General features: G+C 73.4%; 209 protein-coding genes, 2 pseudogenes and 1 riboswitch (1 of these 212 running past the window's edge). Of the genes and pseudogenes, 125 read left to right on the forward strand and 86 right to left on the reverse strand.

Annotated features, from left to right (window positions below; all coding sequences use genetic code 11):
• The 3 genes from ACSU6M_RS01995 to ACSU6M_RS02005 all read right to left on the reverse strand — a co-directional run.
• Positions 1-398, reverse strand: the 5' portion of a protein-coding gene (locus tag ACSU6M_RS01995) for a TetR/AcrR family transcriptional regulator (RefSeq protein ID WP_437066458.1). 412 nt of this gene lie to the left of the window's left edge; 398 of the gene's 810 nt are visible here — the first part of the coding sequence; it begins with the start codon at positions 396-398; its stop codon lies off the left edge, out of view.
• 81 nt (positions 399-479) lie between these two features.
• A complete protein-coding gene (locus ACSU6M_RS02000; protein ID WP_437074968.1) occupies positions 480-1,571 on the reverse strand; it encodes a serine hydrolase domain-containing protein in 1,092 nt (363 codons plus the stop codon).
• Between the two features lie 179 nt (positions 1,572-1,750).
• Positions 1,751-2,647 carry an alpha/beta hydrolase gene (locus ACSU6M_RS02005; RefSeq protein WP_437066460.1) on the reverse strand — a complete coding sequence of 299 codons (897 nt, stop codon included), beginning with the start codon at positions 2,645-2,647 and terminating at the stop codon, positions 1,751-1,753.
• Positions 2,648-2,754: 107 nt separating this feature from the next.
• Between ACSU6M_RS02005 and ACSU6M_RS02010 the strand changes: the two genes are divergently transcribed.
• Together ACSU6M_RS02010 and ACSU6M_RS02015 are read left to right on the forward strand one after the other, a co-directional pair.
• Positions 2,755-3,795, forward strand: coding sequence for a helix-turn-helix domain-containing protein (locus ACSU6M_RS02010; protein WP_437066461.1), 1,041 nt, complete (start codon positions 2,755-2,757; stop codon positions 3,793-3,795).
• A gap of 148 nt (positions 3,796-3,943) precedes the next feature.
• The gene (locus tag ACSU6M_RS02015; protein WP_437066463.1) at positions 3,944-5,083 is read left to right on the forward strand and encodes an amidinotransferase; all 1,140 of its coding nucleotides are present in this window, start codon (positions 3,944-3,946) and stop codon (positions 5,081-5,083) included.
• Positions 5,084-5,107: 24 nt separating this feature from the next.
• Here ACSU6M_RS02015 and ACSU6M_RS02020 read toward each other — a convergent pair whose 3' ends face one another.
• Positions 5,108-5,635 carry an N-acetyltransferase family protein gene (locus tag ACSU6M_RS02020; RefSeq protein WP_437074970.1) on the reverse strand — a complete coding sequence of 176 codons (528 nt, stop codon included), beginning with the start codon at positions 5,633-5,635 and terminating at the stop codon, positions 5,108-5,110.
• A 160-nt stretch (positions 5,636-5,795) separates the two neighbouring features.
• Here ACSU6M_RS02020 and ACSU6M_RS02025 point away from each other — a divergent pair, with 160 nt between their 5' ends.
• From ACSU6M_RS02025 to ACSU6M_RS02040, 4 genes are all read left to right on the forward strand, one after another.
• Complete coding sequence (locus ACSU6M_RS02025; protein WP_437066465.1) at positions 5,796-6,386, forward strand: helix-turn-helix domain-containing protein; 591 nt, start codon at positions 5,796-5,798, stop codon at positions 6,384-6,386.
• Positions 6,383-7,570: an MFS transporter gene (locus ACSU6M_RS02030; RefSeq protein WP_437066467.1), complete on the forward strand. Its 1,188-nt coding sequence runs from the start codon at positions 6,383-6,385 to the stop codon at positions 7,568-7,570. Before ACSU6M_RS02025 ends, ACSU6M_RS02030 begins: the two co-directional genes overlap by 4 nt.
• Before the next feature lie 145 nt (positions 7,571-7,715).
• Positions 7,716-9,140 (forward strand): rifampin monooxygenase, encoded by a 1,425-nt coding sequence (gene rox, locus ACSU6M_RS02035; RefSeq protein ID WP_437066469.1) that lies wholly within the window; start codon positions 7,716-7,718, stop codon positions 9,138-9,140.
• A gap of 614 nt (positions 9,141-9,754) precedes the next feature.
• Positions 9,755-11,404 (forward strand): phosphodiester glycosidase family protein, encoded by a 1,650-nt coding sequence (locus ACSU6M_RS02040; RefSeq protein ID WP_437066471.1) that lies wholly within the window; start codon positions 9,755-9,757, stop codon positions 11,402-11,404.
• Between the two features lie 169 nt (positions 11,405-11,573).
• On the opposite strand, the gene ACSU6M_RS02045 is transcribed toward ACSU6M_RS02040, so the two are convergent.
• A complete protein-coding gene (locus ACSU6M_RS02045; RefSeq protein WP_437066472.1) occupies positions 11,574-12,422 on the reverse strand; it encodes a helix-turn-helix transcriptional regulator in 849 nt (282 codons plus the stop codon).
• Positions 12,423-12,524: 102 nt separating this feature from the next.
• On the opposite strand from ACSU6M_RS02045, the gene ACSU6M_RS02050 reads away from it, so the two are divergent.
• From ACSU6M_RS02050 to ACSU6M_RS02060, 3 genes are all read left to right on the forward strand, one after another.
• Positions 12,525-14,054, forward strand: coding sequence for an MFS transporter (locus ACSU6M_RS02050; protein WP_437066474.1), 1,530 nt, complete (start codon positions 12,525-12,527; stop codon positions 14,052-14,054).
• Positions 14,055-14,366: 312 nt separating this feature from the next.
• A complete protein-coding gene (locus tag ACSU6M_RS02055; protein WP_437066475.1) occupies positions 14,367-14,837 on the forward strand; it encodes a cation:proton antiporter regulatory subunit in 471 nt (156 codons plus the stop codon).
• A gap of 7 nt (positions 14,838-14,844) precedes the next feature.
• Entirely contained in the window at positions 14,845-16,086 is a 1,242-nt protein-coding gene (locus ACSU6M_RS02060; protein WP_437066476.1) for a cation:proton antiporter, read from the forward strand.
• A 156-nt stretch (positions 16,087-16,242) separates the two neighbouring features.
• Here ACSU6M_RS02060 and ACSU6M_RS02065 read toward each other — a convergent pair whose 3' ends face one another.
• The 3 genes from ACSU6M_RS02065 to ACSU6M_RS02075 are packed head-to-tail and all read right to left on the reverse strand — an operon-like array spanning position 16,243 to position 17,778.
• Positions 16,243-16,422: a hypothetical protein gene (locus ACSU6M_RS02065; protein ID WP_437066478.1), complete on the reverse strand. Its 180-nt coding sequence runs from the start codon at positions 16,420-16,422 to the stop codon at positions 16,243-16,245.
• 13 nt (positions 16,423-16,435) lie between these two features.
• Positions 16,436-16,738: a hypothetical protein gene (locus ACSU6M_RS02070; protein ID WP_437066480.1), complete on the reverse strand. Its 303-nt coding sequence runs from the start codon at positions 16,736-16,738 to the stop codon at positions 16,436-16,438.
• Positions 16,735-17,778, reverse strand: coding sequence for an EamA family transporter (locus tag ACSU6M_RS02075; RefSeq protein WP_437066481.1), 1,044 nt, complete (start codon positions 17,776-17,778; stop codon positions 16,735-16,737). The genes ACSU6M_RS02070 and ACSU6M_RS02075 overlap by 4 nt, the downstream gene beginning before the upstream one ends.
• Positions 17,779-17,857: 79 nt before the next feature.
• On the opposite strand from ACSU6M_RS02075, the gene ACSU6M_RS02080 reads away from it, so the two are divergent.
• On the forward strand, positions 17,858-18,733 hold the full coding sequence (locus ACSU6M_RS02080; RefSeq protein WP_437066483.1) for a LysR family transcriptional regulator: 876 nt from the start codon (positions 17,858-17,860) through the stop codon (positions 18,731-18,733).
• A 20-nt stretch (positions 18,734-18,753) separates the two neighbouring features.
• Here the strand turns inward: ACSU6M_RS02080 and ACSU6M_RS02085 are convergent, their stop codons facing one another.
• Positions 18,754-19,923, reverse strand: coding sequence for a CaiB/BaiF CoA transferase family protein (locus ACSU6M_RS02085; RefSeq protein WP_437066484.1), 1,170 nt, complete (start codon positions 19,921-19,923; stop codon positions 18,754-18,756).
• A 181-nt stretch (positions 19,924-20,104) separates the two neighbouring features.
• Between ACSU6M_RS02085 and ACSU6M_RS02090 the strand changes: the two genes are divergently transcribed.
• The 3 genes from ACSU6M_RS02090 (at position 20,105) to ACSU6M_RS02100 (ending at position 22,704) form a co-directional block, all read left to right on the forward strand.
• On the forward strand, positions 20,105-20,509 hold the full coding sequence (locus tag ACSU6M_RS02090; protein WP_437066486.1) for a DUF6336 family protein: 405 nt from the start codon (positions 20,105-20,107) through the stop codon (positions 20,507-20,509).
• Between the two features lie 65 nt (positions 20,510-20,574).
• The gene (locus tag ACSU6M_RS02095; protein WP_437066487.1) at positions 20,575-21,864 is read left to right on the forward strand and encodes a M20 metallopeptidase family protein; all 1,290 of its coding nucleotides are present in this window, start codon (positions 20,575-20,577) and stop codon (positions 21,862-21,864) included.
• 60 nt (positions 21,865-21,924) lie between these two features.
• Positions 21,925-22,704, forward strand: coding sequence for an alpha/beta fold hydrolase (locus ACSU6M_RS02100; RefSeq protein ID WP_437066489.1), 780 nt, complete (start codon positions 21,925-21,927; stop codon positions 22,702-22,704).
• 62 nt (positions 22,705-22,766) lie between these two features.
• On the opposite strand, the gene ACSU6M_RS02105 is transcribed toward ACSU6M_RS02100, so the two are convergent.
• From ACSU6M_RS02105 to ACSU6M_RS02125, 5 genes are all read right to left on the reverse strand, one after another.
• Complete coding sequence (locus ACSU6M_RS02105; RefSeq protein WP_437066490.1) at positions 22,767-22,979, reverse strand: hypothetical protein; 213 nt, start codon at positions 22,977-22,979, stop codon at positions 22,767-22,769.
• A 184-nt stretch (positions 22,980-23,163) separates the two neighbouring features.
• Positions 23,164-23,637, reverse strand: coding sequence for a carboxymuconolactone decarboxylase family protein (locus ACSU6M_RS02110; RefSeq protein ID WP_437066492.1), 474 nt, complete (start codon positions 23,635-23,637; stop codon positions 23,164-23,166).
• A 125-nt stretch (positions 23,638-23,762) separates the two neighbouring features.
• The gene (locus tag ACSU6M_RS02115; protein WP_437066493.1) at positions 23,763-24,086 is read right to left on the reverse strand and encodes a hypothetical protein; all 324 of its coding nucleotides are present in this window, start codon (positions 24,084-24,086) and stop codon (positions 23,763-23,765) included.
• A gap of 92 nt (positions 24,087-24,178) precedes the next feature.
• Positions 24,179-24,502, reverse strand: a complete 324-nt coding sequence (locus tag ACSU6M_RS02120) for a DMT family transporter (protein WP_437066495.1) — start codon at positions 24,500-24,502, stop codon at positions 24,179-24,181.
• Complete coding sequence (locus tag ACSU6M_RS02125) at positions 24,499-25,152, reverse strand: FMN-dependent NADH-azoreductase (RefSeq protein WP_437066496.1); 654 nt, start codon at positions 25,150-25,152, stop codon at positions 24,499-24,501. Before ACSU6M_RS02125 ends, ACSU6M_RS02120 begins: the two co-directional genes overlap by 4 nt.
• A 108-nt stretch (positions 25,153-25,260) precedes the next feature.
• Between ACSU6M_RS02125 and ACSU6M_RS02130 the strand changes: the two genes are divergently transcribed.
• The 5 genes from ACSU6M_RS02130 (at position 25,261) to ACSU6M_RS02150 (ending at position 30,570) form a co-directional block, all read left to right on the forward strand.
• The gene (locus ACSU6M_RS02130; protein ID WP_437066497.1) at positions 25,261-25,827 is read left to right on the forward strand and encodes a TetR/AcrR family transcriptional regulator; all 567 of its coding nucleotides are present in this window, start codon (positions 25,261-25,263) and stop codon (positions 25,825-25,827) included.
• Positions 25,828-25,898: 71 nt separating this feature from the next.
• A complete protein-coding gene (locus tag ACSU6M_RS02135) occupies positions 25,899-26,453 on the forward strand; it encodes a YciI family protein (protein ID WP_437066499.1) in 555 nt (184 codons plus the stop codon).
• Between the two features lie 199 nt (positions 26,454-26,652).
• Positions 26,653-28,452, forward strand: a complete 1,800-nt coding sequence (locus ACSU6M_RS02140) for a sigma-70 family RNA polymerase sigma factor (protein WP_437066500.1) — start codon at positions 26,653-26,655, stop codon at positions 28,450-28,452.
• Between the two features lie 64 nt (positions 28,453-28,516).
• Positions 28,517-29,776, forward strand: coding sequence for a glycosyltransferase family 4 protein (locus tag ACSU6M_RS02145; protein ID WP_437066502.1), 1,260 nt, complete (start codon positions 28,517-28,519; stop codon positions 29,774-29,776).
• An 11-nt stretch (positions 29,777-29,787) separates the two neighbouring features.
• Positions 29,788-30,570: a hypothetical protein gene (locus ACSU6M_RS02150; RefSeq protein WP_437066504.1), complete on the forward strand. Its 783-nt coding sequence runs from the start codon at positions 29,788-29,790 to the stop codon at positions 30,568-30,570.
• Between the two features lie 45 nt (positions 30,571-30,615).
• On the opposite strand, the gene ACSU6M_RS02155 is transcribed toward ACSU6M_RS02150, so the two are convergent.
• The 5 genes from ACSU6M_RS02155 to ACSU6M_RS02175 all read right to left on the reverse strand — a co-directional run bounded on the left by ACSU6M_RS02155 (position 30,616) and on the right by ACSU6M_RS02175 (position 37,177).
• A complete protein-coding gene (locus ACSU6M_RS02155; RefSeq protein WP_437066505.1) occupies positions 30,616-31,455 on the reverse strand; it encodes a carbohydrate ABC transporter permease in 840 nt (279 codons plus the stop codon).
• The gene (locus ACSU6M_RS02160) at positions 31,452-32,801 is read right to left on the reverse strand and encodes an ABC transporter permease subunit (RefSeq protein ID WP_437066507.1); all 1,350 of its coding nucleotides are present in this window, start codon (positions 32,799-32,801) and stop codon (positions 31,452-31,454) included. The genes ACSU6M_RS02155 and ACSU6M_RS02160 overlap by 4 nt, the downstream gene beginning before the upstream one ends.
• A gap of 5 nt (positions 32,802-32,806) precedes the next feature.
• On the reverse strand, positions 32,807-34,129 hold the full coding sequence (locus ACSU6M_RS02165; protein WP_437066509.1) for an ABC transporter substrate-binding protein: 1,323 nt from the start codon (positions 34,127-34,129) through the stop codon (positions 32,807-32,809).
• 14 nt (positions 34,130-34,143) lie between these two features.
• A complete protein-coding gene (locus ACSU6M_RS02170) occupies positions 34,144-35,763 on the reverse strand; it encodes a glycoside hydrolase family 13 protein (protein WP_437066511.1) in 1,620 nt (539 codons plus the stop codon).
• 148 nt (positions 35,764-35,911) lie between these two features.
• Positions 35,912-37,177, reverse strand: a complete 1,266-nt coding sequence (locus ACSU6M_RS02175) for an ABC transporter substrate-binding protein (protein ID WP_437066513.1) — start codon at positions 37,175-37,177, stop codon at positions 35,912-35,914.
• A 121-nt stretch (positions 37,178-37,298) separates the two neighbouring features.
• Here ACSU6M_RS02175 and ACSU6M_RS02180 point away from each other — a divergent pair, with 121 nt between their 5' ends.
• The 7 genes from ACSU6M_RS02180 to ACSU6M_RS02210 all read left to right on the forward strand — a co-directional run bounded on the left by ACSU6M_RS02180 (position 37,299) and on the right by ACSU6M_RS02210 (position 44,134).
• Positions 37,299-37,823, forward strand: coding sequence for a PadR family transcriptional regulator (locus ACSU6M_RS02180; RefSeq protein ID WP_437066515.1), 525 nt, complete (start codon positions 37,299-37,301; stop codon positions 37,821-37,823).
• Between the two features lie 47 nt (positions 37,824-37,870).
• The gene (locus tag ACSU6M_RS02185) at positions 37,871-38,653 is read left to right on the forward strand and encodes an ABC transporter ATP-binding protein (RefSeq protein ID WP_437074971.1); all 783 of its coding nucleotides are present in this window, start codon (positions 37,871-37,873) and stop codon (positions 38,651-38,653) included.
• Positions 38,654-38,707: 54 nt separating this feature from the next.
• Entirely contained in the window at positions 38,708-41,398 is a 2,691-nt protein-coding gene (locus tag ACSU6M_RS02190) for an FtsX-like permease family protein (RefSeq protein WP_437066517.1), read from the forward strand.
• Between the two features lie 94 nt (positions 41,399-41,492).
• A complete protein-coding gene (locus ACSU6M_RS02195; protein WP_437066518.1) occupies positions 41,493-41,861 on the forward strand; it encodes a signal peptidase I in 369 nt (122 codons plus the stop codon).
• A gap of 127 nt (positions 41,862-41,988) precedes the next feature.
• A complete protein-coding gene (locus ACSU6M_RS02200) occupies positions 41,989-43,200 on the forward strand; it encodes a S8 family peptidase (RefSeq protein WP_437066520.1) in 1,212 nt (403 codons plus the stop codon).
• A gap of 67 nt (positions 43,201-43,267) precedes the next feature.
• Positions 43,268-43,600, forward strand: a complete 333-nt coding sequence (locus tag ACSU6M_RS02205) for an antibiotic biosynthesis monooxygenase family protein (RefSeq protein ID WP_437066522.1) — start codon at positions 43,268-43,270, stop codon at positions 43,598-43,600.
• Positions 43,601-43,888: 288 nt separating this feature from the next.
• Positions 43,889-44,134, forward strand: a complete 246-nt coding sequence (locus ACSU6M_RS02210; RefSeq protein ID WP_437066523.1) for a hypothetical protein — start codon at positions 43,889-43,891, stop codon at positions 44,132-44,134.
• On the opposite strand, the gene ACSU6M_RS02215 is transcribed toward ACSU6M_RS02210, so the two are convergent.
• Positions 44,082-45,002 (reverse strand): zinc-binding dehydrogenase, encoded by a 921-nt coding sequence (locus ACSU6M_RS02215; RefSeq protein ID WP_437066524.1) that lies wholly within the window; start codon positions 45,000-45,002, stop codon positions 44,082-44,084. The genes ACSU6M_RS02210 and ACSU6M_RS02215 overlap by 53 nt on opposite strands.
• Positions 45,003-45,126: 124 nt before the next feature.
• Here ACSU6M_RS02215 and ACSU6M_RS02220 point away from each other — a divergent pair, with 124 nt between their 5' ends.
• The 3 genes from ACSU6M_RS02220 (at position 45,127) to ACSU6M_RS02230 (ending at position 47,740) form a co-directional block, all read left to right on the forward strand.
• Positions 45,127-45,726, forward strand: a complete 600-nt coding sequence (locus ACSU6M_RS02220; RefSeq protein WP_437066526.1) for a hypothetical protein — start codon at positions 45,127-45,129, stop codon at positions 45,724-45,726.
• A 141-nt stretch (positions 45,727-45,867) separates the two neighbouring features.
• Positions 45,868-46,056 carry a hypothetical protein gene (locus ACSU6M_RS02225; protein ID WP_437066527.1) on the forward strand — a complete coding sequence of 63 codons (189 nt, stop codon included), beginning with the start codon at positions 45,868-45,870 and terminating at the stop codon, positions 46,054-46,056.
• Positions 46,057-46,078: 22 nt separating this feature from the next.
• A complete protein-coding gene (locus ACSU6M_RS02230) occupies positions 46,079-47,740 on the forward strand; it encodes an amidohydrolase (RefSeq protein WP_437066528.1) in 1,662 nt (553 codons plus the stop codon).
• Between the two features lies 1 nt (position 47,741).
• Here the strand turns inward: ACSU6M_RS02230 and ACSU6M_RS02235 are convergent, their stop codons facing one another.
• Positions 47,742-48,704 carry a D-2-hydroxyacid dehydrogenase family protein gene (locus ACSU6M_RS02235; RefSeq protein WP_437066530.1) on the reverse strand — a complete coding sequence of 321 codons (963 nt, stop codon included), beginning with the start codon at positions 48,702-48,704 and terminating at the stop codon, positions 47,742-47,744.
• A 74-nt stretch (positions 48,705-48,778) separates the two neighbouring features.
• Between ACSU6M_RS02235 and ACSU6M_RS02240 the strand changes: the two genes are divergently transcribed.
• Positions 48,779-49,573, forward strand: coding sequence for a methyltransferase domain-containing protein (locus ACSU6M_RS02240; RefSeq protein WP_437066532.1), 795 nt, complete (start codon positions 48,779-48,781; stop codon positions 49,571-49,573).
• 214 nt (positions 49,574-49,787) lie between these two features.
• Positions 49,788-50,507, forward strand: a complete 720-nt coding sequence (locus tag ACSU6M_RS02245) for a hypothetical protein (protein WP_437066534.1) — start codon at positions 49,788-49,790, stop codon at positions 50,505-50,507.
• 41 nt (positions 50,508-50,548) lie between these two features.
• Here the strand turns inward: ACSU6M_RS02245 and ACSU6M_RS02250 are convergent, their stop codons facing one another.
• Positions 50,549-52,924 carry a collagenase gene (locus ACSU6M_RS02250; RefSeq protein WP_437066535.1) on the reverse strand — a complete coding sequence of 792 codons (2,376 nt, stop codon included), beginning with the start codon at positions 52,922-52,924 and terminating at the stop codon, positions 50,549-50,551.
• Positions 52,925-53,147: 223 nt separating this feature from the next.
• Here ACSU6M_RS02250 and ACSU6M_RS02255 point away from each other — a divergent pair, with 223 nt between their 5' ends.
• The 11 genes from ACSU6M_RS02255 (at position 53,148) to ACSU6M_RS02305 (ending at position 63,574) form a co-directional block, all read left to right on the forward strand.
• Positions 53,148-54,317 carry an NAD(P)/FAD-dependent oxidoreductase gene (locus ACSU6M_RS02255; RefSeq protein WP_437066537.1) on the forward strand — a complete coding sequence of 390 codons (1,170 nt, stop codon included), beginning with the start codon at positions 53,148-53,150 and terminating at the stop codon, positions 54,315-54,317.
• Positions 54,307-54,627 carry a (2Fe-2S)-binding protein gene (locus tag ACSU6M_RS02260; protein WP_437066538.1) on the forward strand — a complete coding sequence of 107 codons (321 nt, stop codon included), beginning with the start codon at positions 54,307-54,309 and terminating at the stop codon, positions 54,625-54,627. Before ACSU6M_RS02255 ends, ACSU6M_RS02260 begins: the two co-directional genes overlap by 11 nt.
• Positions 54,608-56,059, forward strand: coding sequence for an FAD-dependent oxidoreductase (locus ACSU6M_RS02265; protein ID WP_437066540.1), 1,452 nt, complete (start codon positions 54,608-54,610; stop codon positions 56,057-56,059). Before ACSU6M_RS02260 ends, ACSU6M_RS02265 begins: the two co-directional genes overlap by 20 nt.
• Before the next feature lie 290 nt (positions 56,060-56,349).
• Entirely contained in the window at positions 56,350-57,258 is a 909-nt protein-coding gene (locus ACSU6M_RS02270; protein ID WP_437066541.1) for a dihydrodipicolinate synthase family protein, read from the forward strand.
• Positions 57,259-57,286: 28 nt separating this feature from the next.
• Positions 57,287-58,294 (forward strand): proline racemase family protein, encoded by a 1,008-nt coding sequence (locus tag ACSU6M_RS02275; RefSeq protein ID WP_437066543.1) that lies wholly within the window; start codon positions 57,287-57,289, stop codon positions 58,292-58,294.
• 79 nt (positions 58,295-58,373) lie between these two features.
• Complete coding sequence (locus tag ACSU6M_RS02280; RefSeq protein WP_437066544.1) at positions 58,374-59,096, forward strand: GntR family transcriptional regulator; 723 nt, start codon at positions 58,374-58,376, stop codon at positions 59,094-59,096.
• Positions 59,097-59,320: 224 nt separating this feature from the next.
• A riboswitch (cobalamin riboswitch) is annotated at positions 59,321-59,503 on the forward strand.
• 31 nt (positions 59,504-59,534) lie between these two features.
• Complete coding sequence (locus ACSU6M_RS02285; protein WP_437066546.1) at positions 59,535-60,224, forward strand: energy-coupling factor ABC transporter permease; 690 nt, start codon at positions 59,535-59,537, stop codon at positions 60,222-60,224.
• Positions 60,221-60,580: an energy-coupling factor ABC transporter substrate-binding protein gene (locus ACSU6M_RS02290; RefSeq protein ID WP_437066548.1), complete on the forward strand. Its 360-nt coding sequence runs from the start codon at positions 60,221-60,223 to the stop codon at positions 60,578-60,580. The genes ACSU6M_RS02285 and ACSU6M_RS02290 overlap by 4 nt, the downstream gene beginning before the upstream one ends.
• A 6-nt stretch (positions 60,581-60,586) precedes the next feature.
• Positions 60,587-61,336 carry a cobalt ECF transporter T component CbiQ gene (cbiQ, locus tag ACSU6M_RS02295; RefSeq protein ID WP_437066550.1) on the forward strand — a complete coding sequence of 250 codons (750 nt, stop codon included), beginning with the start codon at positions 60,587-60,589 and terminating at the stop codon, positions 61,334-61,336.
• Positions 61,333-62,178 carry an ATP-binding cassette domain-containing protein gene (locus ACSU6M_RS02300; protein WP_437066552.1) on the forward strand — a complete coding sequence of 282 codons (846 nt, stop codon included), beginning with the start codon at positions 61,333-61,335 and terminating at the stop codon, positions 62,176-62,178. The genes cbiQ and ACSU6M_RS02300 overlap by 4 nt, the downstream gene beginning before the upstream one ends.
• Positions 62,179-62,716: 538 nt before the next feature.
• The gene (locus ACSU6M_RS02305; RefSeq protein ID WP_437066553.1) at positions 62,717-63,574 is read left to right on the forward strand and encodes a S1 family serine peptidase; all 858 of its coding nucleotides are present in this window, start codon (positions 62,717-62,719) and stop codon (positions 63,572-63,574) included.
• A gap of 61 nt (positions 63,575-63,635) precedes the next feature.
• Here ACSU6M_RS02305 and ACSU6M_RS02310 read toward each other — a convergent pair whose 3' ends face one another.
• Complete coding sequence (locus tag ACSU6M_RS02310) at positions 63,636-64,145, reverse strand: GNAT family N-acetyltransferase (protein WP_437066554.1); 510 nt, start codon at positions 64,143-64,145, stop codon at positions 63,636-63,638.
• Between the two features lie 249 nt (positions 64,146-64,394).
• Between ACSU6M_RS02310 and ACSU6M_RS02315 the strand changes: the two genes are divergently transcribed.
• Both ACSU6M_RS02315 and ACSU6M_RS02320 read left to right on the forward strand, forming a co-directional pair.
• Positions 64,395-64,958, forward strand: coding sequence for a TetR/AcrR family transcriptional regulator (locus ACSU6M_RS02315; RefSeq protein ID WP_437066556.1), 564 nt, complete (start codon positions 64,395-64,397; stop codon positions 64,956-64,958).
• Positions 64,955-65,356, forward strand: coding sequence for a DUF6463 family protein (locus tag ACSU6M_RS02320; protein ID WP_437066557.1), 402 nt, complete (start codon positions 64,955-64,957; stop codon positions 65,354-65,356). The genes ACSU6M_RS02315 and ACSU6M_RS02320 overlap by 4 nt, the downstream gene beginning before the upstream one ends.
• 517 nt (positions 65,357-65,873) lie before the next feature.
• Here the strand turns inward: ACSU6M_RS02320 and ACSU6M_RS02325 are convergent.
• The gene (locus ACSU6M_RS02325; protein ID WP_437066558.1) at positions 65,874-66,590 is read right to left on the reverse strand and encodes an AfsR/SARP family transcriptional regulator; all 717 of its coding nucleotides are present in this window, start codon (positions 66,588-66,590) and stop codon (positions 65,874-65,876) included.
• 280 nt (positions 66,591-66,870) lie between these two features.
• Between ACSU6M_RS02325 and ACSU6M_RS02330 the strand changes: the two genes are divergently transcribed.
• The 11 genes from ACSU6M_RS02330 (at position 66,871) to ACSU6M_RS02380 (ending at position 80,215) form a co-directional block, all read left to right on the forward strand.
• Positions 66,871-69,492 (forward strand): S8 family serine peptidase, encoded by a 2,622-nt coding sequence (locus ACSU6M_RS02330; RefSeq protein ID WP_437066560.1) that lies wholly within the window; start codon positions 66,871-66,873, stop codon positions 69,490-69,492.
• Between the two features lie 36 nt (positions 69,493-69,528).
• Entirely contained in the window at positions 69,529-69,711 is a 183-nt protein-coding gene (locus ACSU6M_RS02335; RefSeq protein WP_437066562.1) for a hypothetical protein, read from the forward strand.
• A 61-nt stretch (positions 69,712-69,772) separates the two neighbouring features.
• Positions 69,773-69,964, forward strand: coding sequence for a hypothetical protein (locus ACSU6M_RS02340; protein ID WP_437066564.1), 192 nt, complete (start codon positions 69,773-69,775; stop codon positions 69,962-69,964).
• Positions 69,965-70,044: 80 nt separating this feature from the next.
• A complete protein-coding gene (locus ACSU6M_RS02345; protein WP_437066565.1) occupies positions 70,045-70,257 on the forward strand; it encodes a hypothetical protein in 213 nt (70 codons plus the stop codon).
• Between the two features lie 40 nt (positions 70,258-70,297).
• Positions 70,298-70,498, forward strand: a complete 201-nt coding sequence (locus ACSU6M_RS02350; protein WP_437066566.1) for a hypothetical protein — start codon at positions 70,298-70,300, stop codon at positions 70,496-70,498.
• A 66-nt stretch (positions 70,499-70,564) separates the two neighbouring features.
• Positions 70,565-70,957 (forward strand): hypothetical protein, encoded by a 393-nt coding sequence (locus ACSU6M_RS02355; protein WP_437066568.1) that lies wholly within the window; start codon positions 70,565-70,567, stop codon positions 70,955-70,957.
• Positions 70,958-71,048: 91 nt separating this feature from the next.
• Positions 71,049-73,136, forward strand: a complete 2,088-nt coding sequence (locus ACSU6M_RS02360; RefSeq protein ID WP_437066569.1) for a trypsin-like serine peptidase — start codon at positions 71,049-71,051, stop codon at positions 73,134-73,136.
• 465 nt (positions 73,137-73,601) lie between these two features.
• Positions 73,602-76,235 (forward strand): class III lanthionine synthetase LanKC, encoded by a 2,634-nt coding sequence (lanKC, locus tag ACSU6M_RS02365; protein ID WP_437066571.1) that lies wholly within the window; start codon positions 73,602-73,604, stop codon positions 76,233-76,235.
• A 44-nt stretch (positions 76,236-76,279) separates the two neighbouring features.
• Positions 76,280-76,408, forward strand: a complete 129-nt coding sequence (locus ACSU6M_RS02370; RefSeq protein WP_352188740.1) for a SapB/AmfS family lanthipeptide — start codon at positions 76,280-76,282, stop codon at positions 76,406-76,408.
• A 148-nt stretch (positions 76,409-76,556) separates the two neighbouring features.
• Complete coding sequence (locus ACSU6M_RS02375; RefSeq protein WP_437066572.1) at positions 76,557-78,398, forward strand: ABC transporter ATP-binding protein; 1,842 nt, start codon at positions 76,557-76,559, stop codon at positions 78,396-78,398.
• Positions 78,395-80,215: an ATP-binding cassette domain-containing protein gene (locus ACSU6M_RS02380; RefSeq protein ID WP_437066574.1), complete on the forward strand. Its 1,821-nt coding sequence runs from the start codon at positions 78,395-78,397 to the stop codon at positions 80,213-80,215. Before ACSU6M_RS02375 ends, ACSU6M_RS02380 begins: the two co-directional genes overlap by 4 nt.
• Positions 80,216-80,248: 33 nt before the next feature.
• On the opposite strand, the gene ACSU6M_RS02385 is transcribed toward ACSU6M_RS02380, so the two are convergent.
• A complete protein-coding gene (locus ACSU6M_RS02385) occupies positions 80,249-80,860 on the reverse strand; it encodes a LuxR C-terminal-related transcriptional regulator (RefSeq protein WP_437066576.1) in 612 nt (203 codons plus the stop codon).
• 301 nt (positions 80,861-81,161) lie between these two features.
• A complete protein-coding gene (locus ACSU6M_RS02390) occupies positions 81,162-81,824 on the reverse strand; it encodes a chloramphenicol phosphotransferase CPT family protein (protein ID WP_437066578.1) in 663 nt (220 codons plus the stop codon).
• Positions 81,825-82,050: 226 nt separating this feature from the next.
• Between ACSU6M_RS02390 and ACSU6M_RS02395 the strand changes: the two genes are divergently transcribed.
• The 3 genes from ACSU6M_RS02395 to ACSU6M_RS02405 all read left to right on the forward strand — a co-directional run bounded on the left by ACSU6M_RS02395 (position 82,051) and on the right by ACSU6M_RS02405 (position 85,400).
• Positions 82,051-82,488 carry a Fur family transcriptional regulator gene (locus ACSU6M_RS02395; RefSeq protein ID WP_437066579.1) on the forward strand — a complete coding sequence of 146 codons (438 nt, stop codon included), beginning with the start codon at positions 82,051-82,053 and terminating at the stop codon, positions 82,486-82,488.
• Between the two features lie 32 nt (positions 82,489-82,520).
• Positions 82,521-84,746, forward strand: a complete 2,226-nt coding sequence (gene katG, locus ACSU6M_RS02400) for a catalase/peroxidase HPI (RefSeq protein WP_437066580.1) — start codon at positions 82,521-82,523, stop codon at positions 84,744-84,746.
• A 156-nt stretch (positions 84,747-84,902) separates the two neighbouring features.
• Positions 84,903-85,400, forward strand: a complete 498-nt coding sequence (locus ACSU6M_RS02405; protein WP_437066582.1) for a lamin tail domain-containing protein — start codon at positions 84,903-84,905, stop codon at positions 85,398-85,400.
• Positions 85,401-85,461: 61 nt separating this feature from the next.
• Here the strand turns inward: ACSU6M_RS02405 and ACSU6M_RS02410 are convergent, their stop codons facing one another.
• Positions 85,462-87,126: a lysyl oxidase family protein gene (locus ACSU6M_RS02410; protein WP_437066584.1), complete on the reverse strand. Its 1,665-nt coding sequence runs from the start codon at positions 87,124-87,126 to the stop codon at positions 85,462-85,464.
• Between the two features lie 372 nt (positions 87,127-87,498).
• Between ACSU6M_RS02410 and mgrA (ACSU6M_RS02415) the strand changes: the two genes are divergently transcribed.
• Positions 87,499-88,542 carry an L-glyceraldehyde 3-phosphate reductase gene (mgrA, locus tag ACSU6M_RS02415; RefSeq protein ID WP_437066586.1) on the forward strand — a complete coding sequence of 348 codons (1,044 nt, stop codon included), beginning with the start codon at positions 87,499-87,501 and terminating at the stop codon, positions 88,540-88,542.
• A 74-nt stretch (positions 88,543-88,616) separates the two neighbouring features.
• On the opposite strand, the gene ACSU6M_RS02420 is transcribed toward mgrA (ACSU6M_RS02415), so the two are convergent.
• The 5 genes and pseudogenes from ACSU6M_RS02420 to ACSU6M_RS02440 all read right to left on the reverse strand — a co-directional run.
• On the reverse strand, positions 88,617-91,511 hold the full coding sequence (locus ACSU6M_RS02420) for a hypothetical protein (protein ID WP_437066588.1): 2,895 nt from the start codon (positions 91,509-91,511) through the stop codon (positions 88,617-88,619).
• Positions 91,508-92,620, reverse strand: coding sequence for an ATP-binding protein (locus ACSU6M_RS02425; RefSeq protein ID WP_437066590.1), 1,113 nt, complete (start codon positions 92,618-92,620; stop codon positions 91,508-91,510). The genes ACSU6M_RS02420 and ACSU6M_RS02425 overlap by 4 nt, the downstream gene beginning before the upstream one ends.
• A gap of 25 nt (positions 92,621-92,645) precedes the next feature.
• Positions 92,646-94,076, reverse strand: a complete 1,431-nt coding sequence (locus ACSU6M_RS02430) for a vWA domain-containing protein (RefSeq protein ID WP_437066591.1) — start codon at positions 94,074-94,076, stop codon at positions 92,646-92,648.
• Complete coding sequence (locus ACSU6M_RS02435) at positions 94,073-95,509, reverse strand: hypothetical protein (RefSeq protein ID WP_437074973.1); 1,437 nt, start codon at positions 95,507-95,509, stop codon at positions 94,073-94,075. Before ACSU6M_RS02435 ends, ACSU6M_RS02430 begins: the two co-directional genes overlap by 4 nt.
• Positions 95,486-95,980 (reverse strand): annotated as a pseudogene (locus ACSU6M_RS02440) (hypothetical protein); the annotation flags it as partial. The gene ACSU6M_RS02435 and the pseudogene ACSU6M_RS02440, both read right to left, overlap by 24 nt.
• A 430-nt stretch (positions 95,981-96,410) precedes the next feature.
• Between ACSU6M_RS02440 and ACSU6M_RS02445 the strand changes: the two are divergent.
• A complete protein-coding gene (locus ACSU6M_RS02445; RefSeq protein WP_437066593.1) occupies positions 96,411-97,142 on the forward strand; it encodes a carbonic anhydrase in 732 nt (243 codons plus the stop codon).
• Positions 97,143-97,170: 28 nt separating this feature from the next.
• Here the strand turns inward: ACSU6M_RS02445 and ACSU6M_RS02450 are convergent, their stop codons facing one another.
• The 5 genes from ACSU6M_RS02450 to ACSU6M_RS02470 form a co-directional block, all read right to left on the reverse strand.
• Positions 97,171-97,623 (reverse strand): flavodoxin family protein, encoded by a 453-nt coding sequence (locus ACSU6M_RS02450; protein WP_437066594.1) that lies wholly within the window; start codon positions 97,621-97,623, stop codon positions 97,171-97,173.
• A 142-nt stretch (positions 97,624-97,765) separates the two neighbouring features.
• Positions 97,766-98,539 carry an SGNH/GDSL hydrolase family protein gene (locus ACSU6M_RS02455; RefSeq protein ID WP_437066596.1) on the reverse strand — a complete coding sequence of 258 codons (774 nt, stop codon included), beginning with the start codon at positions 98,537-98,539 and terminating at the stop codon, positions 97,766-97,768.
• Between the two features lie 62 nt (positions 98,540-98,601).
• A complete protein-coding gene (locus ACSU6M_RS02460; protein ID WP_437066598.1) occupies positions 98,602-100,107 on the reverse strand; it encodes a tripartite tricarboxylate transporter permease in 1,506 nt (501 codons plus the stop codon).
• 1 nt (position 100,108) lies between these two features.
• Complete coding sequence (locus ACSU6M_RS02465; protein WP_437066600.1) at positions 100,109-100,648, reverse strand: tripartite tricarboxylate transporter TctB family protein; 540 nt, start codon at positions 100,646-100,648, stop codon at positions 100,109-100,111.
• Complete coding sequence (locus tag ACSU6M_RS02470) at positions 100,645-101,628, reverse strand: Bug family tripartite tricarboxylate transporter substrate binding protein (protein ID WP_437074975.1); 984 nt, start codon at positions 101,626-101,628, stop codon at positions 100,645-100,647. The genes ACSU6M_RS02465 and ACSU6M_RS02470 overlap by 4 nt, the downstream gene beginning before the upstream one ends.
• 251 nt (positions 101,629-101,879) lie before the next feature.
• Between ACSU6M_RS02470 and ACSU6M_RS02475 the strand changes: the two genes are divergently transcribed.
• On the forward strand, positions 101,880-102,560 hold the full coding sequence (locus ACSU6M_RS02475) for a response regulator (RefSeq protein WP_437066602.1): 681 nt from the start codon (positions 101,880-101,882) through the stop codon (positions 102,558-102,560).
• Here ACSU6M_RS02475 and ACSU6M_RS02480 read toward each other — a convergent pair.
• Genes ACSU6M_RS02480 through ACSU6M_RS02505 form a run of 6 tightly spaced genes read right to left on the reverse strand, consistent with a single transcriptional unit; the run spans position 102,542 to position 108,687 of the window.
• On the reverse strand, positions 102,542-103,402 hold the full coding sequence (locus ACSU6M_RS02480; protein ID WP_437066604.1) for an STM4011 family radical SAM protein: 861 nt from the start codon (positions 103,400-103,402) through the stop codon (positions 102,542-102,544). The genes ACSU6M_RS02475 and ACSU6M_RS02480 overlap by 19 nt on opposite strands.
• A 57-nt stretch (positions 103,403-103,459) precedes the next feature.
• The gene (locus tag ACSU6M_RS02485; RefSeq protein WP_437066606.1) at positions 103,460-104,788 is read right to left on the reverse strand and encodes an STM4012 family radical SAM protein; all 1,329 of its coding nucleotides are present in this window, start codon (positions 104,786-104,788) and stop codon (positions 103,460-103,462) included.
• A complete protein-coding gene (locus ACSU6M_RS02490; protein ID WP_437074976.1) occupies positions 104,785-105,606 on the reverse strand; it encodes an STM4013/SEN3800 family hydrolase in 822 nt (273 codons plus the stop codon). Before ACSU6M_RS02490 ends, ACSU6M_RS02485 begins: the two co-directional genes overlap by 4 nt.
• Before the next feature lie 31 nt (positions 105,607-105,637).
• Complete coding sequence (locus tag ACSU6M_RS02495) at positions 105,638-106,786, reverse strand: STM4014 family protein (protein WP_437066608.1); 1,149 nt, start codon at positions 106,784-106,786, stop codon at positions 105,638-105,640.
• Positions 106,767-107,723, reverse strand: coding sequence for an STM4015 family protein (locus tag ACSU6M_RS02500; RefSeq protein ID WP_437066609.1), 957 nt, complete (start codon positions 107,721-107,723; stop codon positions 106,767-106,769). Before ACSU6M_RS02500 ends, ACSU6M_RS02495 begins: the two co-directional genes overlap by 20 nt.
• 7 nt (positions 107,724-107,730) lie before the next feature.
• Positions 107,731-108,687: an STM4015 family protein gene (locus tag ACSU6M_RS02505; protein WP_437066610.1), complete on the reverse strand. Its 957-nt coding sequence runs from the start codon at positions 108,685-108,687 to the stop codon at positions 107,731-107,733.
• Between the two features lie 170 nt (positions 108,688-108,857).
• Here ACSU6M_RS02505 and ACSU6M_RS02510 point away from each other — a divergent pair, with 170 nt between their 5' ends.
• Both ACSU6M_RS02510 and ACSU6M_RS02515 read left to right on the forward strand, forming a co-directional pair.
• Positions 108,858-109,184 carry a hypothetical protein gene (locus ACSU6M_RS02510; RefSeq protein WP_437066612.1) on the forward strand — a complete coding sequence of 109 codons (327 nt, stop codon included), beginning with the start codon at positions 108,858-108,860 and terminating at the stop codon, positions 109,182-109,184.
• A gap of 30 nt (positions 109,185-109,214) precedes the next feature.
• Complete coding sequence (locus tag ACSU6M_RS02515; RefSeq protein ID WP_437066613.1) at positions 109,215-110,294, forward strand: DUF6745 domain-containing protein; 1,080 nt, start codon at positions 109,215-109,217, stop codon at positions 110,292-110,294.
• 19 nt (positions 110,295-110,313) lie between these two features.
• Here ACSU6M_RS02515 and ACSU6M_RS02520 read toward each other — a convergent pair whose 3' ends face one another.
• Both ACSU6M_RS02520 and ACSU6M_RS02525 read right to left on the reverse strand, forming a co-directional pair.
• Positions 110,314-111,603: a phytase gene (locus tag ACSU6M_RS02520; RefSeq protein WP_437066615.1), complete on the reverse strand. Its 1,290-nt coding sequence runs from the start codon at positions 111,601-111,603 to the stop codon at positions 110,314-110,316.
• A gap of 190 nt (positions 111,604-111,793) precedes the next feature.
• The gene (locus ACSU6M_RS02525; protein ID WP_437066617.1) at positions 111,794-112,390 is read right to left on the reverse strand and encodes a hypothetical protein; all 597 of its coding nucleotides are present in this window, start codon (positions 112,388-112,390) and stop codon (positions 111,794-111,796) included.
• A 346-nt stretch (positions 112,391-112,736) separates the two neighbouring features.
• Here ACSU6M_RS02525 and ACSU6M_RS02530 point away from each other — a divergent pair, with 346 nt between their 5' ends.
• The gene (locus tag ACSU6M_RS02530) at positions 112,737-113,609 is read left to right on the forward strand and encodes a fructosamine kinase family protein (protein WP_437066619.1); all 873 of its coding nucleotides are present in this window, start codon (positions 112,737-112,739) and stop codon (positions 113,607-113,609) included.
• A gap of 91 nt (positions 113,610-113,700) precedes the next feature.
• On the opposite strand, the gene ACSU6M_RS02535 is transcribed toward ACSU6M_RS02530, so the two are convergent.
• Positions 113,701-114,627, reverse strand: coding sequence for an alpha/beta fold hydrolase (locus tag ACSU6M_RS02535; protein ID WP_437066621.1), 927 nt, complete (start codon positions 114,625-114,627; stop codon positions 113,701-113,703).
• A gap of 109 nt (positions 114,628-114,736) precedes the next feature.
• Here ACSU6M_RS02535 and ACSU6M_RS02540 point away from each other — a divergent pair, with 109 nt between their 5' ends.
• The 3 genes from ACSU6M_RS02540 (at position 114,737) to ACSU6M_RS02550 (ending at position 121,043) form a co-directional block, all read left to right on the forward strand.
• Complete coding sequence (locus ACSU6M_RS02540; RefSeq protein ID WP_437066622.1) at positions 114,737-115,351, forward strand: TetR/AcrR family transcriptional regulator; 615 nt, start codon at positions 114,737-114,739, stop codon at positions 115,349-115,351.
• Positions 115,352-115,527: 176 nt separating this feature from the next.
• Positions 115,528-118,131 carry a SpoIIE family protein phosphatase gene (locus ACSU6M_RS02545; RefSeq protein ID WP_437066624.1) on the forward strand — a complete coding sequence of 868 codons (2,604 nt, stop codon included), beginning with the start codon at positions 115,528-115,530 and terminating at the stop codon, positions 118,129-118,131.
• A gap of 110 nt (positions 118,132-118,241) precedes the next feature.
• Complete coding sequence (locus ACSU6M_RS02550; RefSeq protein WP_437066626.1) at positions 118,242-121,043, forward strand: SpoIIE family protein phosphatase; 2,802 nt, start codon at positions 118,242-118,244, stop codon at positions 121,041-121,043.
• 215 nt (positions 121,044-121,258) lie between these two features.
• On the opposite strand, the gene ACSU6M_RS02555 is transcribed toward ACSU6M_RS02550, so the two are convergent.
• The 3 genes from ACSU6M_RS02555 to ACSU6M_RS02565 form a co-directional block, all read right to left on the reverse strand.
• On the reverse strand, positions 121,259-121,993 hold the full coding sequence (locus ACSU6M_RS02555; protein ID WP_437066628.1) for a Type 1 glutamine amidotransferase-like domain-containing protein: 735 nt from the start codon (positions 121,991-121,993) through the stop codon (positions 121,259-121,261).
• 192 nt (positions 121,994-122,185) lie between these two features.
• Positions 122,186-122,422 (reverse strand): hypothetical protein, encoded by a 237-nt coding sequence (locus tag ACSU6M_RS02560; protein WP_437066630.1) that lies wholly within the window; start codon positions 122,420-122,422, stop codon positions 122,186-122,188.
• A 130-nt stretch (positions 122,423-122,552) separates the two neighbouring features.
• The gene (locus ACSU6M_RS02565; protein ID WP_437066631.1) at positions 122,553-122,993 is read right to left on the reverse strand and encodes an Lrp/AsnC family transcriptional regulator; all 441 of its coding nucleotides are present in this window, start codon (positions 122,991-122,993) and stop codon (positions 122,553-122,555) included.
• Between the two features lie 208 nt (positions 122,994-123,201).
• On the opposite strand from ACSU6M_RS02565, the gene ACSU6M_RS02570 reads away from it, so the two are divergent.
• The 6 genes from ACSU6M_RS02570 to ACSU6M_RS02595 all read left to right on the forward strand — a co-directional run bounded on the left by ACSU6M_RS02570 (position 123,202) and on the right by ACSU6M_RS02595 (position 130,483).
• Complete coding sequence (locus tag ACSU6M_RS02570) at positions 123,202-123,822, forward strand: L-threonylcarbamoyladenylate synthase (RefSeq protein WP_437066632.1); 621 nt, start codon at positions 123,202-123,204, stop codon at positions 123,820-123,822.
• 1,028 nt (positions 123,823-124,850) lie between these two features.
• A complete protein-coding gene (locus ACSU6M_RS02575) occupies positions 124,851-126,059 on the forward strand; it encodes a glycoside hydrolase family 64 protein (RefSeq protein WP_437066633.1) in 1,209 nt (402 codons plus the stop codon).
• Positions 126,060-126,101: 42 nt separating this feature from the next.
• Positions 126,102-126,791, forward strand: a complete 690-nt coding sequence (locus tag ACSU6M_RS02580) for an ArsR/SmtB family transcription factor (RefSeq protein WP_437066635.1) — start codon at positions 126,102-126,104, stop codon at positions 126,789-126,791.
• Between the two features lie 91 nt (positions 126,792-126,882).
• Positions 126,883-128,211, forward strand: coding sequence for an MFS transporter (locus ACSU6M_RS02585; protein WP_437066636.1), 1,329 nt, complete (start codon positions 126,883-126,885; stop codon positions 128,209-128,211).
• A gap of 102 nt (positions 128,212-128,313) precedes the next feature.
• Positions 128,314-129,816, forward strand: coding sequence for a metallophosphoesterase family protein (locus tag ACSU6M_RS02590; RefSeq protein WP_437066637.1), 1,503 nt, complete (start codon positions 128,314-128,316; stop codon positions 129,814-129,816).
• A gap of 49 nt (positions 129,817-129,865) precedes the next feature.
• Positions 129,866-130,483, forward strand: a complete 618-nt coding sequence (locus ACSU6M_RS02595; RefSeq protein WP_437066639.1) for a hypothetical protein — start codon at positions 129,866-129,868, stop codon at positions 130,481-130,483.
• Between the two features lie 18 nt (positions 130,484-130,501).
• On the opposite strand, the gene ACSU6M_RS02600 is transcribed toward ACSU6M_RS02595, so the two are convergent.
• On the reverse strand, positions 130,502-132,094 hold the full coding sequence (locus ACSU6M_RS02600; RefSeq protein ID WP_437066641.1) for a glycoside hydrolase family 32 protein: 1,593 nt from the start codon (positions 132,092-132,094) through the stop codon (positions 130,502-130,504).
• 160 nt (positions 132,095-132,254) lie between these two features.
• On the opposite strand from ACSU6M_RS02600, the gene ACSU6M_RS02605 reads away from it, so the two are divergent.
• Genes ACSU6M_RS02605 through ACSU6M_RS02620 form a run of 4 tightly spaced genes read left to right on the forward strand, consistent with a single transcriptional unit; the run spans position 132,255 to position 136,861 of the window.
• Complete coding sequence (locus ACSU6M_RS02605) at positions 132,255-133,664, forward strand: extracellular solute-binding protein (protein WP_437066643.1); 1,410 nt, start codon at positions 132,255-132,257, stop codon at positions 133,662-133,664.
• The gene (locus ACSU6M_RS02610) at positions 133,661-134,614 is read left to right on the forward strand and encodes a carbohydrate ABC transporter permease (RefSeq protein WP_437066645.1); all 954 of its coding nucleotides are present in this window, start codon (positions 133,661-133,663) and stop codon (positions 134,612-134,614) included. Before ACSU6M_RS02605 ends, ACSU6M_RS02610 begins: the two co-directional genes overlap by 4 nt.
• 16 nt (positions 134,615-134,630) lie before the next feature.
• Positions 134,631-135,485 carry a carbohydrate ABC transporter permease gene (locus ACSU6M_RS02615; protein ID WP_437066647.1) on the forward strand — a complete coding sequence of 285 codons (855 nt, stop codon included), beginning with the start codon at positions 134,631-134,633 and terminating at the stop codon, positions 135,483-135,485.
• Positions 135,486-135,535: 50 nt separating this feature from the next.
• Entirely contained in the window at positions 135,536-136,861 is a 1,326-nt protein-coding gene (locus ACSU6M_RS02620) for a glycoside hydrolase family 32 protein (protein WP_437074978.1), read from the forward strand.
• 67 nt (positions 136,862-136,928) lie between these two features.
• Here the strand turns inward: ACSU6M_RS02620 and ACSU6M_RS02625 are convergent, their stop codons facing one another.
• Positions 136,929-137,996, reverse strand: coding sequence for a LacI family DNA-binding transcriptional regulator (locus tag ACSU6M_RS02625; protein WP_437066649.1), 1,068 nt, complete (start codon positions 137,994-137,996; stop codon positions 136,929-136,931).
• A 121-nt stretch (positions 137,997-138,117) separates the two neighbouring features.
• On the opposite strand from ACSU6M_RS02625, the gene ACSU6M_RS02630 reads away from it, so the two are divergent.
• Positions 138,118-138,720, forward strand: a complete 603-nt coding sequence (locus tag ACSU6M_RS02630; protein WP_437066650.1) for a DNA polymerase ligase N-terminal domain-containing protein — start codon at positions 138,118-138,120, stop codon at positions 138,718-138,720.
• A 123-nt stretch (positions 138,721-138,843) separates the two neighbouring features.
• Positions 138,844-139,287 (forward strand): cupin domain-containing protein, encoded by a 444-nt coding sequence (locus ACSU6M_RS02635; RefSeq protein WP_437066651.1) that lies wholly within the window; start codon positions 138,844-138,846, stop codon positions 139,285-139,287.
• 8 nt (positions 139,288-139,295) lie between these two features.
• Here ACSU6M_RS02635 and ACSU6M_RS02640 read toward each other — a convergent pair whose 3' ends face one another.
• Positions 139,296-139,754 (reverse strand): peroxiredoxin, encoded by a 459-nt coding sequence (locus ACSU6M_RS02640; protein ID WP_437066654.1) that lies wholly within the window; start codon positions 139,752-139,754, stop codon positions 139,296-139,298.
• 44 nt (positions 139,755-139,798) lie between these two features.
• Positions 139,799-140,566, reverse strand: coding sequence for a helix-turn-helix domain-containing protein (locus ACSU6M_RS02645; RefSeq protein ID WP_437066655.1), 768 nt, complete (start codon positions 140,564-140,566; stop codon positions 139,799-139,801).
• Positions 140,567-140,665: 99 nt separating this feature from the next.
• Between ACSU6M_RS02645 and ACSU6M_RS02650 the strand changes: the two genes are divergently transcribed.
• From ACSU6M_RS02650 to hemC, 6 genes are all read left to right on the forward strand, one after another.
• Positions 140,666-141,775 carry an MFS transporter gene (locus ACSU6M_RS02650; RefSeq protein WP_437074980.1) on the forward strand — a complete coding sequence of 370 codons (1,110 nt, stop codon included), beginning with the start codon at positions 140,666-140,668 and terminating at the stop codon, positions 141,773-141,775.
• A 120-nt stretch (positions 141,776-141,895) separates the two neighbouring features.
• Positions 141,896-142,876: an ATP-dependent DNA ligase gene (locus tag ACSU6M_RS02655; RefSeq protein ID WP_437066656.1), complete on the forward strand. Its 981-nt coding sequence runs from the start codon at positions 141,896-141,898 to the stop codon at positions 142,874-142,876.
• Between the two features lie 114 nt (positions 142,877-142,990).
• Positions 142,991-143,767, forward strand: a complete 777-nt coding sequence (locus ACSU6M_RS02660) for an NPP1 family protein (RefSeq protein WP_437066657.1) — start codon at positions 142,991-142,993, stop codon at positions 143,765-143,767.
• 100 nt (positions 143,768-143,867) lie between these two features.
• Positions 143,868-144,884, forward strand: coding sequence for a questin oxidase family protein (locus ACSU6M_RS02665; RefSeq protein ID WP_437066658.1), 1,017 nt, complete (start codon positions 143,868-143,870; stop codon positions 144,882-144,884).
• 20 nt (positions 144,885-144,904) lie between these two features.
• A complete protein-coding gene (locus ACSU6M_RS02670) occupies positions 144,905-145,516 on the forward strand; it encodes a hypothetical protein (protein ID WP_437066660.1) in 612 nt (203 codons plus the stop codon).
• Positions 145,517-145,595: 79 nt separating this feature from the next.
• Entirely contained in the window at positions 145,596-146,531 is a 936-nt protein-coding gene (gene hemC, locus ACSU6M_RS02675) for a hydroxymethylbilane synthase (RefSeq protein WP_437066661.1), read from the forward strand.
• Positions 146,532-146,545: 14 nt separating this feature from the next.
• On the opposite strand, the gene ACSU6M_RS02680 is transcribed toward hemC, so the two are convergent.
• Positions 146,546-147,067 (reverse strand): hypothetical protein, encoded by a 522-nt coding sequence (locus tag ACSU6M_RS02680; RefSeq protein ID WP_437066663.1) that lies wholly within the window; start codon positions 147,065-147,067, stop codon positions 146,546-146,548.
• A 422-nt stretch (positions 147,068-147,489) separates the two neighbouring features.
• Between ACSU6M_RS02680 and ACSU6M_RS02685 the strand changes: the two genes are divergently transcribed.
• Positions 147,490-148,284, forward strand: coding sequence for a SigB/SigF/SigG family RNA polymerase sigma factor (locus ACSU6M_RS02685; RefSeq protein WP_437066665.1), 795 nt, complete (start codon positions 147,490-147,492; stop codon positions 148,282-148,284).
• A 52-nt stretch (positions 148,285-148,336) separates the two neighbouring features.
• On the opposite strand, the gene ACSU6M_RS02690 is transcribed toward ACSU6M_RS02685, so the two are convergent.
• Positions 148,337-148,669: an ANTAR domain-containing protein gene (locus tag ACSU6M_RS02690; RefSeq protein ID WP_437066667.1), complete on the reverse strand. Its 333-nt coding sequence runs from the start codon at positions 148,667-148,669 to the stop codon at positions 148,337-148,339.
• Between the two features lie 133 nt (positions 148,670-148,802).
• Here ACSU6M_RS02690 and ACSU6M_RS02695 point away from each other — a divergent pair, with 133 nt between their 5' ends.
• On the forward strand, positions 148,803-149,597 hold the full coding sequence (locus ACSU6M_RS02695; RefSeq protein WP_437066668.1) for a VOC family protein: 795 nt from the start codon (positions 148,803-148,805) through the stop codon (positions 149,595-149,597).
• A 136-nt stretch (positions 149,598-149,733) separates the two neighbouring features.
• Here ACSU6M_RS02695 and glgX read toward each other — a convergent pair whose 3' ends face one another.
• The gene (glgX, locus tag ACSU6M_RS02700; RefSeq protein WP_437066670.1) at positions 149,734-151,881 is read right to left on the reverse strand and encodes a glycogen debranching protein GlgX; all 2,148 of its coding nucleotides are present in this window, start codon (positions 151,879-151,881) and stop codon (positions 149,734-149,736) included.
• Positions 151,878-152,390, reverse strand: coding sequence for a pep a2 (locus ACSU6M_RS02705; protein ID WP_437066672.1), 513 nt, complete (start codon positions 152,388-152,390; stop codon positions 151,878-151,880). The genes glgX and ACSU6M_RS02705 overlap by 4 nt, the downstream gene beginning before the upstream one ends.
• Before the next feature lie 284 nt (positions 152,391-152,674).
• On the opposite strand from ACSU6M_RS02705, the gene ACSU6M_RS02710 reads away from it, so the two are divergent.
• From ACSU6M_RS02710 to ACSU6M_RS02735, 6 genes are all read left to right on the forward strand, one after another.
• Positions 152,675-152,980, forward strand: coding sequence for a DUF5133 domain-containing protein (locus ACSU6M_RS02710; protein WP_437066673.1), 306 nt, complete (start codon positions 152,675-152,677; stop codon positions 152,978-152,980).
• 83 nt (positions 152,981-153,063) lie between these two features.
• Positions 153,064-155,043, forward strand: coding sequence for an alpha-1,4-glucan--maltose-1-phosphate maltosyltransferase (locus ACSU6M_RS02715; protein WP_437066674.1), 1,980 nt, complete (start codon positions 153,064-153,066; stop codon positions 155,041-155,043).
• Complete coding sequence (gene treS, locus ACSU6M_RS02720) at positions 155,040-156,758, forward strand: maltose alpha-D-glucosyltransferase (protein ID WP_437066675.1); 1,719 nt, start codon at positions 155,040-155,042, stop codon at positions 156,756-156,758. The genes ACSU6M_RS02715 and treS overlap by 4 nt, the downstream gene beginning before the upstream one ends.
• A 28-nt stretch (positions 156,759-156,786) precedes the next feature.
• The gene (locus ACSU6M_RS02725; RefSeq protein ID WP_437066676.1) at positions 156,787-158,169 is read left to right on the forward strand and encodes a maltokinase N-terminal cap-like domain-containing protein; all 1,383 of its coding nucleotides are present in this window, start codon (positions 156,787-156,789) and stop codon (positions 158,167-158,169) included.
• A 7-nt stretch (positions 158,170-158,176) separates the two neighbouring features.
• Positions 158,177-160,390, forward strand: coding sequence for a 1,4-alpha-glucan branching enzyme (glgB, locus tag ACSU6M_RS02730; protein WP_437066677.1), 2,214 nt, complete (start codon positions 158,177-158,179; stop codon positions 160,388-160,390).
• 57 nt (positions 160,391-160,447) lie between these two features.
• On the forward strand, positions 160,448-161,533 hold the full coding sequence (locus ACSU6M_RS02735) for a glutamate--cysteine ligase 2 (protein ID WP_437066679.1): 1,086 nt from the start codon (positions 160,448-160,450) through the stop codon (positions 161,531-161,533).
• A gap of 15 nt (positions 161,534-161,548) precedes the next feature.
• Here ACSU6M_RS02735 and ACSU6M_RS02740 read toward each other — a convergent pair whose 3' ends face one another.
• Positions 161,549-161,782: a DUF6480 family protein gene (locus ACSU6M_RS02740; protein ID WP_437066680.1), complete on the reverse strand. Its 234-nt coding sequence runs from the start codon at positions 161,780-161,782 to the stop codon at positions 161,549-161,551.
• 807 nt (positions 161,783-162,589) lie between these two features.
• Here ACSU6M_RS02740 and ACSU6M_RS02745 point away from each other — a divergent pair.
• Complete coding sequence (locus ACSU6M_RS02745; RefSeq protein ID WP_437066682.1) at positions 162,590-164,494, forward strand: AMP-dependent synthetase/ligase; 1,905 nt, start codon at positions 162,590-162,592, stop codon at positions 164,492-164,494.
• Positions 164,495-164,510: 16 nt separating this feature from the next.
• Here ACSU6M_RS02745 and ACSU6M_RS02750 read toward each other — a convergent pair whose 3' ends face one another.
• Positions 164,511-165,014, reverse strand: coding sequence for an SgcJ/EcaC family oxidoreductase (locus tag ACSU6M_RS02750; RefSeq protein WP_437066684.1), 504 nt, complete (start codon positions 165,012-165,014; stop codon positions 164,511-164,513).
• Positions 165,015-165,085: 71 nt separating this feature from the next.
• On the opposite strand from ACSU6M_RS02750, the gene ACSU6M_RS02755 reads away from it, so the two are divergent.
• The 5 genes from ACSU6M_RS02755 (at position 165,086) to ACSU6M_RS02775 (ending at position 169,636) form a co-directional block, all read left to right on the forward strand.
• Positions 165,086-165,547: a MarR family winged helix-turn-helix transcriptional regulator gene (locus ACSU6M_RS02755; protein WP_437066685.1), complete on the forward strand. Its 462-nt coding sequence runs from the start codon at positions 165,086-165,088 to the stop codon at positions 165,545-165,547.
• A gap of 246 nt (positions 165,548-165,793) precedes the next feature.
• Positions 165,794-167,167, forward strand: a complete 1,374-nt coding sequence (locus ACSU6M_RS02760; RefSeq protein WP_437066687.1) for an NAD(P)/FAD-dependent oxidoreductase — start codon at positions 165,794-165,796, stop codon at positions 167,165-167,167.
• A 30-nt stretch (positions 167,168-167,197) separates the two neighbouring features.
• Entirely contained in the window at positions 167,198-167,428 is a 231-nt protein-coding gene (locus ACSU6M_RS02765; protein ID WP_437066688.1) for a hypothetical protein, read from the forward strand.
• A gap of 32 nt (positions 167,429-167,460) precedes the next feature.
• Entirely contained in the window at positions 167,461-168,927 is a 1,467-nt protein-coding gene (locus tag ACSU6M_RS02770; RefSeq protein ID WP_437066690.1) for an aminotransferase class I/II-fold pyridoxal phosphate-dependent enzyme, read from the forward strand.
• Positions 168,928-169,180: 253 nt separating this feature from the next.
• Positions 169,181-169,636, forward strand: coding sequence for a cyclic nucleotide-binding domain-containing protein (locus ACSU6M_RS02775; protein WP_437066692.1), 456 nt, complete (start codon positions 169,181-169,183; stop codon positions 169,634-169,636).
• 43 nt (positions 169,637-169,679) lie between these two features.
• On the opposite strand, the gene ACSU6M_RS02780 is transcribed toward ACSU6M_RS02775, so the two are convergent.
• Positions 169,680-170,294 carry a LysE/ArgO family amino acid transporter gene (locus ACSU6M_RS02780; protein ID WP_437066694.1) on the reverse strand — a complete coding sequence of 205 codons (615 nt, stop codon included), beginning with the start codon at positions 170,292-170,294 and terminating at the stop codon, positions 169,680-169,682.
• 85 nt (positions 170,295-170,379) lie between these two features.
• On the opposite strand from ACSU6M_RS02780, the gene ACSU6M_RS02785 reads away from it, so the two are divergent.
• From ACSU6M_RS02785 to ACSU6M_RS02795, 3 genes are all read left to right on the forward strand, one after another.
• Positions 170,380-171,297, forward strand: coding sequence for a LysR family transcriptional regulator ArgP (locus ACSU6M_RS02785; RefSeq protein WP_437074982.1), 918 nt, complete (start codon positions 170,380-170,382; stop codon positions 171,295-171,297).
• A gap of 116 nt (positions 171,298-171,413) precedes the next feature.
• Positions 171,414-171,680 (forward strand): WhiB family transcriptional regulator, encoded by a 267-nt coding sequence (locus tag ACSU6M_RS02790; protein ID WP_437074984.1) that lies wholly within the window; start codon positions 171,414-171,416, stop codon positions 171,678-171,680.
• A gap of 67 nt (positions 171,681-171,747) precedes the next feature.
• Entirely contained in the window at positions 171,748-172,101 is a 354-nt protein-coding gene (locus ACSU6M_RS02795) for a DUF488 domain-containing protein (protein ID WP_437066696.1), read from the forward strand.
• Positions 172,102-172,104: 3 nt separating this feature from the next.
• Here the strand turns inward: ACSU6M_RS02795 and ACSU6M_RS02800 are convergent, their stop codons facing one another.
• Positions 172,105-173,778: an FAD-binding dehydrogenase gene (locus ACSU6M_RS02800; RefSeq protein ID WP_437066698.1), complete on the reverse strand. Its 1,674-nt coding sequence runs from the start codon at positions 173,776-173,778 to the stop codon at positions 172,105-172,107.
• Positions 173,779-173,798: 20 nt separating this feature from the next.
• Positions 173,799-174,434, reverse strand: coding sequence for a TetR/AcrR family transcriptional regulator (locus ACSU6M_RS02805; RefSeq protein WP_437066700.1), 636 nt, complete (start codon positions 174,432-174,434; stop codon positions 173,799-173,801).
• 131 nt (positions 174,435-174,565) lie between these two features.
• Here ACSU6M_RS02805 and ACSU6M_RS02810 point away from each other — a divergent pair, with 131 nt between their 5' ends.
• From ACSU6M_RS02810 to ACSU6M_RS02820, 3 genes are all read left to right on the forward strand, one after another.
• Entirely contained in the window at positions 174,566-175,186 is a 621-nt protein-coding gene (locus ACSU6M_RS02810) for an alpha-ketoglutarate-dependent dioxygenase AlkB (RefSeq protein ID WP_437066702.1), read from the forward strand.
• A gap of 70 nt (positions 175,187-175,256) precedes the next feature.
• Positions 175,257-176,003 carry an MBL fold metallo-hydrolase gene (locus tag ACSU6M_RS02815; protein ID WP_437066704.1) on the forward strand — a complete coding sequence of 249 codons (747 nt, stop codon included), beginning with the start codon at positions 175,257-175,259 and terminating at the stop codon, positions 176,001-176,003.
• A gap of 74 nt (positions 176,004-176,077) precedes the next feature.
• On the forward strand, positions 176,078-177,313 hold the full coding sequence (locus ACSU6M_RS02820) for a DUF4032 domain-containing protein (RefSeq protein ID WP_437066706.1): 1,236 nt from the start codon (positions 176,078-176,080) through the stop codon (positions 177,311-177,313).
• A gap of 3 nt (positions 177,314-177,316) precedes the next feature.
• Here the strand turns inward: ACSU6M_RS02820 and ACSU6M_RS02825 are convergent, their stop codons facing one another.
• Positions 177,317-178,186 (reverse strand): universal stress protein, encoded by an 870-nt coding sequence (locus ACSU6M_RS02825; protein ID WP_437066707.1) that lies wholly within the window; start codon positions 178,184-178,186, stop codon positions 177,317-177,319.
• Between the two features lie 258 nt (positions 178,187-178,444).
• Here ACSU6M_RS02825 and ACSU6M_RS02830 point away from each other — a divergent pair, with 258 nt between their 5' ends.
• From ACSU6M_RS02830 to ACSU6M_RS02845, 4 genes are read left to right on the forward strand one after another with little or no spacing between them, the layout of a single operon-like run.
• Complete coding sequence (locus ACSU6M_RS02830) at positions 178,445-180,124, forward strand: FAD-dependent oxidoreductase (protein WP_437066709.1); 1,680 nt, start codon at positions 178,445-178,447, stop codon at positions 180,122-180,124.
• On the forward strand, positions 180,121-181,617 hold the full coding sequence (locus ACSU6M_RS02835) for an ATP-binding protein (protein WP_437066711.1): 1,497 nt from the start codon (positions 180,121-180,123) through the stop codon (positions 181,615-181,617). Before ACSU6M_RS02830 ends, ACSU6M_RS02835 begins: the two co-directional genes overlap by 4 nt.
• Positions 181,607-181,966 (forward strand): UBP-type zinc finger domain-containing protein, encoded by a 360-nt coding sequence (locus ACSU6M_RS02840; protein ID WP_437066713.1) that lies wholly within the window; start codon positions 181,607-181,609, stop codon positions 181,964-181,966. Before ACSU6M_RS02835 ends, ACSU6M_RS02840 begins: the two co-directional genes overlap by 11 nt.
• Positions 181,967-181,991: 25 nt before the next feature.
• Positions 181,992-184,997: a helix-turn-helix transcriptional regulator gene (locus tag ACSU6M_RS02845; RefSeq protein WP_437066715.1), complete on the forward strand. Its 3,006-nt coding sequence runs from the start codon at positions 181,992-181,994 to the stop codon at positions 184,995-184,997.
• A gap of 80 nt (positions 184,998-185,077) precedes the next feature.
• On the opposite strand, the gene ACSU6M_RS02850 is transcribed toward ACSU6M_RS02845, so the two are convergent.
• Entirely contained in the window at positions 185,078-186,892 is a 1,815-nt protein-coding gene (locus ACSU6M_RS02850) for a M4 family metallopeptidase (protein ID WP_437066717.1), read from the reverse strand.
• Between the two features lie 203 nt (positions 186,893-187,095).
• Between ACSU6M_RS02850 and ACSU6M_RS02855 the strand changes: the two genes are divergently transcribed.
• The 4 genes from ACSU6M_RS02855 (at position 187,096) to ACSU6M_RS02870 (ending at position 192,658) form a co-directional block, all read left to right on the forward strand.
• Entirely contained in the window at positions 187,096-188,412 is a 1,317-nt protein-coding gene (locus ACSU6M_RS02855) for a serine hydrolase domain-containing protein (protein WP_437066718.1), read from the forward strand.
• A gap of 116 nt (positions 188,413-188,528) precedes the next feature.
• Positions 188,529-189,860 (forward strand): CAP domain-containing protein, encoded by a 1,332-nt coding sequence (locus tag ACSU6M_RS02860; RefSeq protein ID WP_437066720.1) that lies wholly within the window; start codon positions 188,529-188,531, stop codon positions 189,858-189,860.
• Positions 189,861-189,962: 102 nt separating this feature from the next.
• Complete coding sequence (locus ACSU6M_RS02865; RefSeq protein ID WP_437066722.1) at positions 189,963-190,943, forward strand: threonine/serine dehydratase; 981 nt, start codon at positions 189,963-189,965, stop codon at positions 190,941-190,943.
• Between the two features lie 89 nt (positions 190,944-191,032).
• Positions 191,033-192,658 carry a serine/threonine protein kinase gene (locus tag ACSU6M_RS02870; RefSeq protein WP_437066724.1) on the forward strand — a complete coding sequence of 542 codons (1,626 nt, stop codon included), beginning with the start codon at positions 191,033-191,035 and terminating at the stop codon, positions 192,656-192,658.
• Here ACSU6M_RS02870 and ACSU6M_RS02875 read toward each other — a convergent pair.
• Positions 192,630-194,108, reverse strand: a complete 1,479-nt coding sequence (locus ACSU6M_RS02875; RefSeq protein ID WP_437066725.1) for a serine hydrolase domain-containing protein — start codon at positions 194,106-194,108, stop codon at positions 192,630-192,632. The genes ACSU6M_RS02870 and ACSU6M_RS02875 overlap by 29 nt on opposite strands.
• Before the next feature lie 252 nt (positions 194,109-194,360).
• On the opposite strand from ACSU6M_RS02875, the pseudogene ACSU6M_RS02880 reads away from it, so the two are divergent.
• Positions 194,361-194,618 (forward strand): annotated as a pseudogene (locus tag ACSU6M_RS02880) (hypothetical protein); the annotation flags it as partial.
• Between the two features lie 81 nt (positions 194,619-194,699).
• On the opposite strand, the gene ACSU6M_RS02885 reads toward ACSU6M_RS02880, so the two are convergent.
• Positions 194,700-195,188: a DUF6328 family protein gene (locus ACSU6M_RS02885; RefSeq protein ID WP_437066727.1), complete on the reverse strand. Its 489-nt coding sequence runs from the start codon at positions 195,186-195,188 to the stop codon at positions 194,700-194,702.
• 103 nt (positions 195,189-195,291) lie between these two features.
• Entirely contained in the window at positions 195,292-196,509 is a 1,218-nt protein-coding gene (locus ACSU6M_RS02890) for an FAD-dependent monooxygenase (protein WP_437066728.1), read from the reverse strand.
• A 333-nt stretch (positions 196,510-196,842) separates the two neighbouring features.
• On the opposite strand from ACSU6M_RS02890, the gene melC1 reads away from it, so the two are divergent.
• Complete coding sequence (gene melC1, locus ACSU6M_RS02895; RefSeq protein WP_437066730.1) at positions 196,843-197,268, forward strand: apotyrosinase chaperone MelC1; 426 nt, start codon at positions 196,843-196,845, stop codon at positions 197,266-197,268.
• Between the two features lie 34 nt (positions 197,269-197,302).
• Positions 197,303-198,127: a tyrosinase MelC2 gene (melC2, locus tag ACSU6M_RS02900; protein ID WP_437066731.1), complete on the forward strand. Its 825-nt coding sequence runs from the start codon at positions 197,303-197,305 to the stop codon at positions 198,125-198,127.
• Here the strand turns inward: melC2 and ACSU6M_RS02905 are convergent, their stop codons facing one another.
• The 3 genes from ACSU6M_RS02905 to ACSU6M_RS02915 form a co-directional block, all read right to left on the reverse strand.
• The gene (locus tag ACSU6M_RS02905; protein WP_437066733.1) at positions 198,128-198,838 is read right to left on the reverse strand and encodes a ribonuclease H family protein; all 711 of its coding nucleotides are present in this window, start codon (positions 198,836-198,838) and stop codon (positions 198,128-198,130) included.
• 31 nt (positions 198,839-198,869) lie between these two features.
• Positions 198,870-199,670, reverse strand: a complete 801-nt coding sequence (locus ACSU6M_RS02910; RefSeq protein ID WP_437066734.1) for a VOC family protein — start codon at positions 199,668-199,670, stop codon at positions 198,870-198,872.
• Between the two features lie 115 nt (positions 199,671-199,785).
• Complete coding sequence (locus tag ACSU6M_RS02915) at positions 199,786-200,985, reverse strand: esterase-like activity of phytase family protein (protein WP_437066735.1); 1,200 nt, start codon at positions 200,983-200,985, stop codon at positions 199,786-199,788.
• A gap of 156 nt (positions 200,986-201,141) precedes the next feature.
• Here ACSU6M_RS02915 and ACSU6M_RS02920 point away from each other — a divergent pair, with 156 nt between their 5' ends.
• Positions 201,142-202,047, forward strand: a complete 906-nt coding sequence (locus ACSU6M_RS02920; RefSeq protein WP_437066736.1) for an SGNH/GDSL hydrolase family protein — start codon at positions 201,142-201,144, stop codon at positions 202,045-202,047.
• Between the two features lie 10 nt (positions 202,048-202,057).
• Here ACSU6M_RS02920 and ACSU6M_RS02925 read toward each other — a convergent pair whose 3' ends face one another.
• Positions 202,058-202,540: a VOC family protein gene (locus ACSU6M_RS02925; protein ID WP_437066738.1), complete on the reverse strand. Its 483-nt coding sequence runs from the start codon at positions 202,538-202,540 to the stop codon at positions 202,058-202,060.
• 171 nt (positions 202,541-202,711) lie between these two features.
• On the opposite strand from ACSU6M_RS02925, the gene ACSU6M_RS02930 reads away from it, so the two are divergent.
• Together ACSU6M_RS02930 and ACSU6M_RS02935 are read left to right on the forward strand one after the other, a co-directional pair.
• Positions 202,712-203,350 (forward strand): ATP-dependent Clp protease proteolytic subunit, encoded by a 639-nt coding sequence (locus tag ACSU6M_RS02930; protein ID WP_437066740.1) that lies wholly within the window; start codon positions 202,712-202,714, stop codon positions 203,348-203,350.
• A 1-nt stretch (position 203,351) separates the two neighbouring features.
• Positions 203,352-203,954, forward strand: a complete 603-nt coding sequence (locus ACSU6M_RS02935) for a ClpP family protease (RefSeq protein ID WP_437066742.1) — start codon at positions 203,352-203,354, stop codon at positions 203,952-203,954.
• 19 nt (positions 203,955-203,973) lie between these two features.
• On the opposite strand, the gene ACSU6M_RS02940 is transcribed toward ACSU6M_RS02935, so the two are convergent.
• The 3 genes from ACSU6M_RS02940 to ACSU6M_RS02950 form a co-directional block, all read right to left on the reverse strand.
• Complete coding sequence (locus ACSU6M_RS02940) at positions 203,974-204,411, reverse strand: helix-turn-helix domain-containing protein (protein WP_437066744.1); 438 nt, start codon at positions 204,409-204,411, stop codon at positions 203,974-203,976.
• A 196-nt stretch (positions 204,412-204,607) separates the two neighbouring features.
• Positions 204,608-205,078, reverse strand: a complete 471-nt coding sequence (locus ACSU6M_RS02945) for an ATP-binding protein (RefSeq protein ID WP_437066746.1) — start codon at positions 205,076-205,078, stop codon at positions 204,608-204,610.
• A 119-nt stretch (positions 205,079-205,197) separates the two neighbouring features.
• Complete coding sequence (locus tag ACSU6M_RS02950; RefSeq protein ID WP_437066748.1) at positions 205,198-206,424, reverse strand: DUF6777 domain-containing protein; 1,227 nt, start codon at positions 206,422-206,424, stop codon at positions 205,198-205,200.
• A 222-nt stretch (positions 206,425-206,646) separates the two neighbouring features.
• Here ACSU6M_RS02950 and ACSU6M_RS02955 point away from each other — a divergent pair, with 222 nt between their 5' ends.
• Positions 206,647-207,930, forward strand: a complete 1,284-nt coding sequence (locus tag ACSU6M_RS02955; RefSeq protein WP_437066750.1) for a streptophobe family protein — start codon at positions 206,647-206,649, stop codon at positions 207,928-207,930.
• A gap of 19 nt (positions 207,931-207,949) precedes the next feature.
• On the opposite strand, the gene ACSU6M_RS02960 is transcribed toward ACSU6M_RS02955, so the two are convergent.
• The 5 genes from ACSU6M_RS02960 to ACSU6M_RS02980 all read right to left on the reverse strand — a co-directional run bounded on the left by ACSU6M_RS02960 (position 207,950) and on the right by ACSU6M_RS02980 (position 212,802).
• A complete protein-coding gene (locus tag ACSU6M_RS02960) occupies positions 207,950-208,351 on the reverse strand; it encodes an SgcJ/EcaC family oxidoreductase (RefSeq protein ID WP_437066751.1) in 402 nt (133 codons plus the stop codon).
• Between the two features lie 69 nt (positions 208,352-208,420).
• Positions 208,421-209,419, reverse strand: coding sequence for a serine/threonine-protein kinase (locus ACSU6M_RS02965; protein ID WP_437066753.1), 999 nt, complete (start codon positions 209,417-209,419; stop codon positions 208,421-208,423).
• Positions 209,409-209,951 (reverse strand): hypothetical protein, encoded by a 543-nt coding sequence (locus ACSU6M_RS02970; RefSeq protein ID WP_437066755.1) that lies wholly within the window; start codon positions 209,949-209,951, stop codon positions 209,409-209,411. The genes ACSU6M_RS02965 and ACSU6M_RS02970 overlap by 11 nt, the downstream gene beginning before the upstream one ends.
• A gap of 6 nt (positions 209,952-209,957) precedes the next feature.
• The gene (locus ACSU6M_RS02975; protein WP_437066756.1) at positions 209,958-212,306 is read right to left on the reverse strand and encodes an FHA domain-containing protein; all 2,349 of its coding nucleotides are present in this window, start codon (positions 212,304-212,306) and stop codon (positions 209,958-209,960) included.
• Positions 212,307-212,391: 85 nt separating this feature from the next.
• Positions 212,392-212,802, reverse strand: coding sequence for a hypothetical protein (locus tag ACSU6M_RS02980; RefSeq protein ID WP_437066758.1), 411 nt, complete (start codon positions 212,800-212,802; stop codon positions 212,392-212,394).
• 307 nt (positions 212,803-213,109) lie between these two features.
• Here ACSU6M_RS02980 and ACSU6M_RS02985 point away from each other — a divergent pair, with 307 nt between their 5' ends.
• Both ACSU6M_RS02985 and ACSU6M_RS02990 read left to right on the forward strand, forming a co-directional pair.
• A complete protein-coding gene (locus ACSU6M_RS02985) occupies positions 213,110-213,493 on the forward strand; it encodes a nuclear transport factor 2 family protein (RefSeq protein ID WP_437066760.1) in 384 nt (127 codons plus the stop codon).
• 102 nt (positions 213,494-213,595) lie between these two features.
• Positions 213,596-213,883 carry a DUF1905 domain-containing protein gene (locus ACSU6M_RS02990; protein WP_437066762.1) on the forward strand — a complete coding sequence of 96 codons (288 nt, stop codon included), beginning with the start codon at positions 213,596-213,598 and terminating at the stop codon, positions 213,881-213,883.
• Here the strand turns inward: ACSU6M_RS02990 and mgrA (ACSU6M_RS02995) are convergent.
• Positions 213,873-214,865, reverse strand: a complete 993-nt coding sequence (gene mgrA, locus ACSU6M_RS02995) for an L-glyceraldehyde 3-phosphate reductase (RefSeq protein WP_437066764.1) — start codon at positions 214,863-214,865, stop codon at positions 213,873-213,875. The two genes, ACSU6M_RS02990 and mgrA (ACSU6M_RS02995), sit on opposite strands and share 11 nt — an antisense overlap.
• A 120-nt stretch (positions 214,866-214,985) precedes the next feature.
• Here mgrA (ACSU6M_RS02995) and ACSU6M_RS03000 point away from each other — a divergent pair, with 120 nt between their 5' ends.
• Positions 214,986-215,879, forward strand: a complete 894-nt coding sequence (locus ACSU6M_RS03000) for a LysR family transcriptional regulator (protein ID WP_437066766.1) — start codon at positions 214,986-214,988, stop codon at positions 215,877-215,879.
• Positions 215,880-215,896: 17 nt separating this feature from the next.
• Positions 215,897-216,397: a mycothiol transferase gene (locus tag ACSU6M_RS03005; RefSeq protein WP_437066767.1), complete on the forward strand. Its 501-nt coding sequence runs from the start codon at positions 215,897-215,899 to the stop codon at positions 216,395-216,397.
• A gap of 10 nt (positions 216,398-216,407) precedes the next feature.
• On the opposite strand, the gene ACSU6M_RS03010 is transcribed toward ACSU6M_RS03005, so the two are convergent.
• Positions 216,408-217,472, reverse strand: coding sequence for an adenosine deaminase (locus tag ACSU6M_RS03010; RefSeq protein WP_437066769.1), 1,065 nt, complete (start codon positions 217,470-217,472; stop codon positions 216,408-216,410).
• Positions 217,473-217,521: 49 nt separating this feature from the next.
• Positions 217,522-217,917: a VOC family protein gene (locus ACSU6M_RS03015; RefSeq protein WP_437066771.1), complete on the reverse strand. Its 396-nt coding sequence runs from the start codon at positions 217,915-217,917 to the stop codon at positions 217,522-217,524.
• Positions 217,918-218,685: 768 nt separating this feature from the next.
• On the opposite strand from ACSU6M_RS03015, the gene ACSU6M_RS03020 reads away from it, so the two are divergent.
• Both ACSU6M_RS03020 and sph read left to right on the forward strand, forming a co-directional pair.
• A complete protein-coding gene (locus ACSU6M_RS03020; protein WP_437066772.1) occupies positions 218,686-219,144 on the forward strand; it encodes a pyridoxamine 5'-phosphate oxidase family protein in 459 nt (152 codons plus the stop codon).
• 114 nt (positions 219,145-219,258) lie between these two features.
• On the forward strand, positions 219,259-220,248 hold the full coding sequence (gene sph, locus ACSU6M_RS03025; RefSeq protein WP_437066774.1) for a sphingomyelin phosphodiesterase: 990 nt from the start codon (positions 219,259-219,261) through the stop codon (positions 220,246-220,248).
• On the opposite strand, the gene ACSU6M_RS03030 is transcribed toward sph, so the two are convergent.
• From ACSU6M_RS03030 to ACSU6M_RS03045, 4 genes are all read right to left on the reverse strand, one after another.
• Positions 220,221-221,144 carry an aldo/keto reductase gene (locus tag ACSU6M_RS03030; protein ID WP_437066776.1) on the reverse strand — a complete coding sequence of 308 codons (924 nt, stop codon included), beginning with the start codon at positions 221,142-221,144 and terminating at the stop codon, positions 220,221-220,223. The genes sph and ACSU6M_RS03030 overlap by 28 nt on opposite strands.
• A 33-nt stretch (positions 221,145-221,177) precedes the next feature.
• The gene (locus ACSU6M_RS03035) at positions 221,178-222,494 is read right to left on the reverse strand and encodes an aldehyde dehydrogenase family protein (protein WP_437066778.1); all 1,317 of its coding nucleotides are present in this window, start codon (positions 222,492-222,494) and stop codon (positions 221,178-221,180) included.
• Between the two features lie 113 nt (positions 222,495-222,607).
• Positions 222,608-223,795 carry an RNA polymerase sigma factor gene (locus ACSU6M_RS03040; protein ID WP_437066780.1) on the reverse strand — a complete coding sequence of 396 codons (1,188 nt, stop codon included), beginning with the start codon at positions 223,793-223,795 and terminating at the stop codon, positions 222,608-222,610.
• Positions 223,792-224,148, reverse strand: a complete 357-nt coding sequence (locus tag ACSU6M_RS03045; RefSeq protein ID WP_437066782.1) for a YciI family protein — start codon at positions 224,146-224,148, stop codon at positions 223,792-223,794. The genes ACSU6M_RS03040 and ACSU6M_RS03045 overlap by 4 nt, the downstream gene beginning before the upstream one ends.
• Positions 224,149-224,180: the final 32 nt, after the last annotated feature.

The raw sequence follows: 224,180 nt of genomic DNA on the forward strand, positions 1-224,180 counted from the left end.
TAGGTGGCCCGCGCGATGCGATGCAGCCCGGCCCGCCACTCGGGCACCTCCGCGGGCTCGGGCCCACCGGCCGCGGCCTGCCTGGCCCGCGGTCGGCGGCCCGTGCCGTCCTCGGCGCCGAGCCGCTGCTCGAGTTCGAGGTAGAGCGCCTCGACGAGACCGTCGAGGAGGGCGTCCTTGCCCTCGGCGTAGCGGTAGAGCGCCATCGCCTCGACGCCGAGTTCCGCGCCGAGGCGGCGCATGCTGAGGGCGGAGAGGCCCTCGCGGTCGACCAGGTCCAGCGCGGCGGCGAGGACGCGTTCACGGCTCAGTCGGCCGTAGCGGCCGCGGTCGCTCGCCCGCCGTGCCGGGGGATCCGGCCGGCCGCGGTGGTCCGTCCCGGCCCGGTCCTTGGCCATCCCCGCCTCCAGTGGGTCGCGCCTGGGCTTTGCTCCCCGTATCTACCACGGGAGGCGGAGATGTATGTGTACGCCGTATAGCTACGAGCCGCACAGGGCCCGGTGGTACAGCGTCTCCAGGGCGCCGTCGATCGGGTGGGGCTGGGGCCTGCCGGAGGAGTCCAGCTCGTTCCACCGCATGAGGTTGACCGCGACGGACATCTGGCGGCGGCCGTCGGCACGGGTCAGGGACAGGGTGCCGGCGCCCCAGACGGTGCCGTCGTGGCCCCAGAAGGTGCCGCAGCCGGGGATGTCCTCCCGGTGCAGTCCGAGGCCGTAGTCGATCGTCGTGCCGTCCAGCGCGCGGACCGGGACGGTGCGCTGCATCTCGGCCAGGGTCGCGTGCCGGACGATCCGGCCGTCGAGGAGCCGGGCGTAGAAGCGGTTGAGGTCCTCCATGGTGGAGACGAGTCCGGCGCCGGTCGACACCCAGGACATGTCGTAGACGCTGTAGTCGCGCGGCGGGTCGATGAGGCCGTACAGCGCCTCGTACATCCGGGAGTGCGGTCCCCTGACGCGCGGGCCGTCCGGGAAGCCGGTGTGCCGCAGGCCGGCGCGTTGGATGACGTGCCGGGTGATGTACCGCTCGGCGGGCATCCCGGTGACCTCCTCCAGGAGTTGGCCGAGGAGCAGGTAGTTGGTGTTGGAGTACACGCCGGTCGGGGCGCCGGGTTCGGCGGCGGGAGGGGCGGACAGGCCCAGCTCGATGAGTTCGGCGGGCCGGAAGCGCCGGAACCGGTTGTCGTCCAGGCTCTCGGGCGAGGCGTGGGCGGGATCCCATCCCTTGAGGGACGGGAAGGCGTAGGGGATGTAGTCGGGGATGCCGCTGGTGTGGTTGAGCAGCATCCGGACGGTGATCTTCCGACCGCGCTCCCCGGGCACCAGGTGCGGCAGATAGGTGCCGATCGGGGTGTCCAGGCCGACCCGGCCCCGTTCGACCTGCTGCATGACCGCGGCGGCGGTGAAGGTCTTGGTGACACTGCCGACGCGCTGGCGCATGCCGGGCCGCACCGGGCGGCCGGTGTCCACGTCGGCCACCCCGGAGGCGCCGCGCCAGACGCGGCCCTCGTCGCGGACTTCCGCGAACACGCCGGGAATTCCGGCGCGATGGACGTCCTGGAGCGCTGAGCTCAGCGCCGCGTGGCCCCTGGCGTCCGCCGTGCTCGTGGCCGGCCCGTCGGGCGCGGGAGCCGCCACCACCGCGCCCGCCCCCAGACTCAGGGCGGCCACGCTCGCGCACAACACCGTTCGGATTCTCAAGTCGTGTCCTTTCGTCGTCGTCGACGGGTCGGGCCCCGGTCGGTGCGCGCGGCTCACCCGGCCAGCGCGCGGCGCAGCACGGCGCCCAGTTCGGCGTTCTGGCGCTGGGAGACCTCCGCGCTCAGCACGGCCTGTGAGCCGTGGAAGGTGCCGGGCCACTGGTGGAGTTCGACCGAGACGCCGGCCTGGAGCAGGCGCAGCGCGTAGGCGATGTCCTCGTCGCGGTTGGGGTCGAACTCGGCGGTGGCGATGTAGGCGGGGGGCAGGTCGGAGAGGTCGTCGGCCCGTGCGGGGGCCGCGTACGCGGTGGCGGGCCGGGAGCCGAGGTAGTGCCGCCAGGAGGTGGCGGCCTTGGCGCGGGTGAACCAGGGGGTGTCGGTGAAGTTCCGCTGGGAGAAGGTCTCCTGACGGTCGTCCAGGCCCGCCTGGTTGAGCAGCTGGAAGCAGATCGCGGGCCCCTTCTCGTCCCGTGCCCGCAGGGCCAGCGCGGCCGCCAGCCCGCCGCCCGCGCTGTGCCCGCCGACGGCGATCCGGTCGGTGTCGACGCCGAGTTCGGCCGCGTGCTCGGCCGTCCAGGTCAGGGCGGCGTAGGCGTCGTCCAGGGCGGCGGGGAAGGGGTGCTCGGGGGCCAGCCGGTAGCCGACGGAGACCACCACCGCGCCCGAGCTCTGCGCGATCCGGGCGGCCCAGGGGTGCTCGGTGTCCACGTCGCCCATCACGAATCCGCCGCCGTGCAGCCACACCACGGCTCCCCGTGCCCCGCGCGGCCGGTAGACACGGACCGGCACCGCGGGATCGGCGGGCACCGTGCGGTCCTCCACCTCCATGTCCCCGAGGTCGGGGGCCGGTACCGCGGCGGCCAGCGCGGCGAGTCCTCTGCGGGCGGCGACCGGGTCGGTGAGGTCGGCCGGCGGGAACAGCGGGACGAATGCTTCGAGTTCGGGATCCATGACGGCCATCCTCGGGGCCGCCCCGCGCCGGGTCATCCGCCGACCGTCGCGCGTCCCGGCCCGATCGCGCGCCGAACGGCGCACCGCCGCCCGTCTATCCTGCGCTCATGGAGGCACTGGCCGTACGGCTGTCGGGACTTGATCCCTACGTCGATGGCGCGATGCGCATCGTCGCGTTCTACGACACGCTCATGCGCCGGCGCGTGGACCTCCCGGCGCTCGCCCGGGCGTCGGCGGGCCTCGCCGAGTGCGTGGTGGGCATCGCGGTGCACGGCACGGGCCGGTCCCTCCGCATGGCACCGGACGGCAGGGCGGCCGCCACACCGCCCTCCCCCGCGTCCACCACGGTGCCGGTCACCCTGGACGACGAGGAGATCGGCGCGGTGTGGCTGGAACGCGCCGCCGGGTCCCCGCCCAACGCGCTCGACGACGTGCTCCTGGACCGGCTGGCCATCGCCGCCGCGGCGGCTCTGGAACGGTACGGTCCGGCCCGTACCACCATGGCCGACCCCGCGCTGGTCGAGCTGGTGATCAGCCCGGACAGCGACGAGGCGGCCCGGGCGCGGGCCCTGCGGCTGCTGGGGTTCGCCGCCGATCTGCCGGTGCGGGTGGTCGCCGTACGCTCCGAGGTGCCGCTGGACCGGATCGGCGGCATGATCTGCCCGTCCCGCCCGGTCAAGGCGGCGCCGCTCGCCGGCGTGGGGGTGCTGCTGGCCACCACGGTGGACCCGGCGGCCTTTCCGGCGGATGTGCGCGCGGGCGTCGGCGAGGCCGCAAGCCCCGATCTGTCCTGGCGTCAGGCCCGCACCGCCCTGCGCTTCACCGGCGAACGCCGGCCCGTCGTGCTCCACGCCGAGCTGGGCGCGCTGGCGCTGCTGGCCGAGGTCCCGCGGGACGCCCTGCGGGCCAACCCGGACGTGGCCGCGCTCGCCCGGCTGGCCGGCCGCCCGGACGAGATGGCGACGCTCGACGTGTACTGCGCCACCGGCTCGCTGCGCCGCGCCGCCGAGCTGCTGCATCTGCACCACAGCAGCGTCGCCCGCCGCGTCGAGCAGCTCGGGCGGGCCCTGGGCCTCGACCTCACCGGGCCGGCCGGGCTGACCCGGGCCCGTCTGGCGCTCGCCGCGTGGCGGCTGCTCGACGAGTGACACCGGCGCACTCGCCGAGCACCGGCCGCCGTCCCCGGGCGACGTTCCACCGTCCCCGAGCGCCGGCCGCCCTCCCCGGGCGACGTTCCGCCGGACCTGATCGGGGTACCCGTGCAGCACGGAATTCTGCGATCAAGGGCGGGTGACCATGACGGCAGTACAGCAGCCCGGAATTCCTGCAACGGGGACGCGCCCCACCGCCGAGCCCGTGGGTTCTCCGGTGAACTCCCACAACGAGTGGGATCCGTTGGAAGAAGTGATCGTCGGGTCTCTGGACGGCGTGACCATCCCCTCCGACCATCCGGTCGTCACCTGCAACATCCCGCCGTGGGCGGGGCGGGCCCAGCGGCTGGCGGCGGGACTGCGCTACCCGCACCGCCTGATCGAACCGGCCCAGCGGGAGCTGGAGGGTTTCGTGGCCCTCCTGGAGTCCCTCGGCGTCACGGTCCGGCGCCCGACACCGGTCGACTACCGGCGGCCCTTCGGCACACCCGAGTGGTCCTCTCGAGGCTTCGGCAACACCTGCCCGCGCGACAGCCTCCTGGTGATCGGCGACGAGATCATCGAGACGCCGATGGCATGGCCGTGCCGGTACTTCGAGACGCACGCCTACCGGGAGATCCTCAAGGACTGCTTCCGCCGCGGGGCGCGCTGGACCGCGGCGCCCAAGCCGCAGCTCACCGACGAGCTGTTCGAATCAGGGTTCCGCCCGGCACGGGACGGGGAGCCGGTGCGCCGGATCCTCACCGAGTTCGAGCCGGTGTTCGACGCGGCAGACTTCGTCCGGGCGGGGCGCGATCTGTTCGTCACCCCCAGCAACGTCACCAACCGGCTGGGCATCGAGTGGCTGCGCCGCCACCTCGGCGGCACCTACCGCATCCACGAGGTCGAGAGCCGCTGCCGCACCCCCATGCACATCGACACGACCTTCGTGCCGCTGGGCCCCGGCAAGGTGCTGGTCAACCCGGAGTACATCGATGTCGACCGGCTGCCGGAGGCGGTGCGGTCCTGGGACGTGCTGGTGGCCCCCGAGCCCGATCCGCTCGACGACCGGTTGCTCAAGCTCACCTCGATGTGCGGCAAGTGGCTCAGCATGAACGTGCTGATGATCGACGAGAAGCGGGTCATCGCGGAGCGGCATCACACTGGCATGCTGCGGGCCCTGGAGAAGTGGGGCTTCGAGCCCATCCCCTGCGATCTGCTGCACTACGCGCCCTTCGGCGGCTCCTTCCACTGCGCCACGCTCGACCTGCGCAGGCGCGGCACGCTGGAGTCGTACGTGCCCTGACCGCCGCCGGAGCGGATCGCGGCGTCACCCACCGTGCTGCGGTGCGGTGTGCCGGCCCTGGTCCTCACGCAGGGGCAGCCGCATCAGCGTCAGGTCCAGCCAACGGCCGAACTTGGTGCCGACCTCGGGGATCGTGCCGACGTGCCGGAACCCGAAGCGTTCGTGCAGCCGGACCGACGCGTCGTTCCCGGCCTCGATGCCGGCGATCACGACATGGTGGCCGGCCTCGCGCGCCGCGGCGATCAGGGCGCTGAGCAGCGCCGAACCCACGCCGAGGCCGTGCCGGCCCTCCCTGACGTAGACCGAGTCCTCCACGGTGTGCCGGTATCCGTCCAGCGTCCGCCACGGCCCGTAGACGGCGAACCCGACCACCTCGCCCCCGGCCTGCGCGACGAACGCCGAGCCGCGCTCCAGATGGGCGGCCAGCCAGACCTCGCCCTCGGCGGCGGACTGGGGCGTCTCGGTCCACAGCGCCGTGGAGTGCTCGATGGCGTGGTTGCGGATCTCTCGGATGGCCTCCGCGTCAGTGGGGCGAGCCGGACGCACCTCCACATCCCCGGCGGGGCGAGCCGGAAGCACCTCCACGTCGCCGGCAGGGCGAGCCGGACGCAGCTCCCCATCCCCGGCGGGACGACCCGGACGCACCTCCGCGGCTCCACCGGAGTGGGCCGAACGCACCTCCGCGCCCCCACCTCTCTCGTATATTGGATCCATGTCCAACATAGTAGACCCCTTGGTGGGGCAGATCGCGGCCCGCGTCCGCACCGAGCGGGAGCGCCGCCGGTGGACCCTGGCCCAGCTGGCCGACGCCTCGGGGGTCTCCCAGGCGATGATCAGCCGGATCGAACGCGGCGAGAGCAGCCCGACGGCCGTCGTGCTCGGCAAGCTGTCGGCCGCCTTCCAGCTCAGCGTCGCCTCCCTGCTGGCGCTGGCCGAGGGACAGCAGGAAGGGCCGGAGAGCACGGCGGAAGTGCGGCGCCATGACGAGGCCGCCGAGTGGCGCGACCCGGACACCGGCTATCTGCGCCGCCAGATCAGCGGCCCGCGCTTCCCCGCCGAGATCGCCGAGATCCGGCTGCCCGCGGGCGCGACCGTGCCGTATCCGGCCGCCGCGTTCGCCTTCGTACGGCAGGTCGTGTGGGTCCTCGACGGCCGGCTGACCTTCCACGACGGCGACCACGTGCACGAACTCGAGGCGGGCGACGCCCTGGAGCTCGGCGAGCCCGCACCGCGCGTCTTCTCCAACACCACCGACCACGAGTGCCGTTACGTCGTCGTCCTGGCCCGGGACGCCCGGCCGTGACCGCCGCGCCGGCCCGCGGTGCCACCCTGCTGCTCGCTGTCATCGCCGGTACGGCGATAGCCAACAACTACGCCCTCCAGCCCGCACTCACCGAGGTCGCGGCCGATCTGGGCGTCCCGCTGACGGTGATCGGCCTCGTCCCGAGCGCCGCGTTCCTCGGCTGTATGACGGGCTTCGCCCTGCTGCTGCCGCTCACCGACCACCTGGCACCCCACCGCCTGGTCGCCGCGCAGCTGACCGCGCTGGCCGCCGCCCTGGTGCTCGCGGCGACGGCGTCCGGTCCAGCCGTGCTGCTCGCCGCCTATCTGCTCATCGGCGCGGCCGCCAGCGTCGCGGCACAGGCCGGCAGCGTCGCGGGCCGGTACGCGCCCGAGCGGCGGCGAGCGACGGGGGTGGCGACCGTGGCCGCCGGCATGTCGGCCGGCATCCTGCTCAGCCGCCTGACGGGCGGAACGCTCGCCGACCTCCTCGGCTGGCGGCCGATGCTGCTCGTCTTCGCCGCCGTCGTGCTGGTCTGCGCGCTCGCCGCAGCCCTGCTGCTGCCCCGGCAGCGCCCGCGGTCCCCGCGCGGCTACGGCGCCACCCTCGCCTCGCTCCCCCCGCTGCTGCGCCACCACCCCGAGCTGCGGCGCGCGGTGGCCGCCGGCGGGCTGTGGTACATCGCCTTCAACCTCGTCTGGGTCGCCCTCGCGCTCGCCCTCGCCCAGCCGCCGCACTCCCTCGGGCCCAACGCGATCGGCCTGTACAGCCTGGCCGGGCTGCTCGGGTTCGCCGTCCTGCCGCTCACCGGGCGCCTCACCGACCGCTACGGCTCCCGGACCGTGGTCACCGCGGCCCTGCTGGCGGCCGCGGCGGGTACGGCCGTACTCGCCACCGGCCTCGGCACCCCTCTGGTCACCGCGTTCGGGCTGGCCCTGTTCGACGCCGGGTGTTTCGCCGCGCAGGCCGCCAACCAGAGCCGCGTCATCGCACTGGACCCCGAGCGCTCGGGCAGCCTCAGCAGCGTCTATCTCGTCCTCTACTTCACGATCGGGGCCCTCGGTACGGGCCTGGCCGCCCCGCTCCTGGACCTGTTCGGCTGGCGGGGCGCGGCACTCACCGCGCTCGCCGCGCTGCTGCTCGCCATGGCGGTGGCCCGCGCCGGGCGCCCCTGCGAACAGCGGGAGCGAGCAACGGTGTCGTGAGGAGAGAACAACAAAGGCAAGAAGCACGCACGCTTCTTGCCACTCTCAACTTATAGCGCACCGGGGGCCTTGCGGCAAGGCCCCCGGCATGCCGCAGAATCGCCCCTCGTCACAGCAAGGACCTGCGGAAACGGGGCGTTAGACCATGGACGTGATCATTGCCGGTGGTGGGCCGACCGGTCTGATGCTGGCCGCCGAACTGCGGCTGCACGGCGTCGGTGCGGTGGTGCTCGAGAAGCTCACGGAGCCGACCGGGGAGTCCCGTGGGCAGGGTCTGCACGCGCGCAGCGTGGAGATGATGGACCAGCGCGGTCTGCTGGACCGTTTCCTCGGGGTCGGCGAGAAGTTCCAAGTGGGCGGTCTGTTCGGCGGCATCGTCAAGCCGTGGCCGGACCGCTTGGACACGACTCACCCGTACACCCTCGGTGTCCCGCAGCCGGTGACCGAGCGGCTGCTGGAGGAGCGTGCGCTCGAACTCGGCACCGACCTGCGGCGCGGCTGCGAAGTGGTCGGGCTGCGTCAGGACGAGGACGGCGTGGACGTCGAGCTCGCGGACGGAACTCGGCTGCGCTCGCGCTACCTCGTGGGCTGCGACGGCGGCCGCAGCATCGTGCGCAAGCTGCTCGGCGTCGGCTTCCCCGGCGAGCCCGCCACGGTGGAGACGCTGCTGGGGGTCATGGAGCTGACGGAGGATCCGGGGACGGTCGCCGCCGTCGTGGAGGAGGTCCGCAGGACGCAACTGCGCTTCGGGGCCACGCCGTTGGGGGACGGCCTGTACCGGGTCGTCGTACCCGCCGAGGGGGTGTCCGAGGACCGTACGGTCCAGCCGACGATCGAGGAGTTCAGGGACCGGCTGCGGGCGGAAGCGGGCACCGACCTCGGTGCGCGCGCGCCGCGTTGGCTCACCCGGTTCGGTGACGCCACCCGGCAGGCCGAGCGCTACCGGGTCGGCCGGGTGCTGCTGGCCGGCGACGCCGCCCACATCCATCCGCCGACCGGCGGGCAGGGGCTCAACCTCGGCATCCAGGACGCCTTCAACCTGGGCTGGAAGCTGGCCGCCACGGTGGCCGGCTGGGCGCCGGAGGGGCTGCTGGACACCTACCACGCCGAACGGCATCCGGTGGGTGCCGCCGTACTGGACAACACCCGGGCGCAGATCGCGCTGATGCGGACCGATGCCGGGGCCACGGCACTGCGGGCGCTGTTCACCAGGCTGATGGACTTCGACGAGGTGAACCGGTACGTGACCGAGCTGATCACCGCGACCGGGGTGCGCTACGACCTCGGCGAGGGGCATGAGCTGCTGGGCCGGCGGATGCGGGACGTCCGTCTGAAGCGGGGGCGCCTGTACGAACTGACGCACGGCGGGCGCGGGCTGCTGCTCGACCAGACCGGGCGGCTCTCGGTGGCGGGGTGGGCCGACCGGGTCGACCATGTCGTCGACGTCGGCGAGGAACTGGACGTGCCCGCGGTGCTGCTGCGGCCGGACGGTCATGTGGCGTGGGTCGGTGACGACCAGCGGGAGCTGCGGCCGTGTCTGGAGAGGTGGTTCGGCTCCGCCGCCGAGTAGGGGCGGCGGCCGCGGGCGGGCGTTCACCCACTCACCAACTCCCCCCTGCTCCTCCACGCCCGGCTCCCCCGCAACGTTCCCGTGGGCGAAGCCGCGGGCGCTGACCCGGTGGACCCTCGCGTCGGTCCACCGGGTCCGTCGTCCGCCGTCGACCACCGCGCAGATGGCCGGAATGCGCGCTTCGCTCCGGTGTCGCGCGGGCATCCTCACGGGCGGAACCAGCCGGAACTGGAAGGTGATGCAAGCGTGATGACTTCACCCCGCCTCCAGAGCGAGATGACTCCGCCCTCCTTCCCGACCGCCGGCGCAGCAGCCCCGCGACTCCCCTGATCCCCTTCCCCCGGACGCCCTTGCGGCGCCCTCCCCTGTCCTCCCCTGTCCTCCCGCCCTCAGCACCGCGCCCAGCCCGCCCCCGTTCCCGTATGCGCATCGACAGCGCGTCCGGCAGGTCCGTGACCTCTCCGGCCGACCCAGCCGACCGGCCCGAGGCCGTCACGAGCACCGCGGCATCCATACGGCAACCCCTCCGTAACCGCGCATCGAGTGGACGGCCCCCTGCGCGACACGCGCACCGGGCACGGTCGCAGTCAACCTCACCTGAAAGGGCACGCCGCATGAGGAAGCGAACGGCACGACGCGGACTGATCGGTGGCGCGATGGCCGCGAGTCTGGTCGTCGGCACGATGGCCACCTCGGTGGCCACTCCGACGGAGCTGGAGCGTACGGCGACGAGACAGTCGGTGAAGCTGCCCCTGGGCCCGGCCACGCTGGCGGAGACCCGGACCTCCCGTGAGGTCGCTCCGGGGCTGACCCATGTGGCCATCGAGCGCGGCCATGTGTCGGCGGACGAGGTCTGGACCGTCACGGCCGGGTTCGGGCGGACCGAGGCGGAGGTCGCCGAGCTGGAGCGCAAGGTCAGCGCCGCCGGCTTCGAGCCGTGGCGCGCGCCGACGGCCGGGCCCGATCCCCTGGGGCCCGAGGACCGGCCGCTCGGCTGGTCGGTGCGGGTCGGCCGGTACGCCGACCAGGCCACCGCCGACGCGGTCCGGCTGCGGATGCGGGCCCGCGGGCTCAGCGGCAACGTCCAGCACACCAGCGAGGACGGGCACTCCACGACCGGCCCCTGGTCCCTGGACGTCCTGATCATCGACCCGGCGGACTTCCGCGGGCGCGTCCGCTCCGAGCTGGCCAGCGAGATCGTGCCGGGCCGGGAGACCACCAGCTCCATCGCGCGCCGCACGGGTGCGGTCGCCGCGGTCAACGGCGGCTTCTTCGTGATCGACAGCGGCCGTACGACGCCCGGCCCCTGGCTGGCGGGCACCGACGGCGACCTCGCCGGGATCTCCGTGGTCGGCGGCGACCTGGTCTCGGAGGCGGTGAACGACCGGCCCGCCCTGGTGGTGCCCCACGACACCGGCCGGGGCACATCGGTGCGCCGGCTGGAGACCAGGCTCGCGGTCCGCACCGCCGACGGGGCCGCCCGTCAGGTGACCGGCCTCAACCGCAAGCCGGGCCTGATCGTGAACTGCGGCGGTGTCGGCGACGCCACGCCCTTCAACCGCCCGGCCCAGGACTACACCTGCGGCAACCCCAACGAACTCATCGCGGTGACGCCGAAGTTCGGCGAGGCGGCGCCCGAGGGACCGGGCTACCAGGCCACCCTGGACGCCGACGGCCGGGTGACCGCCGTGCAGGAGAGCCGGGGCGGGACCGTGCCCGCCCAGGGCACCGTGCTCCAGGCCACGGGCACCGCGGCCGCGTGGCTGCGCGAGCACGCCACGGTCGGCGCCGAACTCGACCTGATCCGCCGGGTCGTGGACGCGGACACCGGCGCCCGGGTGCCGCTGACCGCGAAGACCTCCGTCATCAACGGCGCGCCGCTGCTGGTGCGGGGCGGCAAGACGGCCCTGGACCCGGTGCGGGACGGCTGGAGTCCCGAGGCCATCCAGGGCATGGACCGGGCCGCGCTGTTCAACGCCTGGTACCTGCGCCGCAACCCGCGCACCGCGGCCGGTGTCACCGCCGACGGACGGATCGTCCTGGTCACCGCCGACGGCCGGCGCCCCGGCTACAGCGTCGGCCTGTCCACACCCGAGACCGCCGCGGTGATGCGCAGTCTCGGCGCGGTCAACGCCGTCAATCTGGACGGCGGCGGCTCGACGGCGATGGTGGTGAACAACGAGTTGCAGGGTCTGCCCAGCGACCGCACGGGCGAACGCCCCGACAGCGACGCGCTGATCGTCCTGCCGCCGCCCTCCGGCTGACCCGTTCGCGCGTACGGGATGCGGGTGCCGTGTCCGCCCCTGCGGAGGGTGGGCACGGCACCCGCGCGTCCCGTCCCGCGCCCGCCGCTGCCGCCGTACGGTCTGCGCCACCGGTGCGGCCTGCGCCCACCCGTGCGGCCTGCGCCACCCGTGCGCCCGGCGCGTCCGGTCAGCCGGCGAGCCGGGCGGCCAGCAGCCGGAGCGCGTCGGCGGAGGCGTCGTCGTGCGGTGTGTAGACCTCCAGCCGGTGGTCGGGGCTGTCGGGCTGGAGCCACACCTGGTAGTCGACGTCGAGGCGGCCGAGAGTGGGGTGGTGCAGCCGCATGGTGCCCACCGTGCAGTCGGCGACGTCCCCCTCGGCCCACAGCCGCGCGAACTCGGCGCTGGACATGGCGAGTTCGCCGATGAGTTCGGCCAGGCGCGCGTCGGTGGGGTGGCGTCCGGCGGTGAGCCGCAGGTAGGCGGCGTGGATCCGGGCCAGCTCGGACCAGTTGCGGTGCAGGTCGCGGGCGAGGGGGTCGAGGAAGAACATCCGCGGCACCGAGGGCCGCCGGGCGAGGTCGTGGGGCGCGTCGAAGTCGACGTGTTCCGCGAAGAGGGCGTGCCCGGTGCGGTTCCACGCCAGGACGTCGCCGCGCCGGCCGAGGACGAGGGCGGGCACCGACTCGCCCAGGGAGGCCAGCAGCGCCAGGACCCGTGGGTGGGGGGTCTCGGGCCGGGGCCGGACCAGGCGGGAGGTGCCGGGCCGGTGCGCGAGGTTGTGCAGGTGGGCCGTCTCGGCCGGGTCCAGGCGCAGCACCCGGGCGAGGGCGTCGAGGACCTGCCGGGAGGCGGTTCCGGCCTGGTCCTGCTCCAGGCGCGTGTAGTAGCCGGCGCTGACCCCGGCCAGCTGGGCCAGCTCCTCGCGGCGCAGGCCGGGTACGCGGCGGGCGGTGCCGTAGGTGCGCAGTCCGACGTCCGCGGGGGTGACACGGTCGCGGCGGGTCTTGAGGAAGGTCCCTAGGCTCTCCAGCTGCATGGTTCGAGCGTAGGCGGGGAGCCAGGAGCGAGGGTGCACCTGGGAGGTGTACCCATGGCGTGGGCCTGGTCGGCCGTCGGGCGACGCCGCACCGTCGGAGGCATGAACGAACAGCGTGTCTCCTCCCCCGCCGGGCTGCGGGCGTGGCTCGGTCTGCTGGTGGTCCTCGGACCGGTGCTGCTGGTGGCCATGGACGGGTCGGTCCTGTTCCTGGCGATGCCGAAGGTGTCCGACGCCCTCTCACCGACCGCCGACCAGGCGTTGTGGATCCTGGACGTGTACGGCTTCGCGGTCGGGTCCCTGCTGATCGCGTTCGGCGGCATCGGCGACCGCTACGGCCGGCTGCGGCTGCTGATGGCCGGTGCGGCGGTGTTCGGGGCGGCGTCGGCCGGGGCGGCGTTCGCGTCGGGTCCGGAACTGCTCATCGCCTTCCGGGCGTTGATGGGTGTGGCCGGGGCGACGCTGCTGCCGTCGGCGCTGGCGGTGCTCGGTGAGCTGTTCCCGGATCCGCGGCTGCGGGCGCGGGCCATCGGGATCTTCGCGGCGACCTTCGCCGCCGGATTCGCGATCGGGCCGGTGGTCGGCGGGCAGTTGCTGAGCCGGTTCTGGTGGGGTTCGGTCTTCCTGATCAATGTGCCGGTCGCCGTGGTGTTCCTGCTGGCGGCCCCGGTGCTGCTGCGGGAGGTACGGGTGACCCGGCCGGGGCGGGTCGACGTGCCGAGCGTGCTGCTGTCCGCGGCGGGCATCCTGCTGACCGTCCACGCGGTCAAGCATCTCGCCGCGCAGGGGCCGACGACGGCCGGTGCCGTCACCGGGACGGTGGGCGTCGTGCTGCTGGGTTGGTTCGTCCGGCGGCAGCTGCTGCTGGAGCAGCCGCTGATGGACTTCCGCCTGTTCCGCGACCGGGTGTTCACCGTCGCGGCCGTCACCGGGCTGCTGCCGCTCGCGGCCTGGTCCGCGGTGGCCTATCTCGGGGGTGTGTACCTGCAGTCCGTGCTCGGCCTGTCCGTCATGGACGCGGCGCTGGTGGCGCTGCCGGGGGCGGCGGTGCTCACGGTCACCTGCGTCGTGACACCGCGTCTGGCGGACCGTGTCGGCACCAAGGCGGGGCTCGTCGCCTGCCACTTCCTGATCGCCGCGGGGCTGCTCCTGCTGCTGGCGACCGGGGTGTCCGGGGGGATCGGCTGGTACATCGCCTCCGCCGTCGTCACCGGCGTCGGCTACGGCCTGTCGTTCAGCCTGGTCGCCGACACCGCCGTGGCCGCGGTGCCGCCCGAGCGGGCCGGGTCCGCCGCCGCGATCGCCGAGACCAGCAACGAGATCGGCAACGCGCTCGGCATCGCACTGCTCGGCTCCCTCGCCGCCCTGGTGTTCCGGCTGGAGGGCCCCGGCCTCGCGGGCACCCTCGACGAGACGCTGGGTCTGCCCGGCCTCGCGGGGGCAGCGGCCCATGACGCGAAGCACGCCTTCGTCGCCGGCCTGCACCTCGCCGTGGCCGTCGCCGCCGTCCTGCACGGCGTCCTCGGCGCGATCGCCCTGCGCTGGATCCCGAAGGGCGAGGCGGGCCGGGTGCCGCCGCCCGAGCCCGCGCCGAGCTCGGGGGCGCGGGAACGAGGTGATCAACGCCGTTGACGTCACGTCCGGTTGAGGTCCCGGCGTCCTTCGGGGGTGCAGGCGGTGGCGGAGTCGGGGGTGCCGTGGACAGGCCCGGAACCCGACGTTCGGCCAGTGGGTGGCCGAGCACGCGGACCGCTTCCGGGGACATCCGCGTCACCCGCTGACGGTCGCCGGCCCCGGCATCCGGCCGGGGCCGGCGACCGGACGGCTCCGCCGTACGGCGGCCCTCGGCCGGCACCGGCGCACTGGTTAGGGTGGCCGTGACCGTTCACCAAGAAACGGTCAAACGCCCAGCCAGACAGGAGGACAGCCATGGGTGCTCCGCGTATGAGCAGTACGCCCTTGCCCGGTATCGGGGTGCGCTACGACCTGACCACCCGGGAGCAGCGCCGGCTGTCCGTGGTGGCCCACCGGGACGGGACGCGGACGCTCAGCGCGTACCGCGCGGACGACCCGGACGCCTGCGCGATGTCGGTGCGGCTGACGTCCGGGGAGGCGGAGACGCTCATCGACGCGCTGATGCCCTCGCACCACAGCCCGAACCTGCTGTCGACGACCGAGCTGGGCCTGGTGGCCGAGCGCATCGAACTGTCGGCGGTCTCCCACTGGAACGGCCGGCTGCTGGGCGACACGAGGATGCGTACCGAGACGGGCGTGTCGATCGTCGCCGTGCTGCGCCTGGCGGAGGCGGTCCCCTCGCCCGGTCCGGACTTCCGGCTGGCCGGCGGGGACACCCTGATCGTCATCGGCACCCGCGAGGGCGTGGACGCGGCCGCGGCGATACTCGGGCGGGAGTGAACCCCTGGTGCACTCCTCCGCTGTCTTCCTGATCGAGTTCGGCGCGATCATCCTCGGCCTGGGGCTCCTCGGCCGGTTCGCGGCGCGCTTCCAGTTCTCGCCCATCCCGCTGTATCTGCTCGCGGGGCTCGCGTTCGGCGAGGGAGGGCTGCTCCCGCTCGGCCACAGCGAGGAGTTCGTGGCGATCGGCGCCGAGATCGGCGTGATCCTGCTGCTGCTCATGCTGGGCCTGGAGTACACGGCGAGCGATCTGGTGTCCAACCTCAAGACCCAGTACCCGGCAGGTCTCGTGGACGCCGCCCTCAACGCGCTCCCCGGTGCCCTGCTGGCCCTGCTGCTCGGCTGGGGCCCGGTCGCCGCGGTGGTGCTGGCCGGCGTCACCTGGGTCTCCTCCTCCGGGGTCATCGCCAAGGTCCTGGGCGACCTGGGCCGCCTCGGCAACCGGGAGACCCCGGTGATCCTCAGCATCCTGGTGCTGGAGGACCTGTCCATGGCGGTGTACCTGCCCATCGTCACGGCCCTGCTGGCCGGCGCCGGGCTCGCAGCCGGCAGCGTCACGCTCGCCGTCGCGCTCGGTGTGGCCGCGCTGGTGCTGCTGCTCGCGGTCCGCTACGGACGCCACATCTCGCGTTTCGTCTCCAGCGACGACCCGGAGAAGCTGCTGCTGGTGGTGCTGGGGCTGACGCTGGTCGTCGCCGGTCTCGCCCAGCAGTTGCAGGTCTCGGCGGCCGTCGGCGCGTTCCTGGTCGGCATCGCGCTGTCCGGGGAGGTCGCCGAGGGCGCGCACAATCTGCTGGCGCCGCTGCGGGACCTGTTCGCCGCCGTCTTCTTCGTGTTCTTCGGTCTGCACACCGACCCCGCCACCATCCCGCCGGTCCTGCTGCCCGCCCTCGCGCTGGCCGTGGTCACCGCGCTGACCAAGGTCGCCACCGGGTACTGGGCCGCCCGCCGGGCCGGGATCTCCCCCAAGGGCCGGTGGCGGGCGGGCGGCACCCTGGTCGCGCGCGGCGAGTTCTCCATCGTCATCGCCGGTCTGGCGGTGACGGCCGGTATCGAGCCGTCCCTCGGCCCGCTGGCGACGGCGTACGTGCTGATCCTGGTCGTCCTCGGCCCTCTCACCGCCCGCTGGACCGAGCCGGTGGCCACGCGTCTGACCACCCGTCTGCGCCGGTCGACGGCCCCGGACACCCGGCCCGCCGCCGAGCCGCTGACCGCGGTGGAGGACCCGGACACCGTCCGCCGGCCCTGATCCGGGAGCGGGCGAAGCGCCCTCGTCCGCGCTCGGGCGAGGGCGTTCGGCGCGCCCCGGAGACGGCCGCCGACGGCCGCCGACATCCTGGCCCCGCCCGCGCACGGAGTGACCCGCGCTGACGCGGGGTCCGTACGCCGAGGGCGTGGCGGCCGCCTACGGAAGCGTGCCGTCGCCCTGCCCGACGACCGGGCGGGGCGCGGGGCGTCGGGCCAAAAGGTCGGCCGCCTGGTGCTCGATGTGGTCCGCCGCGCGCTGCGCCTCCGCGACGACATCGCCGAGTTCGCGCACCAGGTCCTCGTAGATCGGGGCATTGCCCGTGCTGCCGCGTGTCATTTCCGCACTCCTCTCAGACCCGGTTCAGCCGGGCGGCGATCCCATGCCCGATCAGCGTGTACAGAAGAGCCGGAAGGCCGTGATGGAGAATGACGCGCAATCCTTCTGTGTCCATAGTGAAAATATCCTGCGACCACCATGCCAGCAGCTCTGCGGAGCCTTGGACGAAATCGACGAACGCGTTCGCCTGATTCGCGTCCAGCAGGAACAGCAGGATCCACAGCACCAGCAGACCTGCCGCCATGTCGGCGATCGTGCAGATCGTCAGCGCCGCACGCCGCCCGTTTGCCGGCTGTCGCACGTCGATGTCGCTCACCTGGAATTCCGATCTGTCGAGGGTTTCGTTTCCTTTCCCCCTGGTCTGCGCGGGGCGAGTACCGATGCGTTACACCCGGAGCGCGGGACCGCGCGGACCATCGCCGGCCGTCTCCTTAATGTGCGAATTCCGTGACCTTCTTCCGGGGATTTCACAGTTTTGGTGAACGGTGTGCGGGAGGGGGCGGGCGGCCGGCTCGCGACGATCGCGGCGAGCGCGAGGGCGAACCCCGCGAGTCGCACCGGCCCGAAGGACTCCCCGAGCAGGACCACGCCCAGCACCGCGGCGACCAGCGGTGAGAGCAGGACCAGGACGGCGACGGAGGTGACGGGCAGCGCGGTGAGGCCGCGGAACCACAGCACGAACGCCAGCAGGCCACCGACCAGGCCGAGCCAGACGTACCCGAGGACCGCGGGCGCGTCGACGGCGGGGGGCGCCCCCTCGGCGAGCACGGCGACCGGCAGCAGGAACAGGCCGCCCGCCGCCAGCTGCCACCCCGCGAGGGCGACGGGACCGGCCCCGGCAGGGCGCCCCCAGCGCTTGGTGAGCGTCACCCCGAGCGCCATGGAGGCGGCGCCGCCGAGCCCCGCCAGGACTCCGAGGGCGTCGAAGGCGGCCCCCGGTCCCAGCACCACGAGCCCGACGCCCGCCGTCCCGGCCAGCCCCCACGCCAGCCGCCGGACCGACAGCCGCTCCCCGAGCACCACCACGGCGAGCAGCGCGACGACGAGCGGCTGGGCCGCCGCGAGGGTCGCGGCCACACCGCCCGGCAGCCGCTCGGCGGCGACGGTCAGCAGCGGGAAGAGCAGCCCGATGTTCAGCACCCCGAGGACCGCGGCCCTCCCCCACCACACCCCGTGCGGCAGCGTCCGGCCGGCGGCGAGCAGGAGCAGCCCGGCGGGCAGCGCCCGCAGCAGCCCACCGAACAACGGGTGCCCGGGCGGCAGGAGTTCGGTGGTGACGACGTAGAAGGTGCCCCACGACACGGGCGCGAGCGCCGTGAGCAGCGTCAGCCGCAGCACGGAAGGTGGACTCGTCATGCCCGCAGTGTCGGTTCCGGCCGATCGATGAGTCCAACACATGTTTGTCAGGGGATCGATCGTGATCCACGATGGATCGATGGAACTCCAGCAGATGCGCTATGTCCTCGCCGTCGCCGAGACCAGCAGCTTCACCCGGGCCGCCGAGCGCTGTCTGGTCGTCCAGTCGGCGCTCAGTCATCAGATCGCCCGGCTGGAGCGGGAGTTGGGCGCGAGGCTGTTCGAGCGCACCAGCCGCCGGGTGCGCCTGACCCCCGCCGGGGAGGCGTTCCTGCCCGCGGCCCGCCAGTGCCTGGAGGCCGCCGAGCGCGCGGCCGCCGAGGTCGCGGCGGCGGTCGGGGAGGTACGCGGACGGCTCGCCGTCGGGCTGATCCCGACGGTCGCCGCGGTCGATGTCCCGGACGCGCTGCGGGAGTTCCGCCGGAAGTACCCGCAGGTGCGCATCGGCCTGCGGGTCGGCGCGAGCGAGGATCTCGTGGAACAGGTCCGGCAGGGCGCGGCGGACGTGGCGTTCCTGGGGCTGCCCGCCTCGGCACGGCCGCAGGGGGTCGCCGGGGCGGAGCTGGGCCGGGACCGGCTCGTCGCCGTGGTGGCCCCGGACCACCCCCTCGCGGGCGACGCGGCCGTCGATCTGCGGGCCCTGTCCGCCGAGGTGTTCGTGGACCTCCCGGCCGGCACCGCCGGACGCGTCCAGTCCGACGAGGCGTTCGCCGCCGCCGGACTGCGCCGCGAGGTCGCCTTCGAGGTGACGACGGTGGACTTCCTCATGGCGCGTCTGGTCCGCCAGGGCCTCGCCGTCGCCCTGCTGCCCTCCGCCTACGTCCCTCAACTCACCGGAGTGCGCACGCTGGAGGTCACCGACGCACCGCAGCGCGTGGAGTACGCCGTCTGGAACCTCGCCGGCCGCACCCCCGCCGCGAGCGCCTTCCTCGAGGTGCTCGGCATCACCGCCTGAGCCTCAGGGGGATCGTCCCGTCATGCGTCCAGCCAGGCGGTGAGGTCGTCGGTGTGTTCGCCGAGCCGGGGCGGGCGCCGGTCGTGGCGGGGCGGGGTGGCGGACAGGCCGATCGGGTTGGCGACCACGTCCATCGGCTCGCCGTCCGGTCCGGTGAGGGTGGCGCGCGGGCCCAGGCCGAGCCGTTCGGCCAGCTCGAACGCCTGGGCGAGGTCGTTGACCGGACCGCAGGGCACGCCGAGCGGGGCGAGCAGGTCGAACCATGCGGAGGCGGTGCGCTCCGCGAGCAGCGCCCCGATACGCCGGGCGAGTTCGTCCACATGGGCCACCCGGTCGGCGTTGGTGGTGAACCGCGGGTCGGCGGCCAGGTCCGGTGCCTGGAGCCCCTGGCACAGGGCGGCGAACTGCCGGTCGTTGCCGACCGCGAGGACGAACGGCCGGTCCTTGGCGCGGAACACCTCGTACGGGGCGATCGAGGGGTGCCGGTTGCCGAGGATGCCCGGCACCTGGCCGGCCAGGGTGTGGGCGGCGGCCTGGTTGACCATGCTGGACAGCAGGCAGGACAGCAGATCGACCTGGACGTGCTGACCCTCCCCCGTCGCGTCGCGGTGCCGCAGCGCGGCCAGCACCCCGACGGCGGCGTGCAGCCCGGTGAGCACGTCGACCACGGCGACGCCGGTCTTCACCGGTTCCCCGGCCCGCGGTCCCGTCACGCTCATCAGCCCGCCGACCGCCTGGATCAGCAGGTCGTACCCGGGCAGCGCGGCCCCCTCCCCGGCCCCGAACCCGGTCACCGAGCAGTACACCAGCCGGGGGTTCAGCTCCCGCGCGCGGGCGTGGTCCAGCCCGTACTTCGCCATCGTGCCGGGCCGGAAGTTCTCGAACAGCACATCGGCCCGGCGCACCAGCTCCGCCGCGCGCCGCCGCCCGTCCAGGTCGCGCAGATCGAGCGCGAGGGAGCGCTTGTTGCGGTTGACGGACAGGTAGTAGGTGGCCTCGCCATGGGCGTACGGCGGTCCCCACGCCCGTGTGTCGTCCCCTCCCTCGGGGTGCTCCACCTTGATCACGTCGGCGCCGAGGTCGGCGAGCAGCATCGTGGCGTACGGGGCGGCCAGCACCCGCCCGAAGTCCGCGACGAGCACGCCGGACAGCGGCAGCCGGTCTCTGCGTCGCGCGTCGTGTTCCCGCATCGGTGTGCGTACCCCTTCCAGCCGTCCGTGTCTGCCAGGGACGCATTCTCGGGCCGGGGCGCCGCACGGCACACTGGACGGGGTGTACAGACCGGGCCGGTGCGCCCACTCCGCATCGTCCATGTGCCCACGGACAGGGGCGGGTGCGCGCCGGTGGCCGGGCGGTGGCTACTGTGCCGGCATGGAGCGGGACGACGACGGTGTGCTGGTGCCGCGGATGCGGCTGGGGAACGTGCTGCTGCGCGGGCTGGTGTACGGGGCGGGCGGCGCGGTGCTGTCCGCCGTGGGCATGCTGTTCTTCGGGGATCACAGCGACCGCATGGACTACCTGGTTGCCGTCGCAGCGCTGTCCCTCGTCGTGGGCGGCGAGCTGGTCATCGGGCTGTTCTTCTGGGCGATGTGCGCCGGGGACATCCGGCGCATACGCGACTGGCGGACCATCCGGGGGCAGTTCGACAGTGTCAACGTCGCCGCCCCCGTCCTGGTGCGGCTGGGGGCGTTCGGCCTGGTCGTCCTGGCGGCGTCCTACGGCCTGTACCACGTCGTGGACGACGCGCCGTTCGACAGCTGGCTCTACGGTGACTGACCGACCGGGCCCGTCCTGGTTACCGTGGCCGCGGGGGGTGGCACCGGACGGGAAGGGCGTACCGCATGGCAGGCAGCGCGCTGCACGACGAGATGGACCGACGGGCGGCCGAGGTCGCCGAGCAGGTCGTCGCCTGGCGGCACCATCTGCACCAGAACCCCGAGCTGTCCAACCGTGAGACACGGACCGCCGCGTTCGTCGCGGAGCAGCTGCGCGCGCTCGGCCTGGACGAGGTGCGCACGGGGATCGCCGGACACGGTGTGGTCGGGGTGCTGCGCGGCGGTCTTCCCGGGGACCGGGTGGTGGCGCTGCGTGCGGACCTCGACGCGCTTGCGGTGCCCGACGAGTGCGGCGTCGGCTTCGCCTCCCAGGTGGTCGACCGGGACTACCCCGGCGGACCGTTCCCCGTCTCGCACGCCTGCGGCCACGACTGTCACACGGCGATGCTGATGGGTGCCGCCACGGTCCTGGCGGGGGTGCGTGAACGGCTTCCCGGCACCGTGCTGTTCGTCTTCCAGCCCGCCGAGGAGGGTCCGCCCGTCGGGGAGCGCGGCGGTGCCCGGGCGATGCTCGAAGCGGGCGCCTTCGCCGATCCCGCGCCGACCATGGCCTTCGGGATGCATGTCACGCCGTATCCGAAGGGGTTCGTGGGGTGCCGCGTCGGCAACCAGTACGGCGCCTCCTGCCTGGTGAGGATCGTCATCAGGGGCAGGCAGGTCCATGGGTCCAGCCCCTGGCAGGGCGTCGACCCGATGCCCGCGGCGGGCGCGGTGCTGGTCGGCATCGGCCAGCTCTACCGGCAACTGGACGCCTTCCATCCCGTCACCGTCTCCATCGGGCATGTGGAGGACGTGGGACGCTTCAACATCATCGGCGAGACCGTCACTTTGTGGGGCACGATCCGCTGCGCCGTGGAGTCCGACATGGCGGACGTGCAGCAACGGCTGACCCTCCTCGCCGAGAACTCCGCGGCGGCGTACGGCTGTACGGCCGACGTCGAGCACCTCCAGGACGTGCCCGCCGTGCACAACACCCGGCAGTGGGTCGAGGCGGCCCTGCCGACGCTGCGCCGTGTCGTCGGTGCGGACAGGGTCGTCGAGACGTCCGCCACGCTCGGGTACGACGACGTCTCCGAGTTCGTCAACCGCTACGGCGGCCTCTACGTCATGCTCGGCGTCCAGGACGCCACCCTCGGTCCCGACGGGCGTCCCACGCCCGAGCCGGGCGGGCGCGGTCTGGTGCCCAACCACAACCCCCGCTTCTACGCCGACGACGGCACGCTCGCCGTGGGGGTCCGGCTGCACGCCCACACCGCCTACGATCATCTCTCCGGGGTCCTCGTACCGGGCGGGTGACCGGTTCCGGCGGGGGGAGGGAACGGCGGGGTGGGAACGGTGTGGCGCGAGCGTGCGGTCGTGCGCGACGGTGTCCGGCTGGTCTGCCGGGACTGGGGCGGTACGGGACCGTCGGTGCTGCTGCTGCACGGGCTGGCCGGCCACGCGGGCGAGTGGGACGCGGTGGCGCGGCGGCTGAGTCCTCGCTTCCGTGTGGTGGCGCTCGACCAGCGGGGGCACGGTGCCTCCGAGCGGCTCCCCGAGGACGTGTCGCGTGCCGCGTACGTGGCGGACGTCGTCGCCGTCGCCGGAGAACTGGGGCTCGGGGCGCCCGTCGTGGTCGGCCAGTCGCTGGGCGGGCACACCGCGTTCCTCACCGCGGCGGCGCATCCGGAGGCGGTGCGCGCAGTGGTGCTCGTCGACGCCGGTGCGGGTGGGCCGAGCCCCGCGGTGCCGGAGGAGATCGGGCGGTGGCTCGACTCCTGGCCGGTGCCGTTCGCCTCGCGCGACGCGGCGGTGCGGTTCTTCGGGGGCGGAGCCGTCGGCGAGGGATGGGCGGACGGGCTCCGGGAGGGGGACGGAGGCTGGTGGCCGCGGTTCGACCGGGGGGTGATGGTCCGTTCGCTGGCCGAGTGCGCCGAGCGGTCCTTCCTCGGGGAGTGGCGCACCGTGGTCTGCCCCACGCTCGTGGTGCTGGCGCGCTCGAGTCTCGTCGCGCCGGGGGAGTTCGAGGCGATGCTGCGGCTGCGGCCGTCGGTGACCTCCGTCAGCGTGCCGGACACCGGGCACGACGTGCATCTGCAACGGCCCGCAGTCGTGGCCGAGTTGGTCGCGGACTTCATGGACGGCCTCGCCCCGTGAGGGTACGGGGGCGCCGCCGGCCGGCCTGGGCGGCCGGCCACGGGGCGTCCTCGCCGGCGGGCTCACGGTCCGGTCGGCGCGCCCGTCTGCCAGTGGTCGGCCGGCCGGCCCTGCTGGCCCGGATGACCGGGGTGACCGGCGGGCGGGCCGGGGGGCGCGGGCGGTATCACGCGGGCCAACTCGCGGCGCAGCCGGTCGGCTTCACCGCTGACCTGGGCGGGAATGTCGCCCCGTTCGGCCACCAGGCGGCTGTAGATGGGAGTTTCCAGGAACACGGTGATTTCTGCCTGCTCTCTCGGGTCATCGGATCCAGTGGGGTCGGACGGCGTGCAGGACAGCCTACGAACCACCACTGACATCACCGGGTCCCCCGGCGTCAGATACTGCCAGGCCGCCGCGCGAGGAGTGGCGCCGGGAGGGGATCTCGGCGCCCTCTCCCGCGGCGGCGGCAGGCCCGGCTCAGCCGAACTGGCCGGGCTGGTAGTCGCCCGCGGGCTGCCGGACGATCACATTCACCCGGTTGTAGGCGTTGATGAGCGCGATCAGCGACACCAGGGCGGCCAGCTGGTCCTCGTCGAAGTGCTTGGCCGCCGCCTCCCACGCCTCGTCGCGGACACCACCGGCCGCGTCCGCGATCCGGGTGCCCTGCTCGGTCAGCTCCAGTGCGGCACGCTCGGCCTCCGTGAACACCGTCGCCTCCCGCCAGGCGGCGATCAGGTTCAGACGCGTCTGCGTCTCACCGGCGTGCGCGGCGTCCTTGGTGTGCATGTCCGTGCAGAAACCGCAGCCGTTGAGCTGGCTGGCACGTATCTTGACCAGCTCCTGCACCGCGGCCGGCAGCGCCGAGTCCGACACGGCCTTGCCCGCCGAGTTGATGTACTTCAGGAACTTCTGCGCGACCGGGTTGCCGTAGTAGGGGAAACGGGCGTTCATGGCGATCTCCTTGCCTCGTCGGCTGCTTCACCCCACTGACGCACCGCACCCGACCGATGTGACCGCCCGATGATGTGAGCTGGGTCACCCGGCGGGCCCGGTGTGCCGCGCAGCCGCCCCCGCGCTCACTCCGCCGCGCGGACGGCCGCCCCGGCGGAGCCGATGGCCAGATCGACCAGGACGGCCCCGCCCTCCCAGCGGCCTCGTTCGGCGATCGCCAGCCCGATCAGCGCGAGCTCCGCCGCATGGTCGCGCAGCCGCCGCCGGGCGGCGGTCTCCGCACCCGGCGCTTCCCGTTCGTCCCGCTGCCAGGCGGCGACCGCGGCGTCCGCGAGGTCCTTCGGCAGCCGCACGGTGACTCGGGCGTGCTGCGCCTCGACGCGCGCCCCGATCGCCGCGAGCACCGCGGCGTCGTCGCGGTACCGGTCGTACGGCGAAAGGTCGTTCACGCGTCGAGGGTAGCCGCGCGACGGAAGGCGGCGCCCTCCCGCCTGCGGGCGTGTCGAGGCACGTAGACGGCGCGGGCGGAGGCCGAGCGCGCTCAGCCCTGCGGCCCCGTCACCCGCGACAGGGCGACCCCGCCGACGATCAGGGCGAGGGCGACGACCCGACCGACGGTCACCGGGTCCTTGTGCACGACGACGCCCAGTGTGATCGCGCCGATCGCACCGATCCCGGTGAAGACGGCGTAGGCGGTGCCGACCGGCAGACCCTTCATCGCCAGGGACAGCAGATAGACGGCGACGGCGGCGAGCGCGAAGCACAGCAGGGTGGGCAGCGGGCGGGTGAAGCCGGCCGTGGGCTTGATGCTCTGCGACCAGGCGACCTCCACCAGGCCCGCGGCGAGCAGCAGCAGCCAGCTCACAGTGTCTCCCCCGTCGTGCGCGCGGCCCGGAGCGCGGCCGCGCGGGAGGCGTCATGGTCCCCGCGCCGGCCGGCGAGGGCGGGATCGGTACGGGAGTTGACGAGTTCGGTGCCGAGGAAGGTCATGTCCTCCTCCGGGACGGCGAAGTGCCCGGCGAAGAAGTCCCGCAGATAGCGCTCCTGGTGGTCGTACGGGTGGCGGGGCGTGCCCGGCCCGTAGGCCCCGCCACGGGCGTACGTCACCACGAAGCGGCGTCCGGCCAGCGACATCCGGGGGAAGGTCACCTGGTCGATCCATGCCTTCAGCGAGGCCGGGACCGAGTAGTTGTACATGGGCGTGGCGATCAGCACGGCGTCGGCGGCGAGGAGTTCGGACAGCAGTGGCTCGACGACGGCCCATGCCTCGGCCTGCGCGGGCGTGCGCACCGCCTCCGGGTAGCGGGCCGGGTCGGTGAGCCCGTGCTCCAGGACGTGGTCGCACAGTTCGGTCCACGCCTCCCCGATCTGGGGGACCGGGGTGCGGGCGAGGTCGCGGTGCAGGTACGTGCCGTCGGGGTGGCGGGCACGCCAGGCGGCGGCGACGGCGTCACCGGCCTCACGACTGAAGGACGTACGGCGGGCGCTGGCGTCGATGTGCAGCAGCGTGGGCATGACGGGATCCCCCTTGGTGACGGGACATCAAGCGGACAGGGCGTCCAGTTATACCGGACGGACACCACAACCGGACAGCCCGTCCGCTTATTCCGCTAGGCTGGACCCATGGAGACGAGGGAACGCGCGGACGCCGCCCGCAACCGCGCCAAGGTGCTGGCCGCCGCGGCCGAGCTGTTCGCCGCCGGCGATCCGCGGTCGGTCACGATGGAGGACATCGCCCGCGCGGCCGGGATCGGCCGGGGCACGCTCTACCGGCGCTACCCGGACGTCACCTCCATCGCCGCGGCGCTCCTGGACGAGCACGAACGCCGGTTGCAGGAACGGCTGTTGCGCGGCGCTCCCCCACTGGGCCCCGGAGCGCCGCCGGGCGAGCGGCTGGCCGCGTTCTTCGCCGCCATGGTCGATCTGCTGGACGGGCACAGCCATCTGGTGCTGGGCGCCGAGACCGGCACGAAGCGGTTCACCGTCGGCGCGTACGGCTTCTGGCGCGCCCATGTCCTCGCCCTCCTGCGCGAGGCCGGCACCCCCGACCCCGAGGCCCTCGCCGACACCCTCCTCGCCGGCCTCGCCCCCGAGGTCTTCCTCCACCAGCGCGCTCACGGCGTGACCCCGGACCGGCTCACGTCGTCCCTGTCCCGGCTGGCGCGGGCGGTGACGGCACCCGGACCCTGAGACGCCGCCCGTGCGCAGCGGCGGCCCGAATCTCCGTTGAGACCCGCGCGCGGCTCGGCCAGGGTCTGCGCATGGACTTCTTCTGCTTCCACCGCGACCGGCCCGGCTCCCTGCCCCTGCGCAAGGCACTGCTGGAGGAACACTGGTCCTACATGGACCGCTACGCCGAGGGGATGATCGCCCGCGGTCCGGTCTTCGCGGGCGACGGCGACGACGACCCGCTCCTCGGCAGCGTGCACATCCTCGATCTGCCGGATCCCGCCGCCGCCCGGGCGTTCGCGTTCGACGAGCCCACCTATCAGGCCGGCGGCTACCGGGACGTACTGCTGCGCCGGTGGCACGACCTCCTGGGCCGCACGATGTGGCAGTACCCCAGCGGCCGCACGGGCGGCAACCGGTACCTGGTGCTCGGGCTCGGCGAGGGCGAGGCCGCCGATCTCGCCGTGGCGGCGGACCGCGACGAGCTGATCGCCCACGGGTCGCTGCTGTCCGACGACGGCACGGCATGGCTCGGCACGGCGGCACTGCTGCGGGCCCCGGACCCGGACGCGGCCCGCGCCGTCCTCACGGCCGACCGCTATGCCTCGGTCGAGGTGTACGCCTGGGAGTTCGGCGGCCGGCGGTAGCACGGCGGCCGGCCGCGGACGACGGGAGGCCGGTCACCGGCGCGGAGAGGCCGGCCCGTCGCGGACGACGGGAGAAGATTCACTCTCTTCCTCGAAAGATTGTGTTATTCGCGTGATGGCCGCAGGGTCTCCCATGTGACGGACCGCGTGCGGTGTGCACCACCACGCGGGCAGGAGCGAGGAAGAGAGTGGTCGTAGCGTGAGCAGCCGAGGCGAAGCGGCGCTGGTGAAGGCGGCGCAGCAGGGGGACGGACGGGCCCGGCAGGAGCTGGTCGCCGCCTACCTGCCGCTGGTCTACAACATCGTCGGCCGGGCCCTGGACGGGCACGCCGACGTCGACGACGTGGTGCAGGAGACGATGATCCGCGCCCTGGGCGGGCTCGGTTCCCTGCGCGACCCGGAGGGCTTCCGCTCCTGGCTGGTGGCCATCGCCATGAACCGCGTCCGCAGCCACCGCCAGGACCACCGTGCCGCCCCGGCCGCGGGCTCCCTGCACGAGGCGTACGACGTGCCGGACCCCGGCGCCGACTTCGTCGGGCTCACCATTCTGCGGCTCGGTCTGTCCGGGCAGCGGCGGGAGGTCGCGGAGGCCGCCCGCTGGCTGGACCCCGAGGACCGGGACCTGCTGTCGCTGTGGTGGCTGGAGGCCGCCGGGCGGCTGACCCGTGCCGAGGTCGCGGCGGCGATGGAGCTCACGCCGCAGCACACCGCCGTGCGGGTGCAGCGGATGAAGGAGCGGCTGGAGGCGGCGCGGGTGGTGGTGCGCGCGCTGTCGGCCGTGCCGCGCTGTGTGCTCCTCGACGACCTGGTGACCTCCTGGGACGGGGCTCCGTCGGCGCTGTGGCGCAAGCGGCTCGCCCGGCACACCCGTGACTGCACGGTCTGCGGCGGCCTCGGCGCGGGCCTCGCCCCGGCCGAGGGCCTGCTCGTGGGCCTGGCCCTCGTCCCGCTGGGCGCCGGGCTCGCCGCCGTGCCGCCGCGGGAGTACGTGGCACTGGCCGCGGACGCGCGAGCGGCCGGGGGGTACGGCGAGAGCGGGGCGTACGGCGAAGGCGGGGTGTACGGCGAGGCCGGGGATCAGGCCGTCACCACGGCCTACGGCGAGGCCGGGGATCCCGCTGCCACCGCGACATACGGCGAGGCCGGGCACCCCACCGCCACCACGCCGTACGGCGATCCGCTCACCGCCCCGCAGGGCACCCCCGCCGGTCCCCCGCCCGCCCCCGACGGCGGCCGGCTCCAGCAGCGTCAGGAGCGGCGCCGAACGCGCCGGCGCCGGGTCGCGGTGGCCGCCGTGGCCGCGCTGGTGGCGGGCGGTGGCACCGCCGCACTGCTGCTCCCGGGCGACGGGGACGACACCCGGCGTCCCCCGGCCGCGCTCGAGACCCCCGGCGCCGACACCGCCATGTCCGCCCCCGAGCCCGCCCGGACCAGCCCGACCGCCTCCCCCTCGGCCTCCCCCAGCCCGTCGCCGACCCGCAGCGCCTCGCCGTCGCCGAGCACGAAGGCACCGACCCGCAAGGCCAGGCCGACGCCCACTCCCACGCCCACCCCCAGCCGCACCACCGCCCGCCCCACCCCTCCCCCCGCCGCACCCGAACCGCAGGCGCCCGCCGGCACCTTCGCCGCTCAGGTGCTGGAGCTGGTCAACGCCGAACGGGCGAAGGCCGGTTGCTCACCGGTGCGGCAGAACTCCACGCTGGACGTCGCCGCGCAGCGCCACTCCGACGACATGGCGGCCCGCGGCTTCTTCGACCACACCAACCCCGACGGCGAGGACCCCGGAGACCGCATCACCGCGGCCGGCTACCGGTGGAGCACCTACGCGGAGAACATAGCCCGCGGCCAGCAGACGGCCGCCGAGGTCATGCAGTCCTGGATGAACAGCCCCGGTCACCGCGCCAACATCCTCAACTGCTCGGTGAAGGAGACGGGTCTCGGCGTCCACGAGGGCGCGGGCGGCCCCTGGTGGACACAGGTGTTCGGCAGCTCACTGTGAGCGACACGGCCACGATGCGGTAACAGCGCACAACCGAGTGCGGCGGGCGGCAGTCTTGTCCGCCATGAAGATCTCGTTTCTCCTGCACAACGCCTACGGCATCGGGGGCACGATCACCACGACGTTCAACCTGGCCCAGGCACTGGCCGACCGGCACGACGTGGAGATCGTCTCCGTGCTGCGGCACCGCGAGCGCCCCAACTTCGCGCTGGACCCGCGGGTCTCCCTGCGTCCGCTGGTCGACCTGCGGAAGGAGAGAGACGATCCGGAGCACCGGAGACCGGCGAGAGTCTTCCCCGCGGCCGAGTACCGCTACGGGCAGTACAGCGAGCTGACGGACCGTCGGATCGCCGCGGCCCTGGCGGAGACGGACGCCGACGTGCTGATCGGCACCCGTCCCGGCCTCAATGTGCACCTCGCGCTCCAGGGCCCGGAGCGCAGCCTGCGGGTGGGCCAGGAGCATCTGACCCTGGACAACCATCCGCCCGCGCTGCGCACCGCCCTGCGCCGGGCCTACCGCCGCCTGGACGTGCTCACCACCGTCACGGAGGCGGACGCCGCCGCCTACCGGCGCAAGATGCGGCTGCCCGGCGTGCGCGTGGCCGCCCTGCCCAACAGCGTCCCCGACCCCCGGCTGCCCGTCGCCGACGGCGACGCGAAGCTGGTGATCGCGGCCGGCCGGCTGGTGCCGGTCAAGCGCTACGACCTGCTGATCGAGGCGTTCGCGCAGGTCGCGGCCCGGCGCCCGGACTGGCGGCTGCGTATCTACGGCAAGGGCGACGAGGAGCCCCGGCTGCGGCGGCTGATCGAGGAGCTGGGGCTGTACGAGAACGTCCAGCTGATGGGCGCGGCCGCCCCGATGGAGGCGGAGTGGGTGAAGGGCTCGATCGGCGTGGCCACCTCCGACTTCGAGCCGTTCGGGATGACCATCGTGGAGGCCATGCGCTGCGGGCTGCCGGTGGTGAGCACCGACTGCCCCTTCGGTCCGGGCGAGATCATCCGTGACGGGGCCGACGGCCGGCTGGTGCCGGTGGGTGACCGCGACGCGCTGGCCGGCGCGCTCCTCGACCTGATCGGCGACGACGAGCTGCGCCGGCGGATGGGCCGCACCGCCGTGGAGAACGCCCACCGGTTCGCGCCCGGGCCGGTGGTGGCCCAGGCGGAGCGGCTGTTCGAGGACGCGCTCGCGGCGCGGGCCGGAGCACGCGGGAGGGACGGCGGCGGACTGGGCCGGGTCCTGGTCAGTCAGGGATTCGCCGTACGGGACGTCGCGTACGGCGCCGCGGGCCGGGCCCGCCGGATGGTGCGCAGGGGGCAGCGATGAGCGGGGACCACATGACCGAGCCCAAGGCCGACTGCACGGTCGACGCCGAGGGGCGGATCGGCTTCGCCGTCACGGCGCCGCCCGCCGAGGAGCCCCGGCTGCTGCTGCGGCTGCGCCCGAAGAAGGGGGAGCCCGAGAAGACCGTACGCCTGCTGGAGCTGGAGGCGGCCGGGGACGGCCGGCTGACCGCCGTGCTGGAGCCGGCGCCCGCGCTGGAGGGCGGGCGCTGGGACCTGTATCTGGTCGCCGGACCGCAGGCGCCGCGGCAGCGGCTGCGGCACGGGCTGCGGGATCTGCGCGCCCTGGTGGACGGGCACACGCGGGACAGGCCCTCCCCGGTGGCCGTGCGGGTGCCGTACGCCACCACGGACGGGTTCCTCGCGCTGCGGACCTGGCTGCGCACCGCGCACGCGGAGGCGGAGCGGGTCGAGGTGACGGAGCGGGCGACACGGGTGGCCGCGCGGCTGCACGGGGCGGCGCTCGCCGAGGGGGCGGCCGTGGTGGTGCGGCTGCGGGGCGGGGACCGCACCGAGCGGACGGCCGGGGTCCAGGTGGCGGCCGACGGACGGGGGTTCGCGTTCGCGGTGGAGCATGCGGAGCTCGCCGCCGGACCGGGTCTGTGGGATGTGTTCGTGCGCCCCGCGGAACAGGGCTCCCTGGTGCGTGTCGGCCGGCTGCTGGACGACATCGCCGGGCGCAGGGACGTGGTCGAGTACCCGGCCTCCCCGGTCGGTGACGTCCTGGTCCGGCCGTACTACACGATGGACAACGACCTGGCGTTCCAGGTCCGTTGACGGCGGTGGCCGGCCCCGCTCGTGCGGGGCCGGCCGTCCGGTGGCCTACTTCACCGAACCGGCCATCACCCCCTGCACGAAGTGCCGCTGGAAGGCGAAGAACACCGCCACCGGGACCACCAGGGACAGGAACGCGCCGGGTGCCAGGACGTCGATGTTGCTGCCGAACTGGCGGATCTGCGACTGGAGTTCCACGGTGAGCGGCTGCGAGGCGCTGTCGGCGAACAGCAGGGCGACCAGCATGTCGTTCCACACCCACAGGAACTGGAAGATGGCGAGGCTGGCGATGGCCGGCCGGCCCACCGGCAGCACCAGGCGGGTGAAGATCCGCCACTCGGTGCCGCCGTCCATCCGGGCGGCCTCCAGCATCTCCTTGGGGATCTCGGCGAAGTAGTTGCGCAGCAGGAACACCGCGAACGGCAGCCCGTAGGCCACGTGGAACAGCACCACGCCGGGGATCGTGCCGAACAGGCCCAGCTGGCCGAAGAGTTTGGCCACCGGCAGCAGTCCGATCTGCACCGGCACCACCAGCAGGGCGACCACCACCAGGAAGACGGCGTCGCGGCCGGGGAACTCCAGCCAGGCGAAGGCGTAGCCGGCGAGCGCGGCGACGACGACCACGAGCAGGGTCGTCGGGACCGAGATCAGCACGGTGTTCCAGAACGCCTGGGTGATGCCCGAGTTCTCCAGCAGGGCCGAGTAGTTGTCGAAGGACAGCTGGCCGGGGCTGGTGAACACGGTCCACCAGCCGCCCCTGGCGGTGTCCTCGGCGGACCGCAGCGAGGAGAAGAGCAGTCCGGCGAGCGGGGTCATCCAGACCAGGCCGACGATCAGCAGGAAGACCTGGACGGCTCCCTTGCCGAGGTGGCGTCGGACGGCGTTCATCGCTGGCTCCTTCGGAAGCGGCGGACGTTGAAGACCATCGCGGGGACCACCAGCAGCAGGAGCAGCACCCCGAGCGCGCTGCCGAGGCCCTGGTCGTTGCCGCCGCCGAACGACACCAGCCACATCTGTGTGGCGAGCACGGTGGCGTCCTGCTGCACCGGGCCGGGCGCGATGATGTAGACGAGGTCGAACACCTTCATCACATTGATCACGAGCGTGACGAACACGACCGTCAGCACCGGGGCCAGCAGCGGCACGGTGATGCGCCGGAAGATCTGCCACTCGTTGGCCCCGTCGATCCGCGCGGCCTCCAGCGCGTCCCGCGGCAGCGTGGACAGGCCGGCGCCGATCAGTACCATCGCGAAGCCGGTCCAGATCCACAGGTACGCGCCGATGATCGCCGGGGTGACGAGCGCGGGCCCGAGCCAGGAGACGCCCTCGTACGGCGGGGCGAAGTTCGAGGCGGGCAGCCGCACGGTGTACGCCCCGTCGGCGAGCCCGTCGAAGCGGAAGGTGCCGTCGGCGGCGGTGGTCGTCGAGGCGACCGTCTCGCCGTCGCGCACGGCCTCGACCCGCATCTCGGGCAGCCCGCTCTCCTCGGCGTCGACCTCTCCCTGCACGCCTCCCCCGCCGGGGGTGAAGTCGAGGTAGACGACACCGCGCAGTTCGCCGGGTGCGGACGCGGCGGGCCGGGCCCGTTCGGCCCCCTCGGGGAGGTCCTTGGGCTGGATGCCGACCAGTCCGAGGGTCAGGGTGTCACCGGGCCGGACGCTCGCGGTGGTGCGGTAGGCGCCGCCGTCGGTCTCGGTGAGCCCCTGTCCTTCGCGGGCGCGGGCAGTCGGGTAGGAGGAGGTGCCGGTGAAGGCGTCGTGGACGGCGACGACGGCGGCGTTCAGGACGCCCTTGTCCGGGTCCTCGTCGTAGGCGAGGCGGAAGATGATGCCGGCCGCCAGGAAGGACACGGCCATCGGCATGAACAGCAGCAGTTTGAAGGCGGTGGCCCAGCGGATCTTCTCCACCAGCACGGCGAGGATCAGCCCTAGGCCGGTCAGCAGGGCGGGGGCGACGACGACCCAGATCGCGGTGTTGCGTACGGCCCGCAGGGTGGCCGGGTCGCGGAACATCTCGGCGTAGTTCTCGCCGCCGACGAACTTCGTGCCGGAGGCGTCGAAGAAGCTGCGGCCGACGGAGAAGAGGACGGGGTAGACGACCAGCGCGCCCAGCAGGAGCAGCGCGGGCAGGACGAAGAGCAGGGCGACGGCCCGGCCGCGCCGCCGCGGGCGCCGGGCGGACCCGGCACCTGCGGCGGACGGGGGGCTCGTCTCTTTCACGAGCGTGGCGGTCATGACCGTCAGCCCTTGTATGCCTTGGCCGCGGCGGCTTCGAGCTGCTCGGCCGTCCTCTTCGGGTTCGACGGGTCGCGCAGGAAGTCCTGGAGGATCTTCCACTCGCCGGCGCCCTTGGTGCCGCCGAAGGCCGCGGGTGCCTGGTCGGACATGTCGAAGCGGACCGAATCGCCCGCCGACGTCAGGGACTTGGCGGTGGCACGGGTGGTCACGTCGCGGTAGGCGTTGGGGTCGAGCTTCTTGTTCGGCGACAGAAAACCGCCGGCCTCTGCCCAGACGGCCGCGGCTTCGGGGGTGGCGAGGTACTCCACGAACGCCATGGCGGCGTCGGCGTTGCGGCCGTCCTTGAGCACCACGGCGGCGTCTCCGCCGCTGACCACGGGTGCGGTGCCGCCGTCGACCGCGGGAAACGGATAGAACTGGGCGTCCTCGCCGATGGTCCGGCCGAACTGGTCCTGGGCGACGCCGCCGACGAAGTCGCCCTCGTACACCATGGCGGCCTCGGGCTCGGGTCCGAACACCTTCTCCACCGAGCCGGGGAAGTCGGTGTTCAGGGCGCCCTTGCGGCCGCCTTCGATCAGCTGCTCGTCCTTGAACAGCTCGCCGAGCGTGGTGAGCGCCTTCACCACCGACGGGTCCGTCCACTTGAGTTCGTGGGCGGCCAGGGCGTCGTACTTCTCCGGACCGGCCTGCGAGAGGTAGACGTTCTCGAACCAGTCGGTGAGGGTCCAGCCGTCCTGGCCCGCGACGGAGAACGCGGCGAGCCCGGAGTCGGCGAGAGTCCGGCCGGCCTGGAGCATCTCCTTCCAGGTGGAGGGCCGGCCGACGCCGGCCTGGGCGAGGGCGTCGGGGCTGTACCAGACCGTCGACTTGTGGGCGGCCTTGAAGTAGAGGCCGTAGAGCTTGCCGTCGACGCTGCCGTAGTCCTTCCACACGGGCGCGAAGTTGGCGTCCACGGTCTTCTCGGCGGCCGGCGACAGCGGCTTGAGCCAGCCGTTCTGCGCGAACTGCTTCAGGACACCGACCTGGGGGACCATCACCACGTCGGGGGCGTTGCCGCCCTCGATCTTGCTGCCGACGACGGTGGAGACGTTGTCGCCGGTGGAGACGAACTGCGTCTTGGCGCCGGTCTTCTCGGCGAAGGCGTCCAGCACCTTCTGGAAGTTCTGCTGCTCGCTGCCGGTCCACACGCCGGCGACGGTGAGGGTCTGGCCGCTGAGCGCCTTGTCACCGCCGCCGGCCGAGACGTCGCCGCCGCCGCAGGCGGTGGCGCCGAGGGCGAGCACGAGGGCGGTGCAGCCGAGCAGGGTGGTACGTCGTCGCATCATCGTTGATGTCCCTTTCAGTCGGTGGTGAAGGAGTCGTCGATCCACCAGGCCGCCGTCGAGCCGGGGAGCATCCCGGGCGGGCAGGGGCCACTGGCGAGCAGCGGGGTGCCGGAGACCGGCGCGCTGACGGAGGCGGTGCCGAAGTTGACCGCGCAGACCAGGTCGTCGCGGGCGAAGGCGAGCACACCGGGCGGGGTGTCCAGCCAGCGCAGCGTTCCCTCGCCCAACTGGGGCAGCGCGGCGCGCAGTTGGAGGCCGTCGCGGTACAGGTGCCAGAAGGAGCGGGTGTCGGCGAGGGCGCGGTCGGTGGCGTACTCGGCGAAGTACTCCGGCTGGGGAAGCCAGGGCTTGGCGCTCTCGGCGCCGGAGGTGAAGCCGAACGGGGACGCCTGTCCCGACCAGGGCAGCGGCACCCGGCAGCCGTCGCGGATGCGGGCGCGGTCGCCGGTGCGGCGGAAGATCGGGTCGGTGAGGACGTCGTCGGGCAGGTCGACGACCTCGGGCAGGCCCAGTTCCTCGCCCTGGTAGATGTACGCGGCTCCGGGCAGCGCCAGCATCAGCAGCGCCGCGGCGCGGGCGCGGGCGGCGCCGAGGCCGCTGCCCTCGGTGGCGGGTTCGCCGTAGCGGGTGACGGTGCGGACCTGGTCGTGGTTGTTGAGGACCCAGGTGACCGTGGAGCCGGTGCCGGCGATGTCCTGCATGGCCTCGGAGATGACCTTGCGGAAGGCGTCCGGGTCCCAGGGGGCGCTCAGCAGGTCGAAGAAGAACGCCTGGTGCAGCTCGTCGGGGCGGACGTACTGGGCGTGTTCGCGGGCGGTGGGGACGGACACCTCGCCGACGAGGAGGCGTTCGCGGCCGTCGCGCTCGCGGTACTCCTCGCACAGGGACCGCCAGTGCCGCCACACCTCGTGGACCTCGGGCTGGTTCCAGGCGAGCGGGTTGACCGAGTCGCGGGTGCGGGCGTCGGCCTCGGGGTCGTCGGAGTCCGGCAGGTCGGGGTGCTTGTAGAGGCCGGCGGCCACGTCGATGCGGAAGCCGTCGACGCCCCGGTCGAGCCAGAAGCGCAGGATGCGGTCGAACTCGGCGTGGATCTCGGGGTTGCGCCAGTTCCAGTCGGGCTGCTCGGGCGTGAACATGTGCAGGTACCACTGGCCGTCCTCGACCCGGGTCCAGGCCGGGCCGCCGAACATGGCGTGCCAGTTGTTGGGCGGCTCGGCGCCGCCAGGGCCGCGGCCGTCGGCGAAGTGGAAGCGGGCGCGCTGCGGGCTGCCCGGCGCCGCGGCGAGGGCCTCGCGGAACCACGGGTGCTCGTGGGAGCAGTGGTTGGGGACGATGTCCAGCAGCACCTTGATGCCGAGGCTGCGGGCGGCGTGGACGAGCCGGTCGAACTCGGCGAGGTCGCCGAAGAGCGGGTCGACGTCGCAGTAGTCGGCCACGTCGTAGCCGTGGTCGTGCTGCGGCGAGGGATAGAAGGGGCTCAGCCAGATCCCGTCGACGCCCAGTTTCTTCAGGTACGGCAGCCCTGCCCGGACCCCGGCGAGATCGCCGACGCCGTCTCCGGTGCTGTCCAGAAAGCTGCGGACGTAGACCTGGTAGATCACCGCGTCACGCCACCAGCGGTACTTACTCAACATGTATGCATGTTAGGTATCCGTTTCAGGAAGGTGTCAATGAACTTGACGGAAGCTACTGGGGAGTTGGCTCGACAAATGCTGACAAATCGGGGCGGGATGGCGACAGGTGAGACCTGGGCGTTACCTAACAGGTAACTAGGGGAAGGTGTCAGTGGGCGACGGCGTCGAGCTCGCGCGCCAGCCGGCGCACCGCGGCCTCGGGCGTCTGCCGCCCGGTCATCGCGTCGTGCACGACCGCCTGCACGGCCAGGCTGACCTGGTCGTAGCGCGGGCTCTTGGGCCGCGGCGCGGCCGCGAGCACACTGGTGCGCAGGGTCGGCAGATAGGGAAACTCCCTGATCAGCGCGGGGTCCTCGTACAGGTCCGCGCGCACCGGGGGCAGCGCGCCCTCGGTCAGCACCTGGCGCTGGACGCGCTCACCGGTGAGGTAGGCGATCAGCCGCGCGGCCGAGTCGGGGTGGCGTGCCTGGGCGCTGACGGCGAGGTTCGAGCCGCCGAGCACACTCGTGCCCGGCCCCTGCGGTCCCGGCAGCGGCACCGCGCCGACCCGCCCGGCGACCTTCGAGCCCTCGGCCGAGGCGGCGACATAGGCGTAGGGCCAGTTCCGCAGGAAGAGCAGCCGGCCGTCCTGGAAGGCCCGTTTGGACTCCTCCTCCTTGTACGCCAGCGCCTCCCGCGGGATCCAGCCCTCGCGCACCCCGCGCACCAGGAACCCGAGGCCCTCGCGGGCGGCCGCCGAGTCCACGGTGACCCGCGCGCCCTCGTCGCCGAGGATCGTGCCGCCCGCCGAGTAGACCGCCTCGGCCGCGTTCACGGTCAGGCCCTCGTAGGGCAGGAACTGACCGGCGTACCCGTCGAGCCCGTACTTCGGGGCGACGGTCTTCGCGTACCGCTCCAGCTCCGCCCAGGTGCGCGGCGGCGGCAGGCCCTCCTTGTCGAGGACGTCCTTGCGGTACAGCAGCAGACCGGCGTTGGTGACGTACGGGACGGCGTACAGCCTGCCGTCGTAGGTCGCGGTGTCGACGACCGGCGGCAGGAACGTGCCGAGCGGGAAGCGCTCGCGCTCCAGGGGGCGGATCCACCCGGCCGCGGCGAACTCGGACGTCCAGTTGACGTCGATGTTCAGCACGTCGAAGCGGCCCCGGCCGCCGCGCAGGTCGGTGACCATCTGCGCGTAGGTCTCGTCGGCGGAGTCGGGCAGCTCGACGAGGGTGACCCGCTCGCCGGGATGGGTGCGGTTCCAGCCCTCCAGCAGAGGGCCCAGGTAGCCGGTCAGGTCACCGGCGGTGGCCAGGGTGAGGGGGCCGCGTCCGTCTGCGCCCGTCTGCCGCTCCTGGACGCCGGAGGTGACGTATCCCGTGAGAACGATCAGAAGAACGAGGAGGCCCCTACCCGCGGCACGCGTCCACCGCATAGGTTCCTCCCTGTACACCGGCACCTGGCACCCTTGCCCGGGCTCAAAGGCCATGTATACCTGTTAGGCATGGGCGATACTAGGGCCTGGCACACATCACCAGGACAGGAGGACAGCACGCGTGCGCCTGCCCCTCCTGGCACTCCTCGCCCGCGGCCCGGCCCATGGCTACGAGCTGAAGCAGGACCTTGAGCAACTGCTGGGGTCCGCGTACCCTCAGCCCAACGTCGGCCAGATCTACGTCACCCTCGGCCGCCTTGAGAAACAGGGACTGATCGAGGGCGAGGACGTCGAGCAGTCCAGCCGGCCCAACAAGAAGGTCTACCACCTCACCGAGGCCGGGCGTGAGGCGCTGCGCGCCTGGTTCGCGGAGCCCGAGGACGAACCGCGGGTCCGGGACGAGTTCTTCATGAAACTGGCCCTCGCCCCGCAGACCGGCCTCGCCGACCAGATCGCCCTGATCAACAAGCAGCGGCGCCAGTATCTGAACACCATGCGGCAGCTGTCCAAGCTGGCCGCCGCCGAAGACCGCGACAACCGCATCGCCCATCTGCTCATCGAGGGCGCGATGCTGCACCTGCAGGCCGACCTCGACTGGCTGGAGCGGTGCCAGGAAGAGCTGGAAGAGCTGGAGGAGCCGGAGTGAGCGAGCGCAGTGCCGCTCCCGTGCCGGGGGCCGAGGGCCGGGGATCGGTGGCGCACACCGAGGAGCCCGCATCCGGGCCGCGCGCCGAGGACCCGGCTCCCTTGCTGCGCGCCGACGGGCTGGTCAAGACCCACCACGGCGAGGGCGCGCCCGCCCATGCCGTGCGCGGGGTGGACCTCGCCGTACGGCCGGGCGAGTTCGTGGCGATCACCGGGCCGTCCGGCGCCGGGAAGTCGACCCTGCTGCATCTGCTGGGCGGGCTGCAGCGGCCCGACGCCGGGAGCGTGTGGCTCGACGGCGAGTGCGCGGACGCCTGGAGCGAGGCCCGCTGGGCGGTGGAGCGGCGTCGGCGGATCGGGATCGTCTTCCAGTTCTTCAACCTGGTCTCGAACCTGTCCGTCGCCGACAACGTCGAGCTGCCCGCGCTGCTCGCCGGGGTCGCGCCGAAGCGGGCGCGCGCCGAGCGGGAGGAGCTGCTGGCCGAGCTGGGGCTCGCGGGCAAGGAGCGCAGCATGCCGGGTGAGCTGTCCGGCGGCGAGCAGCAGCGCGTGGCGCTGGCCCGCGCGCTGGTCAACCATCCCCCGCTGCTGCTCGCCGACGAGCCCGCGGGCAGCCTGGACAGCAAGGGCACCCGCGAGGTGATGCGGCTGCTGTCCCGCTTCCACCGGCGCGGCCAGACGATCCTGCTGGTCACCCATGACGCCCGGCTGGCGAGCGCCGCGGACCGGGTCATCAGCTTCTTCGACGGGCGGATCGCCGACGACGCGGAACTGGACGCCACGCCCGCCCGCCGCGGCGGGATATCCGGAGTGCTGGAGCTCAAGGACTGACATGCGGGGCTACGACGGCGGGTCCCGGCGGTCCGGGAAGAGAGGCTGACGGCCGTGCGAGCCACTCTGCGCTGGGCGCACTCGGATCTGCGCGCACACCGCGGCGAGGCGCTGTTCCTGGTGCTGGCCACCGCGGGCGTCGTCGTCTCCCTGCTGCTGGCCTCCGCCCTGTTCGGCTATGCCACCAACCCCTGGCAGCGGGTGTTCACACAGGCCAACGGCGCGCACGTCTGGCTGCACACCGCGCCCGGCGCGGATACGGGCAAGCTGTCCGGGCTCGACGGCGTCGACTCCGTGGCCGGGCCCTATCCGGCGGCCTCGGCGACCGTCGCCACGCGCGGCGCCCGTGCCTCGGTGGAGCTGCGCGGCACGGCGGCACGGCCCGAGGTGGGCCGTCCGGTGCTGACCGCAGGGCGCTGGCTGGACCCCTCGGCGCCGGCGGGGGTGGTACTGGAGACGCGGCTCGCCCGCTCCCTGCTCGCCGAACCCGGCGACACGCTCACCGTGCCCGGCGACACCCGCCGCTTCACCGTGGTCGGCGTCGCCGACAGTGCCGAGCCGCCCTACCGCGCGGGCGAGCGGCGCGGCCTGGTCTGGGCCCTGCCCGCCGCGCTGCCCGACCCCGACGGGCAGGTGATCGGGCTGCGGCTGACCGATCCCGACGACACGGGGTACGCCGTCCAGCGGGCGGTGACCGTCCTGGGCGCCGGGGCCATCGGCGAGGTGCACACCTGGCAGCAGGCGCGGGCGGAGGCGCAGGGCGGCGACCGGCTGCTCGGCCAGGTGCTGGGGCTCTTCGGCCTGGGGGCGCTGCTGGCCGCCGGGTTCGCGGTGCACGGTGCGATCGGCACCCGCATCCGCGGGCATCTGCGGGACATCTCCGTGCTCAAGGCGATCGGCTTCACGCCCGGCCAGGTGGTACGGCTGTTCCTGCTCCAGCATCTGGCCTACGCGCTGCTGGGCGCCGTCGCCGCGGCCGCGCTCACCGAGGCGCTCGGCGACCGCATTCCGGGCCGGCTCGGGGACGCGGTCGGGGTGTGGCAGGGGCTGCCGGGGCACGCGGTGACGCTGTTCGCGGTGCCGGTGGGGGCGGTGCTGTTCATCGGCGCGACGACGGGGCTGGCCGCGTGGCGCGCGGGACGGGTGCCGCCGGTCCCCGTCCCCCGGACGGCGGCGCCGCGGGGCGGACGGCTGTCGGGGGTGGCGCGGTGGGCGCTGGGGGTGCGGGTACCGGTGCCGCTGCCGTCCGGGCTGCTTCGGATGCCGGGGCTGTCTCGTATACCTGGTCTGTCCCGCGTCAGGGAGTCGTCCGGTGCGGCTGGAGGGTCGTGGGCGGCCGGGGCGGCGGGGGGATCCGGAGCGTCTGGGGCCGCCTCGTCGCCGGGGGATTCCGGGACGTCACGAGCCGCCGCGTCACCGCGGGTTTCCGGGACGCCCCGGACCGCCGGGGCGACGGGGGTTTCCGGGACGCCCCGGACCGCCGGGGCGCCGGAGGAATCCGGAGCGTCCCGGACCGCCGGGGCGCCAGAGGAATCCAGGCCGTCCAGGACCACCGGGGCGCCGGAGGAATCCAGGCCGTCCAGGACCGCCGCGTCATCGGAGGCATCCAGGCCGTCTCGGACCGCCGTTCTCCACCTGTCGCCCGCGCTGGTGCTCGGCTGGCACCGGGCGTTCTCCCGGCATCCGCGCTCGCTCGGGGCGATGGGCCGCCTCGCACTGCCGCTGCTGCTGATCGTGGTGGCGATGAGCGCGTGGACCACCATCGACCGCTTCCAGAGCAGGCCCGAGCAGATCGGACTGCCCGCCGCGCTGACCGTGCACCCCGACGGCTCCCTGGACGACCGCGGGACACGGGCGCTGCTCGACCGCGATCCGCAGGTGGCCGCCGCGCATCCGGGTGTGGAGGTGGCCGCGCTGGTCCCCGGTCAGACGCAGACCATCGCGCTGCGCGGACTCGGCACCCGCCAGGACCCCTACCCGTACGCCCTGGCGGAGGGCCGCGCGGCGCGGGGGCCCGACGAGGCGGTGGCCGGGCAGGGGCTGCTGGACCTGCTGGACGTACGGGTCGGCGACTGGGTGCGGGTGACCGTCGGCGACCAGCCGCAGATCCTGCACATCGTCGGCCGCAGCCTGGAGCCGGACAACGCCGGGCGGGTCATCTCCACCTCGCTCGACACCCTGCGGGAGAACGACCCCGGTCTGCGGGCCACCCTGTACCAGGTCCGCCTCACCCCCGGCGCGGATCCGCACGAGGTCGCGAGCCGGCTGGCCGAGGCCGGGCGGGGGCACCTGGACGTGCACACGGTGACCAACCCGGCCGACGGGCTGTCGCCGCTGCGCGGAGTGGTCCTCGGCCTGATCCTCGTCCTCGCCCTGATCGGCCTGGTGGAGCTGCTGACGGCGATCGGCGGCACCGTCCGCGAGTCCGAGCGGGATCTGCTCGCGCTGAAGGCCGTCGGCCTGTCGCCCCGCCAGATCACGGCGGTCACGGTCGTCTCGACGGCCTGCACGGCCCTGACGGCCGTCCTGCTGGCCACAGCCCTCGGCCTCCCGCTCGCCCACTGGCTGATCGACACCCAGGGCAGCTCCAGCGGAATCGGCGCGGGCATCGCCCGCAGCCCCTCCCCCGCCCTCCTGGCCCTCCTCGGCGCGGGCGCGGTCCTCGGCGCGGCCGCCCTCGCCGCCCTCCCCGCCACCCGCGCCTCCCGCCGCCGGCTCGCGGACACGCTGAGCGCGGTGGCGTGACCGGCTGCCTCCACGGACGGGGACCCGCCGCGACCGCACCCGGACCGGCCGTCCGCAACGCCGCTGCTCCGGGCGGGTGTTAGCGTCCGAGGGCATGGACGACAACGTGTACACCGGGCGGGCGAGTGTCGATGCGGCGGTCGATCGCGGTTGGTTGCTGGGCCACTTCAAGGATGCCTCGGACCCGCGTCACAGCGACGCCGTGGAGATCAAGTGGGGGGTGCACCCCGCGGGGGACGCGCGGCCGGAGTGGGTGCGCGGTGAGCGGCGCACCGCCGTGCTGATCCTGGTCAGCGGGCGCTTCCGTGTTCAGTTCCCGCATCGGACGGTGGAGTTGGCCGAGCAGGGCGACTATGTGGTGTGGGGGCCCGGTGTGGACCACTCCTGGTGTGCGCCGGAGGATTCGGTGGTGGTCACCGTGCGCTGGCCCTCGCTGCCGGGATACGCGGCCGGGCAGAAGTAGGGCCGCGCGTCCGGAACGCGCTGTTGCCGGGGGTGCGCGCGGCCCCACCCTCTTGTGGTGGACGCGTCAAGAGCGGACCATTTCGGCCGTCCGGCAGCGCACCACCGACGGCAGGAGGACTCCCGCGATGGCAGTGACGCACGGAAGGCGCCGGCGGATCGCCACGGCGCTCGGGGCGGCGGTGGCCACCGCCGCCCTCGGTCTGCACACGGGCGCCCCCGCGCAGGCCGCACCGGCCGAAGGCCGCATCATCGGCGCGGGCGCCGGCAACGCGGTGAAGGACAGCTACATCGTCGTCCTGAGGGCGGACTCCGGTCTGCGGGCCGCCTCGGCGGCCGGCCGCGGTCTCCTCGCCCGGTACGGCGGCGAGATCACGCACACCTATCGCGCCGCGCTCAACGGCTTCGCCGCCCGTCTGAGCGAGCGCGAGGCGCGCAGACTGGCCGCCGACCCGGCCGTCGCGCAGGTGGTGCAGGACACCACCGTGCGCCTCGCCGCCACCCAGACCGACCCGCCGTCCTGGGGCCTGGACCGCATCGACCAGGCCGCCCTCCCGCTGGACAACCGCTACACCTACCCGGACTCGGCCGGCTCCGGCGTCACCGCGTACATCATCGACACCGGTGTCCGCATCAGTCACACCGACTTCGGCGGCCGTGCCGTCAACGGCTACGACGCGGTCGACGGGGACGCGGTCGCCCAGGACGGCAACGGTCACGGCACCCATGTGGCGGGCACGGTCGCCGGCACCGCCCACGGTGTCGCCAAGCGGGCCCGGATCGTGGCCGTGCGAGTGCTGAACGACTCCGGTTCCGGCACCACCGCCCAGGTCGTCGCCGGCGTCGACTGGGTGACCGCCAACGCCGTGAAGCCGGCCGTGGCCAACATGAGCCTCGGCGGTGGCGCCAACACGGCGCTCGACACCGCCGTACGCAACTCGATCGCGTCCGGCGTCACCTACGCCGTGGCCGCGGGCAACTCCGACTCCAGCGCCGCCGGCTTCTCGCCGGCCCGAGTCGCGGAGGCCCTCACCGTCGGGGCGACGACCAGCACGGACGCGCGCTCGAGCTCCTCCAACCACGGCTCCGCGCTGGACCTGTTCGCGCCCGGCACGTCCATCACCTCGGCCTGGCGGACGAACGACCGGGCCGTCAACACCCTGTCCGGCACCTCCATGGCCACCCCGCACGTCACCGGTGCGGCCGCGGTGTACCTCGCCGGGCACCCGGCGGACTCGCCCGCGCAGGTGGCCGGCGCCCTGACCTCCGCCGCCACCTCAGGTGTGGTCGGCGACCCGGGCACCGGCTCACCCGACCTTCTGCTGCGCGTCACGCCCTGACACCACCCGGCCGGGTGTCCTGCGGGGCGCCCGGCACGGGCGGGGGGCGGTACGGCAGGATGAGGGCATGAGCGTAGTCAAGATCAACGTACTGACCGTGCCCGCCGAGCAGCGCGAGACGCTGGAGAAGCGCTTCGCCTCCCGTGCCCACGCCGTGGAGAGCTCCGACGGCTTCGAGTGGTTCGAGCTGCTGCGGCCGGTCGAGGGCACCGACCAGTACCTCGTCTACACGCGCTGGCGGGACGAGGCGTCCTTCCAGGCGTGGATGGAGGGCCCCATGAAGGCCGCGCACCAGGGCGGCGGCGCCGAGGGCGGCGAGCGTCCCAAGCCCGCGGCCAGCGGCTCGACGCTGTGGTCGTTCGAGGTGGTCCAGCAGGCGGCTCCGAAGAACGACGCCTGAGAGATGGCCCTTTCGCCGCCGGGCACCGGCAAGCGCCAGTAGTCCGGCGGGAGTTCGGCGCCCGGACAGGACTCCGGGGCGCCGAGCTCCGTTACGCGCCCTTCCGGGCGCCGACCCGCGGTTGCGGCAGCTGCCGCGCGAGACCGGCGCGGCCGACTGCCCCGCCGTACCGCCGGAGCAGTCGGCCGACTCGCTGCGCTGGGCGCGCAGTCTGCGCGAGGCTGGTGCCGCCGGTAGGCCGAACGCACCGCCCTCCGTCCCCGGACCGCACGCCAGCGCCTGCACCGGGTGCACCGCCTCTTCGGGGACGCCCTCGCCGACCCCGACGCCCGCTTCGAACGGGAGGCGGCGCTCCGGGCAGGCCTCACCCGACGGCACGGACGTCCCGTCGGCCGCCGGTCCGTGCGCTGGTCCGGCGCGCTGGTCCCGTGCGCCGGGACAGCGCCCTGCCGGCGCTCCCGCGCAGCCGTCGGTCTCAGCCTCAGCCTCGGGACACCTCCAGCACCGCCTTGCCGGACACCCGGCGGCCCTTGAGGGCCTCGGCCGCCTCGGCGAAGCGTTCCCAGGAGCCCTGCCAGCCGATGCCGACGGTGAGGGCGCCTTCGGCGGCGAGTTCGGCGAGGGTGGCGAGGTCGGCGCCGGCGGGGCTGTCGATGACGAAGGAGGTGAGGGACTTGGCGGGGCCGACGGTGGCATAGGGCGGCAGGACGGCGGGCTCGCCCGAGGTCCAGCCGACGCTCTGGAGGCTGCCGCCGGGGGCGAGCAGGTTCCACGCGGCGACCATCTGCGGGCCGCCCACGCTGTCGACGACCACGTCGACCGGCTCGGTGAGCCCGTCGAGGCCGACGAGCACCTCGTCGGCGCCCGCCTCGCGCAGTCCCTCGCCGCGGGCCGCGGATCCCACGGACGCGATGACATGGGCCCCGGCCCGGGCCGCCAGCTGCACGGCGAACCGGCCCACTCCACCGGACGCGCCGGTGATCAGCACGCGCTTGTCCGGTCCGAGTCCGGCCGCGCGCAGCGACCGCAGCGCCGCGACGCCGGCCACGGGCAGGCCGACGGCCTTCGCCAGATCCAAGTCCTTCGGCACCTCGGCGAGTTGGTCGACCCCTATCGCGACGCGCTCGGCGAACGCGCCCGTGGTCAGGGCGACCACCCGCGCACCGACCGCGGGCCCGCTGCCGTCGGCGGCGGCCCGCACCACCACCCCGGCGGCGTCCGAGCCGAGCACCGCGCCCTCGGGAACCCGGCCGGAGCGGGCGTCGTTGAGGTCCCCGTAGTTCAGCGAGGCGTGGGAGACGTCCACCAGCACCTGGCCGGGGCCGGCCACGGGCTCGGGCACCTCGCCGAGGCGGACGGCGGCGGGGGCGGACGGGTCGACGACCAGGGCGCGGACGGACATTTCATCTCCCTTGGGGGCACGATCGGTTACGTCACCATGATCGGTAGCCTGGTCGGCCGGCGGAAGCAGGAACATCGATGTGACGGGGGCACACCCGTGTCACGGGCAGGAGGTCTGGCACAGGATGCTCTCGGCGTACCAGCAACGGCTGCGGGAGCGGTTTCTCGCCGTCCCGGAGATCCCCGCACCGGCTCCCTGGCGCCGGGTCCTGGACCGGCGTACGCCGGTCGGCGGGCTCCAGGGCATCGGCTTCGGCGCCGCGCCGGACGACGGCCGGGACCTGGTGCTGGTGTTCTCCGGGAGCGGGCTCGGGGTGTTCGACGCGACGACCGGCGAGAAGCTGGCCCGTGACCGTGACGCCGAGGACGCGATGCCCGAGTCCGCGCCGGACCTGTCCTGCGAAGGTATCGGACCGCTCGCGGGGACACGCGTGCGGATGGCCGGGTGGTTCGGCGGGGGTCTGCACACCGGCACGGACGACGGCTGGGGCGTGGAGGTGGTCAGCCCCGAGTGGCCGCACCACCGGGTGCTGCTCTCGCGGGGCAGCGGCATGCCGCACGACGGGCCGCACGGGGAGCGCTGGTGGCACATCCACGACGCCAGCTCCTGCGAACTGCGGGCCGCCGGCTTCTCCCCCTCCGGCCGCACGCTCGCCGTCGCCACCAGCAGCGACCTCACCCTGTGGACCCGCCCCGCGGTACCCCCGGCCGACGGCGGGCCGTGACCTCGTACCGGCCGTCGTCCCGGCGGCAACGCCCTTGACCACCGGGGCCGCCCCACCGGCCGGGGACCGTCAGCTCCGACGGCCGCCGGCACGCGCGGCCGGCGCCTCCAGGAGCAGGTCCACCGCGTCCTCGAAGGAACTGTGAGCCATCACGGGCAGTTCCCCGTGTTCGGGCCGATAGTCGCCCTGTACTGCGGCCGCACCGCGCTCGCCTGCGCAGTGCGCTTCCGGGCCGCTGTGCGCCGGGGTCCGCGCGAGGCGCTGCCCGCCGTCGCCGTGCCCGCCGTCTCCTACGCCCGCACCCTCCCGATCGACCGCACCGCGGTCTGAACCACCCACTGGAGCACCAGATATGACACAGGTTCAAGGCCCCGCCGACCTCGTGCTCACCGGCGGCCCGGTCCACACCGTCGACCCGGCCCGCAGCCGCGCGACCTCGGTCGCCGTGCGCGACGGGCGGATCGTCGCCGTCGGCCACGACGAGGTCCGCGAGCTGATCGGTCCGGGCACCGACGTCGTGGACCTCGCCGGCAAGCTGCTGCTGCCCGGGTTCCAGGACGCGCACGTCCATCCGCAGGGCGCGGGCCTGGAGCTGGGCCTGTGCCACCTCGGCGACACCGGCGACGCGGCGGAGTACCTGCGCAGGATCGGCGAGTACGCCGCCGCCCGCCCGGACGTGGAATGGATCACCGGCGGCGGCTGGTCCCTGGAGGCGTTCCCCGGAGGCACGCCCACGGCCGCCGCACTGGACGCGATCGTCCCCGACCGGCCGGTGTTCCTGCCCAACCGCGACCACCACGGCGCCTGGGTCAACAGCCGGGCGCTGGAACGGGCCGGCATCGACGCCCGCACCCCGGACCCCGCCGACGGGCGCATCGAGCGGGACGCCGAGGGGCGGCCGACCGGGATGCTCCAGGAGGGCGCGGTCGATCTCGTCGGGCGGCTGGTGCCGGACCCGACGCCGCAGGAGCAGCTGGCCGGTCTGCTGCGCGCGCAGGCCGTCCTCCACTCGTACGGCGTGACCGCCTGGCAGGACGCGATCGTGGGGGCGTACGCCAACATGACCGATCCGACGCCCGCCTATCACGCGGCCGTGGACCAGGGGCTGCTGACCGCCCGGGTGGTCGGCGCGCTGTGGTGGGACCGGGAGCGGGGCGCCGAGCAGATCCCCGAACTGGCCGAGAAGCGGGAGAGGTTGAGCCGGGGAGGCTTCCGCGCGGGCACCGTCAAGATCATGCAGGACGGCATCGCGGAGAACCAGACGGCCGCGATGACCGCCCCGTATCTGACCGGCTGCGGCTGCGCCTCGGACAACAGCGGCATCAGCTTCGTGCCGCCGGACGCGCTCAAGTCCTGTGTCACCGCCCTGGACGCGCTGGACTTCCAGGTGCACTTCCACGCGCTCGGCGACCGGGCGGTGCGCGAGGCCCTGGACGCGGTGGAGGCGGCCCGCGCCGCCAACGGCCGGCGGGACACCCGGCACCATCTCGCCCACCTCCAGGTCGTCCACCCGCAGGACCTGCCGCGCTTCCGCGCACTCGGCGCGACCGCCAACCTCCAGATGCTGTGGGCCGTCCACGAGCCGCAGATGGACGAACTCACCCTGCCCTTCCTCGGCCCGGAACGCGGCGCCTGGCAGTACCCGTTCGGCGGTCTGCTGCGGGCCGGCGCCACCCTGGCCGCGGGCAGCGACTGGCCGGTCAGCAGCCCGGACCCGCTCCAGGCCCTCCATGTCGCCGTCAACCGCGTCGAGCCGGCGGCCCCGGAGGGCACCCCCGTCTTCCTGCCCGAGCAGCGGCTGGACCTGGGCACGGCGATCGCCGCGTACACGGCCGGCAGCGCGTATGTGAACCACCTCGACCACATCAGCGGCAGCATCAGCGTCGGCAAGGCCGCCGATCTGGTCGTCCTGGACCGCGACCCCTTCGCGGGCCCGGCCGAGGAGATCGCCGCGACGCGCGTGCTGGAGACGTTGGTGGCGGGCCGCCGGGTGTACGCGGCGCCCGACGCCTGAGCTACGCGGTCAGGACCCGCACCGGGCTGCCGTCGAGGAACGCGGCGATGTCCTCCACGGCGTGGGTGTAGAAGGTGCGGTAGTTGCCTTCGGTGACATAGCCGAGGTGCGGGGTGGCCAGGACGTTGGGCAGGGTGCGCAGGGGGTCGTCGGCGGGGAGCGGCTCGGTGTCGAAGACGTCGAGTCCGGCGCCGGCGATCCAGCCCTCGCGCAGGGCGCGCAGCAGGGCGTCGCGGTCCACGATGGCGGCGCGGGAGGTGTTGATCAGGTGGGCGTGCGGCCGCATGGCCTTCAGTTCCGTCTCGCCGAGCAGTGCCCGAGTGCGGTCGGACAGGACCAGATGGACGGACACGAAGTCGCTGCGGCGCAGCAGCTCCTCCTTGTCGGCGGCCAGTTCGGCGCCCGCCTCGGCGGCGCGCTGCGCGGTCAGGTTCTGGCTCCAGGCCAGCACGTTCATGTCGAAGGCCCGTGCGACGCGGGCCACACGGCTGCCGATGCGGCCGAGTCCCAGCAGACCCAGGGTCCTGCCGTGCAGGTCCTGGCCGACGGTGGACTGCCAGGGGCCGCCCGCGCGCAGCGCGTTGTTCTCGGGGGTGACCCGGCGGGCGAGCCCGAGCAGCAGGGCCCAGGTCAGCTCGACGGGCGGGGTGGCGCTGCTGGAGGTGCCGCAGACGGTCACGCCCGCCCCGGCCGCGGCGGCCAGGTCGATGGAGGCGTTGCGCATGCCGGTGGTCACCAGCAGGCGCAGCCGGGGCAGCCGGGCGAGCAACTCCGCGTCGAACGGGGTGCGTTCGCGCATCGCCACGACGATCTCGCAGTCCTCCAGCGCGGCGACGAGCGCGTCACGGTCGGCGATGTGCTCGCGCAGGACGCGTACCTCGACCCGTCCGTCCAGAGGGCTCCAGTCCGCCAGCCGCAGGGCTGCGTCCTGGTAGTCGTCCAGTACGGCACAGCGCAGGGTCATACGGGTTCCTCTCGGTGGGCGGGGCGTCGTGCGCGGGCACGACACGGGCGGGTCCGGGGTGCACGATAGGTGACGTGGCCGACTATGCGCTGTCCTTGAGCGAACCGGAGATCGCCCGCTACCGGCTGATGGCCGAGGCGGCCGAGCGCCGGGAGCGTGAGCTGTGGCGGGCCGCCGGGGCGGTCCCCGGCGCGCGGATCGCCGATGTGGGGTGCGGTCCGGGCGCGGTCTCGGTGCGGCTGGCCGAGCTCGCGGGTCCGGACGGTGCCGTGTGGGCCGTGGACCGGGACGAGCGGGCGCTCGCGGCGGCCGCGGCGCTCGCCGAGGGGGCGGGCGCGGCCGTGCGGACCGTCGCCGGGCCGGCCGACGCCACGGGTCTGCCGTCCGGCGGTTTCGACCTCGTGATGCTGCGGCATGTGCTGGCCCACAACGGCGGACGGGAGCAGGCCATCGTCGACCACCTCGCCACGCTGGCCCGGCCGGGCGGCGGCGCGGTGTATCTGGTCGACATCGATGTGCGCTGCTTCCGGCTGCGCGGCGCCCCGGCGGAGCTGCAGGAGCTGGAGGAGCGCTACCGGGAGCTGCACCGGCGCCGCGGCAACGACCTGTGCGTCGGCAGCCGGCTGGACGAACTGCTGGTCGCCGCCGGGCTGGAGGTCGCCGCCTTCGAGGGGCACATCGAGGTCGTCACCCCGCCGTCCGGCATGCGCGGCCCCGCCTGGGCGGCGCGGGACGCCCTGATCGCGGAGGGCCTGGCCGGGCCCGACGACCTGGAGCGCTGGGAGGAGGCGTTCCGACGCGCCGAGCGCGACCGCGACGCCATCCGCTTCTTCGCCGCACATTTCGTGGCGTACGGCAGACGCACCTGACGCCGCGGGCTCCGTGAGCGCACACCGGGCTGGTGCTGGCCCCGTCGGCCTGCTTCGCGCGCGCCCGGCGCGTCAGAGGACCGCTGCCCCACTCTGTTCCGCGAAGGCGAGGATGTGCGGCACGGCCTCGTGCAGGTCGGTGAAGTGGCGGTGCGCCCCGGCGTCAGCCATGCCCTGATCATGTCAGGTCGGCGGGAACGTGCAGACTGTACGCATGATCGACTACCGCCCGGTGCACCGGGAACCCACGCCCGAACGGTACGGACGCCTGCGTGTGTGCGCCGGCGACCTCGGCCCCGCCGGCTGGCTGGTCCAGGCACCGGGGGCCTTCGGCACGGTGGCGGGGGTGGCCGCGCCCGGGTTCGCGGCGTACGCGCGGGTGCTGCACCCGGCGGAGCTCGACGAGCGGCCGGTGCGGTGGGGCGCGGTGGCCGCCGCGTACGGGCGGGAGGTGGCGCCGCTGACCGACTGGCACGAGGTGATCGGGGCGGACCGCGACTACCACAACGCCTCGGAGTACGGCCTGCCCGGCGTGTGGGACGAGCACCCGACGGAGGGGCCGACGCCGCCGGCCGTCGCCGAGGTCCTGGTCCCCCTCCTCGCCCGGCACACCGGCACTCCCGAGCAGTGCTGGTTCGGCCTCTGGTCCGGCTACGGCACCTGGGACTTCGACGGCGTGCCCACCTTCCCGACGCCGGGCCGCGAGGAGGTGCTGCTCGCCGGACCGCTGGCCGACGTCGTCTCGCCGGGGGAACTGGAGCACTTCGCCGAGCTGCCGGACCTGTGGTGGCCGCAGGACCGCGCCTGGTGCGTGGCCGGTGACGTCGACCTGGTCAGCACCTATGTCTGCGGCACGCCGGAGCTGATCGCCGACGTGCTGGCCTCTCCCGACCTGGAGGCGTACCCGGTGTCGCCGGACGACCGGGTCGGCTGACGCCGGGACGGTTCCCTCGTCCCGGCGCCGGCCGTTCGCCGTCAGGGACGCAGCGGGCCCTCACAGCGGTAGTCGGAGGTGCCGGCCCGGCCGGTGGACCAGACGGTCACCTCACCGAAGGAGCAGTTCATGTCGGCGAGGTTGTTCACGCCCGCCACAGCGCGGTCGAGGATGAAGTAGTCGACGGTCTCCGCCATGTCCGTGAAGACCCGGCCGGCGTCGCCCGCGTCCGTGAGGTTGGCGGTGATGCTGCCGGTGCACACGAACCGCGGCCGGTCCGCGCCGCCGCCCGTGGCGCACTCGGGCGTCATGAACGTGCTGGCCGCGAAGGAGGACCGCACCTCGGCGGCACCGGCGGCCTGCAGATCGGCGACCGGGACGTGGCGGGTGTCCGGGACGAACAGGTCGTCGACCTGGGCTGTCTGCTCGTCGAGGAACGCGTCGTACTCGCGCTGGAGTGCCGCGTCCCGGCCGAGGCGGTCGCGCCAGGCGTCGAAGGCGCTCGGGTCGTCGGCGCGCAGATGGCGGTACATCTCCTTCAGCTGGGCGGGGTGTTCGAGCCAGAGGAAGGAGAAGAAGGTGCCGGCGTAGGAGTAGAAGCGGAAGCCGTCGCCTGCGTAGGTGGCGTGCAGCAGCTGGTCGACGGTCATGCGCGGCCCGCCGTTCGCGGTGTCCCGCATGATGCTGCGGACCAGGGAGGCGCGCACCTTGACGCCGTCGTCGCGGGAGGCGCCGGCGAAGAACTCGGCGGTTCCCTCGTCCATGGCGGTGGTGCGGTCGTCCTGGTACCAGGGGCCCTCGCCGAAGTAACCCGGTACGGCCCAGCGGCCGTTGAGGTAGTGCGTGTACTCGTGGCGGAACAGCTCCTCCAGGGTGAGCGAGGAGTCCTGCGGCACGCGGCGCTGGTACGTGTAGAAGGTGGCGCCGCGCTCGATGTAGATGCCGCCGTTGTCGGTGTCCATGCCGGTGAGCAGCGGGTGGTAGTTCTCGTAGTCGGCGCGGGAGGCGTAGAGCACGATGTTCAGGGTGCTGTTGGTGTCGCCGGTCAGCGGGGTCTCGCTGCCGAGGACGCGGTGGTACTGCGCCTTGACCTGCTTGCTCGCGTAGTAGAGCTTGTCGACGGTGGCGCGGTCGAGGCCGGTGCGGACCTTCATCGCCCCGTCGTCGTAGACGTTGGTGTACGGGAAGAGGACCCGCTCGATGTCCTCCTTGCAGACCGCGTACTGCTTGCAGGCCCCGTAGTAGTTGAGCCAGGAGGCGAGCTTCGCCCAAGGAGCGCTTCCTCGGCCCCAGTTGGCGGTCACCGGGTCGAGGAGGGCGCCGAGGTCGCCGACGATCCGGGGGCGCAGGGAGCCGATCTCGCCGAAGCGGCCGTACTCGGACAGCGCGTCGCGCACGACCCACGCGTTGGGCGTGCCCTTGAGGTGGGTGTACCAGGCGAACTTGCGGAATGCCTCGCGGTAGGCGTCGTTGCGGGCGACGACGGTCCGGAAGGAGAGGTCGTTGTTGCCCGGGTACAGGCCGAGGTAGTTGACGGAGAGCGCGGCCAGTGCGGCGCCGCCCCAGGACGGGTCGGCGTGGGTCTCGGGGTGGTACTGGTCCATGGTGGCCAGCACCTTGCGGATCAGGTCGAGCTGGGAGTGGCGCAGGCCGGGGGCGCTGCCGGTGTAGAGGGCCTCACGGAGGGTCTCGGCGTTGGTGCGGGTGACGTGGAAGGTGCGCGGGGCGGTGCCGAAGTAGTGGATCGCGCGTCGCATGGCCTCGGCCGTGGGGGCGTCGGTGACGTCGATCTCGTCGCGTGAGAAGTCGTGGTACACGACGGCGTGCAGATAGGTGAACATCTCCAGCAGATGGCTGGAGTTGCGGCCGTCGTGGGCGGCGGCGAGCGAGGTGGCACGCCGGGAGACCGCCTGGACGTGCGCGTCGGACATGACGGGCGCGAGACGGGCGTCCCAGGTCCAGATGAGGGAGCGCAGACAGCCGTCGGCGGTGACGGCCGGGTCGGCGAGGAAGTCCGCGAACTGCTCCGGGCCCAGGTCCTTGACGCCGTCGAGGGTGCAGGGCGCGAGGGTGCGCAGGGGTGCTTCGCCCTGCGCCGGTCCGGGGGTGCGGCCGCCGGCCGTGCGGTCGCCCGGTGCCTTGAGGCGGGGGGCGACGGGCCTGGGCGCCTTGGCGAGGTGGTCGACGTGGTCGCGGTCGGCGTGGCCGGGGTCCGCGTGGCCGCGGTCCCCGTACCGGTCCGCGGGGCCGCCGTTCGCCGCTGCGGCCGTCGCCGGTGCGGGGGCGGCCGGGGTCGCCGCGTTCGCGCCCGGCAGTCCGGTGAGGCCGACGGCGAGCGCCGTGGTGGCTCCGAGCAGGGTGAGGCGCCGGAATCTGCCGTGGGCGCGGGAGTTGTGCCGGGTTCTCGATGGGAACACCGATGACTCCTGTGGGGAGTGGGGTGAGTGATGGGGATGGCGCCGCCGCGGTGGAGAACGCCGCGCTGAAGCGGCCTGCGCCATGTGATGCGTAACGTAGTAATGTGAAATTGCACTGACAACCCCCTTGCCGTAACGCGTTGTTGGGAAGGGGGGCGCCGCGCGATGGAGGAGATGCCGGGGATCCCTTGGCAGGGCGAGTGCAATGTGAAATATTACTGACGTGCCCACGAGACACTCTCCGGACCTCATCGTGGTCGGAGCGGGCGTGGTCGGCGCGGCCTGCGCCCACTACGCCGCCCGCGCCGGCCTCACCGTCACCGTGATCGACCGTGGCCCTGTCGCCGGCGGAACCACCGGCGCGGGCGAGGGAAACCTCCTCGTCTCCGACAAGGAACCCGGCCCGGAACTCCAACTGGCCCTGCTGTCCTCCCGGTTGTGGCGGGAGCTCGCCGACGAGCTGCCGCAGGCCGTGGAGTACGAGCCGAAGGGCGGCCTGGTCGTCGCCGACGACGAGAAGTCCCTCGGGGCGCTGCGGGACTTCGCCGACGGCCAGCGCGCCGCCGGCGTCACCGCCGACGACGTACCCGCTCCCCTGCTCGCCGAACTGGAACCGCACCTGGCCCCCGATCTCGCGGGCGGCGTCCACTACCCCCAGGACGCCCAGGTACAGCCCGCCCTCGCCGCGGCCCATCTGCTGCGCGCCGCCGGGGACCGGGTGCGGCTCCGGCTCGGCGAGCAGGTCACCGCGCTCCTCACGGGGCCGCGCGGCGAGGTGCGGGGCGTGCGGACATCCGCGGGCGACCTGCACGCCCCGTACGTCGTCAACGCGGCGGGCACCTGGGGCGGTGAGGTCGCCCGGCTGGCCGGGGTGGAGCTCCCGGTGCTGCCGCGGCGGGGGTTCGTGCTGGTCACCGAGCCGCTGCCGCGCGTGGTGCGGCACAAGGTGTACGCCGCGGACTATGTCGCCGACGTCGGCAGCGACTCGGCGGCGCTGCAGACTTCGGCCGTCGTCGAGGGCACCCCGGCCGGGCCGGTGCTCATCGGCGCCAGCCGGGAGCGGGTCGGCTTCGACCGCACCCTGTCCGTGCCGGCCCTGCACCGCCTCGCCGCCCAGGCGGTACGGCTGTTCCCGGTGCTCGGCACGGTCCGCGCGATCCGCACCTACGCCGGGTTCCGCCCCTACCTCCCCGACCATCTGCCGGCCATCGGCCCCGACCCCCGCCGCCCCGGCCTGCTGCACGCCTGCGGCCACGAGGGCGCCGGGATCGGCCTGGCACCGGCGACCGGACGGATCGTCGCCGACCTGGTGTCGGGCGGTGAACCGCCCCTGGACATCACCCCGTTCAGGCCCGAGCGCTTCTCAGGAAAGGAGCCGCGCCATGGCACGTGACCGCAGCCCCGCCGACCTGGTGGGTGCGCAGCCGGACGCCCCGTTCGAGATCACCTTCGACGGGCGGCCCCTCGGGGCGCTGCCCGGGCAGTCCGTGGCCGCCGTGCTGTGGGCGGCCGGGGTGCTCGCCTGGCGCACCACGCGCGTCGGCGGCCGGCCCCGCGGCGCGTTCTGCGGCATCGGGCACTGCTTCGACTGCCTGGTCACGGTCAACGGCCGGGCCAACCGCCGTGCCTGTCTGGTCCCGGCCCGCCCCGGCGACGCCGTCACCACCCAGGAAGGAGACGGCCGTGCCGACCTCGCCGTCTGACCCGTACGACCTCGCCGTGATCGGCGCCGGACCCGCGGGCGTCGCGGGGGCGGCCACCGCTGCCCGACTCGGCCTGCGCGTCGCCCTGTTGGACACGAACGAGCAGACCGGAGGCCAGTACTACCGTCACCCCTCCCCCGGCCTGCGCGCCGCCCGCCCCGAAGCGCTCCACCACGGCTGGCGGACGTACACCGCCCTGCGCGACCGCCTCGCCGCCAGCACCGTCACCCACCTGCTCGCCCACCACGTCTGGACGGTGTCCCGCCACCCGGACGGCTTCACGGTGCACGCGGTCACCGGAGCGGACGGCGACGAGGAGCGCCCGGTGGCCGTGCGGGCCCGCACGGTGCTGCTCGCCACCGGGGCCTACGAGCGCCAGCTCCCCTTCCCCGGCTGGACGCTTCCCGGTGTCGTCGGCGCGGGCGGGGCGCAGGCCATGCTGAAGTCGGGGCTCGTGCTGCCCGGCCGGCGGGTCGTCGTCGCCGGCAGCGGGCCGCTGCTGCTCGCGGTCGCCGCGTCGCTCGCCGCGGCCGGGGCGCGTGTCCCGGCGGTGGTGGAGGCGGCGGGGTATCTGGCGTACGTCCGTCGCCCCGGCGTCCTCGCCGCCGTGCCGCAGAAGGCGGCCGAGGCCGTGACCCACGGTGCGGTGCTGCTGCGGCACCGGGTGCCGCTGCGCACCCGCAGCGCGGTGACGGCGGTGCACGGCACGGACCGGGTGGAGGCCGTCACCGTGTCCCGGCTCGACCGCGACTGGCGGCCCGTACCGGGGTCGGGCCGCCGCATCGCCTGCGACGCGCTCGCCGTCGGGCACGGCCTGGTCCCGCACATCGACCTGGGCGCCTCGCTCGGCTGCGCGACCCGGCGTACCGCCGACGGCACCCACGCGCTCGTCGTCGACGACCTTCAGCAGACGTCCGTGCCGGGACTGTGGTCCGCGGGTGAGACCGGGGGCGTCGGCGGGGTCCAACTGGCCTTGCTGGAGGGCGAGATCGCCGGTGCCGCGGCCGCCGCCCGGCTGACCGGACGGGCCCTGTCCCCGGCCCGGCTGCGGCGGCTGGGGCGCGCACGGGCCCGGCTGCGGGCCTTCGCCGACCTGATGACCGCCGTCCACGCGCCGCGCTCCGGCTGGACGGCGTGGCTCGACGACGCCACCGACGTGTGCCGCTGCGAGGAGGTCACCGCGGGCCGCGTCCGCGGGGCCGTCGCCGAGCACGGAGCCGGTGACGCCCGCACGGTCAAGCTGCTCACGCGCGCCGGCATGGGCTGGTGCCAGGGCCGGATCTGCGGCACCGCCGTGGCCTGCCTCGCCGCGGGCTCGGGCCTGCCGGCCTCGCCGGAACGGCGGCCGCTGGCGGTGCCGGTGCGGCTGGGCGCGCTGGCCGCGCTCGCCGAAGCGCCGGCGGAGCCGGGGGCCCATAACGAGCAGACGTGACACGCGACCGGACGGCCACGCCGTCCGCATCGCCCCTTCTCCCGACGTCCCCCTCCACACCTGCGACCCCTACCGAAGCCCCCCTCCACACCTGCGACCTCTACCGAAGCCCCACCTCCATACCCGCGACCTCTACCGAAGGTCCCCCTCCACACCCGCCACCCCTACCGAAGCTGTAGCTCACCCCCCACCCGCCACCTCCACCGAAGCCCCCCCACCCGCCACCCCGACCGAGACGCACCTCTCCCGAGCCACCCCCTCCCTGCCGACCACCACAGAAAGGCCCCCTGATGAGCACCACCTCCTGGAGCGCCGGCCGTCCCTGGCGCGGCATCATGGTCGCCACCGCGCTGCCGCTGCGCGAGGACCGCTCCGTCGACTACGACGCCTACGCCGAGCACGTCCGGCGCCTCATCGCCAGCGGCTGTGACGGCGTCGTGCCCAACGGCTCCCTCGGCGAGTACCAGACGCTCAACGACGCCGAGCGGGCCCTGGTGGTCCGCACGGCCGTGGAGGCCGCGGGCGACGGGGCGCGGGTGATGCCCGGCGTCTCCGCCTACGGCAGCGGCGAGGCGCGGCGCTGGGCCGAGCAAGCCGCGGAGGCGGGCTGCGGCAGCGTGCTGCTGCTGCCGCCCAACGCCTACCGGGCGGACGAGCGGTCGGTGCTCGCCCACTACGCCGAGGTGGCCCGCGCCGGGCTGCCCGTCGTCGCGTACAACAACCCCATCGACACCAAGGTCGACCTCACCCCCGAACTGCTGGCCCGGCTGCACGCCGAGACGGGCATCGTGGCCGTGAAGGAGTTCTCCGGCGATGTGCGCCGGGCGTACCGGATCGCCGAACTCGCCCCCGAGCTGGATCTGTTGATCGGCGCGGACGACGTGCTGCTGGAGCTGGCCCTGGCCGGGGCCGTCGGCTGGATCGCCGGGTACCCGAACGCCTTCCCGGAGTCCTGCGCCCAGCTGTACGACGCCGCCGTGGCCGGTGATCTCGCCACCGCGCTGCCGCTGTACCGGTCACTGCACCCGCTGCTGCGCTGGGACTCGAAGACCGAGTTCGTGCAGGCGATCAAGCTGTCCATGGACGTGGTCGGGGTACCGGGCGGAGCCTGCCGTCCGCCGCGGATGCCGCTGACCGGCGACCAGGAGGCCGAGATCCGCGCCGCCACCGAGAAGGCCGTGGCCGACGGCCACCGCTGACATCGGCACCCGACCGAAAGGGACGTCCGTGCGCACTCGTCATGTCTTCCATGCCGTCGACTCGCACACCGAGGGCATGCCCACCCGTGTGATCACCGGTGGCGTCGGGGTGATCCCCGGCGCCACCATGGCCGAGCGCAGGCTCCACTTCATCGAGCATCTGGACCACCTCCGCACGCTCCTGATGTACGAGCCGCGCGGCCACGCCGCCATGAGCGGTGCCGTCCTGCAGCCCCCGACCCGCTCCGACGCCGACTACGGGGTGCTGTTCATCGAGGTCTCCGGCCTGCTGCCGATGTGCGGTCACGGCACCATCGGCGTGGCCACCGTCCTGGTGGAGACCGGCATGGTGCCGGTCACCGAGCCGGTCACCACGGTCCGCCTCGACACCCCGGCGGGGCTGGTCCGGGTGGACGTACAGGTCGAGGACGGGGCCGCGAAGGCGGTCAGCCTCACCAACGTGCCGGCCTTCTGCGTGGGCCTCGACCGCAAGGTGGACGTGCCGGGCTACGGCTCGGTGACCTACGACCTGGCCTTCGGCGGCAACTTCTACGCCTTCGTCGAACTCGAGGCGCTGGGGCTGCCGTTCGACCGCGCCCGCAAGGACGAGCTGCTGGCGGCGGGGCTGGCGGTCATGGAGGCGGTGAACTCCTCGCCCGCGCACCGGCCGGTGCATCCGGCGCAGCCGGAGATCGCCGGGCTCAAGCACGTCTACCTCGCCGCGCCGGGTTCCGACGCGCGGCGGTCGCGGCACGCCATGGCCATCCACCCCGGCTGGTTCGACCGTTCGCCGTGCGGCACCGGCACCTCCGCGCGCATGGCCCAGCTGCACGCCCGCGGTGAACTCCCGCTGCACCAGGACTTCGTCAACGAGTCCTTCATCGGTACGGAGTTCACCGGGCGGCTGGTGGAGCGGACGGAGGTCGGCGGTGTCCCCGCGGTGGTGCCGCGCATCACCGGGCGGGCCTGGATCACGGGGACGGCCCAGTACTTCCTCGACCCCGACGACCCGTTCCCCGCGGGGTTCCTGCTGTGACGGGCGACTTCCGCACGGGCACCGGTGAAACAACGTGACATTGTACTCTGGTGATCCGCAGCGGCACGAAGGGAACACCATGGGGCACCTCAAGCAGCGCAACCTCGTCACCACCCGTGAGCGGCTGCGCGACCAGGTCGCCCATGCCCTGCGTGCCGCGTTGATATCCGGCGAACTCAAGCCGGGCGAGGTGTACTCGGCGCCCGGCCTCGCGGAGGACTTCGGCATCTCCGCCACGCCGGTGCGCGAGGCCATGCTCGACCTCGCCCGCGAGGGCTTGGTGGAGCCGGTGCGCAACAAGGGGTTCCGGGTCACCGAGGTCGACGAACGGGATCTCGACCAGTACAGCGAGATCCGCATGCTCATCGAGGTCCCGATGATCGGCCGCATCACCCGCAGCGCCTCCCGCGAGGAGCTGGAGGCGCTGCGGCCGGTCGCCGAGCAGATCGTGGCCGCGGCCCGCGAGCACGACCTGATCGGCTATCTCGAGGCCGACCGCCGGTTCCACCTCTCCCTGCTCGCCCTCGGCGGCAACGACCGCCTGGTCGAGACCGTGGGCGAGCTGCGCAAGCGCTCCCGTCTCTACGGGCTCACCGCGCTCGACGAGAGCGACCGCCTCCTCCCGTCCGCCGAGGAGCACCTCGAACTCCTCGACCTGATGCTCGCCGGCGACGCCGACGCCGCCGAGGAGTGCATCTCCCGCCACCTGGGCCACGTCCGCTCCCTGTGGGCGAAGGGCGAGCAGCGGGAGGATCCCGGCACCGCCGGGCCGCGGCGCCGCAGGACCCGCGCGGCGTCGTAGGCGGACTAAGGGGCGCCAGGTCTCCCGCGCGCTCGTCCGGCCTGGTGGCCGTGAACAGTCCGGCCCGGTCCGCTCCGGCGCGCGCCCCGCGGCCGAACGCCGCAGTGATGATGATCACGATGCCGGAGGGGCGGCCCCGTGGGGGCGCGGAGGTGGTGCGGGTGGGGCCCGGTCGTGGCCCGTGCGCCCCTGGACGTCCGCTTGTCACCGCCTCGGTGGGGGCACTAATGTCGCCACGCCTTGGTGAACGGGAAATCCGGTGGGAAACCGGTGCGGCCCTCGCCACTGTGATCGGGAAGTCCGGCTCCGGCCCTCACGGGCAGCCACTGGGTCCTCGGACCCGGGAAGGCGGAGTTCGGGCGGTGGTACCCGTCAGCCAGGAGACCGGCCAAGGCATGTCACACCATCCACGAGGTGCTGGAGAGGGTCTGCTGAGCCATGCACATAGCCGAGGGTTTTCTGCCTCCGGCGCACGCGGTCGCCTGGGGCGTCGCGTCCGCGCCCTTCGTCGTCCACGGAGTCCGGTCACTCACCCGTGAGGTCAAGGAGCACCCGGAGAGCACCCTGCTCCTCGGCGCGTCCGGTGCCTTCACGTTCGTCCTGTCCGCCCTGAAGCTCCCGTCGGTGACCGGCAGTTGCTCCCACCCCACCGGGACCGGTCTGGGGGCCATCCTGTTCCGGCCGCCCGTCATGGCGGTGCTGGGCACCATCACCCTGCTGTTCCAGGCGCTGCTGCTGGCGCACGGCGGTCTGACCACGCTCGGCGCCAACGTCTTCTCGATGGCGATCGCCGGCCCCTGGGTCGGGTACGGCGTCTACCGGCTGCTGCGCCGCTACGACGTGCCGCTGATGGTCGCCGTGTTCTGCGGCGCGTTCTTCGCGGACCTGTCGACGTACTGTGTGACCAGCGTGCAGCTGGCGCTCGCCTTCCCCGACCCGAGCAGCGGATTCCTGGGCGCGCTCGGCAAGTTCGGCTCCATCTTCGCGGTCACCCAGATCCCGCTCGCGGTGAGCGAGGGCCTGCTGACGGTGCTGGTGATGCGGCTGCTCGCCCAGTCCAGCAAAGGCGAACTGACCCGGCTCGGCGTGCTGGTGGGCGGGACCAAGAGCGAGGCGGTGGCCCGGTGAAGCGCAACACGAGGATCAATCTGCTGCTGCTCGTGCTCGTCGCCGCCCTCGCGGTGCTGCCGCTGGCCCTGGGGCTCGGCGACCACAAGGAGGAGCCGTTCACCGGCGCCGACGCCGAGGCGGAGACCGCGATCACCGAGCTCGAGCCGGACTACGAGCCCTGGTTCTCGCCGCTGTACGAACCGCCGTCCGGTGAGATCGAGTCGGCCCTGTTCGCGCTCCAGGCCGCCCTCGGCGCGGGCGTCCTCGCCTACTACTTCGGGGTGCGGCGCGGCCGCCGGCAGGGCGAGGAGCGGGCCCGGCGACAGCTCACGGCCGAACAGACCGGCAGCGCGTCCGACGCCGGGCAGGACTGAGCGCGCGTGCTGCCCATCGACGTGGCGGCGCACAGCAGCCGCTGGCGCCGCCGCCACCCCGTGGACAAGGCCGTGCTGGGGCTGGGGCTGACGGTGCTCGCGATCTCCCTGCCTCCCTGGCCGGGCGCGGCCCTGGTGCTGGTCACCGCGCTGGTGCTGCTGCTGGGTCCGGCGGGCGTCCCGGCGCGCAGACTGTGGCGTGCCTACCGGGTGCCGCTCGGGTTCTGCGCCACCGGCGCTGCCGCACTGCTCGTCCAGGTCGGCGGGCCCGGCGGCTGGCTGTCCCTGGCCGAGGGCGGTGCGGTGCGGGCCGGGGAGCTGATGCTGCGGACGTCCGCCGCCTCGCTCGGCGTGCTGCTGTTCGCGTTCACCACACCGATGTCCGACCTGTTGCCGCGGCTGGTGCGGGCGGGGGTGCCCGCCCCGGTGGTGGACGTGGCGCTGGTGACGTACCGGATGAGCTTTCTGCTCCTTGACTCGGTCCGCCGGATCCGTGAGGCGCAGGCCGCGCGGCTCGGGCACACCACGCGGGCGGCGACCTGGCGTTCGCTGGGCGGGCTCGGGGCCACCGCGTTCGTGCGGGCCTTCGACCGGGCGGCCCGGCTGCAGTCCGGACTCGCCGGACGCGGCTACGACGGCACGCTGCGCGTCCTGGTGCCCGAGGCCCGCGTCTCCGTCCCCTTCACGGCCGGCGCCGTCGCGCTGCTCACGGCCGTCGCCGCACTCGCTCTCGTCCTGGAAAGGGTCCTGCCGTGAGCCAGCCCCCGATCGTCGCCCTGCACGGAGTGTCCTTCGCCTACGAGGACGGCCCCCGCGTGCTGGACGGCCTGGAGTTCGAGGTGCGCGAGGGCCGCGCCCTGGCGCTGCTGGGCCGCAACGGCACCGGTAAGACGACCCTGATGCGGCTGCTGAGCGGCGGACTGCGGCCGGACACGGGGCGGTTGACGGTCGAGGGCGAGCCGGTGTCGTACGACCGCGCGGGGCTGACCCGGCTGCGCACCACGGTCCAGCTGGTGGTGCAGGACCCCGACGACCAGTTGTTCGCCGCGTCCGTCGGGCAGGACGTGTCCTTCGGGCCGCTGAACCTCGGCCTGTCCGACACGGAGGTACGGGCGCGGGTGGCGGAGGCGCTGGCCGCGCTGGACATCACGGCGCTGGCCGACCGGCCCACGCATCTGCTGTCGTACGGGCAGCGCAAGCGCACGGCGATCGCGGGCGCGGTCGCCATGCGTCCCCGGGTGCTGATCCTGGACGAACCGACCGCGGGCCTCGACCCGGACGGCCAGGAGCGGCTGCTGACGACGCTGGAGAAGCTGCGCGCGGGCGGCACCACGGTGGTGATGGCCACGCACGACGTGGACCTCGCCCTGCGCTGGGCCGACGACGCCGCCCTGCTCACCCCCTCGGGGGTCCGCACCGGCCCCGTCGCCACGACGCTGGCCCGCACCGACCTCCTCGACCAGGCGGGCCTGCGCCTGCCGTGGGGCATCGCGGCCACCCGTCTGCTGCGCACCCAGGGCCTCCTCCCCGACGCCCAGCCGGGTCCCCGCACGCCGGAGGAGCTCGCGGCGCTCATCCCCCGCTCGGCCGCGAACTAGACTGCCGGGCGTGCCGATGTGAAGAGCACCGCAGTGGCGGAAGGTCGCCGGCTGGGAGGTCGTCCTCGACGGCGACGCCCCGCACCTGCGCCACCTGCGGCACACCCGTCCGCTCGTACCAGTACCGTCTCCACCCGCCGGACAGCCCCCACTTCGAGCGCTGCGCGGGACTCGCCTGGTGCTCCGGGTGCCGGGTCTACTCCGCCCAGCTCGTCCACGTCCCGCGAGGCCGCGTCCTCACCGATGCGCTGGCCGCGCTCCCGCGCGAGCGGCGGGAGCACATCGCACGGTCCGAGACGCGGATGGTGGCGTTCCTCGACCGTGTCCGGGCGGACTGACCATCTCGTCCGGATCTTGAGTGAACCTCCGTCGTGTGCATGCCGTCTGGCTGTACGACATGCCGCCGTGCCGGACGGATCGCCGTGTGCCGCGCCGCGTCGCGAGGCGCCCGGAGGCCGCCGGACCGGTGGCTTCCCGAGAGAACGGAGAAGACTCGCCCATGCGTCTTTCCACCCCCCACAGAAGGACGGCCCGGCGTGTGGCCGCCGCCGCTGCCGCGTCCGGTGCGGCGCTGGCGCTGACCGCCGCGTCGGTCGGCACCTCGCACGCCGCCGGCACCTCGTCGGACCAGGGCCGCCCCACCGCCCAGATCATCGGCGGCGTCGGCCAGGCCGACGGCAAGCACCCCTTCATGGCGGCGCTGCTGGAGAAGGGCACCGGCAGCCCGGTCGACCGCCAGTTCTGCGGCGGCAGCCTGCTCTCCGCGGACCTGGTCATGACGGCCGCGCACTGTGTGACGGGCACCCAGCCCAAGGAGATCGAGACGACCGTCGGCCGCACGGTGCTGTCGAAGAAGAACCAGGGCCAGCTGCGCCAGGTGACCGACATCGTCGTGCACCCGCGCTACGCCCGGGGCCAGGAGGCGTACGACATCGCCTTCCTGTTCCTGGACAAGCCGGTCCGCGGGGTCGCGCCGGTCCTGCTGCCGACCGTCGGCACGGACGCCCTGATCCGTCCGGGCGCCATGGCCACCGTCACCGGCTGGGGCAACACCGACACCGAGATCCCGGCGTTCCCGAACCGGCTGCGCGCGGTGAACGTGCCGATCGTGTCGCACATCGAGTGCAAGGCCACGTACCCGGACTACGACAAGAAGGTCAACGTCTGCGCGGGTGTCGAGGGCAAGGACTCCTGCCAGGGTGACAGCGGCGGCCCGCTGTTCCGCAAGCTGAAGGGCCGTCAGGGCGTCTACCAGATAGGCGTCGTGTCCTACGGCGACGGCTGCGCGGAGCAGGGCGCGCCGGGTGTGTACACGTACACCGGTTCCGCCCAGCTGTGGAACACGCTGGACGAGTCCGCCAAGGGCAAGCGCGTGAAGCGGCTGCTCGGCCGCTGACGCGGTCGGTACGGCTGAGCCGGGCGGGGCGCCATGCCCCGCCCGGCTCTTCGGTCGTCGGTCAGATGCCGAACGGCGCGGCGTACCGGACGGTGCCGGCCGGCAGCGGGTGGTCCGGGTCCAGGGCGAGGGCCATGAGCGCCTCGTCCGGGACGTCGATGGTCACCGTGATGCCGTGGGCGGAGGCGCGGCCGAAGCCGAACCTCGGGTAGTACGACGGGTGGCCGAGCACGACGACGTGGCGTTCGCCCCGCTCCTTCGCGGCGCGCAGGGCCGCCCGCACGGCCGCCGCTCCGGCGCCGGTGCGCTGGAACTCGGGCAGGACGGCGACCGGTCCCAGGCACAGGGCCGGTACATCGCCGATGTGGCAGCGGGTCAGCAGCGCGTGGCCGACGGCGGTGCCGTCGGGTCGCGCCGCCACGAGGGACAGTCCGTCGATCCATGCCTCGTCGGCGCGCAGGGCGTCGACGAGGTCGGCCTCCAGCGGGGTGTCGAAGGCCGCGAGGTCGATCGCGCGGACGGCGGGGATGTCGGCGCGGGTCTCGGCGCGCGTGAGCCAGTCATTGCTCATGACAGGTGAGGATCCGTTTCCGGTGGTCGGTTCGAGGTGGCCCCGCGAGCTCACGCTCCCGGCGGGGTGGAGGAGTTGGGGTCAGGCCGTGGCCCGGGGCGTGAGTGCGGTCCGGGCGCTGCGCGCGGCAGCGGCCATGTGCGCGGACATCGACTCGCCTCCCTGTTTCCCTCTGCCTCGATCGAACTCCGACGGGCACCACCGTATCAGGCCCGACCACCATACCGTACCGTATGGTACGGTCAGGGTATGGCGAGGGCGAGCAGGCGTGACTGGCTGGAAGCGGGACTCGGGGTGCTCGGTGAGGACGGCGCGCCGGCCCTCACCATCGAGCGGCTGGCCGCGCGCATGGGCCTGACCAAGGGGTCCTTCTACCACCACTTCAAGGGCATGGCGGGGTTCCGCACCGACTTGCTGGCCCACTACGAGAGCGAGCACACTCGGCGGCTGATCGCCGAGGCCGAGCGGGCGGGCCCGCGCGCGGGAGCCAGACTGCGCCGACTGATGGACCTGGTGCTCACCGACCGGCCCGACACCGACCGCCTCGAGATCGCCGTACGGGCATGGGCGCTCCAGGATCCCGAGGTGCGCGAGCTCCAGGAGCGCGTGGACCGGCTGCGCATCGAGTATCTGCGCTCGCTCGTGGCGGACCTGTCCGGGGACGAGCGCACCGCGCTGCCCCTGGCCCGGCTGCTCTATCTGCTGCTGGTCGGAGCCCAGCAGCTCGTCCCGCCGCTGCCCGCCGAGGAGTTGCGGGAGGTCTACACGCTGGCCCTGCGGCTGGCACCGCCCGAGAACGCGGAGGAGACATGAGCCCCCTGGCCCGCTGGATACCCCGGCTGATCATCGTGACCGCGCTGCTGCACGTCGTCTGGGCCTTCGCCCAGCCCAACGACTGGGCCGGCATCGCCGCGGACGGCTTCTGGCGCACGTCGGTCGACCCCGACGCCCCCGACCACTTCGAACGCGAGGCCGGCATCTGGTTCCTGGCCTGCGGCGTCACCCTGCTCGCCCTGGGCACCCTGTCCCGCGCCGTCCTGCGCTCGACGGGGCGGCTGCCCGCGCAGGTCGGCTGGTATCTGCTCCTCCTGGGCGTGCCGCTGTCTGTCATCTACTTCCCGGTGACGGGGAGTTGGGCGCTGCTGGTGATCGGCGTGCTGGCGCTGGTGGCGGCGCGCGGCGAGGCCGGGGCGCCGGCGGGGCGGAACTGAGCGACGCGGGCGTGCTCCTCTTGGGGGGATCCGCGCTTCCCGTGCGGTGGGGCAGCGCGTGGCGCGCCCGCCGCCGCAGATGAGGTCGGCGACGCCCCGGCCGGGAGACGGCCACCGCGCGGGCAGCGCCCGCGACCGACGTCCAGGCCCGCTCGGCCCTCCAGACGGCCGCCGGGACGGGCTCCTCGAACGCGGCCGCGGCGAGCGGGCGTTGCGCGGCCGCGAGGGCCTTGGTGCAGGGCGAGGAACCGGAAGGAGCGGGCGGCCTCGGGGGAGGCAGCCCGTGGTCGGTGGCCGTCGGTCCCTGCCACAACGCGAAGGCGGTCACGAGGAGTTCGAGGGGCCGCGGCCCCTGCCCGTCGGACGCGGCGCGCGCAGTTCCCCCCAGCAGCTCGGCGATCCCGCTCACCGCGACCGGCTGTCCGGCCCGCGCCCACATCAGCGCCGAGCCCGGTCCCGGTCCCGGTCGGTGGACGGCAGCGCGGAGCGGACGCGCGGGCGCCACGGCACCGCACGTCTACGCGGTCGTCAGTTCCCGTATCAGCTCGGTCATGCGCGGGGAGGGCGAGACCCTCAACTCCTGCTGCAGGAGCCGTCGGTAGTCGAGGTAGTGCTTGACCGCGCAGGCGATGTTGCCCTCGGCGGCGTGGACCTCGATGGCGATGCGGTGCGCGGTCTCCCGGTAGGGGTCCACGACGGTGGCGGCCAGGGCCGCCTGGTGTGCGGCCAGGTATCTGCCGAGCGCCAGGAAGTGCTGCGCCAGGCTCTCCAGCGCGTAGAGGCGCATCTGGTCCCAGCGTTCCCGTTCGAGGATCAGCCACTCGTCGTCCCAGCCCGGCAGCAGTGGCCGGCCGAGGTCGTCGACGAGCCGGTCGAGGTCGCCCGGCGGCGCCTCCGTCCCGGCGTCGCCCTCCAGGAGGCGGCGTGCGGACTGCCATGCCTCCCGGTGGTCGACGGAGATGAACGGTGCCAGGAAGAGCCGCTGCGCCTCACTGTCGACGACGGCCCGGGGACCGATCTTCCGGCTCTGGCACAGCGCCGACCGGAGGTTGGCCGCGGCTCGCAGCTCCGTGCACTCGGGCCACAGCTGCTCGGCGGCGGCCCGCCGGTGAATGCCGTCGTCGCGCACGGCGAGAAGGGCGAGCAGTCGCTGAGCCCCGGCCGGGACCGTGACCCTGCGCCCGCCGCGGATTAATTCAAATGGCCCCAGGATTTCGAGACGTACTCCGTTCATCACACCCATCACTCTGCTCGACACGTATTTCCGCTGCAACCGGTGTACCCCCGCCGGACCAGGCAGACACACCCTGCAAGCGGCTTCGTGAAACGCCGATCCAGACCGCGAAGAATGCTTTCTTCACGCAGCGAAAACGCATTCTCAACGCCCGCTGAACGCGGCGGGGACGAGCCGTCGATAAAGGCTGCATATTCCATCGAATAAGCGCGCAACAGCTATGTGGGAAACCGGACGTGTTACTCGAAAAGGCCAACGGGGTCTCGGAACGGAGGATCGGATGGACGTCCGGTCGGTACTGCGCGGCGTGCCCGGGGAAGCCAGGCTCCTCGGCTCACCCCAGGTCCGTGTCGCCGTGCTCGACGGTCCGGTCGACTTCGCGCATCCGTGTTTCGCGGGAGCGGATCTCACCCGGCTGGCCACGCTGGTACCGGACGCCGCCGGTACCGGACTGATGTCGTTGCACGGCACGCATGTGACCAGCCTTCTGTTCGGGCAGCCCGGATCGCCGGTGACGGGCCTTGTACCGCGGTGCCGCGGTTTCGTCCTGCCGGTGTTCCGGGAGTCCCCGGACGGGGGTGTGTCCCGTGTGCCGCAGCTCGACCTCGCCCGGGCCGTCGAACAGGCGGTGACGGCGGGGGCCCACATCATCAACATCAGCGGCGGGGAGCGCAGTACGGACGGCAGGGCCGAGGCCATGCTCGAGCGGGCGCTGCGGCTGTGCGCGGACAACGGGGTGCTGGTGGTGGCGGCCGTCGGCAACGACGGGTGCGACTGCCTGCAGGCTCCGGCCGCCACTCCGACCGTGCTCGCCGTCGGCGCGACCGACGCCGACGGCGAGCCGCTGGACATCAACAACTGGGGGCCCGCCTACCGGGCCAACGGCGTCCTCGCTCCCGGCCGGGACATCGAGGGCGCCGCTCCCGGCGGCCGGCTCGCGTCGCTGACGGGCAGCAGCTTCGCCACGCCGGCCGTCACCGGGGTCGCCGCGCTCCTCGTGGCGCAGCAGATCGCCGAGGGCCGCGATCCCGACCCGCTCGCGGCGGGGCGCGCGATCCTCGCGTCCGCGAGCCGCCCGCCGTGCGCCCCGGACGACGCGCCGCAGTGCCGCCGGTTCCTCGGCGGCCGTCTGGCCGCGTCGCGGGCCTTCGACCTGATCAGGCAGGGCTCGGTCGTCCCCCGGGCGGTGCCGGGCGGCTCCGTGACCGTCACGGGCGGGCCCTCGACGCCTCGGACGACTCATGCCGAACCGAAAGGAAGAGCCATCCTCATGGACACGAACGCCGTACACGCGCACGCCGGGGAGGCGACCGAGGGTCTGTCCGCGGCCGCGGCCCCGCCTCCCGCCGCCACCGGAGCGACCCTTGCCGCGGTGCCCCAGGCACCGCCTCTCCCGCCGGTGCCCCAGACGGCTCCGGCCGTCGCCCCTCCCCCGGCTCCCCCGCAGGCCCAGGCGCCGAGCCCCGCACCTCCCGCGCCGCCTCCCTGGCCCGGTGCGGTGTCCCAGCCGGCCCCGCAGGCCGCGCCGCCGGGCTACGAGCAGGGGAACGGGGCCCAGGCGGCCGGGCAGGTCTACGCGGCCGGAGCGCAGCCCACCGGGCAGGTCTACGCCGGGCAGGTCTACGCCGCCGGAGCGCAGCCCGCCGGGCCGGCCTATGCGGCCCCGGTCCAGCCCGCCGCTCAACCGACGGCACCGCCCGTGTACCGGGCCGAGACCCCGGTGGCGGCCCAGCCCGCCGCGCCGGTCCCGGCGGAGCAGGGCGTACGTCCCTCCTGCCCGGACTGCGGCGGTACCTGCGGGGGCCGTACGAGCGGTGGCACGTCGGCGAACATGGGCGCGGTCGCGAGCGGCGACGGACGCCAGCTGATCTTCGCGATCGGCACGATCGGCTTCGACTACCGGACCGAGGCCCGCAGGGACAGCTTCCGGCAGCAGATGCCCGTCGAGGTCAGGGAGGCCACAGCCGAGCACCCGGAGCAAGAGGTCCAGCCGAATGTCTACGATCCCAGGCAGCTCCATGACTACCTGGCGAAGAATCCGTGGGCGTGCGACAAGCTCACCTGGACCCTGAACATGGACGCCACACCCCTCTACGCCCTGGAGGCGGAGACGCCGGTGGGCATGGACTGGACCAGGCCGATCATCACGGACCGCAAGGCACCGCCCACCGCGGTGAGGCGCGAGGCGACGAAGGCCGTCACCGATGACACCGGCCAACTGGCCGCAATCATCGAGACGCTGTCCTACCCGCCGGTGTCCACCATCTACCGGACCTTCCGGGACGCCATCGTCTGCCAGATCGAGCAGCGGGAGAGCGACAGCTATGTCTCCCGCGTCTCGGTACCGGGCGTCCTGACCGACCGTACGGTGCGGCTCTTCTCCGGCCAGGTCGTCCCTGTGGTCGAGGTGAAGAGCCGTGGACTGTACGCCTGGGAGGAACGTTCCTTCGTCAAGGTCGTGGTGCAAACCCTGCGCAACAACCTCGCGGATCGCGGCGTCAAGCTCGACGCAAGGCAAGGGGCCAACGTGGAGAAGACCGTCATCACGGTCCTTGACAAGATCTACTGGCAGTTCCGCAACCTCGGACAGAGCTCCGCCGACCGCGCACTGAACTTCGCGGGCACCAACGCGTTCTCGATCGCGGAGGGCATGGCCACCGGGATGCTGGCGGCCTCGCAGGTCCCGGGCGGCGAGGAGAGCCATCTCTACTCCCTCGACACCATCCGGGTCTCCAAGAGTCCGTTCTGCCGCCCGGGTTCGGACTGCCAGGACGTCGTCCTCACCTACTTCGACCCGGAGAACGACCGCCGGGCGAAGTTCTCCCAGCTGTACACCTTCGACGTCAGCGACGAGCTCCCGGTGAGCCTGGCGCCGACGCACACCTTCATCGGCGACTTCTGACCGTCGTAGGCATACCCCCGCATCCAGGGAGACCTCATGTCCGAGACACCCCGTCACTGGGAGCCCACAGCTCCCGTGCAGAGTCCACCGGTTCACCGCGACGAGTGGGAGGCACCGGCCGACGGAGCCACCGACCAGGGCGCGGAGGCGGCCAGGTCCGTCTGCGGAGACCTGGTCGGCACGGCCCGCCAGATGTGCCGGGCCATGCAGGGCGGCTGAGGCCGCCCCACATCCGGCGACAACCGGTCGCCGGCCAATCCCCAGGTGATGGGAGACAACGATGAACGACACGACGTTCGACCGCGGAGAGAGGCCCACGCGCCCCGCGGCACTCCAGACGCCGTTCCAGACACCCGCGATCGACCGCGGCCCCACCGTCGCCCGAGGCGCCGACGGCAGCGATGCGGACGGAGTCGAAGCCGACTTCGGCATCGGCAACCTGCTGAAGACGGCTGCGGACATCTTCCTCTGAGGCCCGCAAAGGTCCTCGCGCGTCGATGAGCGGGGCCTTGTGCCCCGCCCGTCGGCCACCACATCCGAAAGGAAGACGACATGAACGAGATCACCAAGTGGCGTGAGGGCCAGCCCTCGCCGGCCACCGCACTGCGGACGCCGTTCCAGACGCCCGCGATCGACCGGACCCCCGCCGGCTCCGCGGGCCGCGGCAGCGACGCCGACGGCGTCGAGCCGGACCTGGGCTGGTCGGACATCCCGTGGCACGCCATCGGCAGGGCGGCGCGAGGAGCCCTGGACGCCGTGCTGTAGCCCACGCGTTCGAGCAGGACCGCACAGAGAGGACAGCACCATGAACGACGAGTTCACCCCGCGGCGCCCCCGCCCCGGCCCGGCCGCCGCGCTCCCGACGCCTTTCCAGACACCCGCGGTGGACCGCACCCCCGCCTCGCTCCAGGGGCGACGGGACGACTCCGGCGGTGTGGAGCCCGATCTCCCCATCCTGCCGCTGCTCGGCCTGGCCGGCTCGGCGATCGGCTCGCTGTTCGACTGAGTCGCGTGTTGCCGGCGGCGCGGCCTCCCGGCCCGCCGCCGGCGCGACGACTGAAAGGACATCAGGATGAACGAGCAGCCCAAGCGGAGGAAGCCAGCAGCACGCCCTGGGGCGCCATCGGGCGGTGCCAACCGGGGGAAGGCGCGGACCGAGCAGGGCCGTGAGCCGGATCGCCTCGAACACCGCGCCACCAACACATCGGGCATACGGCTCGATCGGCCCATCCAAGGGCCGACCATCGAGCGCAGGTGGGACTTCTATCAGCCCTATCTGCAGGTCGTGGGGACGTACGAACCCGTCGGCCAGCCCCCAGGCACCAAGGGGGAGTTCCTGGAGGAGCCGTTCCCCAAATCCATGTTCGGCCACGTCGTCGCGGACCCCGGTCCCATGGCCGGCCGCGACGCGCGCGGCTGGAGCTGCCCTCCGGGTGGTCCCTGCGTGTGGGGCGGCATCGTCTAGTCGGCTGGAGAAGCCGGGCGGCAGGCATGAGCCGGAGGGCTCCGGCCCGTGCCTGCCGCTCCGCTCCCCGAACCCACGGAGGTGGGATGAGATGCGCAAGGAAGACATGCCGGATGTCGTGCGGTCCTCCGAGGAGCGGCGTCGTCAGGCCGCCGACGCGGCCCGGCGGTACCGGGAGTCGGCGGCGCAGCGGGAGCGGGCCGAGGCGCGGACGGCGGAGGGTGTGCCCTACCCGGACACACCCCAGGCGCTGGCCGCTCGCGCGGAGCGCATCCTCAGCCGGGGCGGCGTGTCCGCCACGGCCGCCGTCGCCGCGATCCACGCCGACGCCCTGGACCTGCCGCAGGCGTACGAGCGGATCATCGGCCTGTCCAACGACCTGCAGGCCGTGAACTTCCTGCCCCGCGGTGTCCGCGCCGCCCGCACGGTCGCCCGGATCACCCTGCGCAGGGGTGGCCGCGAGCTGCCCATGGGGACGGGGTTCCTGGTCTCGCCCCGGTTGCTGATGACCAATCACCATGTGCTGCCGGACACCGAAACGGCCTCGTCCTGCTTCGCCGAGTTCCAGGCCGAGATAGGTGTGGACGACGTCCCCGAGCCGATCGTCCGGGTGGAGTTCGCCCCCGACGACCTCTTTCTCGCGGACGAGCCGCTGGACTTCGCCCTGGTGGCCCTCGCCCCGGTCGACGCGGGTACCGCTCCCGGTGAGGTCTTCGGATGGAACCGGCTCAGTGTGCGCTCCGGCAAACACGTGGTCGGGGAGCTGGTGAATGTCATCGGCCACCCCAGCGGGCGTCTGAAGGAGATCGCCCTGCGCGACAACAAGCTGGTGACGAGGCTCGACGACTTCCTGCACTACCGCACCGACACCGAACCGGGGAACTCCGGCTCCCCCGTCTTCAACGACCAGTGGGAGGTGGTGGCCCTCCACCACCGCGGGGTGCCCGAGACGGACCGGAGCGGGAACGTGCTGCGCAAGGACGGCCAGGTCTGGCAGGAGGGCGACGGTGACGACGCGATCTCCTGGGTGGCCAACGAAGGGGTGCGGATCAGTTCCGTCCTCCGCCACCTGGCGTCGCTGCGGCCGTCGCCGGCGCAGCGCGCCCTGCTGGCCGGCATGGGACGCGAGTCGGGGCTCGGGGGCCGCACACCGCAGGAGGCGATGACGCCGCGGGGCGTCGACGGCGGCACCGCGGAGGTGACGGCACCGAGGTCCGCCGGGACGGCCGGGCCGCGTGCCCCCGCCCTGGCCGAACGCGCCGCACGGACCGGACTGCGCGGCCGTGACGGGGCGTTCGGCGGGGTCCGCCGGCTGGTGTTCCTGCACGGCAGGAGCCAGCAGGGCAAGGACCCCGAGGCACTGCGCCGCGAGTGGGCCGGCGGCCTCAACCAGGGCCTCACCCGTGCGGGTCTGCCCACCATCGACCCGGCCGACGCCTGGTTCCCGTACTACGGCGACCGGCTGGCCGAGCTGATGGACGCCGAGGAGTCCGTCGCCGCCCCGCCGGCCGCGGCCGCCCGGGATGCCTTCCCGCCGCCGTCGTCCGCCGACGCGGAGGCGTACGAGCAACTGCTCCTGGAGGCGGCGGCCAGGACGGGTATGCCCGAGGACGGGTTCGAGGACGCGGACGTCGTCGCGGCCGAGGAGGGCCTGGACGGCGTGGTCCGCACGTTCCGGCGCGCGCTGGGCTGGGTGGCAGCCAGGTCGGACGTCGACGAGTTGACCATCGCCACGGTCTTCCGGGACGTGTCGCGGTATCTGAGCGAACCGCGGGTGCGGGAGGCGGTGCTGGACGCCGTGTCCGCGACCATGCCGGACCGGGGCGAGCTGGTCTTCGTCACGCACAGCCTCGGCACGGTCGTCGGGGTGGACCTGCTCGGCCGGCTGCCGGACACCGTCGACCGGGCGATGCTGGTCACCGTGGGCAGCCCCCTGGGCATGGACGCGGTCAGCAGCCGGCTCCTGTCAGGGGGTCCGCACCGGCCGGGCGACGTCCGCACCTGGCTCAACGCCTGGTCGCCGGCGGACGCGGTCGCCATCGGCTGTCCGCTGCGCGACCGGGGCTGGGGCAGCGTCGACCAGCCGGCGGTCACCAACGGCAAGGACCGGGCCCACAACATCGCCGAGTACCTCGCCCACGCGAGCGTCGCCGGACCCATCGGCCGCGCGCTCACCTGACCGCGACCCGCACCGCGCCCACGGTCCGCGCATGCCTCGCCGCCCCAGTGCCCGCGGCCTCGCGGCGCCGGCGGCATCCGACGGCAGCTCCGGTGCGGGCCGCGGCGCCCCGTCGTAGCCCTCGACCGCCCCGCGGCGGGGAGCCACCTGCTCGCCCGTCGGCGCGAGTTGTGGGCCTCCGCCCCGTTCGCCTCCTTCACCCCGGTCACCGCCTTCACCCCGGTCGCCTCCTTCACCCCGGCGACCGCGTCGTCACCGCCGCCCCTCGCCGCGGCCTCGCGAACTCCCCGGCCGGCAACCGCTCCCCACCGATGCCCACCGAGGCGGCCAGGTGGATCGGGAGGGGCCTGCACGGGGCCCTGGTTACCTGTGCGTTCCGCACATACGGAAGGTGACAGCGGCGACTGTCGGGGGTCGTGGGGGACATGACAGCGTCGTGTCCGTCACCGACCGAGGGAGCGCGCAGTGAACAAGGGGTACGCGGTCTTCTGCGACGCCGACCGTCACTTCTACGACGCGCCGCACCGCCTCGTCTTCGGCCAGGCCGAGGGCGGCTCCCTCTACCGGGCCGCCACCCTCCCCGTGCCCGAGGGCTGGACCTCTCACCGGACGGGCGACTGGCTCGCCCTGCGTCCGGTGGGCCGCCCGCTCCCCTCGCAGGGCTGGAAGATCCACGTCTCGGCCGGTCTCGACAACGCGGAGGCGGTCCTCGCCAAGGTCCGGGAGTACTGCCTGGGGCAGGACGTCGCCTTCAAGTTCGTGCCCAGCCGCTATCTGCTGCACCAGCGCAACGCCAAGTACGCGGACCGCTCGGCGAGCGGCAAGTTCATCACCGTCTACCCGGCCGACGACCGGGAGTGCGAGCGCGTGGCCACCGACCTGGCCGCGTCACTGGACGGCGAGGCGGGTCCGTACATCCTGAGCGACCTGCGGTGGGGCCGGGGCCCCGTGCACCTGCGGTACGGGAGCTTCACCCGCCGCCACTGCTACGACGAGCACGGGGAGCTGCGGCCGGCCCTGGAGGACGCGTCCGGGACGCTCGTACCCGATCACCGCGGCCCCGTCTTCCACGTGCCCGACTGGGTGACGCCGCCCGCCTTCCTGCTCCCGCACCTCGCGGCACGGGCCGCGGTGACCGTGGGGGACCTGCCGTACGAGATCGAGAAGGCGCTGCACTTCTCCAACGGCGGCGGCGTGTACGAGGCCCGGCACCGGCCGACCGGCCGGCGGGTCGTCCTGAAGGAGGCGCGCCCGTACGCCGGGCTGGCCGCGGACGGGGCGGACGCCGTGACCCGGCTGCGCCGCGAGCGCGAGGCGCTGGAGAAGCTGTCGGGTCTCGCCTGCACGCCGGAGGTCCTGGACAGCTTCACCGTCGGCGAGCACCACTTCCTGGTGCTGGAGTTCGTGGAGGGCAAGCCGCTCAACACCTTCTTCGCCCGCCGGCATCCCCTCATGGAGGCCGACCCGCCGGCCGAGAAGCTCGCGGAGTACACGCGGTGGGCCCTGCGGATCCACGGGCTCGTCGAGCGGGCCGTGGCCGGGGTCCACGCACGCGGGATCGTCTTCAACGATCTGCACCTGTTCAACATCATGGTGTCCGAGGACGAGTCCTCGGTGGTGCTGCTGGACTTCGAGGCCGCCAGGCCCGCCGCGGAGGGCGGCCGCCAGACGGTCGCCAACCCGGCGTTCGTGGCACCGGCCGACCGGCGGGGCTTCGACGTGGACCGGTACGCCCTCGCGTGCCTTCGGATCGCCCTGTTCATCCCCCTGACGAGTCTGCTGGCCGTGGACCGGGCCAAGGCCGCGCACCTGGCGGAGGCCGCCGCGGCGCGGTTCCCGGTGCCCCCCGGATTCCTGGACGAGGCGGTGCGGGAGATCATGCGCGAGCCGGCCGGGGCCCGGCCCCGGAACGGCGTCCGGGGGCCCGCTCGACACCCGGACGGCTCCCGGTTCCTGCCCGTGGAGCCCGGGGACTGGCCTGCCGCCCGTGACTCCCTGGTGCGCGCCGTCCACGCGTCGGCGACCCCGGACAGGGAGGACCGCTTCTTCCCCGGCGACATCGCCCAGTTCGCCACCGCCGGCGGGGGCATGTCCGTCGCGTACGGCACCGCGGGAGTGCTCCACGCCCTGCGGGAGAGCGGGGCCGGCCGGTGTCCGCAGGCCGAGGACAGACTGCTGCGGTACGCCAAGGCACCCGACTCCGGCACGCCGCTCGGCTTCTACGACGGGCTCACCGGCGTCGCCTGGACCCTCGACCGGCTCGGACACACGGCCGCCGCGCTCGAACTGGCCGCACTCGTCCTCGAACAGGACCACGACGCCCTCGCCCCCGACCTGCACGGAGGGACCGCCGGCATCGGCCTCGCCCTGGACGCCCTGGCCACCGCCACCGGCGAGACCGCCCTGCACGCGGCGGCCCTGCGCTGCGCCGAGCTGACGGCACGCCCGCCGCGGACATCAGCCCGGACGGCGGGGGCGGCGACGCCGGGCACGGTGCGCACGGGACTGCTGCACGGCGGTGCCGGACGGGCCCTGCTCTTCGTACGGCTCTACGAACGCACGCGGGACTCGGCCCTGCTCGACCTCGCCGCCGAGGCACTCCACGACGACCTCTCCCGCTGCGTCCGCGGGGCCTCGGGGACCCTGCAGGTCGACGAGGGCTGGCGCACGATGCCCTACCTCGGCGCGGGCAGTGTCGGCATCGGCATGGTGATCGACGACTATCTCCTGCACCGGTCCGACGACGCCCTGGACCGGGCCCGCCGCGACATCGTACGGGCGGCGCAGGCCACCTTCTACGCCCAGCCGGGCCTCTTCCGCGGCGTCGCCGGGATGGTGCTCCACCTCTCCCGTACGAACGTCGGCGGACCCGGTACGGCGCCGCAGGACGTACGCCGCCAGGTCGGATGCCTCACCTGGCACGCCATGGCCTACCGGGGTCACCTCGCCTTCCCCGGCGAGCAGATGATGCGGCTGTCCATGGACCTCTCCACCGGAACCGCCGGCGTTCTGCTGGCCCTCGCGGCGGCGCTGGACGACCGCCCGGCGCACCTGCCGTTCCTCCCGCCGCTTCCGCGGCCCCACGAACCGGCCCCATGACGGGGTCGTCCGCACCATCCGTCCCGACACGAAAGGAAACGATCATGAACCTGCTCGACCTTCAGTCGCTGGAGACCCCCAAGGACGAGGCCATCGGTGACGTCGAGACCGGGAGCCGCGCGAGCCTCCTGCTCTGCGGCGACAGCAGCCTCAGCGTGACGACCTGTAACTGACGCGATCCCGCTTCCCGCACGGCGCCCTGAGCGCCCGCGCGGAGTCACGGTGCCCCTGGAGCGCTGCTCCCGGGGCACCGGCCGTCGGGGCGGGACACCGTCGGCGGACGCACGGGGGCCCGTACGAGAAGGGAAGAGAGGGGATCGGATGGCCTCGCCGACCGGTTCCGACCGGCTGCTCATCGGCGCCGCACGGCACACCGCGGGCATCACCGCGGCGCTGCTGCTCTGCTCCGTCGTCGGCGCCGCCTGCTCGCTCGCCGTCCCCGCGCTCGCCGGCGGGACCCTGGACCTGCTGCTGCGCGACGGGCCCGGCGCGCAGACGTGGCTGGCGTGGACCGCCGCGCTGCTCGCCGTGGAGATCCTCGCGGAGACCGGCACCGTGCTCCTGACCCAGCTCGCCAACGCCCGCGCCACCGCGTGGATCCGGCTGCGCGCCCTGGCCGGCCTCCTCGGCACCGCGCCCCACCGGGCGGCGCCCCACTCGGGCGGTGACGTCGCCGCACGGCTGTGCGTCAACGCCAGCGACAGCGGCACCGCCCCGGCGGCCCTCGCGACCTCGGTGTCCTCCGTGCTCGTACCGATCGGAGCGCTCGTGGCCCTGGCGCTCATCCATCCCTGGACCGCGGTGGTCTTCGCCGCCGGCCTCCCGCTGCTGCTGCTGCTCCTGCGCGCGTTCGCCACCCAGTCCTCCGACTCGGTCGGCCGGTACCAGCAGGCGCAGGGCGCCATGGCCGCCCGGCTGGCCGAAGCGCTGGGCGGCGCCCGTACCGTCGCCGCCGCCGACACGGCACGCCGCGAGGAGGACCGCATCCTCGCCCCGCTGCCGGAACTGGCCCTGCACGGCACGCGCATGTGGCTCGTCCACGGCCGTGCCGTGGCCCGGAGCGGAGTCCTGCTCCCGCTGCTCACCACGGCCGTCGTCGCGGTGGCGGGGACGGGCCTCGCCGCGGGTGACGTCAGCGTGGGCGAGCTGATGGCCGCGTCCCGGTACGCGGCGCTCGCCGCCGGGATCGGAGGCGTCGCCGCGCCCCTCGGCACCCTGGTCCGGGCCCGCAGCGCGGCCCGCCGCACCGCCGAGCTCGCCCAGCTGGAACCGATGGCCCACGGTGCCGCCGTCCTGCCGCCCGACGGGCCCGGCGATCTGGAGCTGCGCCAGGTGCGGGTGGTGCGCGGGGGTGTTCCTCTGCTCACGGACGTGACGCTCGCCGTCGAGGGCGGCTCGACGGTGGCCGTCGTGGGCCGCTCCGGTGCGGGCAAGTCCACTCTGGCGGCCGTCGCGGGCAGGCTGACCGACCCCGATGCCGGACGCGTTCTTCTGGACGGTGTCGACCTGGCCGACCTGACCGTCGCGGAGCTGCGGGGGGCGACCGCGTACGCCTTCGCCCGTCCGGTCTTCGACGGCGGTGCCACCGTCACGATCGGCGCGGCGCTGGCCGCCGGGACCGGTCCCGAACGGGGCCCCGCCACGGCGGAGAGGGTCAGGGAGGCCGCGAGGGCCGTCCGCGCCGACGCCTTCCTGCGGCTGCTGCCCCGCGGCTACGAGACCCCGGTGGACGAGGCGCCGCTGTCCGGCGGAGAGGCCCAACGCCTGGGCCTGGCGCGGGCCTTCGTCAACCATGGGCGCCTGATGATCCTCGACGACGCGACGTCCAGTCTCGACACGGCCACCGAACGGCAGGTGGAGCGCGCCCTCGCCGCGTCACCGCGACCGTGCACCAAGCTGATCGTCGCCCACCGGGTGTCCACCGCCGCCCGAGCGGACCGGGTGGTCTGGATGGAGGCGGGCCGCGTACGGAAGACCGGGCCTCACCGTCTGCTGTGGGAGGACCCGGAGTATCGCGCGGTGTTCACCGCGCAGGCTTCGCCGCCGGCGGCCGGGGTGGACGCCGTGACAGCCGGGGCGGAAGCGGCGACACCCGGTGCCGAAGCGGTGACACCCGAGACGAGGACGCCGACGCCGCCGACCGGAGCGGAGGTGCGCACGTGACCCCGGCGCCGCGCACGACGCAGGCGAAGGAGCCGTCGGCGGCGGACGCACCGGCGTCGCGGCCGGCTCCGGCTCCGGCCCCCGAGGACGCGGCCACGGTCCGGCGCGCCATGGCGCCCGTCCGGTCCGTCCTGCTCCGCCGCAAGGGCGTCCTGGTGAAGCTGGCGGCATGGTCCGCCGCCGAGTCCGCCCAGACGTTCCTCGGCGGCTACTGCGTGGCCCGGTCCCTCGACGACGGTTTCCTCCAGGGCTCCCCCGCCACAGGACTGCTCTGGCTGGCGGGGGCCGCCGTGGCGATCCTTCTGGGCGCTCCCGTCGTCCGGGGGATCTTCGCCCAACTCCCCCACCTGACGGAATCGTTGCGGGACGACCTCGTACGAGGGTCGGTCGTACGGGCTCTGCGCTCGGCCACCGCGGCGGGCCGCGGCGTGGACACCACCGCGGTGTCCCGGCTGACGAGCCAGACCGAGATCGCCCGGGACAGCTTCGCCGGACTGGTGCTCGCGGCCCGCTCCTTCGTCTTCGTCGCCGTGGGAGCCCTCGCCGGACTGGTGTCGCTAGCGCCGCAGTTCCTCCTCGTCGTCCTCCCTCCGCTGGTGCTGGGCCTCGCCCTGTTCACGGCGTCCCTGCGGCCCATGGCACGGGCCCAGCACCGCTACCTCGACGCCGACGAGGCGGTCGGCCGGCGTGCCGGGATCACCCGTACCGCGCTGCGCGACATCGTGGCCTGCGGTGCCCAGGAGGCGACCGCCGCGCAGAACCGCCGTGCCGTCGAGGAGGCCGCGGCCGCCCAGCGCGCCCTGGCCCGCTGGGCGGCGGTCCGCACGCTCGCCGTGGCGACGGCCGGGCAGCTGCCGGTGTTCCTGCTGCTCGCCGCGGCCCCATGGCTCCTTGGCCAGGGCGTCACGGCGGGCGCCATGGTGGGGGCGCTCACCTACGTCCTCCAGTCGCTGCTCCCCGCCCTGCACACCCTGATGACCGTGCTGGGCGCGGCGGGCGCACGGCTGTTCGTCATCCTGGACCGGCTCACCCGGCCGTTGCCCGCCGCGCCCTCCCCCGCCGTCCCCGCGGCCGGTCCCCGTCGCACGGGCCGGGCGACCGCGGCCCTGGAGCTGCACCGCGTGCGCGCCGCGTACGGCCCCGGAGCCCGTCCCGTCCTGGACGATCTGGAGCTGACCGTCGAGCGGGGTGAACACCTCGCGGTCGTCGGTCCGAGCGGCATCGGCAAATCCACCCTTCTGCACGCGATGGCGGGTCTGCTGACGCCCGAGCGGGGCGAGGTGCGGCTCTTCGGCCGCGCGATCGGCACCTGCCGGCCGCCGGAACTCGCGGCCCTGCGCGTGTTCCTTCCCCAGGAGGCGTACGTCTTCACGGGCACCCTGCGGGAGAACCTGTGCTACCTGCGGCCCGACGCCGGCCGGGCCGATGTCGAGGGGGCCGTGGACGCGCTGGCCCTGCGGCCGCTGGTCGACCGGGTGGGCGGTCTGGACCGTACGCTGACGCCCGACACCCTGTCCCTAGGCGAACGCCAGCTCATCGCCGTGGGACGGGCCCATCTGGCCTCCGCCCCGCTGTTGCTGCTCGACGAGGCGACCTGCCACATGGACCCCGTCGCGGAGGCCACGGCCGAACAGGCCCTGCGGGCCCGGCCCGGGGCCCTGGTCGTCGTGGCCCACCGGCTGTCGTCCGCGCTGCGGGCCGACCGCGTCCTCGTCCTCGACGGCTCCCGTGCCCGGCACGGCACGCACGCGGAACTGCTGGAGCGGTCCGCTCTCTACCGCGACCTCATGGGGCACTGGGGCGAGGCCGAGGGGTGAGCCCTCGGGCGCGGCGGCCTCACCCGGCCGCCGTCAGGTCCACCCGGCGCCCTGGGCGATCCGGATGGCGTCCACACGGTTGCGGGCGCCGACCTTGCGTATGACGCTCGCCATGTAGTTGCGGACGGTGCCCTGGGACAGGAACAGCGTCGTCGCGATCTCGGAGATCGGCGCTCCGTCGGCGGCCAGCGACAGGACGCTCAACTCCCGCCGGGTCAGGGGCATCTCCGCGGCCTGCAGGAACCCGAGCGCCAGCTTCTCGTCGATGAAGCGCTCCCCTCGGGCCAGCCGGTGCACGGCCTCCACCAGCCGGCCCTTGGGGCTGTCCTTGTCGAGGAAGCCGGTCGCCCCTGCCGCGTGAGCCCGTCTCAGCACTCCCGGCCGCTGCCCCGGAACGAGCGCCAGGAGCGCCGAGCGGCCGGCCGCGTCGGCTCCGGAGGAGGGTAAGCAGGCGGTCACGGGTACGAAGGAGGGTGGCAGACACTCGGCGTCGGCGACGTACACATCCGTCTCCGGCCGCTCGGCGGCCGGGTCCTGCGACCACCGGGGCAGCGAGGCGACCACCTGGATTCCGCTCGACCGCAGCAGTTCCTCGAGCGCGAGACGCAGGAGCTGTGCCTCGTAGACCACCGTCACTCGTATCATTCCCAGCCCTTCGGTCCTGCGTCGTGCCAGGGGTGCGCGACGCGAGCAGCCACCCCACTCGTCTGCCCTTGACGCTCCGGCAGGAACGGGGCGCCTGGCGCACGGGGGGCGCACTTCGAGGGCTCCCCGGCCGGATCCGATCCGTGCCCGTCACGGAGACACAGGCCGACGGGGCGCGGTGCCGGCCGGCGCGCACGGGGATTGTCCAGATCCCACCCCGGCACGGCTCGCCCCTGGACCGTCGCAGGAACGACATCCTCCGCAGAGCACGGCGGAGGTCGGCGCAGGCGGCCCCCGACCTTCAGGTGGGCCGCGACGGCTTCGGGGACGGGGAGGCGGTCGCCGTCGCGGCGCCGGCCGTGCGCAGGGTGCGGCGGAGCGTCTCGAAGGCCGTGGGGCGCGGGCGGTCCCGCAGGAAGTCGCGGATGCGCAGGGCGCATTCGGCCGGGCTGTGGCGGGCGGTGTCGACGTCGAGGTCGTGCGGGCCGTGGGCGTGGATGTGCGGGTACTGCGACGCGGCCAGCCCCGGCTCCCGGTCCCCGCGCGCGGCCTCGCGGCGCTCCAGCTCCGGCAGCGGGCAGCGGACCGCGACGAGCACCGTGTCGGCGGGCTCGAGCAGGCCGAGGAGGTCCAGGAGCCGCCAGCGCCGGCTCAGCGGATGGTCGACGACCAGGTTGTTGCCGCCGGCCGCCATGCCGGCGACCGCCCGGTGGAACCCCTTGCAGGTGCGGTCGATCTCGGCGTGCATGTCACCGCCGGCGACGACCCCGCCGCGCATGCCGTGGAAGGCGTCCACCGGGAGGTGGAACCAGGTGCCGTCGAGGACGCCGAGCAGTTCGCGGGCGATGCTGGACTTGCCCGAGCTGGAGGTGCCGTTGAGCAGGACGACGGTTCCGCCGGAGAGGGTCTCGGGGATCCGCGCGCAGGCCGGGTCCTCCGGATCGGGAACCGTCTCGTGGGTCATGTGGCCAAGGTCCTCTCGTACCGTCTCGTGCGTCATGCGGCCGGGGTCCTCTCGTCCGGGGCGTGGGCTCTCTTCCGTGCGACCGCCATGATCATCGCATCGCGGGGGCGGCCAGGCCGAGGCCGGCCGGCCTGTGCATACGCAACCTTCTGTTCTGGAGCCTGTCCAAAACTTGCCCCGTTCGTTTCCTTGAATCATTCGTGTTTAGGAGGGTAGGTTCGGCGGCATGACCGCATCCGGGGCCCGGACCACCGCCGAGGAGCTGCGCGGTGCCGGCCTCAGGGTGACGGCCGCCCGTGTGGCGCTGCTGGAGACCGTCCGCGGCGGCGACCATCTCGGTGTCGACGCGATCGCGGCAGGGGTCCGCGACCGGGTCGGCCATATCTCCGTCCAGGCCGTCTACGAGGCTCTCCACGCGCTCACCGCGGCGGGACTCATCCGCCGTATCGAGCCGGCGGGCAGCCCGGCCCGGTACGAGGGGCGCGTCGGGGACAACCACCACCACGTCGTCTGCCGGTCGTGCGGCGCCGTCGCCGATGTCGACTGCGCGGTCGACGCGACTCCCTGTCTGACCGCCTCGGACGACCACGGCTTCACCATCGACGAGGCCGAGGTCATCTACTGGGGCCTGTGCCCCGAATGTTCCATCACCCGTAGTTCGTGAGCGCGTGATCCGCCTGATCCGGAAGGATTGCAATGTCCGAGAACCACGACGCAATCGTCACAGACGCGAAGACCGAGGACGGAGGCGGCTGCCCGGTCGCGCACGGTCGGGCTCCGCACCCGACCCAGGGCGGCGGCAACCGGCAGTGGTGGCCGGACCGGCTCAACCTGAAGATCCTCGCCAAGAACCCCGCCGTGGCGAACCCGCTCGGTGAGGACTTCGACTATGCCGAGGCGTTCCAGAGCCTCGACCTTCCGGCCGTGAAGCGGGACATCGCCGAGGTGCTGACCACCTCGCAGGACTGGTGGCCGGCCGACTTCGGTCACTACGGCCCCTTCATGATCCGTATGGCCTGGCACAGCGCGGGCACCTACCGCATCAGCGACGGCCGCGGCGGCGCGGGCGCCGGCCAGCAGCGCTTCGCGCCGCTGAACAGCTGGCCCGACAACGCCAACCTGGACAAGGCGCGCCGCCTGCTGTGGCCGGTGAAGAAGAAGTACGGCCAGAAGATCTCCTGGGCCGACCTGATGATCCTCGCCGGCAATGTCGCCCTGGAGACCATGGGCTTCAAGACCTTCGGCTTCGCCGGCGGCCGCGAGGACGTCTGGGAGGCGGAGGAGGACGTCTACTGGGGTCCCGAGACCACCTGGCTGGACGACCAGCGCTACTCCGGCGACCGCGAGCTGGAGAACCCGCTCGGCGCGGTCCAGATGGGCCTGATCTACGTCAACCCCGAGGGACCCAACGGCAACCCGGACCCGGTCGCCGCGGCCCGCGACATCCGCGAGACGTTCCGCCGGATGGCGATGAACGACGAGGAGACCGTCGCCCTGATCGCGGGCGGCCACACCTTCGGCAAGACCCACGGCGCCGGCCCCGCCGACCACGTCGGCCCCGACCCCGAGGCCGCCGGCCTGGAGGAGCAGGGCCTCGGCTGGAAGAGCACCTATGGCACCGGCAAGGGCGCCGACGCCATCACCTCCGGCCTGGAGGTCACCTGGACCGCCACGCCGACCCGGTGGAGCAACGGCTTCTTCAAGAACCTCTTCGAGTACGAGTACGAGCTGTCCACCAGCCCGGCCGGTGCTCACCAGTGGGTGGCGAAGAACGCCGAGGCGATCATCCCCGACGCCTACGACCCGTCCAAGAAGCATGTGCCGACGATGCTCACCACCGACCTGGCGCTGCGCTTCGACCCGGTCTACGAGCAGATCTCGCGCCGCTTCTACGAGAACCCGGACGAGTTCGCCGACGCCTTCGCCCGCGCCTGGTACAAGCTGACCCACCGTGACATGGGCCCGATCGTGCGCTACCTCGGCCCGGAGGTCCCCTCGGAGACGCTGCTGTGGCAGGACCCGCTGCCGGAGCGGACGTACGAGCTGATCGACGAGGGCGATGTCGCCGCGCTCAAGGCGAAGATCCTCGACTCCGGCCTCACCGTCTCCCAGCTGGTGTCCGCGGCCTGGGCCGCCGCCTCCTCCTACCGCCACAGCGACAAGCGCGGCGGCGCCAACGGCGGCCGCATCCGGCTGCAGCCGCAGGTGAACTGGGAGGTCAACGACCCGGACCAGCTCGCGCTGGTGCTGCGCACCCTGGAGGGCATCCAGGAGTCCTTCAACGCCTCGGCCGGCGGCGGCAAGCAGGTCTCGATCGCCGACCTGATCGTGCTCGCCGGTGGCGCCGCCATCGAGAAGGCGGCCAAGGACGGCGGCTTCGACATCGAGGTGCCCTTCACGCCCGGCCGTGTGGACGCCTCGCAGGAGCAGACGGACGTCGAGTCGTTCGCCGCGCTGGAGCCGGCCGCCGACGGCTTCCGCAACTACCTGGGCAAGGGCAACCGGCTGCCGGCCGAGTACCTGCTGCTCGACAAGGCGAACCTGCTGAACCTGAGCGCCCCGGAGATGACCGTCCTGGTCGGCGGTCTGCGGGTGCTGGGCGCCAACCACCAGCAGTCGCAGCTCGGTGTGTTCACCCAGACGCCCGGCGCGCTGACCAACGACTTCTTCGTCAACCTGCTCGACCTGGGGACGACGTGGAAGGCGACCAGCGAGGACGCGAACACCTTCGAGGGCCGTGACGCGGCCACCGGCGAGGTCAAGTGGGCGGGCAGCCGCGCCGACCTCGTCTTCGGCTCGAACTCCGAACTGCGCGCCCTCGCGGAGGTCTACGCGAGCGACGACGCCAAGGAGAAGTTCGTGAACGAGTTCGTCGCCGCCTGGGTCAAGGTCATGGAGGCCGACCGCTTCGACCTCGTCTGATCCCACGCACCCCGACGTCCGGGCCGGCCCGCCGCGCGCGGCCGGCCCGGACCTCTCTCTCGGGCCTTCACCAATTCCCCACGGTACGTGCATGAGTTGTGCACAGCGCGTGTATGCTCCAGGCTCCCGAACGGATTCCTGGGGAGAACACACTCCATGCGCATACGCATCGCCCTGGCCTCGGCCGTCGCCGTCACCGGTGCCCTCACCCTCACCACCACCGGCACCGCGCACGCCGCCGAATACGCCTCGGCCGTGAAGATCAAGGGCATCCAGTACGACGCCCCCGGCCGCGACTCCAACAACTGCACCACGGGCAACACCCGGGCCGAGTACCTGACCCTCAAGAACTACTCGTCGACCGCGACCGTCAACCTCCGCGGCTACAAGGTCAGGGACGCCGCCGGCAACACCTTCACGTTCCCGACGAACCACTACCTCGAGCCCGGCGACTATGTGAAGCTGCGCGGCGGCAAGGGCACCAACTCCGACGCCAACAACGTCGTCTACCGCCAGAACTGCAACTTCATGTGGAACAACGACAAGGACACGATCTACGTGTACAAGTCGTCCGGCAGCCGCGCCGACGTCCACTCCTACACCAAGTCGGCCAACGACGCGGACGGCAACGGCTACATCAACTTCCACGGCTGACAGCCGACCGCGACCAGGGGCCGCCGGTGCACGGCGGCCCCTGGCTCCTTGCGGCGGGGTGCTACTTGGCGTCGATCAGGTGGTGCGGCGGCACCTGAACCGTGCGGGCGCCCGGCTCGCCGCCGAGGATCACCTTGCGCAGGGCGACGTTGTTGTTGAGGTTGGTCTCCTTCAGCCGCTTCTCCGGGTTGGCGATGACCTGGATGTAGTACGTGCCGTTCGGCAGGTCGGTGATGTCGAAGGACTGGCCCGGACGGTACTGGGTGTAGGTGTCGCCGGAGCCGACGTCCAGCACCTCACGCACGGACAGCGAGTTCTGCTGACCGCAGGCGGTCGACAGATCCGTGTTGTACGGGTGCCAGTTGGCGTTCTTCACCGTGTAGTCCACGGCGTCGGTGTTGGCCAGGCAGAACGCCTCCTTGCCGCTGCGCACCTCCTTGGTCTGGTCCGCGCTCAGCAGCCGGTAGCTGGCGAAGTCGGTGAAGTGCCAGTGCTCGTGCCCGATGCGCGGGTCCCACTCCATGGTGCCGGTGGGCGTGTAGCCGACCTGCTTGCCGTTGGCGTCGTAGAAGTACTGGTAGGCGTCCATCAGGTCCTCGCCCGGGGTGCGGAAGCCGTCCACCACCAGCGGGGCCGGGCCCGCGTTCCACACGTTGGCGCTGAAGGCGAGGTAGTCCTTGCCGGGTACGTCGCCGTCCTCGCCGTCGGTGATGGCGATGTCCCAGGCCGGCAGCGAACGCAGGTCGGGCTTGGGCACGTTCGCCGGGACGCTCGCGCGGCCCGTCGGCGCCTTGGCGTTGGGCTTGAGCGCGGGCGCGATGCGCGAGCCGTCCGTGTGACCGGGACCGTCGCCCAGGTGGTGGGCGGCGCCCCGGTCCTCCAGCGCGTGCGAGAGAGCCGGCGGCGTGGGCGCGTCGGCACCGCGCGGGCCGTAGTGGTGGGCCGTGTGTCCGCTCGGCGCGCCGTGGCCGGCGGCGTGATGGGCACCCGACCGGGCCACGCCCGCGCCACCGCCGTCGGTCTGCTGACGCACGGTCACCTTGATGGTGGGCCGGTCGTCGGGGATGCCGAAGAGGTCACGGTACTTCTTGGCCACCGCCACCTGGGCCGTGTACTCGCCCACCGGGAGGTCGACCGGCTTGTCGTAGTCGAAGGTGGTGGAGTTGGACGCCCACCCCTTCTCCACGCCCCACACCGAGCCGAGCGTGAACGGGTTGGTGGGGCAGCTCTCCGGATAGTGCGACTTGGCCGGCGCGTCCGGGCGGATGCGGCCGGAGGCGTTGTTCGGGCAGAAGGTGCCCTTGGTCTTCGCGGCGACCTCGCCGGCCGCGTTCTTGACAGTGACCTCCAGGAAGCCGGGCAGGCCCGTGAAGTCCTTCACCGTGCCGGCGGGCAGCGTCTTCGTGCGGGTGGTGGAGCCGTCGCGGAAGACCTGCTGGGCGACGACCGGGTCCTTGTAGGACTTGCGGGTCACCTTGAACTCGAACGGGGCGTTATCGACGGTGATGTAGGTGCCGAGGTCCAGATAGACCCCGGATTCCCCCTCCCAGCGGTCGACCGTGACGGACTTCGACGCCGCCACCAGCTTCAGCTTGGGCTGGCCGGCCGGGGTCGAGGACGACCCCGCGCCGGGTGCGGCACCGGCCGCCACGACGACGACGGTGCCCGCCGCGACCGCGGCGAGTGAGGCGCGGGTGATGCGCTTGCGGTGTTGCTTACTGGTCATCGGTTCCTCGTCTGCGCGTGCCATGGTCAGTGGCATCGGACTCGACAGACCCACGGACCGGCCGTACGGTGCCGGGCGCACCCCACGCGCCCCGGCCGACCTGTGGACATCCTGTGAGAGTGGCAAATGCGGGGCGAGGGTTGCCTGTTGATGCGGAATTCAGCTCATCGGGTGACCGGGCTGCTGTCCGGGCCGACCGGCCGAGCGGCGGTTCAGGTCCAGCCGCGGGACCCGCCCCGCCCGTGTATTCAGAAACGGCGCCGCTGAATACGATGAGCGGCGTTGGTTGGACTTCACGATCGCCCGAGGGCAGGGTGGTGCCATCCCCCGAACCCGACGGGACCCCTCACCGCACCACCCGGAGACCACCCGATGAACCACGTCGCGGACCCCGAGCGCTACGACGGCACCATGCGCTACCGGCGCACCGGACGCTCAGGGCTCGACCTCCCGCTGCTGTCGCTCGGCTACTGGCACAACTTCGGCGACGACCGGCCCTTCGAGACCCAGCGCGAGATCGCGCTGCGCGCCTTCGACCTGGGCATCACCCACCACGACCTGGCCAACAACTACGGCCCGCCCTACGGCTCGGCCGAGATCAACTTCGGGCGCCTGATGAAGCAGGACCTGGCGCCCTACCGGGACGAGCTGGTGATCTCCACCAAGGCGGGCTGGGACATGTGGCCGGGCCCGTACGGGCAGGGCGGCGGCTCCCGCAAGTACGTGCTGGCCTCGCTCGACCAGTCCCTCACCCGTATGGGCCTGGACTACGTCGACATCTTCTACTCCCACCGGCTCGACGCGAGCACCCCGCTCGAGGAGACGATGGGCGCCCTGGACACGGCCGTCCGCCAGGGCAAGGCCCTCTATGTCGGCATCTCCTCCTACGACACCGAGCGCACCCGCGAGGCCGCCCGCATCCTGCGCGACCTGGGTACTCCGCTGCTCATCCACCAGCCGTCGTACAGCATGCTCAACCGCTGGATCGAGACCGAGGGGCTGCTCGACGCGGCCGAGGACGAGGGTTTCGGCGTCATCGGCTTCACCGCGCTGGCCCAGGGCCTGCTGACCGGCCGCTACCTCGACGGCGTCCCCGAGGACTCGCGGGCCGCGCAGGGCAAGTCCTTCGACACCGGCTGGCTCACGGAGGACATGCGGCAGCGGCTGCGCGCCCTGAACGACATCGCGGCACGCCGCGGCCAGAGCCTCGCCCAGATGGCCCTCGCCTGGGCGCTGCGCGACGAGCGGGTCACCTCGCTCGTGATCGGCGCCTCCCGCGTGGAGCAGCTGGAGCAGAACGTGGCCGCGCTGGAGAACCTCGAGTTCAGCGCCGAGGAGCTGGCCGAGATCGACAAGTACGCCACCGACGGCGGCGTCGACCTCTGGCAGGACGCCCGCCTCGGCAACCTGGGCTGAACGACCCCACCAGCCCCGCTCGCCCGCCCCTTCGCCCGGCCGCCCCCTGCGGCCGGGCGAAGGGGCGGTTGCCGTCAGGACGGGGCCAGCAGTCCCTCCAGCGCGGTCGCCGTCTCCGGGTGGCGGCCGAGGAGCGCCGCACCGTGCACGGCCGGCGCGTCCGCGGTGTCCCATGCGCCCTCGCAGCCGAGCACTGCGGCGAGCGCGTCGCAGGTCTCCGGGTGGGCGGCGAGGAGGGCGACACCCTGCGGGGCCGCCGTCTCCTCGGTGGCCCAGGTCCCCTCGTAGCCCAGCAGTCCGGCGAGCGCGTCGCAGGTCTCCGGGTGGGCCGGGAGCAGTGCCGCGCCGCGCGCCTCGCTCCTGGGCGTCCGCGCCTTCGGCACCTGCTCCGTGCGCCACGGCGGCACCCAGCCGTCCAGGGCGTCCAGCCGGCCGGGGAAGATCCGTCCGGCCTCCCGGATGAGCAGCGGGGCCAGGTCGGCGCCGCCCGCCCGCAGGGTGGTGATCAGCGTCGGCAGCCAGGGCAGCAGGACCGGGTCGGGCAGCTCGGCGAAGGCGTTCGACACCGCCTCGACGACGAAGTCGGTGAGCTGCGGCACCGGCTCCAGCGCGTGCAGGAACCCGCTGAGATAGCGCGGGTACGCCGGCACCACCAGGGGATTGCGCAGCAGCTCGGCGCAGCGGGCGCGCAGCTCGGCGCGCGGGAGCCTCCCGAGGTGGGTCTGCGCCGCCCACAGCAGGGCCGTGCGGTCGGGTTCCTGCGGGTGCGACTGGGCGACGGCCAGCTCCAGCTGGGTGCGGTCGCAGCCCAGGGACAGGGCCAGGCCCTCCATGCTGAACAGGAAGCCCAGCATGGCCGCGACCTGGCGGACGGTGGCGTCCTCGTCGGTGAACGCCGTCGGCAGCAGCGTGCAGTAGTGGGCGTAGCCGGTCTTGACGAAGGACTCTATCCACGCGGGCAGTACGGGCTCACTGGTGCGGTAGTACCCCAGCAGCCCGCGGACCCGGCGCAGCACCTCCGGTGCACCGTCGACGCTGCGCTCGGCCGCCAGCACCTGGAGGGCGTGGGTGCCGAGTTCGTCGGCGAGGCGGCGGCTGCGCAGATACCGCAGCGCGTCCTCGACGGCCTGCAGCACGGTCGCGGCGGTGGCCTTCGGGTCGTAGGCCCTGCGTCGCAGCCGCTGCTCCAGGACCTGTTCGATGCTGACGCCCTCGTAGCCGAGCTCGATCAGGGCCCGCTGGTGGGTGCCGAGAGCCAGGTCCCACGATTCCTGGATGGGTTTCTCACCGAGCCGCCGGTCGCCCATGATCGGGCGGGCGGCGCCGTGCGGCATCAGGTACTTCAGGATCCACAGCACATCGGAGCACTTCTCCAGCTCCGGCCGCGAGGCGATGTCGAGCAGGGCCCGCTGCACCCCGCGCTGCTGGAGCCTGAGGTTCAGCGGGGCGAGCCGGTCGTGGACGTCCCGCGCCAGCGGCGGCAGGGAGTCGTAGCCGACCTGGCCGATGCGGTCGCCGCCCATCATGATCTCGACGAGCCTGCGCACATCGCGCCGGCCGGGCACGGCGTCCTTCTCGATGCAGGTGACGGCCGCGTCCTGGAAGTCGTACGGCGTGGGCTTGGCCCGGTCGCGCATCCCGGCGAGCAGGATGGACGTCTCGAACACGGCGATGGCGTCGGCGGTCGAGGCGAGGTAGCCGTTGCGGCGGGCGGCGCGCACGATGTCCACGGACCAGCCCAGCAGTTCGGCCTCGTCGAGGGCGTCCAGCACCGGCGGGCGCTGCAGGAAGCCGGTGAGCCGGTCGGCGGGCGGGGTGTCGGCCGTCGGAGCCGGCGGGGCGGTCGCCTTCGCCGGTTTCTTCGTGCCCGCCTGCCCGGCCAGCCGGTACGGCTTCACCCGGCTCCGCTTGACGTTCTTCGCCCACTGCGTCGCCGCGATCGACACCGACCCGGCGGCGAGGCCGAACTGCGCCTCGATCGCCGCGTGGCTGGACGGGATCAGTCCGTACTGCCACGTGGTGCCGGTGCGGGGACCGATCTCGAAGCTGTCGCTGCCGCCGACGCCGAACTCCTCGACCCGGCTGGCCGCGTGGAACGCGCCGCAGACGTAGAGGCAGTCGGCGGGGTCGGTGCCGGTGGCCGCCAGGTGCTCGCGCATCCGCGTCCACATGTACCGCTCGCGGTCCTCGTCGATCCGCACCCGCCGGGTGTCGCCGGGGGCGAGGCGGCGGAAGAGGCTGCCGATGAGGAACATCACCTGGCGGTAGGTGTCGTGGTCGCTGTCGCCGAGCGGCAGCTCGACGTACTGGTGCCACCACTCCGACCAGTGCCGCACCTTGCCGTGCCGCAGCAGGTGCTCCTCCAGCTCGGCGAACCGCGGCCTGAGGTCGCCGATCTCGACGCCGACCGCGTCGCCGTGCAGCGCGGCCTCCTCCTCGGCCGGCGGCGCGTCGGGGTCGGCGGTGCCGGCCGGTCCGGTGTCCTCGGCGTCCTCGGGCTCGCGCCACTGGAAGACGTGGTCGCTGGAGCGGTCGACGAGGACCAGTTCGACGCCGGGGGTGTCGAGGGCGTAGGCGATGGCCTGGTACTCGGCCGATGCCTCGGTGACCGGGGCGACGACCGACAGCGGCGCCCAGTCGGCGGGGAAGCCGTCGACCTCGGAGGCGAATGCCTGCACCGCCACCGGCAGACGGCAGTTGCGCAGCTCGGTGAGCAGCGGGGCCATGTCCTCGCACAGCTCCAGGTAGATCACCTTGGGCTGCTTCTCGCGCAGCCGGCGGGCCATGGCGAGGGCGGAGGCGGGCGAGTGGTGGCAGACGGGGAAGATCTCCAGCGGTTCGCGGATCGCCCGGTCCACGTCGTCGACCATGCCGAGGAGGATGCCCTCCAGGGCGCGGGGACCGTCGGCGAACGCCTTGGCGGCCTCTTCGAGCTGGCCCCGCAGGGCCGTGAAGGTGGCCTCGCTCATGACAGGGTCGCGATCGCGTCGCGGCCGCCCTCGAGGAACTCCGGCCAGGAGCCGCCCTCCTCCTTGCTGCGCGGCTCGACGACACCGTGCAGGTACTTGTTGAGGATCGCCAGGTCCTCCGGCTCGCGCCGGGCGAGGGAGCCGACGAGGGAGGAGGCGAGGGTGTGGGCGGTCAGGGTGCGTTCGCCGAAGAAGTTGCTGTGCAGGATGGCGTCCTCCAGGACGCCGATCTGCTCGGCGGTGGACAGCGCGGACTCCAGCTTCTCGTCGTCGCTCGCGGCCGCGGCGGAGGAGGCCCGCAGGTCGGCGAAGCTCTGCAGCAGCACGTCCAGCAGGGTGGGCGGCACGTCCAGTTCGATCTGGTGGCGGCGCAGCAGTTCCTCGGTGCGGAAGCGGACGATCTCCGCCTCGGCCTTCTTGTTGCTGACCACGGGGATGCGGACGAAGTTGAAGCGGCGCTTGAGCGCGGACGACAGGTCGTTGACGCCCCGGTCGCGGCTGTTGGCGGTGGCGATGACGGAGAAGCCGGGCTTGGCGAACACGATGTTGTCGCTGTCGAGTTCGGGCACGGAGATGTACTTCTCGGACAGGATCGAGATCAGTGCGTCCTGGACGTCGCTGGTGGAGCGGGTGAGCTCCTCGAAGCGGCCGATGGCGCCTGCCTCCATCGCGGTCATGATCGGCGAGGGGATCATCGACTCACGGGACTGGCCCTTGGCGATCACCATGGACACGTTCCACGAGTACTTGATGTGGTCCTCGGTCGTACCCGCGGTGCCCTGCACGACCAGGGTGGAGTTGCGGCAGATCGCGGCGGCCAGCAGTTCGGCGAGCCAGCTCTTGCCGGTGCCGGGGTCGCCGATCAGCAGCAGACCGCGGTCGGAGGCGAGGGTGACGATGGACCGCTCGACGAAACTGCGGTCGCCGAACCACTTCTGCGAGATCTCCCGGTCCAGTCCGTCGGCCCGCTCGGAGCCGAGGATGAACAGGCGGACCATCTTCGGCGACAGGCGCCAGGAGAACGGCTTGGGGTTGTCGTCGATCGACTCCAGCCAGTCCAGTTCCTCGGCGTACTTGATCTCGGCGGGGGCGCGCAGCAGGTCGGACATGTCGTGGGCCTTTCTCTGGAATGTCTTAGGCGAGGAACGTCTTGAGCTCGTGGACGAGCTTGCGGATGTGTCCGGAGAGCACCGGGGTGCCCTGGTCCTTGAACCGTTCGCGGAACCAGGGGTTGACGCTGCCGCGGCCGGAGCTGGTCACCGAGCCGACGGGGATGAACTTCACGCCCGAGCGGTGCAGGGCGGACATGGACTCCCACAGCTGCTCGCCGCGCCATTCGTAGAAGTCGGAGATCCACACGATCACGGTGTTGCGCGGTTCGGCGATCTTCGGCTGGGCGAGGGCCATGGCGACCGTGCCGTCGGTGCCGCCGCCGAGCTGGGTGCGCAGCAGCGTCTCGAACGGGTCGTGCACCCATGGGGTGAGGTCGAGCGCCTGGGTGTCGTACGCGATGAGGTGGACGTCGACCTTCGGCAGCCCGGCGAAGATGGACGCCAGGATGGTGCAGTTGACCATCGAGTCGACCATGGAGCCGGACTGGTCGACGACCACGATCAGCCGCTGGGGCGTCGTCTTGCGGGCGGTGTGCCGGTAGTAGAGGCGGTCGACGTAGAGCCGCTCCTCCTCCGGGCTCCAGTTGGTGAGGTTCTTCCAGATGGTGCGGTCGAGGTCGAGGTTGCGGAAGACCCGCTTGGGCGGCACCGAGCGGTCCAGGGCGCCGACCGTGCTCTTCTCCACCTGGGTGCGCAGGACTTGCGCGACCTCGTCGACGAAGCGCCGGATGAGCGCCTTGGCGTTGGCGAGGGCGACGCCGGAGAGGTTGTTCTTGTCGCGCAGCAGCTGCTCGATGAGGGACATGCTCGGGGTGAGCTTCGCGGCGAGCCGGGGGTCGGCGAGCACCTCGCGCAGGTGCATGCGCTTGACCAGGTCGGCCTCGATGGCGCCGAGTTCGGGTCCGATCTCGGGGATGAGCCGGCCGAGGTCGGGGGTGTGGCGGCGGCCGCCGGTGCCGGTGGGGCTGACGCCGGTTCCGGCCGCGCCGCCGGCCCCGACGCCGGGTCCGCCGGCCCGGCCGCCGCGCAGCTCGCCGGGCCTGAAGCCCAGGGCGCGCTCCAGCCAGGCGGCGTCGGACTGCCAGCGGGCGAGCTGTCCGGCACTGACGGTGCCGGAGCCCCGGTCGAAGACGTTGAGCAGCACCTTGGACACCAGGGCCGCGCGCCGCACCTCGGCGGCACGATCGCGGTCCTCGCCGTCCTCCTCGGCGACCATCAGGCCGTCGAACTCGGCGGCCAGTTCGGGGTGGCGCTGCACGACGGAGTCGACGGAGGTCCCCGGGTCGAGGAGCGCGGCCGGCAGGCCGATGTCCTCGACGACGGCGAGGCTCGCCGACTCCAGGGTCTGCTGCTCGTCGTGGTCGAAGAGGCGGGCCAGCAGCCGCCAGTACAGCACCTGGCGGCGGTTCTCGTCCGCGTCGGGCGCGGAGCCGGTGGTCATGGGCTCGGTCATTTCCGCAGCAGCCTTCCGGCGCGCTCGCGCAGCACCTTCACGGCGTCGGTGGCGGCCTTCTCGGCCTTCACGCCCGCCTTGTCGCTGGTGCCGCCCGCCCAGGCACCGGCGTGCAGGGCGGCGGTCTTCTTGCGTACGGTCGTCTCGACGGCCAGTGGCTGCACGGTGAAGGCGCCCGCGTCCCATCGCAGCAGGCCGATGCAGGCGCGGGAGGCGGCGACGGCCTCCGGGGTGAGGGGGCTCGCGGCCGGGATGCGGTCGGTGTCCACGGCGAGCGGGCCCGAGGGCAGGTCGAACACCGTGGTGTCGCCGTCCCGCCGGGTGGCGTACCCCTCCAGGAAGACGGGCACGGCGAGGCGCGCGGGATGCCGGTCCAGGGGTGCGGTGGCCGGGGTGACGGCGGTGGGCAGCGTGACGCGGGCGGTGGCGAAGGCGTCGGCCGCCTCACCGGCACGCGCGTGCTCCTCGCTCCAGAGCAGATCGCCCTCGGCGGTGAGCGGCATGCCGTCGAGCTCCATCGCGCGGCCCTCGCCGACGGCGGCCAGCAACGACATGTGGGGGCGCAGGAGTTGCCAGACGCCCGCCTCGACGACGGTGTCGGGCTTGGGTGCCGAGACGGACGCGCGCACCAGGCGCGGTGCGCCGCCGTCGGCGGGTTCCAGCACCGCGTGCACCTGGGCCTGTACGGCGGTGGCGTGCTCGTGCAGGTCGACGCCGAGCGGCAGCAGCCGTCCGGTGGCGGTGCCGGGGGCGGTGGTGCCGAGGGCACCAGGCACGCTGAGCAGCAGCGCGCGGGCCCACAGGTCGGCCCAGCGGCGGGCCGGGACGCGCTCCAGGGAGGCGCCGGGGCAGGACGCGGCGAGTTCGGCGGCGAAACCGTCGAGGAGGGTGGCCAGGCGGCGCAGCGAGGTGTCGGGGAGCATCGCGGAGACGATCTGGGCGGCGCCGGACACCAGGTCGTGGTCGATGCCCTGCCAGCCGGCGCGGGCGAGGTCGGACAGCCAGGAGCGGGCGGCCGCAAGGAGGTTGGGCGCGTGGGAGGCGCCCGCCGCCGTGGCCGCGGGGGTGTCCTCGGGGCGGCGTCCGGTCAGTTCCGCCGTCCGCGCGGCCAGCGCGTCGTGGGCGGAACCGAGCAGGGCGCTGCGGGCGGCGGCCAGGGCGACGAAGTGGTCCTCGTCTGCGGTTCCGGCCGCCGCCTTCTGTGCCGCCTCGGCGACCCGGCCGGCCAGCGGGCTGCCCGCGACGGCGTCGGCGAGGAGGGTCAGATCGGCGGCGCGGTCGGGGCGGGGGCGCAGAAGGCCCTCGGTGAGCGCGCGGTCGAAGGCGTCGACGGCGGCGAGCGCCTCGTCGAGTCCGGCGATCGGCTCGGCGAGCGGACCGGTGCCCTCCTGCGTCTGCGGGGACTCGCCCCTGGTCGGCGCGAACCACTGCATCTCCGGCAACGCTCCCGTGGCCGGGGCGAGTTCGAGGTAGGCCAGGTGGCGCAGGAAGCGGCTGAAGACGGGGGCCGCCGCGGCCTTGCCGTCGGCGGCCGGGGGACGCGTGGCCCTCATGGCGTACGCCAGTGACGCGGCGTCGGGTTCGCCGTCGGTGACCTCGACGCGCAGATAGCGGGCGACGCGCTCCGGGCCGTACTGGAGCACGGCCTCGTTGATCAGCGCCCCGATGTGGTTGCAGAACGAGCCGCGGGCGCCGCCGCAGGGGCGGTTGTTGTTGGTGCTGCACGCGAAGGCGTATGTCCCGGCGGCGACGCAGGACACATAGACCCGCTCGATGTCCGAGCCGCTGGACACCACTCCCTGCAGTCGTCCGTCGGCGAGTTCGACGAACGGCACCTTGGCGAGCTTGCGCGGCCGGGCGGGACGTACCACCCGGACCGTGCTCGACTTCTCCCAGTCGGACAACGCATCATCTCCTTTGCAGCGCACACCGGAGGGGCACGCGGCATCGCGCGTGCCGGCACCTTTCGGCGGGAACACGACCGAACATAGCGGCGACCACTGACAACGCGATCTTCCCGCCGTCCGCTCCCCCGCGGAACGGGCGCTGAGCTGCGCCAATGGCCCTTGAGGGCATGACGGCGCGCGGTGGGCGAGCGGGGTGTCGGGCCCCGCAGGCGTGCCGTCGGTCCGGGTGACCTCCGCACGCGCGTACGCGGGGTGTCCCGGCGCTCAGGTCCGGCCGTCCGCCGCGCCCGCCCGTCGGCCCCGGGTATGAGTACGGAAAGGATCCGCCCAAGCCCGGTTCAACACGGGATCACGGTTCGCCCAGGCGGGGCCATGGTTCGGCAAGGAAGCGCCGGGCGGGCGTCGGTCGGCCGTACGTTCGTTCGCCGTGAACGATGTTGCCACCTCCTCCCAGAAGCCGGCCGCCTCTCCCGCCCGGCGCACCCTGCTGTGGGCCGGGCTGACGGGTGCCGCCGCCCTCGCCGCCGGCGCCGCCCCGGCCACCGCCGCCGAGCCTCCGCTCGCCCGGCGCCGCCCCACCACCCCCGACGAGGCGCTGCGCGTGCTCGCCGGGGGCAATGAGCGCTGGCGCACCTACCGCGAGCGCCACCCCGACGAGACGCCCGCGATCCGCCGGGAACTGACGACCAGTCAGCACCCGTTCGCGGTGGTGCTCGGCTGCGTGGACTCGCGGGTGCCGCCGGAGCTGGTGTTCGACCAGGGGCTCGGTGATCTGCTCACCGTGCGGTCGGCCGGCGAGGTGCTGGACGAGGCGGTGCTGGGCAGCGTCGCCTACGGGGTGCTGGAGCTGGCGATACCGCTGGTCGTCGTCCTGGGCCACCAGTCGTGCGGGGCGGTGCGCGCGGCCGTGGAGGCGGATCTGACCGGGAAGCACCTCCCCGACCACATCCAGTACCTGGCGGACGAGATCCGCCCCGTCATCGACCGCCGCGTCGAGGGCGACGCCCGGATCGACGCGACCATCGACGCCCAGGTCCGACGGGTCCGCGACCGCCTGGCCGCCCAGCCCGACCTCGCCTCCCGGATCACGGACGGCCGGCTCGCCGTGGTCGGCGCCCGCTACGAGCTGTCCAGCCAGCTGGTCCACCGGGTCGCCTAGTGCTCCGGCGGCAGAGCGTGACCGGGCGTCAGTCCATCAGCCCCGCGGCGAGGGTCGCGCCCAGGTTCCAGCAGGCATCGAGGTCGGTCCTGGACGGTTCGCCGGTCACGGTCACGGCGTCTGCCGCGCGGCGCCAGGCGAGGCCGGTGGTGATGGAGTCGACGGCTCGTGCGGCACCGGTGACGTCGCTGCCGCCGTGGAGGTAGAAGCCGAAGGGGCGGCCGCGGGTCTCGTCGAGGCAGGGGTAGTAGATCTGGTCGAAGAAGTGCTTGAGGGCGCCGGAGATGTAGCCCAGGTTCGCCGGGGTGCCCAGCAGGTAGGCGTCGGCGGCCAGCACGTCGGACGCCGTGGCGGACAGGGCCGCGCGGCGCACGACGTCGACGTTCTCGATCTCCGGTGCCGTGGCGCCGGAGACGACGGCTTCGAGCATCGCCTGGCAGTTCGGTGAGGGCGTGTGATGGACGATCAGCAAGGTGGGCACGGCCGAACCCTGCCCTGCGGCCCTCCCCGCGCGCAAGCACGCTCGGGTCGACGTGACATGGCGGTCGCCTGCGAAGAGCGAGGAGCTGCCGTTCTTGACGGACTGCCTCGACGCCCACCGCCGGTCCACGGCTCCGCGGTGATCAGCTCGCCGTCACGGGCAGCAGTTCGGGGCGTTTGGCGGTCCGGCCGTCGCCCGAGGAGCGGCCGCGCAGCCGGCGGCCCAGCCAAGGGCCGAGGAAGGAGACCGCCCAGCGCAGCTCGGCGGTGACGGACGGCTTCGCCGGGACGTTCTCCGGCAGCGGGTCGGCCCAGCCGGCGTCGCTGCCGGGCACCTCCAGCGCGTGCGCGACGGCGGCCGCGATGCGGTCGTGGCCCAGCGGACTGGCGTGCAGCCGGTCGGGGCTCCACAGGCGCGGGTCGGCCGCCACCGGCCGGCCGGCGGTGTCGGCGACGACGACGCCATGGCGGCGGGCGGCCTCGCGGACGCGGTCGTTGAGCGCCGTCACGCGCGGGGCGAGCCGGCGCGCGAGGGGGCTGATGCGGGCGGGGTCGGGGAAGGTGAGAGTCGCCACCCGCGCGCCCTGCGCCGTGAGGGCGGCGAACATGGCCTCCAGGTGTCCGGCGACCTCGTCGGCGTCGAAGCGGGGCCGCAGCAGGTCGTTGACCCCGGCGACGACGGTGGCCAGGTCCGGCCGCAGGGCGAGGGCGGGGCCGAGCTGCTCGGCGCGGACCTGGCCGGCCAGACGGCCCCGCACGGCCAGGTTGGCGTACCGCAGACCGGGCTCGTGGCGGGCGAGGCGCTCGGCGAGCCGGTCGGCCCAGCCGCGCAGCCCGCTGATGTCGTCGCCGTCTCCGACGCCCTCGGTCTGGCTGTCCCCGAGGGCGACATAGCGCGTGCACGTCGTGGGGTTCATGGGGTGCCGCCTTCCCGTCCGCCGCTGCCGGCACCCCATGATAGTCACAAAATTGAATACTGCTAGATGCGACTACTTTCCGCGGTACGGCGTCCCGCCACCGCCCGCCTCACCAGCGGCCATGCCAGCAGTACGGCGATCACCGCGTACACCGTGACCGCGAACGGCGTGTTCACCAGCCCGCCGACACTCCCGTCGCTGATCTGCAGCGCCCGGCGCAGCTGCTGCTCGGCGTTGGGGCCGAGGATGACGCCGAGGACGGCGGGCAGGACGGGCAGGCCGTAGCGGCGCATACCGAACCCGATCAGGCCGATGATCAGCAGGATCACCAGATCCACGACCTCGCCGCCGACGGCGTAGGCGCCGACCGCCGCGAAGAAGAGGATGCCCGCGTACAGGTACGGCCGCGGGATGCGCAGCAGCCTCGCCCACAGGGGGGCCAGCGGAAGGTTGAGGGCGAGGAGCAGCACCATGCCGACGAACAGGGAGGCGATCAGACCCCAGACGAGGTCGGGTTCGCGCTCGAAGAGCAGCGGGCCGGGCTGAATGCCGTACTGCTGGAAGGCGGCCAGCATCACCGCGGCGACCGCCGTGGTCGGCAGGCCCAGGGTCAGCATCGACACCAGCGTGCCCGCCGCCGAGGCGGACGCGGCCGACTCCGGTCCGGCGACGCCCTCGATGGCCCCCTTGCCCCACTCGTCCTTGTGCTTCGACAGCCGCTTCTCCGTGACGTACGACAGGAAGGTCGGGATCTCCGCGCCGCCCGCCGGGATCGCGCCGAACGGGAAGCCGATGAACGGGCCGCGCAGCCACGACTTCCAGGTGCGCCGCACGTCCTCGCGGCCCAGCCACGGACGGCCGACCGGGATCGGCTCGGGCGGCCGGCGCCGGAGGTGGGCCGCCACCCACAGCGCCTCGCCGATGGCGAACAGGCCCACCGCCACGATCACCACGTCGATGCCGTCGGCCAGTTGCAGCGAGCCGAAGGTGAGCCGCTGCTGTCCGGTCATCTGGTCCAGGCCGACCAGGCCGAGGGTGAGGCCGATGAGCAGGGAGGCGAGGCCGCGGATGCGGGAGGAGCCGAGGACGGAGGTGACGGCGATGAACGCCAGGACCATCAGGGCGAAGTAGTCGGGCGCGCCGATGTCGACGGCGAGGTCGGCGACCGTCGGCGCGAGCGCCACCAGCAGCAGCGTGCCGACCATGCCGCCCGCGAAGTGGCCGATGGCCGCGGCCGCCAGGGCCTGGGCGCCGCGCCCCGACTTGGCCATCGGGTTGCCCTCCATCGCCGCGACCACGGCGGCGCTCTCGCCGGGCGTGTTGAGCAGGATCGAGGTGGTGGAGCCGCCGAACATCGCCCCGTAGTAGATCCCGGCGAACATGATGAACGCGGCGATCGGGTCCAGCCCGTACGTCACGGGCAGCAGCAGGGCCACCGCCATCGCGGGCCCGATGCCGGGCAGGACACCGATCGCCGTGCCCAGGAGCACGCCGAGGGCGGCCCACAGCAGGTTCATCGGGGTCAGGGCGGTCCCGAAGCCGTCGAGGAGGGAGTTCAGGGCGTTCATCTCACAGCACTCCCATCAGCGGGCCGCCGGGCAGCGGGACCCCGAGCAGCTTGTCGAAGACGGCGTAGGTGACCAGGGACAGCACGGCCGCGATCAGCGGGTCCCGGTCCACGCGGCGGCTGCCGAGGGCGTAGGCCGCGCCCCAGAACAGCAGCGCGCCGGCGGCCGGAAAGCCGAGCGGCTCGATCAGCGCGGCCGCGCCGAGGAAGACCCCCGACAGCAGCAGCACCGTGCGCCAGTCGGCGGGCTCGGACAGATCGACGTCCTCGCCGGTCTCGGCCTGGCCCCGACCGCCGCGCAGCACGTCCACCGCGAGCAGCGCGGCGACGAGGAGCAGACCGGCGCCGACGACGACCGGCACGGTCTTCGGGCCGACCGGGCCGCGCTGGGTGAGGTCGACGTCCATGGTCAGCGCGTCGGTCAGGACGAGCACCCCGAGGGCGAGCAGCAGCGCGCAGACGCCGAGCTCGGAGTGGTCCCGCCACCAGGAGCGGGCGTCCCGCCCGGTCTCGGGGGATGTGTCGGTGGTCTGTGTCGTCACAGTCCCAGCTCCTTCAGCACCGAGACCACGCGCTTGTCCTGGGCGTCCAGGAACGCGCCGAACTCCTCGCCGGTCAGAAAGGCGTCGTCCCAGCCGTTCTGCTTCAGCGACTGCCGCCACTGCGGCGAGTCGTGCAGCTCCTCGAAGAGGCGGACGAGCTTGTCCCGCTCGGCGTCGGACAGGCCGGGCGGGGCGACGATGCCGCGCCAGTTGGTGAAGGTCACGTCGTAGCCGGACTCCCTGAGCGTGGGCGCGTCCAGGCCCGGCACCCGCTCGGGGCCGGTGACCGCGAGCAGGCGCAGCTCGCCCGACCTGATCTGGTCGAGGTACTCGCCGACGCCGGAGACGCCGAAGGCGACCTTGTTGCCGAGGATGGAGGCCAGCAGCTCGCCGCCGCCGTCGAAGGGGATGTAGTTGACCTGCTTCGGGGAGATCCCGGCCGCCCGCGCCATCAGCATCGGCGCGAGGTGGTCGGGGCCGCCCGGAGAGGAGCCGCCGCCCACGGGCAGCTTGCCGGGGTTCGCCCTCCAGGCGTCGACGAGGTCGCCGATGGTGCGGTACGGGGAGTCCTCGGCGACCACCACGACGTCCTGCTCCTCGGTGAGCCGGGCGATCGGGGTGGTGTCGGCGAGGGTCTTGGGCGCGTGGTTGGAGCGGACGGCGCCGACCACGCCCAGGCCCATCGACATGGCGAGCTTGCCGTTGCCGTGCTCGCTGACCAGCCGGGCCAGGCCCACGGTGCCGCCGGCGCCGGGCAGGTTGAACACCTCGATGCCGGGGGTGAGCCCGGCGTCCTCGGCGTTCTTCGCGGCGGTACGGGCCGTGATGTCGTAGCCGCCGCCGGGCGTGTTGGGGACCATGAAGCGCAGGCCGGGGATCCGGGTGCCCGACTCCGCACCGCTGCCGGTGGTCAGCAGCGGTGGTCCGAGGAGGACGAGCAGAGCGGCCCCGAGCAGGGCCAGGGGGGTGCGCAGGCGCACGAGTGCCACCACCTGTCGGTCGCGGTTCTTTCGGGGAGACATCCCGTGGGGGGCGTGATGTGGCCCACATGGTGCCCAGGCGGCCGCCGGGTGTCTGCCTTGCGTCGGCAACGGAGGTTGTGGTCATTGCGGTCACACGGCATGGTCATTGCGGTCACACAGCACCTCCCTTTCCTTCTGTGCAGGTCGGCGCCATGATGGGGCGATCCGGCAGCGGAGCCGCCCGATGTCGTGCCGGTGGGAGGAATGGAGTGCAGCAGGACATCGCCGTCCTCGTGGTCGACGACGACTTCATGGTCGCGCGGGTGCATCGCGCCTATGTGGAGCGCGTGGGGCCCTTCCGGGTCGTGGGTACGGCGGGCAGCGGCGAGGAGGCCGTGGGCGCGGTCGACGCCCTGCGCCCGGACCTGGTGCTCCTCGACCTCTATCTGCCGGACGTGTTCGGCCTGGACGTCATCCCCCGGCTGCGTGCCGCCGGGCACGACTGCGACGTCATGGTGATCAGCGCCGCGCGCGACGCGGAGGCGGTGCGCGGCGCGGTGCGGCACGGGGTGGTCGACTACCTCCTCAAGCCGTTCGCGTTCGAGGACCTGCGGGTGCGGCTGGAGCGGTACGCGGCCCAGCGGGGGCGGCTGCAGACGGCCGTGGTGCGCAGCCAGGCCGACGTGGACCGGGTGCTCGCCGGGGCGTCCGGCACCGCTGCCACGACCTTGCCGAAGGGCATGAGCGCGGAGACCGCCGGTCTGGTCGAGCGGGTGCTGCGCGCCGCCGACGGCACCCTGTCCGCCTCCGAGTGCGCGGGCCTGACCGGTGTCTCACGGGTCAGCGCCCGCCGCTACCTGGAGTACTTCCACAGCACCGGCAGCGCCGAGGTGTCCCTGCGCTACGGCGCGGCGGGGCGCCCGGAGCGGCGCTACAGCTGGCGGGGCTGAGCCGCGGCCGGTATCCGCTCCAGGACGCCGCCCGCGAACACGTCGTACAGCGGCAGCGTCTCCAGATGGACGTACCCGATGTGGCAGTCGCACACGGCGAGCGGGCACGGCCGCGGCCGCAGCGCCTGCCGGTACGAGCCGTCGTAGAGGTTGCCGAGCTCGGCGCGCACGAAGTGGCAGCGCCGGACCGTGCCGTCGCCGTCCACGGAGACCACCGACTCACCGGTGCGGCACGGCAGCCCGGCGCTGGCGTGGGGCTTGCGGCTGTACGGGAAGAGGGGGTCGAGGCCGGTCCAGTCGGCGGCCTCCGCGTCGTCGTAGAGGTGCCCCTCGGCGGCGTTGACCCACAGGTAGACCTGCTCGGGCAGGTCGGCGCGCAGGCGGCGGGCGTGCTCCAGGTGCTCGGGCAGGCCGACGATGCCGACGCTGAACCGGACGCCGGTGCGCGCCAGTTCGCGGCACTTGGCCAGGAAGCGGTCGTAGGGCGTCTGGCCGGGGTGGTAGGTGCACCACAGGGCGAGCGTGTCGAGGTCGGCGTCGGCGAGCCAGTCGGTGCGGCAGCTCAGGTTGGTCTGGATCGCCACCCGGCGGATGTGCGGCAGCCGGGACAGCTCGGTCAGGGCGCGCCGGTACCAGGAGCGGACCAGGCCCTCGCCCCACGGCGTGAACAGCACCGACAGCCGGTCGGCGGTCTGCCCGGCGGCCCAGCCCGCGAAGCGCTCCAGGCAGTCCCGGTCGGTGCGCAACTGCTCCGGGGTGTCACGCCGCTTGGCGAACGGGCAGTACGGGCAGTCGTAGTCGCAGGACGCCAGCGGGCCGCGGTAGAGCAGGGTCAGGTCCATCGGAGGGTGCGTCGGGGCGTGCGTCAGGGGGTGCGTCGGGGAGGGCATCGCGGCGGCTCACTTCCGCTCGTAGGCGGCCATCGCCGCGCGCACGGACGGGGAGAACAGCTCGGGGCCGATCGCGTCGGAGTGGGCCAGGCCCTCCGGGGTCAGCCGCAGGAGGGCCGGGTGCGGTTCCAGCCAGCCCCGGTCCGCGAACCGCTCCAGCTCGGGACCGAAGTCGTCCGCGGGCGACCGGCCGAACCGCTCGCGGTACTCGGCGACTTCCAGCCCTTGCGCCTGGAGCAGCGACTGGAGCAGATGGCGGCGGCGGGCCTCGCCCGCGTCCATGCGGCGGCCGTACTCGGCGTGCGCGAAGTCGGCGGCCGGGCGGGCGACATAGTCGTCGATGATGCCGCGTATCTCGTGCATGCCGACCGCGTAGTCGAAGGAGTAGTGCAGACCGGCGGTGTAGGAGCGGGCGCCGCAGCCCAGGCCGATCATGCCGTCGGTCTGGCAGGCGTAGTCGTCGGCGCCCTGCGGCGGGGCGTCGGCGCGGCGGAACATGCGCATGGACTGCTGGGTGTAGCCGTGCGCGAGGAGATGGTCGCGGCCGAGCCGGTACAGGCCCAGCCGCTGGGCGTCCCAGGCCGGGTCGTGCTCGACGGCGCGGCGGCCGAGGCCGGTCAGCGGGCGGATGTAGAGCGGGTAGAGGTAGAGCTCCTCGGGCCGCCAGGCGAGGGCGGCGTCCAGGGACTTCAGCCAGCTGTCCTCGGTCTGGCCGTCGATGCCGTAGATCAGGTCGATGTTCAGCACCGGGATGCGGGCGTCGCGGATGCGGCCGAGGGCGGCCTCGACGTCGGCGCGGCGCTGGGGGCGTACGGCGGAGCGGGCCTCGGTGTCGTCGAAGCTCTGCACGCCGAGGCTCAGCCGGGTGGTGCCGCGTTCGGCGAGGACGGTGAGCCGGTCGGTGGTGGCGGTGGCGGGCGACGCCTCCACCGACAGCGGTACGGCGGTCAGGTCGGCGCCCATGCGGTGCTCGGCGATGTCGCACAGCCGCTCCAGTTCGGCGGCGGTGAGGAAGGTGGGGGTGCCGCCGCCGAAGGCCGCGGTGGCGAACCGGACGGGTTCCCGGTCGCCGAGGGCCTGCCTGACGGCCGTCGCCTGCCGCTCCAGGGCGTCGAGATAGGCGCCGGTCAGGCCGTCGGGGGCGCCGATGCGGGTGAACAGGTTGCAGAAGCCGCAGCGGATCTCGCAGAACGGGATGTGGAGGTAGAGGGAGAGCGCGTCCTTGGGCTCGGCGGACCATTCGGTGCGCAGGAGCGGGCGGTCGGGGAGCTTCCGGTAGGCGGTCTTGTGGGGGTAGGCGTAGACGTAGCTCTGGTAGGGGCGCACAGGAGTCGTCATCGGGCGGCCCCCGCTTCGGCGGTCTCGAGGAAGAAGTGGGCGTAGGGCACGGTCCACACGGACTCGTGGCCGATGCGGTGGCCGGTGTAGCCGTCGTCGCCGTAGGCGGTGCCGTGGTCGGAGCAGACGATGGCGAAGGCGGGGCGCCTGCTGCTGACGGCCGCGAAGAGCCGGCCGATGTGGCGGTCGACGTACTCCAGGGCGGCGGCGTGCGTCGCGCGGGAGTCGCCGGCCTCACGGGTGGCTCCGGGCAGGTGGAACCAGTTGGGCTGGTGCAGCGCGGACACGTTCACGAACAGGAACAGCCGCTGTTCGCGGGGCAGTCGGCGCACGACCTCCTCGGCTCGGGTGACCTGGGCCTCGAAGGAGGTGGGCGAGGTGACCCCGAACTCCGGCTCCCAGTGGGACTCCTGGAACAGTCCGGGGAGCACCGAACCGAGCGGGCCCTGCTTGTTGAAGAAGCCGACGCCGCCGATGCAGACCGTGCGGTAGCCGTCCTCGGCGAGGGCGGAGACGAGGTCGGGGGTGTCGTAGACGTAGGTGCGCTCGGCGGTGGTCTCGCTGCCCGCGAAGCTCGCGGCGAACAGCCGCGGGTGCCGGCCGGGGGCGGCCGGGGTGGGCAGGAACCCGGCGAAGATCGCCTGGTGCGAGGCGTAGGTGAAGCTGCCGGGGGCGTGCCGCTTCTCCCAGCGCCCGCCGGGCAGATGCCGGGCGAGAGTGGGGATGCGGCCCGCCTCGGCGAGTTCGGCGGCCACGTCGTGGCGCAGGGTGTCGAGGGTGACCAGGAGGAGGTCGTGGCTGCCGACGATCCGGTTCATGTCGAGCGGCGTCTCGGCTTCGGGGGTGCGGTCAGGCGCCGGCATGGGCGGGGTCCGTTCTGTGCGGGTGGTGCGGTGCGCGGCGCCGCGTCAGGGCGGCCAGCTGCGCGGCGTACGTGTCCAGGCCCTCGGCGCCGCTGCCGGGCAGGCCGGTGAGGCGGGGCAGCAGATCCCCGAAGGCGTTGACCTCGCCCACCGCGGCACGGCGCCAGCCGGTGACCGGCAGCAGGTCGACGCCGACGCACAGGGTGCGCGGGAAGCAGGCGGCGGCCCGCTCGGCGACCGCCAGGAGGTCGGCCCAGCGGGCGCCCGCCGCTTCGACGGCCTGGCGGGCGAGGCCGAGGTCGCCCCGGCGTCCGCCGAGGTGGAGGTTGGTCATGGGTGAGGCGCTGGTGCGGACGACGGCATGGGTGGCGCGCCCGTCCACCACGACGACCCTGAGGTCGGCGGCCCGCCCCTGCTGGGATGCCTTGGGCAGCCAGCGCTCCAGATGCAGTCCGTCCGGGGCGAGCCGGTCGACGATCGCCGCGATGTCCCGCTCGCCGTCGTAGCGGCGCACCTTCAGGGAGTTGAACAGGGTGCCGTCCGGGGCGCGTTCGACGGATGTCGTGGCTCTGATGCGCCCGCTCGCGGCGGACTCCACGGCCAGCACGCCGGAGGCGGAGGAGCCGTGCGCGAGTTTCACGAACAGCCGCGCCATGCGGTGCTCGCGCATCAGGCCGCGCACGTCGTCCCAGCCGCGCACCCAAGCGCCCGCCGGGCCCGACGTGGGCGAGAACGGCACCGGGACGCCGGCCGCGGCGAGCACGCCGTGGCAGCGCCGCTTGTCGAACAACACGGCCAGTTCCTCGGGGTCGTCGAGCCGGACTCCGCCGCGCAGCGTGCGCACGGCCCCCAGGAAGGCCGTGTACCAGCGGGCCGATCCCTCGACGCGGGTGGGCTCGCCGGGGCCGCGCAGCAGCCGGTCGACGTCCTGGTTCTCGCCGGGCGAGTCGATCCGTACGGTCTCGTCCGGCGCGAAGTCGGCGCCGCCGTCGCGCAGCACCCCCGCCCAGGGCACGATCCGGGGCGCGGGCAGGCCGGCCGCGCGCACGGCGTCGGCGAACAGGGTCACACGGCGGTTCTCCGGGTTGCCGACGACGGCGAGGCGGGCGGGGCCGTCACTCGCCGACGGCGACATAGCGGGCCTCCGGGTCGTACGTGGAGCGACCGGCCGGTCTCATGGACAGGCGCACGCCGTGCGGCTCCAGGGCCGCGCGGAAGCGGGCGGTCAGTTCCTCGCTCATGTAGTGGTGGTCGACGTCGAGCGCGCGCAGGTGGGTGAGCGGCTGACCGGCGAGCAGCGCGGCGCCGCCGTCGTCGCCGAGCGTGCCCATGCTCAGGTTCAGGGACTCCAGCCCCGCGACCACGGGGGCGGAGGACAGGGCGACGGCTATGTCGTCCTGGATGTCGCTGTTCTGCAGGCCGAGATGGCGCAGCCGCGGGCAGCGGCCGAGCATGGCGAGCAGCGGGTGCAGGTCCTCGGGGGTGCACTCGCCGCCGTACCAGTCGGTGCCGAGCCAGAGTTCCAGCCGCTCCAGGGCCGGGAACTCGCAGGCGCCGAGCGCCCGGACCGGTGCGGCGGGCAGGCCGCCGGACTCGATCCACAGATCGCGCAGTCCCTCGTGCCGCAGGGGTTCGACGGCGAGGCCCTCACCTCCGCGCACGCCCAGTTCCCGCAGGTGGGGCCAGGCGCGCAGGATCTTGGTGATCTCGCCCTGCTGGATCCAGGACAGCTCGCTCTCCTCCGCCTGGAGGTCGGCGAGGAACACGCCCCGCAGGTTGGGCAGGCGGCGGGCGTCGGAGGCGATGAGGTCGAGGACCGGGTCGATGCTGTGGGCGTCCCAGTCCTCCCACCAGGGTCCGATGACCAGGGCGGTGACGTCCTCGGCGCGGACCTGGTCCAGGAAGCGGCGCCAGATCGGTTCGAAGGGGAACTCGCACTCGGTGCTCAGCCGCCAGGCGACGGAGGCGGCGTCGGGCACCGGCCGGTCGTCGCGCCGCCCCTCCTCGACGGGGAAGGTGCGCACGGGCAGGCCGTGGAAGTCCTGGAGGTAGGAAGGGTAGTAGCTCGGCATCCCCCGCTCACTCCCCCACCGAGACGAAGCGCCAGACCGTGCCGTCCTCGTCCTCGTCCTGGTCGGCGTCGTCCGGGTCGACGTCCACGGCGACGCCCGCGGGTTCGAGGGTGTCCCGCAGGCGCTGCCGCACAGCCTCGCTGAGGTAGTTGTGGTGCAGGTCGAGGCTGCGCAGGTGGGTGAGCGGCTGGCCGCCGAGCAGCGCGGCGGCGCCGTCGTCGGTGAGGACGCCCATGGACAGGTCCAGCGACTGAAGGCGGGCGACGACCGGGGCGGCGGCGACGGCCGCGGCGATCTCGTCCTGGATCTCGCTGTTGCGCAGGGCCAGGTGACGCAGGCTCGGCAGCCGTGTGCCGGACAGCAGCGGCTCCAGGTCGGACACCTCGGCGTCGGCCCCGTACTCGGAGGTGCCGAGCCACAGGTCCAGGTGCTCCAGCGCGGGCAGGTCGCTCGCGGCGACGCCCCCCACGAACGCGACGGGCAGGCCACCGCTCTCGGCGGTGAGCCGCCGCAGCCGGTCGTGGCGCACGGCGCTCAGCCGCAGCCCGGATCCGCCGCGCACCCCGAACTCCTCCAGCTGCGGGAAGCCCGTCAGCAGTCCGGTGACATCGCTCTGGCGGATCCAGGAGATCTCGCACTGCTCCATCACCATGTCGCCGAGGAACAGCGCCCGCAGGGCGGGCAGCCGGTCGCGGGCGGCCAGCAGCGCGGCGACCACGCCGGAGGAGTCGGTGTCGTACGCCTCCGCCCAGGCGCCGACGATCAGGGCGCGGACCCCGGTGGTGTCGACCTCGGCGCAGAACCGGGCGAAGGCCGCCTCCCACTCCTCCTCGGCGTCGTACACCTCGCTGGTGATCCGCCAGGCCACGGCGTCGGCCGCGGGCAGGGTGACCTTCTCGTCCGGGCGGGGGAAGGTGAACGCGGGCAGGCCGTACAGCTCCTGCAGATGGTCGCCGATGGTCATGCTCGCTGCTCCTGACGTGTGGTCCGCGGTCCGTGGTGCGCCAGCAGTTGTATCAACCGGCACTGACAACGCCGGTCGGCGGGGCGCGGTCCGGGGCCGTTGTCAGTGGTGGCTCGTAGTGTCGGTCCCGTTGGCCGGTGCGTGGTGTGCCGGCCGGGGAGGGGTGAGCCATGTACCGGCAGGGAGACGTGCTGATCGTGCCCGTGGCGCAGGACGCGGTGCCGTCGCATGTGGAGCGGGCGCCACGCGAGCCGCGGGACGGGCGGGGGCGGCTGGTGCTCGCCCTGGGCGAGGTCACCGGCCACGCCCACGCGGTCGTGGGCCCGGGCGAACTGATCCGCGAGCCCGGGCCGTTCGGGCCGCTGCTGCTGCGGCTGCCGGAGGGCGGCCGGGTGGTGCACGAGGAGCACGCGCCGATCGTGCTGCCCAAGGGGTGGTTCCGGGTGGTGCGGCAGCGGGAGTACGTGCCGGGGTCGGTGCGGATCGTGGCGGACTGAGGTGTCCGAGGTGAAGGAGAGGGCCGGGGAATGACGGGGGTCGGCGCGATGGAGGTTCGGGACGTGACGCAGGGCCGGGCGGCGGACGGGGACGGGGCACCGGCCGTGGACGCCCTGCGGGTCTGGCGGGAGCGCGCCGCGGCGGCCGTGCCCGCGGACCGGGCCGAGGCCGAGGCGGGGATCCGCCTGGCGTACCGGCGGGCCGGGCTCGCGGAGCCGGAGCGGGTGGTGTGGGCCCGTTCGCCGCGGGAGGGCGTCGAGCTGGTGCGCGCGCTCCGGGACGCGGGGCCGAGTGTCCGCGAGGCGGTCCGGACGGCTCCGTGGGCCCGCGAGCGGGCGCGGCTGCTGGAGGAACTGGGTCCGGCCGGCTGGTCGGCGCACTGGTCGGCGACCGGCGAGCGGCTGTGGGGCACCACTCAGGCGCTGGTGGACCGTGTCCGCCGGGGTGTGCTGGAGGAGTTGGCCGGTGCGGACCGGCGGCGGGAGACGGAGATACGGCTGATCCTGCTGGATGCGGTGCTGGGCCAGCACGACGCCCCGTGGCTCGCCGCGTTCCCCACCGACCGGGCTCCGCTGGACGGTCTGGCCCGGGTGTGCCGCAGTGCCGGCTGGTGGTGGCCCTTCGCGAAGGCGGCCGTGGTGTGCGAACGGCCCGTCGCGCTGCACCGGGACGAGGCGGGGCGCCTGGACAGCGGGGACGGTCCCGCGCTGGCCTTCCCCGACGGATTCGCCCTGTACGCGTGGCGAGGCATGCCGGTGCCGGCGGACTTCCTGGAGGAGCTGAGCACGCTGACGCCCGAGCGGATCCGCGCCGAGGAGAACGCGGAGCTGCGCCGGGTGATGCTGGAGCACTACGGCTACGAGCGCTATCTGGACGACTCCGGCGCCCGCCCCGTCCACCGGGACGAGACGGGCACGCTGTGGCGGATCGACCTGGCCGGGGACGAGCCGGTGGTCATGGTGGAGGTCGTCAACTCCACACCGGAGCCGGACGGCACGCACCGCACGTACTGGCTGCGCGTGCCGCCGGCCACGATGACGGCACGGGAGGGGGTGGCCTGGACCTTCGGCCTGGCGGCGCAGGCGTACGCGCCGCTGCGGGAGACCTGAGCCGGTCACCGGCCCCGGCTCAGTCGTCGACGGCGTCCATGACGTCACCGAGGTCGACGAACTTGAAGCCGGTGCTCTCGCGGTCGCCGTCGGCGGGGGTCTCCTCACCGTCCTGGACGACGAGGAGACCGTCGGGGTAGCGCGAGCCGAGCGGGGCGTTGAGGGCGGCGGCGCCGTCACATGCCTCGGAGCCGTCGAGGGTGTCCGAGGCGGCGGCGACCCGGAAGCCGGCCTCGTACTCGTTGTCCTCGTCGCGCTCGCGGTCGTAGGCGACGAAGGTGTCGTCGCCCTGGCTGGAGGCGAGCAGATAGCCGTCGCCGTCCGACTCGGTGAGGAGGGTCAGGCCCTCGACGTCGGCGGACAAGTGGTCGCCGCCGAAGCCGGGGTCGGCGCCGGGCGTGCACTCCTCCGTCTCCTCGTCGTAGGTGCCGGGGACGCCGTACTCGCGGACGGTGTCGAGGAGTTCCGGCCGGCCGGTCAGGTCGGCCGGCAGGCGCCAGATGCCGACGTCCTCCTGTCCGGCGTAGAGGGTGCCGTCGGCGGGGTCGACGACCATGCCCTCGACCTGGGGCCGCTCGCCGGGCTCGCCGCAGGGGGTCCAGGAGGTGCCGTCGGGCAGCCGGAAGGAGGACGGCAGGTCCAGGGTGCGCACGGTGCGGTAGCCGACGGTGCCGGCGGCGCCGGGGACGAGTTCCAGGAGGGCGATCCTGGTCTCGTTGCGGCGGCTGACGAGGGCGTAGGACCTGCCGGTGGCCTGGTCGGTCCAGGTGGCCAGGCCGTAGACGGTGTGCTGGTCGTTGATCTCGGCCTGATCGGCGGAGAAGACGGGCCGGGCGGCGGGGTCGGTGACGTCGGTGAGGGGGCCGCCGGGGCGGTCGCGGTCGATGCGGTAGATCCGCAGCCGGTCGTTGCCGCGGTCGCTGACCACGGCCAGGTCGGCGCGGCCGCCGGACAGGCGCATGCCGTGCACCAGGTCGACGTTGTTGAAGCGGCCGGGGGCGTCGTCCTCGCCCGGTCCGGGCGGGGCCGGTATCGACTGGACCTCGCGGGCGTCGAGGTCGTAGACGCGCAGACCGCCCTCCTTGGCGGTGGCGACGACCAGGCTGCGGCCGGGGGCGGCGGCGTTGCGCCAGATGGCCGGGTCGTCCGCGTTGGCGTTGCCGCCGGCCTCGTCGTCGTACAGGGCGGGGGTCTCGGCACGCGGGTGCACCGCGGGCAGCGAGGCCGCCTCCGCGGGCACGGTGGCGGCCGCGGCCAGCAGCAGTCCCAGCGCGTACGGGGCGACTCGCAGCGTCTGACGCGTCGTCACAGTCGGTCCTCTCCAGGAAGGTTGGTGGACGGCCTCGACCTTGGCCGGGGGTGGCTGACGAGCAGAGACGGGTCCCGGAAGGGGGGATGAACGGGAGAGTAACGGTGGGGGTGCGTGCGGTGGGCCGGATCATTCGGTCGGGGAGATGCGGTGGGCGAGGTGAAGATCCGTGCTGTCCGGCCCGGCGGGGTCAGGCGGACGGGGGCGGCGGCGGGCCGGGGGCGGGGCCGGGCTCGGGGTCGGGTGCGCCGGCCAGGGCGTCGGCGAAGGCCCGCAGGGCGGTGAAGTCGGCGGGGCGCAGGCCGTGGCGGGCGTCGACGCGATGGAGCAGGGCGCTGCCCTGGTGACGTGCGGCGACGTAGGCGCGGTCGGTGTCGCCCAGTTCGTCGTCCACCCAGGCGAAGGGGCGGCCGGCGGCGTGGGCGAGGACGTGGCGGGTCTTCCAGAAGGTGCCGTCGGGGCCGTCGTCGAACATGCCCGGCCAGTCCACGACGGGCAGTTCGGGCAGGCCGAGGACGGGAGCGATGAGGGTATTGGCGTCGCCGCCCCAGGTGGTGGCCCACACCAGGTCGAACAGGTCGCTCAGCTCGCGGAGGCGGTCGCCGTGGCCGGGGTTGAGCCAGACCCGCAGCGGGCGCACGCGGGACCGTTCCCAGGGATGGTGCCGGTCGAGCCATCCCGCGGGGGTCATGCGGTGGGTCGCGTAGCCCTCGGGGCGGCGTTCGGGGCGGGCAGCGTACGGGTTGAGCGGGCCGTCGACATCGAGGTAGAGCAGCGGGCGTCGCACGGATCGGGCTCCTCTCGCTGGGGCGGCTCGGGATACGGCGGACCGTGTGGCGCAGTCGTGCCCCGCGCGACATCCTGCCAAAGGGCGCCCGGTGGCGGTCGGTTCGCTCCGGACGCGCCGGATGGGCCGCCGTACGCCGGGGCGGGTGCGTTCCGGACGCGCCGGATGACCGCCCTACGCCGGGCCGGTGCGTTCCGCACGCGCCGGATGGGCCGCCGTACGCCGGGCCGGTGCGTTGCGGACGCGCCGGGTGGCCGCCGTACCCTGGGGTCATGTGCCGTCGCACCGCCCGCGTGCCCTGTCCGTCCCGCCTTCGCAGGCGGTGTGCGCCCGCGGGGACGGGCCGATGAGCGGACGGACGAGCGGTGAGAGTCCCGCCGTCGCCGTCGAGCGCCTGACGGGGTGTGCCGTGGCCGGGGTGAGGAGCACGTCCGGGCTGGTCGCCGAGGTGGCGCTGACGGACGGGCGGGTGGTGATGGCCAAACGGGGTGACGCCCCCGACGCCGTGCGGGCGGAGGCGGCGGGCCTGCGGTGGCTGGCCGGTGCCGGTGCCGTGCCCGTGCCGGAGGTGCAGGGCGAGGACCGGGACTGGCTGGTCACCGAGCGCGTTCCGACCGGCCCCGCCACGAGGGAGGCGGCCGCGGCGTTCGGGCGGGGTCTCGCCGCCCTGCACGCCGCGGGCGCACCCGCGTTCGGTGCGCCGCCGCCCGGCGGTCCTCGGGACGCGTACATCGGCGCCGCCCCGATGCGCAACAGCCCGGACACCGACTGGGCCCGCTGGTACGCCGAGCAGCGGGTGCTGCCGTATCTGCGCCGGGCGGTCGACGACGGGACGGTCCGTCCCGACGAGGCCCGCGTGGTCGAGGAGGTGTGCGAGCGGCTGCCGGCCCTCGCCGGGCCCCCGGAACCGCCCGCCCGGCTGCACGGCGACCTGTGGAACGGCAATGTGCTGTGGGGCACCGACGGACGGGCCTGGATCATCGACCCGGCCGCGCACGGCGGGCACCGCGAGACGGATCTGGCGATGCTGCGCCTGTTCGGCTGCCCGCACCTGGACACCGTACTGACGGCCTATCAGCAGGCCGCCCCGCTCGCCGACGGCTGGACCGAACGCATCGGCGTGCACCAGCTGTTCCCGCTGCTGGTGCACGCGGTGCTGTTCGGCCGCGGGTACGCCGAACAGGCCCTCGGCGTGGCGCGAGCGGCCCTGGCGGGCTAGCAGCCCTGGCGGACCCACGGCCCTCGGCGAACTCCACGGCCCTGGCGGACCCGCGGCCCTGGCGTATCACCAGCCCTGCCGGGCCAGCCGCTCAGACCGCTGCCGTGTGCCGGAGGATCTCCTCGGCCAGGCGGCCGTCCAGCGCCGTCGGCAGGGTGTGCCCGAGGCCCTCGATCATCACCAGGCGGGCGCCGGGGATCGCGGCGGCGGTCGCCTCGGCGTGCGCCGGCGGGAACATGGGGTCCTCGGTGCCGTGCAGGACGAGGGTGGGTGCCTGCACGGCGGCCAGGGACTCGGTGGAGTCACCGCCGGCGGCTCCCGCGAAGGTGTGGTTCAGCGGAGCGCGCAGATCGCGGGCGCGGGCGTACACGCGCCGCTCCATCGCCCGGTACTCCTCCTCGTCGTACGGGAGCACGTCCCCGTGCAGCACCCGCCACAGCGGCATGCGCGTCGTGAGGTAGCCCTCCAGGTCGGCGTCCGGGTCGGGGAGGGTCGTCACGAGCGTGGCCAGCAGTTGCGGGGTGGGCGGGGGCAGGCTGCCGGGGAGCGGGGGCTCGCCGGCGAGGGCGCGCTGCACGAGCGCGGCCGTGTCCGTGCCGAGCGGCTGGGAGGACAGGCTGGTCAGCGTCAGCACCCGGTCGGGGTGGGTGACCCCGAGGCGCTGGACGAGGACGCCGCCGAGGGAGGCGCCGACCAGATGGGCGCGTGCGACGCCGAAGGCGTCCAGGACGGCCAGCGCGTCGGAGGCCATGTCGGCGACGGTGTACGGGTGCGCGGCGAAGTCCACCGTGTCGGAGCGGCCGGTGTCGCGGTGGTCGTAGCGCAGGACGCGGCGACCGCCGTCCACCAGCCGCCGGACCAGCCCGTCGTTCCACTGGACGCCCTGCGCCTGGGCCCCCATCACCAGCAGCACCGCCGGGGCGTCCGGATCGCCGAACTCCTCCGCCCACAGACGCAGCGCACCGGCCTGGACGAAGCGTTCACGGCCGGTCGGGATCTTGCTCTTATTTTCCTGCATGGTCATTCAGGATAATGAGGAGGGCGCGGCCCCGCCAGGGATTTACGGCCCCTGCCGCGACCCGGCACGAACTGGACGCCGACGGCCGCCGCCGGGCACCCTGAGCGGCATGGCCGGGGTCAAGGGACAGGTGCAGAAGCGGGGCGTGGAGCGGCGCCGTGCGATGGTGGACGCCGCGATCGAGCTGTTCGCCCGGCAAGGGGTGCGCGGCACCGGGGTCGCCGCGGTCGCCGAGCGGGCGGGGGTGACGCCCTCGGCGCTGATCCACCACTTCGGCAGCAAGGACGGGCTCGTGCGGGCGGTGCTCCAGGAGGCCGACCGGCGCGCGCTGGAGCGGCTGTCGGCCTCCCCGGACGCGGAGCCCACGCTGGAGCAGGCCGTGGAGTGGTTCGTACGGGACGCCGAGCACACCGCGGCCGCCGAGCGGGAACTGGCCGCGCTGCACACCACCCTGACGGCGGAGAACCTGCAACCCGGCACCCTGCTGCACACCTGGTTCCGCGACCGGGGCCGGGCCCTGCGGGGCCATCTCACGGCCCTGTTCCGGCGCGCGGTCGCCGACGGGTCCGCGCGCCCCGGCCACGACCCCGAACTGCTGGCCGCCGAGACGGCCGCCTTCCTGGAGGGCGCGCATCTGCTGTGGCTGCTCGACCCCGAACGGATCGACCTCGTCGCCGTCCACCGCGGCTACTTCGCCGGCCTGCTGGCCCGTCTGCGGCCCTGAGCGGCGTACGAGCGACCGGGCACCTCGCCGGGCGGGCGCCCTCGACGCCGGCCCCGCCTCTCCCCGGCCTCGGCTCGCCCCGCCCCGTCGGCGCCCGCCCAGGTGCGCCCGCACCCCGGCCGGGCGCATTCTGGCTGTGTCCCCTGGGCGGCGGGACACCGACGAGGTAAGGGCCGATGACTGGGAGCGCGGAGAGCGGGAGCGGGACGGCCGACCGGCTGTCCGCGCTGCTCACCGAGGCCGCGACCGAGGCGATCAGCGCGGTCCGCGGGACCGTCGCGGGCCTGTACCTGCCCTCGGAGGCCCCCGGAGTGCTGCGGCTCGGGGTGCTCGCCGGGCTGCCCGGCCCGTTGTTCCGGCCGTGGTGGCGGGTGCATGTGGAGCGCCGGTTCCCGGTCGCGGACGCCTTCCGCTCGGGCGTGCAGGTGATCCTGGCGAACGCCACGGAGACGATGCGCCGCTACCCCCAGTTCGCCGCCGCGCTGCCCTTCCCGCTCGGCTCGATCACCGTGCCGTTCGCCGCGGGTCCCGCTCCCCTCGGTGTGCTGACGGTGCTGCGGCCGGCCGGTGCCGACATCACCGAGCTGCTGCCCGAGCGCGACCGGCTGGCCGCCCTCGCGGCGGGGCTGGCGGCACGGATCATCGGGCTGGAGCGGTCCGGCGCGGCGGCCCTGTGGACCGAGGACCCGGTGTGCCTGCGGCCCCCGTCCGCGCGGCTCGCCACGGCCCGGGTGGGCCGGTTCACCTGGGACCCGGCGGCCGACGTGGTCACCGCCGACGACGGCGCGCGGTCCCTGCTGGAGCTGGCGCCGGAGGACCTGCCCGGCCCCGCGGGGACCCTCGCCCGCACCATGGACCGCGGTGACGCGCTGCGGCTGCTGGCGCTGCTGCGGCAGACGGCGCACGGCCGGGTGCCCGCCCGTCCGCTGCCGGTGCGGGTCGCGCACGGCGCGCTGCGGCTGGTGGACCTGCGGCCGGCCGCCGGGGCCCGGCTCGTGGCCGGGGTGGTGCTGGAGGCGGACCCGGTCGCCGACACGGCGGCGGAGCTGCTGCCGCAGGGGGTGTTCTGCCTGGACCGGCTGGGCCTGACCGTCTACGCCAATCCGCGTGCCGCGCAGCTGCTGGGCGTGGCCCGCGAACGGTTCGTGGGCCGGCCGCTGTGGGAGGCCGTGCCGTGGCTGCAGCAGCCGGTGTGCGAGGACCATCTGCGGGCGGCGCTGCTCGCCCCGGAGGCCGTGCACTTCCATGTGCGGCGCCCGCCCGACCCCGGCCCGCACCCGTACGAGGGCGACTGGCTGGCGTTCTCCGTGCGCCCCGGCCCCGACGTCCTGACCTGCACGGTCGCCCCGGTCAACCGCATGGCCGACGCCCCGACCCCGACCGCCCCCACCACCCACGCCCCGGGCCCGCCCCCGCCCCACACGCCGCCACCGCTCGCCCACGGCCCCCTGCCCCTCTCGGACTCCGCACCCCCCTCCACGGCCGCCCCTGTCCCGGCAACCGCCCCCGCACCTCCGTCCGGAGAGGGCCTCCACCTCCCCTCCTCCTCCCTCTACCGCCCCATCACCCTCGCCATCGCCCTCACCGAGGCCGTCACCGCCCGCCAGGTCTCCGCCGTGGTGATGCAGGAGCTCCTCCCCGCCTTCGGCGGCCGCCGCCTGGCCATCTACCTGCTCCAGGACCGTCATCTGTACCTGGCGTGGGAGACCGGCTTCCCGGAGGGCTTCCTGGCGCCGTTCGAGGGGGTGAGCCTGGACACCCGGCTGCCCGGCGTGGAGACGCTGACCACGGGTCAGCCGCTGTTCTTCGACTCGATGCAGCAGCTCGCGGCGGCCTACCCGGGCATCGCCCTGGACGCCTCGGAGGGCGCCCGCGCCTTCCTGCCGCTGATCGCCTCCGGCCGCCCGGTCGGCTCCTGCATCCTCGGCTTCGACCGTTCCCGCCGCTTCACCCAGGAGGAGCGCACCGTGCTCACCGCCCTGGCGGGGCTGATCGCGCACGCCATGGAGAAGGCGCAGCGCTACGACACGGAGGCGGCCCTCGCCCGCGGTCTGCAACGGGCGCTGCTCCCCCGCCGGCTGTCGGCGCATCCGCGGCTGGAGACGGCGGGCCGGTATCTGCCGGGGACCGAGGGCATGGACGTCGGCGGCGACTGGTACGACGTGGTGGAGACCGGTGACGGAGTGGCGCTGGTGATCGGCGATGTGCAGGGGCACGGGGTGCAGGCGGCGGCCACGATGGGACAGCTGCGCAGCGCGGTACGGGCGTTCGCGCTGGACGACCGGCCGCCCGAGGAGGTGCTCAGCGGCACCAACCGGCTGCTCATCGACCTGGACCCCGGCCAGTTCGCCAGCTGCTGCTACGTCTGGCTCGACCCCTCGACCGGTCTGACGCGCATCGCGCGGGCCGGGCATCCGCCGCCGCTGCTGCGCCACCCGGACGGACGGACCCATGTGGTGGACACCCCGGTGGGGGTCGTGCTCGGCGTGGTCACCCACGCCCGTTACCCGGTGGAGGAACTGCGGCTGGAGCCGGGCGCGATCCTCGCGCTGTACACGGACGGGCTGGTGGAGCGGCAGGGCGACGACATCGACGCGGGCATCGGCGCCCTGCGCGTGGCGCTGTCCCGCGTGGGCCTGCCGCCCGGCCGGCACGGCGGGCGTTTCCTGGCGGCCGTGGCGGACCGGCTGACCGCCACCATGCGCCACACGGCCGACCGGCCCGACGACATCGCCCTGCTGCTCGCCACGCGCCGGGGCGGGGAAGAAGGGCGCGGATGACAGGAGGCGTACGGCAGCGGCGGCCGAACCATCGCCGCGGCGGCCCCGACAGGCGTAAACGATCTGTGACAGCCCTCGCCTCGGGAGGCTCGGGAGTGTAGACATGGCTCATGGTCCGGCTTGTGGGGCGGTCCGGGAGTCGGCCTGCCCGTCGTCTCGGGAGCGCGCGTCCGGCGCGCGCGTCCGGCAGTGCCCGTCCGATGCGTGAGCGCGGAGCGCGGCACGTGGCGGACCGCTCGCGCGTGCGCCCGTCCCCGGCCCGGCGCTCGCGGCCCGGCCGGCCGGGCGGCCTGCGGGCGGTGCTCGGCGGACGCAGCCTGGCCGGACAGGTGTTCGTCTTCCAGGTGGTCATCGTGCTGCTGCTGGTGGTCGCCGCGGTGGCCGCGCTGGTGCTGCAGGGCCGCCTGGACACCACCACGGAAGCCCGCAACCGGTCCCTGGCGGTCGCCGAGACGTTCGCCAACGCGCCCGGCACCCGGGAGGCACTGTCCGCGCCGGATCCGTCGGCGGTGCTCCAGCCGCGGGCCGAGGCCGCGCGGATCGCCTCCGAGGTCGACTTCCTCGTCGTCACCGACCCCGACGGCATCCGCTACACGCACCCCAGACCCGACCGCATCGGCAAGAAGTTCGTCGGGAACATCGCGCCCGCGCAGGCCGGTGACCAGGTGGTCGAGGAGATCGACGGCACCATCGGGCGCCTGGTCCAGGCGGTGGTGCCGGTCAAGGACGACCGGGGCAGGGTCGTGGGGCTGGTGTCCGCGGGCATCACCACGGAACGGGTGGGCGGTACGGCCAACGAGCAGCTGCCGCTGGTGCTGGGCGCTGCGGCCGCCGCGCTGGCCCTGGCACTGGCCGGGACGGCACTGGTGAGCAGACGGCTGATGCGCCAGACGCACGGTCTGGGCCCGGACGAGATGACCCGGATGTACGAGCACCACGACGCGGTGCTGCACTCGGTGCGCGAGGGCGTGATCATCGTCGGCGGCGAGGGCGAGCTGCTGCTCGCCAACGACGAGGCGCACCGCCTGCTGGACCTGCCCGCCGACGCCGAGGGACGGCAGGTGCGCGACCTCGGCCTGGACCCGGACACCGCCGAACTGCTCGCGTCGGCCCGCGTCGCCACGGACGAGGTGCATCTGGTCGGCGACCGGCTGCTGGCGGTCAACCAGCGGCCCACCGACCTCGCGGGCGGCCCGGCCGGCAGCGTGGCCACGCTGCGCGACTCCACCGAGCTGCGGGCGGTGTCCGGACGGGCCGAGCTGGCCCGCGAACGGCTGGACCTGCTCTACGCCGCCGGGGTGCGCATCGGCGGCAGCCTCGATGTGTCACGGACGGCGAAGGAGCTGGCCGAGCTGACGGTGCCGCGGTTCGCGGACTTCGTCACCGTCGACCTGTTCGACGCGGTGCTCGGCGGTGAGCAGCCGGACACCGGCACCGAGCTGCGCCGCGCGGCGTTCAGCGGCATCCGCCAGGACGCGCCGCTGTATCCGGTCGGCGAGCGCATCCGCTTCGTCCCGACCTCCCCGCAGGCCCGCGCCCTGGCCACCGGTGAGTCGGTGCTGGAGCCCAGCCTGGACGACGCGTACGGCTGGCGGGAGCAGGACGCCGAGCGGACCGGGCAGGTGGTGGAGTACGGCATCCACTCGCTGATCACCGTGCCGCTGCGGGCCGGCTCCCTGATCCTGGGCCTGGTCACCCTCTGGCGCTCCGAGCAGCCCGAGCCCTTCGACGAGGAGGACCAGGCGCTGGCGGAGGAGCTGGTGACCAGGGCGGCGGTCGCCATCGACAACGCCCGCCGCTACACCCGTGAGCACACCATGGCCGTGACCCTGCAGCGCAGTCTGCTGCCGCGCAGCCTGCCCGAGCAGTCGGCCCTGGAGATCGCCTACCGCTATCTGCCGGCGCAGGCTGGGGTGGGCGGTGACTGGTTCGACGTGCTGCCGCTGTCCGGGACCCGGGTGGCGCTGGTGGTGGGCGATGTGGTGGGCCACGGGCTGCACGCGGCGGCGACGATGGGCCGGCTGCGCACCGCGGTGCACAACTTCTCCGCGCTGGACATCGCGCCGCACGAACTGCTGACACTGCTGGACGAGATGGTCGCGCGCATCGACCAGGACGAGGCGGCGGAGGGCGGCAGCGCCCCCGTCACGGGCGCCACCTGTCTGTACGCGATCTACGACCCGGTCACCCGGCGCTGCTCGATCGCGCGGGCCGGCCATCCGCCGCCCGCGGTCGTACGGCCGGACGGCACCGTGGAGTTCCTGGACGTGCCGGTCGGTCCTCCGCTGGGGCTCGGCGGTCTGCCGTTCGAGACGACGGACGTGGAGCTCGCCGAGGGCAGCCGCCTGGTGCTGTACACCGACGGGCTGGTCGAGGACCGCGGGCGGGACATCGACGTCGGTCTGGACCTGCTGCGCGAGGCGCTGGAGCAGGCGGGGCCGTCCCCTGAGGAGACCTGCCGCGCGGTGGTGGACACCCGGCTGCCGGCCCGGCCGGGCGACGACATCGCGCTGATCGTGGCGCGGACGCGGGCGCTGGCGGCGGACCGGGTCGCGGAGTGGGAGGTCCCCTCGGACCCGGCGAAGGTGTCGCGGGTACGGGCGGCCGTCACCGGGCGGCTGACCGAGTGGGGGCTCGAGGAGCTGGTGTTCACCACCGAGCTGGTCCTCAGCGAGCTGGTCACCAACGCGATCCGCTACGGCGCCGAGCCGATCCGGGTCCGGGTGCTGTTCGACCGCACGCTGATCTGCGAGGTCTTCGACAGCAGCAGCACGGCTCCGCATCTGCGGTACGCGGCGATGACGGACGAGGGCGGGCGTGGGCTGTTCCTGGTCGCCCAGCTCGCCGAGCGCTGGGGGACACGGTACGTGCCCGGCGGCAAGGTCATCTGGGCGGAGCAGCCGCTGCCGTAGGGGGTGCGGCGGTGGGGGTTCGCGGTCGTGGGGGGGGTGCGGCGGTGGGGCCCTCAGTCGTGGGGGGCGCGGCAGGGGTGGCCGTCGTGGCGGGCGCCGTGGTGGGGCGATGTCGTGGGGGGCGCCGTCGTGGGGGCGATGTTGTGGGGGGCGCCGTCGTGGGGGCGATGTTGTGGGGGGCGCGGTGTTGTGGGGGCGGTGTTGTAAGGCGCGCGCTATACGGGCGGGAGCAGGCGTGGTTCCAGGCGCTCCTCCACTGTCCGCGCGCCCTCACGGCGTACGAGGTAGGCGCCCTTTCCCGGGATCTCCGTTACGGCCTCCACCAGCCGCGTGCCCCGGTAGACCAGCCCGACGCCGTCATCCGTGCAGTGCGCCTCGGGGAAGGTCCCGTCGGCGACGAGCCGGTGGATCAGCGGGCGGCGGCCCTCGTCGGAGTCGTAGTGCACGCCGTTGCCGTACGGCAGCAGGCCCAGCGCGTCGGTCACCGGGCGCAGTTCGGGGCCGTACGAGTCCGTCGTACCGCCCTGGAACCAGCACAGGGAGCCCGCGCTCACCCCGCTGAGCACGACGCCCGCCTCCCAGGCGCGGCGCATGATCTTCTCCAGGCCGTGCACGCGCCACACGGCGAGGAGGTTGGCGACGGAGCCGCCCATCACCCAGACGACATCGCTGTCCAGGACCGCCCCCTCCATGTCCTCCAGGTTGGGCATGGGGAACAGTTGCAGCGTGGTCAGGTCGAAACCGGCCGAGCGCGCGGCCTCGGCCATGCGGAAGGCCATCGCCTCGGCGTCGCCGATCGCGGTGCCGACGTACATGATCCGGGGGCGTCGGCCGTGGGCGCCGGAGAGTTCGACGGCGTGGTGGACGAGGGAGTCGAACACCAGCCGGGTGCGCCGGCCCATGCGGTGGCCGCCGGAGGTGGCGAGGATGGTCGGTTCCGGTGCCGTCATGGGCATGATCATATCGGCGGAGCGGGTGCCGGTGTCCCGCGTTCGGGCGGGGGACGGCTCCGGTCCCGTGCCGGTGTCCCGGATGCGGGCGGGGGACGGCCCGGCCCGGCCAGTGCCGGCTTCCCGGATGCGGGCACGCGACGGCCCGGCCCCGTGCCGGTTTCCCGGGGCCGGGCTCGTCGGCCGGTGACCTCAGCCGCCGCCGAGGCGCGAGCGCAGGAGTTCCTTGCCCAGTTCGGCGCCCTTGCGGCTGTCCGCCTGCGCCTTGCGGAACAGGTCGGCGACCTCGGTGTCCTTGTCGCGTTCGGCGTCCTGGATGTAGGTCTCCAGGCGCAGGGCGTTGCTCAGGCACGCCTCCACGTACCAGATGAGGTTGTAGTCCTTGTCCCGAGTACCGGTCACGTTGCCGGTCTCCGTACCGCTCGTCATGCGGACCTCCACTTCGCGCTTCTCGGTGGGGACCGCCCGGCCCGGGGTCACGTCACCCAGGGCGTGGCGGACCTTCTCGGCGCCGGACGAGTACCCGGCCGGGCGCCGTGCACACCGCCCGCGCGGAAGATCAGCCCACGTCCCACAGGAAGCGGTGGGTGTGGATGCCGAAGTACGGGAAGGAGCGGATCTCGCGTACGCCCTCCAGGGGGCGCACCACGTCGTTGACGAAGTCGAGCAGGTCGCGTGGGCTCGGGGCGACCACCTCGGCGAACAGGTCGAAGCCGCCGGAGGTGAGCACCGAGTAGACCACCTCGGAGCGTTCGGCCAGCGCGTCGGCGACCGCGCGCGGGTCGCCGTCCACGCCGATGCCGAGCAGGGCCATGGCCTGCTTGCCCATCGCCATCGGGTCGGTCACGCCGACGACCTGGACCGCCTTGGAGTCCAGCAGCCGCTGCAGCCGCTGCCGGGCGGCCGACGCGGACAGGCCGACTCTGGGGCCGAGCTCGGCGTAGGCGATGCGCCCGTCGGTCTGCAGTTCGCGCAGGATGGCCCGGTCGATGTCGTCCATGCTGGTTCTCTCGTCCTCCCTGTCCGGCCGGTTCGGTCACCCTACGGCGCGGGGGGACCGGCGCCATGGTCAGGGGCGGGACGACGGGTGCGGCTCGGTGGGGACGGGTGGGGGTGCGTGGGGGTGGGAGCTTCGTGTGCGGTGGACGCGGGTGTTGGGCGTCCACCGGATGCGCCGTCGTGGGCCGCGGCGGGCATAAGCTCGGGCAATGGCGAAGTACTACGACGTGCACCCCGACAACCCCCAGCCGCGCACCATCTCCCAGATCGCCGACAGCGTCCGCGACGGTGCGCTGATCGCGTACCCGACGGACTCCTGCTACGCGCTGGGCTGCCGCATCGGCAGCCGTGACGGCATCGACCGCATCCGGAGCATCCGCAGGCTGGACGACCGGCACCACTTCACCCTCGTGTGCCAGGACTTCGCCCAGCTCGGCCAGCTCGTCCAGGTGGACAAGGACGTCTTCCGGGCGGTCAAGGCGTCGACGCCGGGCAGTTACACGTTCATCCTGCCGGCGACGAAGGAGGTGCCGCGTGCGCTCCAGCACCCCAAGAAGAAGACCGTCGGTGTGCGCATCCCCCAGCACGTGGTCACCCAGGCCCTGCTCGCCGAGCTTGGCGAACCGCTGCTGTCGAGCACCCTGTTGCTGCCCGACGAGGACGAACCGCTGACCCAGGGCTGGGAGATCAAGGACCGTCTCGACCATGTCCTGGACGGCGTCGTCGACTCGGGCGAGTGCGGCACCGAACCGACGACCGTCATCGACTTCTCGGGCGGCGAGGCGGAGATCGTGCGGCGGGGGGCCGGGGATACGAGTCGGTTCGAGTAGCCGGTGCGGGTGGGTGGGGGGATGCCTGCGGCGGCCTGCTCGCGTCCGGTGGGGGCGGGCGTAGCGCTGCCGGGTGGTGGGTGGGTCGGGGCCGCGCCGGGGGGTGTCCGTCCTCGGTCCGGCGGTTCTGTCGGGACTTAGGGTGACTGGAGACGGACGCCGGCCGCTGCGGGCGGACACCCCCCGGCACGTCCCCTTCCCGCCGTCGGCGGCCGACCGACGCCCACCGTGCTTGGTGGCTTCTCACCGTCCGCGGCTTCCGGCCCCACGGTGTGTGGTGGCCTTCTCGCCGTCGGCGGCAGACCGGCCCGTGGCGTACGGAGCCTCATCGCCGTCGGCGGCTGACCGACGCCCACCATGCTTGGTGGCTTCTCACCGTCCGCGGCTTCCGGCCCCACGGTGTGTGGTGGGCTTCTCGCCGTCGGCGCCTGACCGCCCATGGCGTACGGAGCCTCATCGCCGCCGGCGGCTGACCGACGCCCACCATGCTTGGTGGCTTCTCACCGTCCGCGACTTCCGGCCCCACGGTGTGTGGTGGCCTTCTCGCCGTCGGCGGCAGACCGGCCATGGCGTACGGAGCCTCATCGCCCTCGGCGGCTGACCGACGCCCACCGTGCGTGGGGGCTTCTCGTCGTCCGCGACTTCCGGGCCCACGGTGTGTGGTGGGCTCTCGCCGTCGGCGGCTGACCGCCCGTGGCGCGTGGTGGCTTCGCCGTCTACGGCTGTCCAGGGCCGCGGTGTGTGGTGCGTTCTCGCCGTCGGCGGCTGGCGGGCCCACGGTGCGTGGGGGCTTGTCGTCGCGGGCGGGCGCGCGGTCCTTCGTGGCGCCGGGCAGCTGTACGTAGTCAGGGGCGCGGGGAACTGCGCGACCAGCCCACCACCACCCGCAGTCGCGCACGGCGGGAACAACCCCGTTGGGATGGCGCCCCGTTCATTGACATGCCCGCTTCGACGCGCAACGCTGAGAGCGCTCTCAAGAGTGGTCCGGACCAACCCCCCCACCCGATCACCCAGCATGGAGACGCAGCATGTTCGCAACCCTGAGACGCCGCCTGCCTTCGCTGGCCACGGCGGCCGCGGCCGCCCTGCTCGGCACCCTCTTGGCGGTCGGCGGACCGTCACCGGCGGACGCGGCGGTGCCCGCGACCATCCCGTTGAAGCTCACCAACAACTCCGGTCGGGGCGACGCCGTCCACGTGTACGTTCTGGGCACCTCCTTGACGACCGGTCAGCTCGGCTGGGCCGACGCGAGCGGTACGTTCCACGCATGGCCGGCCGGCGGCAATCCGCCGGTCCCCGCGCCCGACGCGTCGATACCGGGGCCCGCGGCGGGTCAGTCGAAGACGATCCGGATCCCGAAACTCGGCGGCGGCCGGATCTACTTCTCCTACGGCCAGAAGCTCGTGTTCAAGCTCGCCACGGGCGGCCTGGTGCAGCCGGCCGTGCAGAACCCGTCCGACCCGAACCGCAACATCCTGTTCAACTGGTCCGAGTTCACCCTCAACGACAGCGGCCTGTGGCTCAACAGCACCCAGGTGGACATGTTCTCCGCGCCTTACGCCGTCGGCGTCCAGCGCGCGGACGGCAGCGTGGCCAGCACCGGACGGCTCAAGTCGGGCGGTTACAACGGGGTGTTCGCCGCGCTGCGCGCGCAGCCGGGCGGCTGGGGCGGACTGATCCAGACCCGCTCCGACGGCACCGTGCTGAGGGCCCTGTCCCCCACGTACGGCCTGGAGACCGGGGCGCTCCCGGCGAACGTCCTGGACGACTACATCAACCGCGTCTGGCAGAAGTACGCCACGACCACGCTCACGGTCACCCCGTTCGCCGACCAGCCGAACACCAAGTACTACGGCCGGGTCTCGGGCGGCGTCATGAACTTCACCAACTCCTCCGGCGCGGTCGTCACGAGCTTCCAGAAGCCCGACGCGGGCAGCGTCTTCGGCTGCCACCGGCTGCTGGACGCCCCCAACGACCTGGTGCGCGGGCCGATCTCGCGGACCCTGTGCGCGGGCTTCAACCGCTCCACGCTGCTGATCAACCCCAGCCAGCCGGACACCTCGTCGAGCGGTTTCTACCGGGACGCGGTGACGAACCACTATGCACGGATCATCCACGAGCGGATGGTGGACGGAAAGGCGTACGGGTTCGCCTTCGACGACGTGGGTCACCATGAGTCGCTGGTCCACGCCGGCAGCCCGGTCCAGGCGTATCTCACCCTCGACCCGCTCTCCTGACGCCCGTCGCCCGCCTCTTCATCTACACTGTTCCATGGATTCATGGAGGATGGTGTGGTGGAGAGTGCGGGCAGCGGCTTGAGGACGGGGCTCTACGAGGCGTTCGCGGCCAGCGGCAAGGCGCTGGCCAGCGGAAAGCGCCTTGAGCTGCTGGATCTGCTGGCCCAGGGCGAGCGCACGGTCGACGCCCTGGCCAGGGCGGCCGGGCTGAACCTGACGACCGCCTCCGCGCATCTGCAGGTCCTCAAGCAGGCGGGGTTCGTGGTGACCCGCCGGGAGGGCGTGCGCATCCACTACCGGCTGGCCGGCGAGGACGTCGCCCAGCTGTTCGCCCTGCTGCGGAAGGTCGCCGAACGCCATCAGGCGGCCGTGCCCGCTGCGCGTGCCGCCTATCTGGGGGACGACGGGGCGCCGGAGATCGGCCGCGAGGAACTGCGTGCCCGCGTCGCGGCCGGCGATGTGGTGGTGCTCGACGTGCGGCCGCGGGAGGAGTACCTCGCCGGACACATTCCTGGTGCCCTGAGCATCCCGGTGGGCGAACTCGCCGACCGGGTCGAGGAGTTGCCCGAGGACACCGAGATCGTCGTGTACTGCCGCGGCGAGTACTGCGTCCTCGCCCACGACGCCGTACGGCTGCTGACCCGGCGCGGACGGCGGGCGATCCGGCTCAGCGACGGGATGCTCGAGTGGCGGCTGGCGGAGCTGCCTGTCGATGCCGGAGGGGTGGGGTGACGGCTCGCGTCCGTCCCCGGCCCCTTCCCTCGCAGCGCGCCCCCGACCGTCGTACCCGGCCCGCCCGGCCGGTCCCCTGGAGGACACCCCCGTGACGAGCACCGCCCCGGACACCGGCGCCGGCATATCCCCGCGGGCCGCGGCCCAGCGGCGCGTCCTGACCGTGCTGGTCGCCTCGCAGGTGCTCAGCGGTGCCGGGCTCGCCGCGGGCATCACCGTCGGCGCGCTGCTCGCCCAGGACATGCTCGGCTCGGCGGACCTCGCGGGGCTGCCCAGTGCTCTGTTCACCGCCGGTTCCGCGCTGGCGGCCGTCGGGGTGGGGCGCCTCTCCCAGGCACGGGGGCGCCGTCCGGGACTCGCCGCCGGGTACCTCGCCGGAGCCGTCGGCAGCGCCGGGGTCATCGCGGCGGCGGTCGCGGACAGCGTCGCCCTGCTGTTCGTCGCCCTCTTCGTCTACGGCGCCGGTACGGCCACCAACCTCCAGGCCCGCTATGCCGGGGCGGACCTCGCCTCGCCGGACCACCGCGCACGTGCCGTCTCCCGCGTGCTGGTCGCCACCACCCTGGGTGGCGTCGTGGGCCCCAACCTCGCCGCGCCGACCGGTGAGTTCGCCGAGACGATCGGGGTGCCCCACCTCGCCGGGCCGTTCCTCCTCGCCGGTGCGAGCTATCTGCTGGCCGCCCTCGTCCTGGCCCTCTGGCTGCGCCCCGACCCGCTGCTGCTGGCCCGCAGTCTGGAGGAGGAGGCGACGAAGGGGGTGGCGGCCCCGGGCGCCGAGCCGGCGGACCGCACGGGTGCGGAGCCCACCGGTGGCGCGGGCCCGAGCGGCGCGGCCGGGATCCGAGGGGCGACGGCCGTCGACGCCCCGAGCGGACCCGGTCTGATGCCGGGTGCCCTGACCATGATCCTCACCCAGGTGGTCATGGTCGCGATCATGACGATGACGCCCGTCCACATCCACGACCACGGCCATGGCACCGCCGCCTCCGGGCTCGTCATCGCCCTCCATGTCGGGGCCATGTATCTGCCCTCTCCCCTGACCGGCTGGCTCGTCGACCGCTACGGACGGATGAGGGTCGCCGCCGCCTCCGGGCTCACGCTGCTGGCCGCGGGCCTCCTGGCCGCCGCCGCGCCGGGCGACTCGGTCGCCCTGCTGGCCCTCGCGCTGGCCCTGCTCGGTCTCGGCTGGAACCTGGGCCTGGTCTCCGGCACGGCCATGATCACCGATGCCGTCCCGCTGGCCACCCGCGCGAGGACGCAGGGCATGGTGGACGTGTCGATCGCCATCGCGGGCGCGACCGGCGGACTGGCCTCGGGTCTCGTCGTCTCCACGGCCGGCTACCCGGTCCTCGCGCTCACCGGTGGTGTGCTGGCACTGGCGATCCTCCCCGCCATCGCCGCCACCGCCGCCCGCCGTTGACCACCGCGTCCACGGGGGAGGCGCCCGCGTCCACGGGAAGGGCCGCCCAACTCGGTGCGCCCCGCCTGCCGTTGCCTCCACGGCCGTTGTTACGGTGCACAGGTGTCCGAATCCTCACGCGATACCGCTGCCGGAGCCGGCTGGGGCGCCGCGGAACCCGGCGCGTACAAGCGGCTGATGCCGCCCCGGCCCGAGAAGCTGTTCTGGCTGGACCCGCGCACCATGTGGGGTGCCCGCAACGGCGTACTGGCGTCCCTGTTCGGCGACCCCACGGGCCGTACCCGCGCCCGCTGGGCTGCGCAGCGGGTCGCGGCGGGCGCGCCGGCGGACCGGGTGATCCGGCGGGAGGAGCCGGACCGGTTCTCGTTCCTGGTGATCGGTGACACCGGTGAGGGGCACGAGCCGCAGTACGCCGTCGTGCCGGGGATGCTGAGGGTGGGTCAGGACACCAGTTTCGCGGTGCTCGCCAGCGACGTCGTCTACCCGGCGGGCGCCACGGACGACTACGGCACCAAGTTCTTCCGCCCGTACCAGGACTACCGGGCGCCGGTGTACGCGATACCGGGCAACCACGACTGGTACGAGGATCTCACCGGCTTCATGCGGGTCTTCTGCGACGACGCCCCCGCGCTCGACCCCGAGCCCGCGCCGCGTCCCCTCACCCGTGCCTGGCTGCGCTCCCTGCTGTGGCACCGGCCGCGCCCGGCCGACGAGCAACGGCTCGCGGCGGCACGGAAGTTGCGCTCGGATGCCGCACAGCAGGCCGTCCAGCCGGGGCCCTACTGGGCGATCGACGCCGGGCCGATCCGGATCGTCGGCATCGACACCGGTCTGCTCGGCACCATCGACGCCGAACAGGGCGCGTGGCTGCGGGAGGTGTCCCGCGATCCGCGCCCCAAGGTCCTGATCACGGGCCGTCCGATCTACGTGGACGGTGAGCACCACCCCTGCGCGATCGAGGGCGGCGGCACGGTCGACGACATCGTCCGTGACCCGGAGCACCGCTATGTCGCGGCGATCGGCGGTGACATCCACAACTACCAGCGCTACCCGGTGCAGGTGGACGGCCGGACGGTGCAGTACGTGGTCGCGGGCGGCGGTGGGGCCTTCATGCATGCCACGCACACCATTGCGCGCGTGTCGGTGGCCGGGGTCACCGAGGACGACTTCCGCTGCTATCCGCTGCGCGGCGACTCGCTCGCCTTCTACAGCGCGCTCTACGGCCGGCGGCTGCGGCTGCGCCGCTTCTTCACCCTCACCGAGGACGAGGCCGCGGCCGTGGTCGCCGAGCGCCTCGGCATCACCCCGGCCCGCGCGCCGGGCCCGGCCGCCCGCGTCACCCTCCGCACCCGGCTGGTCGCCTCCCTCCTCGGCACAGGCCGCCGACCGGACCGCACCACCCGCTTCCGCCTCCCGGTACGCAGGGCCTACGCAGACCTCCTCTCCCCCGGTTCCGCCACCTACGCCCCGCCCTTCTTCAAGTCCTTCCTCCGCCTCGACGTGTCCCCGGACGCCATCCGCCTGCGCTGCTACGCCGCCACCGGCACCCGCGCCCACGAACTGACCCCACCGGTCGAGGACGAGGTGACGATCCCGCTGGACTGACACCGGGCCCGCGCTCTCCGGCACCGAACTCCCTTGCGGCACTGGGCCCATGACGACCTCCAGCACCGACAGCCCCGGCGCCTACCTCCGCCGCCTGCCCGCCGGCACCCGTCTTCCGCTGCCGGCGGACGCGGTCACCGGCTGGCCGACGTTCCCCTTCGAGGGCGAGCTGAGGGTCAAGCCGTTGCAGGAGCCGGTCCTGCCCGAGCCGCCGCGCAAGGGGGAGGACGGTCCGGCGGACTGCCCGGTGTGCCAGGCGCCGGTGACCGACGCGCTCTGGGCCGACGAGCACTGGCGGGTCGATCCCATCGGCACGCAGGGCGGACTCCCCGCGGCCGTGATGCTCCAGCCGCGCGCCCATCACGATCTGCCGGACCTGCCCGCCGAGCGCTGCGCCGAACTCGGCCCGATGATCCAGAGGGTCCAGGCGGCGCTGCACACACTGGACGGTGTCGCCCGCGTCCACCTCAACCGTTGGGGCGACGGCGCCGCCCACCTGCACTTCTGGTTCCTGGCCCGCCCCGCCGGACTGCTCCAGCTGCGCGGCACCTTCCTCCCGCTGTGGGAGGAACTGCTGCCCCGCGTCCCCGCGGAGGAACGCCAGGCGGCCCACCGGCGGATCGCCGAGGCGCTGGCGGCCGGGGGCGGCACCGCGTACGCGAGCTGAGCGTGGCCCACGAGGCGGTCACACCGTGAACTCGCGGATCACGACGTTGCGGAACACCGCCCTTCCCTCGATCGTGAAGAGGGCGAGCCGGTCGTCGACGAGGTAGGGAAACGCCTCGGAGGTGTGCACATGGCGGCCGTCGTCGACGAACATCTCCACCGAGGTGCGGTCGACGAGGATCCGCAGGCGGACCCGGCGGGCGGTGGGGTCGAAGGGGCTGTGGCTCTCCTGCCAGCGGCCGGAGGCGTCGGGGTTGACGGTGCCGCGGCGGTTGAGGAAGGCGTAGCCGCGGTAGACACCGGCGTCGATGTGCCGGCTGCCGTCCGGGGAGCGGCGCAGCTGGAACCCGGCGCCGAGGAGCTGGTCCCAGGTGATCTCGCAGCTGACCTCGTAGGCGCGGCCCTGGTAGTCCAGGACGCGGCTGCCGTCCACCGCGAGGTCGCCGAGGCGCAGCGTGCGGGAGACGTGCGCGTCCAGGCCGGCCACCGGCCGTGAGGCCAGGTAGTACGTCCCGTCCGCCGCCCGCTTCAGGGTCACCTCCCGCACGATGGAGTCCGTGCCGTTGAAGCCGTCGGTGTCGATGGTCGGCGTGATGTTGGCGTAGTCCCAGTTGTTCAGCCACCCGATCGCGTACCGCGCCCGGGGGTCGACGGCCCCGCCCGCGTCCCGCTTCTCGAACGTGACCGCCCCGTACCAGTCCCAGCCGTGGTCCAGCCACTGCGGATCGGCCGCGTCGGGACGGAAGCCCGAGCCGTCGAAGACGCCGGTCCAGTAGGCGTAGGTGTGCGGCAGCCCGGCCGCCTTGCCGTTGGCGCTGGCGCCCAGCACCCACTTCGCGGTGCCGTCCTCCGCCACGATGCGGAACAGGTCGGGGCACTCCAGCACCCCCAGGCCGTCCTCGACGAAGCCGCCGGCGTAGGTCCAGTCACGCAGGTTCGGTGAGTGATAGAAGCCGATCTTGGTGTTCTCGGCCAAGGCCATCACCCAGCGCCCGCGTTCCTCGTCGCGGATCACCTTGGGGTCGCGGAAGTCCCGTACGCCGGGGTTGGGGAGCACCGGCGCGGTGCCGGAGTTCACGAAGGTACGGCCGCCGTCGGTGGAGTAGTACAGGTACTGGGCCTGGCTGTGCGCGCCCTCCACCGGCTCCATGGTGGCCAGGACGACGACCGCCCCGGCTCCGAACCCGGCCGTGCCCGCGGTGTCCACCACCGCCGAGCCCGACCACACGTCCCCGTTCGGCGTCGTGTCCTTGGGCACCGCGATCCCCCGGTCCGTGAAGGCCACCAGATCCTTGCTGGTGGCCAGCCGCCAGGCCGTGCCGGCCAGGGTGCCACCGGTGACGTAGTCCGGGTTGTAGAGGTAGTAGTAGGCGTACTCGCCGTTGATCCAGATCGGCCGCTGCGGGTCGTTCTTCCACTGGTCGGGCACCGTGAAGTGGTACTCGGCGCGGTAGCTCGCACAGGACACGGGCCTGTCCGCCGCGCGGGAGGCGGCGGGCACGCGCGGTGCGGCCTGCGCCGCCGACGCCGCCGGCAGCAAGGCGGCCGCGCCGCCCGCCGCGGACCCCGCGAACAGCGTCCTCCTGGAGATTCTTCGGGACATTCCCGGCATCACACATCGTTCCCTTCGTCGGGACGGCGGCTCATGTGGACCAGGACTGTAGACCTAACTCGTTAAAGGTCAAGTGGTTCCGCACTCTTGACAGAGGTGTTACGCGGTTCTCATCATCGTCGGCATCAGATCTCGGCTAACACGAGTTAGGCCCGCCCCGATGACCGACTCGCATCTCACCCGCCGCGCCCTGCTGCGCTACGGCGCCTACGGCGCGGGAGCCGCCGCGCTGGCGGGGACCGCCGCCGGCTGGGACCGGCTCACCGGAGCCGACATCCCGGGCCGCGACGACGGCTCCCTCGTCGTCGCCACCCTCGGCCCCGCCTACGGGCCGGCCGCCATCCGCAGCCTCACCGAGGGCTTCAGGAGGGTCCACCCCGACATCAAGCTGCGCATCAACGCGGTGCAGGCCGTCGACTGGTCCGACTTCTTCGCGAAGATCCTCACCCAGATCGCGGCGGGCACGGCACCCGACCTGGTGTACGTGGCCACGGAGGGCGTCCAGCTCTTCGCACAGCGCCTCGGGGTGCCGCTGGACGACTGGGTGCGGCGGGACGCCGACGAGCTGCGCGAGTACTTCGCCGACGTCCACCCCTCGCTGGTGGAGTCGATGATGTACGAGGGGAGCCTGTACCAGCTGCCGGTCGAGTTCAACGCGGCCGACATGTACCTCAACCACGAGGTGCTGCGGCGCTCGGGCGCGGACTTCCCGGCGCCGGACTGGACCCGTGACGACTTCACCGCGCTGCTGCGGGACATGAAGCGGTCCGGCGGCTCCCACTTCACGCCGTACTTCTGGACCAACCGGCTGTGGGGCGGCGTGGTGCCCTGGTTGTTCGCCAACGGCACCAATCTGCTCAGGGAGTCCAAGGCGCCGGGCGGTGCCTGGCTGTGGGACTCCTTCTATCCGGCCGCCGCCCGTGCGGGCCGCGGGGGCGGTTTCCGCTGGACAACCCCGCAGGCCACCGACGCGCGCGTGGAGGAGACGTACGACTATCTCGCCTCGCTCGTCCAGGAGGGCCTGTCCACCCGGCCCGAGGGAGGCAACGGCCAGAACCTGGTCGGCGTGTTCTCCACCGGCCGCGTCGGCGTCACGCCCGCGGGCGGCTTCTGGGCGGGCGGTCTGCACCTGGCGGGCATGCGGGCCGACGGCTACGACGTCCAGTACTTCCCGCGCTGGCGCGCCCAGCGCATGCAGTTCGGCGCCGCCGGCTACGCGTTGCTGCGCACCTCCCAACGGCAGGAGGAGGCGTGGGAGTTCATCAAGTACGCGGCCCGCAAGGACACCCTGACCGAGCTGTTCACCACCAACCAGACCACCCCGGCGCGCCGTTCGATGCTGACCGCCGACCGCTACCGGGAGACCGGCCCGCGCCGCTGGCAGGTCTTCTACGACACCCTCGACGCGTTCCCCGACACCGGGCCGATCCCCGCCCCGCCGCAGGTCGCCGAGGTCGAGCAGGTGCTGCTCAAGCACACCGGCACCGCGCTGGCCTCGCGGCGGTCGGTGGCCCCCGCGCTGCGCCGGATGCAGCGCGATCTGGTCAAGGCCATGGAGCGTGAGGTATGACGAACACCCAGATACCGGCCGTACGGCCCCGGCCGCCGGCCGCGCCGCCCGCCGTCCCGCCCCGGCCCTCCGCCCGTGACCGCGGCACCAGGCTGCTCGCCGCGCTGTTCCTGGCGCCCACGGTCGTCGGCATCGTCGTGTTCACGGTCGTCCCGATCGTCGGCTCGGTGGTCCTCAGCCTGTTCCACTGGAACGTCATCGACGACCCGCGCTTCGCGGGCGGCGCCAACTACCACGAGGTGTTCACCGATTCCACCGTGCTGGTGTCGTTCCGCAACACGCTGGTGTTCATGGTGCTCGCGGTCGCGCTGCAACTGCTGATCGCGCTGGTACTGGCGCTGGCGGTGAACGGGCGGATGCCGATGTGGCTGCGCTCGGTGTTCCGGTCGGCGTTCTTCTTCCCGCTGGTGCTGTCCGCCGCGTCGATCTCGGTGGTGATGAAGTACCTGTTCAACCAGGACTTCGGGGTCGTGAACTGGCTGCTCGGGCTGGTCGGCATCGCCCCGGTGCCCTGGCTGACGTCCGAGAACGGGGCGATGGCCACGGTGATCCTGGTCTACGTCTGGCAGCAGTTCGGCTTCTCCTTCCTGCTGTTCGTCGGCGGTCTGAACAACATTCCCAAGGAGGTGCACGAGGCGTCCGCCCTCGACGGCGCCACCGGCCTGCGCAAGCACCTGTCGATCACCCTGCCGCTGCTGTCGCCCACCCTGCTGGTCGCCTCGGTCGTCGGCATCATCAACGCCCTCCAGGTCTTCGAGCAGCCCTATGTCCTCACCCGTGGCGGGCCCGGCGACGCCACCCGGACCGTGGTGATGGTCATCTACGAGAGCGCGTTCGAGCAGCTCCGCTTCGGCGAGGCGTCCGCGGTGGGCGTGCTGCTGTTCGTGCTGATCATGGCGGTCACCGCCCTCCAGTTCCGGCTCAGCCGGCGTTTCGTCCACTACCAGTGAGCCGGGTGAAGTCCCCATGAGCCAAGCGATCTCGACCCTGAGCCGTGCCCGGCACTCACTCGCGCCGTGGGCGCGGATCGCCGCCCTCGCGGTGTGCGCGCTGCTGACCCTCGGCCCGGTCGTCTGGACCGTCTCCACCTCCCTGCGCACCCCCGCCGAGTCCCTGGACCTGCCACCGCGGATCATCCCCGCCGATCCGACGGCGGATGCCTACCGCGGGGTCTTCGAGCAGATCGACGTCTGGCTGCTCGCGCTGAACTCCACGCTGGTCACCGCCCTGATCGCGGTCGGCCAGATGATCACCGCGTGCCTCGCCGGATACGCCTTCGCGCGCCTGGAGTTCCGCTTCAAGAAGCCGCTGTTCGCACTGGTCCTCGCGACCATGATGGTGCCGCTCCAGGTCACCATCGTGCCGGTGTTCCTGGTGCTGAAGTCGATGAGCCTGACCGACACCCTGCTCGGCCTGATCATCCCGGCCTTCCCGACCGCGTTCGGCACGTTCCTGATGCGCCAGTACTTCCTCGGCATGCCGAAGGACCTCGGCGAGGCGGCGATGCTCGACGGGGCCGGGCCCTGGCGGGTGTTCCGGTCGGTGTACGCGCCGCTGGCCGCGCCCGGTCTGGCGATCGTCGGCGTGCTGGCCTTCAACTACCACTGGAACGAGTTCTTCCGCCCGCTGATCCTGGAGACCTCCGGCCAGAACTACACCCTCCCGCTGGGCCTGGTCTCCCTCCAGGGCAACCTCGGCACCGGCTCCATCTCCGTCGTACTCGCCGGTGTCGTCCTGTCCATGATCCCCGCCGTCGCCGTGTTCGTCGTCGGCCAGCGCCCTCTCCGCGAGGGCATCACCTCCGCAGGAGTCAACCGTTGAAGCACGACCCCGACGCCCCGCGATTCCGGGTCCGTCCGCCCGCCGCCTGGATGAACGACCCCAACGGGCCCTTCCGCTGGCGCGGCCGGCACCACCTGTTCTACCAGCACAACCCCCACGCCCCGCTCCACGCCAACGTCCACTGGGGCCACGCCTCCAGCACCGACCTCGCCCACTGGGACCACCATCCCGTCGCCCTGGCCCCGACCCCCGGCGGCCCCGACGAGGCGGGCTGCTGGTCGGGGTGCGTGGTGGACGACGACGGCACACCGACGGCCGTCTACACCGGCGTCGACCGCCGTCACACCGGCGTCGGCACCGTCTGCCTGGCCCGCGCGGCCGACCCGGACGACGACACGCTCACCGCGTGGCTGCCGCTGCCCGAACCGGTGGTCTCCGGTCCGCCCGCCGACCTCGACGTGGTGATGTTCCGCGATCCGTTCGTCTTCCGGTACGCGGGCCGGCGCTGGGCGCTGCTGGGCGCGGGGCACGCCGACGGCACGCCGTCCGTGCTGCTGTACGACTGCCAGGACCTGACGGACTGGCGGTTCGCCGGGGTGCTCCTCGACGGCAACGACCCGCGGGCGGTCGACGCGTTCGGCGACAAGGCGGTCGGCTGGGAGTGCCCGCAGCTGGCGCGGACGCCGGGCGGGGAGTGGGTGCTGGTGGTGTCGCTGTGGGACGGGGATCCGCACTCCACCGGGTACCTGACGGGCCGTCTGATCACCGACGCGGACGGCGGGTTGAGCTTCGGCACCCGCACCGGCGGCCGTCTCGACCTCGGCCGCGACTTCTACGCCCCGGCCGTGCTCCAGGAGGAGGACCGGACCCTGCTGTGGGGCTGGTCGTGGGAGGCGCGGGAGCCGAGCGAGGTGGCGGAGGCCGGCTGGGCCGGCGTCCTGACCGCACCCCGCGTGCTGGATGTGCACGCCGACGGCACCCTGCGCGTCGTACCGGCCCCGGAGCTGGAACTCCTGCGCGCTCCCGAGCCGTTGGTGACCGGGCCGGGTCGGGCCGGGCTGCCCGACGCGTACGACCTGACGGTGACCGCGCGGACGGCGACGACGGTGTCGCTGCTGCGCTCGCCCTCGGGCGGGGAGCTGACGCTGCGGCTGGATCCGGCGGAGGGCACGCTCGTCCTGGACCGGTCGGGCTGGCCGCGCGTGGGCCGGGAGGGATCGGCTCCGGTCCTCGCGCGGGTGCCGGGCGGAGCGGAACTCACCGTGCGCGTGCTGGTGGACGGTTCGCTCTACGAGGTCTTCGCGGCCGACCGCGCGATGATCACCGAACGGGTCTACCGGCGGCCGGGGGATGTACCGGAGCTGGGGGTTAGCGGGGCCGACGCCGCGGTCGTGGCCTGGGAGTTGACCCCGTAGGGACGGCGGCAGGGGCCGCCCGGCGAGCCGAGGCCCGCCGGGCGGCCCTTCGGCGTGCCGGGCGGGCTCAGCGCGCGGCGGGGGCCGGTCCGACCGAGGCCCGGTTCACCACCGGGCACGCCAGGCGGCGCACGGTGGCGGGCGGGGTGCGGCCGGTGCCGATGGCATCGAGGAGGAGGCGGGCGGCGGCCTCGCCCATCGCCCGGTGCGGCAGCGCGACCGTGGTGAGGGCCGGGGTGAGGAAGGCGGCCATGTGCTCCTGGTCGTCGTAGCCGACCACCGACAGCTCGCCCGGCACGTCGATGCCGAGGCGGGCCGCGGCGTGCAGGACCCCCGCGGCGACGCGGTCGTTGTAGCAGAAGACCCCGGTGGGGCGGTCCTGCGGCGCGACGCCGTCGAACAGCCGTATGGCGCCCTCGTAGCCGCCGGAGATCTCGCCCCCGGTGCGCACCACCCAGTCCTTGGGCACGGTGATGCCCTCCGCCCGCAGGGCGTCGCGGAAGCCGCGCAGCCGCTCCACCGAGGCGATGTCGTGCAGCCCCCCGACCATCGCGGCCCTGCGGTGCCCCTGCTCCAGGAGCAGCCGGGCCGCGGTACGGCCGCCCGCGCGTTCGGCGGGCACCACGGCGGGCAGCGAGTCGTCCTCGGGCAGGCAGTTGGCGAGCACCGAGTGGGTGCGGTGCAGCCCCTCGGGGACGCGCACGCTGCGCAGGGACATGGAGGCGTAGATGATGCCGTCCACGCGCCGGTCGAGGAGTTCGGCGACGGCCGCGTCCTCCTTGGCCGGGTCGCCGCCGGAGTCCATGGTGAGGACGAGGTGCTCGTCGGCCCAAGCGGTCTCCATGGCGCCGCGCAGCAGCCGCCCGGCGAACGGCGAGGAGGCGATCTCGTCGGTGACCAGGCCGATCACGGCCGTACGGCGGCGGCGCAGGCCGCGGGCGACGGGGTCGGGGCGGTAGCCGAGCTGTGCGGCGGCCTGTCGGATGCGTTCCTGGGTGGCGGGCGAGAGGTTGCCCTCGGCCCGGCCGTTGAACACGAAGGACACCGCCGTGTGGGACACCCCGGCGAGCCGGGCGACATCCCGTGACGTGGGACGTCCCTGTCCCGCGGTCTGCTTCTCCTCGGCGCTGCCCATGCCGTCCGCCGTCCTCGTCCCCGCCCGTCCGGTTGATCGTCCTCACCCTATCCGTGACGCCGGTCGAGGGGTACGGCCCAGGTCACGCGGGTACCCGGGGGCACGCGGAAGGAGGCTTGAGGTGGGTGCTGAGGACCGGCTGCGGGAGTACCGCGGCAAGCGCGACTTCTCCCGGACGGCGGAGCCCGAGGGCGCGCCCGCGGCCCGCGACGACGAGCCGCGTTTCGTGGTGCAGATCCATGACGCGAGCACGATGCACTTCGACTTCCGGCTCCAGGTGGACGACGCGCTGAAGTCCTGGTCGGTGCCCAAGGGCCCGTCGGCCGACCCGCGCGACAAGCGCCTCGCGATGCCGACGGAGGACCATCCGCTGGAGTACGAGGAGTTCGAGGGCGTCATCCCGGCCGGCGAGTACGGCGGCGGCACGGTCATCGTCTGGGACCACGGCACGTACGAGCCGCTCAGCCACGACCGGCGGGGGCGTCCCGTCGGCTTCGCCGAGTCCCTGGAACGGGGGCACGCGACCTTCCGGCTCAAGGGGGCGAAGCTGCACGGCGAGTACGCGCTGACCCGGTTCCGCGGCGGGGACGGCTACGAGCGCGAGGCGTGGCTGCTGGTGAAGGCGGCGAAGGGACCGAAGGGGCAGGGCGCCCCGGACCCGCGGCGGGCGCGCTCGGTGCGGACGGGGCGGACGCTGGGGCAGGTCGAGGCGGAGGAGGGCTGAGGCCCACCGGCCGGGGTTCTCCGTGTCGATGTGCCCAATACGGCACGAGCGGGCTCTCCTGACGCCTATCTTCGGGCTGCGCCCGCTTCTCGGCGTGTCCCCGACAGACCAGGAGGCCCCTGTATGCCCAGCCCCCGCACAGCGCTCCGTCTCGTCACCGCCACGATGCTCACCGCCGCCGGCGTCCTGACCGGGGGCGTGGCCGAGGCGACCCCGCCGGGGTCCGGGGTGACCGGGCGGGTCATCGCGCGGACGACGATCGGCGGCACCGACTACATCCTGCGCGAGGTGACCGTCCCGCCGGGGCAGGCCACGGGCTGGCACTACCACGACGGCCCCCTGTACGGATACGTCAAGCAGGGCACCCTCAGTCATCACGACTCCACCTGCGCCTCCGACGGCGTGTACCCGCGGGGCAGCGTCGTCGAGGAACCGGCCGGGCCGACGAACGTCCACATAGGCCGCAATCTGGGCGACACGACGGTCGTCCTGGAGGTGCTCTACGTCCTGCCGCAGGGGGCGCCGTTCGCGCGGGACGCCGCCAATCCGGGCTGCCCGTTCGAGTAGGGGCCGGGTCAGCCGCGCAGCGCGGCGAGGGCGCGGTCGGCGTGGGTGTTCATGCGCAGTTCGCTGCGCACGACCTCCAGCACCTTCCGGTCGCGCCCTATGACGAAGGTGACCCGCTTGGTCGGCGCCAGGCTGAACCCCCGCTTGACCCCGAAGCGTTCGCGGACCGTGCCGTCGGCGTCGGACAGCAGCGGCATGCCGAGCGTGTGCCTCCCGGCGAACTCCGCCTGCCGGTCCACGCTGTCCCCGCTGATGCCGACGGGGGTCGCGCCGACGGCGGCGAACTCGGCGGCGAGGTCCCGGAAGTGGCATGCCTCGGCGGTGCAGCCGGGGGTCATGGCGGCGGGGTAGAAGAACAGCACCACCGGGCCGTCGGCCAGCAGCCGCGTCAGCCGGCGCATGGCGCCCGTCTCGTCCGGCAGCTCGAAGTCCTCGACGATGTCGCCGACTTGGGGGTGCCCGCCCATGCTTCCTCCTCCGGTGGCCTGCCGCGCCACATTACTGGACGGTATTACCGGCGTTCGCGGGCCCCCGGTGTGTGGCCGAACGCCCGGTGGAAGACGTCGATGAAGGCGCTGGCGGAGGACCGGCCGCAGCGGTGCGCGACGGTGGTCACCGGGGTGTCCTCGGCGAGCATGCGCAGGGCGTGGAAGAGGCGCGACTGGGTGCGCCACTGCGGGAAGGTCATCCCGAGTTCCCGGCGGAAGAGCCGGCTGAGGGTGCGCTCGGAGGCACCGGTGGCGGCGCCGAGCTCGGCGAGGGTGCGGCGGTCCGCCGGGTCGGCGTGGACCAGGTCGCACACGGCGGCCAGCCGGGGATCGGCCGGTGTGGGCAGCCGCATCGGCTCGTGCGGCGAGGCGCGCAGCCGGTCGCGCAGGACGCCGAGCAGCCGGCGGCGCTCGGGGGTGTCGTCCGGGGGTTCGCGCGTGTACGCCACGATCAGCTCGCGCAGCAGCGGGCCGACGGTGAGGACGGTGGGGGTGTCCAGGCCGAGCGGGTTGTCGCCGGCGGGCAGGCCCACGAGGTGCAGGTCGAGGGTGCCGTGGGCGCGGTGGGCGTGCACGGTGCCGGCCGGGATCCACAGGGCCCGGGTGCCGGGTGCGAACCAGGTCCCGGCGTCGGTGGTGACGGCCAGCACGCCGGAGCCCGCGTAGACGATCTGGTGCTCGTCGTGCCGGTGGGCGTCGATGCGCTCGCCGGGGGCCAGCCGCTGGGCGCGGGTGGGCGCCTCGGGTGTGTGGCGGACGGTGTGGACGGCTCCCTGGCGGATGTTCGACACAGCTGGGCAGCTTATCGAAAGCGCGCCATAGGGCCGGGGCGCGACGATCGCGGAGTGCTGCAGAGATCCCCTTCCTTCTCCCGCCGTCCCGTCGCCCTGATGTCGGTGGGGCACGCGTGCGTCGACGTCTACCAGGGCGCGGTGGCCGCCCTGGTGCCGTACTTCGTCGCCGAGCGCGCCTACACCTACGCGGCCGCCTCCGGTGTGGTCCTCGCCGCCTCCTTGCTGTCGTCGGTGGTGCAGCCGCTGTTCGGCGTGCTCACCGACCGGTGGGCCCTGCCGTGGCTGCTGCCGCTGAGCGCGCTGGCGGCGGGGGCCGGGGTGGGGCTGAGCGGTGTGGGCGGCGGCTACCCGGCGACGCTGGCGGCCGTCGCGCTGTCGGGGGTCGGCGTGGCCGCGTACCACCCGGAGGCCGCCCGGATCGCGCGGCAGGCGGCAGCGGGCGGACAGGCGGGGATGGGGTGGTTCGCGCTGGGCGGCAACGTGGGGTTCGCCCTCGCCCCGCTGCTGGTGTGGGCCGTGGTGGCGACCGGCGGTCTGCGCGCCACTCCCCTGCTGGTCGCGCCCGCGCTGGTGGGCGCGGTGCTGTGCGCGGCGACGGTACGGGCGCTCCGTCCCCCGGCCGCGGCCGTGCGCGGCCGGGCGGGGGACGGCGACGACGACTGGCCGTCGTTCCTGCGGCTGTCGGGTGCGGTGGTGTGCCGCTCGATCGTGTTCGTGGGCCTGAGCGCCTTCGTCTCGCTGTACGTCCGTGAGCGCACCGGGGGCGGTGAGACGGCCGGTACGGTCGCGCTGTTCGTGCTGTACGCGGGCGGTGCCGTGGGCACGGTGGCGGGCGCGCGGCTCGCCGACCGGTGCGGCAGGGTGGCCGTGGTGCGCCGGTCGTACGCCGTGACGGCCGTCGCCGTCGCGGGTTTGCTGCTGGTGCCGGGGCCGGGGGTGTACGGGTGCGTGGCCCTCGTCTCGGCCGGGTTGTACGTGCCGTTCGCGCTGCATGTCACGCTCGGCCAGGACTGCCTGCGGCGCCGGGTGGGCACCGCGAGCGGCGTCACGCTGGGTCTGACGGTGAGCGTCGGCGGCCTCGCCGCACCCGCGCTGGGGGCGCTGGCCGACGCGACCTCGCTGCGCACGGCCCTGCTGCCGCTGATCGCCCTGCCCGCGGTGGCGTGGCTGCTGGTACGGGGGCTGCGCGAGCCCGGCGCGAGCTGACGGGCGCGCACACGCGCGATGCCGGCCGCAGGGCGCCCCCGGACACCGGTGGCGGCGCCGTTCAGGCGAAACCGCCCGGTGCCACGTATGCGCAGCGGCGGCCACGTCGAATCTCAAGCCGTGACCCTCCCGCTGATCGCCCCCATGCTCGCCACCCCCGGCACCCTGCCGCCCGCCGCGCAGGACGCGCGCTGGGCGTACGAGACCAAGCAGGACGGACAGCGGGCGGTGATCTACCTCCCCGGCGACGGCAGCCTGGTCCTGCGCGCCCGCTCCGGCGAGGAGATCACCGCCGCCTACCCCGAGCTGGGGCCGCTCGGCGCCGCGCTGGGCGGCACGCCCGCCGTCCTGGACGGGGAGGTCCTGGCGCTGGACGAGCACGGCCGGTCCGACTTCCAGCTGCTCCAGGCGCGCATGGGCCTCGCGCACGCCCCGGCCAGGGCCGCCCGCAAGGCCGCCGAGGCCCCGGTGCACCTGGCCGTGTTCGACGTGATGCACCTGGCGGGCCGCTCCCTGCTGCGCCTGCCCTACCGGCGCCGCCGGGTCCTGCTGGAGGAGCTGGCACTTCAGGGTCCGTACTGGTCGACGCCCAGGGCGCTGTTCGGCCACGGCGAGGAAGCCCTGGCCGCGACGCGCGAGCACGGTCTGGAGGGCCTGGTGTGCAAGCGGCTGGACTCGCTGTACGAGCCGGGTGTGCGCTCCCGCAACTGGATCAAGATCCGCAACATGACCGGCGTGGATGTGATCATCGGTGGCTGGCTGCCCGGCAAGGGGCGGCTGACCGGACTGCCGGGCGCGGTGCTGGTCGGCCAGCGGGCGGCGGGCCGGCTGCGGTACGTCGGCGGGGTGGGCACCGGCTGGAGCGAGGCCGAGCGGGAACAGCTGGCCGAGCTGCTGCGCGCGGACGCCACCGACGTGTGCCCCTTCGACCCGGTGCCGCGCACGCCCGGCGCCCACTGGGTGCGGCCGCGTCTCGTCGGCGAGGTCCGCTACAGCACCCGTACCCGCTCCGGCATGCTCCGCCAGCCGTCGTGGCTGCGCCTGCGGCCGGATCTGACGCCGGAGGAGTCCTCGGCCGACCTGCCCGGCGATCTCGTGTGACACGACGTGTTGGACTGTCCTTCACCACCCCGACCACTGCGGCCTCTTGGCGTGTCCGGCATTCGGCGCCATGCTGAACTGCCCTTCCCCCCCACAGCTGTTGAGGAGGACGCAGTGTCGTCACCGAGGACCGCCAAGCACCGCAGAAGATGGCTCGCCGGCCTCGCCGGAGCCGCCGCGCTCGTCCTGGCCTTCCCCGGCACCGCCCTGGCCGCTCCCCCGCAGGCGCTGCCGGCGAACGCCGACGGCCTGGAGCAGACGTTCCAGCCCGCCTACGACTACGACACGGACGGCTGCTACTCCACCCCCGCCATCGGCCCCGACGGCACGGTCAACGGCGGCCTCAGCCCGACCGGCGCCCTCAACGGCCAGTGCCGGGACGCCTGGGACCTGGACAACACCAACGGCTACGCGCGCTACAAGTGCAACAACGGCTGGTGCGGCATCCTCTACGCCCTCTACTTCGAGAAGGACCAGGCGCTCTCGGGCTCCAGCATCGGCGGGCACCGGCACGACTGGGAGCATGTGGCGGTGTGGGTGCAGGACAACCAGGTCAAGTACGTCTCGACGTCCAACCACGGCTCGTTCACCGTGCACTCGGCCGCGCAGATCCGCTTCGACGGCACCCACCCGAAGATCGTCTACCACAAGGACGGCATCAGCACCCACTGCTTCCGGGCCGCCAACTCCCGTGACGAGCCGCCGGAGAACCACGAGCGCACCTGGCAGTACCCGCCGCTGGTCGGCTGGAACGGCTACCCGGCCGGCATCCGCGACAAGCTGGTCTCCCACGACTTCGGCAGCGCCAACTTCGGTCTGAAGGACGGCAGTTTCGCCTCCCACCTGGCCTCGGCCAAGCCGTCGGGCATCCCCTTCGACCCCTACGCCTGAGCCGGGCGCCGATCGGTCCCGGGACCTACGACCCCCGGCGGCGCCGGGCTGGGTCCCGGGGCCGATCAGGCGCGGCCGCCGTCGGCGTAGTGTCACGGACATGACCACGCGCGACACGAGCGGACGGCTCGACGAAGCATTCGAACGGCTGCACACCTCCGGCCCGGAGTTCCGCGGCTGGCTCACCAACCACGCCCCCATGGTGGTCGAGGCGCTGGCCGCCCACGGGCAGGCCGGTGCCGTCCACCGCTGGCTCGACCTGTACAGCGACCGGCTGGACGAGTTCCCGGCCCCGGTGGAGCCCGTCACCGACGCCAACTGGCGTGAGGCGCTGGGCGATCCGCGCCGGGCCGCCGACTGGATCGCCTACTTCTCGCGGGCCGTCGCCGAACGCCCCTGGCGTGCGGTGCTCGCCGAGTGGTGGCCGCGCCTGCTGCCCGGCCTGTACGCCGCCGCCACGCACGGCGTCATCCGGGTCGGCCACGCCGTGCGGGCCCTGGAGGCGGAGGAGAACGAGCCCCGGCTGACCGAACTCGCGCACGCCCTCGGCTACTGGGCCGCCCGCCATCTGCCGGTCTCCGGCCTGGAGACGCTGCCCGGCGCGGACAGCGCCGCGCGCAGCCTGGACCTGGTGCCCCTCGTCGAGACGGCCGAGGGCGGCTATCTGGCCCGTCTCGCGGCCGTCCGCCGGCTTCCGGTGTGGGCGCAGGACGTGACCGACCCGGACACCGCGAGGGACCGGCTCACCGAGCTGGTGCGCACCGCCACCCACCGCTACGCCACCCACGGCCACGGCGAGGAGACGATGCTGGTGCACGCGGCGACCGCCCCCAACGCCGTCCTGCGCACCCTGGATTCGCTGCCGCGCGAGCTGTGGGTACCGAGCCTGCACGCGGCGTGGTCCGCGTCGGCCGCCGTCACCGCGATGTACGGGCCCGAGGAGCCGGTCGACTATGTCCCGCCGGCCCGGCTGACCGCCGAGGAGGTGGTCGAACGGGCCCTGGCACACGGTGACGAGCACGTCATCAAGCTGACCGACACCGCACTCGACGTGGGAGACGAACAGGCCCTCGCGGCGGCCCTGCGCTCGGTGGAGCTCAGCAGCCCGCTGGTGTGAGCGTGTGATGTCATGTGCCCATGAGGGACAAGGACTTGGGCCGCACCCCACTGCCCGCCGCCGGGCCCGAGCAGGCACTGCCCGCCGCCGGGCCCGAGCAGGCACTGCCCGCCGCCGGGCCCGAGCAGGCACTGGCCGCCTCCGTGCCCGAGAAGGTGCTGCTCGCCCTGGCCGAGGGCCATCACGCCCGCCGCGTCCGCCCGTTGGGCACGCACGAGGCCGCCGGGCACCTGGTGAAGGCGTACGCGATCGAGGCACCGGGCCGCACGGTGAGCGAGCGGGACGCGGGGGCGGCGCTGCGGATCGCGCAGGAGCAGCTGCGGTCGGCCGGGCAGCGCGGGACGACGGGGCTCGCGGTGCTGATCGCGCACGCGGGCGGCGACGGCGACTACCTGCTGCTGCACACCTGGATCGAGGCGTACATGTCCGATCTGACGGTCCTCACCGGCCCGGCGGGCGATCCGGAGCGGCTGCGGCCCGGACGGGCGGGGCTGGCTCCGTGCGTGTGGGAGGCGGCCGTCCTGGCCCATGAGCGGGAGGCGTACGTCCGCCGGGTGCTGGACGGCACCGGTCCGCTCGGGGAACGGCTGGCCGCCTGGGGTGCGGACACCCTGGAGGGCGACGTCAGATGAGGTGTGCGGGACGCCCGTGCGCCGGGTGACGCCGGGTGGCGGCCTGCCTCATCCGGCGCGGGGGCACTATCGTGAGCGCATGCCCGTTCCCGAAGTGATCCGGATCGTCTCCCGTGACTCGCCCATGGCGCTGGCCCAGGTGGAGCGTGTCCGCGCCGAGTTGACCGCGCTGTATCCCGATGTCCGCACCTCGGTGGTGCCGGTGAAGACCACCGGTGACAAGTGGCTCGGGGATCTGTCCCAGGTCGAGGGCAAGGGGGCGTTCACCAAGGAGGTGGACGCGGCCCTGCTGGCCGGGGAGGCCGATCTCGCGGTGCACTGCGTCAAGGACGTGCCCGCGGACCGGCCGCTGCCCGCGGGCACGGTGTTCGCCGCGTTCCTGAAGCGGGACGACATCCGCGACGCCCTGATCCACCCCGGCGGGCTCACCCTGGACGAGCTGCCGGAGGGCACCCGGATCGGCACCTCGTCGGTGCGCCGTATCGCCCAACTGGCGGCCACCCACCCGCATCTGGTGTGTGTGCCGTTCCGCGGCAACGCCAACCGGCGGCTGGAGAAGCTGGCGGCGGGCGACGCGGACGCGCTGCTGCTCGCGGTGTCCGGGCTGGAGCGGATCGGGCGGAGCGAGGTGATCAGCGAGGTGCTGTCGCCGGAGACGATGATGCCGCCGATCGGCGCGGGCATCCTCGCCCTGCAGTGCCGGGAGGGCGACACCGATCTGATCGACGCGGTCAGCGCCCTCGGTGACCCGGCCACGCACCGGGAGGCCACCGCCGAACGGATGTTCCTGCACGTCCTGCAGGGGCACTGCAACAGCCCCATCGCCGGCTACGCCCAGGTCGACCGCACCGGTGAACTGTCCCTGCGGGCCTGTGTGTTCACACCGGACGGCAAGACGCGGCTGAACGCCCACGAGTGGGCGGGGCGGCTGGACCCGGCCACCCTCGGCACCTCCGTCGCGGTGGCCCTGCTGCGCCAGGGCGCACGGGAGATCATCGACGGCATCCCGCACTGAGCCAGGGGGCACCGTCAGGCGGTGCCCTCCTCGGCCTGGTCGCGCAGGAAGGTGCTCACCTGGTGGGCGACGCCGCAGCCGGTGCCGGGATGCGCGCCGGAGGCGGCGGCCTCCTGGAGTCCCAGGCCGCCCACCCACAGGCGGCGCGCGGTCCACTCCTCGTCCACCCGCAGCTGGATCTGGACGTCGATCTGCCCGAGCGCGGCCTCGGGTCCGGCCGCGAACAGCACGGCGGTGGCGCGGCGCAGCGGATAGACGTCGTAGCCCTCGATGAACTGCGAGTTGCGCCAGTCCAGGAAGGCGCTCTCGCCGTCGGGGCCGAGGCGCACATCGATCTGGCCGTCCTCCAGATGGATGCCGAAGCGGCGTCCGCCGCGGTTCTCGACGGTCACCCGGAGGCTGAAGTAGGTCAGCCCCTCGGCGGCGTCGTCACGGCCGCGCGGCGGCTCGGACTGCTCAAGACGGTGGACGCGGACGCGCAGACCGGCATGCTCCTCGTACTCCTGCCAGTCCCCGACCACGTTCGGCTCGCACACAATGCACCCTCTCGACTACCGAGGTGCTTCCTATCCGTGCGCCGATCGCACTGTCAAATGAGCGGAATGCGCGGTGGCCAGGGGCTTCCGGGACGTGATCGGCGATCAAGCGCTGCCCAGCGGGAACGCCCGGAGGCGGGTACGGTTCTACGAGGAGGGCGTGCTGTACATCACTCTCCTGCCCCCGACCCCGTGGAGCCGGACGCCCTACCCCTGTGAAGTCGAGCGGTAGCAGGGCGTATAACTATTCACGAAATGCGTTTCGTCTGTGTGGAGGCGGGGAATCCACTTATCAGTGCTTCGGACCGGAGGCACATCCGTGGGACCGCGCCCGCCGGGCTCCGGTGCCTCCGAGCGTCCGAGCGCGTGCCTCCCCCACGGTGACTCCCATTCGGCACCACCCCGCCAGGGAGGTGCGCATCGTGCGTATCACCGGCAGCAGAACGAGGCAACACCCCCACGACGACGCTCCCGACACCGCCGAGGCATTCGAGAGGCTGCGGCAGCTGCCGGACGGAGCGGAGCGTGAGGCACTCCGGGAGGAGCTGGTCAGGGCATGGCTGCCCATGGCCGAGCGCATCGCCGTCCGCTTCCGCGGGCGCGGCGAGGCCCTGGAGGACCTGTACCAGGTCGCGGCCCTCGGCCTCGTCAAGGCCGTCGACCACTACGACCCCGACCGCGGTCACGCCTTCGAGGCGTACGCGGTACCCACCGTCACGGGAGAACTCAAGCGTCACTTCCGTGACCACATGTGGACGCTCCACGTCCCGCGCCGCGTCCAGGATCTGCGCAACCGCGTCCGGCGCGCCGCCAAGGAACTGTCCCAGACCACTCCCGGCCGGCCCCCGACGGTCGCCGAGATCGCCCGGCAGGCCGATCTCAGCGAGGCCGAGGTCCGCACCGGCATGGAGGCCCTGGAGTGCTTCTCCGCGCTGTCCCTGGACGCGGAGATGCCCGGCACCGACGGCTACGCCCTCGGCGACTCCATCGGCGGACCCGACCCGAGCTTCGACGTCGTCGTGGACCGGGTCGCCGTCAAGCCCTGCATCGAGGCCCTTCCGGAGCGCGAACGCACCATCCTCTACCTGCGCTTCTTCCAGGGCATGACGCAGAGCTCCATCGCCGAGCAGCTCGGCATCTCGCAGATGCACGTGTCCCGGCTGCTCAGCGGATGCTTCGCGCACCTGCGCGAGGAACTGCTCGCCGAGGCCCGATGAGCGGGCCCGTACGGCACACGAGGGGACCGGGTGCACCACCCGGTCCCCTCGCTCACTGCGCCGGGGCGCCGGGGATCTGCGTGGGGCCGTGGCGGTCCAGAGCCGCCTCCAGCTCGGCGCGGATCTGGGCGGGGATCTCCCCCGACCGCCCCCACAGCAGGATCAGCTCGGCGACATTGCGCAGCTTGATGTTGGTGTGCTGCGAGACCTCCCGCAGCACACTCCACCCCTCGTCGGGGGCGACACGCCCCAGCGCCACCATCATCCCGATGGCCTGGTCGACCACGGCGTGCGACGTCACGGCCTCCTTGAGCTGCTGCACCTCTTCCTGCAGCTCAGCGATCCGCTCCGTCTCGTCGGCGGGTTCACCCGGTCCCTGCGTCACGCGTACATCCTCCTTCTTCCCCCTCCCGAGTGCCAGTGGGGTACTCGGGAGGCGCAGCGCCCGGTTCCGGCCGGACACTGGGGGGAACACCGAACACCGCCAGCCACCCGCGTACGACATCAAGGCGAGTGCCATGAACCAGCAGACCCCCTCCACCACGGAGGTCGTCACCACCCACTCCGTGTTCGGCGCGCCCTGCTGGGTCAGTCTGACCAGCCGCGATCTGCCGGCCACCGAGACCTTCTACACCGCCGTACTGGGCTGGCGGTGGCGGTCCGCGAAGCTCGGCGACCGCTTCCGGATCGCGCTCGCGGACGGCGCGCCGGTCGCGGGGATCGCGGGCGTCGCGACCATGTGGCAGATGGCGGTCGCCTGGACGCCGTACTTCGCGGTCGCCAGTGCCAACGAGGCCGCGGCCCGCGCGCAGGAGCGCGGGGGCACCGTCGCGGTGGGCCCGATCTCCCTAGCGCCCGGCCGGGCCGCGCTGCTCGCCGACCGCGACGGGGCCACGTTCGGGATCTGGGAGGGCGAGCTGTTCACCGACTGGGAGACCTGGCGCCGCGCCTCCCCCGCCTTCATCCGGCTGCACACCCGTGACGCCTTCGACGCCGCCATCTTCTACGGCGAGGTCCTGGAGTGGGCCACCGCCCGCCCCGGCTGCTGCGAGGTGCACTACGAGGGCGAGGAGGTGGTGCTGCGCAGCGGCGGCGATGTCGTGGCCCGGATCGAGTCCGGTGCGCTGGAGGCGGCCCCCGATCCCACGATCCGCCCCCACTGGCAGGTCCACTTCGCCGTCGACGACGTCGAGGCGTGCGCCCGCGCCGCCGAGCTCAACGGCGGCAGCGTGCTCGGCAAGAACAGCGACGACGCGGTCCTGCGCGACCCGGACGGCGCCCAGTTCACGGTGACGGCCCGCCGCCCGCGCTGACCGCGCGCCGGGGCCTCGCGGCCTCGCCGCCTTCGGACTTCCGGGGCGGTATGGCCCCACCCCCTGGACGGTGGACGACATGGCTCGGGGCCCGGAGAGCCTCGGCAGGCTTCCGGGCCCCCGAGCCGGCCGTGTCTCAGCCCGTGCCGCGCGACGGACGGGACAGCAGGGTCAGGCTGCGGGCGCCGACGGTGACGACCGTGCCCGCCTTGTGCTCGGTCTCGTCCGGCAGTCCCTGGGGGTCGGCGGTGTCGATCAGGGCCGTCCAGCGTTCGCCGTAGGCGGCGCCGGGGAGGGTGAAGTCGACGGGCTCCCAGTAGCTGTTGAGCAGCAGCAGGAAGGAGTCGTCGACCACCCGCCGGCCCTGTGGATCCGGCTCGGCGATCGCGTCTCCGTTGAGGAACACGGCGACGGAGTGGGCGTCGGAGCGCTGCCAGTCCCCTTCCGTCATCTCCCGCGCGTCCGGCGCCAGCCAGACGAGGTCGGGCAGCGGCTGCCCGGCGTGGGTGACGGTCTCCCCGCGGAAGAAGCGGCGCCGGCGCAGCACCGGATGGCCGGACCGCAGCTCGATCAGCCGCCGCGTGAAGTCCATCAGCTCGCGCTGCTCGCCGCCGAGCCGCCAGTCGATCCAGGACAGCTCGTTGTCCTGGCAGTAGGCGTTGTTGTTGCCGCGCTGGGTGCGGCCGAGCTCGTCGCCGTGGCACAGCATCGGGATGCCCTGCGACAGCAGCAGCGTGGCGAGGAAGTTGCGCTGCATCCGTCCGCGCAGCTCCAGCACCGAGGGGTCGTCGGTCTCCCCCTCGACCCCGCAGTTCCAGGACCGGTTGTCGCTCTCGCCGTCCCGGTTGCCCTCGCCGTTGGCCTCGTTGTGCTTGTCGTTGTACGACACCAGGTCGCGCAGCGTGAAGCCGTCGTGCGCGGTGACGAAGTTGACGCTGGCCCGCGGCCGGCGCCGGCTGTGCTGGTACAGGTCGGAGGAGCCGGTCAGCCGGGAGGCGAACTCGCCGAGGGTGTTCTCACCGGTGCGCCAGAAGTCCCGCACGGTGTCCCGGTAACGGCCGTTCCACTCCGACCACAGCGGCGGGAAGTTGCCCACCTGGTAACCGCCCTCGCCGACGTCCCACGGTTCGGCGATCAGCTTGACCCTGCTGATCACCGGGTCCTGCTGGATCAGGTCGAAGAACGCCGACAGCCGGTCCACCTCGTGGAACTGCCGGGCCAGCGTGGCCGCCAGATCGAAGCGGAAGCCGTCGACATGCATCTCGGTCACCCAGTACCGCAGCGAGTCCATGATCAGCTGGAGCACGTACGGGTGCCGCATCAGCAGGCTGTTGCCGGTGCCGGTGGTGTCGTAGTAGTGCCCCCAGTCGCCGTCGACCAGCCGGTAGTACGAGGCGTTGTCGATGCCCCGGAAGGACAGGGTCGGGCCCTTCTCGTTGCCCTCGGCGGTGTGGTTGTAGACCACGTCGAGGATCACCTCGAGGCCGGCCGCGTGCAGCGCCTTGACCATGGCCTTGAACTCCGCGACCTGCTCCCCGCGGGTGCCGTGGGCGGCGTAGGCGTTGTGCGGGGCGAAGAAGCCGATGGTGTTGTAGCCCCAGTAGTTCGACAGGCCCCGGTCGAGCAGCACCCCGTCCTGCACGAACTGGTGCACCGGCATCAGCTCGACGGCCGTGACCCCGAGCCCGGTGAGATGGTCGATCACCGCCGGGTGCGCGAGCCCCGCGTAGGTGCCGCGCAGCTCGGGCGGCACCTCCGGGTGGGTGCGGGTCATCCCCTTGACGTGGGCCTCGTAGATGACGCTGTCGGCGTACGGGCGGCACGGCCGCCGGTCGTCGCCCCAGTCGAAGTCCGGGTCGGTGACCACGCCCAGCATGGTGTGGCCCGCGCTGTCGGCGGGGTCGGGCCCGCAGGCCGCGCGTTCGTACAGCGAGGGGTGGTTGTCGATCTGCCCGTCCACGGCGGTGGCGTACGGGTCGAGCAGCAGCTTGGCCGGATTGCAGCGCTGGCCGAGGGAGGGGTGCCAGGGTCCGTGCACCCGGTAGCCGTAGCGCTGGCCCGGTCCGACGCCCGGCAGATAGCCGTGCCACACGAAGCCGTCGACCTCGGTGAGCGGCACCTCGCTCGTGCGTCCGTCCCCGTCGACGAGAACCAGTTCCACGCGTTCGGCGACCTCGCTGAACAGCGCGAAATTGGTGCCCTCGCCGTCGTAGGAGGCACCCAACGGGTAGGGGCGCCCGCTCCACGCGGGCACCCCGTTCCTGGTCTTGCGTCGCGCCGTCACCGGGCGTCCTCCAGAACGCCGTCGGCATCTCGGGTGCGGCCGGCCAGCACCGCGGCCGGGATCTCGCGGGGCACCTGGAGCACCTCGCGCAGGCTGGGCGCGGGCGCCGTCGGCACCAGCGGCACGCGTTCGCCGGCGCGGGCCCGCTGCGAGAACCAGATGACCTTGCTGCCGGTGTCGGTGGCGCAGCACCCCCAGCCGTCGCTCGTGGCGGCGAGGTGTTCCAGGCAGTCGCGCAGGTCCTGGTCGGGGCGCAGGTCGCAGTCGTTCTCACCGATGGCGGTGATCAGGTGCTGACCGTTCCACCACATCTCGATGGAGGTGCGCTTGTCGGTGGCGTGCTCGTCGATGGCCGTCAGCAGAAGCTCGGCGGCGCGGCGGACGGGTTCCACGATCGTCTCCAGGTCCCAGTAGCGGAGATGGGCTGCCAGGATGCGTCCGACCTGTCCGACGCGTTCCGGGCTGACTTCCACGTCGAGGTGGTAGTAGCAGGGCACTGCGGTCTTCATCGTCGTTTGCTCCTCACCGGCCAGGCTCTCGCCGTTCCGGCCCTCGCGAACCGGCCCCGAGCACGAAGCGTGAGCACCGATCGCTTCTGAGTAAGCACAACAGTGGGGGTGCTAGTCCATTCGTGCAACACGAGCGCACCCCTGAGGCGGTGGAAGCACACCCCGAGGTGGTTGAAGATCCAACAAGACGCTGGGTCGTCGCCCGTGCACCATGAGTGAAGGCCCCGAGCGCCCCCGACCGTCGGGACGGCGCCGTTCGCGGCCCCCGGAGAGTGAACCCCGCCATGCTGCTACCCGCCGAAGCCGAAGTCGCCCGGCAGCTGCGGCGGTACCGGGCCTGGGAGCGTCTGATGCTCGCGGCCCCGGCCGACCGCACGGTGCGCGCCACTTTCGAGGACTCGGGATACACGCTCTGCGTGCTGATGGGGAAGCGCTGCGCGCGAGAGGCCGCGGACGCCGCCGAACGCTTTCTGCGTCACGGCCCGGCCGCCTTCCTGCGGGAGCGCGAACAGAGCGGCCGGCCGCATCCCGCCGGCCGGCGAATACGCCGGACACCGTTCACGGCCCGGCGCACCACCGCGGGGCGGTAGGGGCACAGCCCCCGGGCCCCGTCCGGCGCATCGACCAGCGTCGGCCGACAGGCCGCCGCTCGACCACGGCGGAGGTAGAGACCATGAACGCGCCCGAGACCATCGGCCGCATCCCGGTACGCGACGTCCATCCCGTGGTGGATCGCGGCCGGCGCCCCGCGAAGGCGGTGGCCGGTGAGACGTTCCAGGTCACCGCCACCGTCTTCCGCGAGGGGCATGACGCCGTGGCGGCGAACGTCGTGCTGACCGACCCGCACGGCAGGCCGGGCCCGTTCACCCCGATGCGCGAACTGGCCCCCGGCAGCGACCGCTGGGGCGCCGAGGTCACCCCGCACACACCCGGCCGCTGGACGTACCACGTGGAGGCATGGAGCGATCCCGTCGCCACCTGGCGGCACGCCGCACGGATCAAGGTCCCGGCGGGCATCGACACCGGCCTCGTCCTGGAGGAGGGCGGAGATCTCTACGAGCGGGCCGCCAAGGGCGTGCCCCGAGGGCCGGAGCGTACGACGCTCCTGGACGCCGTGGAGATCCTGCGCGACGACTCCCTCCCGGTCGCGGTCCGGCTGGCGGCGGCGTTGACGCCGGAGGTGGACGCGGTCCTGGCCCGTCACCCGCTGCGGGACCTGGTCACCGCCTCCGACCCGATGCCGCTCCTGGTCGAACGCGAACGCGCCCTGTACGGCGCCTGGTACGAGTTCTTCCCGCGCTCGGAGGGAACGCCGGAGAACCCGCACGGCACCTTCCGCACCGCGGCCCGCCGGCTCCCCGCGATCGCCGCGATGGGCTTCGACGTCGTCTATCTCCCGCCGATCCACCCCATCGGCACCACCCACCGCAAGGGCCGCAACAACACCCTCGACCCCGGCCCCGAGGACGTCGGCGTGCCGTGGGCGATCGGTTCGCCGGAGGGCGGGCACGACGCCGTGCACCCGGCACTGGGCACGGCGGAGGACTTCGCCTGGTTCGTGCGCGAGGCGGAGTCCCACGGTCTGGAGATCGCCCTGGACTTCGCGCTCCAGTGCTCGCCGGACCATCCCTGGGTGCAGAAGCACCCGGAGTGGTTCCACCACCGCCCGGACGGCTCGATCGCCTACGCGGAGAACCCGCCGAAGAAGTACCAGGACATCTATCCGATCGCCTTCGACGCCGACATGGACGGCATCGTGGCGGAGACCCTGCGGGTGCTGCGGCACTGGATGAGCATGGGCGTGCGGATCTTCCGCGTGGACAACCCCCACACCAAGCCGGTGGTGTTCTGGGAGAAGGTCATCGCCGACATCAACCGCACCGACCCGGACGTGATCTTCCTGGCCGAGGCGTTCACCCGCCCCGCCATGATGCACACGCTGGCCCAGATCGGCTTCCAGCAGTCGTACACCTACTTCACCTGGCGCAACACCAAGCAGGAGCTGACCGAGTACCTGAGCGAGCTGTCGGGCGAGGCCGCGAGCTACATGCGCCCCAACCTCTTCGTCAACACCCCCGACATCCTGCACGCCTACCTCCAGCACGGCGGCCGCCCCGCCTTCGAGGTCCGCGCCGTCCTCGCCGCCACCCTCTCCCCCACCTGGGGCATCTACTCCGGCTACGAGCTCTGCGAGAACACCCCCCTGCGCGAAGGCAGCGAGGAATACCTCGACTCCGAGAAGTACCAGCTGCGCCCCCGCGACTGGGACACCCCCGACACCATCGCCCCCCTCATCACCCGCCTCAACCAGATCCGCAGGGCCAACCCCGCCCTCCGGCACCTGCGCAACCTGCACTTCCATGCCACGGACAACGACTCCGTGATCGCGTACAGCAAGCTTTCTGACTCCAATACGGTGATCGTGGTGGCCAACCTGGACCCGCACCACACCCAGGAGGCCACGGTGTCGTTGGACATGGCGCATCTTGGTCTGGACCGGCACGCATCCCTGACTGCGCGCGATGAACTGACCGGTGAGACCTATCACTGGGACAGCTCCAACTACGTGCGTCTGGAGCCCGGCCGGTCACCGGCTCATGTGCTCCACGTCCACCCGTCGACACCGCACCATGGAGGGTCCAGCGCGTCATGACCGTGAACTCGCCTGTCCATGACACCTTCGAGGACACCCCCGCCAAGGACCGGGACCCCGACTGGTTCAAGCGCGCGGTCTTCTACGAGGTACTGGTCCGCTCCTTCCAGGACAGCAACGGCGACGGCGTCGGGGACCTCAAGGGCCTGACCTCCAAGCTGGACTATCTCCAGTGGCTGGGCGTCGACTGCCTGTGGCTGCCGCCGTTCTTCCAGTCCCCGCTCAGGGACGGCGGCTACGACGTCTCCGACTACACGGCCGTGCTGCCGGAGTTCGGGGACCTCGCGGACTTCGTGGAGTTCGTGGACGCCGCCCACCAGCGCGGCATGCGGGTCATCATCGACTTCGTCATGAACCACACCAGCGACCAGCACCCGTGGTTCCAGGAGTCGAGGAAGGACCCCGAGGGGCCCTACGGCGACTACTACATGTGGGCCGACGACGACAAGCAGTACCAGGACGCCCGCATCATCTTCGTCGACACGGAGACCTCCAACTGGACCTACGACCCGGTGCGGGGACAGTACTTCTTCCACCGCTTCTTCTCCCACCAGCCGGACCTCAACTACGAGAACCCGGCCGTCCAGGAGGAGATCCTCGCCGCCCTCCGGTTCTGGCTGGACCTCGGCATCGACGGCTTCCGGCTGGACGCCGTGCCCTACCTCTACGCCGAGGAGGGCACCAACTGCGAGAACCTGCCCGCCACGCACGCGTTCCTCAAGCGGGTCCGCCGCGAGATCGACGCGATGTACCCGGACACGGTGCTGCTGGCGGAGGCCAACCAGTGGCCGGAGGACGTCGTCGACTACTTCGGCGACTACCGCAGCGGCGGGGACGAGTGCCACATGGCGTTCCACTTCCCCGTCATGCCGCGCATCTTCATGGCCGTTCGCCGCGAGTCCCGCTACCCGGTCTCCGAGATCCTCGCCAAGACCCCGGCGATCCCCTCGGGCTGCCAGTGGGGCATCTTCCTGCGCAACCACGACGAGCTGACCCTGGAGATGGTCACCGACGAAGAGCGCGACTACATGTGGGCGGAGTACGCCAAGGACCCGCGGATGCGCGCCAACATCGGCATCCGCCGGCGGCTCGCGCCCCTGCTGGACAACGACCGGCACACCATCGAGCTGTTCACCGCCCTGCTGCTGTCCCTGCCGGGCTCGCCGATCCTCTACTACGGCGACGAGATCGGCATGGGCGACAACATCTGGCTCGGCGACCGCGACGCCGTCCGCACCCCCATGCAGTGGACCCCGGACCGCAACGCCGGCTTCTCCACCTGCGACCCGGGGCGGCTGTCCCTGCCGATCATCATGGACCCGGTCTACGGCCATCAGGTCACCAACGTCGAGGCGTCGATGGCGTCGCCCTCGTCGCTGCTGCACTGGACCCGCCGGATGATCGAGATCCGCAAGCAGAACCCGGCCTTCGGACTCGGCAGCTTCACGGAACTGCAGTCGTCGAACCCGGCGGTGCTGGCGTTCCTGCGCGAGTACGAGGACGACCTGGTGCTGTGCGTGAGCAACTTCGCGCGGTTCGCCCAGCCGACCGAGCTGGACCTGCGCGAGTACGCCGGCCGTCATCCGGTCGAGCTGTTCGGCGGGGTGCGGTTCCCGGCCATCGGTGAACTGCCGTATCTGCTCACCCTGGGCGGCCACGGCTTCTACTGGTTCCGGCTCACCCGAGTCGCATCCCGCATCGGCCGACGACTGTGAGCGTGCCCCGAGGAAAGGACGCGACGCCATGCCGAAGACCGCATCCCTGCACCGGGACAGCACCGGCCCGGCCAGGCCCATGGCCTCGCTGGACAGCCTGCTGCGCGAGTGGCTCCCGCGGCAGCGCTGGTTCGCGGGCAAGGACCGGCCGGTCACCGAACTGCGCCTGCTGTCGCTGACCGAGCTGTTCCCGGGCTGTCTGCATCTGCTGGTGCACGCCGGGCACGCCCCCAGCCCGTCCGGCCACGCGGGCGTGCCGGCGCCGGGCGCGGCGACCCCGCCCGGCGACTGCTACCAGCTGATCCTCGGGGTGCAGGAGCATTCGTCGCCGCGGCTCGGCCGGGCGCTGATCGGCAGGGCGCAGGAGGGTCCGCTGGCCGGGATGGCGGTCTACGACGCGCTGCGCGACCCCCGCTCGGCCCAGCTGCTCCTGGAGCGGCTGCGCCGGCCGGGGAGCCTCGGTCCGCTGCGCTTCGAGACGGACCCGGCCGCGGCCGTGCCGTCCGGGCTGCCGCCCCGGCTGCTGGACGCCGAGCAGTCCAACACCTCGCTGGTGTACGGGGACGCGTTCATCCTGAAGGTGTTCCGCCGGATCCAGCCGGGTGTCAACCCGGACCTTGAGGTGACGAGCGCGCTCGCCGGTCAGGGCTGCCGCCGGGTGCCCGCGCCGGTGGCGTGGTTCCGCACCACGCAGCCCTTCGGGGCGACGCTGGGTGTGCTGCAGCCCTTTCTGCCCGACGCCGCCGACGGCTGGACCCTCGCCCTGCACGCGCTCGCGACCGGCGACGACTTCACCTCGGAGGCGCACGCGCTGGGCCGGGCCACCGCGGACGTGCATGTGGCGCTGGCCGCGGCCTTTCCCGGCGGTCCGCCCGCCGAGAACGGGCGCACGGCGGCGGCGATGGCCGAGCGGCTGGACGCGGCCGCGCACAGCGTGCCGGGCCTGCGGCCGTTCGTGCCGGGCCTGCGGGGGGCGTTCGGCATGCTCGTCACCTGCGATCCGGGGCCCGAGGCGCAGCGCATCCACGGCGATCTGCATCTGGGGCAGGTGCTGCGGGCGGGGCGGGAGTGGTTCGTCATCGACTTCGAGGGCGAGCCGTCCCGGCCGCTGCTGGAACGCTGCGCCCCGCAGTCCCCGGTGCGGGACATCGCCGGGATGCTGCGCTCCTTCGACTACGCCGCCCGTCAGCGCCGTCCGTGGCGCCCGCAGTGGGCGCGCCGCTGCCGCGAGGCGTACTGCGCGGGCTACGCCGAGCGGGCCGGCTGGGACCCGCGCAAGAAGCACGCGCTGGTGCGTGCGTACGAGACCGACCGTGCCGTGTACGAGGTTCTGTACGAGGCCCGGCATCGTCCGGACTGGGTCGCCGTCCCGATGGCGGCGATCGAGCGTCTGGCTGTGAGAGGAGACTGAGGAACCCGTGGCCCTGCGTGACACCTCCCTGCCCGAGCCCTCCGGCCCGTCGACCCGGGGGCGGGCCGCGCCGGCCCTGGACCCCGGGGACCGTGCGCGGCTGCTGTCGGGTGCGCACCACGATCCGCACGCGCTGCTCGGCGCCCATCCGGTGCCGGGCGGGATCGCCTTCCGGGCGCTTCGGCCGTTCGCCCGTGCCGTGAGCGTCGTGGCGGGCCGCAAACGGCATCCGATGGTCTCCGAGGGCGACGGTCTCTTCTCGGTCGTGCTGCCGCTGAAGAAGATCCCCAAGTACACGCTGGTGGTGGCGTACGGGGACGACGCCGGGCAGGAGGTGCACGACCCGTACCGGTTCCTGCCCGCGCTCGGTGAGCTGGATCTGCATCTGATCCGTGAGGGCCGGCACGAGCAGCTGTGGAAGGCGCTGGGCGCCGAGCCGATGACCCACCAGGGGGTGGCCGGCACCCGGTTCACGGTGTGGGCGCCCAACGCCCAGGGCGTGCGGGTCGCGACCGACTTCACCTACTGGGACGGCACCGCGTTCCCGATGCGCTCGCTGGGCGCGTCCGGGGTGTGGGAGCTGTTCCTGCCGGGGGTCGGCGAGGGCACCCGCTACAAGTTCGAGATCACCTCCCGGTACGGTCACCGCTTCCTGAAGGCCGACCCGATGGCCCGCCGCGCGGAGGCCCCGCCGGACACGGCGTCGATCGTGCACGCCTCGCACTACGAGTGGGGCGACGCCGAGTGGCTGGCGCACCGCGGTGACACCCCGGTGCACGAGGCGCCGTTCTCCGTCTACGAGGTCCATCTGCCGTCCTGGCGGCCGGGGCTGACCTACCGCCGGCTGGCGGAGGAGCTGCCCGCGTACGTCAAGGACCTCGGCTTCACGCACGTGGAGTTCATGCCGGTCGCCCATCACCCCTTCAGCGGCTCCTGGGGCTACCAGGTCACCGGCTTCTACGCGCCGACGGCCCGGCTCGGCTCGCCCGACGACCTCAAGTACCTGGTGGACAAGCTGCACCAGGCGGGCATCGGCGTGATCATGGACTGGGTGCCGGCGCACTTCCCGAAGGACGACTGGGCGCTAGCCCGGTTCGACGGGGACCCGCTGTACGAGCCCGGGGACGCGCGGCGCGCCGAGCACCCGGACTGGGGGACGCTGGAGTTCGACTTCGGCCGCCGTGAGGTGCGCAACTTCCTGGTGGCGAACGCGGTGTACTGGTGCGAGGAGTTCCACATCGACGGGCTGCGGGTGGACGCGGTCGCCTCGATGCTCTACCTCGACTACTCGCGGGACTCGGGCCAGTGGGAGCCGAACGTGTTCGGCGGGAACGAGGACCTGGACGCGAAGGCGTTCCTCCAGGAGATGAACGCGACCGTGTACCGGCGGACGCCCGGTGTGGTCACCATCGCCGAGGAGTCCACGGCCTGGGACGGGGTGACGCGGCCGACGGACGGCGGCGGGCTCGGCTTCGGGCTGAAGTGGAACATGGGCTGGATGCACGACTCGCTGGAGTACATGAGCAAGGAGCCGGTGCACCGCAAGTACCACCACAACGAGATGACGTTCTCGATGGTGTACGCCTACAGCGAGAACTACGTGCTGCCGATCTCCCACGACGAGGTCGTGCACGGCAAGCGCGCCCTGGTCTCCAAGATGCCCGGCGACTGGTGGCAGCAGCGCGCCAACCACCGCGCCTACCTCGGCTTCATGTGGGCCCATCCGGGCAAGCAACTGCTGTTCATGGGCCAGGAGTTCGCGCAGGGCGGTGAGTGGTCGGAGCCGCACGGGCCGGACTGGTGGCTGCTCGACCCCGGCTACGGGGCCGTGGCCGATCACCGCGGGGTCCAGGATCTGGTGCGTGACCTCAACACGGTCTACCGGTCGGTGCCGGCGCTGTGGCAGCGCGACACCGACCCGGGCGGCTTCCGGTGGGTCGTGGGCGACGCGGCGGACGACAACGTCTTCGCGTTCCTGCGCTTCGGCGCGGACGGGGACCCGCTGCTGGCGGTGAGCAACTTCTCCCCCGTCGTCCGCCACGACTACCGGCTCTTCGTGCCCGACGACGTGGTCGCCTGGCAGGAGGTGCTCAACACCGACGCCGAGCGCTACGGCGGCTCCGGGGTCGTCGCGCCGGAGCCGGTGAAGCCGGAGGACGGGCGGATCTCGATGACCCTGCCCCCGCTCGCCACGGTGTGGCTGCGACCGTACACGGTGTGAAAGGGCTCCGACGGGGCAGTCGGGTGCGTATCACCGAACCCGGAGAGGCTGTGGGCTTTGCGCACCGTCGGAGTGGAGGAGGAGCTCCTCCTGGTGGATCCCGAGAGCGGGGATCCGAGAGCGATGTCCGCCGCGGTACTGGCACGTGCCGCGGCGGATGACACGGGCGAGCAGGTCTTCGAGAAAGAACTGCACGACCAGATGCTGGAGTTCGCCACCCATCCCCAGGAGGACATGGACGCGCTGCACGCGGAGATCGTGCGGTGCCGGCGGGAGGCGGCCCGGCATGCGGGCGAGCTGGGCTGCGCGGTGGCGGCGCTGGCCACCTCGCCGCTGCCGCTGAGTCCGAGCGTGGGCGTCAACGCCCGCTATCGGTGGATGGCGGAGCAGTACGACATCACGTCCCGGAACCTGGTATGCGGCTGCCATGTCCATGTGTACGTGGACTCCGACGAGGAGGGCGTCGCGGTCGCCGACCGGGTGCGGCCCTGGCTGTCGGTGCTGTCGGCGCTGAGCACCAACTCGCCGTTCTGGCAGGGCGGCGACACCGGGTACAGCAGCTATCGCAGCCGGGTGTGGCAGCAGTGGCCGTCGGCGGGGCCGACCGAGGTGTTCGGGTCGGCCGAGCAGTACCACCGCAGGGTCGCCGAGATGGTGGCGACCGGCGTGATCCTGGACCAGGCGATGGTCTACTTCGACGCCCGGCTCTCGGAGCGGTACCCGACGGTCGAGATCCGGGTCGCGGACGTGTGTCTGCACGCGGAGACGGCCGTTCTGGTGGCGATGCTGGCGCGGGCGCTGGTGGAGACGGCGGCGCGCGAGTGGCGGGCGGGGCAGCCGCCCGCGGACTTCAGCGTGAGCCTGCTGCGGCTGGCCAACTGGCGGGCCGCGCGCTGGGGGCTCACCGACCTGCTGCTCCACCCGCTCACCATGCGGCCGGCCCCCGCGGCGGAGGTGGTGGGGGCGCTGCTGGAGCACACCCGGGACGCGCTCGCCGAGAGCGGGGATCTGCAGCGCGCCCGCGAGAGCTGCGACCGCCTGCTGCGCGAGGGCAACGGGGCACAGGTGCAGCGCGGGCTGCTGGAGCGGACCGGCAGCCTGCGGGACGTGGTCACCGGGTGTGTGCGGCGGACTCAGGAGTGAGGCCCGCAGCGCCGGTCAGAGCATCAGCGCGATGGCGAAGGCCAGGAAGCCCACCGCGACCAGCGCGACCACGAGCAGGATCAGCGCCAGCGGCGCCTTCGCCCAGCCCTTGGTCGGGTTGTGTGTCTCGCGGGGGCCCGCCTCGGGCAGGCTGCTCTCTGCGGGCGGGGTCTCGCCCGGCGGGACGCCGCCGCCCGGCTCGAGACCGGTGCTGCGCTCGGGTTCGGGGTCGGGACTGATGTGGGTCATGCGCCCCGAGTTCCCCCGCTCGGCGAGATCAACGGACGGGAGCCGACGAGATCGAGCGAGACACCGCGCCGGGCTCACCGGACGGCCACCGGACGGGCGCGGCCGGGCTCGCCTGACGGCCACGGCGGGCCCACCGGTCGGGCGCGGCCGGGCTCGCTGGACGGCCATGGCGGGTTCGCCGGTCGGGCGCGGCTGGGCTCGCCGCACGGCCACGGCCCGGTATGCGGGACGGCCACGGTGGGCCCACAGGTCGGGCGCGCCGGGCTCACCGGACGGCCACGGTCCGGTTCGCCGAACGGCAACGGCCCGGTATGCGGGAGCCACGGCGGGCTCGTCGGTCGGGCGCCGCCGGGCTCACCGGACGGCCACGGTCCGGTTCACCGAACGGCAACGGCCCGGTTCGCCGAACGGCAACGGCCCGGTATGCGGGACGGCCATGGCGGGCTCGCCGGACGGCCGCGGCGAGATCGCCGGACGGACCACGCCGGGCCCACCGCACGGCCACGGCAAGATCGCCGGACGGACCGCACCAGACCCACTGCACGGGCGCGGCGAGATCGGCCGGGCGGACCGAGGCGAGGTCGCCGGAGGAGCCGGGGCAGGGTGACCGGACGGTCGCGGCGAGTGCGAGGGGCGGGCCGGAGTGGGCTCGGGGTGCGGGACGGGGCGAGCTCCGCGGGGAGATCATCAGCGTCTAACAGTTACCCCGTTCCCGGCACGGCCCGCGCGCGGCTGGGCTACATTCGACCACCGTCGATAACAGTGCTCGTCGGCGCCGTCACAGCCCGTACCGACCAGGAGCAGCGCATGCGCGACCTCGCTCTCGCTCCGTCCTTCTCACCGCTGCCGCCCGGTGGGCTCGCCGACAGCGTCTTCGAGGCGGCGGCCCACAGCCCCACGCTGCCCCTGATCGCCCGCCGCGTCCCCGGCTCGCCGGGAGGGTGGGAGGAGGTCAGCGCGGTCGAGCTCAAGGACCAGGTGGTGGCCCTGGCCAAGGGGCTGATCGCGTCCGGCATCACGCCGGGCAGCCGGGTCGCCGTGATGGCGCGCACCCGCTACGAGTGGACGGTGTTCGCGCACGCCCTGTGGGCGGTCGGCGCGGAGGTCGTACCGGTGCATCCGTCGTCGTCGCGGGACCAGGTGGAGTGGATCCTGCGGGACGCCGGTTGCGTGGCGGTGGTGGTCGAGGACGAGCACGCGGTGATGACCGTCGGCTCGGTGTGCGCGGCGCTGCCCCGGCTGCGGCACGTCTGGCAGCTGGACGACGGAGGACCGGCCCGGCTGGTGGAGCGCGGGGCGTTCATCCCGGACACGACCGTCGACTCGCTGCGCCGCATCGTGCTGCCGGATGCCACGGCCGTCGTCACCTACACCTCGGGCACCACCGGACGGCCCACGGGCTGCGCGCTCAGCCACCGCAACGTGGCGAGCCCGTGCGACACCCTGCTGGCCGGCTGGGGCCGGACGGCGGCACCGCCGGGACAGCAGCCGAGGATCCTCGCCTTTCTGCCGCTGTCGCACGCCTACGGCCTGATGATCCAGGAGCTGTGTCTGCGCGGCGGCGTCCTGATGGGCCACGAGCCCGATCTGAGCGAGGCGTCCCTGTCCGCGGCCCTGCGCTCGTTCCGGCCGACCTACTTCTACGGCGTCCCCTCCCTCTTCGAGAAGCTGTACAAGACGTTCCTGCGCAGGGCCCAGCAGGCGGGCCACGGCGCCCTGTTCGAGCGGGCGGCGGAGACCGCGCGGGCCTTCGCCGCGGCCGGCGAGCGCCACCGGCTGGGCCGCGGCTCCGGGCCCGGCCCCCAACTGCGCCTCCAGCACGCCCTGTACGAGCGCACGGTGTACCGCAGGCTGCGCGAGGCGCTCGGCGGCCAGGTGTGCCGGGCCACCTCGGGCGGGTCCCCGCTCAGCCGCGAACTGTCCTTGTTCTACGAGGGCATCGGCATCTACGTCCACGACGGCTACGGCCTCACCGAGACCAGCGGCGGCATCACCATGCAGCCGTTGGGCCGGGAGAAGTCGGGCACCGTCGGCCGGGCGCTGCCCGGCACCGAGATCACGGTGGCCGCGGACGGGGAGATCCTGGTGCGCGGCCCGTCGGTGTTCCAGGGCTACGTGGGCGACGAGGCCGCGACCCGGGCCGTGCTGCGCGGCGGCTGGCTGGCCACCGGGGATCTGGGGCGGCTGGACTCGGAGGGCTATCTGACGATCACGGGGCGCAAGAAGGACGTCATCATCACCAGCGGCGGCACCAGCGTGGCCCCGGCCCTGCTGGAGCAGCGCCTGCGGATGCATCCGCTGGTGCACCAGGCGGTCGTCGTCGGCGACAACCGGCCCTGTGTGGGGGCGCTGATCACCCTGGACCCGGAGTTCCTGGCGCACTGGCGTTCGGCGCAGCGCTGGCAGAGCGGTGCGCTGAGCCGGGAGGCGCGGGAGGAGAACGCCCTGCGCGAGGAGGTCGGGCGGGCGGTCGCCGCCGCCAACAGCGCAGTGTCGCGCGCCGAGTCCATCCGGGTGTTCCGGGTGCTGCCGGAGCCGTTCGACGTGGCCGGCGGGCTGCTCACGCCGTCGATGAAGCTGCGCCGGGACGCGATCGTGCAGCGCTATGCCCTGGAGATCGACGCGATGTACCAGGCGCGCGCTCCCCTGCCCCGCACACCGGTCGTGGAGGACCCGCTCGACTGGGACGACGCGGACAACGTGTTCGGCTGAGCGCGCGACGCCGGTGTCAGCCGGCCGGCAGGGTCACCTCGCGGGCCCGGCCGATGCCGAGGCGGCGGGCCGTGCGGGTCATGGTCCGGGACATCCTCGACGGCATCGAGTCGGGCTCGGGGATGGTCACCGGTCGCTGCCGGCCGTTCTGGATCGCGGCGATCCGCCAGCCCCGCGGTGTGCGGACGCAGACGATGATCTGCCGGGACAGCCGGCGTCTGGGCAGTTCGCTGCGCCAGGGCATGAGCACCGAGCCGTTGGCCACGAGCACGGCCACCTCGTCGGTGACGAAGCGCAGCGACTCGATCTCGCCGACCATCGCGGAACCGGCGACGACCCCGCGGAAGAGCTTGTCGTGGTTGTCCCGCAGCCGGTCCACGCCGGCCGCCCAACTGCCGTCGTAGGACACATAGTCGGCGTCCTCGGTGAACAGCCGTGCGAAGCCGGCGGTGTCCGCTTCCGTCCAGGTCCGGCAGTACTCGGCGAAGAGTTCACGGATCCGGGTCTCCTGGATGTCCATGGCGTTTCCTCTCTCCCTGCTGCGCTGCTATTATTTCGTTCGGCCGAACTAAATGTAGGGAGTGAGTCGCGATGACGTCAAGGGACGACCTGCTCGCCGGTCTCCGGGAGGCGGGACGGGCGCACAGCAACGCCGCGGTCATGTACCACGCGGCGATCAGCGCCCGGATGGAGCTGAGCCCGGTCGAGGAGAAGACGCTCGACCTGCTCCAGCGCTCCGGCGCGCTCAGCGCGGGCGAGCTCGGCGAACTCACCGGCCTGGCACCGGCCTCGGTGACCGGGCTGATCGACCGGCTGGAGCGCAAGGGGTTCGCCCGCCGGGTGCGCGACCCGCAGGACGGCAGACGCGTCAACGTGGAGGCGGATCCCGGGATCGAGGCCCGGTTCGCGCCGCTGTTCGCCCCTTTCGCGGCGGGACTGGACGACCTGTACGCCCGCTACTCGGACGCGGAGCTGGAGGTGATCCTCGACTTCCTCCACCGCTCGGCGGACGTCCAGCGGGAGGCCACCCGCGCCCTCACCGAGCCGCGGTAGGCACGGGGAGGACGGACACAGCGGTTCGCACCCACGGACGAGTCGGGGAAAGCGCGTACGAGATCCCGGTGATCGGGTACACGAACGCCTCAGGCGTTGCATGCTGGTGCCCCGCGGATTCGCCAGCCTGCCTCACTCGGCTGGCGGGGCCGCCCGGGACACGGTGGGATCGGTGAGGTGCGAGGCAGCGATCCAGGGGCAGGCGCATGGCGCCGGCGGAAAGACCGCCTGGAGACGCGGAAAGGGATGGACACCGTGACACGACCCAGGATCCTGGTGGTGGGCGCAGGCTTCGCCGGCGTGGAGTGCGTCCGGCGGCTGGAGCGCCGGCTCGCCCCCGACGAAGCCGACGTCACCCTGGTGACGCCGTTCGCCTACCAGCTCTATCTGCCGCTGCTGCCGCAGGTCGCCTCCGGGGTGCTGACCCCCCAGTCGATCGCCCTGTCGCTGCGCCGCAGCAAGAAGTACCGCACCCGGATCATCCCCGGCGGGGCGATCGGCGTGGACCTGAAGGCCAAGGTGTGCGTGATCCGCACGATCACGGACGAGGTCGTGAACGAGCCGTACGACTACATCGTGCTGGCCCCCGGCAGCGTCACCCGCACCTTCGACATCCCCGGTCTCACCGACCACGCCTTCGGTCTGAAGACCCTAGCCGAGGCCGCCTACATCCGCGACCACGTCATCTCGCAGCTCGATCTCGCCGATGCCAGCCAGGACCCCGCCGAGCGGGCCTCGCGGCTGCAGTTCGTGGTGGTCGGCGGCGGCTACGCGGGCACGGAGACGGCGGCGTGTCTGCAGAAGCTGACGCACGCCGCGGTCAAGCGCTACCCGCGGCTGGACCCGAGCCTGATCAAGTGGCACCTCATCGACATCGCGCCGAAGCTGATGCCCGAGCTCGGCGAGAAGCTCGGCCGCAGCGCCATGGACGTCCTCCAGCGCCGCGGCATCGAGGTGTCGCTGGGCGTCTCCATCGACAAGGCGGGCCCCGAGGAGGTCACCTTCACCGACGGCCGGGTGGTGCCGACCCGCACCCTGATCTGGACCGCGGGTGTGGTGGCCAGCCCGCTCATCGCCACGCTCGGCGCGGAGACCGTGCGCGGGCGCCTGGCGGTGACCGCCGAGATGACCCTGCCCGGCCACGACGGCGTCTTCGCGCTCGGCGACGCGGCCGCGGTGCCGGACGTGGCCAAGGGCGAGGAGGGCGCGGTGTGCCCGCCGACCGCCCAGCACGCCCAGCGCCAGGGCCGCAAGGTCGCCGAGAACGTCATCGCGACCCTGCGCGGGGAACCGCTCCAGCCGTACGTCCACAAGGACCTCGGCCTGGTCGTCGACCTCGGCGGCAAGGACGCCGTGTCCAAGCCGCTCGGCATCGAGCTGCGCGGTCTGCCCGCGCAGGCGGTGGCCCGCGGCTACCACTGGGGGGCGCTGCGCACCAACGTGGCCAAGACCCGCGTCCTGACCAACTGGGTGCTCAACGCGATCGCGGGCGACGATTTCGTCCGCACCGGCTTCCAGGCCCGCAAGCCCGCCAAGCTGAAGGACTTCGAGTACACCGACTCGTACCTGACGCCGGAAGAGGTGCGGGCGCAGGTCGAAGGGTCCGCCCAGGGAGGCTGAGTTCCGGCCCTTACCGGGTACCTGAACGGTATGACCGAAGTCGTGGACGCCGATGAACTGCTGCGGCGGATGCAGCGGAGCAGGGCCCGCGCGGTGCAGGAGCTGCGCGGCTGCCGGGAGCGCGGCGAGGCCCTGCGCTCGCGCGACCCGGATGCGGCCAGGGACGCCGAGCTGCGCGGGATGGCCTACGAGGTGGTGCTGTCGGTGCTGGACGAGATCCTGACACCGGGCCGGGACCGGGGCGGCGCCGGAGCATCCTGATTGCTCCGGCGCCGCCGGGAAACCCGGTGTGCATGACAGCCGATCACAGCAGCGCCCCCGTTCTCGAAGCCCTGGCCGACTACCACCGCAGCGGCAGGCTGGCCTTCGCCCCGCCCGGGCACAAACAGGCCCGCGGCGCCGACCCCGCCGTACGGGAGGTGCTCGGGGACGCGGTGTTCCTGGGCGATGTGCTGGCCTCCGGCGGGCTGGACGACCGGCTGGGGCGGGGCCAGGTGCTCTCGCGGGCCGAGGAACTGATGGCCGACGCGGTGCACGCGGACCATACGTTCTTCAGCACCTGCGGCAGCTCCCTGTCGGTGAAGGCCGCGATGCTGGCGGTCGCCGGGCCGCACGAGGCGTTGTTGATCGGGCGAGACGCGCACAAGTCGGTGGTCTCGGGGCTGATCCTGTCCGGCATCGAGCCGGTGTGGGTGGAGCCGCGGTGGGACGCCGAGCGGCATCTGGCGCATCCGCCGTCCGCGGAGCAGTTCGAGGAGGCTCTGGAGCGCCGTCCGGACGCGAAGGGCGCGCTGGTCACCAGCCCCACCCCGTACGGGGCGTGCGCGGATCTGCGGGGGATCGCCGAGGTCTGCCACCGCCGGCGGGTGCCGCTGATCGTGGACGAGGCGTGGGGCGCGCATCTGCCCTTCCACCCCGATCTGCCGTCCTGGGCGATGGACGCGGGGGCGGACATCTGTGTGACCAGCATCCACAAGATGGGCTCGGGTCTGGAGCAGGGCTCGGTGTTCCATCTGCGGGGCGATCTCGTGCCGCCCGAGCTGCTGAAGATGCGGGCCGACCTGCTGGGCACGACCAGTCCGTCGGTGCTGATCTACGCCGGGATGGACGGCTGGCGGCGTCAGATGGTGCTGCACGGCCGGGAGCTGATGTCCGCCGCGCTGGAGCTGGCGGCCCACGTCAGGGCCGGGGTGGAGGACATCGACGGACTGCGGGTCGAGGGCCGGGAGGACTTCTGCGGGCCGGGGCTGGCGGACGACTTCGATCCGCTGCCCGGTGTGATCGATGTGTCCGGACTGGGCATCACCGGCTACCAGGCGGCCGACTGGCTGCGGGAGCACCGGGAGATCGAGGCGCATCTGACCGACCACCGCCGCATCGGCGCCCAGCTCACGCACGCCGACGACCGGACCACGGCGGACGAACTGCTCGGGGCGCTGAAGGATCTCGCGCGGGCCGCGCCGGAGATGCCGCCGGCGCCGCGGGTCGAGGTGCCCGAACCGGCACGGCTGCGGCTGGCCCAGGCGAGTGCACCGCGCGACGCCTTCTTCGGCCCGGCCGAGGAGGTGCCGGTGGCGCGGGCCGCAGGCCGGATCGCGGCCGAGATGATCACGCCGTATCCGCCGGGGATCCCCGCGGTGCTGCCCGGCGAGCGGCTGACGGAGCCCGTGCTGCGGTATCTGCGCTCGGGGCTGGCGGCGGGGATGAACCTGCCCGACGCGGCGGACCCGCAGCTGGAGCGGATCCGGGTCACCAAGTGAAACCGGTCACTCGGTCCTGTTTCGTTTGTGTTACGCGCCGCGAGATGGTTTATCGTTCATGCATACCCGGTGCCGGAGTCGACCGGACGAGTCCTTCGCGCACCCCTGTGACTGCCCTGGCTGGTTTCCCCCGTCCAGCCAGGGCTTTTCTCTGCCCGGAAGCGGAAATCCGGTCCGCCGAGGTGCTCTCGGAGCCGACGGCGGCTGAAATGGGCGTAGGGAACACACCCCTCCCCCGGCAGGAGCACGCGCCATGACCAGAGCGACGAAACTGCTGACCGCCCTCCCCCCGCCGCAGCGCGCACGCCTGATGACACTCGCCCGGGAGGTGTCCTTCCCCGAGGACACCCGCATCTTCGAGGCGGGCGGCCGGGCCGACCGCTTCTGGGTGATCCGCTCCGGCGCAGTCTCCCTGGACCAGCGGGTGACGGCGCTCCAGCGGGTCACGGTCGCGAGCCTCGGCGCGGGCGATCTGCTCGGCTGGTCGTGGCTCTTCCCGCCGTACGAGTGGGACTTCGGCGCGGAGGCGTTCAGTCCGGTGCGGGCCTACGAGTTCGAGGCGCAGGCCGTGCTCGCGCTGTGCGAGGAGGATCCCCGGCTCGGGCTGACGCTGGTGCGGATCGTCTCCGAGATCCTGGCCCACCGGCTGGAGACGACCCGCAACAAGCTGCTGGAGCAGTACGCGATGCACCGGCGGGGCGTGGTCTGAGCCGGCGATCGGCCGACGGCGGCCCGGCGGCGGGGCGCGGCGCTCAGGCGTCCAGGATCAGGGACACGCCGAGCACCAGCATGGTGACGGCGACCAGCCCGTCCAGGACACGCCAGGCACCGGGCCGGGCCAGAGGGCGGCTGAGCAGCCGCGCGCCGAAGCCGAGCGCCGCGAACCAGCACAGGCTGGCCACCACGGCACCCAGGCCGAAGGTCCAGCGCAGCGGGCCGCGGTCGGCGGCGATGGAGCCCAGCAGGAACACGGTGTCCAGGTAGACGTGCGGGTTGAGCCAGGTCATCGCCAGACAGGTCAGCACCGCCCGCCGCACCGACCCCGCCGCCTCGCCGTCGGCGCTCAGCGCACCCTGCGGGCGCAGCACCCGGCGGGCGGCGAGGACACCGTAGGCGATCAGGAACGCCCCGCCGATCCAGGCCACCGCGGTCAGCGCGCCCGGCCACGCCACCACCACCGCTCCGACCCCGGCCACGCCCAGGGCGATCAGCAGCGCGTCCGACAGGGCGCAGATGCCGACGACGGCGAGGACGGCATGGCGGCGGACGCCCTGGCGCAGGACGAAGGCGTTCTGGGCGCCGATGGCGACGATCAGGGACAGGCCGGTGCCGAAACCCGCGGCAGCGGCGGACAGTGCGTTGCTCATGGGACATGACGTTAAGCAAGCGATCACCGCACGTACAGCTAAAGATTCTTACGTATCTTTAGCATTTATGAAGACGGATGCCGGGATGCCGGAACTCCCCCTCGACCAGGTGCGCACACTGCTCGCGGTGGTGGACGAGGGCACCTTCGACGCGGCCGCCGCCGCGCTGCATGTGACGCCGTCCGCGGTGAGCCAGCGGGTGAAGGCGCTGGAGCAGCGCACCGGGCGGGTGCTGCTGCTGCGCACCAAACCGGTGCGGCCCACCGAGTCGGGGGAGGTGGTGGTGCGCTTCGCCCGGCAGCTGGCCCGGCTGGAGCGCGACGCGCGCGCCGAGCTCGGCATGCGGGAGGCCGGGGAGGCGACGCGCGTGTCGGTGGCGGTCAACGCCGACTCCCTGGCGACCTGGTTCCTGCCCGCCCTGACCCGCGTACGGCAGGAGCCGCGGCTCTTTTTCGAGCTGCGCCGCGAGGACGAGGACCACACGGCGGCGCTGCTGCGGGAGGGGCTCGTGATGGCCGCGGTGACCTCCTCCCCCGACCCGGTGCCCGGCTGCTCGGTGCGGCCGCTGGGCCGGATGCGCTATCTCGCCGTCGCGAGCCCGCAGTTCGCCGCCCGCCATCTGACGGGTCCGCTCACCGAGCTGCTGCCCGAGGCACCGGTCGTGGTCTTCGACCGGCGCGACGACTTCCAGGACGGCTTCGTACGCCGCCTGGTGGGCACGCCGGCCAGTGCGGCCCGCCACTACGTCCCGACCTCCGAGGGCTTCGCCGAGGCCGTCGCCGCGGGCCTGGGCTGGGGGCTGCTGCCCGAGGCCCAGGCGCTGCCCCTGCTCGGCACCGGCCGGCTCGTCCCGCTCGCACCCGACCGGCCGGTGGACGCGGCCCTGTACTGGCAGCAGTGGAAGCTCGACTCACCGGCGCTGGCGGAGGTGGCGGACGTGGTGGCGCGGGAGGCGGGACGGGCGCTGCGGCAGGGGCCGGCCACGGAGGTGTGGGCGCGGTGAGAGTGCGCCGCGTCCGAACTCGTTGACCCGCGCGCCGGTTTCACCCGCCTGCCGACAGGTCACCCGACACCGAGCAGACGCAAGCGGAAGGGCTTGGACGAATGCGAGTGACAGCGATGGACGACTGGCGGAAGCGTGCCGCGTGCCGGGACGAGGACCCGGACCTCTTTTTCCCCATCGGCACCACGGGGCCGGCCCTGATCCAGACGCGGCAGGCGAAGTCCGTGTGCGAGCGCTGTCCGGTGCGTGAGGCGTGTCTGCGGTTCGCGCTGGAGACCCGGCAGGAGATCGGCGTGTGGGGCGGCACCAGCGAGAGCGAACGGCGCCTGCTGGCGCGCCGGGCCGGCCGCAGGCGCGGGACGGGTACCCGGTCGGCGGAGTGACCCGCACCGCGGCGCACGCACCGGGTTACGCTCCGACTGACCCGCCGCCGGCCGAGGAGGTCCCCGCGTGAGCGTCCGCGTGCGCCGCATCTACGAACCCCCCGAGCCGGACGACGGCGTGCGGATCCTGGTCGACCGGCTGTGGCCCCGAGGAATCTCCAAGGACGCGGCCCACGTGGACGAGTGGCCCAAGGCCCTCACCCCCTCCACCGAGCTGCGCCGCTGGTACCACGCCGGCGAGGGCTCCTACGAGGAGTTCGCGCGACGCTACGAGGCGGAGCTCGCCGCTCCCGAGGCGGCCGAACTCCTCGACGGCGTACGGCGGTCGGCGCAGAAAGGTGCGGTGACGCTGCTGACGGCGTCGAAGGAGCCGGAGCACAGCCACGCGGCGGTGCTGGCCCGGCTCCTCGGGCGGGGCTGACGCTCAGCCCGCCTGGCCGGCCGCCGCCCGCCCCGCCGCGCGCCCCGAGAACAGGCAGCCGCCGAGGAAGGTGCCCTCCAGGGCGTTGTAGCCGTGGACGCCGCCGCCGCCGAAACCGGCGACCTCTCCGGCGGCGTAGAGGCCCTCGACGGGCTGTCCGTCGGTGCCGAGGGCGCGGGAGTCGAGGTCGGTCTGGATGCCGCCGAGCGTCTTGCGGGTGAGGATGTGCAGCTTGACGGCGACGAGCGGGCCGGCCTCGGGATCGAGGACGCGGTGCGGGGTGGCGACGCGGCCGAGGCGGTCGCCGATGTAGCGGCGGGCGTTGTGGATGCCCTGGATCTGGGCGTCCTTGGCGTAGGGGTTGGCGAGCTGGAGGTCGCGGGCCTCGATCTGGCGGCGCAGCGTCCCGGCGTCCAGCAGCGCCTTCTCCGTCAGGGCGTTCATCTTCTCGACGAGCTGTTCCAGGGTGTCGGCGACGACGAAGTCCGCGCCGTGCCGCACGAATGCCTCCACCGGGGCCGGGGCTCCCTTGCCGAGGAGCCGGGCGCGCAGCACGGCCTTCTTGTCCTTGGCGGTGATGTCCGGGTTCTGCTCGGAGCCGGAGAGCGCGAACTCCTTCTCGATGATCTTCCGGGTGAGGATGAACCAGGAGTGGTCGTACCCGGCGATGTCCTCGGTGGTGCGCAGGTACTTGAGCGTGCCGAGGGTGTCGTAGCCCGGCAGGCAGGGCTCGGGCAGGCGGCGGCCGAGGGCGTCGAACCACAGGGAGGACGGGCCGGGCAGGATGCGGATGCCGTGGCCGGGCCAGATGGGGTCCCAGTTGCGCACGCCCTCGGTGTAGTGCCACATGCGGTCACGGTTGACCAGGCGGGCTCCGGCCTGGGCGCTGATGTCGAGCATGCGGCCGTCGACATAGGCGGGCACGCCGGTGACCATCTCGGCGGGCGGGGTGCCGAGCCGCTCGGGCCAGTGGCGGCGGACGATGTCGTGGTCGGCGCCGATGCCGCCGGAGGTGACGATCACGGCCTGGGCGGTCAGCTCGAACTCGCCGACGGCCTCGCGGCTGGAGGCGACTCCGCGCGGTGCGTCGTCGGGCGCGAGCAGGGTGCCCCGTACTCCCCGCGCTGTGCCGCCCTCGACGACCAGTTCGTCGACGCGGTGCCGGTGGTGGAAGGTGAGCAGCCCCTCGCGCGCCGCCTGCTGCGCGTACGCGGCGAACGGCGCGACGACGCCCGTGCCGGTGCCCCAGGCGATGTGGAAGCGGGGCACGGAGTTGCCGTGGCCGCCGGCGCGCAGGTCGCCGCGCTCGGCCCAGCCGACGGTCGGCAGCAGGGTGATGCCGTGGCCGTCGAGCCAGGAGCGCTTCTCGCCGGCCGCCCACTCGACGTAGGCGCGCGCCCAGCGCACCGCCCAGGAGTCCTCGTCGTCGGTGCGGTCGAAGCGCGCGCTGCCCTGCCAGTCCTGCCAGGCGAGGTCGAAGGAGTCCTTGATCCTCAGGCGCCGCTGCTCCGGGGAGTCGACCAGGAAGAGGCCGCCGAAGGACCAGTACGCCTGGCCGCCGAGGTTGGCGGCGTTCTCCTGGTCGACCAGGGCGACGCGCCGGCCGCGGCTGGTGAGTTCATGTGCCGCGACCAGGCCGGCGAGTCCGGCTCCGACGACGATGACGTCCGCGTCCATGGGCGAGCGTCTCCCTTCCCTCAGTGGGCGTTGCCGCTGCCGTCCGTCAGCAGCGCGGTGAGCAGTTGTCCCAGCCAGGCGCGGGCGTGGGCGACGTCCTTGTCCAGCAGCAGCTGGGTGGTGACCCCGTCGTACGCGGCGACCACGGCGTGGGCCGCGCGGTCCGCGTCGCCGAGGACGGCGGGCAGTTCGGTGTGGCCGCGCGCACGGGCGAGCCGGTCGGCGATCGCCCGCCGCAGGGTGGCCCGGTGCTCCAGCAGGGTCTGCGCCACGGCCGGGTGGCGGGCGGCGTGGACCAGGAAGTCCGTCTTGACCAGCAGCCAGTCCACGTCGAGCAGCAGCACCTCGGTGACCCGGTCGACCGACTGCCGTACGTCCAGGTCCGGGCCGTCCAGTGCGAGCGCCCCGGCGACCTGCTCGGCGATGAGGTCGGCGCGCTGCCGGTAGAGGGCGAAGAAGAGCTCGTCCAGGCTGGAGAAGTTGGAGTAGAAGGCGCCCCGGCTGTAGCCGGCCGCCTCGCAGACCTCCTCGATCGAGACCCGCCCGAACCCCTTGGCGGCGAACACGGCGAAGGCGGCGTCCAGCAGGTTCGCCCGCGTGTGCGCACGACGCCGGGTCACCCTGCCGCCGGTGGTCCTCTGCTGCGTCGCCGCCATGCCCCTCCGCCCTCGGTCCGATACAGGAACGTATCCGATACACCGGTGTATCGAAAGGGGCCGGTTCCGCACGGCACCGGCCCCGGCAGATCCACATGGAACAGATTTTCGAATCGGAGTACGCTGGGCCCATGCACCTCCAGGGCTCCCTCTTCGACCAGACCGACCGGCTGGAGCTCGCCCCGCTCGACGGTCTGCGCCGCACCCCGCTGGGCGCCGGCGCCTGGATCGACGTGCTCCCCGGCTGGCTGAGCGGTTCCGACGCGCTGTTCGAACAGCTGGCGGCGGAGGTGCCCTGGCGCGCCGAGCGGCGCACGATGTACGACCACGTCGTCGACGTACCGCGGCTGCTGGCGTACTACGCCGAGGGCGACCCGCTGCCGCACCCGGTGCTGGCCGAGGCGCGTGCCGCGCTGTCCGCGCACTACGCCGAGGAGCTGGGCGAGCCGTTCGCGACGGCCGGACTGTGCTACTACCGCGACGGCCACGACAGCGTGGCCTGGCACGGGGACCGGATCGGGCGGGGCGCCCGCGAGGACACGATGGTCGCCATCCTGTCCGTCGGCACGCCCCGCGACCTGCTGCTGCGCCCCGCGGGCGGCGGCAGCGCGATCCGCCGGCCGCTCGGGCACGGCGATCTGATCGTGATGGGCGGTTCCTGCCAGCGCACCTGGGAGCACTGCGTACCGAAGACGACCCGGGCCGCGGGACCGCGCATCAGCATCCAGTTCCGGCCGCGGGGTGTGCGCTGAGGCAGCGGCCGCGCGCCCCGATCTGCTTTGCTGTCCCCCGCCGTAGCCCACCTCACCACGCGGGACGAACATGCGCGCAGATGTGCAGCAAGTCGCCGACGGCACCTACCTGGTGCACGGCAGCAACACCAACTGGGTGATCCTGAAGGACGGGGACGCCGTCACGCTGGTCGACACCGGCTATCCCGGCGACCGGCAGCGGCTGCTGGCCTCGCTGGCCCAGGTGGGCAGCGCGCCGGAGGCCGTCGCCGCGGTGCTGATCACCCACGCGCACAACGACCACCTGGGGTCCGCCGAGCATCTGCGCGCCGCGTACGGCACGCCGGTGTATCTGCACCCGGCCGAAGTCCCGCACGCGCGCCGGGAGTTCCTGCACCAGGTGAACGTCGGGACGGTCCTGGCCAACGGCTGGCGCCCCGGTGTCCTGCCGTGGGCCGTGCACGCGCTGCGGGCCGGCGGCACCGCGAAGGTGCCGGTCGCCTCCCCCGAGGCGTTTCCCTGCGACGGGCCCCTCGACCTGCCGGGCCGTCCCGTGCCGGTGCACACGCCCGGCCACACCCTGGGGCACACCGTCTTCCATCTGCCGGACACCGGCACCGTGCTCACCGGGGACGCCCTGGTCACCGGCCACGCCACCTCGCGCCGCAAGGGCCCGCAGATGCTGCTCGGCATGTTCCACCACGAGCGCGCCCGGGCCCTGGCCTCCCTGGAGACCATCGGCGCCCTGGAGGCCGGACTGCTGCTGCCCGGCCACGGCCCCGCCCACCAGGGGCCGGTCGCCGCGGCCGCGGACCGGGCGCGGGAGCGCACCGGCTGAGATCCCGTCCGAGGCCCGTTCCAGCACATGAACGGGCCGTTCCGGCGGGGGGACGCGCCGCATAGGGTCGGGCCATGGCTTTGCAGATCAGCGCCACCAACCCGGAGCACCCGGCCCTGCTCCTCGAACTCCCCTGGCAGCTGCCCCTGGAGGACTGGCCCGAGGAGTACCTCGTGCCCCTGCCGCGCGGCATCTCGCGGCACGTCGTGCGCTACTCCCGCGCCGGTGACGAGGTGATCGCCGTGAAGGAGCTCGCCGAGCGGCCCGCGCTGCGCGAGTACGAGCTGCTGCGCGACCTGGACCGGCTGGGCATCCCCGCGGTGGACGCGCTCGCGGTGGTCACCGGGCGCACGGACGCCTCGGGTGAGCCGCTGGAGCCGGTGCTGATCACCCGCCACCTCGGCGGTTCGATGCCGTATCGGTCGATGTTCGAGACCACCATGCGCCCGGCGACCATGCACCGCCTGATGGACGCCCTGGCGGTGCTGCTGGTGCGGCTGCATCTGGCCGGGTTCGCGTGGGGCGACTGCTCGCTGTCCAACACCCTGTTCCGCCGGGACGCGGGCGCGTACGCCGCCTATCTGGTGGACGCCGAGACCGGCGAGCTGCACGCCCGGCTCAGCCCCGGCCAGCGGGACTACGACCTGGACCTGGCGCGCGTCAACATCAGCGGCGAGCTGCTGGACCTGGAGGCGTCCGGGGCGCTGCACCCGTCGGTGGACCCGATCGAGTTCGGCAGGGAGATCTGCGCCCGCTACGGCGAGCTGTGGAAGGAGCTGACGCGGGTCTCGGTGTATCCGGCGGGCAAGTACCACTACATCGAGCGCCGGATCCGCCGGCTGAACGACCTCGGTTTCGACGTGGCCGAGATGCAGATCGAGCACTCCTCCAACGGTGACACGGTCACCTTCGTGCCCAAGGTCGTCGACGCCGGCCACCACCAGCGCCAGCTGCTGCGGCTGACCGGCCTGGACACCGAGGAGAACCAGGCGCGGCGGCTGCTGAACGACCTGGAGAGCTGGATGGCCACCCAGGACGACTACGCCCCGGGCGACCCCCTCGCGGCCCGGCCCGAGGTGCTCGCCCACCGCTGGGTGCGGGAGGTCTTCCGGCCCACCGTGCGCCAGGTGCCGCTGGAGCTGCGCGGCACCATGGACCCGGCGGAGATCTACCACCAGCTCCTGGAGCACCGCTGGTACCTGTCGGAGCGGGCCCAGCACGACATCGGCCTGGACACCGCCGTCAAGGACTACGTGGAGAACATCCTGCCCAAGGCGAGGGAGACCCTGGAGTCCCCCTCCCACGAGTGACGGTCAGGCGGGCGGGACCACCGCGACCGGGCACCCCGCGTGGTGCAGCACCCCGTGCGCGACCGAGCCGATCCGGGCGCCGACGGCGGTACGGGTGGCGCGGCGCCCGACGACCAGCAGCTGGGCGCGCCCGGCCACCGACAGCAGCACCTGCCCGGCGCTGCCCATCTCGACGTGCTCCACGACGTGCACGTCCGGGTAGCGGTCCCGCCAGGGCCGCAGCGCGTCCGCGAGCGCCTTGCGCTCGTACGGCTCGGGGCCGCCGGCGTCGTCGAGCAGCTTCAGCGAGGCGGGGCTGTAGGCGAACACCGGTGGCAGCGTCCAGGCGCGTACCGCGCGCACGGTCGCCCCGCGGGCCGCCGCCGTGGCGAAGGCGAAGCCCAGGGCGGCCGCGCTGTCCTCGGCGCCGCCCTGCTGGCCCACCACGATCTCGTGCCCGGCGACCTCGGCGGACGCCTTGTCCCCGGCCCGCACCAGCACCACCGGCCCGGCCGCCTCGGCGATCACCTGCTGGCCCACCGAGCCCAGCAGAAAGCCGACGACGGGCCCGTGCCCGCGGGAGCCGAGCACCAGCATCTCCGCCTCGGCCGCCGCCGCGACCAGCGTGTCCACCACCGGCCCCTCGACGGCGTCCGCGGTCACCTCCAGACCGGAGTGCCGCTCGGCCGCCTCCCCCGCCGCCGCGGCCACCGCTTCCCCGGCCCAGCGCGCCTGCGCCTCCCGGCCGCCGTCGAGCCCTTCGTGCGGCGCGTACTCCCACGCCTGTACGACCTTGAGCGGCCGCCCCCGCCGTACGGCCTCGCGGGCCGCCCAGGCGAGAGCCCCGAGGCTCTCGTCCGATCCGTCGACGCCTGCCGTGATCGGCCCCGTCATTCCGGCCGCCTCCCTGTGTCGCGTACACGTTGCCGCTCCCAGTCTTCCCCGGCCCGCCGCGATGATCCCCCGGCGCCGGGATCCGACGGGCGAAGTCCGCCGACGGGTCGCGCGTCCCACAGCCCATGGCCCGCGGCCGGGATCGCGCATCCCCTCATGGCCGAGCGGAGCGGGGCGATCGAACCTACGATGGGGCAAGATCCGGCGTGGCCACGGGGACCCGCGCCGCAGTACGACGCTCGGGGTGGGAGACGACGTATGGCTGAAGGCGCGGAGGCGGCGCGCACCGTCATCATGACCGTGGACGACGACCCGGGGGTCTCCCGTGCCGTCGCCCGTGACCTCAGACGCCGCTACGGCGCGTCGTACCGGATCGTGCGCGCGGAGTCCGGTGAGTCGGCGCTGGAGGCGCTGCGCGAGCTGAAGCTGCGCGGCGACCTGGTGGCGGTGATCCTCGCGGACTACCGGATGCCGCAGATGAACGGCATCGAGTTCCTGGAGCAGGCCCTGGACGTGTATCCGGGCGCCCGGCGGGTGCTGCTGACGGCGTACGCGGACACCAACGCGGCCATCGACGCGATCAACGTCGTCGATCTGGACCACTATCTGCTCAAGCCGTGGGACCCGCCGGAGGAGAAGCTCTATCCGGTGCTGGACGATCTGCTCGACGCGTGGCGATCCAGCGACTTCCGGCCGGTGCCCGCCACCAAGGTCGTCGGGCACCGCTTCTCGGCGCGCTCCTCGGAGGTGCGCGAGTTCCTGGCCCGCAACCAGGTGCCCTACCGCTGGTACTCCGCCGACGAACCCGAGGGCCGGCGGCTGCTGGCCGCGGCGGGCCAGGACGGGGAGCGGCTGCCGCTGGTGGTCACCGCGGACGGCACGCCGCTGGTCGAGCCCGAGGCACCGGAGCTGGCGGCACGGGTGGGGCTGGCGACCACGCCGACGGCCGAGTTCTACGACCTGGTGATCATCGGCGGTGGCCCGGCCGGGCTCGGCGCGGCCGTGTACGGGGCCTCCGAGGGGCTGCGCACGGTGCTGGTGGAGCGGTCGGCGACCGGCGGGCAGGCCGGGCAGAGCTCGCGGATCGAGAACTACCTGGGGTTCCCCGACGGTGTCTCCGGCGCGCAGCTCACCGAGCGGGCGCGGCGGCAGGCGGCGAAGTTCGGCGCGGAGATCCTCACCGCCCGCGAGGTGACCGGCCTGGAGGTCAACGGGGCGGCGCGGGTCGTACGGTTCGCCGACGGCTCGGCGATCGCCGCGCACAGCGTGATCCTGGCGACCGGTGTGTCGTACCGGCAGCTCGCCGCGCCCGGCGCCGGGGAACTGACCGGCTGCGGGGTGTTCTACGGCTCGGCGCTCACCGAGGCGCCCTCCTGCCAGGGCCAGGACATCTACATCGTGGGTGGCGCCAACTCGGCCGGGCAGGCGGCGATGTACCTGTCCAAGGGCGCGAAGTCGGTGACGCTGCTGGTGCGCGGCCCGGATCTGTCGGCGTCCATGTCCCACTACCTGATCCAGCAGATCGCCGAGGCGCCCAACATCCAGGTGCGCACCGGCACGGTCGTCGAGGCCGCGCACGGCGAGGGCGAGCTGGAGCGGCTGACGCTGCGCGACACGGTCACCGGGGAGACCGAACTGGTCGACACCCGCTGGCTGTTCGTGTTCATCGGCGCCGCCCCGCTGACCGACTGGCTGGACGGCACGGTGCTGCGCGACGAGCGCGGGTTCATCCTCGCCGGGCCCGACCTGATCGGTCCGGACGGCCGGCCGCCCGCGGGCTGGGAGCTGGACCGGCCGCCGTACCACCTGGAGACCAATGTGCCCGGCGTGTTCGTGGCGGGCGACGCCCGGTGCGAGTCCGCCAAGCGCGTGGCGTCCGCCGTCGGAGAGGGAGCCATGGCCGTGATGCTCGTCCACCGCTATCTGGAGCAGTCATGAGCGGACAGCGCATGCCGTGCAGCCCCAAGGAGATCGCCTCCCTGTTCCTGTTCGAGAAGCTGACGCCCGAACAGCTCGGGCGGCTGTGCGCGGAGGGCCGGGTGGAGCTGTTCCAGCCCGGTCCCGTCTACGCCGAGGGGGAACCGGCGACCTGCTTCTTCGTGCTGCTCGAGGGCGAGGTGGTGCTGTCCCGCCGGGTGGGCGGCGACGACGTGGAGGTGGTGCGCAGCTCGCAGGCGGGCGCGTACACGGGCGCCATGCAGGCGTACATCGGCGACCGGGTGAAGCAGGTCTACAACAACTCGATGCGGGTGACCGTGCCGACGCGGTTCTTCGTGCTGCCCGCCGACACCTTCGCGGCCGTCATGCGGGAGTGGTTCCCGATGGCCGTGCATCTGCTGGAGGGCCTGTTCTTCGGGTCGAAGAACAGCCAGCGGGTCATCGGGCAGCGGGAACGGCTGCTGGCGCTGGGCTCGTTGTCGGCGGGGCTCACCCATGAGCTCAACAACCCCGCCGCGGCCGCCGTACGGGCCACCGCGTCGCTGCGGGAGCGGGTCGCCAAGATGCGGCACAAGCTGGCGGTCATCTCGTCGGGCCCCTACCCGCCCGAACAGCTCGCCTCACTGATCGAGATCCAGGAGCGCACCGCCGAACGCGTCGCCAAGGCGCCCTCGCTGAGCCCGCTGGAGGCCGCCGACCGCGAGGACGAGATCTCCGACTGGCTCGACGACCACGGCATCCAGGAGGGCTGGCGGGTGGCGCCCACCTTCGTGCAGGCCGGGCTCGACGTGGACTGGCTGGAGCAGGTGGCCGCGTCGGTCGGCGAGGAGATCCTCCCGGCGGCCGTCGGCTGGCTCAACTACACCGTCGAGACCGAGCTGCTGATGGACGAGATCGAGGACTCCACCACCCGCATCTCGCGGCTGGTCGACGCGGCCAAGCAGTACTCGCAGCTGGACCGCGCCCCCTACCAGAACGCCGATGTGCACGAACTCCTCGACAGCACCCTGCTGATGCTCTCCGGCAAGATCGGACCGCAGATCGAGGTCGTCAAGGACTACGACCGTACGGTTCCGAGGATCCCCTGCTACCCGGCCGAGCTGAACCAGGTGTGGACCAACCTCATCGACAACGCGGTCGGCGCGATGAACGGGGCGGGCGGCGAGGGCACGCTGACCGTGCGCACCGAACTGCTGCCGGACCGGGTGCTGGTGGAGTTCCGGGACACCGGGCCCGGCGTGCCGCCGGAGATCCGGGACCGGATCTTCGACCCGTTCTTCACCACCAAGCCGGTCGGCGAGGGCACGGGCCTGGGGCTGGACATCTCCTGGCGGATCGTGGTCAACAAGCACCACGGCAGCCTCCAGGTGGAGTCCGTGCCCGGCGACACCCGCTTCCAGGCCCTGCTGCCGCTGACCGCCGCGGACGGCGAGGACGCCACCGCGATCGGCGAGAACACCGAGTCCCCCGAGGAGCCGGCGCATGTCCAGTGACCAGGGAATCGACGGGATCGACCCCGGCGTCCCGCCGAGCGGCAGCGGATGCGTGGAGTGCGAGGCGGCCGGCGGCTGGTGGTTCCATCTGCGGCGCTGCGCCCAGTGCGGGCACATCGGCTGCTGCGACGACTCACCCTCCCGGCACGCCACCGCGCACTACCGCGAGACCGGTCACCCCGTGATCCAGAGCTATGAACCCGGAGAGCACTGGTTCTGGCACTTCGGCACCGGCGAGCTCTTCACCTCCGGCCCCGAACTCGCTCCCCCCACCAGCCACCCGGCCGACCAGCCCTCCCCCGGCCCGGCCGGCCGCGTCCCCGCCGACTGGGCGCGGACGCTGCGCTGACGTCGGCGCGTGTGAGGATGGGGGGATGTCCAGGAACGTCTTTGCCGGGGTGCCTCTCGTCGGACGGGAGGAGGAGCTCGCGCGGCTCGCCGGGGTGGTGGAGCGTGCCCGCGGCGGTGAGGCGCGGGCCGTTCTGGTGGCCGGGGACGCGGGCGTGGGCAAGACGCGGCTGCTGGACGAGGTGGCGGCGCGGGCCGCGCAGGGTGGGCTGACCGTCCTCACCGGGCACTGTGTCGACCTCGGTGACGTGGGCCTGCCGTATCTGCCGTTCACCGAGGTGCTGGGCGCCCTCGCCGCCGACGAGCGGTTCGCGGCCGCGCTCGCCGCGCGTCCGGCGGCCGGCCGGCTGCTGGGCGGCGGGACGGGCGGCGCGCTGGAGGCGGGCGGGCGCCTCAGGCTGTTCGAGGACGTGGCGTCGCTGCTGACGGACGTCGCCGAGACCGCCCCGCTGCTGCTGGTGCTGGAGGATCTGCACTGGGCCGACCAGTCCTCGCGCGATCTGCTGCGGTTCCTGCTCAGCCGCGGGGTGCTGCAACGGCCCGCGGGCGGCGCCCCCGGCGGGCGGCTGGCGGTGCTGGCCTCCTACCGCGCGGACGATCTGCACCGCAGGCATCCGCTGCGCCCCCTGCTGGCGGAGCTGGTGCGGCTGCCGTCCGTGGAGCGCCTGGAGCTGCGGCCGATGGACGACACGGAGGTGGCCCGGCTGGTGCGGGCGCTCCAGGAGGACCAGCGGCGGGCGCTGCCGGAGGCCACGGTCCGCCGGATCGTCGAGCGGGCCGAGGGCAACGCCTTCTACGCCCAGGAGTTGCTGGCGGCGACCGATCCGGGGGCGGGCGGGGTGCCGGACGCGCTGGCCGACGTGCTGCTCATCCGCTTCGAGCAGGTGTCCGACACCGCGCAGCAGGTGCTGCGCACGGCGGCCGTCGCCGGGCGCCGGGTCGGGCACGAACTGCTGCGGGAGGCGGCCGGGCTGCCGGAGGACGCCCTGGAGGCGGCCCTGCGCGAGGCCGTGGAACGCCGGCTGCTGGTCTCCACCGCCGACGGCACGTACTCGTTCCGGCACGCCCTGGCGCGCGAGGCCGTCTACGCGGATCTGCTGCCCGGCGAACGGGCGCGGCTGCACGGGGCGTTCGCCCGGCTGCTGACGGGGCTCGGCCGCGGCGGGCAGACCGCGGCGGAGCGCGCCCACCACTACCGCGCGAGCCACGATCTGCCCGAGGCGCTCGCCGCGTCCCTGGAGGCCGCCGACCACGCCCGGCGACTGGGGGCGCCCGCCGAGGAGCTGCGGCATCTGGAGACCGCCCTGGACCTGTGGGCGTCGGTGCCGGCGGAGGCTCGGCCGCCTTCCACCGAGGCGGGCGACCGGATCGCGCTCACCCTGCGCGCGTCGGCGGCGGCCGTGCACGCCGGGGAGTCCCATCGCGCGGTCTCCCTCGCCCGGTCGGCGCTGGCCGACGTCGGCCAGGACACCGACTCCGAGCTGGCGGCCCGGGTCCGCACCACGCTGGCCGGCAATCTGCTCGACGTCGACCATCTGTCGGCCGCCTTCGCCTACAGCAGTGAGGCGCTGGCGCTGATCCCCGCCGATCCGCCGTCGCCGACCTGGGTGTGGGCGGCGGCGACCCATGTGCTGGCCGCCCGCAGCATCGGCGAGTCGGAGACCGCGCTGCGGGTGGCGCGTCAGGCACTGCGGGCCGCCGAGGCGCTCGACCTCACCGACGCGCGCGCCGATCTGCTGGTCTCCCTCGCCTACTTCGACGGCCGCCGCACACCCGAGGGCCGCGCCCGGCTGGACCTGGCCCGCGACCTCGCCCGGGGCTCCGGCAATGTGCCGGTCGAGCTGCGCGCCCTGTTCCACCTGGCCATCGGCGCCTTCGAGGCGGGCGCGCTGGAGGAGTCGCTGCCCTGGCTGGCGGAGGGGCTGGACCGGGCCCGCGAGGCCGGGCTGCTGTCGGCGCCGTATCCGCTGGAGATGCGCTATCTGCGGCTGCTGGCGCTGTACATGCTGGGCCGCTGGGACGAGTGCGCGCGGGCGGCGGAGCAGGACGCCGGGATGCTGCCGCCGGCGGGCGCGTTCTCGGTGGGGCCCGCGCTGCTGGTGGGGCTCGCGCGGGGGGACGCGACGGTCGTGGAGCGGGCCGAGGAGCTGCTGCGGGGGCCGTTCGACTGGATGGCGGCGCTGGTGGCGGGCATCGTGCTGACCGACGCGGCCGCGCAGTCCGGGGACGCGCAGGCGGCCGTGACCCGCATGCGGTCGTCGGTGACGGCCCTCACCGACAGCAAGGGCACCCCGCCCGACGTCACCGTGCGGCTGGCCGCCCTGGCCCTCGCGGCGGTCGCCGACGCGGCGGCCGCCGAGGGCGCGGGGGACCGCCGGGCGGGCGGGCCGGGCCGTGCCGCCGCGGGAGGCGGGCCGGGTGGGGGGAGCCGGTCCTGGGCGGAGGTGGCGGACGAGCTGGTCGGGCTGGCCCGGCGCAGCGCTCTGCGGGGGCAGAGCGGGAAGCCGCAGGGGCCGGAGGGGCTGGCCTGGCTGGCGCGGGCCGAGGCGGAGTGGGCACGGGCGGTGCGCGGGCCCGACGCGGCGGCCTGGGCGGCGGCCGTGGCCGCGTTCGACTTCGGGGACGTGTACGAACGGGCCCGCTGCCGGCTGCGGTTCGCCGAGGCGCTGCTCGTGGCCGACCGCCGGGAGGAGGCGTCCGCCGAGGCGCACGCGGCTCGCGAGACGGCCCTGCGGCTCGGCGCCGCACCCCTGCTGGAGCGCGTGGACGCGCTGCTGCGCCGCGGCCGCCTCGCCGAGCCGTCCCCCGCCCCCGGCGGGCCCGCCCGGCTGACGGCCCGTGAGCAGGACGTGCTGCGGCTGCTCGCTCGGGGCCGCAGCAACCGCCAGATCGGCGAGGAGCTGTTCATCACCGGCAAGACCGCCAGCGTCCATGTCTCCAACATCCTCGCCAAGCTGGGCGCGGCCAGCCGTACGGAGGCGGTGTCGATCGCCTACCGGGAGGGGCTGCTCAGCCGGGAGCCCACCGGGTGACGCGGCGGACGGCGGCCGGATGACGAAGGCGCCCGGGAGGCCGGACCTCCTGGGCGCCCCGCGTCTGCGGCGGACGGGCGTCAGCGGCCCGGCGTGTTGGCCACCCTGACGTTGACGGCCGCCCAGGCGCGGCTGACCGTCTTGTACTCGACGCTGCCGGAGCCGTACATGTCACGGGCCGCCTTCAGCGTCGCGATGCGCGCGTCGTGGAAGTCGGTCGTGGAGACCATGTAGCGGGTCATGGCCCGGTAGAAGATCGCCAGGGCCTTGGCGCGGCCGATGCCCTTGACGGGCAGGCCGTCGTACGTCGGCGAGTTGTAGGTGACGCTGCCGATGGTCTTGCGGCCGCTGCCCTCGGCGAGCAGGTAGAAGGCGTGCGAGGAGACGCCGGAACCGGCGTGCACCTCGGCGTCGTAGACCGCGGGCGACCAGTAGTCGATCGCGCCTTCGAGCACGTCCAGGGACGGCTTGTCGAGGCGGCGCAGGAACTTCTGGGACAGGCCCAGCTTCTCGCCGATGAGGTAGTTCGGCGGGTTCTTGGCGTTCTTGGCCTGGAACTCGACTCCGGCGCCGAAGATGTCGGCGAGCGACTCGTTGAGGGAGCCCGGCTCCCCGTACTGCACGCCCTGCGCGTCGACCCGCGTGGGCTCCAGGCGGGCGGTGGCGTCGACCACGCCGTGGCTGAGCTCGTGGCCGGTGACGTCGAGGACGACGAGGGGCTTCTTGAACAGCTCGCCGTCCCCGTCGCCGTAGAGCATGCAGCCGCAGTACGGATCCCAGAAGGCGTTGCCGACCTTCTTGCCGAAGTGGACGATCGCGCGGGCGCCCTTGGAGTCGTTGCGCACACCCTTGCGGTTGAACCGCTCCCGGTAGAAGTCCAGGGTCTCGGCGACGCCGTACTGGGCGTCGACGGCCGCGCTGGCCCGGTGGGAGACGGTGCCGTTGCCCCAGATGTTGGTGCTGGTCGTGAACCGCTTGGTCTGGGCGTAGGAGGTCGGCTCCAGATTGCGGGCGTCGCGGGTCTCGGTGCCCCAGCGCTTGGGGTCCTTCAGGACATACGTGCTGGCGGCGGTGCGCGTGGTGGACAGCCTCACCTGCCCGGCGAACAGCGACTTGCCGGTGCCGGTCGCGGGCGCCGGGTAGGTCGCGGCGGGCGTCACGCCGGTGAGCCCGGGGACGGGCGTGGCCGGGGCGAGGCCGGTCGCGGGGTCCAGGGTCTCGCCGCGGGCGCGCAGGGTGCGGACCAGCTTCGGCGACAGGAACTCGTCGGCGTCCGGGATGTTGCTGCGGATCTCGCCGGTGACGGCGTCGACGACGACCGTGCTGCGTCCGGTGCCCTCGGCGGTGTCGCTGCCGGTGACTCTGACCCGGTAGGCGAGGGCGTTGTCGCCGCCGCGGGCGTCCACGACGAGCTCGGCGCTGCCGGCGGTGCCGTCCGCGGCCGCGGCGGCCCTGGCCCGGGCCTCGCCCGCGCTGAGCTCGGCGCGGGTGGTGTCGGGGCGGACGGGGTGGTCGGCGGCACGGGTCACACCCGCGTAGGCCAGCTTCTCGGTGAGGTGGACGACGAGGTCCCCGCCGAGGACGGGCATGCCGTTGTGCACGCGGACGAACCGCACGTGCCGGGCGCCCTCAGGGTCGGTCAGCACGTCCTGCGGCCGCAGTTCGTCGCCGCGCACCACACCGGTCGCGCCGGCGTGGGCGAAGGCGGCGGCGCGGGCCGCGTCGACGACCGAGGGGGTCGCGGCGGCCGAGGCGGCCGAGGCGATCGAGGTGGTCCCCGTCCCGGTCTCGGTCCCGGTCGCCGTCTCGGCGAAGGCCGTGCCGGTCAGGCCCGTCGCGGCCGAGGCCACGGCGACGGCGACCGCCAGGCCGCGTATGTGGGGTCTTCTGCGCAACTTCAAGGCTTCCTTCGTGCCCGGGGCGGCCCCCGCTGCCGGGTGGGCAGGTGATCGGCGGGCGCCAACTGTGTGTCGGCTGGGGAGATGTGACGGGATGCGAGAAAGTTGCTCCGCCCGGCTGTGACCGATCTCGCACACAAAACCCCCATCTCGTGCGCAGACATGACCAACCACCCGGGCGGGAAAGGAAGCGGAACCGGATGGTGAAGACAACGGTGAGCAGGACCGCGGTGCTCGGCGCGGTGGCGCTGTCCTTCCTGGCCGCGCCGGCCCCCGCGACGGCCGCGCCGGGCCCGGCAACGGGAACCCGGCAGGCCCCGCCGGCGGACGCGGCGTCGCCCCCGGCGGCCACCGCGCTGCCCGCCCCCGACCTCGCGGGGCTGCGCGCCGTGCTGCAGAGCGCCCGGCGACAGGGCGCGCCCGGTGCGATGGCGCGTGTCGACGACGCGGGCGCCGTGCGGCGCGCGGCCACCGGTGTCGCCGACCGCGGGACCGGGCGGGCCATCACCACCGCCGACCGCTTCCGCATCGGCAGCGTCACGAAGATCTTCTCCGCCGTGGTGCTGCTCCAGCTGGTCGACGAGGGGAAGCTGAGGCTGGACGCGTCCGTCAACCGGTATCTGCCGGGGCTGCTGCCCGACGACCGCATCACCGTGCGGCATGTGCTGAGCCACCGCAGCGGGCTCTACGACTACACCAACGACATGTTCGCCAGCAGTGTCTCCGGCTTCGAGGCGGTGCGCAGTAAGGTCTTCACCTACCGCCAGTTGATGGACCGCTCGCTGCGCCGGCCGCGCACGGGCGCGCCGGGTGGCGCGTACGCGTACTCCAACACCAACTTCGTCGTCGCCGGCATGCTGATCGAGAAGCTCACCGGGCAGGGCGTGGGCAGCGCCTACCGGGCCCGGATCATCGAGCCGCTCCAGCTGCGCGACACGTTCTACGTCCACCCCCGCACCGCGATCCCGGGCACCCACGCGCGCGGTTACCTCACCCCGGACCGCGCGGGCGCGAAGCTGGTCGACGCCACCCGGCAGACGGTGTCCTGGGCGCAGAGCGCGGGGGCGCTGATCTCCACCGCCCAGGACCTGAACACCTTCACCTCGGCCCTGCTGCGCGGCGAGCTCACCTCCTCCGCGGCGCTGCGGCAGATGACCAGGTGGACGCAGGTGAACAGCACCCAGGCGTACGGTCTCGGGCTGCGGCGGCGCGATCTGTCGTGCGGGGTCTCGGTGTACGGCCACACGGGCGCCGTCCAGGGCTACTACACCTACGCGTTCACCTCGAAGGACGGCCGGCGCAGTCTCGCCGCGCTGGCCAACACCTCCAACAACGGCAAGGTCCTGAACACCATGCTGGGCACGCTGGAGTCGGCGTTCTGCGGGAAGCGCGCGGCGGGCCGTGCGGTCGCGCCGGCGGCGTCCTCGGCGGGCGCGGCGTCGGGCGCGGCGTCGGGAGTCCGAGGGCCGGGCGAGGACATGGCGCCGGAAGTGCGGCCGGGGCTGCCGGAGGGCTGAGGCGGCCCGCCGCGGGGTCGGCCGGGGCCGGGAACCCCGGCCGACCTGCGTTCGTTGTGCGGTCGTGAGCCACGGCCGGGCGGCGGCGTCCCCGGCCACGACAGCAGGGCGGCGCGATGAACGAGCTGGTATCCGGGGGCAATCTCCCCCTGCCGCACGGTGTGCTGACCGTGCGGGTGCCCGGGCCGTTCGACGTGTGCGCGCTGATCACGGACGACGGCGGCACGGTGCGGGACGACTCCGACTTCGTCTTCTTCAACCAGCCGTCGGCGCCGGGCGCCCGCCTGGCCGATGACACGCTCACCGTCGACCCGGCGGCCCTGCGCCCCGGCGCCACGCGGGTCACGGTCGTCGTCTCCCCCACCGAGCCCGGCACGCCGCTGAGCCGTCTGCCGTCCCCGACGCTCCAGGTCACCGGCCCCGCCGGTCACCTCGCCCGCTTCACCCCGCCCCCCGCGGGCGAGGAGACCGCGCTGCTCCTCGCCGAGATCTACCGGCGCGCCGGCATCTGGAAGCTCCGCGCCCTCGGCCAGGGCTACGCCGACGGACTGGCCGGCCTCGCCCGTGACTTCGGGGTGGACGTGGTGGACGACGGGGCGCGGGCACAGCCCGTACCCGGCCCTCCCGCCATCCCCGCTCAGCGGACGGCCGCGCACCCCAGGGGACAGGGTGGCGCCGAACCGCTCTGGCTCGCACCGGTCAACTCCGCGCGCGCCCAGGCCGGTGCGCCCGCCGTCTGCCTCGACGCGCGGCTGACGGCCGCCGCCCAGGAGCACGCCGCCGCGATGGCCGCCGCGGGGCGGCTCGGCGTCGAGGGGCGGGACGGGGTGTCGGTGTACCAGCGACTGACCCGCACCGGCTACGCGTATGTGAGCGTGGGCGAGCACCTGGTGTCCGGCCCGCGCACCCCGCAGGAGTTCCTCGCCTCCTGTCTGCGCACCGAACAGGCCCGGCGCACCCTGCAGGACGCCGGGTTCGTCCACGCGGGGCTGGGGCAGGCGCACGGCGACCGGGGCGAGGTGTTCTGGACCGCGCTGTGGGCCAGGCCGCTCACTCCCGCCGAGCTGGACCGTACGGAGACGGAGGTGGTCGCCCTGACCAACCGGGAGCGCGCCGCGGCCGGGCTGCCGCCCCTCGCCGCGGACCCGCCGCTGACCCGGGCCGCGCGGGCGCACAGCGCGGACATGGTGGCTCGCGACTTCTATGCGCACACCGCACCGGACGGCAGCCGCCCCTGGGACCGCGCCGCCGCCGCGGGCGCCGCCCGGCGCTCCATAGGCGAGAACATCGCCTGCGGCCAGCGTTCCCCCGCCGAGGTGGTCACCGGCTGGATGAACAGTCCGGGGCACCGCGCGAACATCCTCAAGCCCGACTTCACCCACATAGGCATCGGCTTCGCGGGCGGAGGCCGGGCGGGCACGTACTGGACGCAGTTGTTCGGCGGGTGACGGGCCCGGAACACGGCGTGGGGCGGGCCGGGCGGATCATCGTCCGGGGCCTTCGCGACCCGGCACGGGCGCTCAGCATCACTGACGGAAGGGCGAGTTCTCTTGATCGGCATCACCGACATCGAAGCCGCGGCAGCGCGGATAGCCGGACACATCGTCCGCACGCCCACGCTGCCGAGCCCGGGGCTGAGCGCGCTGCTCGGCGTGCCGGTCACGGCGAAGCTGGAACTGCTCCAGCACACCGGTTCGTTCAAGGTCCGCGGGGCCACGGCCAAGCTGCTCTCGCTCGGGGACGCCGAGCGGGCCGCGGGGGTGGTGGCGGTCAGCGGCGGCAACCACGGCATCGCCTTCGCCGTGACGGCCGCCGCCTTCGATGTGAAGGCCACGCTGGTCATGCCGCGTTCGGCGCCGGCCCGCGCGGTCAGGATCGCCGAGTCGGCGGGGGCCGCGGTGCGGCTGACCGACACCATGGACGAGGCGTTCGCGCTGATGGAGCGCCTGCGCGGCGAGGGCCTGACGCTGGTGCACCCCTTCGACGACCCGCTGGTGGTCGCCGCCCAGGGCACGGTGGGCCTGGAGCTCGCCGAGGACGCCGGGGAGCTGACCGACGTACTGGTGAGCATCGGCGGGGGCGGGTTGATCGCCGGTGTGGCGGCGGCCCTGAAGGCACGCCGGCCGGGGGTCCGGGTGTGGGGTGTGGAGACGGAGGGCGCCGAGGCGATGTCCGCGGCGCTGGCGGCGGGCGGGCCGGTGCCGGTGCCCCTGTCGTCGGTCGTGAGCACGCTGAGCGCCCCGTCCGTCTCCCCGCTCACCTACGCGCATGTGGCGTCGCTGGTCGACGAGGTGCTGGTGGTCCCCGACCGGGAGGCGGTCCAGGGCTGTCTGGACCTCGCCGAGCACGCCAAGCTGTGGGCCGAACCGGCGGCCGGCTGTCTGCTGCCCGCGGCGCGCGCGGTGCTGGAGCGGGTCGGCGACGGCGCCCGGCTCGGCCTGGTGGTCTGCGGGGGCAATGTCTCCGCCGCCGACATGGCCGGCTGGACGGCGCGCTTCGGTCTGGACGGGGCGTCCGCGCTGCCGTCCTGACGTCGAGTCAGCGTTGCCGCGGGCGTTGAACGCACGGTGTCTCGCTCGCCGTACCACTGGGAAACGACAGCCAGGGGTTCAGCGAGGGAATGACCATGGTCGAGCCGCACGTCCGCGCGGAAGAGTTGATCGCCGGCCGGTACCGGCCCCTGGAGGTCGTGCACCGGGAGACGAACCGGGTCGGCTGGTACGGCGAGGACGTCGAGACGGGCCGCCCCTGTCTGCTGACGCGGGTGGGGCTGCCCGAGGGCATGGACGAACGCGGGGCGCGGCGGGCGGTGGGCCGGGTGATGCGCACCGCGGAGACCATGCGCACGCTGTGTCCGGGCCGGGTTCCCGCGGTGCTGGAGGCGGCGGCGTCGGGGGACGCGCTGTGGACGGTCACCGAATGGGTGGGGGGCACCCCGCTCGGCGAACTCCTCGCCCAGCGGGGCGCGTTCAACTATGTACGGGCGGCCCGCATCGGCCTGGAGCTGCTGGACGTGCTGGACGCGGCGCACGCGGCGGGCATCACGCACGGGGAGCTGAGCCCTGGCCAGGTGTTCGTGCCGGAGCGCGGTCCGGCCGTCGTGGCCGGGTTCGGGCTGGCGGGCTCGACGCTCGCGCCGAGGCTCACGGCACCGTCGTACGCCTCGCCGGAGCAGGCCCGTGACGAGCGGATCGGTCCGGCGGCGGATCTGTGGGCGCTGGGCGCGATCCTCTACACGATGGTCGAGGGCCGGCCGCCGTTCCGGGAGCGCGAGCGGGACGAGGCCACGCTGAGGGGCGTGGACCGGCTGCCGCTGCGCGCCCCCGTGCACGCCGGGCCGCTCACGCGGGCCGTGCAGGGGCTGCTCCGCAAGGACTCCCGTGAGCGGCTGTCCCGGCCGGTGGTCCGCGAGGCGCTGACGCGGGTGGTGTACGAGGAGCCGGGCCCGGTGCCCTGTGCGCTGCCGCGGCCCCGGCTGCGGCGCGCGTACGCGAGCGTCCGGCACGCGGGCGCGGGCCGGGGCGGCCGTGTGCTCGCCGTCGGCACGGCCCTCGCCGTCGTCACGGTCACGGTCGCGGTGCTCGCCGCGACGGGCGGGCTGCCCGGCACCGACCGCGCCGCGTCCGGCCCCGCCGGTCCCCGCACCTCCGCACCGGCTCCGGTGCCCCCGGCGACGGCCGCGCCGCCGGCGACCGCCGTGCCCCCGACGCCCGCCACGACACCGGCCGCACCCGACCCCACGCCCACCTCCGCGCCCTCCCCGACCGCCGCCCTTCCCGCCGGCTTCCGCACCTACCGCTCCCCCGAGGGCTTCTCCGTCGCCCTCCCGGCCGGCTGGCGCCCGCTGAGCACCACGCGCGTGGCGGACCTGGCCTCCCGTGTGGTCCTCGGCGCGCCCGGCGACCCGCGCACGCTGACCGTCACCCACAGCGAGCGGGTCGGCCCGGACCCGGTCGCCGTGTGGCGGGGCGTGGAGCAGCAGCTGCGCACCGCGGGCGGCTTCCGCCGGATCGGGGCGATCGCGCCACGGACGTACCAGGGCCGCGAGGCCGCGGACATGCAGTGGCTCAGCACGGCGCCCGGCAGCCGGCTGCGCACCTTCGGCCGCGGCGTCCTCCTCGGCGGCGGGCGCGGCTACTCACTGCGCTGGACGACACCGGCGGCGGCCTGGGACAGCGCCGGGAACCGCGCGGCGCTCGCCGCTGTCCTGCGCACCTTCAGGCACGCGGACCGACAGGTGCCCTGAGCAGGCCCAGCGGGGGGTGGTGCAGCGGAGTGTGCCGCCAGTCGGCGGTGAAGGTGCGGTCGGCGAGCGAGCAGGTGACGACCAGGCGATGGGGCGTCTCCAGGAACAGCACCTCGAACGCCAGCGTCCCGGACCCGGTCCAGCCACCGCTCACCGCGACCGGCAGCGGCTCCTCGGCCACGGTCCAGCCGCCCGCGCCGAGGCGCAGCGCGAGCCGGTGGCCGTTCTCGGTGAAGGTCACCGTCCAGCCGCCGGTGCCGTCCCCGCCGCCCGCGCCGCCCGCGCCCGGCGTCACCTCCAGGCCGGTCAGCCCCGGCTGGGCGGCGCAGACACCGCCGTGGGGCGTGAAGGGGACGGCGGCCCAGTCCTCGGGCCGCTCGGGCGGGGCGGGTTTGCCGGTGGCGGGCGGCAGGGCGAGGCCGGTCAGCCGGTGGGCCAGGGCGGCGTCGGCGTCGGACGGGCCGGGCAGGGGTGCCGGGTGGAAGGCGGGCAGGACGTGCTGCCAGAAGAGGTCCAGCAGGGTCTGCATCCGCTCGGTGGCGGCGGTGGTCACGATCACGGCGTCCTGTTCGGGCAGTACCAGGCAGAACTGGCCGTACGCCCCGTCGCCGCGGTAGCCGTGCCGGGAGCGCCAGAACTGGATGCCGTAGCCCTGGTCCCAGTCCGGGCTGCCGCTGTCGAACATCCGGCTCGCGGTCGGCACATGGGCCCGGCCGGCCTCCGCGACCCAGCCCTCGGGGAGCAGCCGCCTCCCCTGCCAGACGCCGTCGCGGAGATACAGCTCGCCGAACCGGGCGACCGACTCGGTCGTCAGGTGCAGTCCGCTGAAGCCGAGCTCGCGGCCCGCGCCGTCCCACAGCCAGCCCGCCGCCTCGTCGATGCCGAGCGGGTCGAACAGGCGGGGGCGCAGATACCGGCTCAGCGGCTGCCCGGTGCGCTTCTGGACGATCGCGCCGAGGGTGTAGGTGGTGGGCTGGTTGTACGCGAAGACCGTGCCGGGGTCGCGCTGCGGGGGCTGGAGCAGAAAGCCGCGGACCGGCTCGGCCGGGTCGGTGCGGTAGGCGTCGTCGACGGTCTCGGCGAGATGGCCGCTGGACATGGTCGCCACATGCCGCACCCGTATGGCGCGGCTGCGCGGATCGGTGATGTCCGCCTCGAACTCGGGGAAGTGGGCGAGCACTTCGTCGTCGAGGCCGAACAGCCCGTCGGCGAGCGCGAACGCGGCGGCCGTCCCCGTGAAGCTCTTGCTCAACGAGTACAGCAGATGGGGGCGTTCACGGGTGTAGGGCGACCACCAGCCGGCGGTCACCACATGGCCGTGGCGCAGGATCATCAGGCTGTGCAGTTCGAGGTCCGGTTCGGCCTCGACGGCGTCGAGGAAGGCGAGGACACCGGTGGCGTCGACGCCCTGGGCGGCCGGAGTGCTGGAGGGCAGGGGGCGCGCGGTCATGGAGTCATCCTGTCCGGGACGCGCGCGAATATCGAGAACGCCGTGAAGCCGTACCGCACGGCGGGGGCGGCAAAGGGCGGCCAATCGGTGCATAGAGGCTTCCGGTCTGCTCTGTGCCCCTCCCTAGGAGACCGTCCGTGACCCTGGTGCCCCCCTCGCTCGACCCCGCCCCCGGCTCCCCCGCGCCGCTGTCCGACCTCGTGGCGCGCGACGCGCGCGAGTTCGGCGTCACGCGCGCACCGGCGGCTGGGCCTTAGCTACTACGTGGCCCGCTCCGGCGCGACCTCCGAGCGCGGCACCGCCATCGCCCAGGCCGCCGAGGCCGAGGGCGTCCGTCCCACGAAGGCGCTGGAGGTCGCCGAGAACCCCACCGCGCTTCTGTCGCTCATCGACGAACTGGAGGAGGACGAGGACGCCGGTACGTGGGCGGCGGAGGCGTTCGACTCGATGAGGTCGCTGGTGGCCGAGGCCGTGGAGGCCGACCCCGAGCTGCGGGTGCAGGAGCGGCGCCTCGGGGCCCTGCGCGGGGCGCGGGAGGGACACCCCGGCCGGTGACCTGCGGGGCGGGCCGAGCAGGGGTACCGATGCCGCTCAGCGGGAGGTGTGACGGCGCCGGGTCCACAGCGGGATCCCGAACCAGCAGGCCACGTACCACGCGACGACGGCCGCCACCAGGTAGGGCACGAAGCCGTCGTGGGTCGCCACCCGCAGGATGAGCAGCAGGGAGGCGGTCATGGTGGCCAGCAGCAGCACGAGCCCGAGCAGGGTCAGCCTCGAGGCCATCTGCACCGCCTGCGGCTTCACCCGGCGGCCGGAGACGAGCCGGTGCAGCGAGACGGGCCCTATCAGGGCGCCGGTGGCGCAGGCGCCGAGCACGACGGTCACGATGTAGATCGTCTGGTCGGTGTCGTCGAGTTTCGCGTACGTCGGGGTGAAGACGACGGTCAGCAGGAAACCGAAGAGGATCTGCACGCCCATCTGCGCGACCCGGACCTCCTGGATGAGCTCGCCCCACATCCGGTCCGCGCGCTCCTCCGGGGTCTCGTCGCGCCCCGTCCGCTTCCCCGGCTCCTCTGTCATGCGCACCCGGGTAACCGCGGACCGAGCTGTTCAAACGGCTACGAACGGAACAGGGGTCGCTCTCGAACGGCCACGAACGGGTACGGAGCCGGCGCCGCGGCCGCTAGTCGCGCCGCTCCAGGCTCCGGGACTGCACCCTGCGGGCGAGCCTCGGGCCGAGCCAGCGCTTGAGGCGGCGCAGGGAGTCCAGCCGGCCCGCGGCGCGGTCGAGCCGGTAGTACAGCTGGGGCGGCACGTAGGGCAGCAGCGGTGAGTGGCGCTGGCCGAGCAGGGCGAACATGCGCTCGGGCGGCAGGTCGATGTACCGGGGCAGGTTCTCGTACCACTGGGCGCTGTGGCGGGCGGCGCTCTGCGCGGGCAGCAGGGCCCGCTTGCGCTCCGCCTCGTAGCGGGCGAGAGCGGCGGAGAGATCGGCGTGGGTCCGCAGCGCCGCGGCCAGGGCGATGGAGTCCTCCAGGGCGAGGGTGGTGCCGGCGCCGATGGAGTAGTGGGTGGTGTGGGCGGCGTCGCCGAGCAGGACCAGGTTGCCGCGGTGCCAGGTGCGGTTGGTCAGGGTGCGGAAGTTCAGCCACTGGGCGCTGCCGTCGGCCTGGACGCGGCCGATGAGGGGGTGGCCGTCGAGGACGTCCGCGAACAGCTTCTCCAGCAGGGCGAGGCCGCCGGAGGCGTCGGCGCGGTCCAGGCCGAGGCCCGTCCAGGTCTCGGGCGGGCACTCGATCACACAGGTGCTGTGGGTGTCGCTGAAGCCGTAGCCGTACGCCCAGATCCAGCCGTGGTCGGTCTCGGTGAAGGCGAAGGTGAAGGCGTCGAAGACCTTGGTGGTGCCGAGCCAGATGTAGCAGTTGCGGCCGACGGCCACCTCGGTGCCGAAGTGGTCGGCGTACCGGGTGCGCAGGGCGCTGCGCACCCCGTCGGCGGCGACCACGAGGTCGGCGCCGTCGGCCAGGGCCCGCACGTCGGTGATCTCGTGCTCGTGGTGCAGGCGTACGCCGAGGGAGCGGGCCCGGTCGGTGAGGACGCGCAGCAGGCGGTGGCGGCCGATGCCGAAGCCCTGGTCGCCGTGGTGCCGGGTGGTGAGGCCGCGGACATGGGCGACACCGTCGCTCCAGCGGACCGAGGCCGCGTCGACGGCGCGGGCCGACTGCGGGTCGTGCCGGTGCAGTTCGTCGAGCAGTCCTTGCCAGTAGGTGACGCCCCAGCCGTAGGTCGAGCCCTCGGGGTCGCGCTCGTGGACGGTGATGTCACGGGCGGGGTCCTGGAGTTTGAGGAGGATCGACAGATACAGCCCTGCGGGCCCGCCCCCGACGATGGCGACCTTCACACGCACCCCTGTTGCCTTACCGAGAGCGGTCGATGTGCGACGCAGGGTAGCAGCCGAAAGAGGTGTAAAACGCGTCGTGTTGACCCGTACGGCGGACGATCCGATGACCGTAGGGAATGCGAAAGATCTTCGGGGGCCGGGCTCCCGGCGCAAGGAATTCCCCGTTCCGGCACGGTCGCGACTCCGCCCGGAGCAAGATCATCTTCGTTCAACCTTGCACGAGATGTAAGCACTTGTCCGGATCCGAGCCAACCGGGCCGGAGGGATTTCCGGCGCCGGTCCCCGGCCCGGTAGGCATGCGGAGACGTCCGATACCCGACACAGGAGGTCCGTATGCCGGAACTCACCCGCCGTCGCGCACTCGCCGCAGGAGCCGCCGTGGCCGCCACCGGCGCCACACTCGCCGCAGGACCGGGCGGCGGCGCCTCCGCCGCCGACGACGGCCACCACCGCCACGGCGACCACGGGCACGGCCACGGCTCGCCGCAGCCCTTCGACGAGGTCTACAAGGGCCGCCGGATACAGGGCCGGCCGACCGGCGCGGCCCGCACCGGCGGCACGGGTTCCGGCGGCCACCACCACGGCACCGGCTACGCGGTGTTCGTGGACGGCGTCGAGCTGCATCTGATGCGGAACGCGGACGGCACCTGGATCAGCGTCGTCAGCCACTACGACCCGGTGCCCACGCCGAAGGCGGCCGCCCGCGCCGCGGTCGACGAGCTCCAGGGCGCACGACTGCTGCCGTTCCCCGCCAACTGACCAGCCCGCACGCCCACTTGGAGCACCGTTTCACATGACCGTCCGCAAGAACCAGGCGAACCTGACCACCGACGAGAAGCGGCGTTTCGTCGCCGCCGTCCTGGAGCTCAAGCGCAGCGGCCGCTACGACGAGTTCGTCACCACCCACAACCGGTTCATCGTCGCCGACACCGACAACGGCCCCCGCACCGGCCACCGTTCGCCGTCGTTCCTGCCCTGGCACCGCAGATTCCTGCTGGACTTCGAGCGCGCGCTGCAACAGGTGGACGCCTCGGTCGCGCTGCCGTACTGGGACTGGTCCACCGACCGCTCGGCGCGCTCCTCGCTGTGGGCGCCGGACTTCCTCGGCGGCACCGGCCGCAGCCTGGACGGGCAGGTGATGGACGGGCCGTTCGCGGCGTCGGCCGGCAACTGGCCGATCACGGTGCGCGTGGACGGCCGTACCTTCCTGCGCCGTTCGCTCGGCACCTCCGGGCGGGAGCTGCCGACGCGGGCGGAGGTGGAGTCGGTGCTGGCCATGCCGGTGTACGACATGGCGCCGTGGAACAGCGCCTCGGACGGCTTCCGCAACCACCTGGAGGGCTGGCGCGGGGTGAACCTGCACAACCGGGTCCACGTCTGGGTCGGCGGCCAGATGGCGACCGGGGTGTCCCCCAACGACCCGGTGTTCTGGCTGCACCACGCCTTCATCGACAAGCTGTGGTCGCAGTGGCAGCGCCGGCACCCCGGTTCCGGCTATCTGCCGGCCGCGGGCACCGCGGACGTCGTCGACCTCCAGGACACGATGGAGCCGTGGAACGACGTGCGCCCGGCGGACCTGCTGGACCACACGGCGTTCTACACCTTCGACACGGCCTGATCAGGCCCCGGCCGTACGGCACTGCGGGTGCCCCCAGCCGGAGGCGTTCTTGGCGATGGGCTCGCCGGCCGCGTAGGAGCGCCCGCACACCCCGCAGCGGCCCGGGAACTTGGCCTTGAGGGTGCGCGAGGAGCCGGTGCCGGTGCGCGAGGAGCCGGTGCCGGTGCGGGCCCCCGGCTTGCGGCGCGGTGCCCGCACCGGGGCGTCCGGCGCGGCCGGCGGCTCCGGGGAGCCGAGGGCGCTGCCCGCGGCCTCCTGGACGCTCGCGGCCTGGCTGGCGGCCCGGTCGGCGAAGTCGTTGAGCGGGTCGCCGTCGACCTGGTGGGCGGGGACGTAGCGGAACTCGACCTCACGGCCGGTGAGCAGTTCGTCGATGCGCACGACCAGGTCCTGGTTGGCGACCGGCTTGCCGGCGGCCGTCTTCCAGCCGTTGCGCTTCCAGTTGGGCAGCCAGGCGGTGACCGCCTTCATGGCGTACTGCGAGTCCATGCGGATCTCGAGGGGTACGGCGGGGTCGGTCGCCGCCAGCAGCCGCTCCAGGGCGGTCAGTTCGGCGACGTTGTTGGTGGCCTTGCCGAGCGGCCCCGCCTCCCAGCGGTCGGGAGTCTCCGACTCGTCCGCGACGACCCAGGCCCAGCCCGCCGGACCGGGGTTTCCCTTCGAAGCCCCGTCGCACGCGGCCACCACACGTTCACCCATGCGTCCGATCATGCCACGGGCCCGAGGACCCTCCGGCCGCCCCTCAGGTGACGTCGGTCATCCGCGGCATCTCGCCCTCGGTCCTGGTCATGTCGATCACCGAGAAGTTCGCGCCCTGCGGATCGCTGAGCGCGGCGAACCGGCCGAAGGGCGTGTCCATCGGGCCGAAGCGCAGCGCGCCACCCCGCTTCGTGGCCTTGGCGACGGCGTCGTCGCAGTCCGGGACGTTGAAGTAGACGTTGATGTACGCCGGGACCTCGGGCGGGAACTCCTCGGTCATCTTCATCCGCCCCAGGGCCGGGCGCTCCCCGAGGTTGTACACCCGGAAGTCCATCGTGTCGTCCTGCATCTGCTGGACGCCGTAGCCGAAGACACCGGGGAAGAAGGCGTCCGACTTCTCCGGCTCACGGGTGAAGACCTCCGCCCAGCAGAAGGCGCCGGACTGCTCGGGCGGGGCCTCGAAGCCGCCGTGCACGCCGGGCTGCCAGACGCCGAAGACGACCCCGCTCGGGTCGCGGCCGAGGACCATGGTGCCGAAGTCACCGACCTGCATCGGCTCCATCAGGACCTCGCCGCCCTGCTCCCGGATCTTTTGCGCCGTCGCGTCGGCGTCCGGGGAGGCGAGGTACAGGCACCACTGCGAGGTGCCCTCCTGGCCGGGCATCGGCGGCACCACGGCGGCGACCGCCTTGCCGCCGGCGTAGGCCTGGGTGTAGTTGCCGTACTCCGACGACGCCTCGCCGAAGGTCCAGCCGAGGACGTCACCGTAGAAGCTCTTGGCCCCCTCCAGATCGGTGAACATCGCGTCCACCCAGCAGGGGGTTCCCTCAGGTAGTGCGGCCATGATCGGCCCTCTCGGATCGGGGACGTGTCCGATTCCACACGCTAACCACCCTGCCGCCCGCCCGCGCGCCGAGCGCGGTCGGGCGGGCGGCACGGGGGCGCCGGGCCGGCCGCGACTAGCGCAGGGCCCGCGGGTCGGCGTGCAGGGCCCGCGACAGGCGCAGGGTGATGAACTCGTTGTCGTCGGCCTTGCCGGGCGTACGGCCGGAGGAGAAGGGGAAGTTGTTGTCGTTCAGGACGGCCAGGGTGCGGTCGTCGAGGAGGACGACGTCCTCGATGGTGGTGAAGGGGAAGCGGAAGGTCTCCCCGAAGCCGCCGACACCCTTCGGGTTGGCGATGTCCAGCAGGTCGGCCACCAGCGTCTTGTCCAGGAGGCCGTCATCGTCGCGGTCGCGGGTGTCGGCGAGGTAGATCCGCTTGAACTTCGCCGCGTCGCCCTGGCCGCCGTCGCGCTCGATGACGAGGAAGCGGTGCCGGTCGACGGCGATCGCGTCACCGATGGCGTGCGCCGGGGACTGCAGACGGTAGGTGAACCGCTTGCCGGTGTACGCGCCACGCCGTAGGTCGAACTCGCTGAAGCGCAGGTCACCGGGCGTGTCCCCGGTGACCGTGCCCTCCAGCAGCGGGTACAGGCGCCGACCGTCGACCGACCGCACCAAGCCCTCGAAGCCCTTGCTGGAGCCGAGGGTGGCCTGCTCGCCGGTGCGCACGGCGCTCTCGGGCGCGCGCACCCCCTCCAGCGGGACCGGCGCCTGCAGCAGCCGGCCGTCGGCGGAGAAGTGCAGCAGGTACGGGCCGAACTCGTCGCCCATCCAGTACGTGCCGTCGGCGACCCGCACGATCGACTCCACGTCGAAGTCGGCGCCGGTGAGGCGGCGGTCGGCTCGGGTGAGCGGGAACGGCACATGCCGGTCGGGGTCGCTCAGTCCGAAGCCGCCGAGGACCCGCAGCGCGCCCGTCGCGGTGTCGGGGGCGACGCGGTGCACGCGCAGCAGGAAGTCGGCGCTGTTGGCCTGGTTGCCGTAGCCGTTGTCGGACAGCACGTCGAAGGTGCCGTCGTGCCGGTTCACGATGCCGCTGAAGCCCTGCACCGGCTGGCCGGGGAAGGGCGCGGCGACGCCGTTGAACGGGCCGGTGCCGAGGTGGGCGCCGGACGGCTCGCTGTCCGGGACGAACGTCTCGGCCGGGAGGGAGGCGAACCCGGTCAGGGTGGCCCGGCCGAAGTCCCCTTCGTGGGGGCTGTTTCCGGCCGTGGCGGGCGAGGCCAGCGCCAGGGTCAGCACCGTGGCGCCGAGCAGCAGGGAAGGTCGTCTCATGCCGCGCACCGTAGGGACAGCGTATGACGGGCGGGCCAACTCCGGGCGACCGTAGCGCGCACGGGTGCGGATCGAGTGGCCGACGGACGGCTTCCGCCGGGGGCGGGGGTGTGCTTGCCTGGGGAACCCTTTCGGTGCCGGGGCGGGAGTGGCCGTATGCGCAGACCGTGGGTCGTGGGAGCACTGCTGGCCGGTGCTCTGCTGCTCTCGGGCTGCGGTGACCCGCGGTCCGGGGGCGGCACGGCGGCCGACCTGCCCGCGACGACCCGTCAGCGGGCCGCGCCCTCCCCGCAGACGTCCCCTCGCACGCCGCCCGCGGACCCGCCGGCCGTGCTGTACCTCGGCGACTCGCTGGCCATGGAGAACCAGCAGGTCGTCGGTCGGGAACTGCGCCGCGCCCTGCGCGCCCCCTACACCAGCGCCCCGTACTCGGGCACCACGCTGTGCGACTACCTGGAGGGCACCGGCAAGCGCTCCCTGGTGCCGGACGCGGACAAGGCGGCGGCACTGGTGCGCCGGCTGCGGCCGGACGTGGTGGTGCTGCAGTTCTGGGGGAACGCCTGGGGCTACACACCGTGCATGGACGGCATCACCTACGACGGCTCACCCGAGCGGTACCTGGAGCGGTACACCGCCGACGCCCGGCGGCTGACCGACCAGATCGCCGCGGCGGGCGGGCAGCGCCGGCCGCGGATCGTGTGGGTGCTCCAGGGCCCGGACCCGATCACCCCGGAGCGGGTGCGGCGGGTCAACCGTGTGTACGAGGAGCTGGCGGCGGCCTCCGACGACGCCGTCGCGGACGCCGGCCGGGCGGTCAGCCCCGCCTCCGGCCGCTACACCTGGACCCAGCACCTGCCCTGCACGGCCTACGAGCGCGCGCACCCGGAGTACTGCACGGACCCCGGCCGGGGCCGCACCGCCCTGCATCGCGACGACGACTATCTGCACTTCTGTCTGGCCCCCACGACGTCCACGCCGAAGCCGTGTCCGGTGCGCTCCCCCGGCATCCTGCGGATCGCCCGGGAGATCACCCGTGCGGTCGCGGAGCGCACCGGAGGCTGACGGCCGGCGGTCACCCCCCGGCGTACGCCTTCTCCAGGGCGGCGATGTCGAGCTTGCCCATGGAAAGCATCGCCTCGGTGGTCCGCCTGGCCCTCTCCGGGTCCGGGTCGCTCATCATCCCGGCCAGCCGGTCGGGGATGACCTGCCAGGACACCCCGTACCTGTCCTTGAGCCAGCCGCAGGGGCCGGGCACGCCGCCGTTCTCGGTGAGCCGGGTCCAGTAGTGGTCGATCTCCTCCTGGTCGGAGCAGAAGATCTGGAAGGAGATCGCCTCGTTGAACGTGAACTGCGGGCCGCCGTTGAGCGCGCAGAACCGGTGCCCGTTGGCGGTGAACTCCACGGTCAGCACCCCTCCGGCGGGACGCGGGGCGCCTTCCGGGTAGTGGGAGACGCGCTGGATGCCGGAGTTCTTGAAGATCGAGACGTAGTAGTGGGCGGCTTCCTCGGCCTGGTCGTCGAACCACAGGCACGTGGTGAATCCGTCGGCGGTCATGGCGTCCTCCTGGGGGTGCGGATCCCGGTCGGCAGTAAGGACCGGGGCGGGCCGGCGAACTCATCGCTCTGCCCTCGGCAGATCTGCCGCGGGCAGAGAAACCGCCGGTGGGCGGGGTGCAAGGGCAACAGTGGGGTGGACGGCATCCGACGTGTCCGACGAGGAGGACCGATGACCCCATCCCGCATGCTCACCCCGCGGGCCGAGGAGGGCGAGACCGCGCCCACCCGGTACGACGACCATCTGGCGGCCCAGCTGCTCGGGCAGCGGATCGTGCTGCTGGGCACCCAGGTCGACGAGGTCTCCGCCAACCGGGTCTGCGCCCAGCTGCTGATCCTCTCGGCGGAGGACCCGCACACCGACATCAGCCTGTTCATCAACAGCCCCGGCGGCTCGGTCCACGCGGGTCTGGCCATCTACGACACGATGCGGCTGATCCCCAACGACGTGTCCACGCTCGCCATGGGCTTCGCGGCCAGCATGGGCCAGTTCCTGCTCAGCGTGGGCACGCCCGGCAAGCGGTACGCGCTGCCCAACGCGCGGATCATGATGCACCAGCCGTCCGCGGGCATCGGGGGCACCACCGCGGACATCGAGATCCAGGCGGACAACCTGGAGTTCACCAAGCGGACCATCGAGCGCATCACCGCGGAGCACACCGGGCAGAGCCCGGAGACGATCTCTCGGGACGGGGACCGCGACCGCTGGTTCACGGCCGAGCAGGCCAGGGAGTACGGGATGGTGGACCGGATCGTGGAGTCCTTCGCCGATGTGCGGCCGGTCTCGACGAAGCGACGGATGGGGCTGTGACATGGGGACCTACACGATTCCGAACGTCATCGAGCGCACCCCGCAGGGCGAGCGGTCCTTCGACGTGTTCAGCCGGCTGCTCAACGAGCGGATCATCTTCATCGGCACCGAGATCGACGACGGCGTCGCCAACGTCGTCATCGCGCAACTCCTCCATCTGGAGTCGTCGGCGCCGGAGCAGGAGATCGCGGTCTACATCAACTCGCCCGGCGGCTCGTTCACTTCGCTGATGGCGATCTACGACACCATGACCTATGTGCGGGCGCCGATCACGACCTGCTGCGTCGGGCAGGCGGCGTCCACGGCGGCGGTGCTGCTGGCCGGCGGGGATCCGGGGCGGCGGTTCGTGCTGGAGCACGCGCGGGTGCTGCTGGGCCAGCCGGCCTCGGGCGGCCGGCAGGGCACGGTGTCCGATCTCGCGCTGCAGGCCAAGGAGATGGTCCGCATCCGCTCCCAGGTGGAGGAGGTGCTGGCCCGGCACACCCACCACGATGTGGCCACCCTGCGCGCGGACATGGACCGCGACAAGGTGTTCACGGCCGAGGAGGCGGTGGCCTACGGGCTGGCCGACGAGGTGCTGAGCCGGCGCCCCGTGTCGGTCTGAGGCGCCGGCGGCGCGGGCGTCAGGCGGCCAGGCACAGTCCGTTGCGGGAGGACGGGGCTGTCGCGCCGCGGCCGGCGGCCGGGTGGCGGCTCGTCAGGCGTACGAGTTCGCCCTGGGCCCGCGCCAGCAGGTCGCCGAGGCCCAGGCCGAGGGCGCGGGCGGCGGCCGCGAGGACCTCGGAGGACGCCTCCTTGCGGCCGCGCTCCACCTCCGACAGATACGGCATGGAGATCCGGGCGGCGTCGGCGACGTCCTTGAGCGTGCGCTCCTGCGCGAGGCGCTCGCGGCGCAGGACGTCGCCGATCAGGTCCCGCCAGAGCGGTTCGTCCGGCTGCGGGCCCTTGCGGGGCGGCCCCGAGGGACGGGCGGCGGGCGCGGCGGGGCGGGCGGACGTCGGGCGGGCGGTCCCCGGTCGCAGGGGGATCACTCGGGCTTCGTTCGGCGCTTGATCGGTCACTCTCCCAGCCTAGGAGCGCGGCCCGGCGGGGGAAGGGGGCGCGGGCGCATTCCGCCACGGGTGGAATACGGAAGCCCGACCTCCGCGACTCGGGCGGGGGGCTTCCCCCCGGTGGCTTGGCGGAGGGCCGGTCTTGTGGCTCGGGCGGAAGGACGGCTGTCCCCGCCGTCCAGGCGGAGGGCCGCGGCTCGGAGGGCTAGCCTCCGCCGTTGCGGTCCTCGGCCAGGCCCACCACGGCCCGCACCCGCTTGCCGACGGGGACGCGTTCGGCGGTGACACGGGCCGACAGGGCGTGCACGATCTCCAGGCCGTGCCGTCCGATGCGCTCGGGGTCACGGGGGTAGCGCAGGGGCAGCGCGGCGCTGCTGTCGTACACGCACACCGCGACCTCGTCGTCGGTGCCCTCCAGCTCCAGGATGTAGGGGCCGTTGCTGTGCCGGTCGGCGTTGGTGACGAGCTCGCTCACCACGAGGAGCACGGCGCCCTCGGCCCGCTCGTCGATGCGGGCGCACCACTCGGTCCGCAGCCGCTCCAGGAAGCGGGCCGCGAAGGACCGCGCCTCGGCGATGCACCCCGGTTCACCGGTGTAGTGCGCCGCCCGCCGCAAGGGCTCGACGGGCACGTCGAAGCCAGTCGGCATCACTGTGTCGTCCCGGTGCTCGATCATCCGTTTCTCTTCCCCGCGGCCGGCCTGGCCGGACACTGCTGCACTGATGCTCGTACCCAGTGAGCGGCGCGGCAGTCCCCGGTCGTCGTTCGAGCCTTCGAGGAGCCCTGGGGCGCGGATCAGGAGGCCGGCTGGTCCGGTGTGGTGTTCGTGTCCGGGGCGTCGGTCGGATCGGAGGCGGGCGGCCCCTCGGGTGAGGAGACGTCCGGGGACACCGGCTCGGGCGGCGGCGGGGCGGGCTCGGAGGTGGTGGGCTCGGAGGTGGTGGTCTCCGGCTGTGTGGGAGGCGACGAGGACGGGGTCGCGGAGGTCGGCGGGCAGGGGGTCACACCGGGGCTGCGGGCCTCGCCCGGGGCGGTGGTGGAGACGCAGGGGGTGGGGGTGTCCTCGCCGGGCGAGGAGGGCGTGGTCGGGGTGGACACGCTCGCCGAGGGGGTCGCGTGGTCGACCGGCGGGTGCGTCTTGGTGTCCTTGTGGCCGGTGTCGCCCTTGTGGCGGTGGATCCACTCGTCGTGCTCGGGGTCGTAGATCACGAAGACCTTGATCACGACGGGTGCCGGGTTGACCACGACGACGTTCGAGGCGCGGTACGACGGCCAGGAGTCGCCGGTGCGCTTGGGGGTGCCCTCCTGGGCGACGGGCGGGGTCAGCGGGTTGCCGCAGGCGCAGCGCACCCGCGGCACACCGCGGTCGTCGACCAGGACGGCGGTGCCGGCCTGCAGGACGGCCTGGTAGCCGGTGGCGGCGCCGTCGCGGTAGCTGTGGTTGGTGACGCGGGTGTCCACGCGCAGCTGCACGGGGGTCAGCGAGCGCAGATAGCCGGGGACGCCGGAGGGGGAGACGCCGGCGACGGAGGCGAAGGCCCGGTTCTTGGCGGCGTCGGCCTGGAGGAACCGCACCTGCTTCTCCACGTCGCAGGCGGCGACCTTGCGGGTGCCGCCGTAGAGGCCGGGCGCGCCGCCGTCGACGCCGCGCACGGTGCCCGCGGGGGCCGACTCGGTGGTCGGGGAGGGGGTGACCGGGGGTGCGGAGCTGTCGGTGGCGCTGGAGGCGGTGAAGGGGTCGGGACCGGACTTGCCGGCCGCCTGGAGGAAGACCTCGCCGCCACCGCCGGAGCCGCCGCCGGGGCGGTTCAGGACGAGCGCCAGGGCCACGGCGACCACCACGACACCGGCCAGCAGCGCGACCCGGGGCACGGACCGCCACCAGGGGTGGTGGGGTTCCGGTGGTACGCCGCTCGCGCCGGACGGCTGGGAGGGCGGGCCCGAGGGCGGCTGGCCGGGGCCCGACAGCGGACCCGAGGGCGGGCCGGTGGGGCGGCCTGATGACGGCGGTTCGACGCTCACGAGCTCTTCTTCCCGACGGCGATCTCTCACCCCATCGCCATCTTGTACCGCTTTATGGCCTGTTGTTATCAATTGTGTGCGCCGGTCCCAGGGCGCCCGCAAGCCGACGGACGTCCCGCCGGACCGTCGGCCGACGCGGACGGGAGCCCGCTCCGGCCCCCGGCGAACGCGGACGGACCTCTCGGCGGGCGCGGGCGGCGCGGGCTGCTTAGCGTGGCAAGGGTGAGCGCACGGCAGAGCCCGCAGAGCCCGCAGAGCCCCTCCGACCGGGCGGTCGCCCGCCACGGCTGGGTGCAGGCCGGTGCCGCGGTGCTGGCCGCGGCACTCGCCATGGGCGTCACCGCCGTCCTCGGGCTGTGGGCGGCCGGCGCCGCCGATCTGCCCGACGGCGCCTTCCCGCGGGTGGCCGCGGCGACCGTCGTCACGGCCGTCGGCGGCACCGTCGAGCTGTCCGGGAACGCCGGCGGGCTGGCCGAGTCCTCCGCCGGGCTGACCGTGGTCCCGCTGTCGGTCGGTCTGGTCGGTGCCCTGGTGCTCGCCGCGGGCTTCCTGCGGCCGCTGCGGAACCGGGCGGTGGCCGGGGTGTCCGAGCTCGGCGGCTGGGCCGCACGGGTGGCCGCGCTGTGGCTCGTCGTGCTGCTGTGTCTGTCCTTCGCCGCCCGGCAGACCTTCAGGATCCGGCTCGGCGAGGGCGAGCTCGCCGACCTCGGCGACGTGTTCGGCGTCTCGCCCGAGGTGGGGTTCGAGACGGCTCTGGCACCGACGCTGTTCTTCGGACTGCTGTGGCTGGCCGGGGTGCTGGTCCTGGCGCTGCTGGTCTCCAGCCGGGCGCCGCTGCCGGGGCGGCTGCTGCGCTTCCAGACGTCGGTGCGCCCGGCCGCGTACGCCATGGTCCTGCTGCTGCTGGCGTACGTCGTGCTCGGCGTCGCCATCGGCCTGGTGGTGGCCGTGACCCGCGGCCGTCCGGCGGAGACGTTCGCCGTGATCCTGCTCGGTCTGCCGAACCTGGTGTGGCTGTGTCTGACCGTCGGACTCGGCGCCACCTGGGACGGCCGCGTGGACGGACCCTTCGGGCTGCCGATGCCCCATGTGCTGGACCAGGTGCTGCGCGGCAAGGAGAGCGCCGAGCTCAACCTGTCCTCGCTCGCCGAGTACGACGGGCGGGTGTGGTGGCTGGTGGTCGTGGACGCCGTGCTGCTGCTGGCGGCCGCGTTCGTGATGGCCGCCCGCTCCCCCGCCCGTGTGCGCGCCTGGCAGCACGCGGTGCATCTGGCCGTCGCGCTGGCGCTGACCGTCCTTGTGATCTGCCTGCTCGGCCGGATCACCGCGCACTACGGCCTGTCGGTCCTCGGCATCGGCGACCTCGGCGGCGACCTGGGCGGCGAGCTGTTCCTGCGCCCCCAGCTGTGGTCCGCCCTGGGCCTCGCCCTGCTGTGGGGCCTGGTCATGGGCTTCCTGGGGGCTCTGCTGGCCCACCGGGTGAGCAGGCGCGGGCGGGTGGGCTAGGGGGCCGCGTGCGCCCCTCCTAGTCGGTCTTCACCTGGGTGTTCTGGCAGGCGTGCAGCAGCCACCGGCCGTCGTCCTGCTTGGTCATCACATACAGCGGGGCGCCCTCCGAGACGCCGTCCGCGGAGTGGTATGCCTGGCGGACCTTGACGGCCGCCACGTCGGGGCGCAGGAACTGGATGTGGACCGCCTCGTAGGTGACCTCGCCGTCCCAGGTCGCGGCGGGCAGGACGGCGCGGGTGAACTCGGCGATGGCGTCGAGGCCGATGAGGACCTTGCCGTGGGCGGTGGTCCACAGCGCCTCGGGGTGGAAGAGCGCGAGGAAGCCCTCGGGGTCCTTGGCGCGCTGGGTGCGCTCGACGGTGGCCACGACCTCTTCGATGGCCTTGATGTCTGCGGTCTCGGTGTCCATGGAGATCATTCTGGGACCTCGACCGAACTTGAGGTCAAGGCATCCGGGAAAGCAAGATCCGGCGTTCCGGTTGCCCGCTCAGCGCGGGCTCCGGCTCCGGAAGACGGGCGTCGCCCACAGCGGGGGCTGGGCGGGCCGCCGCACCGGCGACGGCGCCGTCTTCAGGTCGACGACCTGCGTCGGCGGATGGGCGCCCTGCGCGGCGACGGCCGCGGCGCGCAGGGCGGCGACGAAGTCGAGGCAGGAGTCGTGGCGGTCGTCGGGGCTCTTGGCCAGGGCCTTGGCGAAGACGGGGTCCACGGGCAGCGGCAGTCCGGGGCGGATCTCGGTGGGCGGGGGCGGGTCGTCGTACTGGTGCGCCCACAGCAGGGCCATGTCGTCGTCACGGCGGAACGGCGGGCGGCCGGTGAGCATCTCGTAGACCACGCACGCGAAGCCGTAGACGTCGCAGCGGCCGTCGACGGGGCGCCCGGAGATCTGCTCGGGTGCCACGTAGTCCAGGGTGCCGACGAACTGGCCGACCGTGGTGAAGCCGGTGAGCGACAGGGACTTCTTGGTCAGCCCGAAGTCGGTGAGGTAGACGTGCTCGGGGTGGTCGCTGTCGGTGCCGCGCGAGACGAGGATGTTGCCGGGCTTCACGTCCCGGTGGACCAGTCCGTGCTCATGGGCCGCGTCGAGCGCGGAGGCCACCTGGGAGGCGATGCGCAGGGCGGTCGGCAGCTGCAGCGAGCCCTGGCGGTCCAGCAGGTGCCGCAGATCGCTGCCGGAGACGAAGCGCATCGCGATGTAGAGGACTCCGTCGGTCTCGCCGGCCTCGAACACCGGCACGATGTGCGGGTGGTCGATGGCGGCGGCCACCCGTGACTCATGGGTGAAGCGTTTGCGGAAGGTGTCGTTGCGGGCCAGTTCGGGGGCCAGCAGCTTCAGCGCGACCGCGCGGTCGAGCCGCAGGTCACGGGCCCGGTAGACGACGGCCATGCCGCCGCGGCCGATCTCCTCCTCGATGCGGTAGCCGGCGACCGTGCGGCCGATCAGCTCGGACGGGCGCCCGGAGAACAGGCTGGTGTCACGGGCCATCGGGCGTCACGACCTGGGTGGGGGCGTGGCCGACGTCCCGCGGCTCGGCCCGCGGGCCCTCGTCGGTGGCGTACGTGCTCTGGTGCACCCCTTCGCCGTACACCCACCGCCCCTGCTCGCCGTCGTACAGCCACACCGACTCCCCGTCCACCACGACCCCGAGCCGCATCCCCCGGGTGCGGGCGGCGAAGGTCTCGCGGTCCAGCGATCCGGTGGCCAGTTCCTCGACGGCGGCCCGGTAGCGGGCGAGGGTCTGCTCGGCGACGGCGAGCAGCGGCCGCGGGTCGGCGGTGGCGTCGGGCGGCCCGGTGAGCGGCGGGTTCTGGGGTACGGCGATCAGAAGGCGGCCGTCGACCCAGGCGGACCAGCCGTTGGAGCACAGGACGTGGCCCCAGTCGCCGCGCCGCTCCAGGAGCTGGACGGGCAGCAGGGCGTCCAGGGGAACGGTGGGGCGGCCGGGGTCGGGGGCCTGCCAGGCGGGCATGCCGTCGCCCGGGACGACGTGCGTGGGCCGGAAACCGGGGGTCGTCATCGGCGCCTACTTCCGCATCACGACGGGTTCCTGCCGGCGCAGCAGCCGGGAGACGACGTAGCCGAACAGCGCGGACAGCACCAGCAGCATGCCGATGTTCAGCAGCCACACCCCGGCCGAGTGGCGGAACAGCGGGTCGGAGGTGAGGTCGCCGGGCACGATCCGGGCCAGTCCGATGGTGCCGGCCATGGCGCCCAGGGCCCAGCGGGAGGGCACCAGCCAGGACAGCTGCTCCAGTCCGGGGACGCCGTCCAGCTTCAACAGGGCGCCGCAGAACACCACCTGGACGATGGCGAGCAGGACCAGCAGCGGCATCGTCACCTCCTCCTTGCGCACCAGCGCGGAGACCACCAGGCCGAGCATCATCGCGGTGAACGCCAGCAGGGCGACGGCGACGGTGATCTCGACCAGCGGTGGCAGCAGCACGCCCTCGCCGCCGGGTGCGTTCAGGTCGACGCCCAGCAGCGCGACCAGGGTGAGCACGACGGCCTGGAGGATCGTGATCGTGCCGAGGACGATCACCTTGGACATCAGATACGCCGATCTGGACAGGCCGACGGCTCTCTCCCGCCGGTAGATCACCCGCTCCTTGACCAGTTCGCGCACGGCGTTGGCGGCGCCGGTCAGGACGCCGCCGACGCACAGGATGAGCAGCGCGTTCATGGCGGAGTCACGGGTCAGTTCGCCGCCGGCGAGGGCGCGGGCCATGGCGCCCATCACGAACGGCAGCGCGATCATGATGGCGAGGAAGGTGCGGTCCGCGCCGAGCGCGGCCGCGTAGCGGCGTACCAGGGTGCGCAGTTGGGCGCCCCAGCTGCGCGGTCTGGGCGGCGGCGCGATGATGACCGGTCCCTGGCGGGGCACGCGGGGCTGGGCGGTGGCGTCGGCGACATAGCGGCGGTACTGGGACGAGGCCAGGTAGGCGCTCGCCCAGTCGCGGTCCTGGTCGCGCTCGAAGGACTCGAACGCCTCGGGCCACTCGGCGTGCCCGAAGAAGGCCAGGGCCTCCTCGGGGGGACCGTAGTAGGCGACGCGGCCGCCGGGGGCGAGCACCAGCAGGCGGTCGCAGACGTCGAGGCTGAGGACGCTGTGGGTGACGACGATGACGGTCCGGCCGTCGTCGGCGAGGCCGCGCAGCATGTGCATCACGGAGCGGTCCATGCCGGGGTCGAGTCCGGAGGTCGGCTCGTCGAGGAAGAGCAGCGACGGCTTGGTCAGCAGCTCCAGAGCGACGCTGACCCGCTTGCGCTGGCCGCCGGAGAGGCTGTGCACGGGCTGGGTGGCGCGCTGCTCCAGGCCGAGTTCGCGGATCACCTCGCCCACCCGGGCCCGGCGCTCGGACCTGGCGGTGTCCTGCGGGAAGCGCAGCTCGGCGGCGTAGCCGAGGGCGTCGCGGACGGTGAGCTGGGGGTGCAGGATGTCGTCCTGCGGGACCAGTCCGATGCGCTGGCGCAGCTCGGCGTAGTCGCGGTAGAGGTCGCGGCCGTCGTAGAGGACGGTGCCGTGGTCGGCGGGGCGCTGGCCGGTGAGGGCGTGGAGCAGGGTCGACTTCCCGGCGCCGCTCGGGCCGACCACGGCCAGCAGGCACTTCTCCCCCACCGGGAAGGACACGTGGTCCAGGAGGGTCTTGCGGCCGCGGTCCACGGCGACGGTGAGGTCCTGGACGTCGAGGGAGACCTCGCCGGTGTCGACGTACTCCTGGAGCTCGTCGCCGACCAGGCAGAACGCGGAGTGTCCGATGCCGATGACGTCGCCGGGGCCGACGGGGGCGGTGGTGACGGGCCGGCCGTTGAGGTAGGTGCCGTTGTGGCTGCCGGCGTCGGCGATCTCGTAGCCGCCGTCGGGCAGGGCGCGCAGTTCGGCGTGGTGGCGGGAGACGACCAGGTCGTCGAGGACGAGGTCGTTGTCGTCGGCGCGGCCGATGCGCACGGTGCGGGTGGGCAGCGGGCGGACGCTGGTGGGCTGCCGGAAGGTGCCGGTGGCGGCGGGGGCGGCGACCGCGGCGATGGTGGAGGGGCGTTCGGGGGCGGGCGGGGTGCGGCCGACGACGACGGCGCGGGGGCCGTCGGAGGGGCTGCCGAAGCGGATCTCGGTGCCGGGGGCGACGTCCCACTCCTGGATGCGCCGGCCGTCGGCCCAGGTGCCGTTCGTGCTGTGCTCGTCCTCGATCGTCCAGTGGTCGCCGGCCGGGTGAAGCACCGCGTGGTGCCAGGAGACACGGGCGTCGTCGATGACGATGTCGCACAGCGGGTCACGGCCCACGTGGTAGTCACGGCCCGGACTCATCACCGTGGAGCCCCAGTCGGTCTCCAGCACGAGTTCCGGCGCCGTCGACGCGAACGACCGCTCCGTCATGCCAGAATTCTACCGATACGCCCCGATATGCGCCCGATCGGGCGACAGCATGATCACCGCCGCCGATCCCGCCCTCGGGACAGCCTCAGGCGACGGGCGCGGCCAGCAGCGGGCCGGTGCGCTGCATGCGCAGGGCGTCGACGGACTCGGCCAGCAGCTCGTACTCGGTGGTGTCGTCGTTGGCGGCGATGCGCACCAGCCGCCCGGCGGCCAACTCGTCGGCGCACAGCTCCTGCTGGTCGGGGTCGGCACACCAGGAGCGCAGCAGGCCGGGGACGTCCGGCACCGTGTCCGCCACCGGGACCAGCGCGCTGGACGGGAAGTGCTCGGCCTCGGGGTCGGGGTCCAGCCGCTCGGCGATCCAGGAGGCCCGGTCGCGCAGCCACCACAGGGCCAGTGCCAGGGTGGGCGCCCGGTAGGTGCCGAGCGGGACCCCGATGCGCCGGCCGTCGCAGGTGCCGTACGCGGTGACATGGCACAGGAATTCGTCGTGCACGATCCACTCCCCCGTAAGCGTCGATCGCTTGCCGTCGGGCCTCGCTCTCGTGCGGCTCAGGGCGGTGAACTGCCCTCTGACGTCGAGTATCTTCACTCTTGAACCACTGTCACCACGTCTTTCCAGCCAGTCTCTTGGCATATTCACGGTGCCGCTTGGCCGAAAGGCGACGGGGTGCGGGAACGCCGCATTACCCCAGGGGTAATCGACCGTCCGAGGCGGTGCGGGCAGGCTGTTCATCACGGAGCACCGGTCACCGGAATCCGGGTCCTGACCAGCCATGACAACCTCAGCGGAGGAATTTCCCATGTCGCAGAACTCCGGCCGCCACACCGACGCCGTCACCCGCTACTTCGCCGCCTGGAATGCCACCGACGGCGATGCTCTGGCCAAGGCCGTCGCCGCCGCGTGGACCGAGGACGGCAGCTACACCGACCCGCTCGCGGACGTGCGCGGCCACGACGGGATAGCGGCCGTGATCGGCGCGGCGCACGAGCGTTTCCCGGGCTTCGCCTTCCGGCTCGTCGGGGAGGTCGACGGGCATCACGACACCGCCAGGTTCTCGTGGGAGCTGGTCAGCGGGTCGGACGGCTCGGCGCCCGTCGCGGGCTTCGATGTGATCAACCTCGACGCCGACGGGCGGATCAAGGCGGTCCACGGATTCCTGGACCGGGTTCCCGACGGGATCTGAAACCCCGGAATCACGATGTCCGATGAGTTCCTCCGCCCGCGACGGTCTCTTCTCCGAGTGACGTCACCGGACGTTCCCGGACCACCGCCGGCGGAGGACACCATGGAATCGGCACCGGAAGTGATCGCGGAATTCACCGCGGAGCTGCGCAAGAGCCCCGAGAAAGGCGGCTGGACCTATGTCGTCTGGCCGGAGTCCGTCGCCTTCTTCGAAACCCGCGGACTGGTCAAGGTCCGCGGGACGGTCGACGGACACCCCTTCCGGAGCTCTTTCATGGCGCTCGGCGACGGCACCCACAAACTTCCCGTGAACGCCGAGACGCGCAAGGCCATCGGGAAGCAGGCGGGCGACACCGTCACCGTTCAGCTGCTGGAACGGCTCACGGGCTGACCACGGCGTCGATCCGGGCGAGCTCCTCGGCGTCGAAGTCGAGGTTGCCGACGGCGGCCACGCTGTCCTCGATCTGCCGGGCGCTGCTCGCCCCGACCAGCGCGGAGGTCACCCGGCCGCCGCGCAGCACCCAGGCGAGCGCGAGCTGGGCCAGGGTCTGGCCGCGGGTCTTGGCGATGTCGTTCAGCTCCCGCAGCCGCGCCACCAGGTCCTCGGTGACCTCCTCCCGCTTCAGGAAGGGGCTGTCGCTGGCGGCCCGCGAGTCCTCGGGGATCCCGTCCAGATAGCGGCCGGTGAGCAGGCCCTGCTCCAGCGGGGAGTAGGCGATGGAGCCGACCTGGAGCTCGTCGAGCGCGTCCAGCAGGCCCTCCTCCTCCGGACGCCGGTCCAGCATGGAGTAGCGCGGCTGGTGGATCAGCAGCGGGGTGCCCAGCTCGGCCAGGATCCGGGCGGCCTCGCGCGTCTGTTCGGCGGAGTAGTTGGAGACGCCGACGTAGAGCGCCTTGCCCTGCTGGACCGCCGAGTGCAGGGCGCCCATCGTCTCCTCCAGCGGAGTCTCCGGGTCGAAGCGGTGCGAGTAGAAGACGTCGACGTAGTCCAGGCCGAGCCGCTTCAGGCTCTGGTCCAGCGAGGACAGCAGGTACTTGCGCGAGCCCCACTCCCCGTAGGGGCCGGGCCACATCAGATAGCCGGCCTTGGTGGAGATGACCAGCTCGTCGCGGTAGGGCGCGAAGTCCGCCTTCAGGAACTCGCCGAGCGCGGACTCGGCGGCGCCGGGCGGCGGGCCGTAGTTGTTGGCCAGGTCGAAGTGGGTGACGCCGAGGTCGAAGGCGCGGCGCAGGATGGCGCGCTGGGTCTCGACGGGTCGGTCCGGTCCGAAGTTGTGCCACAGGCCCAGCGACAGCGCGGGCAGCTTCAGGCCGCTGCGTCCGGTGCGCCGGTAGGGCATGTCGGCGTAACGGTCGGGGTGTGCGGTGTACAACGCGACTCCATGACATGAGGGGTGGAAAGCCGTGCTCGGACCGTACCCACTCTTCCCTGACCTGCGGGCATGCGTCCAACAGAAGAATCCGATGGGATTGAGCGGATAAGCTGCTCAATCATGGAACTGCGCCATCTCCAGCATTTCGTCGCGGTCGCCGAGGACCAGCATTTCACCCGGGCCGCCGAACGGCTCATGGTGTCCCAGTCCGGCCTGTCCGCCTCCATCCGGGCCCTGGAGCGGGAGCTGCGGGCCCCGCTGTTCGTACGGACCACCCGGCGGGTGACGCTGACGGAGGCCGGGCGGGCGCTGCTGGGCGAGGCACAGCGGATCCTGGCGCAGGTGCGGGCCGCGCACGAGGCGGTGGCGGCCGTGCAGGGCGTGCTGCGCGGCACCCTGGCGCTGGGGACCGAGCAGTGCATCGCCGGGGTGCACGCGGCACGGCTGCTGGCCGCGTTCCGTGGGCGGCACCCGGACGTGGAGATCCGGCTGCGCCAGTCCGGTTCCCTGACGCTGGCCGAGGAGGTCGCCGCCGGGCGGCTGGACCTGGCCTTCGCGTACCGCACGGGCGCCGACTGCGACCAGCTGCGCCCGGTGTCGCTGGCGGGCGAGCCGATGACCCTGCTGTGCCATCCGGAGCACCCGCTGGCCACGGCCGGTGCGGAGCTGTCACCGCACGACCTCGCCGGGGAGGTGTTCGTCGACTTCCACCCGGACTGGGGCCCGCGCCGGGCCACGGACGCCGCCTTCGCCGCGGCGGGCGTGCGCCGCACGGTCGCCCTGGAGGTGAACGACGTGCACAGCCTGCTGGACCTGGTGGACGAGAACCTCGGGGTCGCCGCGGTGCCCCGGCACTTCCGGCACAAGCGCGAGTCCCTGACCGCCGTACCGCTGAAGGACACCGAGGAGCTGGTCTACGAGACCGTCGCCCTGCTGCCGCCGCCGCAGGCCACCAGTCCGGCGGCCCGAGCGCTGATGGAGCTGCTGGAAGCTGGGGCGCACGACGTCGATTGATGCGCCATGGTGGACCCATGCATGCCAAGGACATCCTCATCGACGGATACGGCCGCATCCAGGAAGAGGTCCACGCCGCCGTGGACGGCCTCGGCGCCGACGAGCTCAACGCCCGCCCGTCGGCCGACGCCAACTCCATCGCCTGGCTGGTCTGGCATCTCACCCGGGTGCAGGACGACCACATGGCGGACGCCTTCGGCCGGGACCAGGTGTGGCTGGCCCAGGACTGGAGCAAGAAGTTCGCCCTCGGGCTGCCGGCCCACGACACCGGGTACGGCCACAGCTCCGCCGAGGTCGCCAAGGTGCGGGTGGCGTCGGCGGAGCTGCTGACCGGGTACTACGACGCCGTGCACACGCAGACGCTGGAGTGTCTGCGCTCGCTGGCCGCCAAAGACCTGGAGCGGATCGTGGACGAGAACTGGGATCCGCCGGTCACCCTGGGCGTACGGCTGGTGAGCGTCCTGTCCGACGACCTTCAGCACGTCGGACAGGCCGCCTACGTACGAGGGCTCCTCTAGAGCCGCTGTCTCAGAGGGCGTAGCCCGGCAGGACGACGTCCTCGATGAGGGCCTTGCGCTCGTCGAACGGGATGAAGGCGCTCTTGAGCGCGTTCACGGTGACCGTGCGCAGGTCCTCCAGGCCCCAGCCCGCCTGCTCGACCAGCAGGGACATCTCGCGGGTCATGGTCGTGCCGGACACCAGACGGTTGTCGGTGTTCAGGGTGACGCGGAAGCCGAGGTCCTTCAGGGCGGTGATGGGGTGCTCGGCGATGGAGGTGGCGGCGCCGGTCTGGAGGTTGGAGGTGGGGCACATCTCCAGCGCGATACGGCGGTCGCGGACCCAGCCGGCGAGGCGGCCGAGCTTGCCGTCGACGATGTCGTCGGTGATGCGCACGCCGTGGCCGAGGCGCTGGGCGCCGCAGATCTGCACGGCCTGGTGGATGCTGGACAGGCCGTCGGCCTCGCCGGCGTGGATGGTGAACGGCACGTTCTCGCGGCGCAGGTGCTCGAAGGCGGCCAGGTGGTCGGCGGCCGGGAAGCCCGCCTCGGCACCGGCGATGTCGAAGCCGACGACGCCCGCGTCCCGGAAGGCGACGGCCAGGTCGGCGGCCTCGCGCACCCGGTCGAACATCCGCATGCCGCACAGCAGGGTGCCCACCCGCACCGGCGTCCCGGCGGCCGCGGCCTTCGCCATGCCGGCCGCCAGACCCTCCTGGACGGTCTCGACGACCTCGGCGAGGGTCAGCCCGCCCTTGGTGTTCAGCTCGGGGGCGTAGCGCACCTCGCCGTAGACGACGCCGTCCGCGGCCAGGTCCAGGACGTACTCCTCGGCGGTGCGCAGCAGGCCCTCGCGGGTCTGCATCACGGCGAGGGTGTGCTCGAAGGTGGCGATGTAGCGGACCAGGTCCCCGGAGTTGGCGGCCTCGAAGTACCAGGCGGCCAGCTCGTCGGGGTCGGTGGTCGGCAGGGTGTGGCCGACCTCGGCGGCGAGCTCGACGACGGTGGCGGGGCGCAGGCCGCCGTCGAGGTGGTCGTGCAGGACGGCCTTGGGGAGGCGGCGGATCACATCGGCGTCTACGCGCGTAGCGTTCATGGCTGGGGCTTCCTCGATCATGCGGGTGGTGCGGGGGTACGGAGGTAGGTCAGTCGCCGGCGGGCTGGAGCAGGTCCCAGCGGTTGCCGTACAGGTCCTGGAAGACGGCCACCGTGCCGTAGGGCTCGTGGCGGGGCTCCTCCAGGAAGGTCACGCCGGCCGCGAGCATCCGGGCGTGGTCACCGGCGAAGTCGTCGGTGTGCAGGAAGAACCCGACACGGCCGCCGGTCTGGTCGCCGACGCGGGCGCTCTGCTCCTCCCCCTTGGCTCGGGCCAGCAGCAGCCCCGTGCCGGAGGCGCCGACGCCGGGCTCGACGACGACCCAGCGGGAGCCGTCCCCTCGGGGGGCGTCCTCCACGAGCCGGAATCCGAGGGCCTCGGTGTAGAAGCGGACGGCCTCGTCGTAGTCGTCGACGACGAGGGTGACCAGGGCGAGGCGCTTCATCGGAGCCTTTCGGGGTGGGGCCGGTGGCTGGTTGACGGATGAGGTTATACGTAAAACGTAACGGACGCCAGTCCCTTCGTGCGGGGGCTGTGACGGAGCTCGCGGGAGGGGCCCCTGCGTCGGTGACCGGAGATCCCGGCCGTCCTGCCGGGGCACCTGGGTCGCGGGCTCCCGAGGCGCCCCGGTCGGACCCAGGCGCAGGTCGGCGGACCGAGGGGCAGGGCGGGGTCGCGTCACCCGCCCCCGGAGGCGGTGGGCCGCGCGGCGTCCGCGGCGGGCTCGGCGCGTGCCGGGCGGACGCCCGCGTACGGGTGGCCCTTGGGCGTTCGACTGCCGGGCGGACGTCCGCGTACTGGTGCCCCTCGGGCGTTCGACTGCCGGGCGGACGCCCGCGTACTGGTGTCCCTCGGGCGTTCGAACCGGTGCGCCGCGTGACCCCTGCGGGAGCGTGTCCGGGCGTCGCAGGGCCGGGGGCGCCCCTGGGGAAGCGGCTCGGCGGGCGGGACCTAGGTCGGAGGCCCGAGGGCCGGGGTCGGGCAGCATGGGGCGGAGGGCCGAGGTCCGGGGTCGGGCGGCCTGGGGCGGAGGGCCGAGGTCCGGGGTCGGGCGGCCTGGGGCGGAGGGCCGAGGTCCGGGGTCGGGCAGCCTGGGGCGGAGGGCCGAGGTCCGGGGTCCGGCGGCCTCGGGCGCAGGGCCGAGGCGCCAGGTCGGCCGTCCTGGTTCCGACGCCCGAGGCGCTGGGGCGGGCAGGGGGCTAGCGTCGCCGGCATGAAGATCACCGACGCTCCGCGTGACATCGCGGCCCGCAGGCAGGACGTCCTTCACCGGCTGGAACGGGAGACCGACGTCTGGGTGGCCTCGGCCGGCGCCGACGGGGTGCCGTGCCTGGTGCCGCTGTGGTTCGCCTGGGACGGCACCGACGTGTGGCTCGCCACCCGCCCCGGCAATCCGACGGGACGCAATCTGGAGGCGGGCGGCCGGACCCGGCTGGCCCTCGCCGACACGCAGGACGTCGTGCTGATCGACGGCTCGGTGAGGATCTACGGAGCGGCGGACGTGCCCGCGGCCGCGGCGGAGGCGTTCGCCGCGAAGCACGGCTGGGATCCGCGCGGGGAGCGTGCCGCGTATGCCTTCTTCCGGGTGCGGCCGGTCGCGGTGCAGTCCTGGCACGGGGTGCGCGAGCTGCCGGGGCGGCACCTCATGCGGGACGGGGTCTGGCTCGGATGAACGCGCGGTGTACGTCTGGGCGCCATCCTTTTACCGCACGGTAGTTACCTGGGAGTAATCCCTGGTGGTTTGATGTCGGCGCCACTCAACCCCCTTACACCACAGGGAGATCCAGTGCCGCACTCCGCACTGCGCCGTACCCGTGGCGCAGCCGTGCTCGCGCTCGCCCTCGCCGCCGCCTCTCTCGCGGGGACGACGCCCACCGCGTCGGCCGCCGCGCAGCAGACGCCGCCGCTGAGGGTCCTGACGTACAACGTCTTCCTCTTCAGCAAGAGCCTGTACCCCAACTGGGGCCAGGACCACCGGGCCGCGGAGATCGCCAAGGCGCCCTTCGTCAGCGGCAACGACGTCCTGGTGCTCCAGGAGATGTTCGACAACTCCTCCTCGGACGCCCTGAAGCGGGCCGTCGCGGACCGCTACCCGTACCAGACGCCGGTGGTCGGCCGCAGCAAGGACGGCTGGGACGCGACCGGCGGGGCCTACTCGTCGACCACACCGGAGGACGGCGGCGTCGTCATAGCCAGCAAGTGGCCCATCCTGCGCAAGGAGCAGTACGTCTTCAAGGACGCCTGTGGAGCCGACTGGTGGTCCAACAAGGGCTTCGCCTACGTCGTCCTGGACGTGAACGGCAGCCGGGTGCACGTCCTCGGCACGCACGCGCAGTCCACCGATCCGGGCTGCGATCCGGGCGAGGCGGCCGCGATGCGCAGCCGGCAGTTCAGGGCGATCGACGCGTTCCTGGACGCGAAGAACATCCCGGCGGGCGAACAGGTGCTGGTGGCGGGCGACTTCAACGTCGACTCGCGCACGGCGGAGTACGCCTCCATGCTCGCCGACGGCGGCCTGGTGGGCACCGACGCGCGCACCGGCCACCCGTACTCCTTCGACACCCAGGAGAACTCCATCGCCCGCGACCGCTACCCGGACGACCCGCGCGAGGACCTGGACCACGTCCTGCACCGCGCGGGCCACGCCCGTCCGGCGGTCTGGAAGAACGACGTCGTCAAGGAGCAGAGCGCTCCCTGGACGGTCTCCAGCTGGGGTACGTCCTACACGTACACCAACCTCTCCGACCACTACCCGGTGACCGGTTCCGCGGGCTGAGCGCCACGCGGGGAGTCCAGCCGCTGCACCTCCTGCGCCGTGAGGTGCAGCGCGCCGGCCGCCACGTTCTCGGCCAGGTGGTCCGGGTCGCCGGTGCCGGGGATGGCGAGCACGTGCGGGCCCCGGCCGAGGGTCCAGGCCAGCCGGATCTGGGCCGGGCTCGCCCCGTGGGCGGCGGCGATCTCGCGAACGGCCGTGTCGTGGGCGGTGGTCGCGCCCTGGGGGCCGGCGTCGCCCGCGATGGCGTAGAACGGCACGAAGGCGATGCCCTGTTCGCCGCAGATCCGCAGCAACTCGTCGGTGCGCGGGTCGCGGTGGTCGAGCGCGTACCGGTTCTGCACGCTCACCACCGGAGCGATCGCCCGTGCCTCGGCCAGGTGCCGGGGTTCGACGTCGGACAGGCCGAGGTGGCGGATCAGCCCGGCGGTGCGCAACTCGGCCAGTGCGCCGAAGTGATCGGCCACCGACTCCTGCCGCATCCGGCGCAGATAGACCAGGTCCAGATGGTCCCGGCCGAGCTGGCGCAGGTTCTCCTCGACGTGTCCGCGCAGGTCCTCGGGACGGGCCGAGGTGCCCCACTCCCCCGACCAGTCCCGGAAGGGCCCGACCTTGGTGGCGATCAGGAGGTCGTCCGGGTACGGCGAGAGCGCGCTGTTGATCAGCTCGTTGGCCGAGCGCAGCCGGGAGAAGTAGAAGGCCGCCGTGTCGATGTGGTTCACGCCGAGCTCGACGGCCTTGCGCAGCACGGTGATCGCGCGGTCGCGGTCGCTGGGCGTGCCGTGGTGGAAGGCGGCGCTGCCCGTCAGCCGCATCGCGCCGAAGCCGATGCGGTGGACGGTACGGTCGCCGAGGGTCCAGGTGCCCGCGGCCGCTGCGGTGATCGTCTTCGGGTCCATCGACGGAGTCTCCCACGGGGTGCGGGCGCCGGTTCAGCCGAGCGGCTTGTCCAGCACCGCCTTGCGGTGGCTGAAGGTCTCCAGGGAGTACCGCCCGTGGTAGCGGCCCATGCCGCTCTCGCCCACGCCGCCGAACGGCAGGTCGGAGACGGTGAGATGGGCCAGGGGCAGGCCGTACCCGAGGCCGCCGGAGGAGGTCTCGGCGGCGATGCGGGACCGGGTCTGCGGCGACGTGGAGAAGACGTACAGGGCGAGGGGCTTGTCGCGGTCGTTGACGAAGTCGATCGCCTCGTCCAGGCCGGCGACGGTGACGATCGGCAGGACGGGGCCGAAGATCTCCTCCCGCATCACCGGCGAGGCGGGGTCGACGTCGGCGAGGACGGTGGGCCCGAGGTACTTCTCGGCGCGGTCGCTGTCGCCGCCGACGACGGTCCGGCCCGAGTCGAGCAGTGCGGTGAGGCGGTCGAAGTGCCGCTCGTCGACGATGCGGCCGTACTCGCCGCAGGTCCGCGGGTCGGGGCCGTAGAGCGCCTGGACCGCGCGGGCGAGGGCGGGCTCCAGGGCGGCGGCCGTCTCCGGGTCGGTGAGGACGTAGTCGGGGGCGACGCAGGTCTGTCCGGCGTTGAGGAACTTGCCGCGCGCCAGCCGGTCGGCGACCACGTCGAGGTCGGTGCCGCGGTCGACGAACGCCGGTGACTTTCCGCCCAGTTCGAGGGTGACCGGGGTCAGGTGCTCGGCCGCGGCACGCATCACGATGCGGCCTACGGTGCCGTTGCCGGTGTAGAAGATGTGGTCGAACCGTTCGGCCAGCAGGGCGGTCGTCTCCGGGACGCCGCCCTCGACGACGGCGACGGCCTCGGTGTCGAGGTAGGCCGGGATCAGTCGGGCCAGGACGGCGGAGGTGGCGGGGGCCAGCTCGCTGGGCTTGGCGACGACCGCGTTGCCCGCGGCCAGCGCGCCGACGACGGGCGCGAGCAGCAGTTGGGCCGGGTAGTTCCAGGGGGCGATGACGAGGACGACGCCGAGGGGGTCGTACTGCGTCCAGGCGGTGGCGTCGGCGCCGAGGTGCGCGGGGACCGGGGCGGGCTCGGGGCGCAGCCAGTCGTCGAGGTGGGCCAGGGTGTGGTCGATCTCGCGGACGGTGAAGTCGATCTCGGTGCGGAACGCCTCGGTGCGGCTCTTGCCCAGGTCGGCGTGGAGGGCTTCGGCCAGTTCGTCGCCCTGGTCGGTGAGCATCGCGCGCAGGCGGTTCAGCTGCGTGGTGCGCCAGGCGACGGGCTTGGTGCGGCCGGTGCGGAACGTGGCGCGCAGGCGGGCGACGACGTCGGCGGGCTGTTCGGTGCTGGTCACGGTGCCTCACTGGGTGGGTGCGGAGTGCTGTCGGATCGACGCGAGGATCGATGTATAGGCCAACCTTTCATGTCGAGAAATACATTCCGCCTCGCCGATGAGGCGTGCGTCACTCAGTCCACGAGCGCGCGCAACCGCTCTTCCAGGAAGGCCCGTTGGGCCGTGCTCCGGGTCAGCGCGACAGCCCGCTCGTAGGCCCGTGCCGCCTCCCCAGTGCGGCCCAGGCGGCGCAGGAGGTCCGCGCGGACGGCGTGGAAGACGTGGTAGGAGTCCAGGCCGAGGGCGTCCACGAGGGCGAGCGCCTGCCGCGGACCGTCGGTCTCGGCCACCGCCACCGCCCGGTTCAGGGCGACGACGGGGCTGGGCGCGACGGCCATGAGCTGGTCGTACAGGCGCAGGATCTGACCCCAGTCGGTGTCGCGGGCGCTCGGGGCGTCGCTGTGCACGGCCTGGATCGCGGCCTGGATCTGGTACGGCCCGGGTGCGTCGCGCCGCAGACAGGCGCGGACCAGTCGCTGCCCCTCGGCGATCAGCTCGGGGTCCCAGCGGGTCCGGTCCTGCTCGGGAAGGGGGACGAGCGCACCGTCGGCGCCCTGCCGGGCGGCGGCGCGCGACTCCGACAGCAGCATCAGGGCGAGCAGGCCGGCCGCCTCCGGCTCGTCCGGCATCAGCTCGGTCAGCAGCCGGCCGAGGCGCACGGCCTCCGCGCGCAGGCCGGGGTCGCCGTCGTAACCCTGGTTGTAGATCAGGTACACGACGGCCAGTACGGCGTCGAGGCGGTCCGGCAGGTCCGCCTCGCGCGGCACCCGGTACGGGATGCCGGCGTTGCGGATCTTCGCCTTGGCCCGCACCAGCCGCTGCGCCATCGTCGGCTCGGGCACCAGGAAGGCGCGGGCGATCTCGGCGGTGGTGAGGCCGCCCAGCAGCCGCAGGGTGAGGGCCACTCGGGCGGGAGCGGCGAGAGCGGGATGGCAGCAGGTGAACAGGAGCCGGAGCCGGTCGTCGTGCACGGGCCCCTCCTCGGGCGGTGGGCCGCCGGCGTGCAGCAGGGCCGCCTGGCGATGGCGCTCCTCCCGCCCGGCCTCGCGGCGCAGCCGGTCGACGGCACGGTTGCGGGCGGTGGTGATGATCCATCCGGCGGGGCTGGGCGGCACCCCGTTCTGGGGCCAGCGGCCCACGGCGACGGTGAAGGCGTCCTGGACCGCCTCCTCTGCGAGGTCGATGTCCCCGAGGAGGCGGACCAGGACGGCGACCGCGCGGCCGTACTCCGCGCGGAACACCGCCTCGACGTCGGCGGTCATCGGTCCTCGGCCTCCCCCAGGAAGGGGCGCACCTCGATCGGCAGGGTGGTGGCGAGCGCCAGCCTGCGGCCCCACTCCAGGGCCGCGTCCAGGTCGGGTGCCTTGATCAGGCTGATCCCGCCGAGCATCTCCTTGCCCTCGGCATAGGGCCCGTCGGTGACCAGCACATCGCCGTCGCGGGGGCGCAGCACCGTCGAGGACTCCGGTCCGTGCAGGCCGCCGGCGAAGACCCAGGCGCCCGCCTCGCGCAGGTCCCGGTTGAGGGCGTCGAGCCGCTCGCCGATCTCGGCGAGGACCTCGGGCGCGGGCGGGTCGCCGACCGGCTGCATCACGTTGAGCAGGTAGTACTTCATCGCCGTCTCCTCGGGCGTGGTGGCGTGTTCTC

Origin of the sequence: Streptomyces sp. enrichment culture (genome assembly GCF_964272895.1) — a bacterium.
GTDB lineage: Bacteria > Actinomycetota > Actinomycetes > Streptomycetales > Streptomycetaceae > Streptomyces.

Bases quoted from the DNA above. Each gene is read 5' to 3' on its own strand.
- ACSU6M_RS02005 (WP_437066460.1), bottom strand. From the start codon at position 2,647: ATGGATCCCGAACTCGAAGCATTCGTCCCGCTGTTCCCGCCGGCCGAC.
- ACSU6M_RS02010 (WP_437066461.1), top strand. From the start codon at position 2,755: ATGGAGGCACTGGCCGTACGGCTGTCGGGACTTGATCCCTACGTCGAT.
- ACSU6M_RS02015 (WP_437066463.1), top strand. From the start codon at position 3,944: ATGACGGCAGTACAGCAGCCCGGAATTCCTGCAACGGGGACGCGCCCC.
- ACSU6M_RS02025 (WP_437066465.1), top strand. From the start codon at position 5,796: ATGTCCAACATAGTAGACCCCTTGGTGGGGCAGATCGCGGCCCGCGTC.
- rox (WP_437066469.1), top strand. From the start codon at position 7,716: ATGGACGTGATCATTGCCGGTGGTGGGCCGACCGGTCTGATGCTGGCC.
- ACSU6M_RS02040 (WP_437066471.1), top strand. From the start codon at position 9,755: ATGAGGAAGCGAACGGCACGACGCGGACTGATCGGTGGCGCGATGGCC.
- ACSU6M_RS02045 (WP_437066472.1), bottom strand. From the start codon at position 12,422: ATGCAGCTGGAGAGCCTAGGGACCTTCCTCAAGACCCGCCGCGACCGT.
- ACSU6M_RS02050 (WP_437066474.1), top strand. From the start codon at position 12,525: ATGAACGAACAGCGTGTCTCCTCCCCCGCCGGGCTGCGGGCGTGGCTC.
- ACSU6M_RS02055 (WP_437066475.1), top strand. From the start codon at position 14,367: ATGAGCAGTACGCCCTTGCCCGGTATCGGGGTGCGCTACGACCTGACC.
- ACSU6M_RS02065 (WP_437066478.1), bottom strand. From the start codon at position 16,422: ATGACACGCGGCAGCACGGGCAATGCCCCGATCTACGAGGACCTGGTG.
- ACSU6M_RS02075 (WP_437066481.1), bottom strand. From the start codon at position 17,778: ATGACGAGTCCACCTTCCGTGCTGCGGCTGACGCTGCTCACGGCGCTC.
- ACSU6M_RS02080 (WP_437066483.1), top strand. From the start codon at position 17,858: ATGGAACTCCAGCAGATGCGCTATGTCCTCGCCGTCGCCGAGACCAGC.
- ACSU6M_RS02085 (WP_437066484.1), bottom strand. From the start codon at position 19,923: ATGCGGGAACACGACGCGCGACGCAGAGACCGGCTGCCGCTGTCCGGC.
- ACSU6M_RS02090 (WP_437066486.1), top strand. From the start codon at position 20,105: ATGGAGCGGGACGACGACGGTGTGCTGGTGCCGCGGATGCGGCTGGGG.
- ACSU6M_RS02095 (WP_437066487.1), top strand. From the start codon at position 20,575: ATGGCAGGCAGCGCGCTGCACGACGAGATGGACCGACGGGCGGCCGAG.
- ACSU6M_RS02110 (WP_437066492.1), bottom strand. From the start codon at position 23,637: ATGAACGCCCGTTTCCCCTACTACGGCAACCCGGTCGCGCAGAAGTTC.
- ACSU6M_RS02125 (WP_437066496.1), bottom strand. From the start codon at position 25,152: ATGCCCACGCTGCTGCACATCGACGCCAGCGCCCGCCGTACGTCCTTC.
- ACSU6M_RS02130 (WP_437066497.1), top strand. From the start codon at position 25,261: ATGGAGACGAGGGAACGCGCGGACGCCGCCCGCAACCGCGCCAAGGTG.
- ACSU6M_RS02135 (WP_437066499.1), top strand. From the start codon at position 25,899: ATGGACTTCTTCTGCTTCCACCGCGACCGGCCCGGCTCCCTGCCCCTG.
- ACSU6M_RS02145 (WP_437066502.1), top strand. From the start codon at position 28,517: ATGAAGATCTCGTTTCTCCTGCACAACGCCTACGGCATCGGGGGCACG.
- ACSU6M_RS02150 (WP_437066504.1), top strand. From the start codon at position 29,788: ATGACCGAGCCCAAGGCCGACTGCACGGTCGACGCCGAGGGGCGGATC.
- ACSU6M_RS02155 (WP_437066505.1), bottom strand. From the start codon at position 31,455: ATGAACGCCGTCCGACGCCACCTCGGCAAGGGAGCCGTCCAGGTCTTC.
- ACSU6M_RS02160 (WP_437066507.1), bottom strand. From the start codon at position 32,801: ATGACCGCCACGCTCGTGAAAGAGACGAGCCCCCCGTCCGCCGCAGGT.
- ACSU6M_RS02165 (WP_437066509.1), bottom strand. From the start codon at position 34,129: ATGATGCGACGACGTACCACCCTGCTCGGCTGCACCGCCCTCGTGCTC.
- ACSU6M_RS02170 (WP_437066511.1), bottom strand. From the start codon at position 35,763: ATGTTGAGTAAGTACCGCTGGTGGCGTGACGCGGTGATCTACCAGGTC.
- ACSU6M_RS02175 (WP_437066513.1), bottom strand. From the start codon at position 37,177: ATGCGGTGGACGCGTGCCGCGGGTAGGGGCCTCCTCGTTCTTCTGATC.
- ACSU6M_RS02195 (WP_437066518.1), top strand. From the start codon at position 41,493: ATGGACGACAACGTGTACACCGGGCGGGCGAGTGTCGATGCGGCGGTC.
- ACSU6M_RS02200 (WP_437066520.1), top strand. From the start codon at position 41,989: ATGGCAGTGACGCACGGAAGGCGCCGGCGGATCGCCACGGCGCTCGGG.
- ACSU6M_RS02205 (WP_437066522.1), top strand. From the start codon at position 43,268: ATGAGCGTAGTCAAGATCAACGTACTGACCGTGCCCGCCGAGCAGCGC.
- ACSU6M_RS02215 (WP_437066524.1), bottom strand. From the start codon at position 45,002: ATGTCCGTCCGCGCCCTGGTCGTCGACCCGTCCGCCCCCGCCGCCGTC.
- ACSU6M_RS02220 (WP_437066526.1), top strand. From the start codon at position 45,127: ATGCTCTCGGCGTACCAGCAACGGCTGCGGGAGCGGTTTCTCGCCGTC.
- ACSU6M_RS02230 (WP_437066528.1), top strand. From the start codon at position 46,079: ATGACACAGGTTCAAGGCCCCGCCGACCTCGTGCTCACCGGCGGCCCG.
- ACSU6M_RS02235 (WP_437066530.1), bottom strand. From the start codon at position 48,704: ATGACCCTGCGCTGTGCCGTACTGGACGACTACCAGGACGCAGCCCTG.
- ACSU6M_RS02245 (WP_437066534.1), top strand. From the start codon at position 49,788: ATGATCGACTACCGCCCGGTGCACCGGGAACCCACGCCCGAACGGTAC.
- ACSU6M_RS02260 (WP_437066538.1), top strand. From the start codon at position 54,307: ATGGCACGTGACCGCAGCCCCGCCGACCTGGTGGGTGCGCAGCCGGAC.
- ACSU6M_RS02270 (WP_437066541.1), top strand. From the start codon at position 56,350: ATGAGCACCACCTCCTGGAGCGCCGGCCGTCCCTGGCGCGGCATCATG.
- ACSU6M_RS02280 (WP_437066544.1), top strand. From the start codon at position 58,374: ATGGGGCACCTCAAGCAGCGCAACCTCGTCACCACCCGTGAGCGGCTG.
- ACSU6M_RS02285 (WP_437066546.1), top strand. From the start codon at position 59,535: ATGCACATAGCCGAGGGTTTTCTGCCTCCGGCGCACGCGGTCGCCTGG.
- ACSU6M_RS02310 (WP_437066554.1), bottom strand. From the start codon at position 64,145: ATGAGCAATGACTGGCTCACGCGCGCCGAGACCCGCGCCGACATCCCC.
- ACSU6M_RS02315 (WP_437066556.1), top strand. From the start codon at position 64,395: ATGGCGAGGGCGAGCAGGCGTGACTGGCTGGAAGCGGGACTCGGGGTG.
- ACSU6M_RS02320 (WP_437066557.1), top strand. From the start codon at position 64,955: ATGAGCCCCCTGGCCCGCTGGATACCCCGGCTGATCATCGTGACCGCG.
- ACSU6M_RS02325 (WP_437066558.1), bottom strand. From the start codon at position 66,590: ATGAACGGAGTACGTCTCGAAATCCTGGGGCCATTTGAATTAATCCGC.
- ACSU6M_RS02330 (WP_437066560.1), top strand. From the start codon at position 66,871: ATGGACGTCCGGTCGGTACTGCGCGGCGTGCCCGGGGAAGCCAGGCTC.
- ACSU6M_RS02335 (WP_437066562.1), top strand. From the start codon at position 69,529: ATGTCCGAGACACCCCGTCACTGGGAGCCCACAGCTCCCGTGCAGAGT.
- ACSU6M_RS02340 (WP_437066564.1), top strand. From the start codon at position 69,773: ATGAACGACACGACGTTCGACCGCGGAGAGAGGCCCACGCGCCCCGCG.
- ACSU6M_RS02345 (WP_437066565.1), top strand. From the start codon at position 70,045: ATGAACGAGATCACCAAGTGGCGTGAGGGCCAGCCCTCGCCGGCCACC.
- ACSU6M_RS02350 (WP_437066566.1), top strand. From the start codon at position 70,298: ATGAACGACGAGTTCACCCCGCGGCGCCCCCGCCCCGGCCCGGCCGCC.
- ACSU6M_RS02355 (WP_437066568.1), top strand. From the start codon at position 70,565: ATGAACGAGCAGCCCAAGCGGAGGAAGCCAGCAGCACGCCCTGGGGCG.
- ACSU6M_RS02360 (WP_437066569.1), top strand. From the start codon at position 71,049: ATGCGCAAGGAAGACATGCCGGATGTCGTGCGGTCCTCCGAGGAGCGG.
- ACSU6M_RS02370 (WP_352188740.1), top strand. From the start codon at position 76,280: ATGAACCTGCTCGACCTTCAGTCGCTGGAGACCCCCAAGGACGAGGCC.
- ACSU6M_RS02375 (WP_437066572.1), top strand. From the start codon at position 76,557: ATGGCCTCGCCGACCGGTTCCGACCGGCTGCTCATCGGCGCCGCACGG.
- ACSU6M_RS02385 (WP_437066576.1), bottom strand. From the start codon at position 80,860: ATGATACGAGTGACGGTGGTCTACGAGGCACAGCTCCTGCGTCTCGCG.
- ACSU6M_RS02390 (WP_437066578.1), bottom strand. From the start codon at position 81,824: ATGACCCACGAGACGGTTCCCGATCCGGAGGACCCGGCCTGCGCGCGG.
- ACSU6M_RS02395 (WP_437066579.1), top strand. From the start codon at position 82,051: ATGACCGCATCCGGGGCCCGGACCACCGCCGAGGAGCTGCGCGGTGCC.
- katG (WP_437066580.1), top strand. From the start codon at position 82,521: ATGTCCGAGAACCACGACGCAATCGTCACAGACGCGAAGACCGAGGAC.
- ACSU6M_RS02405 (WP_437066582.1), top strand. From the start codon at position 84,903: ATGCGCATACGCATCGCCCTGGCCTCGGCCGTCGCCGTCACCGGTGCC.
- ACSU6M_RS02410 (WP_437066584.1), bottom strand. From the start codon at position 87,126: ATGACCAGTAAGCAACACCGCAAGCGCATCACCCGCGCCTCACTCGCC.
- mgrA (WP_437066586.1), top strand. From the start codon at position 87,499: ATGAACCACGTCGCGGACCCCGAGCGCTACGACGGCACCATGCGCTAC.
- ACSU6M_RS02420 (WP_437066588.1), bottom strand. From the start codon at position 91,511: ATGAGCGAGGCCACCTTCACGGCCCTGCGGGGCCAGCTCGAAGAGGCC.
- ACSU6M_RS02425 (WP_437066590.1), bottom strand. From the start codon at position 92,620: ATGTCCGACCTGCTGCGCGCCCCCGCCGAGATCAAGTACGCCGAGGAA.
- ACSU6M_RS02430 (WP_437066591.1), bottom strand. From the start codon at position 94,076: ATGACCGAGCCCATGACCACCGGCTCCGCGCCCGACGCGGACGAGAAC.
- ACSU6M_RS02435 (WP_437074973.1), bottom strand. From the start codon at position 95,509: ATGCAGTGGTTCGCGCCGACCAGGGGCGAGTCCCCGCAGACGCAGGAG.
- ACSU6M_RS02455 (WP_437066596.1), bottom strand. From the start codon at position 98,539: ATGAACCCCACGACGTGCACGCGCTATGTCGCCCTCGGGGACAGCCAG.
- ACSU6M_RS02460 (WP_437066598.1), bottom strand. From the start codon at position 100,107: ATGAACGCCCTGAACTCCCTCCTCGACGGCTTCGGGACCGCCCTGACC.
- ACSU6M_RS02480 (WP_437066604.1), bottom strand. From the start codon at position 103,402: ATGGACCTGACCCTGCTCTACCGCGGCCCGCTGGCGTCCTGCGACTAC.
- ACSU6M_RS02485 (WP_437066606.1), bottom strand. From the start codon at position 104,788: ATGACGACTCCTGTGCGCCCCTACCAGAGCTACGTCTACGCCTACCCC.
- ACSU6M_RS02490 (WP_437074976.1), bottom strand. From the start codon at position 105,606: ATGAACCGGATCGTCGGCAGCCACGACCTCCTCCTGGTCACCCTCGAC.
- ACSU6M_RS02495 (WP_437066608.1), bottom strand. From the start codon at position 106,786: ATGTCGCCGTCGGCGAGTGACGGCCCCGCCCGCCTCGCCGTCGTCGGC.
- ACSU6M_RS02500 (WP_437066609.1), bottom strand. From the start codon at position 107,723: ATGCCGAGCTACTACCCTTCCTACCTCCAGGACTTCCACGGCCTGCCC.
- ACSU6M_RS02505 (WP_437066610.1), bottom strand. From the start codon at position 108,687: ATGACCATCGGCGACCATCTGCAGGAGCTGTACGGCCTGCCCGCGTTC.
- ACSU6M_RS02510 (WP_437066612.1), top strand. From the start codon at position 108,858: ATGTACCGGCAGGGAGACGTGCTGATCGTGCCCGTGGCGCAGGACGCG.
- ACSU6M_RS02515 (WP_437066613.1), top strand. From the start codon at position 109,215: ATGACGGGGGTCGGCGCGATGGAGGTTCGGGACGTGACGCAGGGCCGG.
- ACSU6M_RS02530 (WP_437066619.1), top strand. From the start codon at position 112,737: ATGAGCGGACGGACGAGCGGTGAGAGTCCCGCCGTCGCCGTCGAGCGC.
- ACSU6M_RS02535 (WP_437066621.1), bottom strand. From the start codon at position 114,627: ATGCAGGAAAATAAGAGCAAGATCCCGACCGGCCGTGAACGCTTCGTC.
- ACSU6M_RS02540 (WP_437066622.1), top strand. From the start codon at position 114,737: ATGGCCGGGGTCAAGGGACAGGTGCAGAAGCGGGGCGTGGAGCGGCGC.
- ACSU6M_RS02545 (WP_437066624.1), top strand. From the start codon at position 115,528: ATGACTGGGAGCGCGGAGAGCGGGAGCGGGACGGCCGACCGGCTGTCC.
- ACSU6M_RS02550 (WP_437066626.1), top strand. From the start codon at position 118,242: ATGGTCCGGCTTGTGGGGCGGTCCGGGAGTCGGCCTGCCCGTCGTCTC.
- ACSU6M_RS02555 (WP_437066628.1), bottom strand. From the start codon at position 121,993: ATGACGGCACCGGAACCGACCATCCTCGCCACCTCCGGCGGCCACCGC.
- ACSU6M_RS02560 (WP_437066630.1), bottom strand. From the start codon at position 122,422: ATGACGAGCGGTACGGAGACCGGCAACGTGACCGGTACTCGGGACAAG.
- ACSU6M_RS02565 (WP_437066631.1), bottom strand. From the start codon at position 122,993: ATGGACGACATCGACCGGGCCATCCTGCGCGAACTGCAGACCGACGGG.
- ACSU6M_RS02570 (WP_437066632.1), top strand. From the start codon at position 123,202: ATGGCGAAGTACTACGACGTGCACCCCGACAACCCCCAGCCGCGCACC.
- ACSU6M_RS02575 (WP_437066633.1), top strand. From the start codon at position 124,851: ATGTTCGCAACCCTGAGACGCCGCCTGCCTTCGCTGGCCACGGCGGCC.
- ACSU6M_RS02580 (WP_437066635.1), top strand. From the start codon at position 126,102: ATGGAGGATGGTGTGGTGGAGAGTGCGGGCAGCGGCTTGAGGACGGGG.
- ACSU6M_RS02595 (WP_437066639.1), top strand. From the start codon at position 129,866: ATGACGACCTCCAGCACCGACAGCCCCGGCGCCTACCTCCGCCGCCTG.
- ACSU6M_RS02600 (WP_437066641.1), bottom strand. From the start codon at position 132,094: ATGCCGGGAATGTCCCGAAGAATCTCCAGGAGGACGCTGTTCGCGGGG.
- ACSU6M_RS02605 (WP_437066643.1), top strand. From the start codon at position 132,255: ATGACCGACTCGCATCTCACCCGCCGCGCCCTGCTGCGCTACGGCGCC.
- ACSU6M_RS02610 (WP_437066645.1), top strand. From the start codon at position 133,661: ATGACGAACACCCAGATACCGGCCGTACGGCCCCGGCCGCCGGCCGCG.
- ACSU6M_RS02615 (WP_437066647.1), top strand. From the start codon at position 134,631: ATGAGCCAAGCGATCTCGACCCTGAGCCGTGCCCGGCACTCACTCGCG.
- ACSU6M_RS02620 (WP_437074978.1), top strand. From the start codon at position 135,536: ATGAACGACCCCAACGGGCCCTTCCGCTGGCGCGGCCGGCACCACCTG.
- ACSU6M_RS02625 (WP_437066649.1), bottom strand. From the start codon at position 137,996: ATGGGCAGCGCCGAGGAGAAGCAGACCGCGGGACAGGGACGTCCCACG.
- ACSU6M_RS02635 (WP_437066651.1), top strand. From the start codon at position 138,844: ATGCCCAGCCCCCGCACAGCGCTCCGTCTCGTCACCGCCACGATGCTC.
- ACSU6M_RS02640 (WP_437066654.1), bottom strand. From the start codon at position 139,754: ATGGGCGGGCACCCCCAAGTCGGCGACATCGTCGAGGACTTCGAGCTG.
- ACSU6M_RS02650 (WP_437074980.1), top strand. From the start codon at position 140,666: ATGTCGGTGGGGCACGCGTGCGTCGACGTCTACCAGGGCGCGGTGGCC.
- ACSU6M_RS02665 (WP_437066658.1), top strand. From the start codon at position 143,868: ATGACCACGCGCGACACGAGCGGACGGCTCGACGAAGCATTCGAACGG.
- ACSU6M_RS02670 (WP_437066660.1), top strand. From the start codon at position 144,905: ATGAGGGACAAGGACTTGGGCCGCACCCCACTGCCCGCCGCCGGGCCC.
- hemC (WP_437066661.1), top strand. From the start codon at position 145,596: ATGCCCGTTCCCGAAGTGATCCGGATCGTCTCCCGTGACTCGCCCATG.
- ACSU6M_RS02695 (WP_437066668.1), top strand. From the start codon at position 148,803: ATGAACCAGCAGACCCCCTCCACCACGGAGGTCGTCACCACCCACTCC.
- ACSU6M_RS02705 (WP_437066672.1), bottom strand. From the start codon at position 152,390: ATGAAGACCGCAGTGCCCTGCTACTACCACCTCGACGTGGAAGTCAGC.
- ACSU6M_RS02710 (WP_437066673.1), top strand. From the start codon at position 152,675: ATGCTGCTACCCGCCGAAGCCGAAGTCGCCCGGCAGCTGCGGCGGTAC.
- ACSU6M_RS02715 (WP_437066674.1), top strand. From the start codon at position 153,064: ATGAACGCGCCCGAGACCATCGGCCGCATCCCGGTACGCGACGTCCAT.
- treS (WP_437066675.1), top strand. From the start codon at position 155,040: ATGACCGTGAACTCGCCTGTCCATGACACCTTCGAGGACACCCCCGCC.
- ACSU6M_RS02725 (WP_437066676.1), top strand. From the start codon at position 156,787: ATGCCGAAGACCGCATCCCTGCACCGGGACAGCACCGGCCCGGCCAGG.
- ACSU6M_RS02740 (WP_437066680.1), bottom strand. From the start codon at position 161,782: ATGACCCACATCAGTCCCGACCCCGAACCCGAGCGCAGCACCGGTCTC.
- ACSU6M_RS02745 (WP_437066682.1), top strand. From the start codon at position 162,590: ATGCGCGACCTCGCTCTCGCTCCGTCCTTCTCACCGCTGCCGCCCGGT.
- ACSU6M_RS02750 (WP_437066684.1), bottom strand. From the start codon at position 165,014: ATGGACATCCAGGAGACCCGGATCCGTGAACTCTTCGCCGAGTACTGC.
- ACSU6M_RS02755 (WP_437066685.1), top strand. From the start codon at position 165,086: ATGACGTCAAGGGACGACCTGCTCGCCGGTCTCCGGGAGGCGGGACGG.
- ACSU6M_RS02760 (WP_437066687.1), top strand. From the start codon at position 165,794: ATGGACACCGTGACACGACCCAGGATCCTGGTGGTGGGCGCAGGCTTC.
- ACSU6M_RS02765 (WP_437066688.1), top strand. From the start codon at position 167,198: ATGACCGAAGTCGTGGACGCCGATGAACTGCTGCGGCGGATGCAGCGG.
- ACSU6M_RS02770 (WP_437066690.1), top strand. From the start codon at position 167,461: ATGACAGCCGATCACAGCAGCGCCCCCGTTCTCGAAGCCCTGGCCGAC.
- ACSU6M_RS02775 (WP_437066692.1), top strand. From the start codon at position 169,181: ATGACCAGAGCGACGAAACTGCTGACCGCCCTCCCCCCGCCGCAGCGC.
- ACSU6M_RS02780 (WP_437066694.1), bottom strand. From the start codon at position 170,294: ATGAGCAACGCACTGTCCGCCGCTGCCGCGGGTTTCGGCACCGGCCTG.
- ACSU6M_RS02785 (WP_437074982.1), top strand. From the start codon at position 170,380: ATGCCGGAACTCCCCCTCGACCAGGTGCGCACACTGCTCGCGGTGGTG.
- ACSU6M_RS02790 (WP_437074984.1), top strand. From the start codon at position 171,414: ATGGACGACTGGCGGAAGCGTGCCGCGTGCCGGGACGAGGACCCGGAC.
- ACSU6M_RS02800 (WP_437066698.1), bottom strand. From the start codon at position 173,778: ATGGACGCGGACGTCATCGTCGTCGGAGCCGGACTCGCCGGCCTGGTC.
- ACSU6M_RS02805 (WP_437066700.1), bottom strand. From the start codon at position 174,434: ATGGCGGCGACGCAGCAGAGGACCACCGGCGGCAGGGTGACCCGGCGT.
- ACSU6M_RS02810 (WP_437066702.1), top strand. From the start codon at position 174,566: ATGCACCTCCAGGGCTCCCTCTTCGACCAGACCGACCGGCTGGAGCTC.
- ACSU6M_RS02815 (WP_437066704.1), top strand. From the start codon at position 175,257: ATGCGCGCAGATGTGCAGCAAGTCGCCGACGGCACCTACCTGGTGCAC.
- ACSU6M_RS02820 (WP_437066706.1), top strand. From the start codon at position 176,078: ATGGCTTTGCAGATCAGCGCCACCAACCCGGAGCACCCGGCCCTGCTC.
- ACSU6M_RS02825 (WP_437066707.1), bottom strand. From the start codon at position 178,186: ATGACGGGGCCGATCACGGCAGGCGTCGACGGATCGGACGAGAGCCTC.
- ACSU6M_RS02830 (WP_437066709.1), top strand. From the start codon at position 178,445: ATGGCTGAAGGCGCGGAGGCGGCGCGCACCGTCATCATGACCGTGGAC.
- ACSU6M_RS02835 (WP_437066711.1), top strand. From the start codon at position 180,121: ATGAGCGGACAGCGCATGCCGTGCAGCCCCAAGGAGATCGCCTCCCTG.
- ACSU6M_RS02840 (WP_437066713.1), top strand. From the start codon at position 181,607: ATGTCCAGTGACCAGGGAATCGACGGGATCGACCCCGGCGTCCCGCCG.
- ACSU6M_RS02845 (WP_437066715.1), top strand. From the start codon at position 181,992: ATGTCCAGGAACGTCTTTGCCGGGGTGCCTCTCGTCGGACGGGAGGAG.
- ACSU6M_RS02855 (WP_437066718.1), top strand. From the start codon at position 187,096: ATGGTGAAGACAACGGTGAGCAGGACCGCGGTGCTCGGCGCGGTGGCG.
- ACSU6M_RS02860 (WP_437066720.1), top strand. From the start codon at position 188,529: ATGAACGAGCTGGTATCCGGGGGCAATCTCCCCCTGCCGCACGGTGTG.
- ACSU6M_RS02870 (WP_437066724.1), top strand. From the start codon at position 191,033: ATGACCATGGTCGAGCCGCACGTCCGCGCGGAAGAGTTGATCGCCGGC.
- ACSU6M_RS02875 (WP_437066725.1), bottom strand. From the start codon at position 194,108: ATGACCGCGCGCCCCCTGCCCTCCAGCACTCCGGCCGCCCAGGGCGTC.
- ACSU6M_RS02885 (WP_437066727.1), bottom strand. From the start codon at position 195,188: ATGACAGAGGAGCCGGGGAAGCGGACGGGGCGCGACGAGACCCCGGAG.
- melC1 (WP_437066730.1), top strand. From the start codon at position 196,843: ATGCCGGAACTCACCCGCCGTCGCGCACTCGCCGCAGGAGCCGCCGTG.
- melC2 (WP_437066731.1), top strand. From the start codon at position 197,303: ATGACCGTCCGCAAGAACCAGGCGAACCTGACCACCGACGAGAAGCGG.
- ACSU6M_RS02905 (WP_437066733.1), bottom strand. From the start codon at position 198,838: ATGATCGGACGCATGGGTGAACGTGTGGTGGCCGCGTGCGACGGGGCT.
- ACSU6M_RS02910 (WP_437066734.1), bottom strand. From the start codon at position 199,670: ATGGCCGCACTACCTGAGGGAACCCCCTGCTGGGTGGACGCGATGTTC.
- ACSU6M_RS02915 (WP_437066735.1), bottom strand. From the start codon at position 200,985: ATGAGACGACCTTCCCTGCTGCTCGGCGCCACGGTGCTGACCCTGGCG.
- ACSU6M_RS02920 (WP_437066736.1), top strand. From the start codon at position 201,142: ATGCGCAGACCGTGGGTCGTGGGAGCACTGCTGGCCGGTGCTCTGCTG.
- ACSU6M_RS02925 (WP_437066738.1), bottom strand. From the start codon at position 202,540: ATGACCGCCGACGGATTCACCACGTGCCTGTGGTTCGACGACCAGGCC.
- ACSU6M_RS02930 (WP_437066740.1), top strand. From the start codon at position 202,712: ATGACCCCATCCCGCATGCTCACCCCGCGGGCCGAGGAGGGCGAGACC.
- ACSU6M_RS02935 (WP_437066742.1), top strand. From the start codon at position 203,352: ATGGGGACCTACACGATTCCGAACGTCATCGAGCGCACCCCGCAGGGC.
- ACSU6M_RS02945 (WP_437066746.1), bottom strand. From the start codon at position 205,078: ATGATCGAGCACCGGGACGACACAGTGATGCCGACTGGCTTCGACGTG.
- ACSU6M_RS02960 (WP_437066751.1), bottom strand. From the start codon at position 208,351: ATGATCTCCATGGACACCGAGACCGCAGACATCAAGGCCATCGAAGAG.
- ACSU6M_RS02965 (WP_437066753.1), bottom strand. From the start codon at position 209,419: ATGGCCCGTGACACCAGCCTGTTCTCCGGGCGCCCGTCCGAGCTGATC.
- ACSU6M_RS02970 (WP_437066755.1), bottom strand. From the start codon at position 209,951: ATGACGACCCCCGGTTTCCGGCCCACGCACGTCGTCCCGGGCGACGGC.
- ACSU6M_RS02975 (WP_437066756.1), bottom strand. From the start codon at position 212,306: ATGACGGAGCGGTCGTTCGCGTCGACGGCGCCGGAACTCGTGCTGGAG.
- ACSU6M_RS02985 (WP_437066760.1), top strand. From the start codon at position 213,110: ATGTCGCAGAACTCCGGCCGCCACACCGACGCCGTCACCCGCTACTTC.
- ACSU6M_RS02990 (WP_437066762.1), top strand. From the start codon at position 213,596: ATGGAATCGGCACCGGAAGTGATCGCGGAATTCACCGCGGAGCTGCGC.
- ACSU6M_RS03000 (WP_437066766.1), top strand. From the start codon at position 214,986: ATGGAACTGCGCCATCTCCAGCATTTCGTCGCGGTCGCCGAGGACCAG.
- ACSU6M_RS03005 (WP_437066767.1), top strand. From the start codon at position 215,897: ATGCATGCCAAGGACATCCTCATCGACGGATACGGCCGCATCCAGGAA.
- ACSU6M_RS03010 (WP_437066769.1), bottom strand. From the start codon at position 217,472: ATGAACGCTACGCGCGTAGACGCCGATGTGATCCGCCGCCTCCCCAAG.
- ACSU6M_RS03015 (WP_437066771.1), bottom strand. From the start codon at position 217,917: ATGAAGCGCCTCGCCCTGGTCACCCTCGTCGTCGACGACTACGACGAG.
- ACSU6M_RS03020 (WP_437066772.1), top strand. From the start codon at position 218,686: ATGAAGATCACCGACGCTCCGCGTGACATCGCGGCCCGCAGGCAGGAC.
- ACSU6M_RS03030 (WP_437066776.1), bottom strand. From the start codon at position 221,144: ATGGACCCGAAGACGATCACCGCAGCGGCCGCGGGCACCTGGACCCTC.
- ACSU6M_RS03040 (WP_437066780.1), bottom strand. From the start codon at position 223,795: ATGACCGCCGACGTCGAGGCGGTGTTCCGCGCGGAGTACGGCCGCGCG.
- ACSU6M_RS03045 (WP_437066782.1), bottom strand. From the start codon at position 224,148: ATGAAGTACTACCTGCTCAACGTGATGCAGCCGGTCGGCGACCCGCCC.